Annotated in this window: 204 protein-coding genes, 3 tRNA genes, 2 pseudogenes and 1 other annotated feature (2 of these 210 cut by a window edge); of the genes and pseudogenes, 90 read left to right on the forward strand and 119 right to left on the reverse strand. The window is 65.6% G+C overall.

The genetic code is table 11. The features are described 5' to 3' along the window. Both typA and ACT53K_RS00585 read right to left on the reverse strand, forming a co-directional pair. Positions 1–1261, reverse strand: the 5' portion of a protein-coding gene (gene typA, locus ACT53K_RS00580; protein ID WP_476226580.1) for a translational GTPase TypA. The gene continues 581 nt to the left of window position 1, outside the view; 1261 of the gene's 1842 nt are visible here — the first part of the coding sequence; the start codon lies at positions 1259–1261; its stop codon lies off the left edge, out of view. A 106-nt stretch (positions 1262–1367) separates the two neighbouring features. Then, positions 1368–1916, reverse strand: coding sequence for a DUF3237 domain-containing protein (locus ACT53K_RS00585; RefSeq protein ID WP_476226581.1), 549 nt, complete (start codon positions 1914–1916; stop codon positions 1368–1370). Positions 1917–2048: 132 nt separating this feature from the next. Between ACT53K_RS00585 and ACT53K_RS00590 the strand changes: the two genes are divergently transcribed. Together ACT53K_RS00590 and ACT53K_RS00595 are read left to right on the forward strand one after the other, a co-directional pair. Further along, positions 2049–3254 carry a toxic anion resistance protein gene (locus ACT53K_RS00590; protein WP_476226582.1) on the forward strand — a complete coding sequence of 402 codons (1206 nt, stop codon included), beginning with the start codon at positions 2049–2051 and terminating at the stop codon, positions 3252–3254. A 6-nt stretch (positions 3255–3260) separates the two neighbouring features. After that, positions 3261–3980 (forward strand): hypothetical protein, encoded by a 720-nt coding sequence (locus tag ACT53K_RS00595; RefSeq protein WP_476226583.1) that lies wholly within the window; start codon positions 3261–3263, stop codon positions 3978–3980. Positions 3981–4041: 61 nt separating this feature from the next. On the opposite strand, the gene ACT53K_RS00600 is transcribed toward ACT53K_RS00595, so the two are convergent. Both ACT53K_RS00600 and ACT53K_RS00605 read right to left on the reverse strand, forming a co-directional pair. Next, positions 4042–8664, reverse strand: coding sequence for an NAD-glutamate dehydrogenase (locus tag ACT53K_RS00600; protein ID WP_476226584.1), 4623 nt, complete (start codon positions 8662–8664; stop codon positions 4042–4044). 89 nt (positions 8665–8753) lie between these two features. Further along, positions 8754–10025: a PAS domain-containing protein gene (locus ACT53K_RS00605; protein WP_476226585.1), complete on the reverse strand. Its 1272-nt coding sequence runs from the start codon at positions 10023–10025 to the stop codon at positions 8754–8756. Between the two features lie 202 nt (positions 10026–10227). Between ACT53K_RS00605 and ACT53K_RS00610 the strand changes: the two genes are divergently transcribed. Further along, a tRNA-Thr gene (locus ACT53K_RS00610) sits at positions 10228–10303 on the forward strand. Here the strand turns inward: ACT53K_RS00610 and ACT53K_RS00615 are convergent. Continuing rightward, on the reverse strand, positions 10274–10960 hold the full coding sequence (locus ACT53K_RS00615; RefSeq protein WP_476227264.1) for a carboxylesterase family protein: 687 nt from the start codon (positions 10958–10960) through the stop codon (positions 10274–10276). The two genes, ACT53K_RS00610 and ACT53K_RS00615, sit on opposite strands and share 30 nt — an antisense overlap. Before the next feature lie 200 nt (positions 10961–11160). After that, complete coding sequence (locus ACT53K_RS00620) at positions 11161–13980, reverse strand: TonB-dependent receptor (RefSeq protein ID WP_476226586.1); 2820 nt, start codon at positions 13978–13980, stop codon at positions 11161–11163. 207 nt (positions 13981–14187) lie between these two features. On the opposite strand from ACT53K_RS00620, the gene ACT53K_RS00625 reads away from it, so the two are divergent. The 4 genes from ACT53K_RS00625 to ACT53K_RS00640 all read left to right on the forward strand — a co-directional run bounded on the left by ACT53K_RS00625 (position 14188) and on the right by ACT53K_RS00640 (position 20375). Continuing rightward, positions 14188–14742 carry an RNA polymerase sigma factor gene (locus ACT53K_RS00625; protein ID WP_476226587.1) on the forward strand — a complete coding sequence of 185 codons (555 nt, stop codon included), beginning with the start codon at positions 14188–14190 and terminating at the stop codon, positions 14740–14742. After that, complete coding sequence (locus tag ACT53K_RS00630) at positions 14742–15671, forward strand: FecR family protein (protein ID WP_476226588.1); 930 nt, start codon at positions 14742–14744, stop codon at positions 15669–15671. The genes ACT53K_RS00625 and ACT53K_RS00630 overlap by 1 nt, the downstream gene beginning before the upstream one ends. Next, positions 15652–18636 carry a TonB-dependent receptor domain-containing protein gene (locus ACT53K_RS00635; RefSeq protein WP_476226589.1) on the forward strand — a complete coding sequence of 995 codons (2985 nt, stop codon included), beginning with the start codon at positions 15652–15654 and terminating at the stop codon, positions 18634–18636. Before ACT53K_RS00630 ends, ACT53K_RS00635 begins: the two co-directional genes overlap by 20 nt. Before the next feature lie 452 nt (positions 18637–19088). Then, positions 19089–20375, forward strand: coding sequence for a hypothetical protein (locus ACT53K_RS00640; RefSeq protein WP_476226590.1), 1287 nt, complete (start codon positions 19089–19091; stop codon positions 20373–20375). Positions 20376–20560: 185 nt separating this feature from the next. Here ACT53K_RS00640 and ACT53K_RS00645 read toward each other — a convergent pair whose 3' ends face one another. The 3 genes from ACT53K_RS00645 to ACT53K_RS00655 form a co-directional block, all read right to left on the reverse strand. Continuing rightward, a complete protein-coding gene (locus tag ACT53K_RS00645; protein WP_476226591.1) occupies positions 20561–21856 on the reverse strand; it encodes a hypothetical protein in 1296 nt (431 codons plus the stop codon). A gap of 106 nt (positions 21857–21962) precedes the next feature. Beyond that, on the reverse strand, positions 21963–22838 hold the full coding sequence (locus ACT53K_RS00650; RefSeq protein ID WP_476226592.1) for a hypothetical protein: 876 nt from the start codon (positions 22836–22838) through the stop codon (positions 21963–21965). After that, the gene (locus tag ACT53K_RS00655) at positions 22832–23194 is read right to left on the reverse strand and encodes a DUF6152 family protein (protein WP_476226593.1); all 363 of its coding nucleotides are present in this window, start codon (positions 23192–23194) and stop codon (positions 22832–22834) included. The genes ACT53K_RS00650 and ACT53K_RS00655 overlap by 7 nt, the downstream gene beginning before the upstream one ends. 531 nt (positions 23195–23725) lie before the next feature. Between ACT53K_RS00655 and ACT53K_RS00660 the strand changes: the two genes are divergently transcribed. From ACT53K_RS00660 to ACT53K_RS00670, 3 genes are all read left to right on the forward strand, one after another. Continuing rightward, positions 23726–26077: a TonB-dependent receptor gene (locus tag ACT53K_RS00660; protein ID WP_476226594.1), complete on the forward strand. Its 2352-nt coding sequence runs from the start codon at positions 23726–23728 to the stop codon at positions 26075–26077. Between the two features lie 69 nt (positions 26078–26146). Further along, the gene (locus ACT53K_RS00665) at positions 26147–26902 is read left to right on the forward strand and encodes a hypothetical protein (RefSeq protein WP_476226595.1); all 756 of its coding nucleotides are present in this window, start codon (positions 26147–26149) and stop codon (positions 26900–26902) included. Then, positions 26899–28272: a DUF4185 domain-containing protein gene (locus tag ACT53K_RS00670; protein WP_476226596.1), complete on the forward strand. Its 1374-nt coding sequence runs from the start codon at positions 26899–26901 to the stop codon at positions 28270–28272. Before ACT53K_RS00665 ends, ACT53K_RS00670 begins: the two co-directional genes overlap by 4 nt. Positions 28273–28366: 94 nt before the next feature. On the opposite strand, the gene ACT53K_RS00675 is transcribed toward ACT53K_RS00670, so the two are convergent. Then, the gene (locus tag ACT53K_RS00675) at positions 28367–29155 is read right to left on the reverse strand and encodes a hypothetical protein (protein WP_476226597.1); all 789 of its coding nucleotides are present in this window, start codon (positions 29153–29155) and stop codon (positions 28367–28369) included. 96 nt (positions 29156–29251) lie between these two features. Next, positions 29252–29617 carry a DUF6152 family protein gene (locus ACT53K_RS00680; RefSeq protein WP_476226598.1) on the reverse strand — a complete coding sequence of 122 codons (366 nt, stop codon included), beginning with the start codon at positions 29615–29617 and terminating at the stop codon, positions 29252–29254. A 609-nt stretch (positions 29618–30226) separates the two neighbouring features. Here ACT53K_RS00680 and ACT53K_RS00685 point away from each other — a divergent pair. Together ACT53K_RS00685 and ACT53K_RS00690 are read left to right on the forward strand one after the other, a co-directional pair. After that, positions 30227–31045: a TonB-dependent receptor plug domain-containing protein gene (locus tag ACT53K_RS00685; RefSeq protein ID WP_476226599.1), complete on the forward strand. Its 819-nt coding sequence runs from the start codon at positions 30227–30229 to the stop codon at positions 31043–31045. Further along, positions 31042–32592, forward strand: coding sequence for a TonB-dependent receptor (locus tag ACT53K_RS00690; protein WP_476226600.1), 1551 nt, complete (start codon positions 31042–31044; stop codon positions 32590–32592). The genes ACT53K_RS00685 and ACT53K_RS00690 overlap by 4 nt, the downstream gene beginning before the upstream one ends. A gap of 89 nt (positions 32593–32681) precedes the next feature. Here the strand turns inward: ACT53K_RS00690 and ACT53K_RS00695 are convergent. Together ACT53K_RS00695 and ACT53K_RS00700 are read right to left on the reverse strand one after the other, a co-directional pair. Further along, positions 32682–32804 (reverse strand): annotated as a pseudogene (locus ACT53K_RS00695) (IS3 family transposase); the annotation flags it as partial. Next, positions 32786–32883 (reverse strand) — a sequence feature (AL1L pseudoknot). (Overlaps the previous pseudogene by 19 nt.) Continuing rightward, positions 32803–33165: pseudogene (locus ACT53K_RS00700) on the reverse strand (transposase); the annotation flags it as partial. (Overlaps the previous feature by 81 nt.) The pseudogenes ACT53K_RS00700 and ACT53K_RS00695, both read right to left, overlap by 2 nt. A gap of 232 nt (positions 33166–33397) precedes the next feature. Here ACT53K_RS00700 and ACT53K_RS00705 point away from each other — a divergent pair. Then, positions 33398–34657 carry a hypothetical protein gene (locus tag ACT53K_RS00705; protein ID WP_476226601.1) on the forward strand — a complete coding sequence of 420 codons (1260 nt, stop codon included), beginning with the start codon at positions 33398–33400 and terminating at the stop codon, positions 34655–34657. 5 nt (positions 34658–34662) lie between these two features. Here ACT53K_RS00705 and ACT53K_RS00710 read toward each other — a convergent pair whose 3' ends face one another. Beyond that, positions 34663–35952, reverse strand: coding sequence for a hypothetical protein (locus ACT53K_RS00710; RefSeq protein WP_476226602.1), 1290 nt, complete (start codon positions 35950–35952; stop codon positions 34663–34665). A 252-nt stretch (positions 35953–36204) separates the two neighbouring features. On the opposite strand from ACT53K_RS00710, the gene ACT53K_RS00715 reads away from it, so the two are divergent. From ACT53K_RS00715 to ACT53K_RS00725, 3 genes are all read left to right on the forward strand, one after another. Then, positions 36205–38517, forward strand: coding sequence for a TonB-dependent receptor (locus ACT53K_RS00715; protein ID WP_476226603.1), 2313 nt, complete (start codon positions 36205–36207; stop codon positions 38515–38517). Between the two features lie 62 nt (positions 38518–38579). Then, entirely contained in the window at positions 38580–38945 is a 366-nt protein-coding gene (locus ACT53K_RS00720) for a 2Fe-2S iron-sulfur cluster-binding protein (RefSeq protein WP_476226604.1), read from the forward strand. A gap of 48 nt (positions 38946–38993) precedes the next feature. After that, on the forward strand, positions 38994–40013 hold the full coding sequence (locus ACT53K_RS00725) for a sterol desaturase family protein (RefSeq protein ID WP_476226605.1): 1020 nt from the start codon (positions 38994–38996) through the stop codon (positions 40011–40013). A 104-nt stretch (positions 40014–40117) separates the two neighbouring features. On the opposite strand, the gene ACT53K_RS00730 is transcribed toward ACT53K_RS00725, so the two are convergent. From ACT53K_RS00730 to ACT53K_RS00760, 7 genes are all read right to left on the reverse strand, one after another. Continuing rightward, positions 40118–41287 carry an AMP-binding protein gene (locus tag ACT53K_RS00730; protein WP_476226606.1) on the reverse strand — a complete coding sequence of 390 codons (1170 nt, stop codon included), beginning with the start codon at positions 41285–41287 and terminating at the stop codon, positions 40118–40120. Then, positions 41284–42189: a glycosyltransferase family 2 protein gene (locus ACT53K_RS00735; RefSeq protein ID WP_476226607.1), complete on the reverse strand. Its 906-nt coding sequence runs from the start codon at positions 42187–42189 to the stop codon at positions 41284–41286. Before ACT53K_RS00735 ends, ACT53K_RS00730 begins: the two co-directional genes overlap by 4 nt. Then, entirely contained in the window at positions 42186–43421 is a 1236-nt protein-coding gene (locus ACT53K_RS00740; RefSeq protein WP_476226608.1) for an ATP-grasp domain-containing protein, read from the reverse strand. Before ACT53K_RS00740 ends, ACT53K_RS00735 begins: the two co-directional genes overlap by 4 nt. Continuing rightward, positions 43418–44245 (reverse strand): hypothetical protein, encoded by an 828-nt coding sequence (locus tag ACT53K_RS00745; RefSeq protein WP_476226609.1) that lies wholly within the window; start codon positions 44243–44245, stop codon positions 43418–43420. The genes ACT53K_RS00740 and ACT53K_RS00745 overlap by 4 nt, the downstream gene beginning before the upstream one ends. 228 nt (positions 44246–44473) lie before the next feature. Further along, positions 44474–45778 carry an O-acetylhomoserine aminocarboxypropyltransferase/cysteine synthase family protein gene (locus ACT53K_RS00750; protein ID WP_476226610.1) on the reverse strand — a complete coding sequence of 435 codons (1305 nt, stop codon included), beginning with the start codon at positions 45776–45778 and terminating at the stop codon, positions 44474–44476. Positions 45779–46048: 270 nt separating this feature from the next. Then, a complete protein-coding gene (locus ACT53K_RS00755) occupies positions 46049–47182 on the reverse strand; it encodes a DUF2252 family protein (protein WP_476227265.1) in 1134 nt (377 codons plus the stop codon). Positions 47183–47219: 37 nt separating this feature from the next. Beyond that, positions 47220–47369, reverse strand: a complete 150-nt coding sequence (locus ACT53K_RS00760; protein WP_476226611.1) for a hypothetical protein — start codon at positions 47367–47369, stop codon at positions 47220–47222. Positions 47370–47629: 260 nt separating this feature from the next. Between ACT53K_RS00760 and ACT53K_RS00765 the strand changes: the two genes are divergently transcribed. Then, complete coding sequence (locus ACT53K_RS00765; protein ID WP_476226612.1) at positions 47630–48964, forward strand: hypothetical protein; 1335 nt, start codon at positions 47630–47632, stop codon at positions 48962–48964. A gap of 31 nt (positions 48965–48995) precedes the next feature. Here ACT53K_RS00765 and ACT53K_RS00770 read toward each other — a convergent pair whose 3' ends face one another. Genes ACT53K_RS00770 through ACT53K_RS00780 form a run of 3 tightly spaced genes read right to left on the reverse strand, consistent with a single transcriptional unit; the run spans position 48996 to position 53763 of the window. Beyond that, a complete protein-coding gene (locus tag ACT53K_RS00770) occupies positions 48996–50519 on the reverse strand; it encodes an alpha/beta hydrolase domain-containing protein (RefSeq protein ID WP_476226613.1) in 1524 nt (507 codons plus the stop codon). Next, entirely contained in the window at positions 50516–51310 is a 795-nt protein-coding gene (locus ACT53K_RS00775; RefSeq protein WP_476226614.1) for a hypothetical protein, read from the reverse strand. The genes ACT53K_RS00770 and ACT53K_RS00775 overlap by 4 nt, the downstream gene beginning before the upstream one ends. 20 nt (positions 51311–51330) lie before the next feature. After that, a complete protein-coding gene (locus tag ACT53K_RS00780) occupies positions 51331–53763 on the reverse strand; it encodes a TonB-dependent receptor (RefSeq protein WP_476226615.1) in 2433 nt (810 codons plus the stop codon). Positions 53764–53943: 180 nt separating this feature from the next. Here ACT53K_RS00780 and ACT53K_RS00785 point away from each other — a divergent pair, with 180 nt between their 5' ends. Beyond that, positions 53944–55311, forward strand: coding sequence for a hypothetical protein (locus ACT53K_RS00785; protein ID WP_476226616.1), 1368 nt, complete (start codon positions 53944–53946; stop codon positions 55309–55311). A 65-nt stretch (positions 55312–55376) separates the two neighbouring features. Here ACT53K_RS00785 and ACT53K_RS00790 read toward each other — a convergent pair whose 3' ends face one another. The 11 genes from ACT53K_RS00790 to ACT53K_RS00840 all read right to left on the reverse strand — a co-directional run bounded on the left by ACT53K_RS00790 (position 55377) and on the right by ACT53K_RS00840 (position 67308). Next, on the reverse strand, positions 55377–56144 hold the full coding sequence (locus tag ACT53K_RS00790) for a hypothetical protein (protein ID WP_476226617.1): 768 nt from the start codon (positions 56142–56144) through the stop codon (positions 55377–55379). Then, positions 56138–56506 carry a DUF6152 family protein gene (locus ACT53K_RS00795; RefSeq protein ID WP_476226618.1) on the reverse strand — a complete coding sequence of 123 codons (369 nt, stop codon included), beginning with the start codon at positions 56504–56506 and terminating at the stop codon, positions 56138–56140. The genes ACT53K_RS00790 and ACT53K_RS00795 overlap by 7 nt, the downstream gene beginning before the upstream one ends. A gap of 285 nt (positions 56507–56791) precedes the next feature. Beyond that, entirely contained in the window at positions 56792–57184 is a 393-nt protein-coding gene (locus ACT53K_RS00800) for a hypothetical protein (RefSeq protein WP_476226619.1), read from the reverse strand. A gap of 77 nt (positions 57185–57261) precedes the next feature. Then, on the reverse strand, positions 57262–57885 hold the full coding sequence (locus ACT53K_RS00805; RefSeq protein WP_476226620.1) for a hypothetical protein: 624 nt from the start codon (positions 57883–57885) through the stop codon (positions 57262–57264). A gap of 152 nt (positions 57886–58037) precedes the next feature. Next, positions 58038–58538 carry a DUF6644 family protein gene (locus ACT53K_RS00810; protein ID WP_476226621.1) on the reverse strand — a complete coding sequence of 167 codons (501 nt, stop codon included), beginning with the start codon at positions 58536–58538 and terminating at the stop codon, positions 58038–58040. A 64-nt stretch (positions 58539–58602) separates the two neighbouring features. Then, positions 58603–59088 (reverse strand): DUF6644 family protein, encoded by a 486-nt coding sequence (locus ACT53K_RS00815; protein WP_476226622.1) that lies wholly within the window; start codon positions 59086–59088, stop codon positions 58603–58605. Between the two features lie 348 nt (positions 59089–59436). After that, on the reverse strand, positions 59437–61710 hold the full coding sequence (locus ACT53K_RS00820; RefSeq protein WP_476226623.1) for a S9 family peptidase: 2274 nt from the start codon (positions 61708–61710) through the stop codon (positions 59437–59439). Between the two features lie 103 nt (positions 61711–61813). Continuing rightward, a complete protein-coding gene (locus tag ACT53K_RS00825) occupies positions 61814–62521 on the reverse strand; it encodes an alpha/beta fold hydrolase (protein ID WP_476226624.1) in 708 nt (235 codons plus the stop codon). Positions 62522–62577: 56 nt separating this feature from the next. After that, positions 62578–64683 (reverse strand): prolyl oligopeptidase family serine peptidase, encoded by a 2106-nt coding sequence (locus tag ACT53K_RS00830; RefSeq protein WP_476226625.1) that lies wholly within the window; start codon positions 64681–64683, stop codon positions 62578–62580. 130 nt (positions 64684–64813) lie between these two features. Continuing rightward, positions 64814–66481 (reverse strand): acid phosphatase, encoded by a 1668-nt coding sequence (gene acpA / locus ACT53K_RS00835; protein ID WP_476226626.1) that lies wholly within the window; start codon positions 66479–66481, stop codon positions 64814–64816. A gap of 68 nt (positions 66482–66549) precedes the next feature. Continuing rightward, positions 66550–67308, reverse strand: coding sequence for a DeoR/GlpR family DNA-binding transcription regulator (locus tag ACT53K_RS00840; RefSeq protein WP_476226627.1), 759 nt, complete (start codon positions 67306–67308; stop codon positions 66550–66552). A 161-nt stretch (positions 67309–67469) separates the two neighbouring features. On the opposite strand from ACT53K_RS00840, the gene ACT53K_RS00845 reads away from it, so the two are divergent. From ACT53K_RS00845 to ACT53K_RS00860, 4 genes are all read left to right on the forward strand, one after another. Next, positions 67470–70109 carry a TonB-dependent receptor gene (locus ACT53K_RS00845; protein ID WP_476226628.1) on the forward strand — a complete coding sequence of 880 codons (2640 nt, stop codon included), beginning with the start codon at positions 67470–67472 and terminating at the stop codon, positions 70107–70109. A 109-nt stretch (positions 70110–70218) separates the two neighbouring features. Continuing rightward, positions 70219–72306, forward strand: coding sequence for a phosphocholine-specific phospholipase C (locus ACT53K_RS00850; protein ID WP_476226629.1), 2088 nt, complete (start codon positions 70219–70221; stop codon positions 72304–72306). Positions 72307–72479: 173 nt separating this feature from the next. Beyond that, the gene (locus ACT53K_RS00855) at positions 72480–74048 is read left to right on the forward strand and encodes an aldehyde dehydrogenase (NADP(+)) (protein ID WP_476226630.1); all 1569 of its coding nucleotides are present in this window, start codon (positions 72480–72482) and stop codon (positions 74046–74048) included. A 114-nt stretch (positions 74049–74162) separates the two neighbouring features. Continuing rightward, on the forward strand, positions 74163–74645 hold the full coding sequence (locus ACT53K_RS00860; RefSeq protein ID WP_476226631.1) for a hypothetical protein: 483 nt from the start codon (positions 74163–74165) through the stop codon (positions 74643–74645). A 36-nt stretch (positions 74646–74681) separates the two neighbouring features. Here ACT53K_RS00860 and ACT53K_RS00865 read toward each other — a convergent pair whose 3' ends face one another. The 4 genes from ACT53K_RS00865 to ACT53K_RS00880 form a co-directional block, all read right to left on the reverse strand. After that, positions 74682–75083, reverse strand: a complete 402-nt coding sequence (locus ACT53K_RS00865; protein ID WP_476226632.1) for an endonuclease domain-containing protein — start codon at positions 75081–75083, stop codon at positions 74682–74684. A 66-nt stretch (positions 75084–75149) separates the two neighbouring features. Beyond that, entirely contained in the window at positions 75150–76526 is a 1377-nt protein-coding gene (locus ACT53K_RS00870) for a glutamate--cysteine ligase (RefSeq protein WP_476226633.1), read from the reverse strand. A gap of 56 nt (positions 76527–76582) precedes the next feature. Then, positions 76583–77323: a 16S rRNA (uracil(1498)-N(3))-methyltransferase gene (locus ACT53K_RS00875; protein ID WP_476226634.1), complete on the reverse strand. Its 741-nt coding sequence runs from the start codon at positions 77321–77323 to the stop codon at positions 76583–76585. 92 nt (positions 77324–77415) lie between these two features. Further along, positions 77416–78120, reverse strand: coding sequence for an EF-hand domain-containing protein (locus ACT53K_RS00880; RefSeq protein WP_476226635.1), 705 nt, complete (start codon positions 78118–78120; stop codon positions 77416–77418). Positions 78121–78227: 107 nt separating this feature from the next. Between ACT53K_RS00880 and ubiA the strand changes: the two genes are divergently transcribed. From ubiA to ACT53K_RS00895, 3 genes are read left to right on the forward strand one after another with little or no spacing between them, the layout of a single operon-like run. Then, on the forward strand, positions 78228–79160 hold the full coding sequence (gene ubiA, locus ACT53K_RS00885) for a 4-hydroxybenzoate octaprenyltransferase (RefSeq protein WP_476226636.1): 933 nt from the start codon (positions 78228–78230) through the stop codon (positions 79158–79160). 31 nt (positions 79161–79191) lie between these two features. Next, positions 79192–80538 (forward strand): TldD/PmbA family protein, encoded by a 1347-nt coding sequence (locus ACT53K_RS00890; RefSeq protein WP_476226637.1) that lies wholly within the window; start codon positions 79192–79194, stop codon positions 80536–80538. Next, positions 80531–81304, forward strand: coding sequence for a 3'(2'),5'-bisphosphate nucleotidase CysQ (locus ACT53K_RS00895; RefSeq protein ID WP_476226638.1), 774 nt, complete (start codon positions 80531–80533; stop codon positions 81302–81304). Before ACT53K_RS00890 ends, ACT53K_RS00895 begins: the two co-directional genes overlap by 8 nt. Positions 81305–81426: 122 nt before the next feature. Here ACT53K_RS00895 and ACT53K_RS00900 read toward each other — a convergent pair whose 3' ends face one another. The 4 genes from ACT53K_RS00900 to ACT53K_RS00915 are packed head-to-tail and all read right to left on the reverse strand — an operon-like array spanning position 81427 to position 87243. Continuing rightward, positions 81427–82461, reverse strand: coding sequence for an aldose epimerase family protein (locus ACT53K_RS00900; RefSeq protein WP_476226639.1), 1035 nt, complete (start codon positions 82459–82461; stop codon positions 81427–81429). Continuing rightward, positions 82458–84911: a glycoside hydrolase family 3 protein gene (locus tag ACT53K_RS00905; protein WP_476226640.1), complete on the reverse strand. Its 2454-nt coding sequence runs from the start codon at positions 84909–84911 to the stop codon at positions 82458–82460. Before ACT53K_RS00905 ends, ACT53K_RS00900 begins: the two co-directional genes overlap by 4 nt. Positions 84912–84955: 44 nt before the next feature. Next, positions 84956–86479 (reverse strand): ABC transporter permease/substrate-binding protein, encoded by a 1524-nt coding sequence (locus tag ACT53K_RS00910; RefSeq protein ID WP_476226641.1) that lies wholly within the window; start codon positions 86477–86479, stop codon positions 84956–84958. Continuing rightward, complete coding sequence (locus tag ACT53K_RS00915) at positions 86476–87243, reverse strand: ATP-binding cassette domain-containing protein (protein WP_476226643.1); 768 nt, start codon at positions 87241–87243, stop codon at positions 86476–86478. Before ACT53K_RS00915 ends, ACT53K_RS00910 begins: the two co-directional genes overlap by 4 nt. Positions 87244–87303: 60 nt before the next feature. Here ACT53K_RS00915 and ACT53K_RS00920 point away from each other — a divergent pair, with 60 nt between their 5' ends. After that, positions 87304–88092 carry an SDR family oxidoreductase gene (locus tag ACT53K_RS00920; RefSeq protein WP_476226644.1) on the forward strand — a complete coding sequence of 263 codons (789 nt, stop codon included), beginning with the start codon at positions 87304–87306 and terminating at the stop codon, positions 88090–88092. 1 nt (position 88093) lies between these two features. Here the strand turns inward: ACT53K_RS00920 and ACT53K_RS00925 are convergent, their stop codons facing one another. After that, positions 88094–88387, reverse strand: a complete 294-nt coding sequence (locus ACT53K_RS00925; protein WP_476226645.1) for a 4a-hydroxytetrahydrobiopterin dehydratase — start codon at positions 88385–88387, stop codon at positions 88094–88096. A gap of 48 nt (positions 88388–88435) precedes the next feature. Between ACT53K_RS00925 and ACT53K_RS00930 the strand changes: the two genes are divergently transcribed. The 3 genes from ACT53K_RS00930 to ACT53K_RS00940 are packed head-to-tail and all read left to right on the forward strand — an operon-like array spanning position 88436 to position 90047. Next, positions 88436–88840, forward strand: a complete 405-nt coding sequence (locus ACT53K_RS00930; protein WP_476226646.1) for a metallopeptidase family protein — start codon at positions 88436–88438, stop codon at positions 88838–88840. Beyond that, positions 88837–89406 carry a heme ABC exporter ATP-binding protein CcmA gene (gene ccmA, locus ACT53K_RS00935; RefSeq protein ID WP_476226647.1) on the forward strand — a complete coding sequence of 190 codons (570 nt, stop codon included), beginning with the start codon at positions 88837–88839 and terminating at the stop codon, positions 89404–89406. The genes ACT53K_RS00930 and ccmA overlap by 4 nt, the downstream gene beginning before the upstream one ends. After that, positions 89403–90047 (forward strand): heme exporter protein CcmB, encoded by a 645-nt coding sequence (locus ACT53K_RS00940; protein ID WP_476226648.1) that lies wholly within the window; start codon positions 89403–89405, stop codon positions 90045–90047. The genes ccmA and ACT53K_RS00940 overlap by 4 nt, the downstream gene beginning before the upstream one ends. Positions 90048–90254: 207 nt before the next feature. Here ACT53K_RS00940 and ACT53K_RS00945 read toward each other — a convergent pair whose 3' ends face one another. Together ACT53K_RS00945 and thrC are read right to left on the reverse strand one after the other, a co-directional pair. Continuing rightward, complete coding sequence (locus tag ACT53K_RS00945) at positions 90255–91124, reverse strand: class I SAM-dependent methyltransferase (protein ID WP_476226649.1); 870 nt, start codon at positions 91122–91124, stop codon at positions 90255–90257. Beyond that, on the reverse strand, positions 91121–92512 hold the full coding sequence (gene thrC, locus ACT53K_RS00950; RefSeq protein ID WP_476226650.1) for a threonine synthase: 1392 nt from the start codon (positions 92510–92512) through the stop codon (positions 91121–91123). Before thrC ends, ACT53K_RS00945 begins: the two co-directional genes overlap by 4 nt. A 319-nt stretch (positions 92513–92831) precedes the next feature. On the opposite strand from thrC, the gene ACT53K_RS00955 reads away from it, so the two are divergent. Genes ACT53K_RS00955 through ACT53K_RS00985 form a run of 7 tightly spaced genes read left to right on the forward strand, consistent with a single transcriptional unit; the run spans position 92832 to position 96702 of the window. After that, positions 92832–93119 (forward strand): hypothetical protein, encoded by a 288-nt coding sequence (locus ACT53K_RS00955; RefSeq protein ID WP_476226651.1) that lies wholly within the window; start codon positions 92832–92834, stop codon positions 93117–93119. 45 nt (positions 93120–93164) lie between these two features. Then, entirely contained in the window at positions 93165–94067 is a 903-nt protein-coding gene (locus ACT53K_RS00960) for a heme o synthase (protein ID WP_476226652.1), read from the forward strand. After that, on the forward strand, positions 94067–94243 hold the full coding sequence (locus ACT53K_RS00965) for a hypothetical protein (RefSeq protein ID WP_476226653.1): 177 nt from the start codon (positions 94067–94069) through the stop codon (positions 94241–94243). Before ACT53K_RS00960 ends, ACT53K_RS00965 begins: the two co-directional genes overlap by 1 nt. Then, positions 94240–94779, forward strand: coding sequence for a cytochrome c oxidase assembly protein (locus ACT53K_RS00970; RefSeq protein WP_476226654.1), 540 nt, complete (start codon positions 94240–94242; stop codon positions 94777–94779). Before ACT53K_RS00965 ends, ACT53K_RS00970 begins: the two co-directional genes overlap by 4 nt. A 33-nt stretch (positions 94780–94812) precedes the next feature. After that, on the forward strand, positions 94813–95697 hold the full coding sequence (locus ACT53K_RS00975; protein WP_476226655.1) for a cytochrome c oxidase subunit 3: 885 nt from the start codon (positions 94813–94815) through the stop codon (positions 95695–95697). Between the two features lies 1 nt (position 95698). Beyond that, entirely contained in the window at positions 95699–96100 is a 402-nt protein-coding gene (locus ACT53K_RS00980; protein ID WP_476226656.1) for a DUF983 domain-containing protein, read from the forward strand. Further along, complete coding sequence (locus ACT53K_RS00985; protein WP_476226657.1) at positions 96100–96702, forward strand: SURF1 family protein; 603 nt, start codon at positions 96100–96102, stop codon at positions 96700–96702. Before ACT53K_RS00980 ends, ACT53K_RS00985 begins: the two co-directional genes overlap by 1 nt. 6 nt (positions 96703–96708) lie before the next feature. Here the strand turns inward: ACT53K_RS00985 and trhO are convergent, their stop codons facing one another. From trhO to ACT53K_RS01000, 3 genes are all read right to left on the reverse strand, one after another. Then, on the reverse strand, positions 96709–97674 hold the full coding sequence (gene trhO, locus ACT53K_RS00990; RefSeq protein ID WP_476226658.1) for an oxygen-dependent tRNA uridine(34) hydroxylase TrhO: 966 nt from the start codon (positions 97672–97674) through the stop codon (positions 96709–96711). Between the two features lie 267 nt (positions 97675–97941). Next, positions 97942–98763 (reverse strand): 2,3,4,5-tetrahydropyridine-2,6-dicarboxylate N-succinyltransferase, encoded by an 822-nt coding sequence (gene dapD / locus ACT53K_RS00995; protein ID WP_476226659.1) that lies wholly within the window; start codon positions 98761–98763, stop codon positions 97942–97944. Between the two features lies 1 nt (position 98764). Beyond that, the gene (locus ACT53K_RS01000; protein WP_476226660.1) at positions 98765–99427 is read right to left on the reverse strand and encodes a pyrimidine 5'-nucleotidase; all 663 of its coding nucleotides are present in this window, start codon (positions 99425–99427) and stop codon (positions 98765–98767) included. Between the two features lie 153 nt (positions 99428–99580). Between ACT53K_RS01000 and ACT53K_RS01005 the strand changes: the two genes are divergently transcribed. Next, the gene (locus tag ACT53K_RS01005) at positions 99581–101908 is read left to right on the forward strand and encodes a S8 family peptidase (RefSeq protein WP_476226661.1); all 2328 of its coding nucleotides are present in this window, start codon (positions 99581–99583) and stop codon (positions 101906–101908) included. A gap of 82 nt (positions 101909–101990) precedes the next feature. Beyond that, positions 101991–102989, forward strand: coding sequence for an LLM class flavin-dependent oxidoreductase (locus ACT53K_RS01010; RefSeq protein ID WP_476226662.1), 999 nt, complete (start codon positions 101991–101993; stop codon positions 102987–102989). Between the two features lie 151 nt (positions 102990–103140). Here ACT53K_RS01010 and ACT53K_RS01015 read toward each other — a convergent pair whose 3' ends face one another. The 3 genes from ACT53K_RS01015 to ACT53K_RS01025 all read right to left on the reverse strand — a co-directional run bounded on the left by ACT53K_RS01015 (position 103141) and on the right by ACT53K_RS01025 (position 105681). Continuing rightward, entirely contained in the window at positions 103141–104559 is a 1419-nt protein-coding gene (locus ACT53K_RS01015; RefSeq protein WP_476227266.1) for a sensor histidine kinase, read from the reverse strand. Between the two features lie 83 nt (positions 104560–104642). Continuing rightward, on the reverse strand, positions 104643–105305 hold the full coding sequence (locus ACT53K_RS01020) for a response regulator transcription factor (RefSeq protein ID WP_476226663.1): 663 nt from the start codon (positions 105303–105305) through the stop codon (positions 104643–104645). A gap of 31 nt (positions 105306–105336) precedes the next feature. Further along, complete coding sequence (locus ACT53K_RS01025; RefSeq protein WP_476226664.1) at positions 105337–105681, reverse strand: hypothetical protein; 345 nt, start codon at positions 105679–105681, stop codon at positions 105337–105339. Between the two features lie 104 nt (positions 105682–105785). Here ACT53K_RS01025 and ACT53K_RS01030 point away from each other — a divergent pair, with 104 nt between their 5' ends. Next, entirely contained in the window at positions 105786–107573 is a 1788-nt protein-coding gene (locus ACT53K_RS01030; RefSeq protein WP_476226665.1) for an ABC-F family ATP-binding cassette domain-containing protein, read from the forward strand. Positions 107574–108243: 670 nt separating this feature from the next. On the opposite strand, the gene ACT53K_RS01035 is transcribed toward ACT53K_RS01030, so the two are convergent. Genes ACT53K_RS01035 through ACT53K_RS01055 form a run of 5 tightly spaced genes read right to left on the reverse strand, consistent with a single transcriptional unit; the run spans position 108244 to position 115951 of the window. After that, positions 108244–109053: a DUF815 domain-containing protein gene (locus ACT53K_RS01035; RefSeq protein ID WP_476226666.1), complete on the reverse strand. Its 810-nt coding sequence runs from the start codon at positions 109051–109053 to the stop codon at positions 108244–108246. A 23-nt stretch (positions 109054–109076) separates the two neighbouring features. Further along, positions 109077–111152 (reverse strand): tetratricopeptide repeat protein, encoded by a 2076-nt coding sequence (locus tag ACT53K_RS01040; RefSeq protein WP_476226667.1) that lies wholly within the window; start codon positions 111150–111152, stop codon positions 109077–109079. After that, positions 111136–112500, reverse strand: coding sequence for a PEP-CTERM-box response regulator transcription factor (gene prsR / locus ACT53K_RS01045; RefSeq protein WP_476226668.1), 1365 nt, complete (start codon positions 112498–112500; stop codon positions 111136–111138). Before prsR ends, ACT53K_RS01040 begins: the two co-directional genes overlap by 17 nt. Continuing rightward, the gene (prsK, locus tag ACT53K_RS01050; RefSeq protein ID WP_476226670.1) at positions 112497–114563 is read right to left on the reverse strand and encodes an XrtA/PEP-CTERM system histidine kinase PrsK; all 2067 of its coding nucleotides are present in this window, start codon (positions 114561–114563) and stop codon (positions 112497–112499) included. The genes prsR and prsK overlap by 4 nt, the downstream gene beginning before the upstream one ends. Then, positions 114563–115951: a TIGR03013 family XrtA/PEP-CTERM system glycosyltransferase gene (locus tag ACT53K_RS01055; protein WP_476226671.1), complete on the reverse strand. Its 1389-nt coding sequence runs from the start codon at positions 115949–115951 to the stop codon at positions 114563–114565. Before ACT53K_RS01055 ends, prsK begins: the two co-directional genes overlap by 1 nt. Positions 115952–116109: 158 nt before the next feature. On the opposite strand from ACT53K_RS01055, the gene ACT53K_RS01060 reads away from it, so the two are divergent. Both ACT53K_RS01060 and ACT53K_RS01065 read left to right on the forward strand, forming a co-directional pair. After that, positions 116110–117165: a mannose-1-phosphate guanylyltransferase/mannose-6-phosphate isomerase gene (locus ACT53K_RS01060; protein WP_476226672.1), complete on the forward strand. Its 1056-nt coding sequence runs from the start codon at positions 116110–116112 to the stop codon at positions 117163–117165. Between the two features lie 26 nt (positions 117166–117191). Further along, entirely contained in the window at positions 117192–117500 is a 309-nt protein-coding gene (locus tag ACT53K_RS01065; RefSeq protein WP_476226673.1) for an HNH endonuclease, read from the forward strand. 56 nt (positions 117501–117556) lie between these two features. Here the strand turns inward: ACT53K_RS01065 and ctaD are convergent, their stop codons facing one another. Together ctaD and coxB are read right to left on the reverse strand one after the other, a co-directional pair. Continuing rightward, entirely contained in the window at positions 117557–119209 is a 1653-nt protein-coding gene (gene ctaD / locus ACT53K_RS01070; protein WP_476226674.1) for a cytochrome c oxidase subunit I, read from the reverse strand. Between the two features lie 3 nt (positions 119210–119212). Then, complete coding sequence (coxB, locus tag ACT53K_RS01075) at positions 119213–120322, reverse strand: cytochrome c oxidase subunit II (protein WP_476226675.1); 1110 nt, start codon at positions 120320–120322, stop codon at positions 119213–119215. A gap of 172 nt (positions 120323–120494) precedes the next feature. Between coxB and pyrE the strand changes: the two genes are divergently transcribed. The 7 genes from pyrE (at position 120495) to ACT53K_RS01110 (ending at position 127087) form a co-directional block, all read left to right on the forward strand. Continuing rightward, entirely contained in the window at positions 120495–121076 is a 582-nt protein-coding gene (gene pyrE, locus ACT53K_RS01080; RefSeq protein ID WP_476226676.1) for an orotate phosphoribosyltransferase, read from the forward strand. Then, positions 121073–121801, forward strand: a complete 729-nt coding sequence (locus ACT53K_RS01085; RefSeq protein WP_476226677.1) for a pyridoxine 5'-phosphate synthase — start codon at positions 121073–121075, stop codon at positions 121799–121801. The genes pyrE and ACT53K_RS01085 overlap by 4 nt, the downstream gene beginning before the upstream one ends. 145 nt (positions 121802–121946) lie before the next feature. Continuing rightward, a complete protein-coding gene (acpS, locus tag ACT53K_RS01090; protein WP_476226678.1) occupies positions 121947–122360 on the forward strand; it encodes a holo-ACP synthase in 414 nt (137 codons plus the stop codon). Further along, positions 122357–123250: a signal peptidase I gene (lepB, locus tag ACT53K_RS01095; protein ID WP_476226679.1), complete on the forward strand. Its 894-nt coding sequence runs from the start codon at positions 122357–122359 to the stop codon at positions 123248–123250. Before acpS ends, lepB begins: the two co-directional genes overlap by 4 nt. Then, positions 123247–124338 carry an AI-2E family transporter gene (locus ACT53K_RS01100; RefSeq protein ID WP_476226680.1) on the forward strand — a complete coding sequence of 364 codons (1092 nt, stop codon included), beginning with the start codon at positions 123247–123249 and terminating at the stop codon, positions 124336–124338. Before lepB ends, ACT53K_RS01100 begins: the two co-directional genes overlap by 4 nt. A 3-nt stretch (positions 124339–124341) precedes the next feature. After that, positions 124342–124983, forward strand: a complete 642-nt coding sequence (gene maiA, locus ACT53K_RS01105; protein ID WP_476226681.1) for a maleylacetoacetate isomerase — start codon at positions 124342–124344, stop codon at positions 124981–124983. A 1-nt stretch (position 124984) separates the two neighbouring features. Then, entirely contained in the window at positions 124985–127087 is a 2103-nt protein-coding gene (locus tag ACT53K_RS01110) for a TonB-dependent receptor (protein WP_476226682.1), read from the forward strand. On the opposite strand, the gene ACT53K_RS01115 is transcribed toward ACT53K_RS01110, so the two are convergent. Then, complete coding sequence (locus ACT53K_RS01115; RefSeq protein WP_476226683.1) at positions 127042–128154, reverse strand: glycosyltransferase; 1113 nt, start codon at positions 128152–128154, stop codon at positions 127042–127044. The genes ACT53K_RS01110 and ACT53K_RS01115 overlap by 46 nt on opposite strands. Before the next feature lie 171 nt (positions 128155–128325). Here ACT53K_RS01115 and ACT53K_RS01120 point away from each other — a divergent pair, with 171 nt between their 5' ends. Both ACT53K_RS01120 and ACT53K_RS01125 read left to right on the forward strand, forming a co-directional pair. Further along, positions 128326–129249: a hypothetical protein gene (locus ACT53K_RS01120; RefSeq protein ID WP_476226684.1), complete on the forward strand. Its 924-nt coding sequence runs from the start codon at positions 128326–128328 to the stop codon at positions 129247–129249. Continuing rightward, a complete protein-coding gene (locus ACT53K_RS01125; RefSeq protein WP_476226685.1) occupies positions 129246–129770 on the forward strand; it encodes a DUF2141 domain-containing protein in 525 nt (174 codons plus the stop codon). Before ACT53K_RS01120 ends, ACT53K_RS01125 begins: the two co-directional genes overlap by 4 nt. A gap of 111 nt (positions 129771–129881) precedes the next feature. Here the strand turns inward: ACT53K_RS01125 and ACT53K_RS01130 are convergent, their stop codons facing one another. Then, entirely contained in the window at positions 129882–131429 is a 1548-nt protein-coding gene (locus tag ACT53K_RS01130) for a hypothetical protein (protein WP_476226686.1), read from the reverse strand. 170 nt (positions 131430–131599) lie between these two features. Here ACT53K_RS01130 and ACT53K_RS01135 point away from each other — a divergent pair, with 170 nt between their 5' ends. Next, positions 131600–133222, forward strand: coding sequence for an alkaline phosphatase D family protein (locus tag ACT53K_RS01135; RefSeq protein WP_476226687.1), 1623 nt, complete (start codon positions 131600–131602; stop codon positions 133220–133222). A 39-nt stretch (positions 133223–133261) separates the two neighbouring features. Here ACT53K_RS01135 and aguB read toward each other — a convergent pair whose 3' ends face one another. The 9 genes from aguB to rpiB form a co-directional block, all read right to left on the reverse strand. Further along, positions 133262–134110, reverse strand: a complete 849-nt coding sequence (aguB, locus tag ACT53K_RS01140) for an N-carbamoylputrescine amidase (protein WP_476226688.1) — start codon at positions 134108–134110, stop codon at positions 133262–133264. 8 nt (positions 134111–134118) lie between these two features. Continuing rightward, entirely contained in the window at positions 134119–134469 is a 351-nt protein-coding gene (locus ACT53K_RS01145) for a DUF3147 family protein (RefSeq protein ID WP_476226689.1), read from the reverse strand. Beyond that, on the reverse strand, positions 134466–135440 hold the full coding sequence (locus ACT53K_RS01150; protein ID WP_476226690.1) for an agmatine deiminase family protein: 975 nt from the start codon (positions 135438–135440) through the stop codon (positions 134466–134468). Before ACT53K_RS01150 ends, ACT53K_RS01145 begins: the two co-directional genes overlap by 4 nt. Positions 135441–135505: 65 nt before the next feature. Further along, a complete protein-coding gene (locus tag ACT53K_RS01155; RefSeq protein ID WP_476226691.1) occupies positions 135506–137137 on the reverse strand; it encodes a M28 family metallopeptidase in 1632 nt (543 codons plus the stop codon). A 115-nt stretch (positions 137138–137252) separates the two neighbouring features. Continuing rightward, positions 137253–137867 carry a 30S ribosomal protein S4 gene (gene rpsD, locus ACT53K_RS01160; protein ID WP_476226692.1) on the reverse strand — a complete coding sequence of 205 codons (615 nt, stop codon included), beginning with the start codon at positions 137865–137867 and terminating at the stop codon, positions 137253–137255. Positions 137868–138181: 314 nt separating this feature from the next. Further along, entirely contained in the window at positions 138182–138904 is a 723-nt protein-coding gene (locus ACT53K_RS01165) for an RNA methyltransferase (RefSeq protein WP_476226693.1), read from the reverse strand. After that, positions 138901–139362, reverse strand: a complete 462-nt coding sequence (gene nrdR, locus ACT53K_RS01170) for a transcriptional regulator NrdR (RefSeq protein WP_476226694.1) — start codon at positions 139360–139362, stop codon at positions 138901–138903. The genes ACT53K_RS01165 and nrdR overlap by 4 nt, the downstream gene beginning before the upstream one ends. Before the next feature lie 158 nt (positions 139363–139520). Continuing rightward, entirely contained in the window at positions 139521–140828 is a 1308-nt protein-coding gene (gene glyA, locus ACT53K_RS01175) for a serine hydroxymethyltransferase (RefSeq protein WP_476226695.1), read from the reverse strand. Then, the gene (gene rpiB / locus ACT53K_RS01180) at positions 140825–141277 is read right to left on the reverse strand and encodes a ribose 5-phosphate isomerase B (RefSeq protein WP_476226696.1); all 453 of its coding nucleotides are present in this window, start codon (positions 141275–141277) and stop codon (positions 140825–140827) included. The genes glyA and rpiB overlap by 4 nt, the downstream gene beginning before the upstream one ends. Positions 141278–141331: 54 nt before the next feature. On the opposite strand from rpiB, the gene ACT53K_RS01185 reads away from it, so the two are divergent. Next, entirely contained in the window at positions 141332–141595 is a 264-nt protein-coding gene (locus ACT53K_RS01185) for a hypothetical protein (RefSeq protein ID WP_476226697.1), read from the forward strand. 6 nt (positions 141596–141601) lie between these two features. Here ACT53K_RS01185 and ACT53K_RS01190 read toward each other — a convergent pair whose 3' ends face one another. After that, complete coding sequence (locus ACT53K_RS01190) at positions 141602–142390, reverse strand: LytTR family DNA-binding domain-containing protein (protein WP_476226699.1); 789 nt, start codon at positions 142388–142390, stop codon at positions 141602–141604. A gap of 12 nt (positions 142391–142402) precedes the next feature. Between ACT53K_RS01190 and ACT53K_RS01195 the strand changes: the two genes are divergently transcribed. From ACT53K_RS01195 to ACT53K_RS01210, 4 genes are all read left to right on the forward strand, one after another. Then, positions 142403–143110, forward strand: a complete 708-nt coding sequence (locus ACT53K_RS01195) for a lipocalin/fatty acid-binding family protein (RefSeq protein ID WP_476226700.1) — start codon at positions 142403–142405, stop codon at positions 143108–143110. 104 nt (positions 143111–143214) lie between these two features. Next, a complete protein-coding gene (locus ACT53K_RS01200) occupies positions 143215–144459 on the forward strand; it encodes a BtaA family protein (RefSeq protein WP_476226701.1) in 1245 nt (414 codons plus the stop codon). Beyond that, a complete protein-coding gene (locus ACT53K_RS01205; RefSeq protein ID WP_476226702.1) occupies positions 144456–145130 on the forward strand; it encodes a class I SAM-dependent methyltransferase in 675 nt (224 codons plus the stop codon). The genes ACT53K_RS01200 and ACT53K_RS01205 overlap by 4 nt, the downstream gene beginning before the upstream one ends. A 46-nt stretch (positions 145131–145176) precedes the next feature. Then, the gene (locus tag ACT53K_RS01210) at positions 145177–145740 is read left to right on the forward strand and encodes a Uma2 family endonuclease (RefSeq protein WP_476226703.1); all 564 of its coding nucleotides are present in this window, start codon (positions 145177–145179) and stop codon (positions 145738–145740) included. Here ACT53K_RS01210 and hemA read toward each other — a convergent pair whose 3' ends face one another. Continuing rightward, a complete protein-coding gene (hemA, locus tag ACT53K_RS01215) occupies positions 145741–146985 on the reverse strand; it encodes a 5-aminolevulinate synthase (protein ID WP_476226704.1) in 1245 nt (414 codons plus the stop codon). Positions 146986–147296: 311 nt separating this feature from the next. Here hemA and ACT53K_RS01220 point away from each other — a divergent pair, with 311 nt between their 5' ends. Further along, a complete protein-coding gene (locus ACT53K_RS01220; RefSeq protein WP_476226705.1) occupies positions 147297–147461 on the forward strand; it encodes a hypothetical protein in 165 nt (54 codons plus the stop codon). 1 nt (position 147462) lies between these two features. Here the strand turns inward: ACT53K_RS01220 and murI are convergent, their stop codons facing one another. Further along, on the reverse strand, positions 147463–148260 hold the full coding sequence (murI, locus tag ACT53K_RS01225) for a glutamate racemase (protein ID WP_476227267.1): 798 nt from the start codon (positions 148258–148260) through the stop codon (positions 147463–147465). Between the two features lie 121 nt (positions 148261–148381). Here murI and plsY point away from each other — a divergent pair, with 121 nt between their 5' ends. From plsY to ACT53K_RS01240, 3 genes are all read left to right on the forward strand, one after another. After that, a complete protein-coding gene (plsY, locus tag ACT53K_RS01230) occupies positions 148382–148990 on the forward strand; it encodes a glycerol-3-phosphate 1-O-acyltransferase PlsY (protein WP_476226706.1) in 609 nt (202 codons plus the stop codon). After that, a complete protein-coding gene (gene dprA, locus ACT53K_RS01235; protein WP_476226707.1) occupies positions 148983–150071 on the forward strand; it encodes a DNA-processing protein DprA in 1089 nt (362 codons plus the stop codon). The genes plsY and dprA overlap by 8 nt, the downstream gene beginning before the upstream one ends. 135 nt (positions 150072–150206) lie before the next feature. Then, positions 150207–150821, forward strand: a complete 615-nt coding sequence (locus ACT53K_RS01240) for an outer membrane protein (protein WP_476226708.1) — start codon at positions 150207–150209, stop codon at positions 150819–150821. A 60-nt stretch (positions 150822–150881) separates the two neighbouring features. Here the strand turns inward: ACT53K_RS01240 and ACT53K_RS01245 are convergent, their stop codons facing one another. After that, entirely contained in the window at positions 150882–152384 is a 1503-nt protein-coding gene (locus ACT53K_RS01245) for a hypothetical protein (protein WP_476226709.1), read from the reverse strand. Here ACT53K_RS01245 and yghU point away from each other — a divergent pair. Both yghU and topA read left to right on the forward strand, forming a co-directional pair. Next, on the forward strand, positions 152383–153282 hold the full coding sequence (gene yghU, locus ACT53K_RS01250) for a glutathione-dependent disulfide-bond oxidoreductase (RefSeq protein ID WP_476226710.1): 900 nt from the start codon (positions 152383–152385) through the stop codon (positions 153280–153282). The genes ACT53K_RS01245 and yghU overlap by 2 nt on opposite strands. Before the next feature lie 183 nt (positions 153283–153465). Beyond that, entirely contained in the window at positions 153466–156006 is a 2541-nt protein-coding gene (topA, locus tag ACT53K_RS01255) for a type I DNA topoisomerase (RefSeq protein WP_476226711.1), read from the forward strand. Between the two features lie 15 nt (positions 156007–156021). Here topA and ACT53K_RS01260 read toward each other — a convergent pair whose 3' ends face one another. Together ACT53K_RS01260 and panC are read right to left on the reverse strand one after the other, a co-directional pair. Next, positions 156022–156318, reverse strand: coding sequence for a hypothetical protein (locus ACT53K_RS01260; protein WP_476226712.1), 297 nt, complete (start codon positions 156316–156318; stop codon positions 156022–156024). A 132-nt stretch (positions 156319–156450) separates the two neighbouring features. Next, positions 156451–157284, reverse strand: coding sequence for a pantoate--beta-alanine ligase (gene panC / locus ACT53K_RS01265; protein ID WP_476226713.1), 834 nt, complete (start codon positions 157282–157284; stop codon positions 156451–156453). Positions 157285–157364: 80 nt separating this feature from the next. Here panC and ACT53K_RS01270 point away from each other — a divergent pair, with 80 nt between their 5' ends. The 4 genes from ACT53K_RS01270 (at position 157365) to ACT53K_RS01285 (ending at position 160890) form a co-directional block, all read left to right on the forward strand. After that, positions 157365–158159, forward strand: a complete 795-nt coding sequence (locus ACT53K_RS01270; RefSeq protein ID WP_476226714.1) for a division plane positioning ATPase MipZ — start codon at positions 157365–157367, stop codon at positions 158157–158159. After that, the gene (locus ACT53K_RS01275; protein WP_476226716.1) at positions 158159–158410 is read left to right on the forward strand and encodes a J domain-containing protein; all 252 of its coding nucleotides are present in this window, start codon (positions 158159–158161) and stop codon (positions 158408–158410) included. Before ACT53K_RS01270 ends, ACT53K_RS01275 begins: the two co-directional genes overlap by 1 nt. A 100-nt stretch (positions 158411–158510) precedes the next feature. Continuing rightward, entirely contained in the window at positions 158511–159899 is a 1389-nt protein-coding gene (gene pgmG, locus ACT53K_RS01280; protein ID WP_476226717.1) for a phosphoglucomutase/phosphomannomutase PgmG, read from the forward strand. A gap of 226 nt (positions 159900–160125) precedes the next feature. Further along, positions 160126–160890 (forward strand): exonuclease domain-containing protein, encoded by a 765-nt coding sequence (locus tag ACT53K_RS01285; RefSeq protein ID WP_476226718.1) that lies wholly within the window; start codon positions 160126–160128, stop codon positions 160888–160890. A gap of 9 nt (positions 160891–160899) precedes the next feature. Here the strand turns inward: ACT53K_RS01285 and ACT53K_RS01290 are convergent, their stop codons facing one another. Genes ACT53K_RS01290 through ACT53K_RS01310 form a run of 5 tightly spaced genes read right to left on the reverse strand, consistent with a single transcriptional unit; the run spans position 160900 to position 164716 of the window. Next, positions 160900–161382 carry a DUF1440 domain-containing protein gene (locus ACT53K_RS01290; RefSeq protein WP_476226719.1) on the reverse strand — a complete coding sequence of 161 codons (483 nt, stop codon included), beginning with the start codon at positions 161380–161382 and terminating at the stop codon, positions 160900–160902. Between the two features lie 29 nt (positions 161383–161411). Then, on the reverse strand, positions 161412–162323 hold the full coding sequence (locus tag ACT53K_RS01295; protein WP_476226720.1) for a TraB/GumN family protein: 912 nt from the start codon (positions 162321–162323) through the stop codon (positions 161412–161414). 46 nt (positions 162324–162369) lie between these two features. Further along, positions 162370–163206, reverse strand: coding sequence for an S-formylglutathione hydrolase (gene fghA / locus ACT53K_RS01300; RefSeq protein WP_476226721.1), 837 nt, complete (start codon positions 163204–163206; stop codon positions 162370–162372). Beyond that, positions 163206–163589: a VOC family protein gene (locus ACT53K_RS01305; protein ID WP_476226722.1), complete on the reverse strand. Its 384-nt coding sequence runs from the start codon at positions 163587–163589 to the stop codon at positions 163206–163208. The genes fghA and ACT53K_RS01305 overlap by 1 nt, the downstream gene beginning before the upstream one ends. A 14-nt stretch (positions 163590–163603) precedes the next feature. Continuing rightward, complete coding sequence (locus ACT53K_RS01310; protein ID WP_476226723.1) at positions 163604–164716, reverse strand: S-(hydroxymethyl)glutathione dehydrogenase/class III alcohol dehydrogenase; 1113 nt, start codon at positions 164714–164716, stop codon at positions 163604–163606. A gap of 149 nt (positions 164717–164865) precedes the next feature. Between ACT53K_RS01310 and ACT53K_RS01315 the strand changes: the two genes are divergently transcribed. The 5 genes from ACT53K_RS01315 (at position 164866) to ACT53K_RS01335 (ending at position 168490) form a co-directional block, all read left to right on the forward strand. Beyond that, positions 164866–165267, forward strand: a complete 402-nt coding sequence (locus ACT53K_RS01315) for a response regulator (RefSeq protein WP_476226724.1) — start codon at positions 164866–164868, stop codon at positions 165265–165267. Between the two features lie 10 nt (positions 165268–165277). After that, positions 165278–166909, forward strand: a complete 1632-nt coding sequence (locus ACT53K_RS01320) for a PAS domain-containing sensor histidine kinase (protein ID WP_476226725.1) — start codon at positions 165278–165280, stop codon at positions 166907–166909. Further along, entirely contained in the window at positions 166906–167529 is a 624-nt protein-coding gene (locus ACT53K_RS01325) for a response regulator transcription factor (protein ID WP_476226726.1), read from the forward strand. The genes ACT53K_RS01320 and ACT53K_RS01325 overlap by 4 nt, the downstream gene beginning before the upstream one ends. A 76-nt stretch (positions 167530–167605) precedes the next feature. Continuing rightward, positions 167606–168259 (forward strand): NAD(P)H-dependent oxidoreductase, encoded by a 654-nt coding sequence (locus ACT53K_RS01330; RefSeq protein WP_476226727.1) that lies wholly within the window; start codon positions 167606–167608, stop codon positions 168257–168259. A 21-nt stretch (positions 168260–168280) separates the two neighbouring features. After that, on the forward strand, positions 168281–168490 hold the full coding sequence (locus ACT53K_RS01335) for a hypothetical protein (protein WP_476226728.1): 210 nt from the start codon (positions 168281–168283) through the stop codon (positions 168488–168490). A 23-nt stretch (positions 168491–168513) separates the two neighbouring features. Here the strand turns inward: ACT53K_RS01335 and ACT53K_RS01340 are convergent. The 4 genes from ACT53K_RS01340 to ACT53K_RS01355 all read right to left on the reverse strand — a co-directional run bounded on the left by ACT53K_RS01340 (position 168514) and on the right by ACT53K_RS01355 (position 171184). Then, positions 168514–168588 (reverse strand) — tRNA-Thr (locus ACT53K_RS01340). A gap of 218 nt (positions 168589–168806) precedes the next feature. Continuing rightward, positions 168807–168941 (reverse strand): hypothetical protein, encoded by a 135-nt coding sequence (locus tag ACT53K_RS01345; RefSeq protein WP_476226729.1) that lies wholly within the window; start codon positions 168939–168941, stop codon positions 168807–168809. Further along, positions 168923–170719 (reverse strand): aminopeptidase P family protein, encoded by a 1797-nt coding sequence (locus tag ACT53K_RS01350; RefSeq protein WP_476226730.1) that lies wholly within the window; start codon positions 170717–170719, stop codon positions 168923–168925. Before ACT53K_RS01350 ends, ACT53K_RS01345 begins: the two co-directional genes overlap by 19 nt. A gap of 138 nt (positions 170720–170857) precedes the next feature. Beyond that, the gene (locus tag ACT53K_RS01355; protein WP_476226731.1) at positions 170858–171184 is read right to left on the reverse strand and encodes a hypothetical protein; all 327 of its coding nucleotides are present in this window, start codon (positions 171182–171184) and stop codon (positions 170858–170860) included. Between the two features lie 106 nt (positions 171185–171290). Between ACT53K_RS01355 and ACT53K_RS01360 the strand changes: the two genes are divergently transcribed. Beyond that, on the forward strand, positions 171291–172046 hold the full coding sequence (locus ACT53K_RS01360) for an energy transducer TonB (RefSeq protein ID WP_476227268.1): 756 nt from the start codon (positions 171291–171293) through the stop codon (positions 172044–172046). A gap of 19 nt (positions 172047–172065) precedes the next feature. Further along, entirely contained in the window at positions 172066–174126 is a 2061-nt protein-coding gene (locus ACT53K_RS01365; protein WP_476226732.1) for a S9 family peptidase, read from the forward strand. A 4-nt stretch (positions 174127–174130) separates the two neighbouring features. Here the strand turns inward: ACT53K_RS01365 and ACT53K_RS01370 are convergent, their stop codons facing one another. Then, entirely contained in the window at positions 174131–174337 is a 207-nt protein-coding gene (locus tag ACT53K_RS01370) for a hypothetical protein (protein ID WP_476226733.1), read from the reverse strand. A gap of 132 nt (positions 174338–174469) precedes the next feature. Between ACT53K_RS01370 and ACT53K_RS01375 the strand changes: the two genes are divergently transcribed. Next, positions 174470–174940 (forward strand): c-type cytochrome, encoded by a 471-nt coding sequence (locus ACT53K_RS01375; protein WP_476226734.1) that lies wholly within the window; start codon positions 174470–174472, stop codon positions 174938–174940. 20 nt (positions 174941–174960) lie between these two features. Here ACT53K_RS01375 and ACT53K_RS01380 read toward each other — a convergent pair whose 3' ends face one another. From ACT53K_RS01380 to ACT53K_RS01390, 3 genes are all read right to left on the reverse strand, one after another. Further along, the gene (locus tag ACT53K_RS01380; protein ID WP_476226735.1) at positions 174961–175371 is read right to left on the reverse strand and encodes a globin domain-containing protein; all 411 of its coding nucleotides are present in this window, start codon (positions 175369–175371) and stop codon (positions 174961–174963) included. 93 nt (positions 175372–175464) lie between these two features. Beyond that, positions 175465–176103, reverse strand: a complete 639-nt coding sequence (locus tag ACT53K_RS01385; RefSeq protein WP_476226736.1) for an outer membrane protein — start codon at positions 176101–176103, stop codon at positions 175465–175467. Positions 176104–176281: 178 nt separating this feature from the next. After that, complete coding sequence (locus tag ACT53K_RS01390) at positions 176282–176947, reverse strand: DUF4893 domain-containing protein (RefSeq protein WP_476226737.1); 666 nt, start codon at positions 176945–176947, stop codon at positions 176282–176284. A gap of 190 nt (positions 176948–177137) precedes the next feature. Between ACT53K_RS01390 and ACT53K_RS01395 the strand changes: the two genes are divergently transcribed. Continuing rightward, positions 177138–177323, forward strand: coding sequence for a hypothetical protein (locus tag ACT53K_RS01395; protein ID WP_476226738.1), 186 nt, complete (start codon positions 177138–177140; stop codon positions 177321–177323). A gap of 113 nt (positions 177324–177436) precedes the next feature. Here the strand turns inward: ACT53K_RS01395 and ACT53K_RS01400 are convergent, their stop codons facing one another. From ACT53K_RS01400 to ACT53K_RS01415, 4 genes are read right to left on the reverse strand one after another with little or no spacing between them, the layout of a single operon-like run. Beyond that, complete coding sequence (locus ACT53K_RS01400) at positions 177437–178492, reverse strand: ribonucleotide-diphosphate reductase subunit beta (RefSeq protein WP_476226739.1); 1056 nt, start codon at positions 178490–178492, stop codon at positions 177437–177439. Positions 178493–178507: 15 nt separating this feature from the next. After that, the gene (locus ACT53K_RS01405; RefSeq protein WP_476226740.1) at positions 178508–178825 is read right to left on the reverse strand and encodes a hypothetical protein; all 318 of its coding nucleotides are present in this window, start codon (positions 178823–178825) and stop codon (positions 178508–178510) included. Next, positions 178822–179043 (reverse strand): hypothetical protein, encoded by a 222-nt coding sequence (locus ACT53K_RS01410; protein ID WP_476226741.1) that lies wholly within the window; start codon positions 179041–179043, stop codon positions 178822–178824. Before ACT53K_RS01410 ends, ACT53K_RS01405 begins: the two co-directional genes overlap by 4 nt. Further along, the gene (locus tag ACT53K_RS01415; protein WP_476226742.1) at positions 179040–179363 is read right to left on the reverse strand and encodes a hypothetical protein; all 324 of its coding nucleotides are present in this window, start codon (positions 179361–179363) and stop codon (positions 179040–179042) included. The genes ACT53K_RS01410 and ACT53K_RS01415 overlap by 4 nt, the downstream gene beginning before the upstream one ends. 143 nt (positions 179364–179506) lie before the next feature. On the opposite strand from ACT53K_RS01415, the gene ACT53K_RS01420 reads away from it, so the two are divergent. Beyond that, positions 179507–179770, forward strand: a complete 264-nt coding sequence (locus ACT53K_RS01420; RefSeq protein WP_476226743.1) for a DUF2171 domain-containing protein — start codon at positions 179507–179509, stop codon at positions 179768–179770. 170 nt (positions 179771–179940) lie between these two features. Here ACT53K_RS01420 and ACT53K_RS01425 read toward each other — a convergent pair whose 3' ends face one another. The 3 genes from ACT53K_RS01425 to ACT53K_RS01435 all read right to left on the reverse strand — a co-directional run bounded on the left by ACT53K_RS01425 (position 179941) and on the right by ACT53K_RS01435 (position 183679). Further along, positions 179941–180306, reverse strand: coding sequence for an endonuclease domain-containing protein (locus ACT53K_RS01425; protein WP_476226744.1), 366 nt, complete (start codon positions 180304–180306; stop codon positions 179941–179943). 160 nt (positions 180307–180466) lie between these two features. Further along, the gene (locus ACT53K_RS01430) at positions 180467–182359 is read right to left on the reverse strand and encodes a ribonucleoside-diphosphate reductase subunit alpha (RefSeq protein ID WP_476226745.1); all 1893 of its coding nucleotides are present in this window, start codon (positions 182357–182359) and stop codon (positions 180467–180469) included. A gap of 432 nt (positions 182360–182791) precedes the next feature. Then, on the reverse strand, positions 182792–183679 hold the full coding sequence (locus tag ACT53K_RS01435; RefSeq protein ID WP_476226746.1) for an AraC family transcriptional regulator: 888 nt from the start codon (positions 183677–183679) through the stop codon (positions 182792–182794). Between the two features lie 137 nt (positions 183680–183816). Between ACT53K_RS01435 and ACT53K_RS01440 the strand changes: the two genes are divergently transcribed. Beyond that, positions 183817–185397: an amidase gene (locus tag ACT53K_RS01440; protein WP_476226747.1), complete on the forward strand. Its 1581-nt coding sequence runs from the start codon at positions 183817–183819 to the stop codon at positions 185395–185397. A gap of 17 nt (positions 185398–185414) precedes the next feature. Continuing rightward, positions 185415–185969, forward strand: coding sequence for a hypothetical protein (locus tag ACT53K_RS01445; protein WP_476226748.1), 555 nt, complete (start codon positions 185415–185417; stop codon positions 185967–185969). On the opposite strand, the gene ACT53K_RS01450 is transcribed toward ACT53K_RS01445, so the two are convergent. The 4 genes from ACT53K_RS01450 to ACT53K_RS01465 are packed head-to-tail and all read right to left on the reverse strand — an operon-like array spanning position 185945 to position 187552. Further along, positions 185945–186175, reverse strand: coding sequence for a hypothetical protein (locus ACT53K_RS01450; RefSeq protein WP_476226749.1), 231 nt, complete (start codon positions 186173–186175; stop codon positions 185945–185947). The genes ACT53K_RS01445 and ACT53K_RS01450 overlap by 25 nt on opposite strands. After that, entirely contained in the window at positions 186175–187125 is a 951-nt protein-coding gene (locus ACT53K_RS01455; protein ID WP_476226750.1) for an aldo/keto reductase, read from the reverse strand. Before ACT53K_RS01455 ends, ACT53K_RS01450 begins: the two co-directional genes overlap by 1 nt. Beyond that, complete coding sequence (locus ACT53K_RS01460) at positions 187122–187295, reverse strand: hypothetical protein (RefSeq protein WP_476226751.1); 174 nt, start codon at positions 187293–187295, stop codon at positions 187122–187124. Before ACT53K_RS01460 ends, ACT53K_RS01455 begins: the two co-directional genes overlap by 4 nt. A gap of 23 nt (positions 187296–187318) precedes the next feature. After that, positions 187319–187552, reverse strand: coding sequence for a hypothetical protein (locus tag ACT53K_RS01465; protein WP_476226752.1), 234 nt, complete (start codon positions 187550–187552; stop codon positions 187319–187321). 118 nt (positions 187553–187670) lie between these two features. Between ACT53K_RS01465 and ACT53K_RS01470 the strand changes: the two genes are divergently transcribed. The 4 genes from ACT53K_RS01470 to metH all read left to right on the forward strand — a co-directional run bounded on the left by ACT53K_RS01470 (position 187671) and on the right by metH (position 193366). Beyond that, positions 187671–188621, forward strand: coding sequence for an ArsR/SmtB family transcription factor (locus ACT53K_RS01470; protein ID WP_476226753.1), 951 nt, complete (start codon positions 187671–187673; stop codon positions 188619–188621). A 14-nt stretch (positions 188622–188635) separates the two neighbouring features. After that, positions 188636–189535: a methylenetetrahydrofolate reductase gene (gene metF, locus ACT53K_RS01475; RefSeq protein ID WP_476227269.1), complete on the forward strand. Its 900-nt coding sequence runs from the start codon at positions 188636–188638 to the stop codon at positions 189533–189535. Positions 189536–189594: 59 nt separating this feature from the next. Next, a complete protein-coding gene (locus ACT53K_RS01480; protein WP_476226754.1) occupies positions 189595–190641 on the forward strand; it encodes a homocysteine S-methyltransferase family protein in 1047 nt (348 codons plus the stop codon). Positions 190642–190765: 124 nt separating this feature from the next. Next, on the forward strand, positions 190766–193366 hold the full coding sequence (gene metH, locus ACT53K_RS01485) for a methionine synthase (RefSeq protein ID WP_476226755.1): 2601 nt from the start codon (positions 190766–190768) through the stop codon (positions 193364–193366). Positions 193367–193482: 116 nt separating this feature from the next. Here metH and ACT53K_RS01490 read toward each other — a convergent pair whose 3' ends face one another. From ACT53K_RS01490 to ACT53K_RS01505, 4 genes are all read right to left on the reverse strand, one after another. Further along, positions 193483–195483 carry a TonB-dependent receptor plug domain-containing protein gene (locus tag ACT53K_RS01490; RefSeq protein ID WP_476226756.1) on the reverse strand — a complete coding sequence of 667 codons (2001 nt, stop codon included), beginning with the start codon at positions 195481–195483 and terminating at the stop codon, positions 193483–193485. 178 nt (positions 195484–195661) lie between these two features. Next, positions 195662–196846 (reverse strand): BaiN/RdsA family NAD(P)/FAD-dependent oxidoreductase, encoded by a 1185-nt coding sequence (locus ACT53K_RS01495; protein WP_476226757.1) that lies wholly within the window; start codon positions 196844–196846, stop codon positions 195662–195664. 36 nt (positions 196847–196882) lie between these two features. Continuing rightward, complete coding sequence (locus ACT53K_RS01500) at positions 196883–197182, reverse strand: transcriptional regulator (RefSeq protein ID WP_476226758.1); 300 nt, start codon at positions 197180–197182, stop codon at positions 196883–196885. Next, positions 197179–197622, reverse strand: a complete 444-nt coding sequence (locus tag ACT53K_RS01505; protein ID WP_476226759.1) for a hypothetical protein — start codon at positions 197620–197622, stop codon at positions 197179–197181. Before ACT53K_RS01505 ends, ACT53K_RS01500 begins: the two co-directional genes overlap by 4 nt. A 389-nt stretch (positions 197623–198011) precedes the next feature. Between ACT53K_RS01505 and ACT53K_RS01510 the strand changes: the two genes are divergently transcribed. Both ACT53K_RS01510 and ACT53K_RS01515 read left to right on the forward strand, forming a co-directional pair. Continuing rightward, complete coding sequence (locus tag ACT53K_RS01510) at positions 198012–198473, forward strand: RICIN domain-containing protein (protein ID WP_476226760.1); 462 nt, start codon at positions 198012–198014, stop codon at positions 198471–198473. A gap of 222 nt (positions 198474–198695) precedes the next feature. Further along, entirely contained in the window at positions 198696–200567 is a 1872-nt protein-coding gene (locus ACT53K_RS01515) for an ABC-F family ATP-binding cassette domain-containing protein (RefSeq protein ID WP_476227270.1), read from the forward strand. A 133-nt stretch (positions 200568–200700) separates the two neighbouring features. Here ACT53K_RS01515 and ACT53K_RS01520 read toward each other — a convergent pair whose 3' ends face one another. The 7 genes from ACT53K_RS01520 to ACT53K_RS01550 all read right to left on the reverse strand — a co-directional run bounded on the left by ACT53K_RS01520 (position 200701) and on the right by ACT53K_RS01550 (position 208746). Then, positions 200701–201249, reverse strand: coding sequence for a P-loop NTPase family protein (locus tag ACT53K_RS01520; RefSeq protein ID WP_476226761.1), 549 nt, complete (start codon positions 201247–201249; stop codon positions 200701–200703). 98 nt (positions 201250–201347) lie between these two features. Next, entirely contained in the window at positions 201348–202325 is a 978-nt protein-coding gene (locus tag ACT53K_RS01525) for a YXWGXW repeat-containing protein (protein ID WP_476226762.1), read from the reverse strand. A gap of 98 nt (positions 202326–202423) precedes the next feature. Further along, positions 202424–203749, reverse strand: coding sequence for a glycoside hydrolase family 28 protein (locus ACT53K_RS01530; RefSeq protein WP_476226763.1), 1326 nt, complete (start codon positions 203747–203749; stop codon positions 202424–202426). 159 nt (positions 203750–203908) lie between these two features. Next, positions 203909–204604 (reverse strand): transposase, encoded by a 696-nt coding sequence (locus tag ACT53K_RS01535; RefSeq protein ID WP_476226764.1) that lies wholly within the window; start codon positions 204602–204604, stop codon positions 203909–203911. Between the two features lie 98 nt (positions 204605–204702). Beyond that, positions 204703–205755, reverse strand: a complete 1053-nt coding sequence (locus ACT53K_RS01540) for a M28 family peptidase (protein ID WP_476226765.1) — start codon at positions 205753–205755, stop codon at positions 204703–204705. 215 nt (positions 205756–205970) lie between these two features. Further along, entirely contained in the window at positions 205971–206666 is a 696-nt protein-coding gene (locus ACT53K_RS01545; RefSeq protein WP_476226766.1) for a transposase, read from the reverse strand. 202 nt (positions 206667–206868) lie between these two features. Beyond that, a complete protein-coding gene (locus tag ACT53K_RS01550; RefSeq protein WP_476226767.1) occupies positions 206869–208746 on the reverse strand; it encodes an amidohydrolase in 1878 nt (625 codons plus the stop codon). A gap of 684 nt (positions 208747–209430) precedes the next feature. Between ACT53K_RS01550 and ACT53K_RS01555 the strand changes: the two genes are divergently transcribed. The 3 genes from ACT53K_RS01555 to ACT53K_RS01565 all read left to right on the forward strand — a co-directional run bounded on the left by ACT53K_RS01555 (position 209431) and on the right by ACT53K_RS01565 (position 215329). Next, entirely contained in the window at positions 209431–211017 is a 1587-nt protein-coding gene (locus ACT53K_RS01555; RefSeq protein WP_476226768.1) for an MFS transporter, read from the forward strand. Between the two features lie 9 nt (positions 211018–211026). Then, a complete protein-coding gene (locus ACT53K_RS01560; RefSeq protein ID WP_476226769.1) occupies positions 211027–212052 on the forward strand; it encodes an alanine racemase in 1026 nt (341 codons plus the stop codon). 145 nt (positions 212053–212197) lie between these two features. After that, positions 212198–215329: a TonB-dependent receptor domain-containing protein gene (locus ACT53K_RS01565; protein WP_476226770.1), complete on the forward strand. Its 3132-nt coding sequence runs from the start codon at positions 212198–212200 to the stop codon at positions 215327–215329. Between the two features lie 118 nt (positions 215330–215447). On the opposite strand, the gene ACT53K_RS01570 is transcribed toward ACT53K_RS01565, so the two are convergent. Both ACT53K_RS01570 and ACT53K_RS01575 read right to left on the reverse strand, forming a co-directional pair. Further along, positions 215448–216623, reverse strand: coding sequence for an acetyl-CoA C-acetyltransferase (locus tag ACT53K_RS01570; protein ID WP_476226771.1), 1176 nt, complete (start codon positions 216621–216623; stop codon positions 215448–215450). Between the two features lie 28 nt (positions 216624–216651). Further along, positions 216652–217662 (reverse strand): alpha/beta hydrolase, encoded by a 1011-nt coding sequence (locus ACT53K_RS01575; RefSeq protein WP_476226772.1) that lies wholly within the window; start codon positions 217660–217662, stop codon positions 216652–216654. A gap of 70 nt (positions 217663–217732) precedes the next feature. On the opposite strand from ACT53K_RS01575, the gene phaR reads away from it, so the two are divergent. Further along, positions 217733–218296, forward strand: coding sequence for a polyhydroxyalkanoate synthesis repressor PhaR (gene phaR, locus ACT53K_RS01580; protein ID WP_476226773.1), 564 nt, complete (start codon positions 217733–217735; stop codon positions 218294–218296). Between the two features lie 196 nt (positions 218297–218492). Here the strand turns inward: phaR and ACT53K_RS01585 are convergent, their stop codons facing one another. After that, positions 218493–219305 (reverse strand): class I SAM-dependent methyltransferase, encoded by an 813-nt coding sequence (locus ACT53K_RS01585; protein WP_476226774.1) that lies wholly within the window; start codon positions 219303–219305, stop codon positions 218493–218495. 50 nt (positions 219306–219355) lie between these two features. On the opposite strand from ACT53K_RS01585, the gene ACT53K_RS01590 reads away from it, so the two are divergent. Then, entirely contained in the window at positions 219356–219547 is a 192-nt protein-coding gene (locus ACT53K_RS01590; RefSeq protein ID WP_476226775.1) for a hypothetical protein, read from the forward strand. Between the two features lie 328 nt (positions 219548–219875). On the opposite strand, the gene ACT53K_RS01595 is transcribed toward ACT53K_RS01590, so the two are convergent. The 3 genes from ACT53K_RS01595 to ACT53K_RS01605 all read right to left on the reverse strand — a co-directional run bounded on the left by ACT53K_RS01595 (position 219876) and on the right by ACT53K_RS01605 (position 222329). Further along, complete coding sequence (locus ACT53K_RS01595) at positions 219876–220484, reverse strand: lysozyme inhibitor LprI family protein (RefSeq protein ID WP_476226776.1); 609 nt, start codon at positions 220482–220484, stop codon at positions 219876–219878. Positions 220485–220607: 123 nt separating this feature from the next. Next, a tRNA-Ala gene (locus tag ACT53K_RS01600) sits at positions 220608–220682 on the reverse strand. A 462-nt stretch (positions 220683–221144) separates the two neighbouring features. Next, the gene (locus ACT53K_RS01605) at positions 221145–222329 is read right to left on the reverse strand and encodes an aspartyl protease family protein (protein WP_476226777.1); all 1185 of its coding nucleotides are present in this window, start codon (positions 222327–222329) and stop codon (positions 221145–221147) included. A 243-nt stretch (positions 222330–222572) separates the two neighbouring features. On the opposite strand from ACT53K_RS01605, the gene ACT53K_RS01610 reads away from it, so the two are divergent. Then, positions 222573–224774, forward strand: coding sequence for a Nal1-like putative serine protease (locus ACT53K_RS01610; protein ID WP_476226778.1), 2202 nt, complete (start codon positions 222573–222575; stop codon positions 224772–224774). A gap of 7 nt (positions 224775–224781) precedes the next feature. On the opposite strand, the gene ACT53K_RS01615 is transcribed toward ACT53K_RS01610, so the two are convergent. Beyond that, positions 224782–226263 carry a glycoside hydrolase gene (locus ACT53K_RS01615; RefSeq protein ID WP_476226779.1) on the reverse strand — a complete coding sequence of 494 codons (1482 nt, stop codon included), beginning with the start codon at positions 226261–226263 and terminating at the stop codon, positions 224782–224784. Next, a protein-coding gene (locus tag ACT53K_RS01620; RefSeq protein ID WP_476226780.1) for a glycoside hydrolase family 27 protein crosses the window boundary here: on the reverse strand, positions 226260–227318 show its 3' portion. Its footprint extends 327 nt past the window's final position; the window shows 1059 of its 1386 coding nt (coding positions 328–1386); its start codon lies beyond the right edge, outside the window; the stop codon is at positions 226260–226262. Before ACT53K_RS01620 ends, ACT53K_RS01615 begins: the two co-directional genes overlap by 4 nt.

Here is a 227318-nt window from a genome sequence, read left to right on the forward strand (position 1 = left end):
CCGTGCCGGAGAATTCCTCGTCAACGTCGATCACGACGGTCTCATACGGTTCCTCGCGGCCCTCGGGGCCTTCGCGGAACAGCACGCGCGGACGGCTGATGCCCAGCTCGAAGCCTTCGCGGCGCATCGTTTCGATCAGCACGCCGAGCTGAAGCTCGCCACGGCCGGCGACTTCGAAGCTGTCGCGGTCGTCGCTCTCGGTCACCTTGATCGCGACGTTCGATTCCGCCTCGCGGAACAGGCGGTCGCGGATCATGCGGCTGGTCACCTTGGTGCCCTCGCGGCCCGCCATCGGCGAGTCGTTGACGGCGAAGCGCATCGACAGCGTCGGCGGATCGATCGGCTGCGCCTGCAGCGGCACGCTGACCGAGGTGTCGGCAATGGTGTTCGACACCGTGGCGACGGCGAGGCCGGCGAGGCTGATGATGTCGCCTGCGCGCGCTTCTTCCACCGGCACGCGATCAAGGCCGCGGAACGACATGATCTTCGAGGCGCGACCGGTCTCGATGATGTTGCCTTCGTTATCCAGCGCGTGAATCGCCTGGTTAAGCTTCACCGTGCCGCTTTCGACGCGGCCGGTGAGGATACGGCCGAGGAAGTTGTCGCGGTCGAGCAGCGTGACGAGGAACTTGAACTCGGCGTCCGGGTCCACCTGCGGCGGTGGCACATGGTCGACGATCTTCTGGAACAGCGGCGTCAGCGTGCCTTCGCGCGCTTCGGGATCGTCCGAGGCATAGCCGTTGCGGCCCGAGGCATACAGCACAGGGAAATCAAGCTGTTCGTCGGTCGCCTCAAGGGTGACGAACAGGTCGAACACTTCGTCCAGCACTTCCTGCACGCGCGAATCGGCACGGTCGATCTTGTTGACGACAACGATCGGGCGCAGGCCAAGCTTGAGCGCCTTGCCGGTCACGAACTTGGTCTGCGGCATCGCGCCTTCGGACGAGTCGACCAGCAGGATCACGCCGTCGACCATGCTCAGGATGCGCTCCACCTCGCCGCCGAAATCGGCGTGGCCGGGCGTGTCGACGATGTTGATGCGGATGCTGTTCTCTTCCGTGCCATCCGGCGACCAGTCGACCGAGGTCGGCTTGGCGAGAATCGTGATCCCGCGCTCCTTCTCGAGGTCGTTCGAGTCCATCGCCCGCTCTTCGACGCGCTGGTTGTCGCGGAAGGTGCCGGATTGGCGGAAAAGCTGGTCGACGAGGGTGGTTTTGCCGTGGTCGACGTGCGCGATAATCGCGACGTTACGGAGGTTCATGCGATTTCCTGATTGGCGCGGAAGCGCGCGTACGGGCGGCCGCATAGCCGAAATGCTGCGCCGCGGGAAGGCCCCCGCGCTTGCTCCGTCTATCCGGACTTTCCCGCTACAGGATGCGGTACACGGTGATCCGAACAGCCGACCCCTTGCCAGCTGGCGGTGCGCCGATCGTGCCGGTGAAGACCGACCGGTTCAGCCAGGCATGCGGCCCCTCTGGCACTTCGAACCACGGCACGGTGCGAATGTACCGCCGCGCAGGATCGTGGCTGATCAGGCCTTTGTTGATTACATGGATCAGCGTGCCGTCGTCGGTCTGCATCATGTAATCGGCGTAGACATCGAGCATGCCATCGGGCCGCTCCAGCTGCCAGTCCATGCCGCCGGGCAGCACTGTGCCGCGGATGCGCGGGCCCTCGAAGGTGCCGCCGGTAATCGGGATGCGGTTGCGCGTGCCATAGGGTGTCTTGCCGACCGGGGTGGCGGGGGCCAGCGTGACGATCGCTTCGTAAGCAAATTCCAGCGCAAGGCTGGTCGCCGCATCGGGCGCGGCCTGCGCCTGACCGCTGCCGGCGCCGGCAGCCAACCCGATCATGCCCAAGCCGCCGAGCAAATCGCGCCGCCCCATGCCATCGCCGCCCATATCCCTCTCCGTCATAGCGCTTCCGCCGATAAGCCGGCGCATCCCGTTTTGCGTCAAGTTGATTTCGCCACTGTGGTATCTACATGACACACTTGCGGGATACGTGCTTCGCCTGCATGGTTATGGCCAGATGTTTGGAGAGCGACGATGGCGACTGAGACTCTGACGGCCGAACAGGATCTGGTGCTGACGCCGCCCGATCCCGTGCCCGCCGTGGCGCCCGAAAAGGCGGCCGGGCTGGTGCCGGTGGACGACGGCAAGAAGTCCGAACTCGACAAGCGGGTCGATGGCTTCATCGACGATCTGGTCGCGCAGGATGTGAACTCACCCGAATTCGGCAAGCGTGTCGATGCCATTGCGGCGATGGGCCAGAAGGAAATCCGCGATGCGGCCGGCCAGTCGAACCGCTTCCTCGATCGCCCGGTGCGCGCAATGGGCAGCGACGGCGGCGTCGGTGCCGACCTGCTGGCGCTGCGTAAGACGGTGGAAGACCTCGACCCGTCGCGCAACGGCAAGCTGGTCGGCGGCAAGGACGGCTTCCTGTCCAAGCTGTTCGGCGGCGGCGGGTTGACGACGTATTTCCGCAAATACCAGTCGTCGCAGAGCCATATCAACGCGATCCTGAAGAGCCTGGCCAACGGCAAGGACGAGCTGTTGCAGGACAATGCGGCGATCGCCACCGAGCGCGCGAACCTGTGGAGCGCGATGGGTCGGCTGGAGCAGATGATCTATCTGTCCAAGGCGATGGACGCGAAGCTGGAGGACCGCGCCAACGAGCTGGATCATACCGATCCTGCGAAGGCCAAGGCGATCCGCGAGACTGCGCTTTTCTATGTGCGCCAGCGTACCCAGGACTTGCTGACCCAAATGGCGGTGACGGTGCAGGGCTATCTCGCGCTCGATCTGGTCAAGAAGAACAATGTCGAGCTGATCAAGGGCGTCGACCGCGCCTCCACCACCACTGTTTCGGCGCTTCGGACCGCAGTGACGGTGGCACAGGCGCTGAACAACCAGAAGCTGGTGCTCGACCAGATCACCGCGCTCAACACCACGACGGCCAACCTGATCGATTCGACCGGCCAGTTGCTCAAGAGCCAGACCGCCGCGATCCACGAACAGGCGGCGAGCTCGACCATTCCGGTCGAGACGCTGCAGCGCGCGTTCCAGAACATCTATGACACAATGGACGCGATCGACACCTTCAAGCTGAAGGCGCTCGACAGCATGAAGGTGACGGTCAACACGCTGTCGAACGAGGTCGAGAAGTCGAAGGGCTATATCGCCCGGGCCGAGGGCGCCGAGCAGAACCGGCTGGGCGGCCCGTCCGACAGTTTCAAGCTGGAGGCGATGTAAGCCGGCATGTCCAGCGAAGTCGACCGTCTGCTCGCGCGCGGCGAGGAACTGATCGAACGCTCGCGCGCCCGCACCGAAGGGGCGCTCGCCCAGCGCAGCCGCAAGCGGCGCGAGGCGGAGATCATCGCGCGCGTCACCCGGATCGCGGCTGCCGATGCAGTTATCATCGTTGCGGCGATCGTGATCGGCATGCTGCTGCCGACCGGCATCGGTATGTTCGGCGCGCTGGCAGTGATGGCGCTGCTGATCCTGGCCACGCTGTTCTTTGCCGCGATGCCGGTCACCAGCGCCCCGCGCGTCGAGCAACTGGTGCAGGTGCCGCTCAAGTCCTTGCCCGCCACCACCGAACGCTGGCTGGAAACGCAGCGACTGGCGCTGCCCGCACCGGCGCGCACGTTGGTCGATTCGATCGGTGTGAAGCTGGAGACGCTGGCGCCGCAGCTTGCCCGGCTCGACGAACAATCGCCTGCGGCCAACGAAGTCCGCAAGCTGATCGGCGAGCAACTGCCCGAACTGGTCAAGGGCTATGACCGCGTGCCGCAACCCCTGCGCAGCGTGCCGCGCAACGGCCTTACGCCCGATCAGCAGCTCGCACAGGGGCTGCAGGTGATCGACGAGGAAATCGCGGAGATGACCGCGCAACTGGCGCAGGGCGATCTCGACGCGCTCGCGACGCGCCAGCGCTTCCTGCAGATCAAGTACAAGGACGAAGACCTCGGCGCCTGACGCTGCGGTCTGACGCGGGAAGCGGATGGCCCCGGCGTGCTGCCGGGGCCATCGGCCTTCGTTATTCGCGGCCCAGCAGCACGCGCGCCTGTCCGGCGATTTGCGCGAGCATCGCCGCGTTGGGCGTCGCCGCCTGCCGTGCGCGCCGCACCAGGCCGGCGAACTGGTCGACCCGCGACTGGTGGCTGGCAAGCCAGGCCTGCACCGCCGCCTGCGGATCCTCGCCATCCACCCGGGCGAGGAATTCCAGCCGCAATTGCTGAAAATCGCGCGCCAGGCTGGCGATCAGCAGGCGCTCCCATACATCGCCGGTGCTGATCCGGGCAGCCGTTGCTTGCGCCCAGTCGAGGCCCAGCGCCTGTCCGAGCGAGGTGAAGGCGCGTGTGAGCACCACTTCGTCGATCCCGCGACGCTGGCCCAGATCGGCAAGGCCGATCGCGCCGTCGAGTTCGAACACGCGCACGACCTTTTCGACCAGATCCGCCGGGGCTCCCGCAGCCGTCAGGCGACCGCAAATGCGATCGGACTGGGCCCGAACCTCGTCGAGCAGCAGATCGGCAGTCTGGCTGCCCAGCGCGGTAATGCCGGGCTGCAACCGCGCGATCACCTCGGCCGGGCTCGCGCCGGGTCGGGTGACACGCAACAGATCGGCGATCTGCCCGCGCACCGCCACAGCCAGCTCTTCCAGCAAGGCAAGGCGGGCACCTTCGCTGATGGCTGCGGTTTCCACCGCTTCCCACAGCGCCGGCAGCCCGAAAAGCCGCTCCACCACTACGAACATCGCAGCGATGTCGCGCATCGAGGCGCCTTCTTCCTCAGCCAGCTCGAACGGATGGAGTACGCCCAGCCGGTTGATCACGCGATTTGCCAGCTTGGTGGCGACGATTTCGCCGCGCAGCCGGTGCTCGTCGATCGCAGTGCCGAACCGCGCGCGCATGGCTGCCGGGAAAGCGGCATGCAGGTCCTCGGCCAGTGCCGCATCATGGCCCAGCGTGCCCTGTTCGATCGCATCCTGCAGCGCCAGCTTGGCCGAGGCGAGCAGTACCGCCAGTTCCGGCCGAGTCAGCCCGCGCCCATCCTGCGCGCGGCGCAGCAGTTCCTCGTTGGTGGCCAGCCCCTCCACCGCGCGGTCCAGCCGCCCGCTCGATTCGAGCACTTCGATCACCCGGACATAGCTGGGCAGGTTGAGCGGCCCGTCATTTTCCATGAACGACAATGCCAGCGTCTGCAGGCGATTGTCCTCCAGCACGATGTGCGCGACATCGTCGGTCATCTCGGCGAGCAGCGCATTGCGATCCTCAAACGCCAGCCGGCCTTCGATCATCTCGCGGTTGAGCGCGATCTTGATGTTGACCTCATTGTCCGAACAATCGACGCCCGCCGAATTGTCGATGAAGTCGGTGTTCAGACGGCCGCCCTTGCCCGCAAAGGCAATACGAGCAGCCTGCGTGACGCCCAGATTGGCGCCTTCGCCGATCACTTGCGCGCGCACCTGCTCCGCATTGATGCGGATGCGGTCGTTGGCGGGGTCGCCCACCTCGCCGTTGCTCTCGCTCGCGGCCTTCAGATAGGTGCCGATGCCGCCGAACCACAGCAACCCGACATGCGCCTTCAGGATCGCGATCATCAGGCTGTTGGGGTCGATGGTGTCGACGTCCAGACCCAGCAGCGCCTTGACCTGCGGGCTGAGCGGGATCGACTTTTCGGTCCGCGCAAATACGCCGCCGCCTTCGGAAATCAGCTCCGGATTGTAGTCGGCCCAGCTCGACCGCGGCAGGGCAAACATGCGCGCACGTTCTGCCCAGCTCTTCGCCGGATCGGGATCGGGATCGAGGAAGATGTGGCGATGGTCGAATGCCGCGACCAGCTTGATTGCCTTGGACAGCAGCATGCCGTTGCCGAACACGTCGCCCGACATGTCGCCCACGCCTGCCACCGTGACGGGCTCCGACTGGATATCGACGCCCATTTCCAGGAAATGGCGGCGCACCGATACCCAGGCGCCCTTGGCGGTGATGCCCATGGCCTTGTGGTCATAGCCATGGCTGCCGCCGGACGCGAACGCATCGCCCAGCCAGAAATTGCGTTCGACCGCGATCTTGTTGGCGATGTCCGAGAAGGTCGCGGTGCCCTTGTCGGCGGCGACGACGAAATAGGGATCGTCGCCATCGAGGACGGTGACGCCCTCCGGATGCACCACGTCGCCCGCCACGATATTGTCGGTGATCGACAGCAACGCGCGGATGAAGACGCGGTAACTTTCGGTTCCCTCGGCCAGCCAGGCGTCACGATCGACGGCTGGGGAAGGAAGATGCTTCGGATAGAAGCCGCCCTTGGCGCCGGTCGGCACGATCACCGCATTCTTCACGCGCTGCGCCTTCATCAGGCCCAGGATCTCGGTGCGGAAATCGTCGCGCCGGTCGGACCAGCGCAGGCCGCCGCGCGCCACCGGGCCAGCGCGCAGATGGATGCCCTCTACCCGCGGGCTGTACACCCAGATTTCGCGCCACGGCAGCGGTTGGGGCAGGCCCGGCACCTTGGCCGAATCGAGCTTGAAGGCCAGCGCCTCTTCGCCTGCCGGGGCAAAGGCGTTGGTGCGCAGCGTGGCGAGGATCACGCCCTTGAACAAGCGCAGGATGCGGTCGTCGTCGATCGCAGAAACCTGCGCCAGGCCGGCATCGATCGCCTGTTCTGCCGCTTCGATCTGCGCGGCATTGCCACCGCGCGACGGATTGTGCGCGGCTTCGAACCGTTCGACCAGTGCCGCCGCAACCAGCGGAGCGCGCCGCAGCGCATCGACAACCGTGCCGAGCCCATACAGCATGCCGGCTTGCCGCAAATAGCGGAACCATGCGCGCAGCAGGACCACCGCCGCCGGGGCAAGGCCGGCTTCGACGATCAGACGGTTGAACAGGTCGTTTTCGGCCCGACCTTCCAGCACGGCGGCGATCGCTGCCTCGACCAGCGCAGGATCACGATCCAGCATGTCGCTGCGCGTGGCCGGCGCCACCTGGAAATCGTGGATGAAGGCGCCGTTGTTCAGTTCGGTCGGCACTTCTTCCAGCACGCGGAAGCCGAAATTCTCGAACGCCGGGACCGCATCGGACAGCGCCAGCGCGCCACCCAGGCGGTATAGCTTGATGCGATATTCGCCAGGCGTGCCTTTCACTGGCAGGATGCGCACCGAACGCGCATCGTCATCTTCGAGCGCACCGATCCGCACCATGTCCTGCGCGGCTTCCTCGGGCGTGTGGGTCAGCCGGTACACGTCCGGGAAGGCATTGGCGAGCCGGAGCGAAAGGCGGGCGGCCCCGCTGCCGGCAATGTCGCTCAGGCACGCCTCGACCGCAGGCGCCCAGCCGCGCACCATCCGTGCGATCCGCGCATCCAGTTCGGCGGCGTCGGGCATGGTCGTATCGCCGCGAAGGTCGAGCGTGTAGCGCAACTGCGCCAGCACGCCGTCTTCCAGCGCGATCGACCAGTTGATCATCTTCGCGTGGGCGGCGTCGACCAGCATCTGGCCGATCGTCTCGCGATGTCCGGCGGCCACCTGCTCGCGGGGCAACCAGACGAAGGCGAACAGATGGCGGCCCAGCGGGCTGCGCACCAGCACCAGCTTCGAACGCGGGCGATCTGCCACCGACATGGCGGTGAGCACCAGATCCTCCAGCGCTTCGATGTCGAACGCCGTGGTCAGATCGTGCGGCAGGCCGGTCAGCGCGTGCGTCATCGCCTTGCCGGTGTGGCCGCCGGGATCGAAGCCGAACTTGCGCTCCAGCAGTTCCAGCCGGTTGCGCAGCATCGGCACCATTGCCGGCGGGGTGTTGAGCGCCTGGCTGGTCCACAGGCCGTAATGGATGGAGAGGCCCGTCACTTCCCCGCCCGTCAGGACCGGTGTTACGACGATGTCGAGCGGCACCCGGCGGTGCACCGTGGAAATGGCATTGGACTTGAGCAGCAGCGGTGTTTCGCCGCCGATCCGGAAATAGTCGATCGCGAGCTGGCGCGACGGCTCGGCGAGCAGCGGCACGTCGTGGGTATAGCGCGCCAGACCAAGCGGATCGATGGATTCGCCGTCGGGCGTCCAGCGCTCATGGCCCAGCAGCGTCATCGCGTCATCGGCGAACCAGCGCAGCAGCGCCTCGCCCTCGCGCGAAGGGACACGTGCGGCATCGCCGCCCATCGCCTGTTGCAGGGGCCGCCAATCGTCCACCACTTCGCGGACATGTTCGAGCACGCGCTCGATCTCGGCCGTCAGACCACGGCGGGTGCGCGCGTCGGCGCGCTCCATCTCGATATAAATCATCGACTCGGGCCGCGCGTCGCTATGCGCCTCGTCGATGGCGATGACATGGCCGTGGCCGTCACGCGCCACGGGCAGGATCGGGTGGATAATGCGGAAAATGCCCAGGTCGAACGAAGCGATCGCGCCCGCGATCGAGTCGACCAGAAACGGCATGTCGTCGTTGATCACGGCCAGCCGCATCCGGCGGCTATTGTCGTCGAGATAGGTTTCCAGCTGCAGCTTTACGGTGCGCGGCGGTCGCTCCGTTGCCGTCTCTGCGACGAAGCGGACCGCGTCAGCGCGCTCGGCATCGTCAAAACCTTCCAGCTCTCCGGGCAGGGCACCTTCGAAGATCCGCTCCTCGAAAGCCCGCATGATCGTTTTTTCCATGACTTTCATATAGAGGGCTATGCGCCCGCGCGGATGTCACCTCAAGTCTGGAAAATGTCGGAGAAAGGGCGCAAAAGCGCGCGCCCGGGGTGCGCGAGTCAGGCTGCCGCGCGGCGAACCGCGCGCTCCGTCAGCCCCGGATCGCCATCCAGCGCCGCGACGATGTCCAGTCCCGCATGGCCTGCACGCGCCAGCAGCAGCACGAATTCATCCTCGCTGCCCAGCGGCAGTTCGACATGCGCCAGCACCGGGCGATCGCGCAGCGCCTGGGCAGCGCGGGCGAACACGGCCTGACGCGCGGGATTGGCCGGCTTGCGGCGCATTTCGCGCTCGGCTTTCACCACGCCCTTAATGCCGCCAGGGGTGATTTCCAGAAACGCATCCAGCCCGCCCTGTGGCACGGCGATGCGCTTGGCATGGGTGAGTACCGCGGCGAACTCCGTCAGCCGCGTCTTGTCGTAATCGGCGCCGAAGACCAGCTTGACGATCGGCGTCATCGGCGCGCGCGCCTGGGCGGCCAATCCGGCCTCTTCGAGCAGCGCGGCATAGGCTTCCCCGTCGCCTTCGGTGGCGAGCGCGAAGGCATAGGCACGGTCCAGCGCACGATACAGCGCCGCGCGGCCACGCAGATCGGAAGCGCGTGCGGCAGCCGCCGATTCCCGCGCCAGCATCAGCTGGTCGGCCAGTGCCGAGCTGAGTTCGGTGCGCGGCAGGTCAGGCGTGGCGGGGGCGCCGAAACCGGCGCTGGGCCCATCCGCCCATACCGCGGCCGGGACCGGCGGCGGCGGCGTGTTACGGCGCGCATCTTCCATGGCGGCGTTCAGCTGCGCCTGGGTGTCAGCGTCAACCAGCTCCTTCCAGTTGATCACGCCATAGATGAAGTCGATCGTGTCCTCGTCGGACGAAAACGGCATCAGAATGCCACGATACAGCGTATTATGGCCGCGCTGGCCGACGAATTCGGCTTCAAAGCCGATCGGCGCGCGATTCGCGATGATCTGGAGATAATGGTCGGTCAGTCGCGACAGCAAGGACCGGGTGGGCACCTGGCCGACGTTGGTGATCGACGTGTCGACGCCGCACTCCTCGCGCAGCGCCCGCCCCAGATAGCGGATTTCCGGATCTTCAATGCCCTTCGAGAAGTCGAGCAGCACGCTGTTCGGGCCGAAATCGGCAATATTCTCGGGATCAAGGTCTTCGATCGAGGGATAGGCCCGGCCGCCCAGCAGCGAGACCCAGTGATTATAGGCACGCACATGCATGCGGCGTTCGTCGCCGCCGATTTCGATCGGGCGATCGATGACGGCGTCGTCCGGCTCGTTCGCATCGTGCGATTCGAGCGGATGCCTGATGCCGCGAGCCATGTTCATGCGCGTGCTCCAATGCGGGACCTCGGAGGCCCCAAAAAAACTGGTCGAAAAGGCTTTTGCACCCTGCGTGGTAAACGGCGCGTAAAAACTATCTTCGGGGATGACCGGCGTTTTGCTCGCTGAAGCAGCGATGCAGCGCTTGCCAGCCGCCGATCCTGCTGATAATGGCGCCGCTCTCTCGGGCAAATACGCCCGACGGTTGGCCGCTTTAGCTCAGCTGGTAGAGCATCGCATTCGTAATGCGGGGGTCACAGGTTCGAGTCCTGTAAGCGGCACCATCCCTTCCAGAAGCAAATTTGCCGAGCCCTTGCGGAAGGAGCTTTCCCGTGGGTCGGTCGTGGGTCCTTTGTGAGGCAGCTTTGGAAGGCAGTCGTGCCACCAGTGCGCAAGTTGGCCTCCGCCTCGTGAATCGTTCCCTCGTTAGAAGGCCGGCACGTTTTGGACCGGCTGCTTCCGACCAGATTGCGTCGTTCGCCCGTTACGGCGCGAACGTCCGAATCTGCCAGGGGCCGCCGGCCGCGCGTCAGGTCGCGCGACAGGGGCGACGCCATCAGGGTGCTGACCGACATCGATCCGGCAGAGTCACCACCGACCGTGATCTTGTTGGGATCACCGCCGAAGGCCGCGATGTTGCGCTTTATCCAACGCAGCGCAGCCGCCTGATTGAGCAGCCCACAGTTTCCTGATGCCTGGTGCGGCGACTCCGCCGTGAGGTCGGGATGCGTGAGGAAGCCGAACACGCCGACGCGGTAATTGGCCGTGACGACGACAATGCCCCGCGCGGCCAGTGCTGCCCCGTCGTATCGCTTCTCGGAACCATCCCCGGCCAGGAAGCCGCCACCATGAAGATAGAGCAGGACCCGAAGGCGCCATGCCGCCGTTGCGCACGATATGCGCTGAGTCGGGTTTCGAAAGCCTGCGGTCGAGCGCGGCAGTAGCGTCGGGCGCTCTCTTTTAACGTCTTGGCCTCATCAAGATCTGAGCTGTTTGTACGAAGCTACCTCGACCATCGCTTGATCTATTCGGCAGCCAAAAACGAGCAACAGACCTCCACCGGACCGTCCCGATTGGCGAGCAGGAAAAAAGCAAAAGGGCGACGGCACCGTGGAAGGTGCCGTCGCAGGCTCAGGGAATATCAGAAGGAATATTTGAGGCTTGCGAGCGCCGTCGTCCCCGAATTGACGATGTCGGAAATCGCCAGCGAGTTGCGGCCGATATGCGCCCAGTAGGTGTAGTTGTTGAACAGGTTGGCGACCGACATGTCGGCCTTCACCCCGTGCCCGAAATCATAGCCGACATGCAGGTCGACCCGCTGGATCGGCCGCACCCAGCGATCGTCCCAGCGCGTCGCCTGGCCCAGATAGTTGTACGATTCGAGATAGGCGCCGGTGTAGTTGTAGATCGCGTCGATCGAGAAGCCGTGCAGCGAATAGAAGACACGGCCCTGCGCAATGACGTCGGGTGCGTTCTGGATCTGGCGCTGTACCCCGCCACCGATGTCGACATTGCTCCACTGACGGGTCAGGTTCGCACCCACGCCGAACCCGCGCAGGAAGCCCGGCAGTTCGACGAACGTCTTCTGGGCCTGGAACTCCAGGCCATAGATGTTGCCGCTGCCGCCGTTCCGCGGCTGGCTGATGAACGTCTGGTTGGTGCCGTCGCTGGTCGCCGTGTTCAGCAGCGTCGTGCCGCTGTCGTACATATAGTTGCGGATGCGCTTGTAGTAGCCGCCGAACATCGCATAGCCAGACTGGGCGAAGTTCCATTCGACCGAACCATCCACATTGGTCGCACGGATCGCCTTCAGGTTCGGATTGCCCTGAACGATCGTCGTCTTGCCGTCGTCGCCGGTCCGGGCAGTCGAGCTGCCGCCGAGCTGGAAGAACGGCGGGCGGGTATAGGACTGCCAGATGTCGCCGCGTACCACGACCGCAGTCGAAGGACGCCAGTTGACGAACAGGCTGGGCAGCAGCGCATCGAAGCTGGACTTGTTGCTTGCGAAGGCGCCGGGCTGCTCGTTGCCCGAGGTGTATGGGATCACCCAATAGGTGTTGCGGATGTCGGTATGTTCGAACCGCACGCCCGGAATGATTTCGACATTGCCGGTCTTCAGCGTGGTCGTGGCGTAGCCGGCGCTCACCGTCTCGCGGCCCTTCAGTGTCCCGCAATTATAGTTGTTGGTGTACAGCGAACCGCAGGTATCGAAGCTGTTGTAGCTGGACCCGTCGGCTTCCTGAGCGAACTGGTACTTGTAGAACAGGTTGAACAGAGCCTGCTTGTTGAACCGCGGCAACGACCAGTCATACAGGCCCGGATAGGTATGTGCATAGGTGCCGTTGGTCAGCCCCAGTTGCGCCCAGGTGACGGTCTTGCCGACATAGTTGGCGACATAGTCCGTGGTCCAGTCGCGGCTGGTGACATCACGGGTGCTGGTCTGGAGCTTGCCGCCGAACGCGATCGACTGGACAATGCCGTCACGGTCAGAAAGATCGCGGCTGATGTCGAGGCGCCCGCCCCACTTGCGCTGGCCGCTGAACTGCTCGGTCAACTGGCCGGCGCGACGGCCCGGCAGGACGTTGGCCGAGTTGTCCAAGGCGTTGAAAATGGCCTGGTTGAGCAGCGCGACCGGATAGTCGTTGCTGTAGCCGACCTGCTGGCCGCCAAGTGGGATCTTCGAGCCGTTGGTGTACTTGTCCGACTGGTTGCTGCGTGCCGAAACCTCGATGTGGTTCGGCCGGTTGTTATGGCCTTCGCTGTAGAAAATCTCGGGCGCGACCTTCCAGCCGCCGATCTCGGTTTCGCCACCGAACGCGGCGGTGGCCAGGATCGAGGTTTCCGGATTGGTCTCGAAATAGTTGCGGACCGACACTGCGGGCGAGGTCAGCACATAGCGGTCGGTGCCCGGCGACTGGATCCAGGCCTTGGTGCCGCCATTATACTGGGCAAGCGTCGAATCCTGCGTCGTTATCGCCTTGGCATAGGTGCCACGCAGATAAAGCTGGGTGGTGCTGTCGGGGTGCCAGTCAAGCGAGGCGTTACCGCCGAAGCGATTGGTGGCACCGCTCGACACACCCGCATCGAAGCCGGTCAGCGCGGCGTTGCGCTCCGGATCGAGACCGGGATAGCTGGTTCCCTTCGTGTCCGACGCATTGGCATAGCCCCAGCTTCCATCGTCGTGCGCCGACTGGGCGCCGCGGATTTCGCTGTTGGTGTAGGTGCGGCGTTCGAAATAGCCGCTCGCATAGATGCCAAAGTTGTGATCGGCGCCAAAGCGCGACGACAGCGACGCGGCGGCGCCGCCGCCCAGGCCGTTATCGCCATAGGTGCGGGCGCGGGTTTCCAGGCGGCCCGAGGCAGTCACGCTGCCGTGCAGCGCGTCGGAATAGTCGAACGCGGTGGGGGTGCGGAAATCGACGGTGCCGCCGATCGCGTCGCCATCCATGTCGGCGCGCGACGCCTTGCTGAGCACGATGGTGTTGAGGCCGCTCGGAGGCAACAGGCTAAGCTGCACGCCGCGGCTATAGGGCTGGCCCTGCGCGACGTTGACGCCGTTGATCAGGTTTACGTTGTATTCGGAGTTGAGACCGCGGATCGCGACATACATGCCTTCGCCGCGCGACGCGCCATCGACGCCGCCGATGAACGACGAGCCGGTGTTGACGACGTTTACGCCCGGCAAGAGCCCCAGCGCTTCGGCGACGTTATGAACTGCAGTGTGCTGCAGATCTTCTTCGGAGAGCACCGCGATCGGCTGCGCCGAGCGGAACTGGATCGACGCCGCCTGCTTGCGCGTGCCGATCACTACCACTTCGTTCGGATCCTTGCCGTGTGCCGACGCCGCGTCGGTAGCGCTTGCGTCGGACGTCGACGCCTGGAGATCCTGCGCAATCGCCGGTGCGGCAATCATCATCGCGCTGGCGAGCAGCGCAGCCTTACCAATCGAACGTTTCATCATTGTCATTTCCCCATCGGACGAAACCCCGGCCAATCATCGCTGGCCGGGTTCAGAAGGGAGGACGCAGCCGAAACGGAGATTCCCCGGGAAAAAGATTCGGGCGAAAAGTCACGGCAATGTCACATAGCGACCCTAACGGAGCGCGTTGCAATCGGCGTCGGAGCGGCGGATAAAGTGCGCGTCGGGTCCGTGTGCGCGGAACACAAGATGGTAGATGAGAACATCCTGCGCGCGCCTGCCGATGCTCGTTCCTTTATCGATCGCGGATCGTGCGACATTATCGCCGACGCCGAAGAAATGGCGGCGCTGCGCCTATATTTGAAAAGGCGGGTGCGTGACCCTGCCGATCTCGACGACATGGTACAGGATGTCTATCTGCGCGTGCTGTCGGCACCGCAGGGTGGATTTGTGGAGAATGCGCGGGGATTTTTGCGTCGGATTGCGTCAAACCTCTTGATCGACAAACATCGTAGGAGAGCGACGCGGATGTCTGATGAGCATATGCCGCTGGATGAAGCCATCATGGATGACCGCCAGCTCGCGCCGGACCGCATCGCCAGTGCACGCCAGGAACTCACCGTGCTCGGCACTGCGTTGGATGCGATCACGCCGGTCGCGCGCGATGCGTTCCTGCTGGTGCGAGTGGAAGGCTGTAGCCACAAGGAGGCTGCCAATCGCTTGGGCATCACGCCCAAGGCAGTGTCGCACCATGTCGAACGCACCCTCGCGAAGCTCGCCGAACGCCTGATGGACCCGGCCTGATGGTGCGCGATACCGGCAACGGACGGCTACTGGTCGAAGCGGCGGCCTGGCTGGAGCGCGCACGGCACGGCGATGAAACCGACCGGCGCGCGTTCCGTGACTGGCTTGCCGAATGCCCCGAACATGTCGCGGCAATGGACCTGGTCGAGCGCGCCTGGCGTCGGGCCCCGGCTGCAGCGCGCGCCGCGGGCGTGCGCGTGCACCGTCCCGCGCGGACTCGCATGGTGCTGCCCGGCTGGGGAATTCCGGCGATGGGCGCGGCGCTGGCGGGGATCGGCGGTGTGGTGCTGTGGTTCGGCACGGTTCAGGATCAGCGGCTCGACGCCTCCGGGGGCGTTCGGGCCGCAACTCTGGCCGACGGCAGCAGGATATGGCTGACGCCGCACAGCAGCGTGACCTTCCACACTGACCTGCTCGGTCGCACCGCGACGCTGACTGGCGAGGCGAGCTTCGAAGTGCGGCACGAACGACGGCCGTTCCGTGTCGAAACCGACACGATCCGCGTCGTCGACAAGGGTACGCTGTTCTCGCTCGCCCGGCGGGGCCAGCGCACCACCGTGGTGCTGGCGCGCGGTGCGATCGACGTGGAAGATCGCCAGACCGGCGCCGCGATCGCGTCGCCCACGCCGGGCCAGCAACTGGTGATCGAAGGAGACACGGCGACGGTATCCGCAATCGATGCGGGCGACGCGCTGGCCTGGCGTGACGGGCGGGTCGTCGCGCGCGACATGCCGCTGGGCGCCGTGGCCGCGCGGTTCGGCGAACTGGGTGGCCCGCATATCCGCATCCTCGATCCGTCGCTTGCGCAGTTGCGGGTCTATGGCACCTATCGCATCGACGATGTCGTTCCGTTCCTCGACGCGACCAAGGCGCTCGCTTCCGTGTCGTGGCGCCGGACGGAGGACGGGTATGAGGTTCGCCGGCGCTAGCTTCGTGGCGGCCGGGCTGGCCTGCGCGGCGCCGCCACTCGCGGCGCAGACTGCGCCGATAGCGGGGATCCAGTTGCCTGCGCTGCCACTCGGCGACGCATTGTTGTTGCTGGCTCGCAAGACCGGCCACAATATCCTGTTCACGGCGGCCGATGTCGCCCGCGCGCGAAGTCCGGCGATGCGGGCGCGCGATTTCGACGATGCGCTTCGCCAGATCGCACAGCACAACGGCCTGGTCGTCCAGCGGCTGCCCGGCGGCGCGGTACGCCTGACCCGGCAACGCGCACCCCGCCACGCGCCGGCGCAACCACGGCGCCGTTCGCCCCCGCCGTCGCCGCCCGCGCCGCCGAACGAGGATGTCGTCGTCGAAACTACCCGTCGCCGGGCCGACACGCTTCCTGCCTTGACCCGCTCGACCGAGACGCTGGGAGCGGGCGAGATCGAGCGGCTGCCCGACCGTACGATCGCCGAGGCGCTGGGTCGGCTGCCGGGTATCCTGACGCTGAGCACCTCGCTCGAAGGCGCGATGGGCCGTGTCGATCATGCCAGCCGCGCGACCGGCGACTTCGTTGCGATGCGCGGGCTGCCGGGCAGCTATCTCGACGTTCAGGTCGATGGCGTGCCGATACCGCAAAGCCTGCCCTATAGCCGTGGCTCGCAACTGAGCCTGATGGCGGGCTCGCCCGAAACCACATTACAGCTCCACACGATCCTCGATGCCAGCCGCACGGGCGCTGCGACCGCGGGGATGCTCGACATCCGCCACGCCGATCCGTTCGACGCCGCAGCGCACAAGGCGAAGCTGCGGCTATCGACCGGCTGGGACGATACCGCCCGCCGCCTTGGACAGACCGCGACGATCCTGGGAGCAAGCGCAGCTGCAGGATTCACGACCGCCGACGATCGGGTGGCGGTGTTCGCCAGCGGGGCGCTCGCCCGCAGGCCATTTGCGAGCGTCGAGCAGACCTTCCAGTCGGGCAATCTCGCCTTTGCGGTAAGCGATGCCGCCGGTGCCAGCCCACCCGGAATCGATCCGGCAGCCAATCTCCGCCTCGCCGCGCTCAACGCGCAGGTGACGCGGGGTGTCAGCCGCGAGGCGAGCGGCCATCTCGCGATCGGCTGGCGACCCGATCCCCGGTTGACGTTGACCGCGCGGCTGACCGGGGCGACGCGCGCGGTCGACCAGGATATCTATCAGCTCAGCGTCCAGGGCGGACGCTCTCTCGACTATTTCACCCGTACCTCACTGGGTAACGGGCTGTTCCTGAACCAGAGCACGCGGGCCGACGCGCACTACTGGTTCCAGACCAACCCCGAACGCGACGTGCTGGGCATCGCCCAGGCCGAGGCCGAATGGCGTGATGCGCGGGTTACGCTGAACGCCCGGCTGTTCCGGGCGGTCGGTCGGACCGACCGGCCCGATCATATCGAAATCTCGTTCTGGGATCCGGTGGCGACGCGGCTGCAGGGCGGATTGGCACTCGATTATCGCGACGGCCTGCCCATATTCGCGCTATCCGGCGCCGATCGGGCACTGCTTGCCAACCCGCTTGCCTTCCCGATTCACAATCAGGGCGAGCGCGAGAGCGAGTTCAGCCGCGATCGTCGTCTCGGCGGCGATCTTGCGAGTCGCATCGTCCTGCGCCCCGGCCTTCAGCTAAGCCTGGGAGCAAGCCTGCTCCGATCGACCCGCACGCGCTCGACCACGCACGACAGTCTGAAGGACGTATTTGCGGCGGGCACTACGCTGGGCCAGACCGGGCTGGTACAAAGCGCAATCGGCCCGCTCCTGCCGGGTATCTACGCTTTCAGCGTACCTGTAATCGACGACGATGCGTTACTGCGTGCGACCCGGGGCGCCGCGACGCTCCCCAAATCGATCGACGATCTGAACGGCAACGCGCTGGCAACGCAAGAAGACACGATCGCCGGCTATGCCGCGCTTACCGTTTCGGCAAACCCGAACCTGGATATCGCCGTGGGGCTGCGTGCGCAGGACGTCCGCCTCGCGGGCAGTTTCTGGCTGGCCGGCAACAACGGCGTACCGGCATCGGGTATTGCCTATGGCTGGAACGACCTGCACGCGCGCTACGGCGCGTTACTGCCGAGCGTGGCCGCGACCTGGGACAGCGGCGGCGGGCTGACACTCGATGCCAGTCTGTGGACCAGTCAGACGCGCCCCTCGCCCTACCAGTTGAGCGGCGGCGGCAGCACGACACAGGACGCCCAGGGGCAGGTTCTGGTGCAACTTCCCAATACTGGTTTGCGACCGATCGATTCGATCAACGCAGACATCGCCATCCACTGGCATCCGGCATCGGGCGTGACCTTGCGGATTGCCGGCTTTGCGAAGCACCTGCGCCACTATCTGTACGATGCCGGCAATGCCCAGAATGGCGCAGCGACCACGGCACTCGACAGCAGCCTGCGCGTCGTTCAGCCCAGGAACGGCGGCGATGCCGACGTTGCCGGGCTGGAAACCGCGCTCGCGCTACCGCTTGCCACGGTCGGCCCAGGCCTGCGCCACTGGACGATTGGCTATGACGGCACCTTGCTCACCAGCGCCGTCCATCTGGACACGCCGCAGTTGCGCGCTGTCGAGCGTGCACAATATGCTCCGACGCTGCGGTCGCGGCTATGGCTGCGCTATGATGATGGGCGCTCGTCCGCCGATTTGTCGTACCGCGCCACGGGAGCCTATATTCAGGAATATGGCATCCAAGTGCCGCTGATGGGCGGCGCCAGCACGGTCACTAGCAGTGCGCTCGACACTTGGGTTCGCCCCTCGACCGCTCTCGACCTGGGAATAGCCTATCGCCTGCCGCACATGACGCTGCGCCTGACTGTGCGCAACGCCCTCGACGCCACCGTCTATCGCAGTACGATTGGCCGCAACAGCGACGCGGGGCCGCAGACGATCCTGGGCGGACGCCAGGTCGGGATTGAGTGGACGCTTCGGCAGTGAGGTGTCGCGTGGAGTTCGGCAGCTTCAATGCGGCGTCCTAGATAGCGCCTTAGATTTCGCTGGTGAACCGGTCAGCGGCACATGGCCCCCGCTGCCGGCAGATGCTGGATGGCAGCCAGCCGAGCGGTCCAAGAACGGGTAGCAGATCAATTTCCCGCGAAGGCCCGCGCAAAGTGGGCCGCGAATCTGCGAGCACCCACTCCCGGTCCCGGCGGACCCGTATCTCCCGTCTACTGCACTGAACCACGCGCGGACGACACGGGACGTTCGGAACAGCGTTTTGGGTGACTGCAACAAGGTCCTTACGGGGAAGCGGTAAGGCTTTGTCGAACGGTTGTGCGGCGCGTCCGCGGGGAGGCTCAATCAAGAGCCTTGAACCTCGGTCCCTGGCAGCTACCATCACCGCTAACAAAAGATCGGGGAGCGACCGCACGTTGGAAAGTTTCACAGCGTTGAACGAGGCCGATGTAGACCTCAAGCGGTCGGTGATAGAGCAGGCTGTGGAATTCCGCGCGGTTCTGGCGGCGGAGGGCCGAACCACCAAGCTCCTCGAGCTCTTCGACTACCTTCTCGAACGCTCAACTGATACGCGCGCGCCGAAAGAAATAGAAATCGCCATGTCCGTGTTCGGCAAGGATGCCGAGTTCGACACCGCACAGAATTCGACAGTGCGCGCACACGTATATCGGCTTCGTCAGCGGCTGGACGCTTTTTATGCCGGGAAGACCGGCCTGCGGCTGCATATTCCCAAGGGGGAGTATCGCATCGCGCGCACAAGCGATCCCGACTCCGATGAACAGGATATGGACCTGCCGCCATCGGAAACGCGATCGGTCCCGGCGCCCCGGCGGCGTGCAACGGCCTTGTTGGCGATCGGCGGTGCGGCCAGCGTCTTGCTATGGGCGGTACTCTGGGCGTCCGCATCCCATCCGCGAGAGGGGGTGGAAAAGCTGACCTCGCCCTTGGCGGCGACGTCGTTCTGGGCACCGATCGCCACACACCGGCAAGTTCCGGTAATTGCCGCGAGTGACTTCTACATGCTGGCCGAAGGCGCAGCAGAGGGCGGAGTCACGCGTCTCTTCAAATATCCCTTCATCAACTCGGAACGGGATTTGCTCGACTATTTGAAATCGCACCCCGACCAGTTCAGCAAGTTGCGCGACCGCGACATCCACCGCGTTCCGGCGAGCGTCGCGACGGGTGCAGAAGCCATATTGTCGATCGCGTCATCGGTCCGGCCGGACCACGGCATGGGAGAAATCATTCCCGTCTCGCAGCTCTCCCAGGAAACGATCGACGCAAGGAACATCATCTACATCACGCATTTCTCGCAGCTCGCCACGCTGCGCTCGCCTTTCTTCCGCCGCTCTGGCTTCGAGCCCGGGACCGATTTCGACGAGGTGAAGGATAAGGCGTCGGGGCAAACGTTTCGGGCATTGCTGAAGGATACCGATCCCAAGAACCGGAACGGCTATGACTATGGTTATCTCGCCAGCCTGCCGGGTACTTCGGGTAACCAGATACTGGTCGTCTCGGGCATTGACGATTCGGCTTTGTCCCGCATGGTGCGGCTGGTCACGGACAAGCAGCAGCTCGATGCCCTGTCCGCAAAGTTGGGCGGCGCGAGGGCGTTTGAGGCGCTGTACCGCGTTCAGGTTACCGGGGGCCTCGTTTCCGAGACGACGCTGCTGATCGCGCGCCCGCTGTCGGACGCGCCCGCACGCGGCGCATCGCGTTGAGCCCCTTCAAGGCGACCGTCCTCAGAGACCGTTTGAGAATTCGGCGGCCTAGGGCTGGCGAGAGATTTTTCGTCGCCCGCGAGGAGGCTACCGCAGCCGATGCCGGAAGCATCGGTGAGGATCGGTAACGCTGCGGCGACGGAAAAGACCCGGCAGCCCACCCGATCGAATTCCCAAACGGTCTCTCAGTCCTGGAATGCCTTGTCCCAGATATCGCCTGTCTTGATCGGGCGAACGATGAGCAAGGTACTGCCATAGCTTTGATCGAACATGGTTCGGACCTGGTAGAGGGCTTCGAATGCGTTCAAGTCTCCGCCGATTCGACGGCGAAGTTGTTCAACCATCTTCGCGTCGGTGACGACGCTTACCATCTGTCGCGCACCGACATCCCCCGTGCCGGACAGGATTAGGATCTGGCGGCCGGATGGACCCGGCAGACTTGCGATATACCCATAATCGCGTCGCGGCACGATGCCGTCGCCAAGCAGATACGGGCTGTCCGACAGGAAACGCTGGCCCGAGGTCTTGTCGATCAAGTCGTAGCAACGCGTGCCGCAGCGGAATCCCGATATCTGCTGCCATGGCCCGCGCAGCCAAGGGGACAGTGCGTCGAGCGCCCCTACGTAAATCAGGTTAGCGGACTTCATCATCTCCGCATCGAGTGCCGACGACGTCACTGGCTTCAGGGTGGCGGGCTTCAGATAGGATGCGAGGCGGCTGACGGGCGCGAGCAGGCTCGAACTCACGGCATAGAGATCCTGATTCTCCAGGGTCCTCTGCGCTGCCGGATTCTGCATCAGATATTCGTAGAACGCATCGGGTGAGGTGATCGACAAGTCCTGTACGATCGCTTCGTCGCCAGCGTTCCCGCCGCCGCGGCTGGAAAACAGGAAATAGTCGCCCATCACCACATAGGTGGGTACGGCCTCTCCGAGGAATGGAGTCCAGAGCGGCGAGGCGGTCCTCGCTGGCTGCTCGCCCTGTGCGCGATGCCAGTAAAGTAGAGCGGCCGCGGCGTTCAGAGCCAGCAGAATCGCCGCCAGCACCCAGATCGGCTGGAACTTGCCTTGGCGGTTCGTTGCTTCCTCGGCAGTCCCCTCGGTCGGCGGCACTTCTGGGGCGATTTCCGGTCGCTCGAGCACGAACCCGTATTCGCCTTGGGGAATGTTAAGCCGCGGGCCCTCCTTGCCGGCGTAGTAGAGGTCAAGCTTCTTGCGGAGCCGATAGACGCCAACGCGAACCCGGGAGCCCTGCTGACCTGGCGCCGCCCTGCCGTCGGGAAACACATTCTGTGCGATCTCCGACTCTTTCGGGCGATGGCCGGCGAGCGACTGCTCCAGCAGGAAATCGAACAGACTGAGCAACGTATCCGAGCGGTTGGAGGCGATGAAACCCCGCACCTTTTGGCCCTCTTCATCGAGCGCGCGGGCCATCTCGTCCAGAATGCACGACTCTTCTGCTTCCATCTGCTTCCTGTCCACCCCAGTATCCAAAACCCCTTAGCGGTGGTGCATAGGGCATGTCATAGAACGCAGGGGTGCCCACGCAACCCGGCAGATGGAATCGATCGGCGTCCCCGACCCTGTGCTATTTGGTCTGGAAAGTCACCGTCCCGTCCGGATTGACGGTCTCCAGGCCATGCGTGCAGACATATTCGGGGATGCGATAGTCATGGTTACGGGTGTACTTCCAGGTCCAGCGATACGGGGTCTTTAGATACTCCGGATCTTCGATCGTGAAGTCTCCCCGCAACATGTCCGGTCCGGTAAGAGTGTAGCGTTCGGTGACGACCATCCGATCGCCATGGGGGATCTCGAAGAATTCGACGTCCTTTTTCACCCCCCGCGAGGTGACCACCAGCGTATTGTGGTCCCAATGGGCCGAAGCGAAGCCGTTGAAGGTCGGTTCCAGATCGTCCGGGGCCGGGAAGGGGGCGTCCAGATAGATTCGCCGGGTTTGCGCGAACAGTTCGGCCAGAACGGTAATTCGTCCCGGTGTCTGCAGAATTTCGATCGGGTAGATCGCCTGCATCATCGTTGGAATCCCCTCGGGCAGGCAACGTGTGCTCGGATCGACGAGCGCATGGCCTGCATCAAAAGCGGCTTGGCGCTTCTGCCGTATGGCCTTCCACTGCGCGGCATAGGGTTCCAGAAGATCCGGTCCGGGCCGCGGGGGCGGGATGTCGTCAAAGCCTTCGCCGCCTTCCTCGAACGGGCTGGGATAGCGCTGCCAAACCCCGGTGATGTTAGGCGTGGGTGATGGGGCCGGCGTGGCGGCGGGGCTAGGCGCGAGCGCGGTTTGCGCCGGTGCCGCACTGTTCGCCCCTGACGCCAGGGCAGCGGCGATCGCCAGAATAGTCATTTTATCGAAGCGCATCAGGGTCTCATCCCATTTCAACGACAAGGGATTGCGGACGCAGCCCGGCGGGGTTTCTGCTTTCAGGCTGCAGCAGCGCGTCACCAAGCTTGCAGCTTCTGCCCACCCTCCAGGGTCGCAATCTTGAGCGCGCCGCCAGGTTTGCCGTCTCGGAGCGGATAGAAGGTAACGGAGATTTTGTCGCCGCCCTTCAGCGTGTTGAACTTCCAGCCGGTCTGCCGCATATTTGACGGGCTGCCGCATTCCAGCGTGTAGGTAGTGTTGCCGCTTTTCACGAGCACATAGACATGGGGATTCGCCCACTGGTACTGCGTTACCGTGACGTTCTTCAGTTCCACGATCTTGGTTTGATCGAACATCGCGAAGGAGTGGTGCGCGAGCGCCGGGCCTGACATCATCAAGGCTCCGCCTATCAAGGCTGCAATTCGCTTCATCCTCTTCATTCCGAATTCTTCCTTATCTGAGCTTCGGCGTGCCGGTGGCGCCATGCGCGCGACAGAGCGAACTGGCGCGCCCGTTCCTTGATGGGCAGGGACCGTTCCGGGTAGAGCGCAACCCTAAGCGAAGCACCGCACGCCGAAAATCCGTGAAGCGGTCATGAAACAGTTCCGGGGCGGCGCCGGCTGTCGGGGGGGCGGCGAACAAGGCCTCCGCCGCTTCAATTCAGCTTTGGCAGTGCGCAGCTTGTGAGCTGATCGTACTCGGGCGGGGGCGCTTATCCGCCTCCATTGTAACGAAAACGCGATTGTTCGGAACGTTTCCGGACGGTGTCCTGGCGGTGGCGCCTATTTACTCATCAACAACAAACTGCGCCAAATACGGCCTCTGCGTTACAAAAATGCAACGATGTCCGCGCCGGCTACAGATTGTTGCGTTGGCCCGTGTCTATCCAGCAGCGGACATCGGCGGGCAGCCGCGAGCCGCAGGCGCAGACCTATGCGCTGTCAACGCGACAAGGTTTCAGAGGGGAAGACATGAACAGCTATCAGGGAACCGGGCGGAGAAAAGACAATCGTCAATCGCGGCTGACAATGCTGATGTTGGGAACGGCGCTCGCCTCTATCGCAGTGCCCGCACAAGCGCAAGATTCTGCCGACAAGCAAACCGCTGCCGGGCCGCAGGAGCGTCGCCAGGCAGTAGTCGACACCGATGAAATCATTGTTTCGGCGCGACGCAGGGACGAGAAGCTCACCGACGTACCGGCGTCGATCACAGCCCTTTCAGCGGACTATCTGAAGACGCAGAACATCCAGAGTTTCACCGATTACGCAAGCCGCGTGCCCAACCTCAGCTTTCAATATGGCCAGGGCGGCAGCCTGTTATGGAGCGGCGATCGTCAGACCACCATTCGCGGCGTGGTCGGCGTCGGTACCACCGCTTATTACATCAACGATACGCCGGTTCCGTCTTCGGTCAGCCCGCTGGCGCTCGACCTCGATCGTATCGAAGTGCTCAAGGGGCCGCAGGGCACGCTGTTCGGCACCAGCTCGATGGGCGGCACCCTTCGTTTCATCACCCGCAAGCCGTCGCTCAGCGAGAATTCCGGCGCCGTGCAGCTCCAGGCGGGGGGCACGAAAGCGGCAGGGTTCGACGGCAATGCCAACGCCCAGGCGAATGTCGTGCTGTCGCCGGGGCGCGCCGCGCTGGATATCGCCGTCGGATTTACGCACGATTCCGGGTACATAACCCGCCAGTTCACCGATGCAGCCGGGCGGCTGGTGTCGCGCAAGGGCCAAGGCCGCAACGATGTCGCGATGGGATCGGTAACGCTGCGCCTGAAGCTTTCCGAGCGATTGGAAGCCTCGGCCAACGTCATCGGACAATATAGCTATCTGCACGGCTTCCCGGCGGCCTATGTGCCGCTGCCGGGCTATCGGCCGCTATCCTATACTGTGAATCGCGACGCCGATCAGCAGGAGTATTCGGCCGATGGCTGGGGCTTGGGTTCCCTCGCGCTGAACTACGCCGGCAACGGCTTCGCTGTCACGTCGTCCACCAGCTTCTTCGCCCGGAAGATCACCGAGCTAGAAGACGATACCGAGGGCAGCCTGCTCTATCTGATCCAGAATTTCGGGTCGGATTTCAACGTGCCCGTGCTCTATCAATATAATCGGGCGCGGGAGACGCGCTTCACCCACGAAGACCGCCTCTCGTTCGAAGAGGGAACGATCCTCCCGCATCTCAGCGGGACCGTGGGTGTGTTCTATCAGCGCCGATTCAACAACACCCGCGTTCCGGTGATACCGATCAAGGAGCTGGTGGATGCGGGTTTCTCCCCTTCCAACTTCGGGTCGTCGAATGCGCGAAACCATGCGAGCGACGTCGCGGTGTTCGGCGAACTCTATTACGAAATCGTCCCCAAGCTGACGATCACGGCCGGGCTTCGCAAATATTGGACGCGGCAGAACACGGACCCTTCGACCGACATCGGCCTCCTGTACCTGCCGACCGGCTCCAACTTCAATCCGGCGCTGCGCAGCCGCATGACCGGCCTGGTGCCCAAGGCGGTGCTGTCCTACAAGATCGGCGACGAGGGCAATATCTACGTTTCCGCCTCCAAGGGCTTCAGGCCGGGCGGCGGGCAGTCGGCCCTGCCCAATATCTGCGCGGCCGATCTGGCGGCGCTCGGGCTCGATAACAACAAGATCCGCCAATATCAGTCCGATACCCTGTGGAATTACGAAGTTGGCGCAAAGAGCCGGCTGGCGGGCGGACGGCTCAGCGCGTCGGTGGCTGCGTTCCAGATGAACTGGAGCAACATCCAGCAATCCACGCTGCTCAATTGTCTCCTGCCGTTGACGACCAATGCCGGCAAAGCCCGCATCCGCGGCGGTGAGATGGAGCTTTCCGGTCGCCCGTTCGCTGGCGTGCCGCTCTCGATCCAGATCGGGATTGGCTATACCGATGCCGTCCTCGTCGACCCCGGGGTGCTCCCGCAGCCGGCGAACAGCCCCTTGCCGCAGGTGCCCAAGTGGAGCGGCGCGATTTCCGGCAGCTACGAGACACCGCTCAACGCTTCCCTGCAGCTCTTCATTGCGGGCGACTATAGCTATACCGGCCCGCAGCGTGTGACGAACGCGGCTGGTCAATTCTACAAGCGCCAGGCGATTGACATGGTCAACGGCAATATCGGCCTGCGTTTTGGGCGCTCGCAGCTGATGCTCTACGTCAAGAACCTGCTCGACAAGCGACTGAACTATGGCGACCAGCCTGCCGCGAGCTTCGAACGTCAGGAAGAACTTCCCGACGGTTCGCTCCAGCGATTGCCCCGCGGTGTGGTGAGTCGTCCGCGTCAGATCGGCGTGCAGTATCAGCTCGAGTTCTGAGCGCGCTGGGGGGCGGTCCTTGCGGCCGCGGCCCTTGAATCTGCGAAGGTGGAGGATGCGATGGAGCAATTGTTCAGCAAGCCGGTGGTCGTGCGGGCTCTCCTTGCGATCGGCGCTCTTTTCCTGGCGCCGGTATCTCATGCCGACCCCCGGATCAGTGGCGTGTGGAACCATTATCCGCCGTTGCCCGGCACCTTTTCAGGGGAGCCCGATCCTCCGGAATGGGACCCGGGCGAACCGCCCTTGCGCGAACCCTATCTGACTCAATGGAAACAGCTTCAGGCCAAGCGCGAAGCGGCAGAGGCCAGTGGCAAGCCGCTGCCAGACGACAGCGCGCTTTGTCGCCCGACCGGCATGCCGCAGATCATGTTCGCGCATTACGCGCTCCAGATCCTGCAGAACCCGGAGCTGAAGCAGATCACCATCCTGTCCGAATTCATGGCGGAGATCCGCCGCATCTATCTGGACGAGACGATGCCGCCGATCGAGGACATCAACCCCAGCTATTTCGGCTATTCGGTGGGAAGGTGGAACGGCGACGTGCTGGAGGTGACCACCGCGGGCATCAAGGAAAGCGCCCGATTCATGGACATTCCCCACTCAGACAAGATGATCATTCGCGAGCGCCTCTTCATTGAGCAGTCGGGCCTGCTGATCGACCAAGTTTCGATCGAAGACGCGCAGTATATGACCAAGCCTTATACGTTCCGGATCATGTACCGGAAGGAACCACCTTCCTACAAGATCAACGAGTTCGTCTGCGACAATCAGCACACCGTCGTCCTGCCGGACGGCAGCATGGGCATGGACGTCGAGCACCGATGAGCAAGCGATCCGATAGCGCTGGACCGCTGGAGGGCCGGCGCAGCTTCCTGAAGCACGTGATCGCTGCCGGCAGCAGCCTGATATGCGGTCCCGGCATGGCCCGGGCCGCGCGGTCGCCGCGGCTGCCAGCTGCTACCATACGCGGTCTCGTCCCGCAGGACCACACGCTGCTGCGCATGCCGGGGCTGGGGGATGGCTTCAAGATGAGCTGGGGCGCCGATGATCGTCAGTTCGTCGTCCTGAACGACGGGACGGGGTGGGGGGATGCGCCGCCGCGCACTTTCTTCAAGCGATCGCTCTGGAGGATGGCCGGTCAGCCCGGACAGGCGACGGTAGATCCGATCCCAGGCTATCCCAACGTCGATGCGGCAATCGAATCCGATGCGATCCCGCATTATCATGGACATGGTGTGCTGGCGGTGAACGGCAGGGTGTACCAGTTTCTCGGCGCGCTCGACCGGGCCGAGGACAGGCTTCGACAGTGGAACGCGGCCAAGCTCATCTACTCCATCGATGGCGGTCGGACTTGGTGCAACCAGGATGGCAGCCAGCCCGTGCGCAGTGACGACTGGGACCGGCAATCCAGCAGCAGCATGGCTTTCTTCAACGAACCGGATGGCTGTTTCTCGTTGCTGAGCTTCCTGCAGATGGGACAGGACTATCGCGCCAATCGCGACGGCTATGCCTATGTGTACAGCCCCAACGGCAATGTCGACGGGCGGATGAACGAACTGGTCCTGTTCCGCGTGCCGGTAGACCGGATTCTCGACAGGAGCGCCTATAGCTTCTTCGCGGGCAGGTCCGCGAGCGGCGAGCCGGTCTGGAGCAAGGCAATCGCCGCACGGCAGCCGGTGCATGTCTTCCCTCGCGGCTGGGTGAACCGAACCAGCCTGTTCCCAGGCGATATCGTGGTCGAGACCTGGCTGCCGAGCGTCGTGTTCAATGCGCCGCTCGGGCTCTACATGATGGTAAGCTCCGGCACGGGCTGCGCACCGGATGGAACCGAGTTCGCCAAGCCTGGCTATCTCGGCTTCTGGGTATCGGAGACGCCATGGGGGCCGTGGCGGCAAGTGCATGAGGACACGGCCTGGACGCCCGGCGGAGACCCCGAGTCACGGCCCTATTCTCCGCAAATTGCGCCAAAATGGATCGCGGAAGATGGCAAGTCGCTCTGGCTGGCATGGACCGATCTCAAGGGCATTCGCAGCATGGGCGTGGATAGCGCGGCGGAGGCAGGCGAACCGCAGGCGCCCGGATCGCAGCCGGAAGCAGGGGGAGGCGAGGACGTCCTGGCGCAGGCGGTGATGATGCGCCGTGCGATGCCGAACTACACGTTCAATGCCCAGCGTTTCGACCTGGCGCTGGGTTGACATGAAGGGGCGGCCAGGACCTGGCCGCCCCTTCTTTTTTCTCGACCTACGCGAAGTCCCGCGCGGCGGCAGGTCGCCACGCGGGACTTCGCGCTTATTTCAGCCCGAGCGAGACCGTGCCGTCCGGATTAATCACGTCGAGACGGTGATCGCAGACATATTCCGGAATGCGATAGTTGTGGTTGCGCTTATATTCCCACCGGATCTTGTATGGCTTGTTCAGATATTCCGGATCCTCGATCGTCACATCCAGCCGCAGCTTGTCCTTGCCGATAAGACGATAGCGCTCGGTGACGAGCATCGCGTCGCTGTGAGGGATGTCGTAGAATTGCACTTCCTTCTGCACGCCGCGGGTCTTTACGGTCAGAACGCCACCTGCCCAGTGCGCGGACGAGAAGCCGTAATAGGATGGCGGCAGATCGTCCGGCGCCGGGAACGGGGTGTCGAGATAGATCCGCCGGGTCTGCATGAACAGTTCGGCGAGGACGGTGATCTGCCCACGGGTCTGCAGGATCTGGATCGGATAGATCGCTTCCATGATGCCGGGCGTGCCCTCCGGCAGGCAGCGGGTGCTGGCATCCACCAGTGGAGTGCCGGCCTTGAGCATCGCCTGCTTCTTCTCCTGCAGCGCTTTCCAGGCGCTGGCGAAAGGCTCCTTGAGATCGGGATTGCCGCCCGGCGGCGGGGTCAGCTTGGTCTCGTCATCGTCGTCGAACGGAAAGGGATCGCGTTCCCAGACGCCCCTGATGTCCGGTTGCCGATGCACGATCTTTGCCTTGCCGCTCTGGGGTGACTGCGGCGCTCCGGCCACGGCACGTTGGTCGGCGGCGGCCAGTGCCAATGCAGAGCAGAGCGCGAGGCTTGCCATCATCTTCAGGTTCATCGGGCCCTCTCTCGTTTTCGATGTTCGGGAAGTTACCGCGGGTTACGCATGTGTGCGGATCATTTGCGGCCGAGGCGGCCCGCCACGGCCTATCCGTCACCACGCATCGAGTTTGCGGCCGTCGGGAATCGTGGCGACCTTCAATGCGCCGCCGGGCTTCCCGTTACGAAGCGGATAGAAGGTGATGTCGATCTTATCGCCGGCCTTGATCGTGTTGAACTTCCACCCGGCCCGGGTCATGTTCGAGGGGCTGTTGCATTCCAGCGTGTAGCGTTCCCCGCCACTTTTCACGACGACGTATACATGTGGGTTCGACCACTGGAACTGTTCGACGGTGACGCCTTTCAGTTCGGAGATCTTGGTCTGGTCGAACATCGTGAAGGAATGATGTGCCATCGCCGGCATGCCGACGACCACCAGCCCTGCTACTGCCGCGACACCATATGCTGCCTTCCTAATCATTCGAATCGCTCCCCATTATAAGGATTTACTACCCCGCGCCGACAGCCGCTCGCTGGCTCTTCTCACTTCATCGGTGTGTTTCGACATTCACTCGCTGAATGCTGCAGCGCCGTGTTGCCGTGAAAGGCAACGTACGTCGTAGCCTATATCGGGTCGCCGGAGCCTCAAGTGTGAAGCGGTCGTGAAACTGTTGATCGACGCGCCGACGCCGGTCGTGCGCGCTGAAATTTCTAATAATCCAGCATTTCTAGAGGGTTGTCGCTGCCTCGCGAAGGGTAGGCAGGTCGCCCTACAAGAGCTCGGGCAAGGGCGCGCGGACGTAACAAGCCAGCAGCGGAACGTTTCCGCACGGTTAAATGTGCCAACACGACATTTACATCCGCGCAACAAAATGTCCCATTATTCCAGCGTCGTTGCCAATAAGAAACTATCCAAAGCTGCAGGACGCAAGGGAGAACTTGTCCGCATTTTCGCTTCGAGAGTCTCCCGGAGCACGTGGAGAGGGAGGCTCTGCCTCAAATGATCCGCAGGTGAACAAACCAAGCTTCGCGCCCGAACGCAGAAAAGGCGGGGCGAGAAGCCAAACCTGACACGGGGAAGAGGGGAATCATGAAAAGTTCGACAGCCTGGATCATGCCGCTCGGGGGCGGCATCACCGTTGAATCCGTCTCGATCACGGCACTGCTTCTCGCCGGTTCGGCGCTGGTGCTGCCTGCTGGCGCCGCTCATGCGCAGGAAGCACCCCAGAAGCAGGAAACACCCCAGAAAAGGGCGACATATCAGGAGCCTCTCCCCACGGAGGAAATCCTCGTCTCTGCCCGCCGAAAGGACGAAAAGCTGACGGAGGTGCCAGCATCCGTCACTGCCTACTCTTCCGATTATATGAAGACGCAGAATATCCAGAACTTTATCGACTATGCGACTCGCGTTCCCGGCCTTAGCTTCCAATATGGCGAGAACGGTGCGCTGCTGTGGAGCGGCAGCCGTGAGACGACCATCCGCGGCGTCGCCGGCGCCGGCACCACCGCCTATTATATCAACGATACGCCGGTGCCGGCTTCGGTCAGCCCGCTCACGCTTACCCTCGATCGCATGGAGGTGCTTAAGGGCCCGCAGGGCACGCTGTTCGGCGCGAGCTCCATGGGCGGGACCATGCGCTTCATCACCCGCCGGCCGTCCTTCTCCGAGACTTCCGGTACCGCGGAAGTGGAAGGGGGCGTCACCAAGAATGCCGGGTTCGATTATAGCGCGAACGCGGTGGCCAATGTCGTGCTCGCACCGGGCCGTGTTGGGCTCGATTTCGGATTCGGCTATACCCATGATTCCGGTTTCACGACGCGGCGTTTTCCCGACGAGTCCGGCAAGCTGATCTCCCGCGACGGCCAGGGACGCGACAATACTTTGTCGGTTCGGCCACTTTGCGCGTGAAGCTCACCGATACGCTCGAGGCGTCGATCAACGGCATCGTCCAGACGACGGACCTGCACGGATTTCCGGCCGCCTATCTCCCGCTGCCGGGCTACAAGCCAGTATCCTACATTTCGGACCGCGACCGCGACGTGCAGGAATTCTCGAAGGATCGCTGGGGCACCGGCTCTTTCGTGCTGAACTATTCGGGGCAGGGTGTCTCCGTCGTCTCCTCCACCAGCTACTTCGTGCGGAAGATCCGCGAGCGTGAGGACGATACCGAGGGCAGCAACATCTATTTTGATCAGCGGACCGGCCTCGATCTCGGCAATCCGGCGGTCTACCAGGAGAGCGTGCAGACGACGAAGCTCTTCACGCATGAAGATCGCCTGTCGTTCGACCAGGGTACGCTGCTGCCGCACCTGTCCGGTGTAGTCGGCATCTATTATCAGCATGCCCATGAGCGATCGATAACGCTCGCCGTCCCAATCCCGGCGCTGAAAGCTGCGGGGATCACGCCGGATTTTCTGGGGGATAGCAACTCCGTGAACCGGTCCGACGATGCGGCAGTGTTCGGCGAGCTATACTACGAGCTCGTTCCGAAGCTGACCGTGACGCTGGGGCTGCGCAAATACTGGCTGCGTCTGAAAACCGACGCGTCGACCGATGTCGGGTATCTTTATCCCGATGGCATCAGCGTCAATCCGGAGTTGCGGAGCAGCCGGACCGGGGTCGTTCCCAAGGCCGTCCTCTCCTACAAGATCGGCGATCAGGGGAATGTCTATGCGTCCGTCTCTAAGGGGTTCCGGGTCGGCGGCAGGGAGCAGACGCTGCCGGACATCTGCTCCGCGGACCTCGCGAACCTGGGCCTGACACGCGATCAGCTCCGGCAATATCGATCGGACAGCCTGTGGAGCTATGAGGTCGGCGCGAAGAGCCGGCTGGCGAATGGCCGCCTCACCGCGGCGGTCGCCGCCTATCAGATCGACTGGTCCGACATCCAGCAATCGATCACGCTGCCGACCTGCACGATCACGCTGACGACGAATGCGGGCAAGGCGCGGATCCGTGGCGGCGAGCTGGAACTGTCGGGGCGTCCGTTCGCCGGTGTGCCGCTGTCGATCCAGCTGGGGCTGGGCTACACGAACGGCGTGCTGCAGGATCCCGGCGTGCTTCCCCAGGAGCCCAATAGCCCGCTGCCGCAGGTGCCGCGCTGGACCGGCACCATCTCGGGCTATTATGAAACCCCGCTGAGCAAGTCCGTCCAGTTGTTCCTGGCGGCGGACTATAGCTACACCGGCTCGACAAGGGTCGCCGACGGAAGCGGCGGATTCTGGACGCGCCAGCCGATCAACATGGTCAACGGCAATATCGGCGTAAGCTTCGGGTCTTCGCAGCTTATGGTCTATGTGAAGAACCTGCTCGACAAGCGGCTGAATTTCGGTGCGCAACCGGCTGCCGGTTTCGAGCGGCAGGAGTATCTGGACGACGGATCGCTGCAACGCCTGCCGCGCGGGGTGGTGAGCCGGCCGCGCCAGATTGGCGTGCAATATCAGTTGAACTTCTGATCGACGGGGCCGGGGATGGCAACTCGCCATCCCCGGCATACCGAACCTGCTCTTTTCTATGGACGACGTGCCCTTCCGCATTTCCACCCGCGATCGTGAAGCGCGTGTTCCAGGACATCGAGGCCGAAGCGGGCATGCGCCGTCCTGCTAGCCTGCCAACCGACGATCCGCCTGGCTTAGGTATCGATGACGAAGGCGACGTAGATGCCCCCCCGAGGCATCGTGCTTATCATCGATGAACGCGATCATTGCCGGAACGAGCGGTCGAGCTCCGCCTGCGCAAAATATGCCGACGCCTTGCGGAAAATCTCATTGGCCTGATGCAGCGCGCGAACCTCGCGCTTCAGCGCCTTCATCTTGTCGGCAACCTCGGTCGGGACGCCAGCCCGCTTGCCACTGTCGAACTCGGCCTTCTTCACTCACTCATGCAGCGTTTGCAGAAACGCAGCCGATCTTCTCCGTGATCGACACCACTGCCGCCCAGCGGGAAGGACAATCGCGCTCGTGATTGACCACCATCCGCACCGCCCGCTCGTGGACCTCGGGTGCAAACTTTTTCGTTGTCTTGTTCATGCGGACTCCAATTTTCTCAGGCATTGGAGCCTTGGGCAAAGCCAACCCCGTTCAGCCCGTTCGCCATTTGATTGGGCGCACGCAACTCGTCGCAGAGCGTTGCTGGACGTACTTCGGTTACCTCCATAAGCTCAGGTGCCCTGATCGGCTCTGGTCGGGTCCTGTTCTGATAGGGGGGCGGCGGACGGATATGAGCGGCAGACGGGAGATGGCCGCAATAATCCATGAAAATATGGACCGGGAAGGCGCGCGTGTCTCGGCTTTCCTGGCCTCGCGCCGTGCCGAACGACTGTTGACGCTGTTCGAGTTCCTGCTCGAACAATCGCGACAGGGTCTGCGGCCGGGAGAAGCGGACGTTGCCGCCGCCGTCTGGGGCGAACTGGCATGCGGCAAGGGGGGCGGAGGCAGCAATGTCCGGATCTATGTCTCCCGCATGCGGAAGATGCTCGACCAATATTATGAAGCCCGACCGGGACCGCGGCTGATCGTTCCGAAGGGTGAATACAGCATCGCGCTGGTCGGCACCGCGGAAAACCAAGGGTTGGAACATGACGGGGAGGCCCCCCGGCTCGCACCCTGGCGCGGCATGCGGCCCAGCAACGCGACCAGGGTTTTGGTCGCGCTGGCCGGCGTGAATCTGGTCCTTGCCTGCATCTTCTTGCTGACCGCTCGCCCCGACGACACGGGGCCCCTTTGGAGCGCCATCGCGCCGGCACGCTTTCCCACGGTTATCGCCATCGGAGACCATTTCCTGTTCGGCCGCCGGCATGACGGCGAAGTGGCCGAGATCCTGCGCGATTTCTCCATCCACGGCCGGGAGGAGTTTCGACAGCGAAAGCCGGTTCTTGAACGGGGCGGAGATGAGCTCGTCGATCTCGATCTGAGCTATGTCAGCTCGAACACGGCCTTCGCCTTGCGCAGCCTTATGGTGGCAACGGAAAGCCAGGGCGCGGAAAGGTCGCAGATCCGCGTGATCCCGGCGTCCGGGCTGGACCCGGAAATCTTCAAGAGCAACGACATCGTCTATACGGGGCGTTTCGATGATCTGGGGCCTCTGATCGGGGCGGCCCTTGCACGGGCCTCCAAGTTCACGCTGAGCCCGGACGGCCGGCAGCTTGCCGACAAGGCATCCCGCAGAACCTATCCCGCGGCCGTTTCGGGCGATGCAGGCAAGGACATTCCGATCGGCGACTATGGCTATGTCGCCAGCCTGTCCGGCCCCTCCGGCAACCGCATCCTCATAGTATCGGGCCTGGGCGATGCCGCAGTCGCGCAGATGGCAGACCTCGTGGCGAGCGAGGCGGGCCTAGCCGAACTGGCCAAGCGGATCGGAAGGAAAACTGACAGTTTTGAGGCCCTGTATCAGGTACGAGCGATGTACAGCCAGAGCTATGGTCGGCGCCTCATCTTCGTTCGAGCAATCGACGATCAGGACATTTGGGACAATCCGGGCCAGGGCGCCGGCCCGGGGGCCTTCCGGTGGTCGCCATGAGGCGGTCAGGGCAGGCCTTTCAGCGTGCGGACGAACAGCAGCCCGTTCCTGTATCGCAGGTCGCCGAGTGACCGGATGTCATAGAGTGCTTCGAACGAAGCTGCCCCGTGCGACTGGCGCGCCAGCGTCTCCAGCTGGGCGGGATCCTGTGCGATCCGCGCCATCTGCGGCAGGGCGGAGTCCTCCAGCCCCGCAATGATCCAGAGCGCACAGCCATCCGGCTTCATGATGCGCGCATAATAGCCATAATCGTCGACGATCGCCGGGCGCTTCAGCGGGTTCCGGTTCTTCTGGTCGATGGCATCCGTCAGCTTGGCCTGGAAGGTGCGGTGGTGGTCCGGATCCGCCAGATCGTCCGACACCGGATCATAGGTGAAGCGGGAGACCTGGAAAACGAGGTCGTGCAGCAACCCCAGCTGATCGAGCCGGCCGAAGTACAGGATGTTGCGTCCGTTCAATCGGTCCGGCGTGAATTTGGACATGGTCAGCACGGCAGGAACGATCAGCTTGCCTTCGCTCCGGAAAGCGAGCCCCCCCAGCAGCGACCATAGCCCCTCGGCGCTGCTGGTCGACATATCATAGTCGTCGCGATCGCGGATCTGTTCGCCCTGATCGTTACCGGCCGATGGCGCGGCGTCGAGCTGGGCCGCCGACTGGATCGTCGGACGCATGACGAGCCTGGGGGGCTGGCCGTCCGCACCGGACTGAAAATAGAGATAGGAGTCGCCCACCACCACAAGGGGTTCCCCGCAACGCGCTTCCGCATGGCGATATGCGCCGATCGGTGGGGATGCCGGCGTTTCGGACTGGCCGCGCAGCAAAAACAGAGAGCCCCAGGCGGATGCGGTGAGCAGTAGGCCAAGGGCAGCGCCAATCTGCAGCCGTGAGAAACGCGCGCGCGGTGCCGCCTCTGCCGGATCCGGAAGCGCCGGGCCCTGGGGGGGCAAGGGAGCAAGGCTTTCGGCGGGAGCGTCCGGGACGAGAAATATGCGATACTGGCCCTTGGGAATGGTCAGGCGAGGACCCGGCCTGTCCCCATAAAGCGCATCGAGCCGGCCACGTAACCGATGCACATACACCCGCACCATCGCATCTTGCGACGTATCGTAACGGTCGTCCTTCCCGAACACCTCGAAGGCGATCTCGATTTCCTTCGGCGCCCGCATGTCCTGCGAATGGGCGAGCAGATAATCGAACAGCAGCAGTAGCTTTTCCGAGCAGCCATCGGCCTCCAGCAACACCCGCACGCGCCGTGCTTCGGCAGCGAGAGGGGCTTCCGGCCTGGGTTCCGTCATGCTGTTGTTCCGCTCAACGCCTGGCCGAGTAACGTGTCAAAACTGTTACTGCCCTTAAGCAAGGCCTTGGCATGTAGCACAGCATGCAGGCGTTGCAACGCTTGGCTGCCGTAAGCGCAATCAGCGGGATCGCGGTCCGATGTGCTCCATGGCGGCACGATCGGCTGAAATAGTGGGCCAGCGAAAACAATGACCTAGGGGGGAGCGGGTGGCCTGGCTGCCCGACCGATAAGAACAGACGGAGGAGAGCAAATGCGATATGAGGTTCCGTGCGCGCTTGTCACCTTGCTGGGCATCGTCCCGGGCATGGCCGTTCCAGCCGCGGCGCAGGAGCAGAACTCCAAGCCGGCCCCGTCGAGCGACAATGCCGCTCGCCAGGAAAACGAGAATCCCGACGCGATCGTCGTGACCGCCCGTCGCAAGGAAGAGACGCTGACGACGGTGCCGGCCTCCATCACGGCCTATGGATCGGATTTCCTCAGAAAACAGAATATCACCAGCTTTGCCGATTACGCCACCAAGGTCCCGAACCTTGCGTTTCAATTTGGCCAGGGCGCCGGCACGCCCCTGTGGAGCGGCGGGCGCCAGACCTCGATCCGCGGCGTCGCAGGCACGGACACCACTGCCTATTATATCGACGACACCCCGGTACCCTCGTCGGTCAGCCCGCAGGTTCTCAATCTCGATCGCATCGAAGTGCTGAAGGGACCGCAGGGCACGTTGTTCGGCGCGAGCTCGATGGGTGGCAACCTGCGCTACATCACGAAAACGCCGTCGCTGAGCGACAATAGCGGCATCGTCCAATTGTCTGGCGGCCACACCGCCCATGGCGGACTGGACATGGACGCCAACGGCCAAACCAACCTGGTCCTCTCGCCCGGCAAGGTCGCACTCGATGTTGCGGCGGGCTACACGCGCGAGTCCGGCTACATCACCCGCCGCTTCCCGGACGGCCGCGGCAATCTCGTCAGCCGGGACGGGCAGGGCCGTAACGAGACCATATCCGGCTCGGCAAAATTGCGCGCGGCGCTCACGGACGAACTCGAAGTGACGGTCTCGGCGATCGGCCAGACCTCGACACTGCACGGTTTTCCGGCGGCATATGCGCATCTGCGGGAATACCGGCCCATCTCCCTCACGGTCGATCGCGCACGGGACGTCCAGGAATATTCCAAGGATCGCTGGGGCATCGGCTCGCTCGTGTTCAACTACAAGGGCGACGGCGTTTCGGTCATCTCCTCAACCAGCTATTTCACACGCCGCCTCAACGAACGGGAGGACGACACCGAAGGCTCGATCGAATTCCTCAACACCCTGGGCATTGATGCAGGCGGTTCGACCTTTGTCACGGCGACCGAACAAAAGGAGCGTCGCTTTACGCAGGAATTGCGCGTGTCGGTCGATGACGGCGTGCTCCTGCCGGGCCTCTCCGGCATCCTCGGCGTCTATTATCAGCATGCCAGGCGGGACACGCGCGTGCCGGGGCAATTCAGCCAGGTGCTTGCCGATGCCGGCTTCAACCCGCCCTATCTGGGCAACCAGACGCTGCGAATCCGGTCGAACGACACGGCGCTGTTCGGCGAGCTATATTATGACATCGTGCCCAAATTGACGCTGACGCTTGGGCTCAGGCACTATTGGATTCGGCAGAAGACCGCGCCAACAGTCGATAGCGGTGTCATCATCAGCGGCGGTTTTGCGGCGCAGCCGGGCTTGTCGAACAGCCAGTCCGGCGTCGTTCCGAAGGCGGTGCTATCCTACAAGGTCGGTGGCGGAAACATCTACGCGTCGGTCGCCAAGGGCTTTCGGCCCGGCGGCGCGCAGCAGCGGCTGCCGGACATCTGCTCGAGCGACCTCGCTGCACTCGGTCTCACCGCCAATAGTGTCCGCCAATATCGGTCGGACACGCTGTGGAGCTATGAAGTCGGGGCCAAGTCGCAATTCGCTGGCCGGCGCATGTCGGCATCGGCCGCAGCGTTTCAGATAGACTGGTCCTCGATCCAGCAACTCGTGCCTCTCTCCGGCTGCCAGATTTCCTTCACGGGCAATGCAGGAAAGGCGCGCATTCGCGGCGGCGAACTCGAGCTGTCCGGAAGGCCCTTTGCGGACGTGCCGCTTACGGTACAGGCAGGCATCGGCTATCTATCTGCCATTCTCACCGATCCGGGCTATCTCCCCAGCCCGGCGGGCAGCAGGCTACCCCAGGTTCCCCGCTGGACCGCCAGCATCTCCGGCTATTACGAGCATCCGCTCGGCGGCGATGCCAAGCTCTTCGTCTCTGCCGATTACAGCTACACGTCCACGGTGAATGTATCCGTGGGGCAGGGCGCCTTTACGGTGCGTCAGCCCTTCAACATCGTCAACGGCAACGTCGGTATCAGCTTCGGCCAAAGCCAGGTGCTGCTCTACGGCAAGAACCTTCTGAACAAGGTTCTGAACTATGGCGACCAGCCTTCGGCCAGCTTCGACCGTACCGAACTGGGCGACTTCGTTTCCGATCGCCTGCCGCGCGTCATCGTAAGTCGCCCCAGGCAGTTCGGCATTCAATTTCGCCGGACCTTTTGACGGTGCCGGCATTGCGCCTGCCGGCTTACCCCAACCTCAACATATTCCAGAAGGATAGACTAATGGCTTCTTCCCCCACCACGCTGCCCGAAGACGTGGCGATCGCTGCCGAACTCCATGTGCTCGTCATGACCAGGGACGGCGAGACCCGGCGCATTCCCGCCCGGGGCGGCGCCTCGGTCATGGAGATACTTCGGGATGCAGGAATAGACGATCTGCCGGCCTATTGCGGCGGTGCCTGTTCCTGCGCCTCCTGCCATGTGCACGTGGCGCCGGAATGGACGGACAAGCTGCCGCCGATCGGCGAAGACGAGGCGATCCTGCTCGAGTCAGCGGCGAACCACGCCGACACCTCCCGCCTGTCGTGCCAGATTCCGTTCTCGGCGGCCCTTTCCGGCCTGCAGGTGCGCACTGCCTACACCGAGTGATTCAAACACCACGACGCAGTTATGCGCTAGTTCATCGGAGAGGTTGTCGTGGAACATATCATTCAGGCCTTGCAAGCGGCGTATGCCGAGTCCTGGAAAGAGATCATGGCCGGGTCGATATTGTTCGATCTGCTGTACTTCGTGCTGGGGGGGATCTTCTACTTCTTCCTCAGTGCGCGCCATGAAAAGGCGCTCTCGCTCGATCAGCTTCCCCGCTACCTCGTCGATCCGCATCTGACGGGGGGGCTTCAGCCGGTCGAACATGCCCGGCAATCTGCCAGGATCGATCGCCGGTCCTGGCTCGTGCGCCTGTTGTGGGCGCCGCCGCTCATCGCCATCACGACGGCCTTGGGCCTGGCGCTGGGCGTGTATCTCGCCGGCAGGTTCAACCTCTGGTTCGGTGCACGCCCGCCGGTGCATTGGCCGCAATGGGCCGTGCTGCTTTGCCAGGCGAGCGTGATCTTCCTGGTGGGAGACTTCGGAAACTACTGGAATCACCGCTGGATGCACCGGGTGCCGATATACTGGGCTTTCCACCGGGTGCACCATTCCGCGGAAACGCTGAACTATTTCACAGGCGACCGCGAACATCCGTTGGAGGTTTTCCCCAGCGCGATCCTTCAGGGGATCTGGAACGGTGTTGGCACGGCGATCGTGCTATGGGCAACAGGGACGAGCCTGCAGACTGCCGCCTTGCCTGTTCTCGTGGGGCTGGGCGTGGTCTGGAACATCCGTACGATCCTGCTCCATTCCCACTTTCCCCTGTCGTTCGGACCGCTGGACTATGTGATTGGTGGTCCGATCATGCATCAGTTGCACCACAGCGCCGAAGCGCATCATTTCAGCCGCAATTTCGGCGTACAGCTGATGTGTTGGGACTGGTTGTTCGGATCGATCTATGTTCCCGCGAAGGGCGAGACCTTTCGGCTCGGGCTTAGCGAAGACGAGCTTGGCCCGCGTAATCCCCATGGGACATTGAAGACCCTCTATCTCGAACCGTTTCAATATGCCTGGCGCGTCACGTTTGCACGGCGCGATCCGTCGGAAGAGCAGAAAAGGGTCGATTAGTGGCTGCACCTCTTGTCCGGTCGCGAAACACGTTCGGCGTTTCGGACGATGGGTGCGGTTGCTGATGCATCTGATCCGCCCGCGCGCTTCGGGCCTTGATCCGATCATCGCCGGAAGTCGGCGATCATCGGTCTCTTCGCCGTGACTGGATCGTGATGCAGCCCCGCCATTGGCACCCGCTGCACACCGAGCGCGACCTGCGGTGCTGCGGGACGGATCAGTTGCGAAAGTCCGGCTTTGGCGGCGTCGATCGCGCACGTGCCGGCTGGATCGACCAGTAGCAGATCGATGCGGTCCCAGCCTTGCTCCCCCCGCCGCAGCTGGATCTGGAACGCCTCAGCGCCGGCAGCCAGGGGCAGGAACAGCGTAAGATCGAAATGCTGCTCAGCCAAAAGGAATGAGCGCGCATTGCGGCCGCGCAGCTCAAGCAGGCGCGTACCGTCGCGCTCGATCAGGCGCCCGACATCGCCGACGAGATAGCGGAACACCGGAAACCGCCTGCGATAGGCATTGGTAACCGCCAGTTCTCCAAAGCCCTCGCCATCCGGTGCCAGCACTTCCACCACCACGTTCGGCAGGATACGGAACAGTCCGGCTTTGCGGGTCGCATCGGACCATGCCCAGATTCCGGTCTCGGCGCCGCCATATAGCGACCAGAAGCGCTGCGTGCCGAAGCGCGCGGCAAAGCTTTCGGCGGCGCACGCGGGAAGTGGCTCGCCGGCATAGAGCAGTTGCGGAATCGCCAAGCGCGTGCCGGTGCCACTGAGGAATTCGGCAAAGAGCTGGAGCTTCGAAGGCGTCCCGAGCAAATGCGTCGGTGCGAAGCGCCGTGCTGCCGCCTCAACATCTTCGTAGCGGGCATGTGCGCTCATCGGTAGTGCGGTCGCGGCGCAGCGTTCGAGCAGGTCGTCGAGAATTGCCGCGGTACGGTACATGTCGGCATAGCCGAACAGGTTGAGCGCCACCGTTCTCGCATCGAAGATACCGTCGGCGCGCAGTGCCGTTGCGAGCGCCTGGCGTTGCGCGTGGTTTTCGGCGATGTCGACCGGAAATACCAGCGGCGTGGTGGTGCTCCCGCCCGATCGCACCAGATAAACCCCGTGTGCTTCGGCGCCTGGCACGAAGCCATCCAGGTGTGGCTTCAGCACCATCTTGTCTGTGGGCGGCGCGCCGTCGGGGCTGTCGAACCCGGCAAGATCCTCCTTGTAAAAGCGGTGCGCGCGGGCGAGGGCGAAACAGTCGCGCAGCAGCACATCATCAGCGGTACGCGTCATGCGCCAATCGCCTCGAACAGATCGCGATGGTGTGCCAGGAATGGCGATTGCTGATCCTCGGGCAGTATCGTCACCGCATGTTCGCGCCAGCGTGTGGCTAGCATTGCAGCCATCTTTCGGTCGCACGGATCTTCGCTGTGGCGATAGCGCAGCACCGTCGGCGGCACTTCCAGGTCGTGCCACTGGCGGCAGCGGCGATGCGACAGACTATCGGGCACGATGCGGAAGCGGATCAGCGGAGCAGCGACCAGGCCCACGCGCGCGTTGGCGGTGGCTATATCCTTGAGAACCCGATACCAGAGGTCGACCCCCTCATTGAGACGGGCATTTTCATAGCGGTGCGTACCTAGCCAGCGGCGCCGGACGACGACGTTGCTGGCACGCCCCATCATGAATTCGGGATGCGCGGCGGCGCGCAAGGGATCGGTGAGTAGGAACAGGCCCTCGTCGATCGGCGCCGCGATCGATGCCAGCGCATCGGCGAGAAGCGCCGGCTCGGGAAACACTTCGCCGGAGGGCTCGCTGGCGAAACCGATCACCGCCATCGCGAGGCTATGGCGGTCCATCATGGCGCGCAGGTGCCGCAGCGCCCCCGGCTGCAGCCGGTCATCGGCGTCGAGGCAGAGGAGCAGCTCGCAGTCGACGCGGTCGATGCCGCTGTTGCGCGCCGCGCCGGGGCCGGCATTCTGCGTGTGACGCACCCAGTCGATCCGCGTCCCGGCCAGCGCTGCCGCGTGCACGGCAAGCGCCTGCTCGGCCGCCGCCGCACTGCCATCGGTGCTGGCGTCGTCGACCACAATCAAGGAATCCGGCGGAGCGTCCTGTCCGGCCAGCGAGGCGATGGTTTCCGCAACGAACGGGCGCTTGTTGAACAGCGGGATGACGACTGCAAGGCTGGTCATTGCGTTACCAGCGGCACGTAAATCTGGCCGCGATCGCCGTGCAGGTTGATCACCGAGTCACTGGACCCGCGGAAGATACCGGGACCATAGCTGGTCGCGTCGCGGCACAGCTGCAGCCCGATCAGATGTGTTACACCGGCAGCGCCCGGCGTGCCGAAATCATGCTGAGGGAGATAGTGCTGGTACATATCTAGCCGCCAATCGCGCTCAACCCGTGCGCGCCACGCCGCCTCGCCGCACTCATGGCGCACCAGCGCATCGATTCCGCGTCCGCCGCTACTGCGCTTCACAATCATGTCCAGGTCGCAGGCGAGGAGCGCAGCGCAATCCCTCTCGTCGCGGATGGCCCAGGATGGGATCAGGAACGCGCGCAGCGCCTCTGTCTCGTCTGCGGGCAAAAGACTCTGGCGGATCGCATCGTCCCACAGCACTGCCAGCACGCGCTTGTCATGAACCAGGATCAACGTGCGGACGTCGTTGAAATAGCGACCGGTCGCGATCAGGTGTTGCAGTACCGGCGCTGAAATCAACGGCAGTTCGCTCCGGTCCATTTCCAGGATGACATGGTCGATCGTCTGCCCGCCCACGCACAGTTTGCCGCCCACCAGCTCGATCGCCGCCGGGGTGACTGCCATGAAGCCGATGCCGCGCGCGCGCAGTGCCTCGGCAAGCAGGAAGATTTCGGTTCCCGCCTCGCGCTGATGCAGCATCGCCACGCTGTCGCCCGCGCGATACCCGTCGCACAGTGCATCGACAAACCCGTGCCCCGTCACCGCGCCCAGCCGCGCCGCGGCATGTGGTGCGATCGCCTTCGCGGCACGGTCGCTAACCATCCACCCGTTGAGCGGGTAGCGGGCACCGATCTCGCAGACCCGTGGCTGGCCCTCGCGATCATGGACAAGATCGGGGCGGTGCCACCCGACGCGATACGGGGCGCCATGCGCCAGCCGCAGGATCGCTTCCATCGGCGGTGGCAAGGCATATATGGCGCGGATGCGCGGATCGTCAAAATAGCGCGCGACGATGGCCCGCAGCGCCTTGTCGAGCAGTTGATTCAGCCGGGAGAGTCGAGCCAGATAGGCAGGCTGCACCAGCACTGGTTGCGCGGCAAGCAGCTCGCCGTCCACGATCGACGGCACGCCGATCCGCGCCGCCAGCGCAAGGCGTTCATGTTCGGCAAAGCCCTGCTCCGCGATGCGCAGCAGGGGCGCGCCGGCCCTGCTGGCGCTCAATGGACCGCCTCAACCCCGATCGCGCTACGCAGACAGACCTGTTCAAGCACTGCCGCCTTTTTCTCCAGATAATCGGCTACGATCGTGTCGAGCGCATAGTCGCCGATTTCGACGTCCATTGCGGTGGCAAAATGCTCCAGTGCATTCAGCGCGTGGAAGAAATGGTTCTTTTCGGTCGGCCCGGTATGGACGCTGATCCAGGCGAGAGTCTGGCGGATCGCAGCTTCTGAGAAGCCATAGTCTTCGGCCAGCCAGCGCCGGAACAGCGGCAGGATGAACTCGACCTCGCCATGCGTATAGATTTCGTGCGTCAAGGTGGTCAGTAGCGCGATTACGGGATCACGCTCTCGCAGCGAATTATGATCCTTCCAGTCCTTGAATGCCTTTGCCGCCGGGTGGAGGTAGCGCCGCGACATCCAGCGGTCGTCGCCAATGATGTCGGTAGCCATGCGGTAGAACATGTCTGCGTGGAGAACCCGGTGCGTCACCGCGAGATCCTCGTCGATAATGCGGTCCAGGCTGGTGAGCGTGCGGAGCAGTGCGTCCACATCACGGACTTGCTGTCCGCGATGGAGCATGAGCGTCAGGCGGTTTCCGACTCCCGCAACCGTCGCCGCGCTGTTGTTGGTCTGCGACCAGCTTTGGAAGAACGTGCATAGCGCTTCCACATCCTGCCGCTGGCGGGTCAGTGCGCGAAATGCGTCTTCGATCCGGTCAAACTGATGCGATTGCTTAGAAAATCCATCAATAAGATCGTTCTTGATGCGAGAATTTGTCATGGTTTCAAGCACCGGCAATACAATAGCGCGCAGAGAAGCGATCATATTACACCCCCTTCGGTGCCGCCTGTCTATTCGCGATTGTGCAGTGCCAAATAGTGCAACATGCACCGAAATGGGTGTGATCTGGCCCGGTTTGGCCGAAGGAGCTGAGGTGTTTCGTGAAGTCGGCCAATGTTAATTGACCCGCCTTGGATTCGCCGTGAGTTTGGCTCGGAGCGACAGTCGCCCCTTCAAACCCGCAGCGCGTCCGTTCAAGGGGCCGGGCGGCGATCAGCGCGGTTCGGCGGACCGATCAAGCGCCTGGCCCAGATCGGCGAGGATGTCGTCGATATGCTCGAGTCCCACCGAGAGCCGCACATAGCCCTCGGAAACACCGGTTACCGCCTGCTCCTCGGTCGAGAGCTGCGAGTGGGTCGTCGAAGCCGGATGGATCGCCAGGCTTCGCGCATCGCCGATATTGGCGACATGGTAGAAGAGCTCGAGCGCGTTGATGAAGGCGCGGCCGGCCTCGCTTCCGCCCGCCAGCTCGAATCCGACCAGCCCGCCCTGTCCGCCGGTAAGCACCTGCGCGGCGCGATCGGCCTGAATACCGGTCTGCACCGAGGGATGGATGACCCGCGTCACCTCGGGGCGCGCTTGCAGGAAGGCGGCGACCTTGGCGGCGTTCTCGCAGTGGCGGGGCATGCGCAACGGCAGGGTCTCCAGACCCTGCAAAATCTGGAAGGCGTTGGTTGGCGATAGCGCCGCACCAAGATCGCGCAGCAGCACGGTGCGGGCGCGCAGGATATAGGCGATCGGGCCCAGCGGCTTGGCCGCCTGGCTCCATATCGCGCCGTGATAGCTGGGGTCAGGCGTGTTGAGCAAAGGCTGACGCTCCGGGAAGGCTTCCCAGTCGAAATTGCCACCGTCCACGATCATGCCGCCGATCGAAGTGCCGTGACCACCGATATATTTGGTCGTCGAATAGACCACGATCGCGGCGCCGTGATCGAACGGGCGCGCGATCAGCGGCGCGGCGGTGTTGTCGACGATCAGCGGAATGCCCAGTGGCCGCCCCAGCGCGGCAATCTCGCCGATCGGGCAGACGATCAGCTTGGGGTTGGGCAGCGTTTCGACGTACCAGGCCCGGGTGCGTTCGTCGCTGGCGCGGACGAACGCTTCCGGGTCGGCGGGGTCGACGAAGCGCACCTCGATGCCCTGATCCTTCAGCGTGTTGGCGAACAGGTTCCAGGTGCCGCCATAGAGGTCGGTGCCGCTGACGATGTTGGCGCCCACGCGAGCGAGGTTCTGCACCGCATAGGCCGAGGCCGCTTGACCCGAGGCCACTGCCAGCGCCGCCGCGCCGCCTTCGAGCGCGGCGATGCGCTGTTCCAGCACGTCCGTGGTCGGGTTGCCGAGGCGGGTATAGATGTTACCCAGCTCGCGCAGCGCGAACAGATTGGCGGCGTGATCGGTGTCGCGAAACTGGTAGGAGGTTGTCTGGTAGATCGGCGGCACCACCGCGCCCGTCGTCGGATCCGCCCGCCAGCCGGCGTGCAGGGCAAGCGTTTCGGAGTGCAGCGGGCGATCGGCCATCGTCTTTTCCTCTCAAGCGGCGCAACTATCCTGTTGGCCGCATGCTAGCGCGGCCTTCCTGCTGAAGGGGAGATAGTTTTCCTTGGGATCGCTGGCGCTGGAAATGGTGGTTCGCGCTTTGGGTTGGGCCGCCGATCGATCCTCCCCATGAGCGCTCGGAGGCACTTGGGAAGGCATGTCGAAGCGGACGCGTGCGACGCGAGCGTGGATCGCGATGCGCATGGCCCGATGGACCGGGCTCGGCAGAGTGTCTGGTTCGATGCCCCGGCATCAAGCCGCGAGCACATATCGGCGACAATGTTCGAGATAGCCGACCTCGTGCCGGCCGGCGAGCGAGACCACGCTTTCCCAAAGCCATGACGGGGCCTCCAGATCCGGGCGAAGGTCTCGCTCCAGCGTGTGCAGCCACGCTTCGCGAAGCTCGGTTCCCATCTGCCGCGCGTGCGCCTTGCCCACCACGAAGGCCAGATAACGCGCCGATTTGACCGCTTCGGATCGGCTGAACTGATCGAGCTCCAGCTTCAGGTCCTGGGGCGCGAGCTCTCGCACGAACAGCGCGTGTCGGCGCATGCGAACCGCCGCCATGCGTCGCCCGAGATGCGGCGACAGAGCCCGTGCTGCGGCGACGACGCGCTCGGCATTGTCATTCGGCATGGCAGATTCATCCACGGACGGCGCAATAGGGCTGACAGCCTCCTTCAGGTCGATGAGCGCATAGCCTGGGCCGTCGCAGGAATCCGGTAGCGCGACAATCACAGCGTAGCGCAACAAGCCCAGCGAACTGCAGCCCTTCATCCAATAGGCGGCGTCGATGACGCGCGCGCCGCATTCCGGCGCGTCCCCCTCCAGCCCCAGAACCGTCTCGAGCACGCCGTGCTTCTCCAGCGCGGCCGCAATCGCATCCCGTTCCTTGTGCGATATCGCCCAGAAGCGCTTGCCCAAGGGAATCTGGGGCTCGACCGAGCCCAACCGCTCCCTGGCCAGGTGCCGCCAGCGCCGGCCGAGGGCGCGACGCTTCACGCTCCGGACCGCGTCGGGTGCGACGCCGGCATCGCCACTGGTCGGATCCTGCAGGGCGGCGGCATAGCCCTGCATCATTTCCTCCAGCATATGCGCTGTTACGACCCCGGGAAGATCGGCGCCCCGTGCCGCGGTGGCCAGCGAGAGGCCGAGACGGATGAGGTCGTGTGCGGGATTTCCGATCACGGCCTGGTCCATGTCGCGGATATGTACTGCGATGCGATTTTCGCCGTTGGAGAGCGGTCCCAGATTGCCGACGTGACAGTCGCCGCAGATCCATATGGGCGGCCCTTTCGGGACATTGGAGGCTATGCTGGAGCATTCGAGCCATTGATAGAATCTGCGGGTGTTTCCGCGCACATAGGCGTGGGCGGAGCGTGCCATCTTCAGCGTGCGGTTGGCTTCCAGGATGCTGTTGCGTTCAGCGGCGGACAAGGGACTCGGCGATGTTTTCTTCGGCATGACGCGCTGAACGCATGACGTCGCCGATCGTAACGAACTGTTGCTGATGGCTGGGCTTCCGGCCGGGATCGACGGTGGGCGCAGCGGTGGGCGAGGCGATACTGGCCATTGTTCAGTCCGCGCCATTGCAACCGGTAACCGACAGCGGGCCCGAAAAGAGGGCGAATACCGTATTGGCGTCTGCAAGCTATCAACAGTTGATCGCGCGGGGCCCCTATGGTCTTATGAATGAAACAATCGGTCGTAGGGGAGCCCGATTTGATGCGCGACCTTCTCGCTGGCGGGAAACGCCGACGATACATGGCACATTTACCGGCGTGACCCAGCCCAGCGATCTCGGCCGGCTCCGATCGCTTGCCCCTCGCGGCCATGGCTGATCCAGTCACGGACCCCAAGGTCGCGCGCGCGCTGCGGGAGGAGGCCAGCCGGGTACGCGCGGCGATCGAGGGCAAGCGATCGGACAACATGCTGCGCCTGTTCGACTTTCTCGTCGAACGGTCGGTTGAGGGGCGCCCTGCCAAGGAAGCCGAGGTCGCTGGCGCCATTTTCGCGCAGGACTATGATCCTGCCCTGGGGGCGACGGCGCGAGTCTATGTCCATCGATTGCGCAAGAAGCTCGACCATTACTATGCGCACCGGCCCGGTCCGCGATTGCATATACCGCTGGGCGACTATTGTTTGACGCTGGCGGATCCCGATGCGGCGCGGCCTGATTCCTCCGCAGCGCCCGGCCGCGTGCCGGGGCCAGCACGCTCTGGGCGCCATCAATGGGTACTCGCTGCCATTCTCGGTGTGGCCGTGTTGGTCAACGGCGCCATTGCGCTGCAAGCCGCCTTCCCCCGCAACCCAGCAGCGGAGCCTGTTGCCGCGAGCGCGCTCTGGAAACCGCTGGCGACGAGCACCCGGCCCCCTATTGTCGTGGTGGGCGATCATTATCTTTTCGCCGAACTGGACGATCACAAAACGATAGCGCGTATCGTCCGTGATCCGGCGATCAATTCGCGGGAGGATCTCGACCTCCATCGGATGACCCACCAGCGCGAGCAGGGGACATTGATGGATTTCGATTTCCACCACGTCCCCGCAGGCGTCACCATCGCCCTGCAGGATATCTGGCCCGTCATGCGCGCGCTATCGTACCCGTCGGCCCATCCGGCGGCGCTCGTCCCAGCTTCCAGGTTGAGCGCCGATATGCTGAAATCGTCCGATATCGTCTATGTTGGCACGCTCAGTGGTTTGGGCGGGATGTTGCACAATCCGCTGTTCCAGGCCTCCGGTTTTCGGATCGGTACCAGCACCGACGAACTGGTCGACAGCGGAAGCGGGCGGCATTTCACGTCCGATTCCTCGGTCGAGGCTGACGACAGGACCCCGCGCAACGATTATGGCTATATCGCAAGCCTGCCCGGTCCGGCCGGCAACCACATCCTGTTCGTTTCGGGCTTGCGGGAGCCGGCGGTGCGCCAGATGGCCGGACTCGTGCGCAATCCGGAGCAACTGCAAAGGCTGCGAGACCGGCTCGGCAACCGCGATGGTGCGTTCGAGGCGCTGTTTCAGGTGCGCACGCTCGGCACCGTCAACCTGGACAGCAAGCTGCTGATTGCGCGGCCGCTGCAGCCCGGGCCGATCTGGAACCGATCGCAGGCGAGCCAGCGGCTCCCCGACGACGTCACCAACAGTCTCGGCAGCGCCCGGAGCGAATGAGTCATCGCCCCTGGGCGCTGCCGGCCGGCGCTCAGAAATCGTCGGGCCGGGCAATCGGGGCGAGGCGATCGGCATCTTCGGGCAGCAGATAGCCCTCCCGCACCGCCTCCTGCTTCGCCGCCTCGTAACGGCGGAGATAGCCGGCATAGCTGCCGTAGAGCGTCCGCAGCTTTTGCCGGTCATAGGGAATCTTGGTATCGTACACCATGCCGCAGCCGGTTTCCTGGTCCGTCATATAGGCGGCGACGGGCACCTTGATCCAAGGCGGGCGAACGCCGCCGACCATGTTGCCGGTCCGCCGGTCGCGAGCCACTCCCTTGACGGCGCGCTCCACGCGGGCGGCCTTCGGCATCGGCCTGCCGTGCCGGACCCAGCGGTCCATTCCGTCCAACAGAGCGGATACGACCATCTCGGCCGGCTCGTCATAGAGCGTGCGACACTTCGGATCGTTCGCCTTGCCGACATCGGCAGGCAGATCCTCCCGTTCCTCCGTGCCGAGATCGGCCAGGCGCAGGTGCGGCACGCCGGTTATTTCATAGTAACGCAGCGGCGGATGGTCGGTGTCGGGCGGCAGGGGAATGCCGAGCATGGCCTCGCTCACCACTTCGGATTCGCTGTAGACGCTCACGAACGGCGCGTCCGGTGGCATGTGGCGCGGCACGCGGAAGCGCTCTCCGCCTACATCCCCAGCCGCCATCTTGCCGGTCATATAGGCATCGACCAGCGGTCGCCCGTCGGGCATGCGCCATTGCTGGTGCCGCCCCTGGTCCAGATAGTCCAGCCACACCTGCGCGGTGACGGCCCAGCTGTTCACATAGACCCGCTCCACCTTGAGGCCGCGCATGGGGCCGGTGGGCAGATTCGACTTGAGGAGCATGGCCAGTTCCGCCCCGATTCCCTGCGACTGCGGTATGAACGGGTCGTCGTGCCCGCCGCGCTGGAAGCGGACGGGATCGTAATAGCTGCCGAGCGGTGCGTAGCGCGCGTAATCGAACCGGCGCATGAAGTCGAAATTCAAATTGGCCGGTTCGGGATCGGGCTGCCAGTTGGGATCGGTGCGCGTCTTGGGGTCGCGTGCCGGCTTGTTGATGTTCAGCGTATAGCCGACATAGGCATAGCCGTGGCGGACGAGATAGTCCTTGGTCAGGATCCAGTCCGCACCGCGTTCTCCGATCCAGGTGAACGGCGCGATGACGACGGTGCCGTTGAACTTCGCCGGATCGGCGGGTTTGCGCACGAGAATCCGGGTGATGTACGGGACATCGAACAGCGGCTGGCCCTGCGCAGTGATTGCGGGGGCGATGCCGGAAAGATAATATTCTTCTTCGACATAGCCGGCCTTGGCGAGATCGACATATTCGGTGCCGGGGTCGCTCCGGCGCATCGCCGAGGACAAGGGCGGGCGGCCGCTGTCCGGCACCGGCGTCAGAAACGGCATCTGCAGTACCTGAGCCTCGGCGGCCGCAGGCAGGGCGCCGGCCAGCAGTCCCAGCGCGACGCGCGCGACCAGCCTCACGCAACGCCGCACATGGCGCCCCGGCCGATCAGGGCTCATGGATGGCCTGCCGTGGATTTCGGGTCGGCGCCCTCGACGGCCATGCCCAGCTTGCCATCGGCGGCCACCACGGTGTGCTGGTTGTCGCACACATATTCGTTGACCTTGTAGGAGGCTGGCTCCCTCCGATACATGAAGCTGAAGCGGTAGGGCTTCTCCAGATAGACCGGGTCCACCACCGTCACGTCGTCGTGCAGAATTCCCGAGGCGTCGAGATGGAAGCGTTCGGTGACCTGCATCTGCTCGGAATGCGGGATATCCTCGTAGCGCACGTCGACCTTGATGCCGGCTGTGGTCACCTCCAGCGTGTCGCCGACCCATTTCCCGACTGAATAGCCGAAATAGCTCGGCGCGATCTCTTCGACCGGGGGCATCGCTTCGTTCAGATAGATCCGCCGCGTCTGCATCATGAATTCCGCCAGCACGGTGATCTGGTTCAGCCCCGGATTTTGCAGAATTTGCAGAGCATAATGGGCGCCCATGACGCCCGGCACCCCTTCTGGCCGGCATTGCGAACTCGGCGTCGGCAGCGGCGTGCCCGCCGCATCCGCCTCGGCCCGCCGCTGCTGCATCGCCTTCCATTCCTTCAGATATTCCGGCTTGAGCGGCGGCTCTACCACTTGCAGCTCGGGCGGGTCCGGCTGGTTCGAAAAGGTATCGGCGTAGGGTGGATAGCGATTCCACACGCCGCTGAAGTCGGGCTCGGCCGCCCGAGCAGTCCCGCTGACGGGCAGGATTGCAAGGGCGGCGGCGAGCGAAGCGCTGACGCCATCCCATACGCCGCTCGCCATCCGGCTATTGCCCCGCAGCATCAGCGCCGCACCGTCGCGGTCAGGCCGATGGTACGGGGCCGGAACGAAGCGGCACGATACATCTGTGAGCCCGGCACGTCATGATAGAGGCTCAGGATGGGATGGCTGTTGGTCACGTTGTTGACGAACAGGCTGACATCGATCCCGTCACCGCTGCGCAGGCCAGCACGCAGGTTGAGCAGACTCGTCTTCGGTGCCCGCGGCAGGTCCGGATCGACCAGCGGTGAGTTGACGTCGAGCGGCGTGTTGTCATGGCTGGTGTAGGCGAAATCCGCCCGAAGATATGCCTCTCTGCGGCCGAACGGCTGCGTGAACTCACCGTTGAGCTGGATCGACCAGGGCGCGACCGGGAAGGGTTCGCCAGCCCGACGCACCACGACGTTGTTGGCCCCGATCAGCGGCGACGTATAGCGCGCGTGCGTGTAAGACACCGAGGCTCCCAGGGTAAGCTGGCGCACCGGTGTCACGGTGAGTGCCAGGTCGAACCCGTCGATCTTGGCATCGCCGAAATTGAGCGCCGTATAGATGGAGCAGGACGGCAGGTTGAACAGCGTCTGGATATTCTTCCAGTTCACCCGATAGGCCGCCGCGTCGAGCAGCACCTTGCCGCCAAACAGCCGGTTCTTGCTGCCCAGCTCGTAGCTCCAGATGGAGTCGGGGCGCACGACCGAAGGCCGCGTCGGATCGAACCCGATGGCGCTCGCGTCGGCGGAACAGATCGTCCCCACTGCTGGGGCCACGCCGCTGCCGCGCACGCCCTTGGCCGCGTTGACGTAGAACAGGTTGCTCCGGTCCGCCTGGAACGCGAAGCCGAACTTGGGCGTCAGCGTGTTGTTCCGCGAGGATTGTGTGGTGCTCGTGCCATTGGTTGAATTGAACGGACCGGCGGCAAAACCTTCATAAGTATAGTCGGCGCTGGTGTAGCGCAGGCCTGCCGTGGCCTTCAGGCGGGGCACGATCTCGTAATCGACCTGGGCGAAGGCGGCCTTCTGTTCGTCGTGATGCGCGATGTTCTGGTAGTTGCTGTAGATGCCTTGGTAGAGATCGACTGGGTAGAACTCGCTCACTGCGCCAAGCGGCGGCAGCCCCTGCGACGTCCGGCCGAAGTTGATCGCCTGAAGCGCCCCGGGATCGCTCGCCAGGAACCGGTCGCGAACCACGCTCTTCTGGTAGAACAGGCCGAGCACGAAGTTGAAGCGACTGTTGGGATTACTCTTCTGCAGCCGAACTTCCTGCGTAAACGCCTTCTGGTACGTCACCGAATCGGTGTTGGATTGATAATTGTCGAAGCCTGCCGGGAAATCCGCGCCCTGCCATCCGCCCATCAGGGCAAGGCTGAGCGCCACGTCATCGCTGCGCGTGCGCGTCTTGCGCCAAAAATAGGAACTGTTCGAGACCAGCGTCAGATCACCGAGATCGAGCGTGCCCTTCAGCGCCGGGAGATAGAAATGCTCCTTGTGATATTCCGGCAGGCGGCTCACGCTGGTGCGATAATCGGCCTTGCCGGGATTGGACGTTGCCAGTTCGAAGCGCGAACTGTCGTCGATGGAGACGTTCTGGAAATAGATCGACGGCACGATGGTGAGGTTGTGCGCCGGCCGCCAGCCCAGCGCCAAGCGGGCAGAATAGCTGTCCTGACCATCGATGTCCTTTGCCACCACCTTCTTCGTGTAGCGGTCCAGTCGGTCGACATAGCCGCCGTCATGCCGGTACCAGCCGCTGGCGCGAAAACCCAGCGTGCCTTCGACGAGCGGCGCGCCAAGAGCAAGGCCGCCCTCATAGCTTGCGGCGCCATGTTCGGTCGCGGCTACTTCGCCGCGGCCATAGAGACTAAGCTTGTCGAACGAAGGCTCTGGCGTGATGAAACGCACGGCGCCGCCCACCGAACCGCTTCCGAACAGCGTACCCTGCGGCCCGCGCAGTACCTCGACACGCTCGAGATCGAACACCTGAGGGTAGGCGTTGGTCAGCGAGGGCGAAATGCCTATGCGGGTCTGGGTAGGCGTGTCATCGATATAGACGCCCGTGGTGGGAATGCCGCTGTCCGACTGGATGCCGCGAATGGAGATGACGGACTGGCCAGTGCCATAGTTGAGCGAGGTCTGACCGAAGCTAATGCCCGGGGTCAGCCGCGCAAGGTCTCCCATCGAGCGCATGCCCTGCTTGTCCAGCGTCAGCTGATCCTTGGCCACGATACTCAGCGGAACGCGCGTTATCGATTGCGATTGCCGCGTTGCGGTGACGATGATCTCGCCTGTAGTCTGCTCCTGGCCCCCCGGAGCCCCTTCGGTCTGCCCGGTCGCCTCGTTAGAACCTGCCGGCGCGGTCTGCGCGGCTGCCGGCAAGGCTAGTCCGCCGAGCGCCAATGCCAGAAGGCTGCTCGCGCCGCGCATGCGGGGCTGCCAGCAGGTCAATGCTGTGGTCTTGCTCACGACTCTCTCCCCTTCTGAATGTCTTGATCTTCCGGTCCGGAACGCTACCTGACGGGTGCGCTGCCTGCCGGAGTTCCCCCTCCCGTTCCTTCTCTGGGAACGGTGAGCAGTCGGCATTCTGCATCGTTGCAAATTTTCAACACAACTTGCCGAAGGCTGCATATTGGTTACAGTGCGCGTATGGCCGAGCAGCATCGCGAACTGTTTGAAACCGTTACTGCTCGCACTGTTACGCCGCCGAATTCCGCCGATCGGGGTACTGACGAGATACTCCGTGCCGAGGCCGCGCGGTTTCGCCGTGCCTTGTCCGACAGCCGCTCAGCCGTCTTCTTGCGGCTGTTCGATTATCTGCTCGAGCGCTGCTCCGATGCCCGGGCACCCAAGGAAATCGAAATCGCCGTCGCCATCTTCGGCAAGGAAGCGACCTATGATACGGGGCAGGACTCGATCGTGCGTGTCCACGTCCATCGCCTGCGCCGGCGGCTTCACGATTTCTATGCCGGCCAGCTAGGGCCGAGGCTCTCAATCCCGAACGGCGAATACCGGATCGTCCTGTTGACCGATGGTCCGCGCCCGGAAGCGGACGCGGGCTCTGGCGGATCGAAGTCCGGAACGCTGCGCCGGATCGGCCAGTATCGTCGCCAGTTGCTCGGCTTGTGCATCCTACTGCTCGTGCTGCCTTGGGCTCTGGTGCTGGTTCGGCGGGACTGGTCGCCTCCTAGCACGCTTGCCGGAACCGCGCTCTGGCGACCGCTTGCCAACAGCCGATCTGCATTGCTGCTGGTGGCTGGCGACTATTTCTCGATCGCGGAAACGCGCAACGAGAAGGACGTCCATCGGCTGATCATGCACCCGGGCATTCGATCGCGGAAAGAACTGGATGGCTATTTCGTGCAGCATCCCCAGGCATTCTACCGCTTTTACGACATGGATATCTACACCAACCCCACGGCAACGGTATCCTCGCTGTGGTCGCTGCTGTCGGTCGTGGTCCGGCTGCCCGGCCACGAAAGGGACAACCCCTCGCTTACCGCATCCTCGCGGCTTTCCGAACAGCAGCTCAGGACACACGATGTGATCTATGTCGGTGACCTTGCCGCGCTTGGTCCGCTGTTCGATCCGCTATTCTACGTGTCCGGCTTTTCCGCCGCGCAATTCGGCAATGCACTGACCGACAAGGCATCGGGCAAGCAGTTCGTCGCGACTGCCCCGCCCGCGCCCGACGCGGAGGGCAATCCGCAATATGGAACCGATTATGGCTATCTGGCGAGCTTTCCCGGCCCGTTCGGACACCGCATCCTCATCATCGCGGGCTTCAGCGATGCGTCCGTGATGCGCATGGCGGATCTGGTGGCCGAGCAGCGTCAGCTCGACGAAGTTTCCCGCCGCTGCGCCTGCACCGCAGCTTTCGAGGCGCTTTACCAGGTCAAGACGGTTGGCAACCTGGCCGTGGATACGTCGCTCCTGATCGCACGGCCGCTGAAATCAGGGGACTCGCTCGGCGTAAGCGCGGGGCGGCGGGGCGGAGGCGGCCCCCGTTCCGACTGAGCGGCTGTCTGCTTGGCCGTCCGCCCGGCGGCATCGCAGCTGCCGAGCGGAAGCGGGGCGGTCGCTCAGGGCTTGGTCTCAAGCTTCATCGATACCGTGCCGTCCGCAGCAATGGCATCCTTCCGGCTCTCGCAGATATATTCCATGATCTGATAGTCGTCGTTGCGACGATAGCCGAAGGTGAAGCTGTAGGGCTTCTCCAGCATCCGGGGATCTTCGATCGTCACCTTGTCCTCTAGAAGGCCGGGGCCCGTCAGCCGGATGCGCTCGATGATCCGCATGTCTGCACTATGGGGAATCTCGAAGAACTGCACATTTTCGCGAACGCCCCGTGTCTCGACCACCAGCGTGTCGCCCTCCCAGTGGCCGGACGAGAAGCCATAGTAGGAGGGGGCAATGTCGTCGGCCTTGGGCATGGGCTTGTCGAGATAGATGCGCCGCGTCTGCGTCAGGAACTCCGCCAGCACCGTCACTTGCCGGCGGTCCTGAAGGATCTGCACCGGATAGATTGCCCCCATGATGGTCGGCATCCCTTCGGGCAGGCACAGCGTGCTGGCATCCACCAGCGGGGTGCCGGCCTTCAGGGCGGCGAGCCTCTTGGCGCGCTGAGCCTTCCACTGGCTCGCATAGGGCTCGCGGAGCTGCGGCCCACCTTCCGGCGGAGGCAGGTCCATGAATACGTTCGCTTCGTCCGCAAAAGGATCGGGGTATCGCTCCCACACCCCCGTGATGTCGGGCACGGCCTTTTCGGGAGCTGCCTGTACCGCGACGGGAGCCGTCCTGCCCAGCATCGCGGCGGCGATCAGACCGGTGATGCCGAGCCAGTTCACCATGCGCTGATTGTCTTGCCGCCGGGCAGGGTGACGGTCTTCAACATGCCGCCCGGCTGTCCGTTGCGCAGCGGGTAGTAGGTGATGCTGATGCGGTCGCCCGCCTTGATGGTGTTGAACTTCCAGCCCTGGTGACTCATCAGATTGGGGCTGCTGCATTCAAGGGTGTAGAGCGTGTTGCCGTTCTTCACGATTACGAACGAGTGTGGATTGGTCCACTCGAAGCGGGTCACTGTCACGTCGTTCATTTGCAGCAGCTTGGTCTGGTCGAACATGGCGAAGGAATGGTGTGCCAATGCCGGCGCGCATGCCAGCAGGCACGTTGCGGCAACGCCCGTGGCTGTGTGTTTCCGGAAAAACTGCATCGTCGTTCACTCCCTCTCCGGTTCTGCGATCGGCATGCCCCCGGCCGCTCGCTCCCGACACGCAATCAGGAAAGCGAAAGCACGGTAGGAGCAGCCACATCGGACGGCGGCCGCGCCGCCTGGGCTTGGAAAAACCGCCTCGATCCTTAGCGAGTGCGGATCGGGAAACCGGCACGGATTGCGGTTGTGAAACTGTTACAAGGCAGCGTAACGCGTACAATCGTTGCATTTGCCCGCCGCTACACGTCGCTAAAATTGGCATCAGCCGTTGCCGGGGCACCGACATCACACGCTCCCCATGATCCAGCAATCAGGGCCCGGCAACAGCCGCACGCTGCCACTCAGGGCGAAGTCGGTGCCATGGTCTAGATTGAACCCGCGGAGGAAATACTGGTTGGCCTTGCCGCCTCCCGAATGTTGTGTGGCGATCAGCCCCGGCACCGCCTCCAGCAATTCGGCCGGGCGGAGCAGCGGGCGGCCATCCAGGTCGCCGCTTACGACCGCGCCTTCGCTGGCGGCTACCGCGCTGCCGATCCGGTGGGCGCTGCGTCCGGTGACGATGATCTCCTTGTCGGATTTCGCCGTTCCGTTCGATTCGACCTGGGCGTTGGCGACATTCGCCCAGGCCAGCGCCACGATGGTTGCCGCGAAGCTCGTAAGGTTGGATCGTGGCGGCACCGGTCTCCCAGGTTTTGTGTGCGCCAATCCCAATTCCTCTCCTTGCCGCAGGACGGGCGCGGAACGCCGCGCGCGCCTCACTTGCCGGGCGTCGACAGGTCTGGATACCAGAAGCGCACGTGACAGCTCTCGCAGGCGCCGTCGATTTCGCTGCCGGCCTTGAACAGTGCCTTGGCGTCCTTCCCGTCGATCGCCGCAAGCGCGACTTTAGTCCGCGCTTGCACTTCTTGCGCATATTGATCGAACTCGGCCCGGTTCGCTGCGATCATCGCCTCGATCTTCTTCGGCGGCAGCTCTCCCAAGCCGGGCGGGCTGCCTGGTGGCGCGGCAGTGCGCCCTTCGAGCATCGCGAGGTTCATGCCCTCCAGGAGCTGGATCGCATGCCGTCGCACCGCTTTCCATTCCTCGTCCGTCCGCGGCGTGCGCTGTTCCACGCCCTTGTCGGTGGAGATGGTGGCAACGGATTCCCAAAGGCCGTCTGCCGCGGGGTCGACGACGGCGTCCATTACTTCCTTGAGGGATACGATGGGATGCGGGGCCGAAGTGCCCGCCTCGGTTTTGGCCGGCACTGGTTGTTGCGGGTTCGGCTTGCAGGCGCCGAGCGATGCCAGTGCCAGCAGGAGAAGGCCGCCATAGGGCGCGATGCCCCCTCTCGGGGGATAGCCAAGGCAGGTGCCGGCGGTCTGCGGGGGCGTCACCATGCGCTGATTTCCTTGCGATCGGTGAGGGTGACCGCTTCGGCATCCCGCCGGGCTGGCCGTTGCGGAGCGGATGCTAGCCTTGCGGCAGCGCAGTGGATTCGACGCATCGATGGATCCTTCGTTATGTTTCACGTTCTGACGGTGTGTCGGCGTCAGAACGGGTTGAGAGTGAAGCCGATGAGGCGACCCAGAATGATGACAAGCACCCACAGCGTCAGCGATGCGGCACCCGAGATCCGCACGGCCAGCGGGGTCGGGACCGTCGCATCCCATTCGGCCACGCGGCGGTGTGCGGTCAGGTGGAAGATCGCCATGTTGATGCCGGCGGCGGCGATCAAGATCAGCTTCCACTGGAACTGCGCGTTGTGCGCGTAGACCACGGCGTTCGAGATGAACAACAGGCTACCGGTGATCACCGCGACGACGAAGGCCGCCCAGGTGAAAGGCAGCATGTCGACGATCAGGCGCGATACGCCGGGGCGGTGCGAGCGATAGCCCAGCATGCGGAGATCGACGATCAGGATCGTGCCGAACACCAGCGTGATCGCAAGGACATGGATCGATTCCAGCCAGGGAAAGGCACTCGCATTTTCGCGAATGGCCGAGGCGATGGATGAATCGTGTAGTAGCGTAAGCGTTGAATCCGGGAGCATCGAGCCCGTCCCCCCCTTCGTGTTGATAGTTCGCGCGATGTTCGTGAAGCCGGCGCCGCCAGGTTCAGGTGTAGGCGATCCAGCGGCCGCAGAAGACCACGAGGACCCATAGGGCCAGCGAGAGCCATGCTGCCGGCTTGGCCGCACGCCACCACACGTTGTGCTCGGCCCGGAACTGTGGATTGAGCAGTGGCTTGCGGAAGAAGAGCGTCAGCGCGAACGCCAGCAGAACCAGTGCCATCTTGCTCCAAAACACGCTGTTTGTGAGGGTTCGGCCCGGTTCGGCGAGGATCATGACGATGCCGGTCGCCAACAGGATGACAAGCGCGCTCCACATCCAGGGCAGGTACCGACGCACGACTGTGGCCGGCGCTTCGTCGGTGGCGAGTACGCCTGCCAGGCGAAGGTCGGACACCAGCGCAGAGCCGACCACGACTGCAATGGCGAGGATATGAACGCATTGCACTGCGGGAATGAGCCAGGTGATCTCGCGTATGCCGGTGCTCAGTGGTGTCGCGTACAACCAATCGTCAAATGTCTGCGTGGGCATCCTGCATCCGTCCTTTCCGCTCGACCGGGATCAAGGCAGATGCTGAACCACGCGCGGACGGCACGGGACGTTTGAAACGGTTAGGAACGGCGTTTCGGGTTACTGCAACAATGGTTTTGGAAGAGTGGTAAGGCCGTGTCGAAGGCGGTGTGCGGCGGCTCGCCGAGAGACTTAACCCGCAACTCCAATAGCTACATCCTCGCCAAAAGCCGATGCGGACCGCACGCGGTCAGTGATCGCGCAGGGGTGCGGCGTTCCGGGCGCTTTGGGCGACGATAATGCGCCGCGCGATGCCGGACTCCATGTTCAACGCCCGGTGTTCCAATCGCGAGCAACCGGCGTGAAACCTCAGCGCGCCCCGGGCGGGAGGTTCGTCTCCAGGTAGCGCGTCATCAGTGTGTAGAGGTGGATGGTGGTATTCTCGCCCTCGTAGATGCCGTGGGTACGGTCGGGATAGGCCATCATCGTGAACTGCTTGTTCGCCCGGATCAGCCGGTCGACCAGCTGTTCCATATTCTGGTAATGGACATTGTCGTCGCCGGTGCCGTGGATCAGCAGCAGATTGCCCTGCAACCGGTCGGCGAAGGTAATCGGCGAGCCGTTGCGGTACCCGTCCTTATTGTCCTCGGGCAGTCCCATATACCGCTCCTGATAGATGGTATCGTAGAGCCGCATGTCGGTCGGCCCGGCCACCGCGATGCCGGTCTTGTAGAGATCGGGATAGCGGAACAGCGCATTCTGCGTCATCGCGCCGCCGCCGCTCCAGCCCCAGATGCCGATGCGCGCCGGGTCGATATAGGGGCGGGTCTCCAGCATCTTGCGCACTGCGGCGGCATAATCGGCAGAAGCCAGGATGCCGACCTGGCGATAGATGCTCTTGCGCCAGTCATGCCCGCGGGGGGTGGCGGTGCCACGCGGATCGATGCTGGCGACCAGATAGCCCGATTGCGCCAACATCCGGTGCCACAGGCCCTGCGAGCCTTGCCAGTGATCGCCTACGGTCTGGCCCCAGGGTTCGCCATAGACGTAGAACAGGATCGGATAGCGTTTGGTGGGGTCGAAATTGGCGGGTTTGATCAGCCAGCCGTCGAGCCGGGTGCCGCCGCCGATGTCGATACGGAAAAATTCGGTGGGCGGCAGGCCGGTGCTCGCGACGAGCTTCGCCAGCGGCGCGTTCGTCACCAGCGTGCGCAGCGACGTCTGCCGGGTCAGGTCGACCATGTCCGTCACGGGCGGCGCGTCGAAGCGCGACACGGTGTGCAGCGCCCAGTGCGCGCCGGGGGCAATGTCATAGCTGTGGGTGCCCGGCTGGCCGGCCGGCGTCAGCCGCTCGACCCTGGGCGCGCCCGACAGGGTGGTGCGATAGAGATAGCGCTGGGTGGGATTGTCGGGCGAGGCGATGAACCAGGCATAGCCCGCCTTCTCGTCGACGCGCAGCAGGTCGATCACGTCGAACGCGCCCGGCGTGCGCAGTGTCGCGCGGCCGGTCTCGCGGTCGATGGTGTAGAGGTGCCGCCAGCCGTCGCGCTCGGAAAGCCAGGTGAAGCTTTTGCCCCCCGCCAGCCATTCGGGCGCGGCATTGGCCTCCACCCAGGCGGCGTCGCGCTCGACCATCACGGGCTTGACCGCGCCGGTGGCGGGATCACCGAGCAGCACGGTGAAGCTGTTCTGCAGCCGGTTGGATTGCTGGATGAACACCGCGTCCGATCCGCCCGCCCAGCTTATCTGCGGTACATAATTCTGCCGGGGATCGCCCTCGAGCTTGAACCAGCGGGTGCTGCCGTCGGCGATGTCGACCGTGCCGACCGTCACAGCCGAATTGGTCGTGCCGGCCTTGGGATATTGCAGCGGAATGGGCTGCGAATATTGGCTGCCGGTATTCTTGATCATGTAAAAGGTACCGACGCCGCGCGTGTCGAACCGCCAGAAGGCGATGCGCTTCGAATCCGGGCTCCACTCGAAAGCGCGGTGGAGCGAAAATTCTTCCTCATAGACCCAGTCTGCCAGCCCGTTGACGACATAGTCGTCGCCGTCGCGGGTCAGTTGCACCGGGGCGCCCCCGGCGACCGGTTCGACATAGAGGTTGTTGCGATAGACATAGGCGATGCGCCTGCTGTCGGGCGAAAAGCTGGCATAGAGGGTGCTGGATGCCGCCGCATCGCCGCCGATCTTGCGCAGCGCCTGCGTGGCCGGTTCGTAGAGCCAGTAATCGGCGAGCGCGGGGGTACGGCGGAACCGCTGGCTATTGGTCTGGATCAGCAGCAACCGGTGGTCGGGCGACCATGCATAACCGTCGATCGCCAGCGGCTTGTCCGCGCCCTTGGGCACCAGCGCGGTGGCGGCAACGACGACGGTGCGCTGTCCGTCCTTGATGCGGTAACGGACAATATCCTGGCCGCCCTTGGGCGCATCCTCGACTGCGAGATAGCTTTCGCCGTCCTCGCCCCAGCGGCTGTCGCGCACCCATTGTTCGCGCACCGCGCCACGCCCGAAGATCGTCTCGACCGACAGCTTCGTTGCGGGCGCAGCCGCTTGTTCCGTGGCTTGTGCCGCCACCCGCGGCGGGGCGATCAGCGGGCAAAGCGAGAGGAAACAGGCGGAAACCAGAAAAGAAGCGCGCATCGGATAGTCCATTCCATGCCAGATGCGGACACAGTAGCCCTGTCGCCCTTTTTGTACATAATATACTTTTTTGAACTGCCGAATGGCAGCCGCCGACGCGATCCTAGGCTGTGGTGGTCTTCAGCCAGTCGTTCAGCGCGTCAGCCACTGCGTCGGGCGCTTCGACCGGCAGCATGTGTCCGGCGCCGGGCACGATGGTAAGCGTCGCATGCGGCGCAAGCTGGTGCATTGCCTCGTGCTGGGCGGGCGGCGACCAGCGATCCTGTTCCGCAGTCAGCAACAGGACCGGGCCTTTATAGCCGGCGAGCACCGGTCCCGCATCGGCGCGGCCGAGCAGGGCGGCGATCTGGCCGAGATAGGCTTCGCGCGGATAGGCAGTGACCATCGCGGTCAGGTCCGGCATCAGCGCGGCGACCCGCTCCGGGCTGGCCCCCATCATCGGCGGGAGCCACGCGGCGGCGAGGGCGCCCATGCCTTCCGCTTCGGCGATGTCGATCAGTCGCTGCCGCCCGGAGCGTTCGCCGTCGCCCACCGGATGCACGCCGGTGTTCGCCAGCACCAGCCCGGCGATGCGTTCCGGCGCCTGGCGCACCGCTTCCAGTGCGACGCGGCCGCCCATCGAATGGCCGATCAGGATCAGCGGACCGTCCACCGACGCCAGCACCGATGCCGCCATCGCAGCCAGCGAATCATATCCCGGAAAGGCGAAGATTTTTATCTTGTGGCTGTCCGGCAGCCGTTCGGCCACGGGCTCCCATACTCGCGCATCGCTCAGCAAGCCGCAGAGAAAGGCAAGGCTGGGCTGGGGCATGGTCTTTTCGTTCCTCTCCAGGGATATACGGGGGCGCCATCGCGCCCCCGCGGGGTTCAGTCCATCAGTTTCTGGACCATGTAGGTCATCGTCAGTGCGGTGGTGCGCGCCGCCTGTTTCAGGTCGGCGCCGGCGCCGTGGCCGCCCTCGGTATTCTCGTAATAGAAGAAGGGCAGGCCCATCTCCTCCATCCGCGCGGCGAACTTGCGGGCATGCTGGGGCCCGACGCGATCGTCCTTGGTGGTCGTGAAGATGAACGGTTCGGGATAGCGCACGCCCTTCTTCAGATTGTGATAGGGCGAGGTCTTGAGCCAGAACGCCATTACGGCGGGATCGGCATTCACGTCGCCATATTCGCCCTGCCACGAGGCGCCGGCGGCGATCTTCGAAATGCGGATCATGTCGAGCAGCGGCACTTCGATCAGTACCGCGTTCCACAGTTCGGGATGCTGGGTGAACGCCACGCCCATCAGCAGCCCGCCGTTCGACCCGCCTTCGATGCCCAGCCGGCGCGGGCTGGTGATCTTGCGGGCGAACAGATCCTTCGCCACCGAGGCGAAATCGTCATAGATGATCTGGCGTTTGGTGCCGATGCCGGCCTCGTGCCAGGCGGGGCCGAACTCGCCGCCGCCGCGAATATTGGCGAGCACGAAAGCGCCGCCGCGCTCCAGCCACAGCTTGCCGTTCGTTCCCGAATAATACGGAGTCTCGCTGACCTGGAAGCCGCCATAGGCGGTCATGATGGTCGGCGTGGTGCCATCATATTTGATGTCCTTCCGGTGCACCACGAAATAGGGAATCCGCGTGCCGTCGGTCGATGTCGCTTCGAGCTGTTCGACCACATCGTTCGACGCATCGAACTTGGCCGGCAGCGACTTGGTCTTGTCGAGCGTCTGGCTGTCGATATCGGCAAGGTAGAGCGTCGATGGGGTCAGGAAGCCGCTGGCGCTGACGAAGGTGCGGTTCGACTTCTTGTCCGCCGATCCGAAGCCGATTGCGAGATTGTCCGGCAGCGGCAACTGGCTGGCGATCCAGCCGCCATCGGGCTTGGGGGTATAAACAAGGGCACGCCCACGCACGTTGCTGAGCGTGTTGATCAGCAGCGTGTCGCGCGTGGAGGATACGCCGTCGAGCGCGTCGCGCGGGCCCGGTTCCCAGACGAGGCTGGGCTTGAGCGCGCCCGGCGCTTTCAGCACCGCATCGAGATCGAGCTGCACCAGCGAACCTGCCTTGAAGCTCGCACCGCCCGCCGACCAGGGCTCGTCGAGCTGCACGATCACGCGACCGGCGACCAGCTCGACGACCGAGGCCTTGTCCGGGATGGCAAGCCGCTCGGCACCGCGCGGGGTGAGCACATAGGTCTGGTGGCGGAACGTATCGAGCGGCCGCTCGATCACGCCGAGCTGGCGGCCCTGGCCGTCACGAATCACAGCCGGGCTGACGCCATAGCCGCCGTCCTGCTGTTCGCCGCGATAGACTTCGACGGCGGCCGAGAGCGGCTGGCCGCGGGTCAGCCGCTTGACGATGAACGGATAGCCGGAGGGGGTCAGGTCGCCCGGTGCCCAGTCGGTCGCCACCAGCAGATGGTCGCGGTCTTCCCAGGCGATGCGGTGCTTGCCGCGCGGCAGGTGGAAGCCGCCGTCGACGAACTTGCCGCTGTCGAGGTCGAACTCGCGCACTTCGACGGCATCTTCGCCGCCATCGGACAGCATGACCAGACAGCGCTGCTGTTCGGGTTCCAGGCAGGGCGTGCCCTTCAGCACCCAGCTCTTGCCCTCGGCCTTGCCCAGTGCATCCACGTCGAGCACCGTCGTCCAGTGCGGATCGGCCGTGCGATAGTCGGCGAGCGAGGTCTTGCGCCAGATGCCGCGCAGATGCTCCGGATCCTGCCAGAAATTATAGATCTCGCCGTGCAGGAAGCTGGGGAAGGGGATGCGGTCGCGCGAGCCCGCGATGGTCAGGGCCTCGTCGTAGAGCGTCTTGTAGCGGGCATCGGCCTCCAGCCTTTTGGTGGTGGCGGCGTTGTGCGCATCCACCCACTGCATCGCCTGGGGCGAGGAGAAGGGTTCGAGCCACAGATAGGGGTCGGCCGGGGCAGTCTGCGCCAGCGCGGCGGCGGGCAGGCTGGTGGCGAGCAGGGCGGCAAGAAGCGTCAGGCGCATGGGAGCATGTTTCTCCATTGGCCGGGCAGGCTGCCCGGCAAACCAGGACCGCCAGCATGTTGCGACGCCGGCGATCCTGCAAGCCCATGCGCGCGAACGCACACGCTTTTCGTATCGTAGCTTTCGTAACTTAGCCGAACTGGAGTGCCGCGGTCAGGTCGCCCGGGGGCGGGCCGCCGGCGGCGATCATCGCGCGTTCGCGCTCGATCAGGCCCGGCAGCGGCTTGAGCCCGAAGCGTCGCGTCAGGAACCGCGCGATCGATCCGGTGTCGTAGATGCTGTGGTCGACATGCCCCTTGCGGGCGAAGGGCGAGACGATCACCGCCGGCACGCGCGTGCCCGGGCCCCAGCGGTCGCCCTTGGGCGGCGCGACATGGTCCCACCAGCCGCCATTTTCATCGAAGGTGATGACGACCAGCATCTTGTCCCATTGGGGGCTGTGGCGCAGCGCATCGACAATGACGGCGATGTGGCGGTCGCCGGCATCGACGTCCGAATAGCCGGCATGCATGTTGAGATTGCCCTGCGGCTTGTAGAAAGTGACCGCCGGCAGCTTGCCGGCTGCGACATCCGCCAGGAAATGGTTGGTACGCGGCGTTTCGCCTTCGCCGGCATCGCGCAGATGCGCTTCGCGCGCCTTGGTGCCGGGGGCGAATTGTTCGAAATAGTTGAACGGCTGATGATGCGGCTGGAAATTCGGCCGGGTGGGGAAGCTGCCGTCGGTGCCGTGACCGGCCAGCGCAGCGCCCCAGCCGCCGGCATACCAGGCCCATCCGACACCGCGCGCCGTAAGCAGGTCGCCGATCGTCTCGTGGTGCTGCGGCACCATCGTCTTGGCGTCGCTCCAGTCGGCATAGCCCGGCCGTTCCGGATCGAGCTGATAGGTTGGCGCATAGGGCGGCAGCATCGTGTTGACCGACCAGAAATCGGGCGTCAGCGAGCTCGGCACGAAATCGGGCGGGCCATCCAGCGCGCTGGCAGGCGATTTGGGCTTCAGCTTCAGGCGGATGCCCTTGGGGTCATTGCCTTCCACTTCGGCGATGCGGCCCTTGGCGGGGCTCTTGTCGGCGTTCGGATAATAAGGCGGGCGCGCCGCGATCAGATATTGGTGGTTGAGATAGGAGCCGCCGAACGCGCCCATGAAGAAATTGTCGCACAGCGTGAATTCGCGCGCGATCTGCCAAAGGCGCAGCTTGGCGGAGGTGTCACCATAATGGCCCATCACGAGGCCGCCGCTGTCTCCCCAGGCGACGAAGCCGTCGTTGCGGCCGCCATTGATCTGCAGCTGGTTGTTGTAGAAGGCATGGACCAGATCGCGCGTCACGACGCCGTGCGGCAGCGGGTCGCCTTCGGGGGTGCTGAGCGCGAACGGCGCATTGGGCAGCGGCGCCAGATCATCCGGCCCGATCTTGTAGCTGCGATGTTCGACCACCTGCTCGTCAGGCACCATGCCTTCCCACACCTTGGGCAGTCTGGGGAGCACGCTGCCGTCCCGGTCGCGCTGGGCGGCGCGTTCGGGCGACACCGCCGACAACGGCTGGGCGAGGCCCGGGAAATCGGCAAACAGATTGTTGAAGCTGCGGTTCTCGGCATAGATCACCACCACGGTTTCGATCTGCGCGAGTGCCTTGTCGGTGACAGGGGCCGGCGATGCGGTCTTCGCCTCGCCTGGTGTGGCGGCGATCAGTCCGGCCAGACCCAACGCACCGAGCAGCGTGCGGCGGTCCTGATCGGGCACCCGGTCTTCGCCGGTGCCGATGGGGGCGCCCTGTTCCGCTCGCGTCGTCTCGTCCTTCATCCGGCCTGTCTCCTTTTACCGCCTTGCGGCTGTTGGCAGCAGAATGTGACGGGATTGCGAGCGCCGGTTCAGTTGCCCGTCTCGATGATGCGCGCATCGGCAAAGCGCGTGCGGAACGGCTCCGGCACTGGCCCGTCGGTAACGAATATGTCCACCATGTCGAACGCGCAGGTCTGCACCAGGCCCTGACGGCCCAGCTTGGTAGCATCGGCCACCAGCACCACCCAGCGTGCCAGCCCGGCGACTTTCCGCTTGATCGCCGCTTCGCCCAGATGGAAGTCCATCAGCCCCAGTTCGGCGTCGATCGCCCCGATCGACAGGATGGCGATTTCCGGCGTGAACCGCCCGAGAAAGGCATCGGCTTCGGCACCGAAAGCGGCGCGGTAATCCTTGTCGATTTCGCCGCCCGCCAGAAACACGCGGTTGTTGTTGATCGAACAAAGCTCGTGCGCGACGTCGATCGCGTTGGTCAGCACCGATAGCTGGCGATGCCCGCGCAGCGCCCGGGCGACATGCAGCGATGTGCTGCCGCTATCGATGAAGATCGCGCTGTTATCGGCGATCAATGGCGCGGCGGCGAGGGCGATTGCCGCCTTGGCCGCGAACTGTTCGTTCACGCGGATATCGAACGGCGTTTCAAACGCATTGTCGGGCAGGCGGACCGCGCCGTGGAGCTTGTGCACCTTGCCCTGGGCTTCGAGTTCCTTGACGTCGCGCCGGACAGTTTCTTCCGACACGCCGAGACGCAGGGCCAGTTCGCCGATCGCGCAGTTCCGCTGTGCCTCCAGCGCGCGGAGCAAATGTTCCTGTCGGTCCTGCCGTCGCATGTCTGTCTCCTCCCCGCTATCTGCGGCTCTATCATTTTGTGTGGCTGTTTCCACAAAAATTGTGGCTTTCGACTTTCAATGTCACAATCACGTAGCAGATCGTGCCTAATTCCGCTGTCGAGGACGCCAAAAGGGGGCGTCGAGCCACGAGGGGAATCGACATGAGCACCAAAGCGCAATGCGCTTCGGCGGGCGATCGCGCACGCCTGTTTCTGATGGGCGGCACGGCCATGCTGGCACTCGCCGCAAGCCCGGCCCTTGCCCAGTCCACGGCGGATAGCGAGCGAGAAGATCAGGTCGTCATCACCGGCCGCGCCGCGCAGCAATCGGCAGAGCGGGAAAAGCATGACGCCACCATCGTCGCCGAAGTGGTTTCGTCCGAACAGCTCTCCGCGGTGCCGGTCAACAGCGTCGTTGACGGGCTGAAGCGCCTGCCGGGCATCAGCGTCGTCACTTCCTATGGCAATGCCGAGCCGCGCTACATCACCGTGCGCGGGCTCGATTCGGCCTATAACGTCTACACGTTGAATGGGGTCCGCATGCCGACCGCCGAGGACAGCCGCGCCGTCGCGCTCGACCTGTTCGCGCCCGATGCGGTTTCGTCGGTGCGCATCATCAAGACGGTGACGCCCGATCTCGACGGCGACGCGCTGGGCGCCACGGTCGATATTCGCACCGCCAGCCCGTTCGATCACCCCACCGGCTGGCGCATGGCGTCGGCGCGGGTCGGCTATGACGAATCGACGCAGAAAGCACCGGTCGACCTGTCGGCGGGCTTCTCGACCTTCCTCGACAAGGACAAGCGGCTGGGCCTGCTCGTCACCGGCTTCTATTCGCACCGTCAGACGATTGCCGCGCGCAATACCAACCCCGATCAGGCGAATAGCTGGCAGCGCCCGGCCAATGCCAGCGACACCCAGGTCGTCGATCCGCGCCAGTTGACGCTGGTGAGCCACGGGCTCGACCAGTTCACCAACAACGTTACCAAGTTCGGTGGTGACGGGATGCTGGAATTCCGCCCGGACGATGCCAACCGCTTCTATCTGCGCGCGTCCTATGAGCGGTGGAAGAACCCGCAGCGGCACGATTACATCAACGTGCTCGACCGGTTCGACGACAATGGCAACGTCAACGGTTTCCGAACCCTGATCGGCGCCGAAGTCAAGGAAGAGGATAACCGGCTGGGCTCGGTCGGCTTCGGCGGATCGAACACGTTCGGCGCGGTGACCGCCAGCTACGATCTTGCCTATTCCTACGGCCGCACCCGCACGCCGCAGCAATATTATATGGAGTTCAATTCGGACTCCTCGACCGATCCTACCTTCAACAGCACCATCAATTTCCAGGCGACCAACCCGCGCTATCCGAAATGGGTGCTGAGCGACGCGCAGGCGCGGGCGATGTACAATGTCGCCAATCTGGGGCTGAGCGATGCGGAACTCTATAACCGCCGCGCGACCGACAACCAGCTGTTCGGCCGGTTCGACCTGACGTGGGAGCCCGAGGATGCCGGCCTGCTGCGCTCGGCCAAGGCGGGCCTGCGCATCCGCCGCGCCAGCCGCCGCTACAACCAGCACCAGATCGCCGACATCCTGAACGGCGACCAGTATCAGTTCCAGAGCGTGAAGCTGGGCACCCCGTTGTCGACGCTGCCCTATCTGCTGGGCGGTACGATCGACAGCTATCAGGGGGGGCAGTATAGCGGCAACACGCGCTTCGGCACGATCCTGAACATGGATCAGGCGCTGCGCCTGCTCGAAGCCGCGCCGCAGGTGACCGACGCCGATTACCCCTGGAACCTCAACAAGCGCTACGGCACCGAAACCAGCTATAGTGGCTATGCCATGGCGGTGATCGGCAGCGAGATATTGTCGGCCACGGTCGGCGCCCGGTTCGAGCGGACCGAAATCTACAACGAGTATCTGACGACCATCACCAATCCCGACGGATCGGTGACGCGCGTCTATGGCGGCCCTAACGGTACCAGCACCGCCAGCTACAACAACTTCCTGCCGAGCGTCCATGTCAACTGGCGGCCGAACGCGACCATCGCCGCGCGCGGTGCGGTGTGGACCTCGTTCGCGCGGCCCAACTTCCTCGACATTTCGGGCGCCAGCACGATCGATCGCAGTGCCGGGGTGATTACGATCAGCCAGGGCAACCCCAACCTGCACCCTGCGAAGGCGATCAATGTCGACCTCAATGTCGATTACGGCACGCGCTCGACGGTGCTCAGCCTGGGCGGCTTCTTCAAGTCGATCGATGGCTTCATGTATGGCCGCGCCCAGTCGGCGGTCACCACGCGCGGCCAGACGGTCATCACCCAGCCCGTCAACGGCAACACCGCCACCGTCTGGGGAATCGAGTTCGGCGGCCGGCAGGCGCTGATCGCGGGCTTCTGGCTCAACGGCAACGTCACCTGGCAGCATAGCGAGGCCGATCCGGGCGGCACCGGCCGCGTGCCGGGCAAGGTGTGGCTGCCCAACGCGCCGCGCTGGATCTACAATATCGGCCTTTCCTACGAGAAGGCGCGGTGGAGCGGCGACCTCAACTTCAACTATCAGGGCAAGCGTCTCACCGTCCTGCGGCCCAGCGGCCTGGACGAATGGGAACAGCCGATCGGCGCGCTCGACGCTTCGATCCGCTATCGCGTGACCGATGCGGTGACCGTGTCGCTCGGCGGCAAAAACCTGACGGGTCAGCCGAGCTATTGGGGTACGCACAGCGATCAGCAGATTGCCACGGTCGCCTATCAGACGGCGCCGCGGACCTATTATCTGAGCGTCACTTTCCGGCAGTGATGCGCAGGCCGGGCGGGACTCTTCGGCGTCCCGCCCGGACTCGTCACGATTGCGTCGTTTTGGTGGCGTAGCGACGCGGTTGAACCCAGGATTTTTAGGAACGCCCCAGATGACATTCGATCGCCGCGCGCTGCTTCGCACCGGCCTTGGCGCTGCCACGCTGGCGTCGTTGCCGGCTTCGATCGCCCGCGCGCTCGCCATCCCTGCCGATGTGCGCAAGGGCACGATCGAGGATGTCGCCCATGTCGTCATCCTGATGCAGGAAAACCGGGCGTTCGACCATTATTTCGGCACGCTGTCCGGCGTGTGCGGCTTTGGCGATCGCTTCCCGATTCCGGTCGCGCCCGGCACGGATGGTGCGCCGCGCGACGTGTGGACACAGTTGGACCGCACCACAGTGCCGCCGCGCGCCGTTCATCCTTTCCACCTTTCCACCCAGGCGCAGTTCGAACTGATGCGCATGGCCGGTACGCCGCATCACTGGCCCAACGCCCAGGCGGCGTGGGACCATGGCCGCATGGGCCATTGGCCAGAGGCGAAGACCCAGCGTGCCATGGGCTATTTCACGCGCGAGGACATTCCCTTCCAGTTCGCGCTGGCCGAGGCCTTCACGCTGTGCGACGCCTATCATTGCTCGGTGCAGACCGGCACCAACACCAACCGGCTGTTCCTGTGGAGCGCCAGCAACGATCCGCACGGCAAGGCCGGCGGGCCGGTGATCGACAATGTCGACGATTCGCTCGACCGCCCCGATTCCGCCCAGCCGCGCTATCACTGGACCACCTATGGCGAGCGGCTGCAGGCGGCCGGCATCGACTGGCGCCATTATCAGGACATGGCCGATAATTTCGGCGACAATCCGGTGCAGAACTTCCTGCAATATCGCCGCGCGCACCGTGGCGAACCGGGGAGCGACCCGGCGCTGAAGGACCGTGCGCTCAGCACCCAGGCGATCGACCGCCTCAAGGCCGACGTGCTCGCCGGCCGCCTGCCGCAGGTGTCGTGGGTGATCGGCACCGCCGAAGGTTCCGAACATCCCGGGCCGTCGAGCCCGGCGCAGGGCGCGGCCTATATCGCGCAGGTGATCGACGCGCTGACTGCCGATCCCAAGGTTTGGGCGCGCACCGCATTGTTCGTGATGTTCGACGAAAATGACGGTTTTTTCGACCATGTGCCGCCCCCCGCGCCGCCTTCGCCCGATCCCGATGCACCGGGCGGCTGGGCAGGGGCCTCGTCGGTCGATACCGATGACGAATATCACCGCCTGCCCGCGCCGGGTGCCGAGGGCGACGAGCTTGAACTGCGCGGCCGGCCTTATGGGCTGGGCCCGCGTGTGCCGATGTATGTCCTGTCGCCCTGGTCGCGCGGCGGCTGGGTCCATTCGGAAGTGGCGGACCACACCTCGGTCATCCGCTTCCTCGAACGCCGCTTCGGGGTGATGGAGCCGAACATCTCGCCCTGGCGCCGCGCGGTGTGCGGCGACCTGACCGGCGCGTTCGATTTTGCCCGGCCCAACTACCGCGATTTTGCGGCCGCACTGCCCGATACGCACAAGGCGCGTGAAGCTGCGCTGGCGATCAAGGGGCAGGTGGCGCCGCAGGCGCCCACTGCGCCGCCCCGCCCGGTGCAGGAACGCGGCGTGCGCCTTGCCCGCCCGCTCCCCTATCGGCCGGAGGTGCAGGACCGCGTCGATGCCGGCGCCGGCCGGATCGCGCTCGATTTCGCCAATACCGGCAGCAGGGCAGCGGTATTCCACGTCTACGACCGGTTGCACCTCGATCGCATTCCGCGCCGCTACACCGTCGCGCCCGGCGCGACGCTGGCGGGCGAATGGATGCTGGACGGCGAGGAGGGGCGCTACGACCTGTGGGTGCGCGGCACCAATGGTTTCCACCGCCACTTTGCCGGCGACCGGGCGAGCGCCCAGGCGCTGCCGGCCCTGCGCTGGACGCTGGCGGACGGCACGCTGACGCTGGCTGCGCCCGCCGGGGTGCAGGTGACGCCGGGTGCCTATGCCGAACATCATGCCGGCTGGACGGCACCTGCCGGCGGGGGCAGCCAGCATTGGTCGCTCGCGCCGACCCGGGGCTGGTATGATCTGGTCGTCACCAACGATGCCCATCCCCGCTATCATCGTCGCATCGCCGGGCGGCTGGAAGACGGGAAGGCAGGCATCACTGATCCCGCACGGGCGTGAGCCGCAAGGGTCTGTGCGCTTTGTTGTCTGACAACAAAATGTACCGGTGCGGCGTTGCGTGCTTGATTTTGCGCGCGCCATCGGGTGTTGGCGGTTGAACGGCGCGCGGCCAGAGCCTAAGTCGCCGGGGTATTGTTACCGCTAACTTCATTACGGGATCGGAGAGAGCTAAGATGGCGCTGACCGGAGAATTGTTCATCGCATCGAAGCGCGTCGCTCGCGACGCCGGCTTCCGCGCCGTTGCCGCCGCGACCGGCAGCGAGATCGAACCCAGCTTCAGCGTCGCGACGCTCGAGGATGTGGACGCCGCCTGCGCCGCTGCCGAGGCCGCGTTCCTGCCCTATTCGAGCCTGCCGCGCGAAGAGCGCGCCAGGTTCCTCGAAGCGATTGCCGAGGAAATCGAGGCGCTGGGCGACGAACTGATCGAGCGCGCGATGCAGGAAAGTGGCCTGCCGCAGGCCCGCCTGCAGGGCGAGCGCGGCCGCACCGCCGGCCAGCTGCGCCTGTTCGCGAAGGAGCTGCGCCTCGGCGATTATCTCCGCGTCCGCATCGACCATGCGATCCCCGGCCGCGCGCCGCTGCCCAAGCCTGACCTGCGCCTGCGCATGGTGCCGCTTGGCCCGGTCGCGGTGTTCGGCGCCTCGAACTTCCCGCTCGCCTTCTCGACCGCCGGTGGCGACACCGCCTCGGCACTCGCCGCCGGGTGCCCGGTGGTGGTGAAGGGCCACCCGGCGCATCCGGGCACGGCCGAGCTGATCGCGACCGCCATCGCCCGTGCGGTGGAGAAGACCGGCATGCCGGCAGGCGTGTTCTCGATGGTCGCCGGTACCGCGAATGAACTGGGCGAGGCGCTGGTGCGCGATCCGCGCATCAAGGCGGTCGGCTTCACCGGCTCGCGCGGCGGCGGTCTGGCGCTGGTGCGCATCGCGCAGAGCCGCCCGGTGCCGATCCCCGTCTATGCCGAGATGAGCAGCATCAATCCGGTGTTCCTGCTGCCGGCCGCGCTGGAAGCGCGTGCCGAGGCGCTGGGCAAGGGCTATGTCGCATCGGTGACGATGGGTGCGGGCCAGTTCTGCACCAATCCGGGGCTGGTGCTGGCGCTGGAGAGCCCGGCGCTGGAGCGCTTCCTTGCCGCGGCCACCGAAGCCATGACCGGCGCCCCCGCGCAGGTGATGCTCACCCCGAACATCCACAAGGCCTATGAGACCGGTGTGGCCAAGCTGGCATCGGCGCCGAGCGTGAAGCAGATCGCGCAGGGCGTCGCGCCGCAGGGGCCGACCTGCGGCCGCGGCGCGCTGTTCACCATGACCGGTGCGGACTTCCTGGCCGATCCCAGCCACGCCGAGGAAGTCTTCGGTTCGGTATCCTTGCTGGTGCGCTGCGCCGATACCGACGAGCTGAAGAAGGTGGTTGCCCTGCTCGAAGGCCAGCTCACCACCACGCTGCACATGGACGAGGGCGACGTGGCGATCGCGCAGGAACTGCTGCCGTCGCTCGAGCGGCTGGCCGGCCGCATCCTGGCGAATGGCTGGCCGACCGGCGTGGAAGTGACCGACGCGATGGTCCATGGCGGGCCGTTCCCCTCCACTTCGGACGGGCGCAGCACCTCTGTGGGCACGCTCGCGATCGACCGCTATCTGCGGCCGGTGTCGTACCAGGACCTGCCGGAGGCGCTGCTGCCGGTCGACGTGCGTGACGGTGCGGGTGTGCCCGCGCGGGTGGACGGTAAGCCGACCGTTTGAGGCTCCTCTAAGACCCCTTGCCCTTCCACGCCTTCGGCGCTCCTTCCTCTCTCGCAAGGAGAGGGAGAGGTCCTGCAGCCACAGTCGGCGGGAAGGGTGAGCGGGCCTGACAGCATGACCTTGCTGATCGCGCACTCCATATGTGAGCATGCAGGAATGGATGCGGGCGCGGATTATCTCAGGGACAGGATGCTGATGCTCACCATCGGCATAGCGGCCTGTGGGGGGCTGGTCCTCGTCCTGTGTAGTTGGTTCTTCCCTCCCAATCCTATTCCCGCGAGCTACGCCAATGGGGAATATCGCAACACCGATTGCGGCATGCTGCGCCTCCACAACGGGAACCTTACCTTCGGCCGGGCGAGCATTGGCTACGTGCTGGAGCGCCGCAAGAACGACATTGCGGTATTGTCCCCGCACATGATTGGTGTCCGCCGAGATGATTCCGGTTGCAGGGTCGTGTATGAAGCAGACAAGTTTCCGCTGTACTTGCCGCTTGTCGGCAGCGACGCTCCCAATGCCGTGCGTCTGATGGATGTAAGCACCGGTCAGGAGTACACGTTCGATCGAGCGAGGCCTGAGGCACATCAGCCCCGGTAGGTCGAATGGACGTAGCCAAGGGGATATGCGCAGGTTTCAATCCTCCCCCGGAGGGGGAGGGGGACCGGCGAAGCCGGTGGAGGGGTACTCTCCACCGGCTGTGACGACAATATGTTGAACGACGGCGGCAACGTCCCCCAAAATCTCGGGGGCCGGTATGCGGAGAAGCCGTATGCCGTTTGAGCGGAGCCAGTCATCACGTATCGCATCGCGCAGAGGGCGGTCGCCCCGCGCATGGGCCTCGCCGTCGACTTCAACCGCCAGCTTTGCCCGGGCGCAGAAGAAGTCGAGCACATAACGCCCGGCGGGATGTTGCCGCCGAAACCGCAAGCCCGCGGGCCTCTTGCGGAGTTCCTGCCACAACAGCACTTCCGGAAGGCTCATGGTGCGGCGCAGTTCGGCTGCAAGCGATTGCGTGCGTTTCGGACCGTGGAGCATGCGGCGCGCTACCCCTCCACCAGCCTGCGGCTGGTCCCCCTCCCCCTCCGGGGGAGGATGAACGTCTCAGAACTTCGCCTCGCCATAGACGCGGGTGATGTCGCCCTGCCAATCGCCATGATAGCGATCGAGCAGTATCTGCGCCGGCACTTTGCCGGTCCGCACGATTTCGCGCAGGGGATCGAGGAAGCCCGATTCATTGTCGCCCGCGCCGTTCAGCCGGCCCCGCGCCTTGAGCCCCGCGCCGGCGATGTCGAGCACTTCGCCGGCAATGTCCGCCAGCTTGCCGCCGCCGGGCAGCGGCGCGTCGAGCGCCAGCTTGGGCACCGCGCTGCGCAGCGCCTCGCGGCCTTCCATCGACCAGCCCTTTACCAGATCCCAGGCGGCATCGAGCGCGCCCTGATCGTAGAGCAGGCCCACCCATAGCGCCGGCAACGCGCAGATGCGGCCCCAGCGGCCGCCATCGGCGCCGCGCATTTCGAGGAACTGCTTCATCCGCACTTCGGGGAAGGCGGTAGAGAGATGGTCGGCCCAGTCGTCGATCGTCGGCAGTTCGCCGGGCAGAACCGACAGCTCGCCCTTCAGGAAGTCGCGGAAGCTGAGGCCGGCCGCGTCGATATATTTGCCGTCGCGATAGACGAAGTACATCGGCACATCGAGCGCATAGTCGGCATAGCGCTCATAGCCGAAGCCGTCCTCGAACACGAAGGGCAGCATGCCCGTGCGGGCCGGATCGGTGTCCGACCAGATATGGCTGCGGTAGGAGAGATAGCCGTTGGGCTTGCCCTCCGTGAAGGGCGAGTTGGCGAACAGCGCCGTCGCCAGCGGCTGCAGCGCCAGTCCGACGCGGAACTTCTTCGCCATGTCGGCTTCGCTGGCATAATCCAGATTCACCTGGATGGTGCAGGTGCGCAGCATCATGTCCAGCCCGAGCGAGCCGACGCGCGGCATGTGGCGCAGCATGATGTCGTACCGGCCCTTGGGCATGATCGGCAGCTCGGCGCGGGTCTTGTCCGGCCACATGCCCAGGCCAAGAAAGCCGATGCCCAGCCGGTCGCCCACCGCCTTCACCTGTTTCAGGTGGCGGCCGGTTTCGGCGCAGGTCTCGTGCAGGTTTTCCAGTGGCGCGCCGGAGAGTTCGAACTGGCCCGCCGGCTCCAGGCTGATCGTGCCGTCCGCGCCGGACAGCGCGATGATGTTCTCGCCCTCATAAACCGGCTTCCAGCCAAATTCGGTAAGGCCGATCAATAGTGCGTGAATACCGCCGCGCTCTTCATAGCTGGGCGCGCGATGGCTGCCGTCCATCCAGTAGACGAACTTCTCGTGCTCGGTGCCGATACGCCAGCGCTCCGCCGGCTTTTCGCCGCGGGCGAAATATTCGACGAGCTGGGCACGATCCTCGATGACCGCCGCGTTGCTGTTTGTGTCGGTCTTCGTGCTCATGGCGCGCCCTTAGCGAGGCCCGCGAAGGAGCGCCAGTGGATTTTTGTACCGGTCGGTTACCAGTCGCCGGCGGCGCCCATCCAGAGCGTTACCGCCGCCGCAGCAGCGGTCTCGGCGCGCAGAATGCGGGGGCCGAGCGCAATGCCCACCGCCTGTGGAAGCTCGCGAATCGCCGCGCGTTCCTCCGCGTCGAACCCGCCTTCCGGGCCGACCAGAATCGCCGCCGGGCCGGGGCGGGCGCGCATCGCTTCCAGCGCGGGTATGCCGCCGGTTTCGTCGGCGAAGAACAAGGCGCGCTCCGCCGGCCAGTCGCGCAGCAGCGCGGGCAGCTTCACCGGCTCGACAAGTTCGGGCAGGGCAGTGCGGCCGCATTGCTCGGCCGCCTCGATCATATGGCTGGTCAGCCGCTCCAGGTTGAGCCGGTCGATCACGGTCCGCCGCGTGAGCACCGGCACCAGCCGTGCGACGCCCAGCTCGCACGCCTTTTCCGCCACCCAGTCGATGCGCCCCTTCTTGATCGGTGCCGCGCACAGCCACAGGTCGGGCACCGCTTCGAGCGGGCGGAGCTGTTCGGTCACGTCGAGGATCAGGTCGCGCTTGCCGACCTGCGCGACGACGCCCAGCCATTCGCCATTCGCATTGTCGAACAGCTTCACCGCCTCGCCTGGCTTCATCCGCATCACTTGCGCCAGATAATGCGCCTGCGGTCCGTCAATCCGGCGCGGGCCGGGTTCGAGCGGCGCCTCGACATAGAGGCGGGGGGCGGATTGCGGCGGCCAGGCGGGTGTTGCGGGCATGGGCTGCGCTGTAGCCGGGGGCGTGCCGGTTCGTCCATGCGTGGACCGTGTACGCCCGCGCTCCGTTCGGCTGTCGGGAGCGAGCGCGGGGCTCAGCCTCCGTAGCCGCCGCCCATCGGTCCGCCCATGCCGCCGGGAGGCCCGCCCCCGCCGTGGCGCCCGCCACCGCTCGGGCCGGGGCCGCGGCCGCGTCCGCCGCGGCGCATCGCGCCGGCGTGGAGCTCGGGCAGTTCCTTCTTGGTGATCTTGCCGTCATGGTCGGCATCGAGCAGATTGAACCGGCGTTTCGCTGCAGCCATGAATTCGGCCACCGTCACGCCGCCGTTCAGGCTGGTGTCGGCCGAGCTGACCGGTTCGGGAATGTTGAGATAGCCGAACCGCGCGACCCCGCTCATGATGACGGTGGAACCGATATCGGCGGCGCGGGCCTGGCCGTCGCTGCCGATCGGCGGGCCGCCCATGTCGAAACCGCCGCCGCGCACTTCGGGCACCAGCACCGTTTCGTAATAGTCGATTTCGGTCGGGTCTATTTCGCCGTCGCCGTCGCGATCGAGCTTCTTGAACCAGCGCATCGCGTCGTCCTGAAACTCGTCGAGCGTCAGCACACCGTCATGGTTGGCGTCGGCGCCTTTGAACCAGGCATCTTGCGGGGCCACGCCGTCCTGCATGCCGCGAAAGGGCTCGCCCATCGGGCTGATGAACAGTCCGCCATGCGGCCGGGGCGGGGGCGGATTGTCCTGCGCATGCGCCGTACCCGTGGCGGCGATCATCATACCGGCAACGAAGAATGCGCGCATTTTTACCCTCCCTGGCGAATCGATTCATTCCGCTAGCGGAAAATTGTCGCAAGTGTGTGCCGAAAAATGTCGGGCGTGCCGGTGCGGATTGTGGCAGCAGGCGCAGCATGAATGCTGCACCCCCGATCGTTCCCGATAGCGAGCATCGCGGCTTGCTCGCCTATTTGCCTGCCGCGTGGCGCCCCTATGCGCTGCTCGCCCGCTTCGACCGGCCGATCGGCTGGTGGCTGCTGTTCCTGCCCTGCGCCTGGGGTGCGTTGCTGTCGGGGCTGCCGCAGGGTGACTGGTGGCTGATCGCGGCGATGCTGCTGGGCTCGATTTCCATGCGCGGTGCGGGCTGTGTCTATAACGACATCGTCGACCGCGACCTCGACGCGCAGGTCGAACGGACGCGCAGCCGGCCGCTGCCCAGCGGGGCAGTATCGGTGCGCGCGGCGTGGACCTGGCTGCTGGCGCTGCTCGCGTTCGGGCTGGTCGCGTGGCTGGCGATGCCCTGGCCGGCCAAGCTGTGGTCGATCGCCACGCTGCCGGTGGTGGCCGCTTATCCGTTCATGAAGCGGATCACCTGGTGGCCGCAGGCGTTCCTGGGCATCGTGTTCGGATCGGGCGCGCTGGTCGGCTTTGTCGCTGGCGACTGGGAGGGCGTGTTCGCCGCACGCGCCGCCGCCAAATTCTGGCTCTATGGCGGCACCATCCTGTGGGTGATCGGCTATGATACCATCTATGCGCTGCAGGATGTGGAAGACGATGCACTGGTCGGCGTGCGCTCCTCGGCGCGCGCGATGGGGCAGCATGTCCGCTTCGGCACCGGCCTCTTCTATCTGGGTGCGATAATATTATGGGCGCTCGCTTTCTGGACCGTGCGGCCCGATCCGCTGGCGCTCTTCGCGCTGTTTCCCGCTGCGCTGCATCTGGGCTGGCAGATCGTGACGCTCAAGCCGAACGACGGCGCCAACGCCCTGCGCCGCTTCCGCGCCAATCGCGACACCGGCCTGCTTATGGTCGCGGCCTGTTTCGTCGTGGGGATGAGCGGGCTTTGACGTACCGGGCGCGCGTCCCTAAGTCCCACCGATGCTGACCGAGATCCAAGCCCGCGACCTCGCCGCCGATCTGGTGGCGCGGGCCCGCCGTGGCGGTGCCGATGCCGCCGATGCCGTATTCGCCGCCGATGCCAGCCTGTCGGTATCCGTCCGCATGGGCGCGCTGGAAGACGTCGAGCGGTCGGAAAGCGAGGAAATTGGCCTGCGCGTGTTTGTCGGCCAGCGCTCGGCCAGCGTCTCCAGCTCCGACCTTAGCGGTGGCGCGATGGACATGCTGGTCGAACGCGCGGTCGCGATGGCGCGCGAGGCGCCCGAAGATCGCTGGGCGGGCCTCGCCCCGCAGGACCGGCTGCTCCATGGCACCCCGCCGCATCTCGACCTGGACGACGGCGCGCAGGTCGACCCTGCGACGCTGAAGGCGCTGAGCCTCGCTGCCGAAGAGGCCGCGCGCGGCGTGCCCGGCGTCACCAATTCCGAAGGCGCCAGCGCCGGCGCCACCCGCAGCATCTTCGCCATCGCCACCAGCCATGGCTTTGCCGCCGCGCAGGCCCAGACCAGCCACGGCCTGTCCGCCAGTGTGCTCGCCGGCAGCGGGAGCGGGATGGAGCGCGACCATGCCCATCATTCGGCGCGCCATGCGGCAATGCTCGAAGCGCCCGAGATTGTCGGTCGCCGCGCCGGCGAGCGCGCAGTGGCGCGGCTCAATCCGCGCAAGATCGCCAGCGGTCCGCTGCCGGTGGTGTTCGACCGCCGCGTCTCTTCGGGCATGCTCGGGCATCTGCTTGGCGCGATCAGCGGGTCGGCGATCGCGCGGCGCACCAGCTTTCTGCTCGACGCGCTGGGCACGCAGATTTTCGACAGCGGGGTCACCATCATCGACGATCCCCACCGCCCGCGCGGCCTGCGGTCGCGGCCGTTCGACGGCGAGGGGCTGCCGGTCGGGCCGATGAAGATCGTCGATGGCGGCATGCTGGAAACCTGGCTGCTCGACAGCGCGGCGGCGCGCCAGCTCGGGATGGAGCCGACCGGCCATGCGGTGCGCGGCGTCGGCGGCGCGCCGGGCGTTGCGCCCAGCAATCTCTATATGGAGGCGGGCAGCGTTCCGCCCGAAACGATGATCGGCGACATCGCCCATGGCTTCTACGTCACCGAGCTGATCGGCCAGGGCGTCAACGGCGTCACCGGCGATTACAGCCGCGGGGCGGCCGGCTTCCTGATCGAGGGCGGCGAGATCACCGTGCCGGTTTCCGAAGTGACGATCGCCGGCAATCTGAAAGACATGTTCCGCGCGCTCACACCGGCCAATGATCTGGAGTTCCGCTTCGGCATCAACGCGCCGACGCTGCGCATCGACGGGATGACGCTGGCCGGTGCCTGAACTGGCCGCCGAGGTCGCCGCGATCGCGGCCGAGGCGGGCCGGCTGGCGATGCGCCGCTGGCAGACCGATTTTGCGCGCTGGGAAAAGGCGCCGGGCAATCCGGTCTGCGCGGTGGATCTGGAAGTGGATGCGTTGCTGCGCGACCGGCTGGGGCAGCTGCTGCCCGATGCCGGCTGGCTATCCGAAGAGACGGTCGATCATCCCGCCCGGCTCGATGCGGCGCGGATCTGGGTGGTCGATCCGATCGACGGGACGCGCGACTATCTGCGCGGGCGGCCGGGCTGGGCGGTGTCGGTCGCGCTGGTCGAAAATGGCCAGCCGGTGATCGGCGTGCTCGATGCACCAGCGCGCGGCGAAGTGTGGCGGGCGGAGCAAGGGCGCGGTGCCCGGCGCAACGGCGCGATGCTTATGGCTGCGGCGCGCGATGTTCTGGCGGGTGCGCGGGTGCCGGCCGACACGCTGCCCCAGGTCGACCGCGATCTGGTGATGGTGCCCCGGCCCAATTCGATTGCGCTGCGCATCGCCATGGTGGCGGCGGGCGAAGCCGATCTGGTGGCGACGCTGCGCTGGGGCCATGAATGGGACATCGCCGCCGCCGTGTTGCTGGCGCGCGAGGCGGGCGCGGCGGTGACCGACGCGCTGGGGCAGCCGCTGTTCTTCAACACGCCGTCGGGGGAAGCCTATGGCGTCCTTGCCACCGCGCCGGGCATCCATGCGGCAGCGGTGGAGCGACTCGCGGCCCGCGCCGAGCCCGGCAAGCGTTAGAAGAATTCGCCACCCACACTCTCCGAAAGGTAGAGGTGTTGAAGCTCCCTCTCCCGTTGGGAGAGGGAAGGGGCCCGCCGCCGAAGGCGGTGGGAAGGGTGAGGGTGATCGCTTTGCCGCTCTTATTCGAACGCAGCGTCCACCCCGTCCGCCACGCGGAACCGCAGCGCCATCGCGTGGCGATACACCTGTCCGGGATCGAGCCTTGCCGAGGGAAAGTCGGGCTGGTTGGGGCTGTCGGGGAATTTCTGCGGCTCCAGGCACAGGGCTGCCCGCGCCGGATAGATGGTGCCGCTGGTCCCCGGTGCGCCATTTGCCAGATAATTGCCGGTATAGAGTTGCAGCCCCGGCTCGGTCGAATGCAGCGCCATCACCCTGCCTGAGCCAGGGTCAAACAGCGTAGCCACACGGCGCAGCGTGCCCGCCGGCCCGTCGATCGCGAAATTATGGTCATAGCCCTTGCCGAGCGCGAGCTGCGCGTCGTCGGCGTCGATGTCGCGGCCGATCGGTTTGGGATGGCGGAAGTCAAAGGGCGTGCCGGTCACATCCGCCAGTTCACCCGTGGGGATCAGCGCCGCGTCGGTGGGCGTCATATGGCTGGACGGCAGTTGCAGCACATGGTCAAGGATTGTCGTCCCGCTCGCCTCGCCGGCCAGGTTGTAATAGGCATGCTGCGTCAGGTTGACGATCGTTGCGCGGTCGCTCGTCGCGCTGAAGTCGACCGTCAGTCCGTCTTCCTCCAGCGCATAGCGGACGCGCACCGTCAGTGCGCCGGGAAAGCCGTTCCACCCGTCCGGACTGTCGAGACGGAACGTGACCGACGAGTCGGTCTGCGCCTCGACCGTCCAATGCTGCTGGTCGAACCCGTCCGGTCCCGAATGGAGGCTGTTGCTGCCTTCGTTGGTGGTGAGCTGGAACGTCTCGCCGTCGAGCGTGAACCGCCCGCCGGCGATGCGGTTGGCATAGCGGCCTGCCACCGCGCCGTAATAGCGCGGCGGCTGGCGGCGATAATCCTCGAGATCGGCATAGCCGAGCACGATATTCTCGGACCGCCCGTGCCGATCGGGCACCTCCAGCCGGTGCAGCGTCGCGCCGAGGGTAAGCAACTGCGCGCGGAACGGCCCGCGTGCGAGCGTGACGACCTCGATCGCGCTCATTTGCCCGGGCAGATCGAGGCGTTGGGGTCAGAGACGATCTTCGCCTCGGCGAGCGAGAGCGTGAAGGGGCCGCTGGCACGCAGCACCACCGGGGCAGTCACCTTGGTCATGTCGACACCGTTCTTCCGATAGCATTTGAGCAGCACATTCACCGTCTGCCATCCCTGCTTGCCGGTGAACAGGCTGGTCGCGTCGATCGCGCCGCCGGGCGCGCCGCCGTCCATCGAGAGCTGGACCGGCCCTGTCGGCGCCGCATCGACGCGGTACACGAGGCGCAGCGACAGGTCGCCATTGGTCTCGCGGCTGAGATCAAGCGGGCTGCCGCCGATCCGCAGCGTCGCCGTGCCTGCGGGCCAGGTCAGCTGCTGTGCGCCTTCCTGCGTCGCCGGGCCGTCGACGGGCTTGCGGGTGATGCCGCTGTCGGTGGCGAAGGAGAATGGCGCCGGCGTCACGCCCTTGGCGAAGAAGATGCTGGTATTGGCCAGCGAGGCATCGACGCCCGCGACTTCGCTGAGCGCGCCGACCTTGCCGGGCTTCGCATAGCTGAGGCCATAGCCGAAGGCGAACAGCGGGTCATAGCCCGGCTCGCCGCGATTGAGCGTGAACTGGCCCGCATTTTTGGGCCAGCTGTAGGCCAGCTTGCCGGTGAAGTCGCGGCGCGGCTTGCCGGCCTTGTCGCCGATCAGCACGTCGGCCACGCCCGCGCCTTCGCTGCCCGGCAGCCAGGCGGCGACGAATGCATCCGAGGCGTTGAGTTCCGGATTCACCCATAGCGGCCGGCCCGACAGGAACACCGAGACGACCGGCACACCCGCCGCCTTCAGCTTGCGGAGCAGCGCCAGCGCCTGCTTGTCGCCCGGCTGAAACTCCAGCGTGCGCACGTCGCCGCGCATTTCGGCATAGGGCTCCTCGCCGAACACGACGATCGCCACATCGGGTTTCGTCGTGAAGCTGCCGTCGGGCGAAAGCCTTGCCGTGCCCCCGCCCGCCTTCACCGCCGCCTGAATGCCGGCGAAGATCGTCTCGCCGTTGGGGAACATCGAATTGGGGTTGCCGTCGCCCTGCCAGCTCAGCGTCCAGCCGCCCGATTGCTGCGCCATCGAATCGGCGCCCGGACCGGCGACGAGCACGTTCGCGCTCGCCTTCACCGGCAGTACGCCGTTGTTCTTCAGGAGCACCAGTGACTTGGCCACCGCTTGCCGTGCGATCGCGCGGTGTTCGGGGGCGCCGACCATCTCGCCCTTGCTCTCATAGGGGCGGGCCGGGTTGAACAGACCCATCTGCACCTTCACGCGCAGGATGCGGCGCACCGCGTCGTCCACTCGCGCCATCGGGATTGTGCCGTCCTTCACATGGGCGATGGTCGATTCGTACAGGCCCTTCCAGCTGTCCGGCGCCATTGCCATGTCGAGCCCGGCGTTGAACGTCGCTGCGCAATCGGTGGGGGTGCAGCCCGGCACCTGGGCATGGCCGTTCCAGTCGCCGACGACGAAGCCCTGAAAGCCCATCCTGCCCTTCAGCACATCGGTGAGCAGCGACTTGTTGCCGTGCATCTTCGCGCCGTTCCAGCTGCTGAACGAGGCCATCACCGTCATCGTGCCGGCGTTGATCGCGCCCGGATAGCCGGCATTGTGGATGCGAATCAGTTCGTCTTCGGAGACGCGGGTGTCGCCCTGGTCCTGCCCGCCGAACGTGCCGCCGTCGCCGAGGAAATGCTTGGCCGAGGCGGCGACATAGCCCTTCTGGATCCGGTCCTTGGTGCCGGGCGCGCCCTGCAGCCCGCGGATCATCGCGCCCGAATAGCTGCGCACGACATCCGGGTCTTCGGAATAGCCTTCATATGCCCGGCCCCACCGTTCGTCCTGCGGCACCGCCAGCGTCGGTCCGAACGCCCAGTCGATGCCGACCGCGCTGGTTTCCTCCGCTGTGGCGCGGCCGATCTTTTCGATCAGCGCCGGGTCGCGCATCGCACCGAGGCCGACATTGTGCGGGAAGAGCGTGGCGCCGACGACATTGTTGTTGCCGTGGACCGCATCGATGCCGAACATGATCGGGATCGGCGTGTGGCCCGTCTTGCGGGCGAGCGCTGCTTTCTGGAAGGCCTGCGCCGTTGCCAGCCATGGTCCGCGTGGGGAACGGTCGGGTGCGCCGAGCGGCGGCGAGCTGCCGCCTGCCAGGATCGAGCCGAGCGGGTAGGTCGCCAGATCCTCGGGCCTGATGCTGCCAATGTCGGCCTGAATCATCTGGCCAACCTTCTCCTCCAGCGTCATCTTCGCCATCAGTTCGGTGACGAACTTCTCGGTGGCGGGGTCGATCAGCCCCTGGCTTCTCGCGGCGGGCCATTTTTCCGGATGCGCCGTTGCCGACAGCGTTGTCGGCTCATGCTGCGCAAATGCCGGTGTGGCGGCCAGCAAGGTGGTGGTCAGCAACAGCTTCAGCCTGACGCGCATCCTCTCTCTCCCAGAATTTTTGTGATGGTAGCGTTACCCTGAATTCAGCGGCGGAGTCCATGTTCCAGCCAGCGCGCCGCCGAGTCCGGGCTTGTCTTGTCCGTGTCGCGATCCACCATGTAATTGGCTTCGCGCATCTTTTCGACCGAAATCGCGCCGATCAGCGGGCGCAGCGCCGCCTGAAAGCGGGTGTCGCCGGCGCGGCGCGGGGCCAGCAGCACAATCGCGTCATAGCCGGGGATCGCGCCCTTCGGATCGTGCAGCACGGCCAGATGCTGCGCAGCAATCCGCCCGTCGGAGGAAAAGGCGGAGATCACGTCGGCTGCACCGCTCGCCAGCGCGCGATACATGAAAGTCGGCTGGTAGGGCCGGGCATCGGCAAAGCGCAGGCCATAGGCGCGCTCCACCGCGGCCCATTCGGGGCGCTCCAGAAATTCGATGTCAGTGGCGAAGCGCAGGGTGGGGGCCATCGGGGCAAGATCGGCCAGATTGGTGATGCCGCGCCGGCGCGCATCGTCGCCACGCATCGCAAAGGCATAGGCATTTTCGAAGCCGAGCGATCCCAGCAGCATCACGCCATGCTGCGCGTGTGCCCACGCACCGACTCCCTCCACAATGGCGCGGCGCGGCGGCACGTCGCGGCGGTGCATCGGCCCGGTCCAGAGCGTGCCGGAATAGTCGACATAGACGTCGATAGCGCCGCTCGCCAGCGCATCGAACGCCACTGCCGATCCCAGCCCCTCGCGATAACGGACCCGGTATCCCGCCGCTTCGAGCCGGTGCCCCACCAGCCGGGCGAGGATATATTGCTCGGAGAAGTTCTTGGCGCCCACAGTGACGGTGCCGCGCGCTGCCGGCCAGGCCGGCGCCAGTGCCGCCAGCGTACCGGCGGCGAGCAGGCCGAGGCTTAGCCACACCAGTCCGCGCCGCCGCCGGGCGATACCGAATTCTGCCAGGCCCAACAGTCCGTCGACCGCCAATGCCAGTCCCGCTGCCGCGATGCACCCGGCCAGCACCAGCGCCCAGTTCTGCGTCTGCAGCCCGGCAAAGATCAGGTCGCCCAGACTCGGCTGGCCGACGGTGGTGGACAGGGGCGCCGCCCCGACGGTCCAGACGGCGGCAGTGCGGATGCCGGCCATCACCACCGGCGCGACCAGCGGCGCTTCGACCAGCCGCAGCTTTTGCCAGCGCGTCATACCCATGCCGTCCGCTGCCTCGACCACGGCGGGATCCAGCGTCGTGAGCCCGGTCACGGCGTTGCGCAGGATCGGCAGCACCGCATACAGCGTCAGCGCGAGCAGTGACGGCAGGAAGCCCAGCGCGGGAATGCCGCCCCCGGCGAGCCGCGACAGCCAGAGCAGCAGCGGATAGAAGAGCGCGAGCAGCGCCAGGCCGGGGATCGTCTGGATCAGGCTCGCCACCCCCAGCGCGACCCGCGCCACGGCGCGGCTGCGCGCCGACAGCACGGCCAGCGGCAGGCTGATCGCCAGACCCAGTGCGAGCGCTGCCAGCGCAAGCAGCAGATGCTGTGCCAGCAATTCCGGCACGCGGGCGAAAGCGGCGGTCATTCGGCCAGTCCCGCCAGCCGCTGCGCCTGTTCGCGCGGCACCGCAACCAGAGCATCGGCCTCGGGGCCTCCCTTGCCGGCGAGCAGATCGCGTGGGCTGGCGTCGCCGACGATTCGCCCCGCCGCCATCACCAGCACGCGATCGGCGAGCAGCAGCGCTTCGGCCATGTCGTGCGTGACCAGTATCGTCGTAAGGCCCATGCGGTCGTGCAGCGCGCGGATCGCCTTGCCCAGCGCATCGCGGGTGACGGGGTCGAGCGCGCCGAACGGCTCGTCCATCAGCAACAGGCCCGGCCGTCCCGCCAGCGCGCGCGCCACGCCCACCCGCTGGCGCTGCCCGCCCGAAAGCGCATCGGGCATCCGCGTGGCCATTTCCGGCGGCAGGTCCACCAGTCGCAGCAGGTCGGCGATTTCCGCGTCCGCCAGCCGTTCGCCCGCCAGCCGCGGGCCGATCGCGACATTCTCCCCTACCGTCAGATGCGGGAACAGCCCGATATTCTGGAAGACATAGCCGATCCGGCGGCGCAGCAGGTGCGGCGCTTCGGCAGTAACCGGCGCATCGTCGATCAGCACCGTTCCCGCGCTTGGCGCGACCAGACGATTCACCATCTTGAGCAGCGTCGATTTGCCCGATCCCGACGCGCCGACCAGCGCAACGAAGCTGCCGCCTTCTATGTCCAGCGAGACGTCGTCGACTGCCCGTGTGCCGCCCGCATACAGCTTGCTGACACTTTTGAAGGTAACGCGGTGCGTTTGCGCTGGCATCGCGGACGGTTGTGCGGGATGCTGCCGGAAAGGTCAAAGAAACAGGGGAGAGCGAGAAACATGGCGGAACGCGCGATTTTCATCACGGGCGGTGCGTCGGGCATCGGCCGGGCGGTGGCCACGCTGTTCGCTGCACGCGGCTGGCGCGTCGGTCTGGCCGATGTCAACCAGGCCGGACTGGCGGCCACTGCGGCGATGCTGCCCGCGGGCATGGCGCTGACCTATCCGCTCGACGTGCGTGACCGCTCCGCCTGGGGCGAGGTGCTGGCGGCGTTCACTGCGGATACCGGCCGCATCGACGTGTTGTTCAACAATGCCGGCATTGCCGTGAGCGGCGAATTTGCGAGCAGCGATCCGGCCGATCTCGAACGCTGCAACGCCGTCAACTTCATGGGCGTGGTGCATGGCGCGCATGCCGGCTTTCCGTTTCTGGCGCGCACCCCAGGGTCGGTGATGCTGATCACCAGCTCGGCCGCCGGCATTTATGGCGCGCCGGGGGCGGCCATCTATTCGGCGACCAAGTTCGCAGTGCGCGGGCTCGCCGAATCGCTCGACGCGGAATGGGCCGCTGCCGGGGTGAAGGTGCGCACGCTGATGCCGTCGTTCATCGACACGCCGCTGCTCGACCAGCCTTCGCCCGGATCGAACAAGCTGATCCGCGAATCGGTAACGGCGGCGGGGCTGGAGATCACGCCCGTCGACGCCGTTGCCGAAGCCGCCTGGGCCGCGGTGCATGGCGAGCAGATCCACACGCGCGTCGGCAAGACCGCGCGCAGAATGTGGTTCGCCGCCCGCTGGATGCCCGGTGCGCTGCGCAAGCAGAACCGCCGCAGCCGCTTGGCGCGATAACTCAGCCCGCGACCAGCGCGTCGATCGCGTGGGCAAGCTGGATGTCGCGCATCGACAGCCCGTTGGCGTCGTGCGTGGTCAGCAGGATGTCGACGCGGTTCCACACGTTCGACCATTCGGGATGGTGGTCCGCCTTTTCCGCGAGCAACGCCACGCGCGCCATGAAGCCGAACGCCTGATTGAAATCGGCAAAGGTGAAGCGGCGCGTGATCGCATCGCGATCGGGCACGAAGGTCCAGTCCGGCAGCGCTGCCAGCGATTCGTTGCGCAGCCCATCGGTCAGACGCCCTACCATGATCAGCCTCCTTGCTCCCTCTTCCCTGCTCCGCCTATGGGTTTGGCGATGCAGGGGCAAGCTCCAACCACGCCGCCCGACGCGGCAACGATCGAAGCGCTGGCGCGCGCTGCGCTCGCCCGGATTCCGGAGCCGTTCCAGCGGCACCTGGCCGATGTCGTGCTGATCGTCGAGGAGTTCGCCGATGACGAGACGCTGGATGCGCTGGGCATCGAGGATCCCTTCCAGTTGACCGGCCTGTATCATGGCCGTCCGCTCGGCGAGAAATCCGCGTTCGAATCGGGGGCGATGCCTGACCGCATCCACCTCTATCGTCGTGCGATCCTCGACGAATGGGTCGAGACCGGCGTGACGCTTTCCGCACTGGTCAACCATGTCGTGGTGCATGAGGTCGGCCATCATTTCGGCCTGTCCGACGAGGACATGCACGCGCTTGAAGATTCGATCGATTGAGCGCCGGTCTCGCCTTTGACGACGTCGCCTGCATGCGCGGCGGCCGGTTGCTGTTCGAAGGCATCAGCTTCGCGCTGGCGCCGGGCGAGGCGGCGCAGGTGGTGGGCCCCAACGGCGCGGGCAAGTCCAGCCTGATCCGCATCGCCGCCGGGCTGCTGCCGCCCGCTGCAGGCCAGGTACGGGGCGAGGGCGCGCGGGCGCTGCTGGGCGAGGCGGCTGCGCTCGATCCTGAGCTGGGGGTTGCCGCAGCCCTGGGTTTCTGGGCGCGGATCGACGGGCAAGGCGGGGATGTTGTCGCAGCGCTTGCCGCAGTCGGGCTCAGCCATCTCGCGCAGGTGCCGGTACGCTTCCTGTCCACCGGCCAGCGCCGACGCGCTGCGCTGGCGCGGGTGCTGGCAAGCGGCGCGCCGGTCTGGTTGCTCGACGAGCCCGCCAACGGGCTCGACGTGGCATCGGTCGGGGTCCTCGAAGGGCTGATTGCGGACCATCGCGCGGCCGGCGGCATCGTGCTTGTCGCCACCCATTTGCCCATCGCGCTGCCCGGCGCGCAGGCGGTGCAGCTATGAACGCCTTTATCGCGATCGTCTGGCGCGAACTGCGCCGTGCCTGGAGCAGCGGCGGGCTGGTGATGCCGGTCGCCTTCTTCCTGCTGGTGGCGATTCTGTTTCCCTTTGCGGTCGGCCCCGACGCAAAGCTGCTGGGGCGGATCGGCGGCGGGGTGATCTGGGCGGCGGCGCTGCTGGCGGCGCTGCTGCCGGTGGAACGGTTGATTGCGCCGGATGCCGACAGCGGCGTGCTCGACCAGTTCGTGGCGCGCGGACTGTCTGACACGCTGGTTGCTGCCGCAAAGATGACCGGCCACTGGCTGGGTTTCGCGCCTGCCCTCCTCGCCGCGACATTGGTTGCGGGCGCCTTGCTGCAGGTACCGATAGAGGCGCTGGCGACGATTCTGCTGGGGCTGGCGATCGGCACGCCGGGCCTTGCCGCGCTCGGCATCGTGACGGCGGGGCTTGTCGCCGGGCTGCGCGGGGCCGGGGCGCTCGCCGGGCTGGTGATGCTGCCCTTTGCCGTGCCGCTGCTGATTTTCGGCGCGGGCGCGACCGGGGATCAGCCGGGGGCGTTCAAGCTCCTCGCCGCGATCAGCCTGTTGCTGGTCGCAGGTTGTCCCTGGGTCGCCGGCATGGCGATGCGGATCGGGCGCAGCTGAGTCGGCACAGGCATGGGACTCCCCTCCCTGCAAGGGAGGGGCTGGGGGTGGGTGCGAGGGCGGAGCCCGAGCCACCCCGCTCACAGCAAAGGCATCAGCCGGGGCATCGAGCCCCGCCCGCTGCCGGACCCACCCCTAACCCCTCCCTTGCAGGGAGGGGAATCCTGGACCAGGGATTGGGTCGTCAGCCCCCGAGCCGTAGCTGCGTTACCGGCTCCAGCGCGCGAAGATTGCCGTCGGCAGTTCCAGCCCGCGCGCTTCCTCGCGCACGGTCAGTTCCCCGGCTTCGACCGTGCCGCCCTTGTCGGCCATCGCCTGGCGCACCAGCTCGCCGATCGCCAGCGCCGACATGCGCACCGCGTACACCGTCAGGAACAGGAAGCGCGAATCCGCGTCGAGCAGCTTCGCGACATCGGTAATCAGCCCGGGCAGCCCTTCTTCCAGCTTCCACACCTCGCCATTGGGGCCGCGGCCCCATTTCGGCGGATCGAGGATGATTCCGTCATAGCGCCGCCCGCGCCGCACCTCGCGCGCGGTGAATTTCATCGCGTCGTCGATCATCCAGCGGATCGGCTTGTCGGCCATGCCGGATAGCTGGGCGTTGGCCTTGCCCTCCATCACCGATTTCTTGGAGGCATCGACATGCGTGACCTTCGCGCCCGCCGCCGCCAGCGCCAGCGAGCCGACGCCAGTATAGCCGAACAGGTTCATGCACTCAGGGCTGCCAATCCCCGCGATCCGGTCGCGCATCCAGTCCCACACCGGTGCCATGTCGGGGAAGAAGCCCAGATGGCGGAACGGCGTGGTCTGCGCGGTGAAGCGCACCTCGCGCCACGAAAGCGGCCAGCCTTCGCGCGGGGTAGGCTTCAGATACTCCCAGCGGCCGCCGCCATCCTCATCGGAGCCCGGCACGAATTCGGCATGCGCATCCCAGTCGGCTGACGCGGGCGCCCACATCGCCTGCGGCTCGGGCCGGATGAAGCGATAGGCGCCGTACCGCTCCAGCTTGCGGCCATGGCCCGAATCGATCAGGCCATAGTCGCCCCAGGGCTCGCCGGTGAGGGTGACGAGCTTCATGCCCGGGCGCGGGCGCGCTCGGCGATATAGCCGGTGATTGCGCCAAACTCGGCCGGCAACACGTCATAGCGCTCCTGCCGCTCGAACAGGTCGCCCAGCCGGCTGGGCACATGCGGGCGCGATCCGGTGGCGCGTTCCACGGCCTCGCGGAACTTGGCGGGGTGCGCGGTCGCCAGCGTCACCACCGGCACATCGGGAGCAAGCCCCGCGCGGCGCGCCGCGGCCAGGCCGATCGCCGTGTGCGGGTCGATCAGCTGTGCAGTTTCGGCATGCGCCCAGCGCAGCGCCTCGTTCATCGTTGCGGCGTCGATGCTGTCGCTGGCGAACAGTGCGGCGGCACCTTGCTGCTGGGCGTTGGTGAGCCGCATCGCCTTGGTCGCCTCAAAGCCGCGCATCTGCTCGGCAACCGGCGCGCCGGCCAGGTCGAACAGCAGCCGCTCGAAATTCGAGCTGACCTGAATGTCCATCGACGGCGCGGCGGTGGGGGTGACGGTACCTGCCGAATAGTCGCCTGCGGAAAGCGCGCGGTGGAGGATGTCGTTGACGTTGGTGGCAACGACCAGCTTCGCCACCGGCAGGCCCATCCGCGCGGCGACATAGCCGGCGAACACGTCGCCGAAATTGCCCGTCGGCACCGAAAAGGCGACCGGCCGCTCGGGCGCGCCCAGCCGGACGGCGGCGTAGAAATAATAGACCACCTGCGCCATCAGCCGCGCCCAGTTGATCGAATTGACCGCGCTCAACTGGAACCGGCCGGAGAAACCGGCGTCGTTGAACATCGCCTTCACCAGCGCCTGGGCATCGTCGAAGCTGCCTTCGATCGCGATGTTGTGGACGTTCGGCGCCAGCACCGTCGTCATCTGGCGGCGCTGCACGTCGGACACGCGGCCCTGCGGGTGAAGCATGAAGATATCGACGCCCATACGCCCGGCGACCGCGTCGATCGCCGCGCTGCCGGTATCGCCGCTGGTCGCGCCGACGATAGTGATGTGCTGGTTGGTCCCGCTCAGGAACTTCTCGAAGAGCAGGCCGAGCAGTTGCAGCGCCACGTCCTTGAAGGCGAGGGTGGGGCCGTGGAACAGCTCGAGCAGCCAGTGCTGCGCGTCCAGTTGCACCAGCGGGGTGACTGCGGCGTGCGAGAATCGGCCGTAAGCCTGGGTGCACAGTGCCCGCAGTTCGTCTTCGGAAAGATCGCCCTCGACAAAGGGCAGCATCACGCGGACGGCGGTTTCGACATAGGACAGGCCGCGCATCGCCGCGATCGCCTCTGCGGAAAAGCTCGGCCAGGCAGTCGGCACGTACAGACCGCCATCGCTGGCAAGGCCAGCCATGGTCACGTCGCGAAAGCCAAGCAGCGGCGCTGCGCCGCGGGTGCTCTGATATTGCATGGGCGGGGGTTAGCGATGCGGGCGCGGCGCGACAAGATAGCTGTGCTTGGGGGCGGGGCTGGTGCGGCTGGGGTGGAAATCACTTCGCTCGTAATTTGCGCTCCCCTCCTTGCGAAGCAGGGAGGGGCAGGGGGTGGGTCCGCCGCCGGCAGGCGGCGGGGCGCTGGGCGATGGGAGATGAGGTCTTTTGAGCGCGCAGACGCGCGCACCCACCCCTGAACCCCTCCCTTCCAGGGAGGGGCGGAAAACATTTTTCCTGCGCCGCCATATCTGCCGCCGGCGCGTTCTGCTCCGCGACATTCCCCATCGGAGACCGACGATGCGCAATCCCAATGCCGCCGACTGGATGAAGATCGGCCTCGACACCTGGATGCTGGGGGTGGAAGCCTCCACCGTGATCGGCTTGCGCATGGCGAAGCTTGCGGCCGGTGGCCCTGCCGCTACGGCCGAGGCACAGCGGATGGTGGCGGAAAAGATGCAGGCGGCGTGGGAATTGCAGCTCGCGGCGGCTACCGGCCGGCTGGGCAGCAGACCGCATGGCCAGGCGGGGAAGGCGCTTCGCCATTATCGGCGCAAGGTGCGGGCCAATGCCCGGCGGCTTGGCTGACACGCCATCTTTCGCGGACCGGCGCGGCGCCGTATAGCTCCGCCGATGACGTCTGCCGCCAACGCCAATCCCGCCCTTCCCGCCGATTGGCGCGATTTCCTTGCGCTGACCAAGCCGCGCGTGATGACGCTCGTTGTCTTCACCGGCCTGTGCGGCATGCTCGCCGCGCCGGTGCCGATCCACCCCGTGCTGGGCTTCACGGCTATCCTGTGCATCGCGCTCGGCGCCGGTGCGGCGGGCGCGCTCAACCAATGGTATGAGGCTGATCTCGACGCAAAGATGAAGCGGACACGCGGCCGGCCGCTGCCCGATGGGCGGATGGACCGCGAATCGGCGCTGCATTTCGGCGTCGGGCTGGCCGGGTTCAGCCTGGCGCTGATGTATTTCGCGATCAACCTGACCGCGACGCTGATCCTTGCAGCGTCGATCCTCTTCTATGTCTTCGTCTATACGATCTGGCTGAAGCGCCGGACGCCGCAGAATATCGTGATCGGCGGCGCGGCGGGGGCCTTTCCGCCGCTGATCGGCTGGGCGGCGGCGACGGGCAGCGTCGCACCGCTGCCGATCCTGCTGTTCCTGCTGATCTTCCTGTGGACGCCGCCGCATTTCTGGGCGCTCGCGCTGTTCGTCCAGACCGATTATGCCAATGCCGGCGTGCCGATGCTGCCGGTGGTGGCGGGCGAGCGCAGCACGCGCATCCAGATTGGCCTCTATACCCTGCCGATGATCGCGACGGCGGCGGCGCCCTGGCCGCTGGGGCTGACCGGCATGGTCTATGGCCTGACGGCGGCAGTGATGTCGGGCATCTTCCTGGCGATGGCGGTGCAGGTGGCGACGCGCCGCACCGAGCCGGATGACAAGATGGTCCCCGAAAAACGGCTGTTCAAATTCTCGATCCTCTATCTGTTCGTGCTATTCGGGGCGCTGGTGATCGACAGGTGGATATAATGACAGACAGAGAGGATGACCTGATTCGCCGCCCCGCCACGCCCAAGGCCGAGGCAGAGGCGGTTCGCGCGCGGCAAATGGCGCGCGCGCGGGTGATGGCGCTGCTGCTCGGCGGATTCGTGGTGCTGGTGTTCGCGATTTCGATCGTGAAGATGAAGATCGGACACGGCGGATGAAGATCGGCCGCAATCTGCGCGTCGGCCTGCTTGCCGCGCTGCTCGTGTGCGGCATGACCGGGCTGGGTTTTGCCGCCGTGCCGCTCTACCGCATGTTCTGTCAGGCGACGGGCCTCAATGGCACTACCCAGCGCGGGCTGCGCGCGCCGGGGGCGACCGGGCAGAAGATCACGGTGGCGTTCGACAGCAATGTCAGCCCCAAGCTGCCATGGAAATTCGTGCCCGAACGCCGCGCCGACACCATCGACATCGGCGGGCGCGACATGGCATTCTTCACGGCTACCAACCAGTCGAACCGCACCATCACCGGCACTGCGACGTTCAACGTCACGCCCGCCCAGGTCGGTAAATATTTCACCAAAATCCAGTGCTTCTGCTTCACACAGCAGACGCTGAAGCCCGGTGAGACGGTACGGATGCCGGTGATCTTCTATGTCGATCCGAAGATCCTCAACGATCCGGATACGCGCGACGTGGAAGAGATCACGCTTTCCTATACATTTTATCCTGTGGATTCGGAGAAAACACCGGGTTAGAGTTTCACCAAACACAAGGCATAGGAAGAGCGAATGGCTGGAGCGAGAAACCACCAGTACCACATTCTGCCCCCCAGCATCTGGCCGCTGTTCGGCTCGGCTGCCGCGCTGATCATGGCGTCGGGTGGGGCACTGTGGATGAACAAGGTGCCCAATGCCAATCTGGTGTTCTTCACCGGCCTCGCCATGGTGGTGCTCACCATGTTCGGCTGGTGGAGCAAGGTGATTCAGGAGGCGCATGCCGGCGATCACACGCCGATCGTGCAGCTCCACCTGCGCTACGGCATGATCCTGTTCATCGCTTCCGAAGTGATGTTCTTCGTCGGCTGGTTCTGGGCCTGGTTCGATTTCTCGCTCTTCCCTTCGCATGTCGAGGCGGTCGGCGGCACCTGGCCGCCCAAGGGCATGGAAGTGCTCAACGCCTGGCAGTTCCCGCTGCTCAACACGCTGATCCTGCTCTGCTCGGGCTGCACCGTCACCTGGGCGCACCACGGCCTGATCCACAATGAACGCGGCGGCGAGATGAAGGGCCTGTGGGGCGTGCTCGGCGTCGGCGAGAATGACAGCGTCAAGAAGGGGCTGTGGCTGACGATCGTGCTCGGCCTCTCGTTCAGCTGCTTCCAGGCCTATGAATATATGGAAGCGCCGTTCCCCTTCGCGGCGTCCGGTCCGGGCGGCTCCAGCTATGGCGGCGCCTTCTTCATGGCGACGGGCTTCCATGGCTTCCATGTCATCGTCGGCACGATCTTCCTGATCGTGAACCTGGTGCGCGCCTATCGCGGCGATTTCACGCCCCGCCAGCATTTCGGCTTCGAGGCCGCTGCCTGGTACTGGCACTTCGTCGACGTGGTGTGGCTGTTCCTGTTTGCGTCGATCTATGTCTGGGGCGGCTGGGGCGCGCCGGTACACGCCGGCTGACGTGAGCCAACCCGATCCGAACACGCCCGGGGGAGGCAGCGCCGCGCTGCCTCCCCCGATTGCTTCCGGCCTCTATGGCTCTTGCCCCCGCTGCGGCGCCAAGACGCTGTTCCGCAGCTTCACCGCCTTTGCCGATCGCTGTTCCGCGTGCGGGCTCGATTTCCGGGCCTTCAACGTCGGCGACGGGCCGGTGGTGTTCCTGACGCTGGGCATCGGCACGATCATCACCATCCTGGCGCTGTGGGTGGAATTCAGTTTCGAGCCGCCCTGGTATGTCCATATCCTGCTGTGGGTGCCGCTGACCGCGCTGCTGACCGTGCTGACGCTGCGGGTGGCCAAGGGCCTGCTGCTAGCGCTCGAATATCGCAACAAGGCGCAGGAAGGGCGGCTGCGCCAGGACTGATGCGACGGCTGCCGCTGATCCCCACGCTGGTCGTCGCGCTCGCCGTCGCTGCGATGGTGGCGCTGGGCGTCTGGCAGTTGCAGCGCCGTGCCGAGAAAGAAGCGGCGCTTGCCCGCTATGCCGCCAATCTCGACCTTCCCCCCGTTCCGCTGGCGGGGGGCGAGACGGACATGGCGCTGCTGTTCCGCCGCGCAAGCGCGACCTGCGCTGCCGTTACCGGCTGGGAGCGGCAGGGCGGGCGCAGCGCGGCGGGCGGGCAGGGCTGGCGCCAGATCGCGCTGTGCCGCACGCCCTCGGGCGCGCCGCTGCGTTTCGACATGGGCGTGGCGCGCGACCCGATGTTCCGCCCCGCCTGGGCCGGCGGTCGCGTATCGGGCACCATCACCCACGCGCCGGATCACCGGCCGCTGATCGTCGCGCTGTTCGACACCAGCCCCAAACCGTTGATGCTGGTCGCGGCGTCGCCCGCGCCCGGACTGGCAGCCACCGCACGGCCGGACCTTTCGAGTGTGCCCAACAACCACCTTGCTTATGCCGTGCAGTGGTTCCTGTTCGCCGGCGTGGCGGTGATCATCTATTTGCTGGCGCTGCGGCGGCGCTAGCCGCGATTACTCCTCGACAGGATAGACCTTGCCGACATGCGGTTCGCCGCGCGTCGCGGCGAAGCATTCCTGCCGCTGGCGCTCCCGATAACGCTCGCGGTCGGCGTCGCTGCGCTCGTGGTGGCAGGCGGCGCAGCTCACCCCTGCCTCGTAGAGCGGCGAGCGGCGATCCTCGGCGCTGACCGGCCGGCGGCATGCGAAGCAGAGCTCGTAGCTGCCAGGCACCAGCCCATGTCCGACCGTCACCCGCTGGTCGAACACGAAGCATTCGCCGTCCCACAGGCTCTGTGCCTCGGGCACCTTCTCCAGATAGTTCAGGATGCCGCCCTTCAGGTGGAACACCTGCTCGATCCCCTCGGCCTTGAGGAACGCGGTCGACTTCTCGCAGCGAATGCCGCCGGTGCAGAACATCGCCACCTTGGGCGGCGCCTCCCCCTTGCCGAGCAGTTCGTCGCGATGCGCGCGGAACCATTCGGGGAAGTCGCGAAAGCTCTTCGTCTGCGGATCGATCGCGCCGCGAAACGTGCCGGCGGCGACTTCATAGTTGTTACGCGTGTCGATCACGATTGTGTCGGGATCGGCGATCAGCGCGTTCCAGTCCTCGGGCGCGACATAGGTGCCGACGCTGCCCAGCGGGTCGATGTCGGGCTGGCCCAGGGTGACGATCTCGCGCTTCAGGCGCACCTTCATGCGGTGGAACGGCATGGCCGGTGCGCGCGAATATTTGACATCGAGCTGCGCACAGCCCGGCAGCGCGCGGATATGGGCGACCACGGCGGCAATGGAATCGTCGCTGCCGGCGATGGTGCCATTTATGCCTTCGCGCGCGAGGAGCAGCGTGCCCTTGATACCCCGGCCGCAGCATAATTTGGCCAGCGGCGCGCACAGCGCTTCAGGATTGTCGAACGGCGTGAACTGGTAGAGCGCCGCGACTGCAACGGGCAGCGCGGCAAGGTCGAGAGACTCGTGCATCGCGGGGGTTTAGCGGCAATCGCCGCGCGGTGCGATGCCGCTGTTTGCGACTTGCAAGCCACTTCTATCGACGGTCCGCCGCCGAAAGCGACCGTCCCCCTCACCCTTCCGCCGCTTCGCGGCTCCCTCCCTCTCCCACAAGGGGAGAGGGAGCAAGAGCGCACAACTCCCTCTCCCCTTGTGGGAGAGGGAAGGGGCCCATCGCGTCAGCGATGGGAAGGGTGAGGGGGACGCGGGCTCAATTGCGATAGCCGCGCAAGCCGCGCCTCAATCGCGCAGCAGTTCGTTGATCCCGGTCTTGCTGCGCGTCTGCGCGTCGACCGTCTTGACGATCACCGCGCAGTACAGCCCCGGCTTGCCGCCTTCGGAGGGCAGGGTGCCCGGCACCACCACCGCATAGGGCGGCACTTCGCCGCGATAGACCTGGCCCGTCGCGCGGTCGACGATCTTGGTCGAGGCGCCCAGATACACGCCCATCGACAGCACCGCGCCCTCGCCGACGCGCACGCCTTCGGCCACTTCCGCGCGGGCGCCGATGAACGCGCCGTCGCCGATGATGACGGGATCAGCCTGCAGCGGCTCCAGCACGCCGCCGATGCCGACGCCGCCCGACAGGTGGACGTTCTTGCCGATCTGCGCGCAGCTGCCCACCGTCGCCCAGGTGTCCACCATCGTGCCCTCGCCGACATAGGCGCCGATGTTCACGAAGCTCGGCATCAGCACGCAGCCCTTGCCGATATGCGCGCCGTGGCGCACGACGCTGCCCGGCACCGCGCGGAAGCCGGCTTCGCGGAACGCCGCCTCGCCCCAGCCGGTGAATTTCGACGGCACCTTGTCGAACCAGGCGGTGCCTTCCGGCCCTGGCATCACGACATTGTCGTTCAGGCGGAAGCTGAGCAGCACCGCCTTCTTGAGCCACTGGTTGACCTGCCAGCCGCCTTCCGCGGTCGGCTCGGCGACGCGCGCGGCACCGCGATCGAGCAGGTTCAGCGCCTCGGCGACCGCTTCGCGCACGGCGCCTTCGGTGGCGAAGTTCAGGTTGGCGCGGTCTTCCCAGGCGGCGTCGATGGTCGCGGCAAGATCGGTCATGTCAGCTCTCCAGGATGCTGTGGAGCCAGGCTCCAAGGTCGGTGATGGTATAGTCGATGAAGCTGCGGTCGGCGTCCGGCGTTTGTTCGGAGCCATTGTCGATCCACACGGTCGTCATGCCGATCGCCTTCGCCGGCTTCAGGTTGCGCGCCATGTCCTCGACGAACAGCGATTCGCACGGGTCCAGCGCATAGGCCTCGCACAGCCCGTGATAGGCGGAAGGCTCCGGCTTGGGTCGATAGGCCGTGGCGTGGATGTCGTGGATCGCCTCGAACGTCTCGCCCAAGCCCAGCCGGTCGAGCACCTTGGCGGCATAGGGCGCATCGCCGTTGGTGAAGACCAGCTTGCGCCCCGGTAGCCGCGCCAGCGCCTCGATGAGCGCCTCGTTGCGCGCCAGCACGGTCATGTCGACGTCGTGGACATAGTCGAGATAATGGTGCGGGTCGGTGCCGTGATCGGCGATCAGCCCGGACAGCGTGGTGCCGTGCGCGTGGAAATAGCCCTTCTGCACCCGGCGCGCCTCTTCCGCCGAGCAGCCGAGCAGTTGCTGCACATACTCGCCGATCCGGGCGTCGATCATCGCGAACAGGTTCGCCTCCGCCGGATACAGCGTGTTGTCGAGGTCGAAAATCCAGTTGCGGATATGGGAGAGCTGCGCGAGCATGGCGGCGCGGCTCTACGGGTTGGAGGGCCGCGCCGCAAGCCGGGGCAGGGTTTTCGCGGCAGGTCTTGGTAAACAAAAAATAAGAGAATCCAATGTAATCAAGGGCCTCCTGATTGGGGTAATGACATGCGGGTGGCGTTGTGTGCGTGTTGGATGCAGTCCGTTGCGATTGGCGGTCTGCTGGCATTGGGGGCATGTTCCGGCGGTGGAGGCGGTGGCGGAGTATCGACCACCCCCGCGCCCAGCCCGGCGCCTTCGCCGACACCGACGCCGACACCCGTGCCGACGCCCGTGCCGACGCCCACGCCTACGCCGACCCCGGCCGTCAATTACGACACCGCCGAATATCGTGCCACGGTGGGCGCCGTGTCGATGAATGCGCTGGTCGCCTATAACAACGGCGCCACCGGTGCGACGGTGAAGGTGGGCGTCATCGATTCGGGCATCGACCTGCAGAGCCAGGAATTTGGCGATTGTTCGGGCGGCATCGGCACCGGCACCTGTCGCATTCTCGCCAGTTCCAGCGACAATGCGGGCAATAGCTCGATCGCCGATGTCGGCGGCCACGGCACCGCCGTCGCCTTCACCCTGGCGGGGCGGCGCAACGGCACCGGCACGCAAGGCGTGGCGTTCGACGCGCAGCTGGTGATCGAACGCGCCGATACGCCCGGCACCTGCGACGGCAAGGACGCCAGCACCTGCAAGTTCAATGATAGCGCGATTGCCGCCGGGCTGGATGCCGCCCGCGTCGCCGGCGCGCGGGTCGTCAACATTTCGCTGGGCGGCGATCCGCCCTCGCAGACGATGATCAACGCGATCAACCGGGCGACTGCGGCCGGCGTCATCATCGTCATCGCCGCCGGCAATGATGGTGCCGCAAATCCCGATGGATTCACTTCGCCCGCGACCAACAGTGCGGTGTCGCGCGGGCTGGTGATCATCGCCGGTTCGGTGGACAGCAACGACAAAATTTCCAGCTTCTCGGACAAGGCCGGCAGCAGCGCCAATGTCTATCTGGCCGCGGTGGGCGAAAGCGTTCGCGCGCCTGATGCGCATGGCACGCCCTATCTCTGGTCCGGCACGTCCTTTTCGGCGCCGCAAATCGCCGGGGCGGTCGCGCTGCTGGCGCAGGCCTTTCCCAACCTGACCGCCAAGCAGATCGTCGACCTGCTCTATGCCACTGCGCGTGACGTGGGGGATCCGGGCGTGGATGCGGTCTACGGGCACGGCGTGCTCGATCTGACCCGCGCTTTCCAGCCGGTCGGCACCATGTCGCTGGCGGGTTCGGGCGGCAAGGTTTCGGACAGCGTCAACGGCACGCTGTCGACGCCGATGGGCGATGCGCAGCAGGGCGCGCTGGGTACGGTGGTGCTCGATTCGTTCAATCGAGCCTTCCAGACCGACCTGCACGGCACGTTCAGCCACCAGCAGGTCAGTCGGAACCTCAGCACGCTGATGGCGACGCGCGACCGCAGCTTCTCGGTCGGCATGGGGCAGATGCATATTGCGGTGTCGTTGGTGCCGGCGCAGGATTCGGTGCAAATTCGGCCGCTGAACATCACCAGCCATGATGCGGGTGTCGCGCGGATGCTCGCCACTACCGTCAGCGGGCGGCTGGGCAGCAACGTCCAGTTCGCCTTCGGTGCGTCGCAGAGCGGCAATGTGCTGACCGCGCAGCTCGCCGGGCGCGACGATCCTGCCTTCCTGATCGCGCGGGACCCCAGCAACAATGCCGGGTTCGACGTGGCGGTCGGCGGATCGGCGGCGGTGCGCCAGGCGCTGGGGCCGTGGGGCATCACCATGGCCACCGAGTATGGTGATGTGCTCAGCCAGCGCGACGGCGCGATTCCGGCGCTGCGCTATATCTATCAGCGCTTTGGCTATAGCCGGATGACGCTGGCGCTCGACCGGCATTTCGGCGGGCTGATGACCAGCCTTGGCCTCACCCGGCTCGACGAGCGCAACACCGTGCTGGGCGCGCGCTTCAGCCCGGGCGTGGGCGAGCCGCGCGCGGACAGCCTGTTCCTCGACCTAGCCGCGCGCTGGACTCTGGGCAGCGGCTGGAGCCTGGGCGGATCGATGCGGCGCGGCTGGACCCATGCGCATCTCCGCGACAATGTGCAGGGCGGCGGCCTGATCCGCACGCGCGGCTACGCTGCCGATCTGGGCAAGGACGGGCTATTCGCTGCCGATGACAGTTTCGGCTTCCGCATTGCCCAGCCGCTGCGGGTTACGGGCGGCGGGCTCGACCTCGCACTCCCGCAGGGCTGGGACTATGCCAGCGAGAGCGTGACGGGCTGGGCGATGTCGCGGATCAATCTGGCGCCGGTGGGGCGCGAGATCGATTACGAGCTGCGCTATCGCCGGCCGTTCCTGGGCGGCGATGTCAGCAGCAATCTGTTCCTGCGCCGCCAGCCGGGCAATTTCGCCGCCATGCCCGACGATCTGGGGGGCGCCTTGCGGCTGAGCTGGGGGTTCTGAGCGGCGCGGACAAAGAAATGCTGTCGCCCGCAATAGCCGGTCTGGACTGGCGGAGCGGGCGGGGGCTCCCCATCTCCGGAGCATGACTGCGTATTCGTTGCTCGATCTGGTGCCGGTCGTCCAGGGCGGCACCGCCGCACAGGCGCTGGCCAATGCGGCCGATCTGGCCGCTCATGCCGAAAGTCTCGGCTTCTCTCGCTATTGGGTGGCCGAGCATCACGGCATGGAGGGGATTGCGAGCGCCGCAACCTCGGTGGTGATCGCGCATGTCGGCCATGCCACGCGCTCCATCCGCATCGGCGCGGGCGGCATCATGCTACCCAACCACGCCCCGCTGCAGATTGCCGAACAGTTCGGCACGCTGGATGCGCTGTTTCCGGGCCGAGTGGATCTGGGGCTGGGCCGCGCGCCGGGCTCCGACCAGCGCGTCGCCGCTGCGATCCGCCGCAACCTGGAAAGCGACGCCAACCAGTTCCCGCGCGACGTGCTCGAGCTGCAGAGCTTCTTTGCCGATGATGGCCAGACCGGCATACGCGCCACGCCGGGGGCGGGGGCAAAGGTGGCGCTGTGGATTCTCGGCTCCAGCCTGTTCGGCGCGCAGCTCGCCGCGATGCTGGGCCTGCCCTATGCCTTCGCCTCGCATTTCGCACCCGGCCTGATGGACGAGGCGATTGCCGTCTATCGCCGCCAGTTCCAGCCCTCTGCGGTGCTGGAGAAGCCCCATGTGATGCTGGGCTTCAATGTTTTCGCAGCAGACAGCGACGAAGAGGCCGAACTGCTCGCCAGCTCGCAGCAACAGGCGTTCGTCGCGATCCGCACGACCGGGCGCGGCATCCAGTTGCCGCCACCGGTGCCCGGCTATCGCGCCACGCTGGGGCCGCAGGGCAATGCGATGCTCGATCAGGTGCTGTCGGCCTCGGCGATCGGTGGGCCGGCAAAGATTGCACGCGAGATTGCCGCGTTCGTGGAACGCACCGGTGCCGACGAATTGATGCTGACCAGCGCGATGTTCGATCATGCCGCTCGCAAGCGGAGCCTGGCAATTGCGGCCGAGGTGATGCAGGCACGGGTGCCGGCCTGATCCCCCGTTGGGTGGCGCCTGCCGCCCTACGGGGGACAATGTCTGGTGACAGGCTGTCGCGGCGTTCGGCGGGGGAGCCGTAGCACCGCGACACCATGATCTCTGCACCCGCTTTCGTGCGTGCGAATGTCAAATTATTTCACGGGTGAAATCATCCCGCCGCCGGCAAACGCAGCCGCACCAGCAGCCCGCCCAGATCCTCGCTTTCTTCGAGGCTGACGGTGCCGCCATAGATTTCGGCAACGTCGCGCACGATCGCCAGGCCCAGCCCGGTGCCGGGCTTGCCCGTGTCCAGCCGTACGCCGCGATCGAAGATGCGGATGCGGTCGGCTTCGGGAATGCCGGTGCCGTCGTCCTCCACCAGAATTTCGACGAAGCCGGCCTCCAGCCGCACCGTCACGAACACGCTGCCGCCGCCATATTTGGCGGCGTTCTCGACCAGATTGCCCAAAATCTCGTCCAGATCCTGCCGCTCGATATGGGCGATCGTCTCGTGCGCACCGTCGATGTCGATCCGCACATTGGGGTAAAGCCGCGCCACCGCCCGCTCCACCGCCTGCACCGAGGGCCACACATCCGCCCGGCTGTGCGCGCTGCCGCGCCGGCCGACGGCGCGGGCGCGGGCGAGGTGATGGTCGATCTGCCGCCGCATCGTCCGCGCCTCGCGGATCACCGTGTCGGGCAGGTCCGCCTGTCCCGCCGCCGCCGCGTTCATGATCACGCTGAGCGGCGTCTTCAGCGCATGGGCCAGATTGCCGGCGTGGCGCCGCGCCTCTTCGGCCTGGCGGTCGTTATGCTCGACCAGCGCGTTCAGCTCGGCCACCATCGGGCCCACTTCGGCGGGCAAGGGGCCGTCGACGCGCTTGGTCCGCCCGGCGCGCAGGCTCGCGATTTCCTTGCGCACCTTGCGCAGCGGCAACAGCCCGTACCAGGTCTGCAGCGCCGCCATCAGCACCAGCCCCAGCCCGAGCAGCGCAAAGCTGCGCACCAGCGTGCGGCGCACGGCGGCAATCTGCGCGTCGAGCGTGTCGCGGCTTTCCGCCACCTGGAACCGCCAGCGCACCGGCGATCCGGGCAGCGTCAGGTCGCGCTCGGCGATGCGCAGCCGCTGGTTGCCGGGATCGTCGCGGCGGGCGTCGGGGCGCTTGTCGACAAATTCGTCGCTGTCATAGAAATGGATGTCGCGGTCGTCATGCACCGCATCCACTTTCAGGCGGCGATCCCAGAGCGACATCGAGGGGAAGGGCTCGAACCCCTTGCCGCTGATCTGCCAATAGGCGCCTGAATTGGGCTCAAGGAACCGCTGGTCGGCAAGCTGGCGGTTGAGCGTCACCGCGCCACGCGTGTCGAGTTCGGCCGACACGATCAACGATGATACGAGATAGTCGAGCTGATCGTCGAAATTGCGGGTGATCGCGCTGGTCAGCACGCGGTCGAGCGCGAATCCGCCGCCGACTAGCAGCAGCAGAATCCACGCCGTCGCAACCGCCAGCATGCGTCGGCTGACCGAACCGGTAATACGCACCGGCTGGCTTTCTCGGTCCGGCTCGGCATGCCCGCCGCCTGCCATGCTGCGCGTCTCCGCTGCGTCCGCAGGCGCGGGATCGTGCTCCGGCAGGTCGGACGGCGACGCACTTTCCACCCGGAATGCCCTCAGGCCGGTTCGTCGAGGCTATAGCCCAGGCCGCGGATGGTGGTGATGACGTCGGCACCCAACTTCTTGCGGATGCGCGTCACGAACACTTCGATCGTGTTCGAATCGCGGTCGAAATCCTGGTCGTAGATATGCTCGATCAGCTCGGTGCGGCTCACCACCTTGCCCTTGTGGTGGAGCAGATAGCTGAGCAGCTTGTATTCCTGCGCGGTCAGCTTCACCGGCTCGCCGGCCTTGGTGACCTTGCCCGAGCGCGTGTCGAGACGGATGTCGCCTGAGGTCAGCTCGGCCGAGGCATTGCCCGAGGCGCGACGGATCAGCGCGCGCAGCCGGGCGATCAGTTCCTCGGTCTGGAACGGCTTGGCGACATAATCGTCGGCGCCGGCATCGAGGCCCGCCACCTTGTCCGACCAGCTATCGCGGGCGGTCAGCACCAGCACGGGCATCGCCCGACCTTCCTTGCGCCAGCGATCGAGCACCGTAAGCCCATCGATTTCGGGCAGGCCGAGATCTAGGATCACCGCGTCATATTGCTCGTTCGAGCCGAGATAGAGGCCTTCCTCACCATCGGTGGCGAGGTCGACGGCATAGCCGGCACCTTCCAGCGCGGTGCGGAGCTGGATGCCGAGATTGGGTTCGTCCTCGACGATCAAAAGTCGCATTCGCTGGTCCCCGTCCTTTCGTTGCCTAGTTTCAGTTGCCGACACGCCGCAGGATCTGGCCATTATGGCCATCCACCTCGACCCAGATCACCGACCCATTGCGCAGGAACTTGAGCGTGTAAACGTCGCTTTCGGGATCATAGTCGAATCCCAGATATTGCGCGCCCCGCATCAGCGGGATCACCCGCCGCTCAATCTCGCGCACCGGCAAATTCTGGCCCTGTACCCGCCGCTGTCGCGCCATGTCCTGGCCGCGATCCTGGCTGATGCCGTTGGAATGTGCAGCAGCCGGGCCGACGAGCATCAGGCTCGCGAGCAGCGCGCACATAACGGGTTTCACCAGCATCGGCATCCGCATGGCATAGGGTCCGGGCATTGAATAGCCCCTGAACACGCCGCTAATCCGCCGTTCGGCAATTGTGGCATAGATGCATCGCCCGCTGCTTGCCGTTTGCGGGCATGGACCCTAGGTGCTGCCGCATGGCTGCTCCGGTGCTTTCCTATGAAGGGCTGGGCCTCGTGCAGGGGTCCGGCTGGCTCTTCCGCAATCTCGACCTTTATATCGGCGAGCGCGATCGGCTTGCGCTGATCGGCCGCAACGGCGCGGGCAAGACGACCCTGCTCAAGCTGATCGCCGGCGCGATCGACAGCGACGAGGGCCGCCGCACCATCGTTCCCGGCACCCGCGTGATCCTGCTCGAACAGGAACCGCGCATGGCCGGCTGCAACACGCTGATGGACTATGTCCTTTCGGGCAGTGACGCCCCGGCACAGCATGCGGCGGAGGCGATCGCCGACCAGCTCGGCATCGACCTCAGCCGCGAAGCCGCCACCGCGAGCGGCGGCGAGCGTCGCCGCGCCGCCATTGCCCGCGCGCTGGCGCAGGATCCCGATGTGCTGCTGCTCGACGAGCCGACCAACCATCTCGATCTCGGCGCGATCGAATGGCTCGAAGACTGGCTCACCCGCTACAAGGGTGCCTTTGTCGTCATCAGCCACGATCGCACCTTCCTCACCCGTCTGACCCGCCAGACCCTCTGGCTCGATCGTGGTTCCATCCGCCGCGCCGAAATCGGCTTTGGCGGGTTCGAGGCGTGGACCGAACAGGTCTATGCCGAGGAGGAGCGCAACGCCCAGCGGCTCGACGCCAAGCTCAAGATCGAGGAGCACTGGCTCCAGCGCGGCGTCACCGGCAGGCGCCGCCGCAACCAGGGCCGCCTCGCCAAGCTCAAGGAAATGCGGGCCGAACGCGCCAGCATGATGGGGCCGCAGGGTACCGCCGCGCTCGTCACTGCCTCGGACGGCAACCAGACCAAGGTGGTGATCGACGCGAAGCACGTCACCAAGCGCTTCGGCGACCGCACGATCATCAAGGACTTCAGCTTCCGCGTCACCCGCGGCGACCGCATCGGCCTGGTCGGGTCGAACGGCGCGGGCAAGTCCACCCTGCTCAAGATGCTGACTGGCGAGCTTCAGCCCGATGAGGGCGAGGTGAAGCTGTCGCAGACGCTCGACGCCGTCATCATCGATCAGCAGCGCAGCCTGATGGCACCCGACAAGCGCGTGCGCGACGTGCTCGCCGATGGCGGCGACTGGATCGAGGTGCTGGGCGTGAAGAAGCACGTCCATGGCTATCTGAAGGAATTCCTGTTCGATCCCAGCATCGCCGAGGCGCGGGTCGGCACGCTCTCGGGCGGCGAACGCTCGCGCCTGCTGCTCGCGCGCGAATTCGCCCGGCCGTCGAACCTGCTGGTGCTCGACGAGCCGACCAACGATCTCGACCTCGAAACGCTCGACCTGCTGCAGGAAGTAATCGCAGACTATGCCGGTACGGTGCTGATCGTCAGCCATGACCGCGACTTTCTCGACCGCACCGTCACGGTGACTTTGGGGCTCGACGGCAGCGGCATGGTCGATGTCGTGGTCGGCGGCTATGCCGACTGGGAAGCCAAGCGCCGCCCCCGGATCGAGGCGAAAAAGCCGGGCAAGCCCGCCGCTGCCGCCGCGCCGGTGGCGGAAGCCCCCAAGGCGCGCACCAAGCTCAGCTACAAGGACCAGCGCGACTATGATCTGCTGCCGAAGCGGATCGAGGAAATCGACCAGACCATCGCCCGCGACGAAGCCGCGCTGGCCGACCCGGCGCTCTACACCCGCGACCCGGTGAAGTTCGCGAAGCTGAGCGAAGGCATCGCGAAGCTGCGCGCGGAAAAGGAGGCCGCTGAGATGCGCTGGCTGGAGCTGGCGGAGATGGTGGAAGGGCTGGGGTAGTTGGTAGGGCATGCCAAACTCCCTCTCCCCCTGTGGGAGAGGGAAGGGGCCCGCCGCCGCAGGCGGTGGGAAGGGTGAGGGGGACGCCCGCCCGAGGGAGCGGGGGTAATCCGGGGACAGGGAAATCCGGGGACAGTATATCTATTCCGCGCGCGCGTTTGCGCTAGACATTTAGGTCGGTGGGTAAGGCCGAGGGTATTCGCGCAGGGGCGCAAAGGACGCAGAGAAGAAGAGAAGGTGTGTTCACGCGAAGGCGCGAAGGCGCGGAGCGGCAATGCGGTGGTGATAGCTGCCCATATCGGGCGATGCAGAGCCCGTCCCGGTGCTTTAAATAAGTGTTCCTGCTTTCGCAGGAACACGATGCCTCGGTGTGATCAGTACGGGGCTGGCGTCCAGGACCGCTGGCGCAGCATATGCCAACCCTCCGCGTCTCCGCGCGGCCGCGTCTCCGCGTCTCCGCGTGAATCAAAAATTCCTATTTCTTCTTAGTATCTTGGCGCCTTCGCGTGAAACGCGCCAAATAAACGCCTCCAACCCTTGCGCCACCCACGAACGTTCCCCATATGTTCTGCGCTTGACGCCCCAAACGGGGCAAAAGGCCGCTCTTTGAACCCGTTGCTCCCCCAAAAAATGTGTCACGGACCACAACTTCCTAAACTTCGCCTCGCCGCTACAGCGTTTTTCCCTGCCGCCCGGCCAGCTCGACCACATATTGCCACGCCACCCGGCCCGACCGGCTGCCGCGCCGGGTCGCCCACTGGATCGCATCCTCGGGCTCGAACGCCAGTCCGTGCGCCTCGGCATAGCCCCGGACGATCGCGACATAGGTGTCCTGGTCGACGACATGGAAGCCCAGCGACAGGCCGAACCGGTCGGCCAGCGCCAGCTCGTCGTCGATCGAATCGCGCGGATTGATCGCGCTCGACTGCGCCTCGATGTCCCTCGGCAGCAGGTGCCTGCGGTTCGACGTGACCAGCAGCCGGCAATTGCCCGGCCGCGCCTCGGCCCCGCCTTCCAGCAGCGAGCGGAGCGCGCGGGCATCCGCTGCGGCATCGAAGCCGAGATCGTCGATGAAGATCGCGAACGGCCGGTCGGTCGTCGCCAGCAGCGCGAACAGCTCGGGCAGCGTTTCCAGATGCGTGGTCGCCGCCTCGACCAGCGCCAGCCGGCCGCCTGCCGCCTGCACCGCCGCGACCGCGCCCTTGACCAGCGCCGATTTGCCGGTGCCGCGCGCGCCCCACAGCAGCACGTCCTGCGCGGCATGGCCCGCCGACAGTCGCTCAAGATTGGCGAGCAGCGCCGTCCGCTGCTTCTCCACGCCTTGCAGCAGCGCCAGCGGCATCGGTGCGAAGGCCCGAGCCGGCGTCAGGTCGCGGCCGCGCCAGACATAGGCCGGGTGCGCCGCCAGATCGGCGGGCGGGGCGGGCGGCGGCGCTAGGCGTTCGAGCGCTTCGGCAATGCGGATCAGCGGATCGGTCATGCCCGCGCTATAACCGAAAATGCTCAGGAGGCGAGCAGCGCCTGTGCGTCCGCGCGGTCGGGAAAGGCGGGGTCGGCCAGCGCTGCCTGTGCCTGCACCCGCGCCGCATCGCGCTGGCCGAGATCGGCCAGGATCTGCGCCAGATGCCAGCGCAGCCCGGCATGGCGCGGTGCCAGCATCACGGCCTTTTCCAGCAATTGCCGCGCGCCGTCGCTGTCGCCGCTGCGGAACAGTGCCCAGCCATAGGCATCGGCCACCGACGGATTGGTCGGCGCCAGCGCATAGGCGGCCTCGCCAAAGTCGCGGGCAAGGGCGTTTTCGCCGACCCCGGCATAGGCGGCGGCGAGGCTGGCATTGATCGCGGCATCGCCGTCGCCGATCCGGCTGCGCAGCGTTTCGAACGTGTCGATCGCGGCATCATTGTTGCCGGCGGCGAGCTGCCACTGGCCCGACAGCCGCAGCGCCGCGATGTCGGTCGGGTTCTGTGACAGGAACAGCGCCAGCACATTCGCCGCCTCGGGCCGGCGCCCGGCGGCATCGAGCGCTTCGACCAGCCGCAGCATCGTCGGCTCGTCGAAGCGCAGATCGGCGGCGCGTCGGTAGATCTGGGCGGCATCGCCGGGCTGGTGCCGCAGCATCAGCAGGTCGCCGAGTAGCAGCTGCGCCCCGGGCACGCCGGGATTGGCCTTGGCGATTTCCTGTGCCCGGGCAAACGCGGCGCCCTGCTGGCCGTCGGCGAGCAGCGCGCGGATATAGGGGATGGCGATTGCCGGATCGGTCGGCGCGGTCGCGGCCGGTCCGCGCAGCACCGCCAGGCTGTCATCCGCGCTGAACGGGCCGGCGGTTGCCTGCACCGGGTTGGCGGCGCGGTCGAGTAACGTCGCGGCCATGGCGCGATCGCCGATCCGCTCGAAGCCGCGGGCGGCGAGCGTGAGTGCATAGCTGTCGGCATCGGGCCGCAGCAGCACCGGGCGCAGCGTGTCGATCCCGTTGCGGGCGGAATCGGTGCGGAGCAGCGCAGTGGCGAGCAGCTTGCGTGCCGTGATGTTCATCGGCTGGCGGCCGACAAGCTGTTTCAGTTTCTCGATCGCCTGTTCGTAATCGCCCTGCTCGATGTCGATGGCGCCGACCAGCAGCAGCATGCCCGGCATGTCGGCCAGCACGCCGCGGGTCTTGTCGATCAGGCTGCGGGCCAGTTCGTCGTCGCCGGCGCGGGCGGCGATCACGGCCTGCAGATAATAGGCCTGTGGGCTGCCCGGCCGTGTGGCCAGCGCGCGGCGGGTCGCGGCGAGCGCATCGACGCTGCGCCCGGCATCGCCCAGTGTCGCGGCATATTCGATCAGTGCATCGTGATAGGCGGGGTCACGTTTCAGCGCTGCCTCGAACCAGGGCAGCGCACCGGTCAGCCCGAACTGGCTGCGGACCAGCTCGCCGCGCAGCACCAGCGCCTCTATATTGTCCGGATCGTTCTGCAGCGCCCAGTTCGCCGCCTGGACGGCACCCAGCAGATCGCCGCTGCGATAGCGGAAGCGGCCGAGATCGCTCCAGATCGCCGCGTCGCGCGGGGCGAGGCGCAGTGCCTGGTCGAAGGCGGCGGCGGCATCGGCGGTGCGCCCCAGCGCTGCAAGCGCGCGGGCTCGGATGCGCAGGCCGTAGGGCGCGAGGGCAGGCGCGGTCTTGTCCGCCTCTGCCAGCGCGCGGCGCGGGTCTCCCTGGAGCAGCAGCGCATGGGCACGCAGCGGGGCGGCCAGCTTCGCATCGAGGCCTGCCGCCACTGCGCGCTGCACTTCACCTTCGGCGGGGATCCCGTCGCCGGTGGCCAGCATCGCCCGGGCCAGAGCGACATGCGCATCGGCCTTGTCTGGGCTGGCGCGTACCGCCTGCAGTGCGGCGGCGCGGGCGCCATCGGGATTGCCCGCCTTAAGCAGGGCGATACTGCGCGCCAGCGGATCGCCGCCGCCCGTGCCGATTCCGCCGGAAAAGGCAATGAAGGCGAACAGCGCCAGAGCAAAGGCCGCGAATCCGCCGGTGATGACGAGCAGGCGCCGGGCGAGCGCCGTGCTCCTGCCGCGCCGTCGGCGCCTAGGGTTGAAGGTCATAGGCCTTCATCAGGTCGTACAGTGTCGGCCGGCTGATGCCGAGCAGCTTGGCGGTGCTCGAGATATTGCCCTCGGCCCGGGCCAGCGCGTGGCGGATCGCCTTGCGGTCGGCCATTTCGCGCACCGCCTTCAGGTTGATCGGGGTATCGTCGCGCGGGGCGAGGTCGAGATCCTCGGCGGTCACGGACTTGCCCTCGGCCATGATGGCGGCGCGCTTCACTCGGTTTTCCAGCTCGCGGACATTGCCGGGCCAGCCCCAGGCATCGATGGCGGCCAGTGCATCGGCGGCCAGGGTCTTCGGGCCGGTGTGCATTGCCGCTGCGAACTTGTTGAGGAAATGTCGCGCCAGCAGCCCGGCATCGCCTGGCCGCTCCGCCAACGAGGGAATCCGTACTACGATCTCGGCGAGCCGGTAGTACAGGTCTTCGCGGAACCGCCCGTCTGCCACCATCGCATCCAGATTCTGGTGGGTGGCGCAGACGATGCGGGTGTCGACTTCGATCGGTTTGCGCCCGCCGATCCGCTCGATCACCCGTTCCTGCAGGAAGCGCAGCAGCTTGACCTGCAACGGCAGTGGAATGTCGCCGACTTCGTCGAGGAACAGCGTGCCGCGATGGGCCAGCTCGATCTTGCCCTCGGTGGTCTTCACGGCCCCGGTAAAAGCGCCCTTCTCGTGCCCGAACAGCTCCGATTCGAGCAAGGTTTCGGGAATAGCGGCGCAGTTGATCGCGATGAAATTGCCCTTGGCCCGCGGGCTCGCCTCGTGCAGCCCCCGCGCCAGCAACTCCTTGCCGGTGCCGCTGGCGCCCAGCAGCATCACCGATACATCGGCGCCGGCCACCCGCTCGATCGTGCGCGTGACCTTCAGCATTTCGGGCGCGCCGGTGATCATGCCACCCAGCACGGTCGTTGCCTCGGCGCGTGCCGCCAGCCGGCGGTTCTCCGCTTCCAGGGCGTGGACGTGAAAGGCGCGGGCAACGATCATCCCCAGCGTATCGATGTCGATCGGCTTCTGGTAGAAGTCCCAAGCGCCCATCTCGATCGCCCGCAGCATCGATTCCCGCGCGCCATGCCCCGAGGCGACGATTACCTTGGTCGCAGGCGCCAGCCGCAGGATCGCCTCCAGCGTCGCAAAGCCTTCGCTGGTGCCGTCGGGATCGGGCGGCAGGCCCAGGTCGAGCGTCACCACCGCCGGCTCCTCGGCGCGGAGCAGGGTGATTGCCTCGTCGCGATTGGCCGCGCAGTGGATGGCATAGCCCTCATAGGCCCAGCGCAACTGACGCTGCAGGCCGGGATCGTCCTCGACGATCAGCAATTTGGGCATGGCTTCCGGTTTCGTCTGGGTCATGCGGCGCGCTCTGCCGGCAGGTCTGCGGCATGGGCCGCCTTGAGGAGGACACGGAAGCGCGAACCTTCGCCCTCCCGCGATGTGACGTCGATCCGCGCTTGCATCGCTTGGGCAAGCTGCTGCGCCTCGAATGCGCCGATGCCGAAGCCACCGGGCTTGGAGGAGACGAAGGGGCGGAACAATTCGTGGCGGACAAAGGCCGGGGACATGCCGCAGCCGTGGTCGATCACGTCGATTACCACCTGCAGCCCGTCAGCGGCTATCACCAGCGTCACCGGCGCGCCTGCAGGGCTGGCCTCGACCGCGTTCTGGAGCAGATGCCCCAGCACCTGTTCGAGCGCGGCGCTGTCGGCGAGTGCTACCGCGCTGCGGGGGGCATGGACGATGATCGGGTGCGCCGCGCGCCGCGTTGCCGCCACGCGCTCGACTAGCGGTACGACATCGGTCGCCTGTGGCGGATCGGCGCGACCGCGATGATGCTGGCTCAGGCGCGCAAGCAACCCGTTCATCCTTTCGGCTGAATCCTTCAGCGTCGCGATCATATCTGCGCGGAATTCTGGGTTGTCGGCGTGGCGTTCGGCATTGCGCGCGGTCAGCGTCAGTTGCGACACCAGATTCTTGATGTCGTGCAGGATGAAGGCGAAGCGTCGGTTGAATTCGTCGAACCGCTGCGCTTCGGCCAGGGCTTCTTGCGCGCGTGCTTCGGCCAGATGGCTTGCGACCTGCCTGCCGGCTACCTTGAGCAGATCGAAATCTTCCCAATCGAGCCGCCGCGGCACGGCGGGCCGGGCGAGCAGCACCGCGCCGGCGAGCTGGCCCATATGCGGCAGCGGCACCACCACCCAGGCGTTGCTGTCGTCCAGCATCCATTGCGGCACTGCGATCCAATCGGGCGATGCGTCGCCCTGTTCGCGCACGGCGTCCAGATCGACGATCCGGCCCGTGCCCGCCAGATGCGCCTCCAGATCGGGATCGCCGGTGATCGGCAACATGGTGCGATCCCAGTTCCAGCTTGCGCCGGGTAGCAGCCCGGCGCCGTCCGGCAGCAGCAACAGGCCGGCCGGCGAAGCAGTCAGATCGGCCAGCGCCTTGACGATACGCTCCTCCAGTGCGGCCGCGCCGCCTGGTGCCCCCAGCGTTTCGGTGAAGTGCATCCATTCGGCACGATAGTCATAGCGATGGCGGAACAGATGCTTGGCGAGCTGCACCTTCACCCAGGCGCGAATCCAGTCGTTCGACAGCAACGTCAGCAGCGCGGTGGTCGATCCGAACACGAACGCCGTCTGGAACAGCCGCGCATTGCCGCCGCCCAGCGAGCCCAGCGCGCTGGTGACGAAGGCGATGAAGGCGAGATAGGCGCCTGCCGCCGCCACGGACAGCGATTGATAGGCGACCGTGCGGGATACGCGTACCCGCCACTCGCGCTTGCGTTGCAGCGCTACGGTCATCGCCAGCGCAACGCCGACCATCGTGCCACCCCGCAGCGCGGATAGGGTCGCTGACCAGCTACCCGCCAGATAGGCCAGGCTGAACACCGCGAAATCGGCAAGCCACAGCCCGCCTATCGCCAGCGCCAGCCATTGCAGCCCGCCGCTCGTAGCCGTTTCACCCGATGCGCCGTGCAGCGCCTGCACCATCACCAGCGCCGCGACCGCTGCCAGCATGCGTAAAAGCAGTGCGGCGGACTCGATCGCGTGCGCCTGTGGCAATGTGCCATGGGCAAGCGCGGCGATCCCGACGATCATTCCCGCAACTGTGACGAAAGCGATCACGGCGTAGACGCTGCTCAGCACCAGCAGTGCCCGCCCTTCTACTGCCTGGCGATGGACCCGGAAGAGAAATGCGATCCAGGCAAGGTCGCGTACACCTTCAATGACCTGCGTCACCAGCTCGCGATCGCCAATGCCGGCAACTGCGAGCGCCCAGAGCGCGGTAGCGCCGATCGCGAAGGACATCAGGCGCGGCGCAGTGCCACGCCGCCCGCGCCGCAGCGCGCGCAGGGTCAGCGCCCCGAACAGCAACGCGGCCAGGGCGTGCATCCAGAGGCTGAGCGCCGTCACCATCAGCGTGCGCCCTCGGGAAACAGGATGACGCGAGCCGTCTGCAGCAGGATCAGCAGGTCGAGGAAGGGCGAGTAGTTTTTCGCATAATAGAGGTCATATTCCAGCTTCTGGCGCGAATCCTCGATCGAGGCACCATAGGGATAGTTGATCTGCGCCCAGCCGGTGATACCCGGCTTTACCATGTGCCGTTCGGCGTAATAGGGCAGCTTCTGTTCCAGATCCTCGACGAACTGCGGGCGTTCCGGGCGCGGGCCGACAAAGCTCATTTCGCCTTTCAGCACACTCCAGCATTGCGGCAACTCGTCGATGCGCAGCTTGCGGATCACGCGGCCGACCCGAGTGATGCGCGGGTCATCCTTTTCCGCCCAAACCGCTTCCCCGGGCGCTTCGGCGTCCTGACGCATCGAGCGCAGCTTGATCACATCGAAGCCCTGGCCATAGAGGCCGACCCGGCGCTGGCGGTATAGCGCAGGGCCGCGGCTTTCCAGTTTGATCAGGACGGCCGTCACCAGGATCAGCGGTACCATCGTCGTGAGCAGCACCATGCTGGCGACGATGTCGAACACTCGCTTGAACACGCTCGACACCATCCGTCCCGACGAGAAGCCGTCGGAAAAGATCAGCCAGCTGGGATTGACGCTGTCGAGGTCAACCCGACCCGTCTCTCGTTCCAGAAAGGTGGAGATTTCGTTGACATGGACGCCGGTGGTCTTGATCCGCAGCAAGTCCTTCAGCGGCAGTGCGTTGCGCCGCTCCTCAAGCGCGAGCACGACTTCGCTGGCGTTGAGCAGCACCACATGGTCCGCCAGATTATAGATGGCGTCGCGCGCGATCGCCTCGGGGATCACGCGGTTTGCTTCGCTCATCGCGATATAGCCCACCACGGCAAAGCTGGCACCTGGCAGCTTGGACAATGTCTTGAGCCGGGCGGCGCGGGGGCCGGCGCCCAGCACGACGATCCGCCGCTTGAAGGCGTGACTGCCCAGCGTCTTGCCGAGCAGGATGCGCAGCAGCATCAGCAGCACGATGGCGAACACCGCAGCATAGAGAAGGTTCGAGCGCCAGAAGCCGATCGGCGGAATCAGGAAGTAGAGCACGCTGAGCGCGATCACACCGATACAGATCGAAACGATGAGCCGGGCAAGCGCCTGGCGCAGTGACTGGAGGGCATGGGAGCCATAGACGCCGACTGCGATCATGGTGATTTCGAGCGCAACGGCAAAACTGGTCAGCTGTGGCCAGCGCGTGTCGATCGCGCCCGGCAGCATGCCGATCTGATGGGCGCGCAACTGCCACCCGAGCTCGCCGGATGCGACAAGCGCCGCGGCATCCAGCAAGCCGAGCAGCAGTACCGCGTTGGGCACATATTGCTTGAAAAGGCGGGTCATCGTTTCTCCGCATTAACGGCGAAGTGTAAACGAATCCGACACGCGCAAAGCAAGACCCGGGGAAGGCCGGAAAAACGCAACCGTTATCCGCGCGTACTGTTTAAGTGCGCGGAGCTATTCGCTACATCTACTGCCATCCTTCCAGGGAGCCTTTCTGCATGCCGGACTCGAAACCGATCGTTCCTGTGATTCTTTCGGGAGGTTCGGGAACCCGCCTCTGGCCCATGTCGCGCCCGGAAAAACCGAAACAACTGCTGTCGCTGACGGCGGAAGAAACCATGCTGCAGCTCACCGCTCGCCGTGCATCGGGCGAGCGCTTCGCGCGTCCGATCGTCGTCGCCAACGCCTTCCACGCCGATCTGGTCGAAGAACAGCTGGGGCAGGTGGAAACCGGCGCGCAGGCGCTGATTCTTGAGCCGATCGGCCGCAATACCGCACCGGCGATCGCATTGGCGGCGATTGCCGCCGGCGGTGGGAGCGAGCCGATTCTGGTAATGCCGTCGGACCACGTCATCGGCGATGTCGATGCTTTTCATAGCGCGATCAACGCGGCGCTGCCTTTCGTCAACGAAGGCTGGCTGGTCACCTTTGGGATTGCCCCGGACGCGCCGGAAACCGGCTATGGCTGGATCAAGGTGGGGGAGGCGCTGGGTGAAGGGGTTCACCGTGTCGAGCGATTCGTCGAAAAGCCGCCACGCGATCTGGCCGAGGCGATGCTTGCCGCCGGCGATCATGCCTGGAACGGCGGCATCTTCCTGTTCCGCGCCGACATGTATCTGGGGGCGCTCAGCGTCTATGCGCCGGAGATGCTGGTCGCGGCGCAGCAGTCTATGGACAATGCGCGCCGCGACGGCTGTCGCATCTTCCCCGACGCCAAAAGCTTTGCTGCTTGCCCAGCCGATTCGGTCGACTATGCGGTAATGGAAAAGGCGCCGCGCGTGGCGGTCGTGCCGGTGTCGATGGGGTGGAGCGATGTCGGCAGTTGGGATGCGCTGCACGCCATCAGCAACCCGGACGAAGGTGGCAATGTGGTTCGCGGCGACGTGGTCGCGATCGATGCGCGTAACTGCCTGGTGCAGAGCGAGCCCGGCAAGCGCGTGGCTCTGGTCGGCGTTCAGGATTTGATCGTCGTCGCCTCGGGTGCGGACGTGCTGGTGCTGCCGCGCGGCCGCAGCCAGGAGGTGAAAAAGCTTATCGAGGCGATGCAGGAGTGACTCGGGGGCGGGTACGGCGCCGGGCCGTGCTCGCCGCATGGGTGGTGGTGGTGGAGTCCTCGCCGTCCGTCACTTGTGCTTTGTGCGGGCGACTACTCGGCCGCCGCGCCGAATGGCATCATGTCGTGCCGAAAAGCGAGGGCGGTCGCGATACGGTGCCGCTCCATCCGATCTGCCATCGCACGATCCACGCCAGCGCTAGCAATGCCGAACTGGCGCAGGTCTATCCGACGCTCGATGCCTTGCGTGCTCGGGCGGACATCGCCCGCTTCCTCGCCTGGATCGCTGACAAGCCGCCCGACTTCCATGCGCCCACGCGGCGTAAGACCGGGTAAATGAAAAGCGCCCCGAAGGTTTCCCTCCGGGGCGTCATCCTCTCCAGCCCGATCGATCAGTCGATCTTGGGCAGCGTTTCGAACTGGTGGAAGGGCGGCGGGCTCGACAACGTCCATTCGAGCGTCGTCGCGCCTTCGCCCCAGGGATTATCCTCTGCCTTGCGGCCGGCGAGCAGCGACCAGATCACATTGACGAAGAACACCACCATGCCTGCGGCCATCACCATGTAGCCGACGGTCGCGAAGTGATTCCAATAGGCATATTGGTTGGTGTAGTCGGGAATGCGCCTCGGCATGCCCTGCAGGCCTAGGAAGTGCATCGGGAAGAACAGCATGTTCACGCCGATGAAGAACACCCAGAAGTGAACCTGGCCCAGGAACTCGCTGTACATCTTCCCCGTCATCTTGGGGAACCAGTAGTAGAAGCCCGCGAACAGGCTGAACACCGCGCCCAGCGACAGCACATAGTGGAAGTGGGCAACGACGTAATAGGTGTCCTGCATATAGTCGTCGACGCCGCCATTGGCGAGGACGACGCCGGTCACGCCGCCGACAGTGAACATGAAGATGAAGCCGATCGCCCAGACCATGGGGGTTTTGAAGCTGATGGAGCCTCCCCACATCGTCGCGATCCACGAGAAGATTTTCACGCCGGTAGGAACCGCAATCACCATGGTTGCGGCGGTGAAGTACATCTTCACCTGCACCGGAAGGCCGGTGGTGAACATGTGGTGCGCCCACACCACGAAGCCGACCAGGCCGATCGCGACCATGGCATAGGCCATGCCGAGATAGCCGAACACCGGCTTGCGGCTGAAGGTCGCGATGATGTGGCTGATGATGCCGAAGCCCGGCAGAATCATGATGTACACTTCGGGGTGGCCGAAGAACCAGAACAGATGCTGGTACAGCACCGGATCGCCGCCATATTGCGGATCATAGAATGCGGTGCCGAAATGGCGGTCGGTCAGCAGCATCGTGATCGCCGCGGCCAGCACCGGCAGTGCGAGCAGCAGCAGGAAGGCGGTGACCAGCACCGACCAGGCGAACAGCGGCATCTTGTGCAGCGTCATGCCCGGCGCGCGCATGTTGAAGATGGTGGTGATGAAGTTGATCGCACCCAGGATCGACGCAGCGCCCGCAAGGTGGAGCGAGAAGATCGCGAAGTCGACCGACGGCCCGGGCTCGCCATAAGTGGATAGCGGCGCATAGACCGTCCAGCCCGTGCCCGCACCCACGCCGACGAACGGCGAGAGCATCAGCAGGATGAAGCCCGCCACGGTCAGCCAGAACGAGATGTTGTTCATCCGCGGAAAGGCCATGTCCGGCGCACCGATCATGATGGGCACGAACCAGTTGCCGAACCCGCCGATCATCGCCGGCATCACCATGAAGAACACCATGATCAGGCCGTGTGCGGTGATCAGCACGTTCCAGAAGTGCATCGCTTCGTCGAACGTGCCTTCGCCATGCAGCTTGGCGACCCACCAGGGCAGATACTGGATGCCCGGTTCCATCAGCTCGGCGCGCATGATGCCCGAAATCGCGCCGCCGATGATGCCGGCGATAATCGCGAAGATCAGGTAGAGCGTGCCGATGTCCTTGTGGTTGGTGGACATGAACCAGCGGGCGAAAAAGCCCGGCTTGTGATCGGCGTCATGGTGCGCATGGTCGTGCGCACCGGCGTAATGAAGCGCGGTATCGGTCATGGCTCAGTTGCCCGTGTTACCGGCGCCGGCGGCATTGGCCGTCGCAGGTTTGTTGGTCGCTGCCGGGGTGGCGGTGGCGTTGACGGTCGGCGCGTCGTTCGCGGCGCCATTGGCCGTTGCGTCGCTCTGGTCGTTGCCAGCGGCGGTGGCGCTGGCGGGCTCGTGCGCCGCGCCGGGCATGGTGCCGCCCTTGGCGGCGACCCACTGCGCGAACTTGGCCTGGCTCACCGCTTCCACGGCGATCGGCATATAGGCATGGCGCGCGCCGCACAGTTCGGAGCACTGGCCGAAATACACGCCTTCCTTCGGGATGATGAAGCTCGTTTCGTTGAGCTTGCCCGGAATCGCGTCGAGCTTGATCCAGAAGGCGGGCACCGCCCAGCTATGGATCACGTCGGTCGCCGTGGTGACGAGCCGGATTGGCACGCCCACCGGCAGCACCACGCGCTGATCGGTGGCGAGCAGGCGCGGCCCGTCGACATCGGTGCGATAGCGCTGGCCCTTGGCGACCTGGCCCTCTTCCTTCAGCATGTTCGCGGTCAGCTGGATGCCGCCATGGTCGGGATATTCATAGGACCAGAACCACTGGTTGCCGATCGCCTTCAGCGTCACGGCGTTCTTGGGCGCCGGCTTGAACTGGGCGGCGAGCAGCCGGATCGACGGGATCGCGATCGCCACCAGGATCAGTACCGGCACCAGCGTCCACAATATTTCGATCGTGGTGTTGTGGCTGGTGCGCGACGGCGTCGGGTTGACGGCGCGGCGATAGCGGATAATCACCCACACCAGCAGCGCGAGCACCAGCAGCGAAATGGCGGTGATCAGCGGCAGCAGAATGTCATTGTGGAACCAGTGCGCTTCCTGGCCGGTCGGCGTTACCTGCGGCTGCAGATAAAAGGCCTTGTCCACCGGCTGGCCGATTCCCGGCTGCGGCCGGGTCAGGGGCTTGCCCTGGGCATCAAGCGTCGGGTCGGCAACCTTCCCCGCCGGGGCCGGCGCTGCCGTAGCGGCAGCCGGAGCCGCCGCAGGGGCGGCGCTGGTCTGTGCGTGGCCTGGCAGGGCGACCATCAGCCCTGCTGCCAATATCCATGTCGTCAAGCGAGGAATGCGCATCTTGTTTATTCACCCTCTCCCTGGAGCGCGAAGAACCGGGCAGGACACGCGCCCATTGCCGACGGGGTATACGCTGAACAACCCCTTTCTCAACAGTTTTTCGAGCGCGGTTGCGGTCGATCAATGCGAGTCCTAAGAGGCCGGGGCCGCACGCACAGATGGAGCTAGCACATTGACCGGTGACGCAATCCTCGACGAATTTCGCAGCGCAGGCGCGTTGCTTGAGGGGCATTTTATCCTGTCTTCCGGTCTACGCTCCCCCGTATTTCTCCAGAAGATGCGCATCTTCGAGGATCCTGTTCGCACCGAACGTGTTTGCAGCGCGCTGGGCAAATTGATTCGCGAAACCTTTGGCGCGGTAGATATGGTGGTCTCGCCGGCAATCGGCGGCATCATCCCCGGCTATGAGACGGCACGGGCGCTCGGCTGCAAGGCGGTGTTCGTCGAACGCGAGGACGGCGAGTTCCAGCTGCGCCGCGGCTTCGAGATTCCGGCGGGTGCGCGCGTCGTGATGGTGGAGGACATCGTCACCACTGGGCTTTCTTCGCGCGAATGCATCGCCGCGATCCAGAAACATCCCGGCACGCTGGTCGGCGCCGCCTGCATCGTCGACCGTTCGAACGGCAAGGCGGATGTGGGCGTACCGCTGATTTCGCTCACCAGGCTGGATGTGCCCGCCTATCCGGCCGACCAGTTGCCGCCCGAACTGGCGGCGATCCCTGCGATCAAGCCGGGGAGCCGCGCAATAGCATGACGAACACGCTCCGGCTCGGCGTCAATATCGACCATGTCGCCACCGTGCGGAATGCGCGCGGCAGCGGTTATCCCGATCCGGTGCGTGCAGCGCTGCTGGCGGCAGAAGCGGGGGCGGACGGCATCACCGCGCATCTGCGCGAGGATCGCCGCCACATCACCGACGACGATATCGCCCGACTGGTGGCGGAACTGACCGTGCCGCTCAATTTCGAAATGGCGGCGACCGAGGAAATGCTGGGCATCGCGCTGCGCCACCGCCCGCACGCCGTGTGCCTGGTGCCCGAGAAGCGCGAGGAGCGGACGACCGAAGGCGGGCTCGATGCCGCCGGGTTGCACAACCATCTGGCGCCGATGGTCGACAAGCTGCTGGAGGCCGGCTGCCGCGTTTCGCTGTTCATCGAACCCCATCCGCGCCAGATCGAAGCCGCGCTGCGGCTGCGTGCGCCGGTGGTCGAACTGCACACCGGCCGCTACTGCGACCTGCCCGAGACCGAGCGCGCCGGGGAACTGAAGCGCATCGCCGACGCTGCCGCGCTCGCCGCGAAGGAAGGCGTGGAGCCGCATGCCGGGCACGGCCTTACCTTCGACAATGTCGTGCCCATCGCCGCGATCCCGCAAATACGCGAGCTGAACATCGGCCATTTCCTGATCGGCGAAGCGATTTTCGAGGGGCTTGCGCCGGTCGTTCAGCGGATGCGTGCGCTGATGGATTCGGCGCGGTGAGTGCCTGCCTGATTCCTCCCCGGGACGGGGAGGGGGACCATGCGCAGCATGGTGGAGGCGGTTCTCCACCAGCGATACCCTTGCGGCGCTCCCCCTCCACCACGCCTTCGGCGCGGTCCCCCTCCCCGTTCCGGGGAGGCGCTGCGTGATCCTCGGTCTGGGCTCGGACCTGTGCAATATCGAACGGATCCAGGCCTCGCTCGACCGGTTCGGCGCGCGGTTCGAGGCGCGCGCCTTTACCGAGGTGGAGCTGGCCAAGGCGGCGAAGCGGCCCCACAATTACGCCGCCACGCTCGCCAAGCGCTTTGCGGCCAAGGAAGCATTTTCCAAGGCCGTCGGAACCGGCTTCAAGCGCGGGGTGTTCCTGAAGGACATCGGCGTCGTCAACGCACCTTCGGGTGCGCCGACGCTGGCGCTTACCGGAGGTGCGAAGGCCAGGCTTGACGCCATCACCCCGCCGGGCCACGTCGCCAGGGTACATCTCACCCTGACCGACGATCATCCCTGGGCATTCGCCATGGTGATGATCGAGGCGCTGCCGGTGGGAGGGGGCGCATGACGGGCGAAGAATTGGCGTTGGATCGCGAGGAACAGCCGGCCGCAGCGGCACCGGCGGAAAAAGGCACCGACTGGTGGGCGGAAATCCGCGGGGTGCTGTGGCTGGTACTGGCGGTACTCGCCTTCCACAGCCTGGTCGCCAAGCCCTTTTACATTCCGTCGGAATCGATGCTGCCCAATCTGCGCATCGGCGACCGGCTGATCGTGACCAAATATCCCTATGGCTATTCGTTCGTCACGCCGACCTTCCATCTGCTGCCGCCCATCCATGGCCGGCTGTTCGGGCGGATGCCGCAGCGTGGCGATGTCGTGATCGTTACGCCGCCCGGGCAGGAAACCGACTATATCAAGCGCGTCATCGGCCTGCCCGGCGATACGCTGGAGGTGCGGGGCGGCGTGGTCTGGCTGAACGGCAAGCCGGTGCCGCGCCGCGCTATGGGCGAGCAACTGATTCCGATCGATGCCAATACCCGCTGTGATTCCAATCAGGACCGCGGCGGATCGCCCTTCTATCTCGGTCGCCGTGTGGCCGGCCCCGACGGCAAGGCCTATTGCCGGCTGACCATCTATCGCGAGACGCTGCCGAACGGCGCCAGCTATGACACGGCCGATCTGGGCCTGTCGGAAGGCGACAATTACGGCCCGATCCGCGTGCCCAAGGACCATGTGTTCCTGATGGGCGACAACCGCGACAACAGCGCCGACAGCCGCTTCAGCCTCGCGCAGCAGGGTCTGGGCGGGCCGGTGCCGTGGGAGAATATCGGTGGCCGCGCCGAGTTCATCACTTTCTCGCTCGACGGCAGCGCCGGCTGGAACCCGCTTCGCATGCCGGGATCGGTCCGTGCCGGGCGCACCGGCCTGTCGCTCCATCCGGACCATGTGACGCCATGAGCGACGATCCGCTGCAATCCGCCCGCATCCGCGTGACGCGCGAGCCGGGGCCGAACGAAATGCGCGACCCGGCGGTGCGCGCCGAGTTCAAGCGCGCAACCGTATGGTTCGCAATGGCGATCGGCGTCGCGCTGGTCGTGCTGCTGGTCCAGCCGCTGCTCATCATTTTCGGCGGCCTTGTCTTCGCCTCGATGCTCGACGGCGGGGCACGGCTGCTCGGCCGCCTCCTGCCGATCCCGCGCAGCCTGCGAATCGCCATGGTGATCCTGCTGGTGATCGCGTTCTTCGGGCTGGTCTTCTATCGCACCGGCGTGCAGATCGCCGACCAGGCCGAACAGTTGCGCACCACGCTGGAGGCACAGGCGAACCGCTTTGCCGGCTGGCTGGGCGAACTGGGCCTGATGCCGGGCCGGTCCGACATCACCGGGCTGGTGCAGCAGGCGGTGGGATCGCTGGGCAAGCTCACCACGGCGGTGGGAACGGCGATCGGCGCCGTCACGTCGATGGTGATGATCGTCATCCTCGGCCTGTTCGTCGCGCTGGAGCCGCGCATCTATGAGCGCGGGCTGCAATGGATGGTGCCGCTCGATCACCGCACGCGCTTCGCCCATATGATCGGCGACATGGCGACGACGATGCGGCGCCTGCTCGCCGGCCGGCTGCTCGGCATGCTGGTCGAAGGCTTGCTGACCTGGCTATTCCTCAGCATCGCCGGGGTGCCGATGGCGTTGCTGCTCGGCATCATCACCGGCGTGCTCGCCTTCATTCCCAATGTGGGCGCGATCATTTCGGGCGTGCTGATGGCAGCGGTGGGCTTCAGCGCCGGGCAGCAGACCGGCATCTGGGCGCTGGTCATCTATTTCGGCGTGCAGAATTTCGACGGCTATGTCGTGATCCCGATGGTCGCGCGCCGCACCGTCGACCTGCCGCCGGCGCTGACCCTGTCCTCGCAGATCCTCGCCAGCACGCTGTTCGGCGTGCTCGGGCTGGCGCTGGCCGATCCGATGGTGGCGATGATCAAGGTCGCGCTGGAAAGCAACGCGAAGCAGAACGACACGGACGACGGCGAAGACGAAGCAGGGGGCTGAGCGATGCTGGTGCTGCACGATTATTTCCGCTCGTCCGCGGGATATCGGGTGCGCATTGCGCTCAACCTGAAGGGCATTGCCTATCAGCGCCGCGAGATACGGCTGCTCGAAAACCAGCAATCGAGCCCTGAACATCTCGCGCGCAATCCGCAGGGGCTGGTGCCGGCGCTGGAGGCGGACGGGCTGATGCTCACGCAAAGCCTCGCCATCATCGACTGGCTCGATGCGCGCCACCCCGAGCCAAGGCTGATTCCCGGGGATGCGGCGACGCGGGCGGCAGCGCTGGCACGGGCGATGGTGATCGGCATGGACGTCCACCCGATCAACAATCTGCGGGTGATGCGTTATCTGGAACGCGAACTGGGCGCGGATGGCGATGCGCGCGCCGCCTGGACCGCACACTGGATGCAAGAGGGTTTCGCGGCTCTGGAAGCGCTGGCGGGCAACCATGGCGGCGACGGGCCGTTCCTGGGCGGTGCCGCGCCTGACATTTCCGATTGCTTTCTGGTGCCCCAATTGTTCAACGCGCGCCGGTTCGGTGTGGCGCTGGATGCCTATCCGCGCCTGTTGCGTGCCGAGGCGGCGGCAACTGCGCTCGACGCCTTTGTCCTCGCGCATCCGGAGACGGTCGCTGCGGCGGGCTGAGTTGCGCTGTGCTGCGCTGATCGGTGCGATCGTAGCGCTGCCCGCAGCCGCCCAGACGGCCCCGCCGCCGCCCGAGCAGGAGATTGTCGTTACCGGCCGGGGGCTCGGCGAACTGCCGGGCGATCGTGCCTATGCCATTGCGACGATCGATCGCGCGCGGCTGGCCGACAATGCCGCCGACCGGCTGGAGGATGTGCTGGCCGATGTCGCCGGCGTCGCGCAGTTTCGCCGTTCCGATGCGTCCAGCGCGTACCCGACCAGCCAGGGCATCACGCTGCGCGGGCTGGGGGGCAATGCGGCGAGCCGGGCGCTGCTGCTGCTCGACGGGGTGCCGCAGAGCGACCCGTTCGGCGGCTGGGTACCGTTTCCGGCCTATATGCCGATGCGGCTGGCGGCCGTGCGCGTGACGCGCGGCGGCGGCAGCGGTGTGGCCGGCCCCGGCGCGCTGGCGGGCACTGTGGCGCTGGAAAGCGGCGGCCCGGCGGAACTGGGGCCGCTGCAACTCGGGCTCGACGGCGGTAGCCGCAACAGCCTTGACGCCAATGCAGTCGCGGCGCTGCCGCTGGGCGAAGGCTTCGCGACGCTTGCTGCGCAATATGGCCGCAGCGACGGGTTCGTGCCGGTGGTGGCGGCGGATCGTGGGCCTGTCGACCGGGCTGCGCCCTGGGAGCAGGCAAGTCTGGCGCTGCGCGGCGTCAGCAATGTCGGTGCGGGCACCGAGTTACAGGCGAATCTGTCGGGCTTCAGCGACCGGCGCGAACGCGGCACCGCCTTTACCGACGTACGCAGTCTGGGGGCGGACGCCAGCGTTCGGCTGGTCCATCGCGGCAGCGGTGCGGATGGCGTCTGGGGCTGGTCGGCGCTCGCCTATCTCCAGGCACGGCAGTTCGAAAGCCGCTTTGCGAGCGTCAATGATGCCCGCACCAGCGTCGCGCCGACCCTGGCCCAGACGGTGCCTGCCACGGGGCTGGGCGGGCGGATCGAAGTCGATCCGCCGCTGGGGCGTGCTGCGCATCTGCGGCTGGGTGCCGATCTGCGGCGAGTGGAAGGCTATAGCCGCGAATATTATAGCTACAGCGCTGGCGTGCCGACGCGCATCCGCCGCGCCGGGGGCGACAGCATGACCTGGGGCGGCTTTGCCGATGCGAGCTGGGAAAGCGGGCCGCTGACGCTCGACGGCGGCGCGCGGCTGGATCGATGGACGATTACCAGCGGCAGCCTGAGCGAGCGGCCGATCGGTACCAGCGCACCCTATACCGATAGCCGCTTCGCCGACCGTCATGGCTGGGAACCGACCGGGCGGATCGGCGCTGCCTACGGGCTGGGGACGGTGACGCTACGTATGGCCGGCTATCGTGGCTGGCGGCTGCCGACGCTCAACGAATTGTACCGCCCGTTCCGCGCCGGCGCGGATGCCACGGCCGCGAACGCCGCGCTCGATCCGGAGCGACTCTGGGGGACGGAGGCGGGGGCTGACTGGCGCCCCGCCAGCCGGCTGGTGCTGCGCGCGACCGGCTATTGGAACCGGCTCGATGGCGCCATCGCCAATGTGACCGAAGGCAAGGGGCCGGGCAGTTTTCCCGGCGTGGGCTTTGTCTCTGCCGCGGGAGTCTATCGGGTGCGGCGCAATCTTGACGCGGTGGAATCGCGGGGGTTCGAAATCGACGGCCAGTGGCGCGCCGGCGCATTCAGCCTGTCCGCTTCCTGGGCCTATGCCGATGCGCGAGTGCAGGCATCCGGGCGGGCGGCGGCGCTGGACGGGCTGCGGCCTGCGCAGACACCGCAGCATCAGGGCTCTGCGACGCTCGCCTGGCGACGCGGCGCGTGGGGTGCGTCGGTGACCGCACGCTATGAGGGCGCGCGGTTCGAGGATGACCAGAACCAGCGCCGCCTGGGCGCGGCTGTCACCTTCGACGCAACGCTTTCGGCGCCACTGACTCCGTCGCTGGCAGCCGAAGCGCGGGCCGACAATCTGTTCGATGCCGATGTCGCGGCAGGGATCAGCGGCGCGAATGTGATCGAGCGCGCGACGCCCCGAACGCTTTGGCTGGGCCTGCGCTATCGCTGGCGCGCAGCCACCAACCGGTCGAACAGCGCCAGATAGTCGCCGATCGAATCGCCGCCCCAGTCCTGTGGGTCGGGGCGCGGGCGTCCGGGCTGCAGCCAGTAATCGAGCGCGGCGACCAGCGCGTCGCCATCCTCGCGCGGCACCACGCTGCCCAGCTCCGGCCCGCGGATGATCTCGCGCACGGCGACGCTGGCTTCGGTCGAAACGACCGGCGTTCCCTGCGACAATGCCTCGCGCAGCACGCCTGGGACGCCCTCATAGTCCGATGTCAGGGCAGCGACCGTCGCCCCCTTGATCGCCGGCAGCGGATCGAGCGTATGGCCCGGCATCGACACGCGACCGGAAAGGCCCAGCCGGGCGACTTGCGCCTCGATCATCGCGCGGGCGCTGCCTTCGCCGATCAGCAGCAGCTTGACCGTGCGGTCGGCAAGCCTGGGGAGGGCGGCGATCAACCGGTCCCAGCGCTTCTGATGTTCCAGCCGGCCGACGCCGACGATATAACGCCCCTCCGGAATAGGGGGCAGATCGGCTTCGGGCAGGGGCTGTGCCGGCGGATTGGCGATGACGCTGACGCGCTCGGGCGCAATCCGCATCGCTGTAATGGTTTCCGTCGCCATCGCCGGGGTCATTGCCACGACATGGTCGAGAAAGGCGGGATGCATCCGCAGCCAGCGGTGATAGCCCCAGCCGAGCACCCGGCCGAGTTCGGGGCGCACCAGCGCGTTCGATACCTTGCCGACGATCGGCGGCGCAGTGCCGCCCAGTTGCAGCCGGGTGGCGGCCACCAAGCCGGTATAATGGTTGCCCGGGCAGAACAGGATGTCGGGATGCGTCGCGCGGATCTTCGCGGCAAGGCGCAGCAACGCGAGGTGGTTGCTGCTGCCCAGTTCGATCAACTCCACGCCCGGCGGCAGTTCCGCAGCCAGCGGCCCGTCGGCATCGCCGATCACCAGCGTTACGCGCCGCCCATGCGCCAGCCAGCCGCGCACCAGCCGCAACATGGCACGCTCCACCCCGCCGCCGCGAAGCGTCTGCGCAAAGGTGAGAATATGCGCGGCTGTGGGAGGGGATGCGGATTGCAGCATGGGGTTGCGGTTTGCCATGCTAAAGCCCAAATCGCTGCCGGAATAAACCGCAATCTGCTGGCAATCGGCCTTCCTGCGCTTCGGGCCAGGCATGGCGCTCAGGCGAGACGCGGAACACGGTGTGGCTTTCTGTCTGTCCTGTCGGTGGCGCATTTGGGAACACAAGATCATGAAGGCCCTGAGGCTGCGGTGAATACGAGTATTGTAGAGGCTCCTGCGAGTGTTGCGCCGGGCCTTGCCGGGCTGGAGCCTGTAGAAAAGATCAAGCGCCGCTGGCCGATGCTGCTGGGTGGGGCATTGACCTTGCTCATGATTGTCGGGCTGGGCCGCGAGCTGTTCGGCGCGGGGCTCAAGGGGCTGCAAAGTCTGCCTTCTAATCCGCTGTTCTATCTATCCTTTGCGCTCTACTATCTGGGGCCGCCGACCTTCGATTATGTCATTTTTCGCCGGCTGTGGCACATACCCCTTTCGGGAATGATCGCCCTCCACAAGAAGCGCATCTCGAACGAAGTGCTGCTTGGCTATTCGGGTGAAGCCTATTTCTACGCCTGGGCGCGGCAGCGGACCCAGATGGTGGCCGCGCCGTTCGGTGCGGTGAAGGACGTGATGATCCTGTCCGCCATCGCCGGCAACGCGGTGACGCTGGCGGTGGTCGCGATGGCGCTGCCGTTCGGCGTCGGCCTCCTCAAGCCGTCCGAATTCAACACGCTGATGGGCTCGGTGGGCGTGATCTTCGCGATGTCGCTGCCGTTCCTGATCTTTTCGAAGCGCGTCTTCTCGCTGCCGCGCGGGCAGCTCTGGTGGGTGTTCGGCATCCACTGCGTGCGCATCGTCACCGGGTCGGTACTGATTGCCTTTGCCTGGCATTATGCGATGCCGCAGGTTTCGCTGGGCATATGGCTGTTGCTGGCGGCGGGGCGACTGCTGGCCTGGCGCCTGCCGCTGGTGCCGAACAAGGAACTGCTGTTTGCCAATTTCGCGATCATGATCATCGGCCAGGACGAGGCGCTGTCGAAGCTGGTGGCGGTCATCGCGGCGCTCAGCCTCGTCACCCATGTTGCGCTGATTGCCGCCTTCGCCATGTTCGATCTGTTCAAAAGGAAAGAAGCATGAAGCGCTTTGCCGTTCCGGTCGCGCTGGCGTTTGCCGCGTCGGTGCTGCCGCATGCCGCGGTCGCGCAGGTTCTGGGCGAGGATGCCGCAGCCTGCACCAGCCTCCACGGACCGGCGATCGAAGTGAATGTCGTGGGATTGAAGGACCGCACCGGCCGCCTGAAGCTGGAGCTCTACCCGGCGGATGAGGAAGATTTCCTGAAGGACGACCGCGATCTGAAAAAGGAAGGCAAGACGTTCCGCCGGATCTGGGCCAACACGCCCGCCACGGGGCCGGTGGTGATGTGCATCCGCGTACCGGCGCCCGGCCGCTATGCCGTGCTGTTCACCCATGACCGCGACGGCAAGAACAAGTTCAACTTCTGGTCCGACGGCGCAGGCTTCGTTTCCAACCAGCGGCTGGGTCGCAGCCGCCCGAAATTGCGCCAGGCGATCATCGACGTGCCCGGCAACGGCGTTACGACGGTGACGATCAAGGCGCAGTATCTGCGTGGGCTGGGCGGGTTCGGTCCGCTCGAATAAGCGCAGCGTTAGCGCCGCCTGGAGCGTTTTCACCATGGGCGAAAACGCTCCAGATATTTGGTTGCCGCATTTTCCGAGTCGTTGACCGTGTACGGTCAACTTGAAAATGCGCTAGGGCGCGTTGGGCGTTTCGCTGGCGGCCCAGGGCGCGGCATAGACCGTGATCGGCACCGTCCCCAGCCGATACTCGCCGCGCACGCGATAGCCCAGTTGCGCCATGTGCGCCATGACGCGGGCGCGCACTTCCATCCGCTCACCGCGATAGGGCGTGCGCATCACCACGATTGCCGGACGGCGAGCGAAGATGCGGTCGACTTCTGCAAGCTGATCCACGCCGACCGCGCCGTTTTCGCGCGTGCGCGACAAATGGCTGGGAAACAGCCACGCACTCGCGGCGCAGCGGCCGGTATAGCCGTAGAGCATCGAATCGCCGCTGTGCACATAGAGGCAGCCCGGGCCGTGACCGATGGCATCGGCCAGCGTCTGGAGCTGCGCATGACTACCGCGATGATAGGCAGCCGAAGCCGTCATTGCTTCGCCGACGATCAGCACCAGCGCCAGCAGCGCCGGCGCGACCCGGCGGCGGCCGAACTTGCTATGGGCAAACCATGCGGCGCTGCACAGGCACCCCGGCAGCATCACCGGCAGGGCATAATGGTTGAACCAGGAGCCGAACAGGACAAGCCCCGCAATCGCGCTGAGCAGCCAGCCGAACAACAGCGTCGCATCGGCAGGCGGGCGGCCTTCGCGCCGCAGGCTGCGCCAGCCGAACCCGCTGACGATCAGTGCGGGCGCCAGCGCCAGCGTGACTTCGCAGAACCCGCCGAGCAGTTCGAGCGGGGGATCGCTGCGGCGGTCGAGCACCGAGGCGAAATTGGCATAGAGCCAGGCGTCGAAATGCCCGAGTGCCGCATAGACCGCGCCCGCAGCCACCGTGGGCAGCGCGGCCATGCCGGCATAGCCAAGGGCGCACAGCACAATCTGCACAGCCGTCGCGCCCAGCCGATATTCGCGGTGCAGCAGCCACAGACCCAGGAAGAAGCCCTCGAACACCACTGGATATTTTACCTGCATCGCCAGGCCGATCAGCAGCATGGCCAGCAGGTTGCGGGCGATGCGGCGGCGGTTGCCGAGCAGATCGCCCGCGCGCGGCAGGATGAGCGCCACGGCTGCGGCGGTGAGCAGATTGTAGAATACCGGCGCCTGCCCGCCTTGTCCGTCGGCCAGGTTAAGCATCAGGATATAGAGCAGCGCGGCGACAGAAGCGCCCGCCGCCCAGCCCACGCGCCGTGCGATTCGGGCGATCAGCAGTGCGGTTGCCACCACGCTCGCCAGCGCCATCGCCTGATAGGCGAGGATGCCCCAGCGCACCCCCAATGCAGCGGCCGGCGCGTAAACCAGAAACAGGCCGATCGGCTTGCGATCCCAGATGTCGACATAGGGGAGCGCGCCGTGCAGCATGCGTTGCGCGGCGACGAAATAGAATTGCTCGTCAACATGGACGAGCGGGTTGCCGAAGGTCACGGCGCGCGCGGCTAGCGCCACCAGCAGCAGGATCAGCGATTGCGGCAGCGCGGAGAGCCATGCGGCGCGTTCCCGATGGGCCGCCGGGGCGGTGCTTCGTTCGAACTCGCCTGCACCGGCGATATGGCCTGTCACGCTAACTTGAACTCCCTGCGTCCGCCGGCACGGGTGCCGGACCCGAACCCCCGTTCGATGCCCCGCTGGAATAGCGGCGACGGCCATAGCGGCTGATTCGCCCGCTGTCACGAACACGCCACGAACCGGGGGCAAGCAGCACCGGAACCAGCGACAGGGACTGCATCGCAATGAGCATTCGTATCGACCGCCGCGCCTTGATTCTCTCGGCTACCTTCGGCGTAGGGGCGCTGTCGCTGCCCGGCATCGCCCTGGCTCAGGCCTCGGCCCGCGGCTTTACCCATTCGGTCGCCAGCGGCGAGCCGGGGCCCGATACGATGCTGCTCTGGACGCGCTATGTGCCCGCCGATCGCGGCGCGGTGAAGCTGCGCGCGCAGGTGTCGGCGACCGAGGACTTCGCGCATATCGTGGCGGAAGGATCGCAGATTACCGGTCCGTGGCGTGACCATACTGCCAAGGTGACCGTGGATGGGCTGACGCCGGGCACGCGCTATTTCTACCGCTTCATCGCGCCGGACGGCAGCTTCTCGCCGGTGGGCCGCACCCGCACGCTGCCGGTGGGCGACACCAGCCGCTTCGGTATCGCGATCTTCTCCTGCTCCAACCTGCCGTTCGGCTGGTTCAACGCCTATGGCCATGCCGCTGCGCGCGACGATATCGACCTGTGGATCCATCTCGGCGATTATCTCTACGAATATAAGCAGGGCGGCTATGCACCTCCGGGCGGCGCGATCGGCGGCCGTTGGCCCGAACCGGCCGGCGAACTGATCCACCTCACCGACTATCGCCTGCGCTATGCCAGCTATCGCAGCGATCCCGATCTGCAGGCGCTGCACGCGGCCAAGCCGATGCTGATCCAGTGGGACGATCACGAAAGCGCGAACGACAGCTGGGAAGGCGGCGCCGAAAACCACCAGCCCGACAGCGAAGGCGACTGGAGCGCGCGCAAGGCCGCCGCCATGCAGGTGTTCCGCGAATGGGTGCCCGTGTCGGAAACGCCCTGGGGCACCTATGACATCGGCACGCTTGCAACCTTCTTCCGCACCGAAAGCCGGCTGCTGGCGCGGACCGAACAACCGGACATCGCGCCGCTGTTCAAGGAGGCCGATCCGGCGAAGGCGCTCAAGGCGTTCCGCGACGGGGCCTGGCAGGATCCGGCGGCGACGATGCTCGGCACCGAGCAGGAAGTGTGGCTCGACCATGCCATGCGCCACTCGGTCAAGGCGGGGCAGCGCTGGCAGGTGGTCGGCTTCGGCACGATCATGGGCAACACCGTCACCCCGCCCGAGGCGATGTCCTGGCTGTCGCCCGATGCCAATCCGCGCGCCAAGGCCTATATCCAGGCGGGGATCATGGCGGGCAAGTTCGGCCTGCCGTTCAACTATGACAATTGGGGCGGCTATCCCGCTGCTCGCGCCCGTTTCCTCAAATCCTCGCAGGCGATGGGTGCCAATCTGCTGGTGGTGTGCGGCGACAGCCACAATGCCTGGGCGTTCGACCTGGCGCAGGATGGCAAGCCCGCGGGCGTCGAGTTCGCCGGCCACAGCGTCACCTCGCCCGGCTATGAATCGGCGACCCGCACCGACCCTAAGGTGGTCGCCGCTGCGCTGGTCAGGACCAACCCCGAGCTCAAATGGTGCGACACCAGCCGCCGCGGCTATATGGCGCTGACGCTCACGCCGGATCAGGCGCGCAATGACTGGCTGTTCGTGGACACCCTAACCGAACGGCGGCCGGCGGCAGGCGTTGGCTATAGCGCGACGGTCGCGCGTGGCCGCAACGTTATGGCCTGAACGGCATGCCCCCGGTTCACGCCGGGGGCGGGCCTGTCGTCAGATGTCCTGCACCAGCCGGCCGTAGAGTTCCGGCCGGCGATCGCGGAAGAAGCCGAAGGCGGCGCGGTGGCGCTTGACGCGATCGATGTCGAGCGTGGCGGTGATCACGCCTTCTTCGGTCCGGTCAAGCTCTGCCAGGATGTCGCCGCGCTCGTCGGCAATGAAGCTGGTGCCGTAAAAGGTCTGGCCGTGTTCGGTGCCGACGCGGTTGGCGGCAATCACCGGCACGACGTTCGACACGGCATGGCCCACCATGGCACGCCGCCACAGCCGCGCGGTGTCGAGGCTCTCGTCATGCGGCTCGTTGCCGATCGCCGTGGGGTAGAAGAGCAGTTCCGCCCCCATCAGCATCATCGCGCGCGCGGTTTCGGGGTACCATTGGTCCCAGCAGATGCCGACGCCGATCTTCGCGGCCGGGCCGTCCCAAACCTTGAAGCCGGTATTGCCGGGGCGGAAATAGAATTTCTCCTCATATCCCGGTCCGTCCGGAATATGGCTCTTGCGATAGACGCCCGAGACCTTGCCGTCGGGGCCGATCATCGCGAGGCTGTTATAGTGATGCGGCCCGTCCGCTTCGAAGAAGCTGGTCGGGATGTGGATGCCCAGCTCGGCGGCCAGCGCCTGCATCGCCAGCACCGCCTTGTGCTCGCCGACCGGCTTGGCGGTGGCGAACAGGCTCTCGTCCTCGACGCGGCAGAAATACTCGCCCTCGAACAATTCGGGGGGCAATACCACCTGCGCACCGCGCGCTGCCGCCTCGCGCACCATTTCGGACACGCGGGCGATGTTCGCGTCGATGTCGTTCGAAAAGGCGAGCTGGAGCGCGCCGACAGTGATCTCGGTCATCAAAGTCCTCAGAGCGTGATGCCGAAGCGGGCCAGTGCCGCCGCGGTCAGAAAATAGAGCAGGATGGTCATCCCGATACCGGCGAGCAGCGCCGGTGCGAAACTGGTGCCCGACCGCATCAGCGCCGGCACCAGCAGGAACATGGGAAGCGACGGCAGCACATACCAGAAGGTGGCCTGCAGATGATCGGCCACCCGCACCGGATCGCGCGTGTCGCGCCATAGCCAGAGCACGCCGAGCAGCGAAATCAGCGGCAGCGATGCCACCAGCGCCCCGAACGCCGGGCTGCGCCGGGCGAGCATCGCGACCGCCGCGACGATCATCCCGGACAACAGCGCACGGACGACGAAGGCAGTCATGCCCGGGTCGGTATCTGCTGCGAAATGCAGTGGAAGCTGCCGCCACCGGTCAGGATATGGTCGGCGCGCTGGCCGACGATGGTGCGGCCGGGGAAAATGCCCTTCAGCGTTTCGACAGCGGCTTCGTCATGGGCCTGGCCATATAGCGGCACGACGACTGCGGCATTGCCGATGTAGAAATTCATGTAGCTCGCGGGGATCACTTCATCATCGGCGATCACCCGGCCGGGCGAAGGCATGCGGACCAGCTCGACGCCGAAGGCGCGGGCGCGGTCGGCGGCATCCTGATAGACGCGCCAATTGGGGTCGTTCTCGGCCGGCTCCGGAATCAGCAGCCGGTTGGGGCCTACGAACCGGGCGAGATTGTCGACATGCCCGTCGGTATGGTCGTTGAGCAGCCCATTGCCGAGCCACAGCACCCGGTCATAGCCTAGATCGGCCGCGAGCCGCGCCTCGATCGCGTCGCGGGCCAGGCCGGGATTGCGATTGGGGTTCAGCAGGCATTGCTCGGTGGTGACGCACAGGCCGGTGCCGTCGCCGTCGATCGCGCCGCCTTCCAGAATCCAGTCATGCACCAGCGCGTCCATCCCGTGCCGGGCAGCCAGCCGGGCGCCGATATCGTCGTCGCCTTCCAGATCATATTTGCCGCCCCAGCCGTTGAAGCCGAAGTCGTGCGCGACGCCCACGCCGTCGATAATCGCAGCGGTGTCGCGCAGCCAGATGTCGCCGAACGGTTCGGTGACGACCTTGGCCGTGTTGCCCGCAAGCGCCGTGGCGGCGGCCGCCGCTTCCGCATCGGCAGCGACCAGGATCACCTGTTCGCCCTTGCCATCGGCATGGACGGCACGGGCGAAGGCGGCAACTTCGGCGCGGGCGGGCTCCAGATCGTCCAGCCACAGATCGCCATGGCTGGGAAAACCGATCCATACCGCATCGTGCGGCGCCCATTCGGGGGGAGGGGTAATGGTCATGGGGCCGCCCTTAGCGTCATCGGGTTACAGGGAAAAGGCTGTGGCTGCGACCATAGGAACGCAGCCTATTGCCCGCTACGCGACGCGTCGCGGACCGCGCGGAATTCTGCGTTCTTGTACCAGTTCGGCCAGGCATTGCCGTCCGCCAGCGCGCGGCCCAGGCCATAATAGACGCGCAGGTCGGACAGCGCGCCGTCCCAGTTCCATGCGGGATCATATTCGTCCTGCGGCTTGTGATAGCGGTTGGTGACATAGTCTTCGGCGGCTTTCGCACCGGCCGCCTTGCCGCCCACCACCAGATCCTCGCCGCTTTCGCCATAGAGCATGGGGACGCCCAGCTTGGCGAAGCTGAAATGATCGGAACGGTAATAGCTGCCCTTTTCCGGCGTCGGCTCCAGCCCGATCACCCGGCCTTCGGCGGCGACGAACGGCTTCACCATATCCTCGATTTCGGACTTGCCCGCGCCGACCAGCACGAAGTCCTTCGCCTTGCCGACGATGTTCAGCCCATCCATGTTCACGCCGCCAACGGTCTTCGCCAGCGGATAGACGGGGTGTTCGGCATAATATTGCGAGCCGATCAGCCCCTGTTCCTCGGCCGTGACCGACAGGAAGACGATGCTCCGCTTTGCCGGCCCGGCCTTTGCCTGTGCCTCGGCAAGGGCGACCAGACCGGCGGTGCCGGTCGCGTTGTCGACCGCGCCGTTGCAGATGTCGTCGCCCTTGACCGGCTTGCAATGGCCCAGATGATCCCAATGCGCGGAATAGAGCACGACTTGGTCCGGATGCTCGGTGCCGGGCAGGATGCCGATCACGTTCTTCGATGCCTGGCGCTTGATGCCGAGGTCGAACGAGGCCGACGCACGCATGCCCAGCGGTACCGCCTTGAAGCCCTTGTGCTTTGCCGCCTCGACCAGGGCCGCGTAATCCTTGCCCGCACTGGCGAACAAGGCGCGGGCGGCGTCTTGCTGGATCCAGCCGATCAGTTGCGACTGGTCGAGATGGTCGCCGGGCGTATCCTGTTCCAGCTTGGGGCCGCCCCAGCTGCTTTCCACCACGCCCCAGCCATAGGCGGCCGGCTCGGTATCGTGGATGATGATCGCAGCGGCCGCACCCTGGCGCGCGGCTTCCTCATATTTGTACGTCCAGCGGCCATAATAGGTCATCGCCCGGCCGCCGAACGGCCCATCGAGCGTCATCGTCTGCCAGTCGGGATCGTTGATCAGGATGACGACCGTCTTCCCCCTCACATCGACGCCGGCATAGTCGTTCCAGCCGCGCTCGGGCGCGTTGATGCCATAGCCGACGAACACCATCTCGCTGTTCTGGAGCGCGATATGGGGGGCGACGCGGTAGCTGCTGAATACTGCCTGGCTGCCATAGGCGAGCGAAATTGGCGCCTTGCCGCCGCTGAACACGAGTTCGCTGGGGTTCTTCACCGTCAGTTCGACCAGCGGCACGTCCTGCACCCACTGGCCGTGATTGCCGGGCTGCAGCCCCGCCTTCTGGAACCGCTCGATCAGATAGGCGATCGTCTTGTCTTCGCCGGCCGTTGTCGGCTTGCGCCCCTCGAACGCATCGGAAGAGAGCGTCTGGGTGACGGACTTCAGGGTGTCGAGCGAAAGGGCAGGCGCTGTGGTCTGGGCCTGAGCGGCGGTGGACGTCAGCAGAGCAAGGGCGAGCAGCGAGCGGCGCATGGAAATCCTCCTGTTGCCCTCGTTGTGCCGAGTCCGTTCGCGCGGGTCCAGCCCAACGAAAAAGGGCGGCCCCGAAGGACCGCCCCGTTTCCTGTTTCCGATCGGAAACCGAAGCTTAGCGCGAATAGAATTCGACGACGAGGTTCGGTTCCATCTTCACCGGATACGGCACTTCGTCGAGCGTCGGCACGCGGGTGAAGGTGACCTTCGAGGCGCCGTCCGGCACCACATAGTCGGGAATGTCGCGCTCGGCGAGGCTCTGCGCTTCCATCACCAGCGCCATTTCCTGCGCCTTGCTGCTCAGGCTGATTTCCTGGCCGGGCTTGATGCGGCGCGAACCGATGTTGCACTTCTCGCCATCGACGCGAACATGGCCGTGGTTGACGAGCTGACGGGCGGCGAAGATCGTCGGCGCGAACTTGGCGCGATAGACGATCATGTCGAGGCGCTGTTCGAGCAGACCGATCAGGTTCTGCGACGTGTCGCCCTTCATGCGCGACGCGTCTTCATAGGCCTTCTTGAACTGCTTTTCGGTCACGTCGCCATAATAGCCCTTCAGCTTCTGCTTGGCGCGGAGCTGCAGGCCGAAGTCGGACATCTTGCCCTTGCGGCGCTGACCGTGCTGGCCGGGGCCGTATTCACGCTTGTTCACCGGGGACTTGGGACGACCCCAGATGTTTTCGCCCATGCGGCGATCGAGCTTATGCTTGGCGCTGGAGCGCTTCGACATCGTATTTCCTTACCAATTGCGTTGACGTTGACCCGGGCGGCGAACCGTCCTGATCGCGATCCCGGTTTCGCCTGTGCCGTTTCGCGTGAGAGAAAAGGCGCAGGGCCACCGCTTCACCGGGGTGCGGGGCCAATTGCGAAGCGGCGCGCCTAGCGGGGGTGGGGGCTGGAGTCAAGCACTGGCAAATCACGCTCACCCTTCCGCGGCTTCGTCGCTGCTTCCTTCTCCCAAGGGATAGGGGCTTTGACACCTCTCCCTTGGGAGAGGGAGAGGCCCGCCGCCGAAGGCGGTGAGAGGGTGAGGGTGGTATTCTGTCACTCCGCCCGATGGCGCTTCTTGCCCTCCAGCGCTGACAGCACGCCGCGCAGCGTGCGCAGTTCCTGGCTCGACCAGCCGGGCTTGGTCAGCAGCGTGCGCAGCGTGCGTTTGGTCGACGGCACCCGATCGGGTGGGAAATAATAACCCGATTCCTCGAGCATCGCGTCGAGCTGGCCGATCATCCCGTCCAGCTCCTCTTGCGGGGCAGGGGGATCGAGGTCGACGGCGGGCGGGCTTTCCAGCCCGACATGCTTCGACCATTCATAGGCGACGAGGATTACCGCCTGGGCAAGGTTGAGCGAGCCGAATTCCGGGTTGATCGGCACCGTGACGATCGTCCGGGCGAGCGCGACATCGTCGGTCTCCAGCCCCGAACGTTCCGGCCCGAACAGGATCGCGCTGCGGCCCTGCGCCATGTGGATTTCGCGCGCAGCGACCTCAGGCGTCACGACCGGCTTGGTGACGCCCCGTTTGCGCACCGTCGTCGCATACACATCGGCGCAGTCGGCCACCGCATCGGCGACGCTGTCGAAAACCTGCGCGCGTTCCAGCACCAGATCGGCGCCACTCGCGGCAGGTCCGGCTGACGGGTTGGGCCAGCCGTCGCGGGGGCTCACCAGCCGCATCTCGGTCAGCCCGAAGTTGAGCATGGCGCGGGCGGCCTTGCCGATATTTTCGCCCAGCTGCGGGCGGACGAGCACGATGACGGGGGAATTCAACTTTTGCCGACCTCGCTGACATTGCCGGCGAAATCCTCGAAATCCTTCGCCTCGCGGAAATCCTTATACACGCTGGCAAAGCGGATATAGGCGACCGAATCCAGCCCCTTCAGCGCTTCCATCACCAGTTCACCGATCCGCTGCGAGGGGATTTCGCTGTCGCCGGTGGTTTCCAGCTGGCGCTGGATACCCGACACCAGCCGCTCGATCTGCGCGGGCAGGATCGGCCGCTTGCGGCAGGCGGTGGAGACCGAGCGCATCAGCTTGTCGCGCTCGAAGGGCTCACGCCGGTCGCCGCTTTTGACGACAGTTAGGTCGCGCAGCTGGATGCGCTCAAAGGTAGTGAAGCGCGCGCCGCACGCCTCGCACTGTCGCCGCCGACGGATCGCCGCCCCGTCGTCGGTGGGGCGGCTATCCTTTACCTGGCTGGCTTCGTTGGAGCAGAAGGGGCAGCGCATGTCAGTGCATCCGGGAGGGGCTGGCTACCCTCACCCTTCCGGCACTTCGCGCCTCCCTCCCTCTCCCAGTGGGAGAGGGATTTAGCGCCCTCTCCCATTGGGAGAGGGAGGGGGCCCGCCGCCGAAGGCCGTGGGGAGGGTGAGGGTGAGCAGTCAGTTCAGCCGCCGTAGATCGGGAAGCGTTCGCACAGCGCGCGGACGCGGGCCTTCACATCGGCTTCGACGGCGGCATCGCCTGCCTCGCCCTTTGCACGCAGGCCGTCGAGCACGTCGGCGACCATGTTGCCGATCTCGCGGAACTCGGCCGGGCCGAAGCCGCGGGTGGTGCCCGCCGGCGAGCCGACGCGGATGCCGCTGGTCTTGACCGGCGGCAGCGGATCGTTGGGGATACCGTTCTTGTTGCAGGTGATCGCGGCGCGCTCCAGCGCCTCGTCGGCGTCCTTGCCGGTCACGCCCAGCGGGGTGAGGTCGACCAGCGCGAGATGCGTGTCGGTACCGCCCGAGACGAGGTTCGCACCGCGCTCCTTGAGAGTCGCGGCCAGCACCTTGGCGTTTTCGACGACGGCCGCGGCATAGCTCTTGAACTCGGGCCGCAGCGCTTCGCCGAACGCGACGGCCTTGGCGGCGATCACGTGCATCAGCGGACCGCCCTGCAGGCCCGGGAACACCGCCGAGTTGATCTTCTTGGCGATCGCCTCGTCATTCGTCATCACCATGCCGCCGCGGGGGCCGCGCAGCGTCTTGTGCGTGGTGGTGGTGACGACATGGGCATGGCCGAACGGCGTCGGGTGCACGCCGCCGGCGACCAGGCCGGCGAAGTGGGCCATGTCGACCATGAACAGCGCACCCACCTCATCCGCGATCGCGCGGAAGCGGGCGAAATCGATATGGCGCGGATAGGCCGAGCCGCCGGCGATGATGAGCGTCGGCTTGTGCTCCTTGGCTAGCCGCTCGACCTGGTCGAAGTCGATCAGGTGATCGTCGGGGCGCACGCCGTACTGGACGGCGTTGAACCACTTGCCGCTCATCGCCGCGCGGGCGCCGTGGGTCAGGTGGCCGCCGGCATCGAGGCTGAGGCCGAGGATCGTGTCGCCCGGCTTGGTCAGCGCCAGCATCACTGCGCCGTTCGCCTGCGCGCCCGAATGCGGCTGGACATTGGCGAAGCCGCAGCCGAACAGCTGCTTGGCGCGGTCGATCGCCAGCTGCTCGACTTCGTCGGACGGGTGGCAGCCCTGATAATAGCGTTTGCCGGGATAGCCCTCAGCGTACTTGTTGGTGAAGACCGAGCCCTGCGCCTCGAGCACCGCCTTGGAGACAATGTTTTCCGACGCGATCAGCTCGATCTGGTGCTGCTCGCGGTCGAGCTCGTGGGCAACGCCGGCGGCGATCGCCGGATCGCTTTCGGCGAGCGTCTTGGTGAAGAAGCCATCCGGCTGAAGGCCTGCCGTTACGGGGTTGGTGCTCATGCGGGGCTCCTTTCGGGGTTGCTCAGCTTGTCGACGCGACGCTGGTGCCGGTCGCCGAGGAAAGCCGTTTCGAGAAACGTGGTAATGCAGGCCTTGGCCATTTCGATACCGACCAGCCGCGCGCCCAAGGCTATCACATTGGCATCGTTGTGCTGGCGCGCAAGGCTGGCCGAAAGCGGTTCGGAAACCAGCGCACAGCGCGCCGCCGGGTTGCGGTTCAACGCAATGGAAATGCCGATACCCGATCCGCACAGCGCGACGCCGAAATCGGCTTCGCCGGCGGCAATGGCCGCGCCCAGGCGATAGCCGTAATCGGGATAGTCGACGCTTTCCGGCCCGTTGGTGCCCAGATCGCGGACGTCGTGGCCGGCGTCACGCAACCAATCGACGAGTTCTGCCTTCATGCCGAAGGCGGCGTGGTCCGAGGCGATGGCGATGCGGTGTTGCATGCCGCGCTCCCTACGCGCGCAAGGCGCCGATGGCTAGACGGTTGGGAGTACAGGATGGCGAAGAGGAAGTTTCTGCTGGTTCCGGCGCTGGTTTGGGCGGTGGCGGCCTGCTCGCCCGCCACGCAGGACCGCGTCGACAACGCGCTCGATAATAGCGGCGAGTCGTTCGACAATGCCGCCGATCGCCTTGGTACGCAGATCGATGACAAGATCGATCGGGCCGGACGCGCGCTACGCAATGGCGCTGACGATGCCGGTAATGCGATCGCCAATGGCGCGGACGACGCCAGCCGGGCGATCGACAACCGGACCCGCTAGGCCGGTCTAGGGCCGCGGCCGGCTCCCTGCCCCGGCGAGCCAGCCGCGCTGCCGCACCAGCGGCAGATGCCGCGCGCTGACCGGGACTTCGCGCCCGTCGGTCAGCCGCAGCAGCCAGCGCCTGCCTTCACGATGCGCACCTGTGATGGCGGAGGCAGCCACCCAGATGCTGCGATGGACTTGCGCGCCATCTACCGCTGCCAGCTCGACGAGCGCGTCGCCGAACCGGTAGTGGACGAGGACGCTCGCATTGCCGCCATGCACCCGGCAATAATGGTCCTCAGCCTCGATTGCCGTCACCGCCTCCGGCGTGATCCGTGCCCGTGCGAGAAGACCGTCAGCGGGTATTTCCAGCGGCGGCTCCGGGGGATGGGGCGGCTCTTTCTGCTTCTGCGCCGGCCGCATTGCGCGCACGGTAATAAGGCAGACGCTCAGGGCCAGCATGCCGATGGCCGCGGCGCGGGCCCAGACCAGGCCTGGCATGGTCGCAACCGATGCGCCTACCATCGTCGCGCACCAGACGATCTCGGCCGGTAGCGATGCGTTCAGCAAAACCGTGCCGAATAGCGATACCCGCAGCCAGTCGCTGGGACGTCGTACGAGCAGCGCGAACAGAATCTGCCACTTGAGCGCGTTCCAGCCCATCAGCAGCAGCCAGAACCCGGCGCGTTGCGCCGGCGGCAGGCTGTCGGTGCGGAACCCTCCGGTCACGATCATCACCCCGGCCAGCGCGCCGCAGGCAATCCATAGCAAGGGGAAGCCGGGAGGTCGCGGCCAGCGCGTTGCACGTTTCACGAAAGCGGAAGCGTGTTTCGCGAAATCGCGCTTGCCGACAGCCGGGGCGCGGCGAAGCAAGGGAAGGGAAACGGCGCGCATGGCGACACGCTGCCACTGCCCGCGCCGGTCGACAACATCGTTGCGAAAGGGGGTATCTGCATGCGCCGCTTTATTTATGGGCTTCTGCCGTTTCTGGCTGGTTGCCTGGTGCCGGCCGTTGCGCAGGCGCAGGCCGCAGACACGGCGGCGATCGCTGCGCAGCAGGCCGCGCTCCACAAGCTCGACTGGATGCGCGGGCGTTGGCGCGGAACCGCAGAGACAATGACGCCCGCTGGCCCGCTGAAGATGATCCAGACCGAACGGATCGGCGCGATGCTCGACGGAACGCTGCTGGTTATCGAAGGCAGGTCGTGGCGGGAGGACGGCAGCGCGCCGTTCCACGCCTTTGCCGTGCTCTCCTATGACAGCCATACGCAGAAATATACGCTCACCAGCCATGCTCAGGGGCGCTCGGGCAGTTTCCCTTTCGCGCTCACCGACACCGGCTATATGTGGGAAACTCCCGCCGGTCCCAATGCCGTCGTCCGATACACCGCAACGCTGGTGAACGGCGTATACACGGAGGTTGGGGATTTTCGGATGGAGGGGCAGCCGCCGCGACGGTTTTTCACCATGACACTCCGCCGAATCGGGGACACGGACTGGCCAGCGGCTGGCGGAGTCCCGCCTAAGGATTGATTTCCCGGCCGCACTGTCACAAGGCTGCAAAGCTTTTGTCACAGGGGAGAGGTGTGGCTCGCCGGACGTTGCGTCCGGCGGCCTGTCGCCGGGAGTTGTCTGGAATGTCGAGTGTTGCCAAGGCGCCGAAAAATGGTGCTGTCCGGGGTGCGGTGCACCGCCACGAGCATCTTACCAAGGAAGGCCTTCTCGAGCGCGCCTTCACCTTCGCGTTCCGCGGCCTCGTCTATGCGCAGATCTGGGAAGACCCGCTGATCGACATGGAGGCGCTGGAGATCCAGCCCGACAGCCATATCGTCACGATCGCGTCTGGCGGCTGCAACGTCTATTCCTATCTGACCGCCAACCCGGCGAAGATCACCGCGGTGGACCTCAACCCCGCGCACATCGCGCTCAATCGGCTCAAGCAGCAGGCAGCGCTGCACCTGCCCGATTATGCGGCGTTCCACCGCTTCTTCGGCCTGGCCAACCGTCCCGAAAATATCGAGGCGTACAAGACCTATATTCGTCCGCATCTCGACGACACGTCGCGCGCCTATTGGGAAGGCCGCGCGCCGAACGGCGTCCGCCGGATCAACGGGTTCAAGACGGGCTTTTATCGGCAGGGCCTGCTCGGTCGGCTGATCGGCTTCGTGCATTGGCTCGCGCACCGCTATGGCATCGATCCCAACGAGATGCTGAAGGCGCAGTCGATCGAAGAACAGCGCGAAATTTTCGAAACGCACTTCGCGCCCTTTTTCGAAAAGAAGTTCCTGCGCTGGCTGGTCGATCAGCCGGCGGCGCTGTTCGGATTCGGCATTCCGCCGGCGCAGTACGATCTGCTCAAGGTGGACGATCAGGCGGGCATCACCGGCGCGCTCAAGAGCCGGCTGCGCAAGCTGGCCTGTGACTTCGACCTGAAGGACAATTTCTACGCGTGGCAGGCGTTCGGCCGCGGCTATGGCGAGCATGAAAGCGCGCCGCTGCCGCCCTATCTCGAGCGCAAGAATTACGAGGCGGTGCGCGAGCGTGCCGACCGGGTGGAAATCCGCCACACCAACTATGCCGACTATCTCGAATCGATGCCGGCCCAGTCGCTCGACCGCTTCATCCTGCTCGATGCGCAGGACTGGATGACCGACGAGCAGCTGACGCGCATCTGGACCGAGATCACCCGCACCGCCAAGCCGGGCGCGCGTGTGCTCTACCGCACCGCCGCCGTGCCGGACGTGGTGCGTGGGCATATCCCCGACGCGCTGCTGAACCAGTGGGAATATGCGCCGCAGGACAAGCTCGATGACTGGAATCGCCGCGACCGCTCCTCGGTCTATGGCGCGGTCCATCTCTGGACGCTGAAGCCGCACGCATGACCGCCGGTGCCGGGGCGTCCGGGGGCGCTGACCAGAAGGGGCTGATGGACGCAACCTATGCGCTCCATCGCCACTTCTACGATTTGACGCGCAAATTCTATCTGCTCGGCCGCGACCGGCTGATCCGCGATCTGGCGCCGCCGCCCGGCGGCACCGTCCTGGAAGTCGGCTGCGGCACGGCCCGCAACCTGATCGTTGCCGCAAAACGTTGGCCTAACGCCCGTTTCCACGGCTTCGACATCAGCGAGGCGATGCTGGGCACCGCGCGCAAGTCGGTGGCGAAGCACGGCCTCTCGGACAAGATTACGCTGGCGCAGGGCGATGCCGGTGCGTTCGACGTGAAGGCGCTGTTCGGGCTGGATCAGGTCGACCGCGTGTTCATGAGCTACACGCTGTCGATGATTCCGCCGTGGAAGGAAGCGATCGCACTGGGGGCAAAGGCGCTGGCGCCAGGCGGCAGCCTGCACATTGTTGATTTCGGCCAGTACGAACGCCTGCCGGGCTTCGCCAAGCGTTTCCACTTCAAGTCGCTCAACGACTTCCATGTCTATCCCCGCGCCGATCTGTGCGAGGTGGTCGAGGCGATTGCGGCAGAGCAGGGGCTTATCGCCGAGTTCCGCGCGTCGCTGCGCGGCTATGTGTGGAGCGCTGGCCTGCGGCGCCCTGCCTGACGCCCCTATCGCCTGCCATGCAGATGCCGTGTTATACCCCTGCGGTATGAACCAGCAGGTCCGTGTCACATCCTCCAGGGAATGGGCGTCGCCGTTCACGGCGAAAGACTTCCTGCACATGCTCGAACTGGGGGCGTTCGAGGATATGCGGGCAGAGCTGGTCGGGGGAGAAATCGAAAAGATGATGCCGGCCGACTGGGCGCATGGCGAACTCGTAATTCGCCTGAGCGCACTGCTATTTCCGCACCTGCAAGCCGCAGGGACGATGGCAGGGGCCGATGTTGTCCTGCGCATTGATGACCACACGGTTCGGGCTTTTGATATCGCTGTGGTGCGGCCCGGCATCCGTCCGCAAAAAGCGCTCGATCCGCAGGACGTGCTGTTCGGAATCGAAATCGCCGAAACCACGCAGCGGCGCGATCTGGGTGAGAAGCGTGAGGAATATGGCGCGGCCGGTATTCCGGCCTATTGGGTTGTCGACAGTGTGGCGCGCGTCACTCACTGTTTCATGCTGAATGCGAGCGGCAGGGCCTATGACGACGCTGTCGTCGTACCCTTCGGCCAACCAATGGACGTGCCCGGCCTGGGCGGTGCGATCACTATCGACTGATCAAGCCGCCCGGCGCAGTTCCAGCCGGCCCCATATCTCCACCAGCGCATCTACCAGCTCGCGCATCATTGCTTCGTCATGCGCAGGGCCGGGGGTAAAGCGCAGCCGCTCGGTGCCGCGCGGTACGGTCGGGTAATTGATCGGCTGTACATACACGCCATATTCGGCGAGCAATATGTCGCTGATCTTCTTTGCCTTTACCGGATCGCCCACCATCAGCGGCACGATATGCGTCGTCGACGGCAGCACCGGTAGCCCGGCATCCGTCATCAGCCGCTTGAGCGTTGCGGCGGCGGCTTGCTGCCCCTCGCGCTCGGCGCTCGACTGCTTCAGGTGCCGCACGCTGGCCAGTGCGCCTGCCACCAGCACCGGCGACAGCGAGGTGGTGAAAATGAAGCCCGGCGCATAGCTGCGGATCACGTCGATGATCACCTGGTCGGCGGCGATGTAGCCGCCCATCACGCCGAACGCCTTCCCCAGCGTGCCTTCGATGATCGTCAGCCGGTGCGCGACTTCGTCGCGCTCCGAAATGCCGCCGCCGCGGGCGCCATACATGCCGACCGCATGGACCTCGTCTAGATAGGTCAGCGCGTTATACTTGTCGGCCAGGTCGCAGATTTCGGCGATCGGCGCGATGTCGGCGTCCATCGAATAGACGCTCTCGAACGCGATCAGCTTCGGCAGCGAGGGATCGTCGGCTGCCAGCAGTTCCTCCAGGTGGGCGAGGTCGTTGTGGCGCCACACGCGCTTCTCGCAGCCCGAATTGCGGATGCCGGCAATCATCGAGGCATGGTTGAGTTCGTCCGAATAGACGATGCAGCCCGGCATCACCTTGGCCAGCGTCGACAGCGTTGCTTCGTTGGAGACATAGCCCGACGTGAACAGCAGCGCGTTCTCCTTGCCGTGCAGGTCGGCCAGCTCGCGCTCGAGGTCGATATGGTAATGGGTGTTGCCGCCGATATTGCGGGTGCCGCCGGACCCGGCGCCGACATCGTGCAGCGCCTCTTCCATCGCGGCGATCACCTTGGGGTGCTGCCCCATCGCCAAATAGTCGTTCGAGCACCAAACCGTGATCGGCTTCGGCCCGTTATGGCCGGCGAAGCAGCGCGCATTGGGGAACATGCCCTTGTTGCGCAGAATGTCGATGAAGACCCGGTAGCGCCCCTCGGCATGGAGGCGGTCGATGGCCTGGGTGAAGACCCGGGTATAGTCGACCACGGGCACGGGGGCGTCTTCGCGCTGCATGGGAAACTCCTCTACGCCCAAAAACATGGCAATTCCAGCACGTGAACCCCCGTATTTTGACGGCATCTCCGCTGCCGGGGCAATAGGCGGGCCGCTGCATCGAACATAGCCGTAGATTCCCCAATGGCATCGCCTCGATGCGTGCGTGAATTGGAAAATTCCGAAGACTGTGATCGTGACGGTGTACAAAGAACCCCGATTTATGGGCCGCTTATGGTATAGACCGTTGCATCGCGAGCGACTCGGTAAACTCAAGCGAGTTCGCGACGGAGATACGTTGCGTGCTCCCGCTTGCAGACGGAGGGCGGCCTATGAAGACGAGCGATATCGAATATTATCGGCGGCGCGAGCGGCAGGAACGCGAGACTGCAGCGCGTTGCGGCGATTCGTCGGCGCGACTGGTCCATCTGGAAATGGCGGACCGTTATTCAGCGCTTGCCCGTCAGATGCCGGTGCAATGCGTGGCCGCGTTCTGATCTAGAGCTGCTCTATAAGGCCAAGACCGAAACGGGCCAGCGCGGGCGCGAGGGCGTCGGTTTTGGCCGAACGGGCGGTAAAGACTGCCCGGCCCGGCTTGGGGTTATCGGGCCAGTCCTGCCCCTCGGTGAGGTGGACGACGCGCCGCGCTATCCCCGGGCCGCCGTCCACGAATTGGATGCCTGAGGGCGCCACTGCGCGAAGCTCTTCTTCCAGCAGCGGAAAGTGCGTGCAGGCATTGACGATCACGTCGACCGCATCGCCGCCCGGCTGTGCTAGCAGACCTTGCAGTTCCTGGGCGACTGCCTCGGGCGCTACGGCGTGACCGGCAAGCTTTTCTTCCGCCAATTCGACCAGTGCAGCCGATCCATAGCGCAGCACGGTGCAATCCGCGGCGAAGCGAGCAGCAAGATCGTCGACATAAGGTTGGCGAACCGTAGCAGCAGTGCCCAGCACGCCGATGACTCTGGTACGGCTCGCCGCGGCGGCCGGCTTGATCGCGGGGACGGTGCCGACGATCGGCACGTCAAGTGCGGCGCGGACATGCTGGAGCGCGATGGTGGAGGCGGTGTTGCACGCGATAACGATCAGGCGCGGATCATAGCGTTCGGCCAGTCGCCCGAGCAGCGCCGGCACCCGTGCCGCGATTTCCCCTTCGCTCTTGATGCCGTAGGGAAAGCCTGCGGAATCGGCGACATAAATCAGTGGCGCACGCGGTAGCAGCGCAGCCGTTGGGGCGAGGACGGACAGGCCGCCGACGCCGGAATCGAAAAACAGGATCGGGCGGTTATCGGCCATCGCCGATGGCAATGGCGGCGTGGTCATGCGGGGTCAACCATTACCCGCCTGCAACGGCTGATCCAGATCATTGCAAGAACAGGGGGGCTGGGGCTATGCAGCTTTGTGCAAGGGGGGTGTTTTGCCTAGCGACGTTCCATGGCTTGCGCCCCTCGGGGCCCTGCTGCTCGGTTATTTTCTGGGGTCGGTTCCGTTCGGGGTGCTGCTGACGCGCATCGCCGGCGCTGGTGATCTGCGCCAGATCGGTTCGGGCAATATCGGCGCAACGAACGTGCTGCGTACCGGTCGCAAGGGGCTGGCGGCGGCGACGCTGTTGCTCGATCTGGGCAAGGGCGCAGCGGCGGTGTTGCTGGGTGCGGCGTTGCTCCCCGATGGCGGCGTTCTGGCGGGGACAGCAGCGTTTCTGGGGCATTGCTATCCGCTGTGGTTGAAGTTCCGCGGCGGCAAGGGCGTGGCGACGCTGATGGGCGTGGTCGTGGCGCTCCACTGGCCATGTGGCCTGGTCTATGCTGCGGTTTGGCTGGGTCTGCTGGCGATCCTTCGCATTTCCTCGCTGGCCGGCATGTCGGCTGCGATCAGCGCGCCGGTAAGCGCCGCCTTTTTCGGCCGGATCGATCTGGTGCTCGTGCTGCTCGCGTTGGCGCTCATCGTGCTCTGGAAGCACCGCGACAATATCGATCGATTGTTGAGCGGCAGCGAGCCGCGGATCGGCAGCAAGAAAAGTGCCTGACCTGCGCGAAGCGCGGCTGCGACTGCTGCGTTCCGCCAATGTCGGCCCTGTCACCTATGCCCAGCTCATCGCGCGCTTCGGCTCGGCCGAGTCTGCGCTGGAGGCGCTGCCGATGCTGGCTGCGCGGGGCGGCGGACGCGCGCCGGTCATCGCCGATGCCGGGCTGGTGCGGCGCGAGATCGCCGCCGTCGAGCGGTTGGGCGCGCGCTATCTGTTTATTGACGATGCGGAGTATCCCCCGCTGCTGGCTGAGCTGGAAAACGCCCCTCCGGCGCTCATCATGCGGGGCAATGAGGCACTGCTGCGCCGCCCCTGCGTAGCGATGGTGGGCGCGCGCAACGCATCCGCCGCAGCGTGCCGTTTCGCGCGCCAGCTCGCGCAGCAATTGTCCGACCGGGAGAGTACGGTGGTGTCCGGTCTGGCCCGCGGCATCGACACCGCTGCCCATATGGGTTCGCTGGCCGGTGGGACGGTGGGCGTGATCGCCAGCGGCATCGACATCGCCTTTCCGCCTGAAAACGCCGCGTTGCAGGAACAGGTGGCGGAGCGCGGCCTGTTGCTGGCTGAACAGCCGCCAGGCACAGAGCCGCTTGCGCGCTTTTTCCCTGCCCGCAACCGCATCATCGCCGGGCTCGCGCTGGGGACGGTTGTGGTCGAGGCTGCGCCGCGATCGGGCAGCCTGATCACTGCGCGGATCGCAGCCGAGGCGGGGCGCGAAGTCATGGCGGTCCCCGGATCGCCGCTTGATCCGCGTGCGCAGGGGTGCAACCTGCTGATCCGCGAAGGGGCGACCCTGGTGCAATCGGCGGACGATATATGGGAGGCGATTTCTCCGCTCGATCCGCGCGCGGTGCGTGCGCCGTCCCGACCCTTCCACGGCCCGCCCCCAGAAGACGCCACCGATCCGGAGCGCGAGCGGGTTCGTGCGCTGCTGGGGCCGGTGCCGGTCGCCGTCGACGAACTGATCCGCCAGGCCCAGCTTTCTCCTGCAGTGGTGCAGACCGTGTTGCTCGAACTGGAACTTGCCGGTCTGCTCGAGCGTCATGCGGGCGCGCGGGTTTCCCTCCGATACGCCGGCTGAACGGCGCCCTATTTGCAGGCATCTGCATGCTGTTGCATAAATGCTGCACTGCGACACTTTGTCGCGGTGGGCGAAACCTTCGCGTGCTGGCGGGGTTGGGGACGGGCCACGACGCTCCAACCAAGGGATTTGAGTATGCGTAAAGTGTTTTTCGTTGCGATCGCCGCGCTCGGCATGTCGGCCCAGGCCGCTTATGCGCAGGACGATGCCTCCGCCACTTCGTCGAACGGCACCAGCTTCCGCGGTATCAGGCTCGAAGCCAATGCAGGCGGGGACCGGTTCCAGTCGCAGGGCGTCCACAACGACAAGTTCGGCTATGGCGGCACCGTCGGTTTCGACGGGCAGATCGGCAGCCGCGTGGTCGTGGGCGCGGAAGGCAGCTTCTGGCGTGCCAATGACTGGACCGAGAATTGCTCGGCCGCGAGCGGCGGCAGCGTTTGCCACAAGTCGTTCGAGGAATGGGGCGCAGCCGTGCGCGCCGGCGTGCTGGTAAGCCCGCAACTGCTCGTCTTCGCCAAGGGTGGCTATGTCACCAACGAGCAGCGCAAGCGTCTCAGCGTGCCGGCCGGCGGCTACTATGACCATTTCAACACCGACGGGTATCAGGTCGGCGGCGGCGTCGAATATTCGCTGACCGGGGAACAGACCCGGATGCCGATCTACACGAACATCCAGTATGTCTATTCGCAGTACAATGATCACACCTCGCGCCAGCGCGTGATGGCGGGCGTGGGCATTCGCTTCAAATAAGCTGTTGAGGGACAAAGGGGTGGGCGCGGCGATGCTGCGCCCGCCCCTTTTGCCATGGGGTCAGCGAAGCCTGAGCATGTCGCTGAAGTAGGTGAGGATTCCGTCCTGAATCAGCAACTGTCCCGGACCCAGCTTTGAAAACACGTATAGGGTGCCCACAGCAAGCGACCCGATGATTGAAACCGCCGCGAAGCCCCATGTTGTGCGGGGCCCGGGTGAAGGGGTGCCCTGCCCGATTGCGATCAGGCCCGAAAAGGCGAGAAATTCGATCAACGGGTAGAAGTCTAACCGGTAACGAAAACACATGCTGATCGCCGTCAGCATGAGCAGCGCAGGGATCGACAAGCCTGCAGCAAGTACGATCGACTGCGCACGATCTCGCCCGGCGTTTCGCCACCATGCGCGCAGCGCGATTGCCCCCAGCAGCAACAGCAGCGGGTCGGTCAGCAGGAAGCTGCTCGGCGGCAGTTCGGCCGAATCGATCAGCCGCTCGCGTGTGGAAGCGAGCAGCAGCGTGCCGTCGGCACCGTGCAGCACCCAGATCGGAAACACATAATAGACGAGGCCGAACGGGATCCGTTGAAGGTTGAACAGCCCGTACTGCGCGGTCCGTGCCAGACGGTCGGGATAGTCGATATTGTAGTTGTAAAGCTGATAATCGGCGAATGTCAGCGGGTTGCCCCAGCGGGCATAATTTACGCCTGCGGTCGCAAGTCCGAGCAGGGCAAGCAGCAGCAGCGGTGCCGTCGTCAGCGCCGCGAATGCGCGCAGGTTGCGGCGCTGGCGGAACAGTTCGACGGCGAGCAATGCAACCAGCGCCGCGGTCAGCCCGATGCCGGTGGACACGCGGGTCAGCAACGCTGCTCCGGCCGCGGCCGCCATCACCAGCAGCTCGATCCGTCCCAGTCCGCGCAGAGCAGCGGAAACGGCCGCCGCCACGAACAGGGCACCGCACAAGGCCGCCCACAGGCATACCTCCTGATACAGGCTGAATCGCAGGAAGCACACTTGTGCACCGGACAATAGCAGCACGATCCTGCAGGCGCGTCCCAGCCATGCTGGGATCGCCGGAAAGGCGTCGAGTATTCGCTGCAGCGTCCAAAGCTTGGTTCGGACCATCATCAGGATCGCAAGGATCGAATAGGGCAGCGTGAAATCCAGCCTCTGCCAGCCGGGAAGTACCAGCATCGGCAAGCGAAGCAGTGCCGGCAGCACGCCCCAATAGGCATAGGTCCTGCCGCCGATCGTAAAGCCTTCGCGCCCGACGACCGCCGGGTCGATGTCGAACCGGCCAGCCAGCAGGTGTGCCAGCATGTTGTTGAAGGTGAAATTGAGCGGTTGTGCCGCCGGTGTCACCAGCAATGCCATTACTGCACAAAACAATAGCACGCCGGCGCCCAACAGCAGCGGGCGGCCATAGCGCAACGACGAGGCGGCCGGGCTGTGGTCTGCGAGCATCATCGGTATCGGTTTGCCGTCTGCGCCTTGGAACGGCAAGGCACTGGCAAGCGCCGCCTGACACCCTACATCGCTGCCGCACCCAACGGTAAGGATCCCGATCATGGCTGACGCACCCGATCCCGCGAACAACTTGCCCGCCGGCTATGTGCCCCCCAAGGTCTGGGAATGGGCACCCGGCAATGGCGGCCAGTTCGCCAATATCAACCGGCCGGTTTCGGGCGCGACGCACGAGAAGGAGCTGCCGGTCGGCCGTCACCCGATCCAGCTTTATTCGCTGGGTACGCCCAATGGGCAGAAGGTAACGATCCTGCTGGAGGAACTGCTCGCCGCCGGCCATACGGGCGCCGAATATGATGCCTGGCTGATCAATATCGGCCAGGGTGACCAGTTCGGCAGCGGCTTCGTCGCGATCAATCCCAATTCGAAAATCCCGGCGATGGTTGACCATTCGGTCGCACCCGCGCTGCCGATCTTCGAAAGCGGCGCGATGATGCTCTACCTTGCCGAGAAGTTCGGCGCCTTCCTGCCGACTGAGACCGCGAAGCGCGCGCAGACGCTGAGCTGGCTGATGTGGCAGATGGGCTCGGCACCGTTCCTGGGCGGCGGCTTCGGCCATTTCTTCGCCTACGCGCCGATCAAGATCCAGTATGCGATCGACCGCTACGCGATGGAGGCGAAGCGCCAGCTTCATGTGCTGGATACGCATCTGGCGGCCAACCGCTATATGGTAGGCGAGGATTATACGATTGCCGACATGGCGATCTTCCCCTGGTACGGCGCAGTCGTGCGGGGCGAGACCTATGCCGGCGCAGATGTGTTCCTGAACGCGACAGAATATCCGAACGTCCAGCGCTGGGCCGCTGAGATCGCTGATCGCGAACCGGTGCGGCGGGGCCGGCTGGTCAATCGCGGCACGGGACCGGAGGACCAGCGCGTTCCCGAGCGCCACAGCGCGGCGGATATCGATGTGGTGCTGGAGCGGATGCGCGCCACCGCCTGATACTAGCGTTTCCCCTCCTGCTTGCGGGAGGGGCAAGGGGAGGGGCTGGAACGATCCGGCGCTTCTTCCACGTCAGCCCCTCCCCCGACCCCTCCCGCAAGCGGGAGGGGAGAGCGGGCTTGACGCACCGCAGCGTCCCCCTCCACCTTACACGCGTACGCGTAGGGATCGATCGAACACTTCATGCAGCTTGTCATCGTAGAGTCGCCCGCCAAGGCGAAAACCATCGAGAAATATCTCGGCAAGGATTACCGGGTGCTGGCCAGCTATGGCCATGTCCGCGATCTGCCCGCGCGCGACGGATCGGTGAACCCCGATGAAGGGTTCTCGATGGAGTGGGAGACCTATGCCGACAAGTCGAAGCAGCTGAAGGCGATCGCCGACGAGGCCAAGAAGGCGGACCGTCTGATCCTCGCCACCGACCCGGATCGCGAAGGCGAGGCGATCAGCTGGCACGTGCAGGAAGTGCTGCGGCTGAAGAAGGCGCTCCCCAAGGAGGTCGAGCGCGTCACCTTCAATGCCATCACCAAGCCGGCGATCCTGCACGCGATGGAGCATCCGCGCGAACTGGATACCGACCTGATCGACGCCTATCGTGCGCGCCGGGCGCTCGACTATCTGGTGGGCTTCACCCTTTCACCGGTCTTGTGGCGCAAGCTGCCCGGCGCCAAATCGGCGGGCCGCGTCCAGTCGGTCGCGCTGCGGCTGATCGTCGATCGCGAGCGCGAGATCGAAGGTTTCAACGCGCAGGAATATTGGTCGGTGATCGCCGACATGGAGGCCGACGGCACGCCGTTCCAGGCCCGGCTGGTCAAGTGGAAGGGCGAGAAGCTCGACCGTCTCTCGATCGGCGACCAGGGCAGCGCCGAGGCTGCGAAGAAAGCCGTCGAGGAAGGCCGCTTCACGGTGGTCTCGGTCGAGACCAAGCCGGCGATGCGCAACCCGCCGCCGCCCTTTACCACGTCGACCCTGCAGCAGGAGGCCGCGCGCAAGCTCGGCTTCTCGGCCAGCCACACGATGCGGATTGCGCAGGCGCTCTACGAGGACGGCGCGATCACCTATATGCGTACCGACGGCGTCCAGATGGACCCCTCGGCCATCCAGGCCGCGCGCAAGGCGGTGGCGGAGCGCTATGACGGCAGCTACGTGCCGGACAAGCCGCGCCAGTACCAGACCAAGGCGAAGAACGCCCAGGAAGCGCACGAGGCGATCCGCCCGACCGATTTCAGCAAGGATCGCGCCGGCTCGGGCGACCATGCCCGGCTCTATGACCTGATCTGGAAGCGCGCGCTCGCCAGCCAGATGGCCTCGGCGCGGATGGAGCGCACCACCGTCGACCTCGCCGACGGCACCGGCCAGCACGGGCTGCGCGCCACCGGCCAGGTGGTGCTGTTTCCCGGCTATCTCGCGCTCTACGAAGAGGGCAAGGACGACGAGGGCGACGAGGACAGCCGTCGTCTGCCGCGCATGTCCGAAGGCGCATCGCCCGCCAAGAAGGCGGTCCACGCCGAACAGCATTTCACCCAGCCGCCGCCCCGCTTCTCCGAAGCGTCGCTGGTCAAGCGGCTGGAGGAGCTGGGCATCGGTCGCCCCTCCACCTATGCCTCGATCATTCAGGTGCTCAAGGACCGCGCCTATGTGCGTGTCGAGAAGAACCGCTTCTTCGCAGAGGAGAGCGGTCGCCTGCTGACCGCGTTCCTCGAACGCTTTTTCGAGCGCTATGTCTCGTTCGACTATACGGCGGGCCTCGAAGAGGAGCTGGACGACGTATCCGGCGGCCGTGCCGCATGGCAGGCGGTGCTGGAGGCATTCTGGCGCGACTTCAAGCCGCGCACGGCCGAGGTGATGGAGCAGAAGCCGTCGGACATCACTGCGGCGCTGGACCAGTTCCTGGAATCCTACCTGTTCCCCGCCAAGGCGGACGGCAGCGATCCGCGGCTGTGCCCCAATTGCGGCGTAGGCAAGCTCGCCTTGCGCGGGGGCCGGTTCGGCGCCTTTGTCGCGTGCTCCAACTATCCCGAGTGCAAATATACCCGTCGCTTCGCCCAGCCCGGCGGCGAGGCCGGGGAGGATAGCGGGCCGGAGGTGCTTGGCACCGATCCTGACACCGGCCTGCAGGTGGAGCGCAAGGTCGGCCGGTTCGGGCCGTACATCCAGCTGGGTGACGGCAAGGAAGCGCCGCGCGCATCGATTCCCAAGGACATCGATCTCGATCTCGACTGGGCGTTGAAGCTGCTGAAGCTGCCGCGTACGATTGGTGACCATCCGGAAACCGGCAAGCCGATTACCGCGTCGATTGGCCGCTATGGCCCTTATCTGGCGCATGACGGCAAATATGCCCGGCTTCAGTCGACCGCCGAGGTGTTTGAAACCGGCATGAACGCGGCGGTGGTGAAGCTCGCCGAGGCAGCGTCAGGCGGCGGCCGGGCGCAGCGCGGGGCGAGCCGCGAGCCGCTGAAGGTGCTGGGCAAGCATCCGCGCACCGAGGCCGAGATCAAGCTGATGGATGGGCGCTATGGTGCCTATGTCACCGACGGCGAGACCAACGCTACGCTGCCCAAGACGATCGACAAGGACCAGTTGACGCTGGAGGAAGCCGCCCAGCTGATCGATGCCAAGGCCGCCGCCGGCTCGGCCAAGGGCAAGGCCAAGAAGAAGGCGCCGGCAAAGAAAGCGGCTGCGCCCAAAAAGGCGCCGGCGAAGAAAAAGGCTGCCGCGAAATAGCGGCAATACCCGGCGTCAGGCGGCGCGGCTATCCAGGCCGCGCAGCCAGGCGCGGGCGGCCTTTTGCGCGTCAATGATTTCGCGGGCGGTCATGTCTTCGGCGATTTCGGCGCGGCATGCCTGGGCCTGCTCGCTGCCGGTCATCGCCGCGATGTTGAACCACTTGTGCGCTTCGACGAGATTGATGGGCACGCCTTCGGCGCCGCTGGAATAGACGACGCCCAGGTCGAAACAGGCATCTGCATTGCCACGGGCCGCATCGCGCAGCCGACTCTCAATCAGGAATCGCGCACTCTTCAGGCTGTTGGCCACGTCGCTTACCCCTAGTTAATCTCCCATGACGGAGAAAATGCAGGGAAGCTGCAAATAAATGGTTAACGCCGTTAACCGTAATTGTTCAGGGTACCTGGTGCGGGCGGCGCGGCCTTTCTTGCCGCGTGGATTTCATCCCAGCGGAATATTGTCGATCAGCCGGGTGGCACCGATTCGAGCAGCGGCGAGCAGCCGGGCGGGGCGGTCCGGCTGTGGCGCGCCCAACGTCTCCGCATCGGCGAGCACGACATAATCGACGTCGAAGCCGGCAGCCGTCAGCGTCTCGCGCGCATGGGCGAGGGCAGCCTCGACATCGCCGCCATCGCCGATGGTCTTGGCTGCGGCACCTAATGCGCGCGGAAGCGCCACGGCGCGGGCGCGATCTTCCGGCATCAGATAGGCATTGCGCGACGACAGGGCGAGGCCGTCATCCTCGCGCTGGGTAAGCACGCTGGCGATTTCGATCCCCATGTCGAGATCGGCCGTCATGCGGCGAATGACCTGCAGCTGTTGCCAGTCCTTTTCGCCGAACAGCGCAATGTCGGGGCGGACCTGGTTGAACAGCTTCGAGACGACCGTCGCCACCCCGTCGAAATGGCCCGGCCGGTGGGCGCCATCGAGCACTTCGCTTACGCCCGACACCGAAACGGTGGTGGCAAACCCATCCGGGTACATCACCTCGACCGGCGGCATCCACAGCAGGTCAACGCCCGCGGCGGCCAGCAGGCGCGAATCGGCCTGTTCGCGCCGCGGATATTTGGCGAGATCCTCATTCGGCCCGAACTGCATGGGGTTCACGAAGATCGACACGACGACGCGGTTCGCCGCACGCTTTGCCGCCTCCACCAGCGCCATATGCCCGTCATGGAGCGCCCCCATGGTGGGCACCAGCGCCACGCGCGCGCCTTCGCTGCGGAACGCAGTCAGCGCTTCGCGAAGGGCATCGAGTTGGCGGACGGTTTGCACGCTTGGGCACTTTCGATATGAACGGAAGTGCGGCCTTCTATGGGGGGGAGGCGGCGTGATCAAGTAAAGGAATTAGTGCGTTGAATCAGCCCGCGAAACGCCTGCACGTGTTGGTGTTCGCCAACGAAAAGGGCGGCACCGGCAAGTCGACGACGGCCGTGCACGCGGCAATCGCGCTGGCCGCCAAGGGGGCACGAGTCGCCTGTTTCGACCTCGACCACCGCCAGCGGACCATGGGCCGGTATCTCGACAACCGGCTCGCGACGATTCGCCGCACCGGTCGCGATCTGCCGATGCCGGTCTATGAAACGCATGACGGCGAGAGCATGGACTTCTTCACCGAGACGCTCGATCGGCTCGGCGAGGGGACGGATTTCCTCGTCATCGATACGCCGGGCCGTGACGACAAGTTCGCGCGCATCTCGGTGACCAATGCCGATACGCTGGTCACGCCGATGAACGACAGCTTCGTCGATTTCGACCTGATCGGCCAGGTAGACCCCGACACCTTCCGGGTCACGCGGCCCAGCTTCTATTCGGAGTTGATCTGGGAATCGCGCAAGCGCCGCGCCAAAGCGGATGGCGAGACGATCGACTGGGTGGTGCTGCGCAACCGCATGCAGCATATCGAGGCGCGCAACATGAAGCGTGTGTCGGAGGCGATCGACCAGCTTTCCAAGCGTGTCGGCTTCCGCGTCATTTCCGGCCTGTCCGAGCGCGTGATCTATCGTGAGCTGTTCCCGCAGGGGCTGACGATGCTCGATTCGCGCGAATTCGGCGAAATGGGCCTCAGCCATGTCGCGGCGCGGCAGGAACTGCGCGAGATGATGGCGGGGCTCGCCCTGCCCGACGTGCCCGCGCCGCTCTTCGCCTGATGGGCAAGCTGCTTGTCGCGGCGCTGCTGGCGTGGCTGGTCTGGCAATATTGGCTGAAACCCCGGCCTCGCCCGCTTCGCCCGCTGGCTGAGGATGAAGCCCGCGCGTTGCTGGGTGTGGGTGCGGATGCGGGGCCGGAAGAGATTCGCGCTGCCCATCGGCGGCTGGTCGCGGCGGTGCACCCGGACAAGGGCGGTTCGGCGGAACTGACTCGCCGCATCAACCAGGCGCGAGACACGCTGCTCGGCTAGCGCGATTTATTTTCGTTTCGCCGTTGTTCTAACCGCATGGCTTCTTGCAACTTCTGGCGCCCTCGCGGATTAGGCGCGCATTCCATTCCGGGAGGGCATGATGACGCATCGTTTCGACCCCACTTCGCTGCGCGAGTATGATATTCGCGGAATTGTGGGGCAGACGCTGGGGCCAGATGATGCCCGCGCAATCGGTCGCGGCTTCGCGACGCTGCTCCGCCGCGCAGGCGGCCGTCGGGTGGCGGTGGGCCGCGACGGCCGGGTTTCGTCGCCGATGCTCGAAGCCGCGCTGGTCGAAGGGCTGACCGCCTCGGGCTGCGACGTGGTGCGCGTCGGCATGGGGCCGACGCCGATGCTATATTATGCCGAGGCAACGCTGGAGGTGGATGGCGGCATCCAGATTACCGGCAGCCATAACCCCGGCAATTACAACGGCTTCAAGATGGTGTTCCAGCACCGCCCGTTCTTTGGCCAGGACATCCAGACGCTGGGCAAGATGGCGGCGGAAGGCGATTGGGACGAAGGGGACGGCAGCGAAACCGTCACCGACGCCGACATTCTGGACCTGTATGTCGGCCGCCTCGTCGCCGGCTATGCGGGCGGCACCTATCGGATTGGCTGGGATGCGGGCAACGGCGCCGCCGGCCCTGTCATCGAAAAGCTGGTGAAGCTGCTGCCGGGTGAGCACCATACGCTGTTCACCGACGTGGACGGTAATTTCCCCAACCATCATCCCGATCCTACCGAGGAAAAGAACCTCGCCGATCTGAAGCGCCTCGTCGCCGAAAAGAATCTCGATTTCGGACTGGCGTTCGACGGTGACGGCGACCGGCTGGGCGCGATCGACGGACAAGGCCGGGTGGTCTGGGGCGACCAGCTTCTCTCCATTCTGGCTGAACCTGTGCTGCGGGTGGAGCCCGGCGCCACGATCATCGCCGATGTGAAGGCCAGCCAGGCGCTCTACGATCGCATTGCCGAGCTGGGCGGCAACCCGGTGATGTGGAAAACCGGCCACAGCCTCATCAAGACCAAGATGAAGGAAACGCACGCGCCGCTCGCCGGCGAGATGAGCGGCCACATCTTCTTCGCCCAGGATTATTATGGCTTCGACGACGCGCAATATGCCGCCGTCCGGCTGATCCAGGCGCTGCACGTGATCGGCAAGTCGCTGACCCAGCTGAAGGACGAAATGCCGGCGATGGTCAACACGCCGGAAATGCGTTTCCAGGTCGATGAGAGCCGCAAGTTCGCAGTGATCGACGAAGTGCTCGATCGGCTGGAGGCCGAGGGTGCCGAGGTCAACCGCACCGACGGCGCGCGCGTGAATACGGCCGATGGCTGGTGGCTGCTCCGTGCGTCCAACACCCAGGACGTGCTCGTCGCCCGCGCCGAGGCGAAGAGCGCCGAGGGACTGGACCGGCTGATGGCGCAGATCGACGCCCAGCTCGCCGCCAGCGGCATCGTTCGCGGGCCGCAGGCAGGCCATTGACCTAGTTCCCCTCCCGCTTGCGGGAGGGGTTAGGGGAGGGGCTGAACGACGCAGAGTGGCGTGCCTATCTGCATTGCCGGGATACAGTCCCCTTTCCAATTGCCCGGCGGGGCTTCACCCCTAGACCCCTCCCCCGACCCCTCCCGTAAACGGGAGGGGAGCGCGAGCGCTAAGGGCAGCCACCTTTCGACTGGCAATTCGCGGCGAAAACGCCCACATCGCCGGCATGGCTTCGCCACCCCCTTCGATCATTCGCGTCATCGACCTGGAGACTACTGGCGACAAGCCGCCTGCGCATGCCGTCTGCGAGATTGGCTGGCAGGATGTCGTGCTGGGTGCCGATGGCCGCTGGCAACTCCATGGCGAGGGTGGCAGTCGCCTCGTTAATCCCGGGCGACCCATCCCGCCGCTGACGATGGCCGTGCACCATATCCGCGACGAGGATGTCGCCGATGCGCCCTGGTGGCATGACGTCGCTCGCCAGATCCTCGATCCGTGGCCGCGCCGGCTGGCGCTCGCTGCTCACCGGGCGAGCTTTGAGGAGCAGTTCTGCACGCCCGCGATGACGCGCGGCATCGACTGGATCTGCACATGGAAATGCGCGCTGCGGCTATGGCCGGATAGTCCGGGCTTCTCCAACCAGATGCTGCGCTACTGGCGTCGCCCCGATGGGCTGGAGCACGAACGCGGTCTTCCGGCGCATCGCGCCTTTCCTGACGCCTATGTGACCGCTCACCACCTGCGCGATATGCTCAACGAAGCGAGTGTTGCGCAACTGGTCGAGTGGTCTAAGCAGCCTGGGCTGTTGCCGCGAGTCCGCTACGGCCCCGATCGCGGCAAGGAATGGAGCGAAATCGATGACGACTCGCTCGAAGGGTTCCTGACCGACCGCGACGAGGACATCCGCTTCACTGCCGAAACCGAACTCGCGCGCCGCCGCGGCGGCGGCCCCGTGGGCCGCGATTCGGGGACGCAACGGCTGTTGTTCTGAACGTGGCGCTCAGCGCTTGCCCGCGAGCAGGCGCCGCGTCCCCTCCAGAACCCATCCGAACACCAGATGCGAAGCGGCGCCATATACATGGGTGGCGATCGGCGTTTCGGTGGGGGCGGGGGCAAGCCCCAGGGCTGGGGATGCCGCTTCATCGAGCAGCGCGGACGTGACGACGCCATAGGCGCTGCCAAAGCCCGAGCTTGCTTCGGGGCGATATTCGGTCAGCACGCCATATATGCCGCCCAGCACGCCGCCGACGATGTAATGGACGGCGCTGCCCGCCTCCGCACGATGGTCTTCCGGCACCGGGGCACCAGTCACGATTTCGCTTACCGCATCAGCGGCCTTTACCGTCGCGGGGTCGGCGTCACCCTCGGGCTGCGGCAGCAGCATACCGGCGCGCGCCTGAAACGCGGCCATCGCCGCTGACGCCACCAGTCCGGCGGCGACACCGGCGATCAGGCCGACAAAGGGACGCGGATTGGCTGCCATCAACTGCTCCATCTTCGGCGTGACGCGCATCAATAGGCGATGCGCGTCACCTTGACCTTGTCCTTCGCCAGAAATGCTTGGACGCTCTCCGCGCCGGCGAGATGACCGGCGCCCACTGCCACAAACACCGTTCCCGGCTTTTGGAGCCGCGCCTCGATCCATTTTGCCCAGCGGCCATTGCGATCGCTGAGCAAAATCTTGGCGATTTCGGGCGTGTCCTTCATGCCTTCATTGATCGTGGCGGCCAGCGCCTCGGGGTCGCCGGCGGCCCATTGGTCTATCATCTTGGCCAGTTCGGTGCCCAGCGTGGGATAGTCGTCGATCGCGGAAACGAGGTAGCGCAGCTGCAGCTCGTTCGACATGCCGGCGAAATAGCCGACTTGCTGTTCGGCGGTTTCGAGGCCGATGATCGGCTTGTTCGCCGCTTTCGCGGCCTGGGTGAGCGTACGTTCGACGCCGCTGTTCGGATCATAGCCCAGCTTGGGAAGGCCGCCGACGCTGAGCGTGATTCCCGCCAGCCAGGGTTTGAAGCTGTCAAAGGCTGCCGGCTGCACGCCGATATCGGCCATCGCCTTCACATAGGCATCCCGCTTGGCCTCTGGCAGTTGCTCGACGATCGGCTTTGCGCCCGGCGCCAGCGAGGTTTGGGCAACGAGTTGCTGCATCGTCGCCGGCTCCGGCTCGACCAGCTCCAGCACCAGTTCGTCGCTCTTGTCGAACGCGGTCTTCACGGCATGGTCGAACCAGCCGATGCCGGGCTTCAGCACATGCACGGTGCCGAACAGATAGATGGTCGTGTCCGCATCCTTCACCACCCATAGCGCCGGATGCGCAGCGCGGGTCTGGACGGCAGGTGCAGCCGGGGCGGCGGTCTGGGCACCGGCGGCGGGAGCAAACAGCAGCGCCAGCGGCGCCGCGGCATTCAGCAAAAACTTCAGCATCGTCCATTCCCCCGTCGATTGGCCCGGCAACGCGCAGGGCGGGTGCTCAGCCCTTCAGGCGGGCGGCATGCCAGGCGACATGTTCGGCCAGAAAGGTTGAGACGAAGTAATAGCTATGGTCATAGCCCGGCTGAAGCCGCTGGGTCAGCGAAACACCCGCATCGGCACAGGCTTTTTCGAGCAGTTCGGGGCGGAGCTGCTCGGTCAGGAACGGATCGGCCGTGCCGGTATCGACCAGCAGTTCGGGAAGCCGCGCGCCATCCTCGATCAGCGCGACGGCGTCATGGGCGCGCCACGTGGCGCGGTTCTCGCCCAGATAGCCGGCCAGGGCCTTCTGCCCCCACGGCACCTGCGACGGTGCCACGATCGGCGCGAAGGCCGATACGCTGCGAAACCGGCCGGGGTTGCGCAGGCCGATGGTCAGCGCGCCGTGGCCGCCCATCGAATGACCGGTAATGCCTTCCCGGCCGAGGTCCGCCATCGGGAACTGCTCGGCGATCAGCGCCGGCAGTTCTTGCTCGATATAGCGCCGCATGCGGAAATGCTGCGCCCAGGGCGCCTCGGTCGCGTCGACATAGAAACCGGCGCCCTGCCCGAAGTCATAGGCGCTGTCGTCGGGCACGTCTTCGCCGCGCGGCGAAGTGTCGGGCGCGATGAAGATCACTCCCGCTTCGGCGCAGGCGCGGCGATATTCGCCCTTCTCCGTCACATTTGCATGGGTGCAGGTAAGCCCCGACAGATACCAGAGCACCGGCAGCTTTGCGTCCTCGTCGTGCGGGGGCACATAGACCGAAAAGGTCATTGGCGTGCCGGTGGCGGCGGAGGCATGGCGATACACGCTCTGCACACCGCCGAACGCCCGGTTGGTCGACAGCGTCTCCATCAGGTCCGCTCGCGGAACAGCGCGCAGATTTTGTTGCCGGTCGGATCGCGCAGATAGGCGAGGTAGAGCGGCCCGAACGCGTTTTCGCGCCAGCCCGGCGGGTCCTCGGACGCGGTACCGCCATGGGCGAGACCGGCGGCGTGCCAGGCATCGGCCGCCTCGGTGCTCGCCGCGCGGAAACCGAGCGTGCCGCCATTGGCGTAGCAGGCGGGTTCGCCGTTGATCGGCTTCGTCAGCATGAACAGCCCGTCCGGCTGCATGTAGATCAGGCGGCCCTTGGGATCGAGCCGGCCGGGTGCGATCCCCAGCGCGCCGAGCGCCGCATCGTAAAAAACCTTGGATGCCTCCAGATCGTTGGCGCCCAGCATCACATGACTGAACATGGTCTTTCCTCCCCTCAGTACACGACGACGCTGCGGATGCTTTCGCCCGCATGCATCAGGTCGAAGCCCTTGTTGATCTCTTCCAGCGTCAGGACGTGCGTGATCATCGGGTCGATCGCGATCTTGCCGTTCATGTACCAGTCGACGATCTTCGGCACGTCGGTCCGGCCCTTGGCGCCGCCGAATGCGGTGCCCTTCCAGACGCGGCCGGTGACCAGCTGGAAGGGACGGGTGCTGATTTCCTTGCCCGCCTCTGCCACGCCGATGATGATCGATTCGCCCCAGCCGCGATGGCAGCATTCGAGCGCGGTGCGCATCACCTCGGTATTGCCGGTCGCGTCGAAGCTGTAGTCGGCGCCGCCGTCGGTCAGCTCGACCACCTTGGCGACGATCTGCTCGCGCGACATGCCCTTGGTGTTGAGGAAGTGGGTCATGCCGAACTTGCGGCCCCATTCCTCGCGGTCCGGATTGACGTCGATGCCGATGATCTGCGCCGCACCCGCCAGCCGGGCGCCCTGGATCACGTTGAGGCCGATGCCGCCCAGGCCGAACACCACGACCGTCTCGCCCACCTGCACCTTGGCGGTGTTGACCACCGCGCCGACGCCGGTGGTGACGCCGCAGCCGATATAGCAGCTCGTCTGGAACGGCGCGTCCTCGCGGATCTTCGCAACCGCAATCTCGGGCAGCACGGTGAAGTTGGAGAAGGTCGAGCAGCCCATGTAATGGAAGATCGGCTGGCCCTTGTAGCTGAAGCGGGTGGTGCCGTCCGGCATCAGCCCCTTGCCCTGGGTGGCGCGGATCGCAGTGCACAGGTTGGTCTTGCCCGACAGGCACGACTTACACTGGCGGCATTCCGGCGTGTAGAGCGGGATCACATGGTCGCCCGGCTTCACGCTGGTCACACCGGCGCCCACCTCGCGGACGATGCCCGCGCCTTCATGGCCGAGCACCGAGGGAAAGATGCCTTCCGAATCGAAGCCGTCGAGCGTGTAGGCATCGGTGTGGCAGATGCCGGTGGCCATGATCTCGACCAGCACCTCGCCGGGTTTCGGCCCCTCCAGATCGAGTTCGACGATCTCCAGCGGCTTTTTCGCTTCAAAGGCTACGGCGGCGCGGGTCTTCATGGCCTCTTCTCCAGAACGATGGTTGCGCGCCTGATCCCGCAAAGCCGGAATGGTTGCAAGCGGGTTCCAGATACCGGTCCAGATACCGGCTAAGTCCGTACGTAGCTATCCGCATCGTCCCGCTGTGGCGGATGCATAAAATGCGCGGCATGAAGCGTGAGCCTTCCATGATGCCGACACCCGGCTTTAGCGCCCCTCAGGCGCGGGAGCTTGTGCTGCTCGTCGATTCGGAAGACGAATCGCGGCGGGCGGTACAACTGCTGCTGCATGGCTGCGGCTTCGAGGTGCGCGCCTTTTCCGCGGCGGCGGCTGCCTTCTCTGATCCCGCCCTGCGCGCGATCCGCACGCTGTTCGTCGCACGGCATCTGCGCGACGGCGATGCCGCCGATCTGCTCCGCCGGTTTCGTCAGCTCGGCTGGGAAGGACGGGCTGTCCTGATCGCCTCGCACAGCCGCGACGAACTGGACGATGCTGCGCGCGAAGCGGGCTTCGCGGCGGTGGTGAAGAAGCCGGTCGGCCGGCTGGAACTGCTGGGGGCGCTGGCGCGATGAGGCGCGGGGCGTGATACAAATCAGCGTTGTGCTGGGCGTGCTGATTGCCGTTGCGATCACGATCACGATCGGCAGCTATATCCATGCCCTGCGCCAGCGGCTGCTCGCCAATCAGGCCGACGCTCAGCGCCGCGCGCAGGAAGCCGATGCTTTGGCGGCGGAACTGAACCTGCTGATCGACGGTGCGGTCGGCTATGCGATCTACACGGTCGATCCGCAGGGCCGCATTTCGTTCTGGAACGATGGTGCGCGGCGGCTGCTCGGCTGGCGCGAGGCCGAACTGGTGGGGCAGGACATGGCCTGTTTCTACCCCGCCACGGCGATCGCGGAAGGCAAGCCGCGTGCCGATCTCGATCGCTCGCTGGCCGACGGCAAAGTGGAGCTGGAGGATTGGCGCGTCCGCCGAGACGGGTCGGAGTTTCTTGCGCAGATCCTCATTACGCCGTTGCTGGACCCGGAGGGTGCGCTGCGCGGCTTCGGCACGGTCATCCGCGATATTACCGAACAACGCGCCAGCGAGCGTCAGGCCACCGCCAGCGCCAACCATTTGCGCTCGATCCTCGCTACCGTCATCGACGCCATGGTGATCGTCGACGAACGCGGCAACATGCTGTCGTTCAGCGCAGCGGCCGAGCGGCTGTTCGGCTATTGCGAGGCCGAGGTTGTCGGTCGCAACATCAGCATGCTGATGCCCAAGGCCGAGGGCACGCGCCATGACGGCTATATCCGTCGTTATCTGGAGACCGGCGAACAGCGGATCATCGGGCGCGGGCGCACGGTGTTCGGTCTCAGGCACGACGGCAGCACCTTTCCGATGGAATTGTCAGTCGGCGAGGCGATCACCGACGGCGAGCGCGTCTTCACCGGCTTCATTCGCGACCTGACCGAAAAGCAGCGCGCCGAGCAGCGGATCGAGGAACTGCGCTCCGGGCTTATCCATGCCGCGCGGGTGAGTGCGATGGGCACCATGGCCTCCACTCTGGCCCACGAATTGAACCAGCCGATCACGGCGGTGGTCAACTATATCCGCGGCGTCACCAACCTGCTCGAAGCGGGCAACCCTGATGACCTGCCGATGGTGCAGGAGGCGCTGGCCGACGCCGCCGGCGAGGCACTGCGGGCCGGTACGATCGTGCGTCGCCTGCGCGAGTTCGTTGCCCGCGGCGAGCTGGAAAAAAGTGTCGAGCATCTGCCCGACCTTGTCGACGAAGCCTGCAAGCTCGCGCTGATCGGCGCGCGCGAAAAGGGCGTTACCGTCGAGTTCGCGCTCGACCCGCAGGCAAGTCCGGTGCTGGTCGACCGGATCCAGATCCAGCAGGTGCTGATCAACCTGATCCGCAATGCGATCGAGGCAATGCAGCGCTCGGACGAACGCCGCCTGGCCTTGTCCAGCCGGCTCGACGCGCCGGGGCTGGTGCGCATGACGGTGGCGGATACCGGAACGGGTGTGGCGCCGCAGATCGCGGAGGATCTGTTCCGCGCCTTCAACAGCACCAAGTGCGACGGCATGGGGCTGGGCCTGTCGATCTGCCGCACCATCGTCGAGGCGAATGGCGGCCGAATCTGGATGGAGCCGCGCCCCGGCGGCGGCACGCTGTTTCATTTCACATTGGTTCAGGTTCAGGAAGGGGAAGCGCCGTGAGCGACAAGCGACTGGTGCATGTGGTCGATGACGAGGATAGCGTGCGCCGATCGGCCAGCTTCCTGCTCAAGACATCGGGCTTTACGGTGCAAACCTGGGCCTCGGGCGCGGCGTTTCTGAAGGAAGTGCGCCATCTGGAGCCGGGGTGCATTTTGCTCGATGTGCGCATGCCCGAAATGGACGGGCTGGAGGTTCAGGCGGCGCTGGCGGAGCGCGGCGTGAATATGCCGGTCATCGTGCTGACCGGACATGGCGACGTGTCGATTGCCGTGAAGGCGATGAAGCAGGGGGCGCTCGACTTTCTTGAAAAGCCGCTCGAAAGCGCGACGCTGCTCGATGCGCTTGCTCGCGGCTTTGCCCGGCTAGAGTCCAGCGAGGACGTGCAGGCGCGTGCTGCCGATGCGACGACGCTTATTGCCGCGCTGACGGTGCGGGAGCGCGAGGTGCTGGAAGGCCTGGCGCAGGGGTATCCCAACAAGACGATTGCCTATGATCTTGGCATCTCGGCGCGGACGGTGGAGGTGCACCGCGCCAATGTGATGACCAAGCTGGGCGCGCGCAGCCTGTCCGAGGCGCTGCGCATCGCCTTTGCCGCGGGCATGGGGCGCCGCTCCGTATAGAACCGGATTTCGGCGGCAGCGCAGTCCTTTAGTCTCGGCGGGTGTTGCGTACCCCCGTATCGGGAGGAAGTCCGCCATGCCGCCGGAAACGCCGCTTCGCCATTTGGTCGTCCTGGCCCATCCGGGGCCGGACAGCTTCAACCATGCCGTCGCCGCTGCCTGGTGCGACGGCGTGCGCGCGTCGGGGCAAGTGGCCGAGTTGCGCGACCTCTATGCGCTCGGTTTCGATCCCGTGCTGCGCCCGGGTGCCGCACCCGATGCTGCGCTGGCGGAGGAAAAGGCGCTGCTCCAGGCGAGCGACGCGGTGGTGCTCGTCTATCCGCTCTGGTTCGGCATGCCGCCGGCGATGATCAAGGGATATATCGACCGAGTGCTCGGCGCCGGCTTCACGGCGGACGCGATTGCCGACGGGATGGTGCCGGCCATGCTGGCGGGCAAGCATCTCGCACTTGTCAGCAGTTCAGGCGCCACCCGGCCCTGGCTCGACGCGCAGGGGCAGTGGGTGGCGCTGCGTCATGCGTTCGATACCTATCTTCGCACGATATTCGGCATGGAAGATGCCGGCCACCTCCACCTTGATGCTGTGGTAGAAGGAATGCAGCCGCGATTCGCCGAGGAGCATCTGGCGCGCGTGCGCGAACATGCGCGGGCCTTGTGTGCGGAACTGCTGCGGGCGCGGCACGCCGGCCGGATGCGACGCATCCTCGCCGCGGCGGATCAGCAAGGCTGAGCGAGCAAAGGAGAGAGCGGCATGGAACGGCAAGGTTCGAACCATCTCCACCCCGAAACCGCGGGCAATCCGTTATGGGACTGGCCGGCGACCTGCATGGGCCTGTGGTGCGAAATAATGACAGCGCCCTGGTTGCTGGTGCCGCCACCGCATCACGTCAGCAAATGCGAAGGCGAACAACTCGCCGTGCCGCAGGAGCTGGAAGAGGACGAGCGCTCTCTGTTCGCCTGAACCGCGGGCCCCGAAGGGGAAAATGGTGCTGCCGGCGAGGATTGAACTCGCGACCTCAGCCTTACCAAGGATGCGCTCTACCACTGAGCTACGGCAGCACTCGAACCGACGACCGGCGTCGGGCGGGAGGCGCCTATGTGCAGGCGGCTACCCGATTGTCAACCCGCCATTTGTCGGTTTATCGCACCCCTATGAGCGAAGCGGACAAAAAGGCGCGATTGGCCGAGGCGTTGCGGGCCAATCTCCGCCGCAGAAAGGCCCAGGCACGCGGCCAGAGGGTCGCCGACAGCAATCCGACGCCCGAATCGGACACCGATCAGTGCGGCCGAATCCAGTCGGCGGCGGACTGACCGAAATCATAGGCCTTATCCATGATCGCATGGGGGCCCATCAGATAGATCGCCATCGTGGCCGCGCCGGCGAAAAACCACATCAGGCGATTGGCGCGCATTTCTCCACTAGCCATTGCCGCTCATCCCCGTCCAGTTGCGGGCCGACAATGTCGAGAACCCGCGTATGGTACAGGTTGAGCCAGTCGCGTTCCGAAGGCGTTAACAGCTCCGGTAAAATCAGCGTTCGCTCAATCGGTGCGAAGGTCAGCGTTTCGAAGGCGAGCATCGGCTGATCGCCGCCGGGAATGGTGCGTTCGATGATCAGCACCAGATTCTCGATGCGGATGCCATATTCGCCGGCCTTGTAATAGCCGGGCTCGTTCGACAGGAACATGCCCGCGCGCAGCGGCTCCAGCGCCTGTCCGCCGGGATAGGAGGGCGGCGCAATGCGCTGCGGCCCTTCGTGTACCGAAAGATAGGCGCCCACGCCGTGGCCGGTGCCATGGGCGAAATCGAGACCCGCTTCCCACAGCGGACGCCGGGCATAGGCGTCGAGCTGTGCGCCGGTGGTGCCATCCGGGAAGATGGCGGTGGCGATGGCGATATGGCCCTTCAGGACGCGAGTGAAGCGGTCCTTCATCTCGTGGCTCGCTTCGCCCACGGGCATCACCCGCGTCACGTCGGTGGTGCCGTCGCCATATTGGCCGCCGGAATCTACCAGATAGAGCTGGCCGCGTTCGATCGGGAGGCTCGATTCCTCGGTCACCTTATAGTGCGGGATCGCGCCGTTCGGGCCGGTGGCCGAAATCGTGTCGAACGACAGATCCTTCAGCCGCCCGGTGGCCTCGCGAAATGCACGCAGCTTGTCGGCGGCGGAAAGCTCGGTCAGCCCGCCCTGCGGCGCGGCTTCCTCGAACCATTTCAGAAAGCGGCTGAGCGCCGCGCCGTCGCGCGCCTGCGCCGCCTGGTGCCCGGCAATCTCCGCCGGGTTCTTGATCGCCTTGGCAAGGATCACCGGATCGCGCAGCGCGATCACACGCGCGCCGCCCGCCTCGAGCCCGTCGAAGATGGCCGCTACGGCGCTGCCCGGATCGGCCACTACACGCTTGCCGGCAAACTGGCCGAGCGCGGGCGCGAAGGCGGCGCGGTCGTGTACACGCACGGCGTTGCCAAGATGCTGGCGCACCGCCTCGGTCAGCTTTTCGGGGGCGACATACAGGTCCGCCGTGCCATCGGCATGTACCACGGCATAGGACAGGGCGACCGGCGTGTGGGTGACATCGGTGCCGCGAATATTGAACGCCCAGGCGATCGAATCGAGCGCGGCGACGACCACCGCATCGGCCTTGCGGGCGTGCAGCCAGTCGGCGATGTCCGCACGCTTTGCGGCCGAGGATTTGCCGGCCAGCGCCTCGTCGAGCACTTCGAGGGGGGCGTCGGAAGGGGCGGGGCGGTCAGGCCACACGGCGTCGACCGGGTTGGTGTCGACCGCAACGAGTTCGGCGCCCTTTTCGGCAAGCGCCTTGCGCGCTTCTTCCACCCAGGTTCGGGTGTGCAGCCACGGATCATAGCCGATCCGCCCGCCATTCGGGGCGTGTTCGCCCAGCCATGCCGCAACGCTGGTTGCGGGCACGCCGACATATTCCCAATGGTCCGCCGAAACCTGCTGGCGCACCTGCAGCGTATAGCGCCCGTCGGTGAAGATCGCCGCTTCCTGGGGCAGCACCACTGCGGTACCGGCCGAGCCCTGGAAGCCGGTCAGCCACGCCAGTCGCTGCGCATAGGCGCCGACATATTCCGACATATGTTCGTCGGTGAGCGGCACGACAAAGCCGTCGAGCCGGTCGCGCGCGAGCTGGTCGCGCAGTGCCTGCAGGCGGTCGGCATAGCTGGACATGGGTACTTCCTCAAAACGCAGTGATGCTGCCGATCTGGCCCATGCCGTGCGTTTTTGGAAGGGGTGTGCAGGCGGAGGGAGGTGAGGGTTCCCCTCCCGCGAGCGAGAGGGGAGTCTGGAAGGAAGGGCCGCCTGCCTTTAGCGGCGAACCCGCACATAATAACAGCGGTTCTTCGCAGTCATGCTGCGGTCGATCGCGCGGCCGCCCAGCGCGCCGGCGCCGCCGCCGACAACGGCACCCAACAGGCCGTGGCCGATGATCGCCGGACCCGCCACGGCACCCGCCACACCACCGGCGATCAGGCCGGCCGTGCCGCTGGAGTGGCGGCATTTCTTCACATAGCGCACCCGCTTGTGCGAGCTGGAGCTGCCTTCATAGCGCGATTGCGCGCTGGCAGGCGCAATCGGTGCGATCACCGGCATCATCAGGGCGAAAGCACTCAGGGTAGCGATTGTCTTGCGCATGCTGCGTTCCCATCTTTTGGTTTCCGTTACCTGCGTAACAATAGTCGATGGCACATTTCGGTTGCATGAACCCGAAACAACCGCCCGCAGAAGGCGTATTGTGACCATGATGTCGCGCTTTTCTCGCAGTCGGCTGGGCGGTGCGGCCGCAGCGCTGGCAGTCGAAGGGCTGCTGGCGGTGGCGCTGTTCGCGGCATTTACGGTGCGAATGCCTACCGCGATCGCGCGCGATCCGCTCCTGATTACCTTCACGCCGCCACCGCCGGTGCCCGATCCTGCGCCGGCCCCCGCGCCGCGCCATGCCGCGCCCAGGGCCGAAGGGGCTGCCGCACCGCCCAACAAAGTTTCGCAGGCCACTGAGGTCGTCGCGCCAACGGTCACGCCGCTGCTCCCGCCACCGCCGCTGATCGCTGCGCCCAAGGCCGGCACCGGCAGCGAGGCAAGTCAGGGCGCGGCGCCGCTTCCCGGGCCGGGCACGGGCGCGGGCGGGCAGGGCGACGGCATGGGCAGCGGCGATGCCGGCAAGGGGCCTGGCGGTGGCGGCGGCACGCCGCTGCGCTGGCTTTCGGGCAGCCTGCGCGATTCCGATTATCCCCGCGCGGCGCTGAAGGCCGGCGCGAGCGGCACCGTCGGCCTGCGCTTTGTCGTGGGCGTGAACGGCCGCGTCACCAGCTGCACCGTCACGCGCACGAGCGGCAATCGCGATCTGGACGAGACGACGTGCCGCCTGATCCAGAAGCGCTTCCGCTATCGCCCCAGCCTTGATGCGCAGGGGCGCCCCTATGCCGATACCGTAACCGGCGAACATGTCTGGCGCCTCTATGACCTGCCCGATGACGCGGAGGGTTCGACAGAGCGTTAGGCTGGGCTATGAAGCGGGGATGACCGATCTGCCCAAGGCGCCCGTAGCGGCGACGCGCCCGCACAGCTTCACCCGCCATGGCATCACCATCGAAGACCCCTGGGCGTGGCTGCGCGACCCCGGCTATCCCGAGGTGACCGACAAGGACGTGCTCGCCTATCTGGAGGAAGAGAACGCCTATTTTGAAGCGGTGATGGCGCCGTTGAAGCCGCTTGCCGAAACGCTGTTCCAGGAAATGCGCGGGCGCATCAAGGAAGACGAATCGAGCGTTCCGCAAAAGGATGGCGACTGGCTTTACTGGACCGATCATGAAACCGGCGGCGAATATCCGCGCTGGTGGCGCAAGCCTGTGGCCGGCGGCCCGGACGAACTGATCCTCGACGAACCGGCGCTGGCGGCGGGCAAGGAATATTTCCGCCTCGGCGCGATTTCGGCGAGCCCTGACGGGCGCTGGCTCGCTTATGCCTATGACGATAATGGCTCGGAACGGTTCGTGGTGCGGGTGAAAGACCTGACTACCGGCGAATTGTTGCCCGACACGATAACCGACATGCTGTCCGAAATCGTCTGGACGGCGGATTCGAAGGGGTTCCTCTACGGCGTCGCCAACGAGAACTGGCGCACCGACAATGCCCGCTGGCACAAGCTCGGCGAGCCGGTCGAGCAGGATGTCGAGCTGTTCCGCGAAGCCGATGAAGGCTATCGCGTCGCGGTGGGGGAGACTCAGTCGCGCAAATGGCTGACCATTGCGACAGGCGATCACACCACCAGCGAAGTCTGGTTGCTCCCCGCCGACAATCCCGCCGCCAAGCCGGTCTGTATCGCACCGCGCAAGCCGGGCTGCGAATATGATGTTGATGAGCATGACGGCACGCTGTTCATCCACACCAACGATACCGACACCAACTGGCGGCTGGTGAGCGCCCCCGTCACCGCGCCGGGTGAATGGACCGAACGCATCGCGCCTTCGCGTCATTTCTACATGACCGGCGTGACCTGTTTTGCCGATTTCTTCGTAGTCGAGGGGCGCGAAGACGGCCTCGATCAGATCGAGCTGCACCGCTACGAAGGCGGCGCGCCGACGCGGCTGCGCTTTCCCGAGGCGAGCTATGTTGCCGATCTGGGCGACAACCCCGAATATGCCGTCACCAAGCTGCGGCTCGGCTATGAATCGATGGTCACGCCGGGCACTGTCTATGACTATGACGTGGCGACCGGCACGCTGGAGACGCTGAAGGTTCAGGAAATCCCCAGCGGCTATGACGGCAGCAAATACCGCACCGAGCGACTGACCATCGCCGCGCGCGACGGCACGCAGGTGCCGGTGTCGATCGTCTATCCGAAGGACTTCCCGCGCGACGGCAGCGGCAAGCTCTATCTCTATGCCTACGGCGCCTATGGTCATGCCATCCCGCCGGGCTTCTCGACCAGCCGCATGTCGTTCCTCGACCGCGGCATGGCCTTCGCCATCGCCCATATCCGCGGCGGCGACGATCTGGGCCAGCACTGGTACCACGAGGGCAAGCTGGAGAAGCGCACCAACACCTTCAACGACTTTGTCGACGTGGCGAAGGGCCTGATCGAGCTCGGCTATACCGCCCCCGGCCAGATCGCGATTGCCGGCCGTTCGGCGGGCGGCGAGCTGATGGGCGCGGTGGTAAATTCCGATCCCGAGCTTTGGGGCGCGGTGATCGCCGACGTGCCGTTCGTCGACGTGCTCAACACGATGCTCGACGAAAGCCTGCCGCTCACACCCGGCGAATGGCCCGAATGGGGCAACCCGATCGAGGACAAGGCCGCGTTCGAGCTGATCCGCAGCTATAGCCCCTATGACAATGTGCGGGCGCAGCCTTATCCGCCACTTTTCATCTCGGGCGGCCTGAACGATCCGCGCGTGACCTATTGGGAGCCCGCCAAATGGGCGGCGCGGCTGCGCGCCACCAAGACCGACCAGAATGTGCTGCTGCTCAAGACCAATATGGGCGCCGGCCATGGCGGCAAGTCGGGTCGCTGGGAAAGCCTGCGCGAATATGCTGACGAAATGGCCTTCGTGCTGTGGCAGTTGGGGGTAGAGGGCTGAACGCTCAGTGCTTGTCGTCGTGCGCAGAGACCGGCACCGGCACCAGCCGCGTCTCGCGGTGGCAGTGATGGCAAAAGGCGAAATCGAATATCTCGCTTAACTGCCAGTCCTGCGCATCGATGTCCCATTCGGCCCAGGCATCGCGGGTCGCGCCGCCGGCACCGCAGTGCTGGCACACATAATCCAGTCGGGGCGAGGCGTTTGTCGTCACGCCTCGCCTCATACGGCATCCAATCTCCATTTCGGCGCCGAACTGCTCCGAAACGGAGAAGCTTTCCCTTACGTTGCCCGACGCCCTGGGGCGGAGTAGACAGGCACGGTTCCTCGAAAGCGGAGAAGAGCGATGCGGATCGTGCGTTGGGGTCTGGCGGGGGCTGCCCTGCTGTTGGCGGCGGCAGTGGCGCATGCGGGCAGTGGCGCGGCGCCGGCCGATGGCGGTGGGGATGTTGTCGCCGGGCGCCAGGCGGCGTTTCGTCTTTCGGGTGCCGTGATGGGCGGGATGAAGGGTGCCATTGCGCGCGGCGACGATGTGAAGACGCTGGCCGGTGGCGCCCGCGCGCTCGCCGCCTGGGCAAAGGCGCTGCCGGGCATGTTCCCCGCCGGCAGCACTGCTCCCAACTCCGAAGCGCTGCCGACGATCTGGAGCGACCGTGCTGGTTTCGAGGCCAAGGCGGCCGATTTCGCCGCCGCTACGGCCAAGCTCGCGGAACTTGCCAAAGCTGGCGATCAGCCAGGTTTCGCCGCCCAGTTCGCCGAAGTCGGTAAGACCTGCGGCGCCTGCCACCAGCTTTATCGCAAGCCCGAAACGCACTGAGCAGGCGCGGCGCGGCGCCCCTAGGCCGCTGCGCCCGTCATCGCCGATTGCGCCGCCATGCCGCGGCACATCCGGTCGAGTGCGTCGGAAAACCAGCGGGCGAGTTCGGGGTCTAGCCCCGGGTCTGCGGCGATCGCCCGGTCCATGGCGTGCGCCCATTGCGCGGCCGTCTGGCTGGTGACGCCCAGTGCGCGGTGCAGCGACATGATGCAAGTGCCGGGGCGTGCCGAAAACCAGTCGCGCGGGCCGCCGGTCCAGGCGGTCAGGAACAGCGTAAGCGATTCGCGTACCGGCCCAAAATCCGCGCCATGCATTGCCCGCAGTTCGGTATAGGTCGGGTCGGTTTCGACCAGATCGTAGAAGCGATCGACGATCGCATGGACCGCATCGGCCCCGCCGATACGCTGAAAGGGCGAAAGTAGGTCGGACATGGCCCGTGCCTCTAGGCCGGTGCGCCCTTGCCGGCGTTGATGCGGATCAACATGGAGCAGGCGGGCGCACCCATCGGTACGCCCGCCCAAACCTTAGAAATGCGCGATGATACCTGCCATCGGGCGGAAGCTCTTGGCATCATTGAAGGTGTTCATTTCCAGCCGCAGCCGCACACCGCTGCGCCCGGTGATGCCGCCTAGGCCGATATCCTTCGGCCCCACTTCGACGCCCAGGCCATAGGTCATGGCGTGATAGTCGCGATTGGCATTGGGGATCTTGTCGAAATTGACCCACTGATAGCCGACCTTGCCATAGATCAGGCCGCTGTCACCTGCGCGCAGACCGAAGCGGCCGGCGGCGCCATATTCCCAGTCTATGTCGCCGCTCACGCCCTTGGTCGCGTTGCCTTCGACGCCGACGAACACCGGGCCCAGCGGAACGTTGACGCCCGCGACGCCCTGCACCAGCGCGCCGTCATAGCGATAGCGGCCCGGCTGGATCGGAATGCCCGCATTGGGCTGCCGATCGAACTGCTCCCAGCCGCCCATCACGCCGATATAGGGTTCGACGCCGAAGGCGCGCGAGCCATCGGGGGCCTTTGGCGTGCCCGCATCGGCGGCCGGCGTCGTATCGGCTGCGGGCGGCGGCGTGGTCGTGCTGTCCTGCGCGTGCGCAGCAGAGACGGCGAAGGGAAGCGCGGCAAACGCCGCGGCAGCGAGAAAAATACGCATGTGGAGAAAACCTCGTACGCTGACAAAACCAGTCTCCGCAGGCCGGCGACGCTCGCGGCGGCGGGGACGGGGGATCAATGTTCCGCAGTGCGGGAAAGTTGCGCAGTTGCGGAACTTCGCATCGTCCTGTTGCAGCGCGGCAACGGTTTCTGTCGGGCAGATGAACGCGGTGCGCGGTTCAACCGCGCGGCTGGCTCTCCGCCGGCACCGGCGTCAGTTCATAGACCAGCACGTCGCCCGCTTCGGCGCCCGGGGTGACCAGCCGCCAGCGGAACGGACCATAGCGCTCGAGCATCCCGACCACATTGCGCTCGGTGTCGCGCCCATAGGCGAGGTCGTTTTCGCCCGCGCGGCGCTGACGCGCGCCGAGAAAGACATAGCGCTTGCCATCGGGATAGACATAGCCGGCAATGACATCGCCGCCGGTCTGCTTGGCAAAGCCCAGCGGCGCGGCATCCTCGGTCTCGCCGGTGGGCGAGACGAAGCAGAAGCCGGGGGTGCTGGCCTGTACCGTCGCTAGACCGCGCCCGCCGGGGTGCAGTCGCAATGTGCGGCAGCGATAGGAACCGGGTGGCAGCGCCGGGTGCGCCTGTGCCGCGGTCGGATCGATCACCGCACCCTGCGCCCGCCGCACGGCGCTGCGCAGCGCGGCGTGCAGCCGGCTCCAGCTGGCGGTGAGCGCATCGAGCCGCGGCACGTCGGCATCGGCAATGCGCGTCCGCCACAAGGGCGGCGGCGGCGGTGTTTCGGCGATAACGACGGGTCGGGGTCCCGTGCCCCCGCTGCCGGGTTGGCAGGCGGCGAGCATGGTCACGACAAGCAACGCGCAGGCGAGCCGGTGCATCCGTACAATCCTTGTCGAAACCCCGAACCGCCTGACTGGCGACCGGCGCGGTAAGAAATCGGAAAGTGAAGTTAATAAATGGTAAACGGCACGACGACTGGTGGACGAATGCGGCGAACCGTTGTGTCGACAATTGCTGGAAGGCACGGTTGTTCCGCCGCCGCCGTGCCGGACATGCTATGGTACGGCCATGTTCTATGACGAGCACCGAGTCTGGCCACGGCCGGAACCGCAGCCGCCCGCGCCGGTCCCGCGCAGCCGGCGCGAGCGGGTGCTGACGCGCATGCTGCTGTTCTATGCGCTGGTGCTGCTGGTGGCGCCGGTCAGCCTTTCCGGCGCGGTCGACCTGATCCGCTATCTGATCGCACATCTATAGAATGCGGCCGAGGCGCAGAGCCCGCAGCGTGGGATAAAGCCCGTCGCTCTGCGTTCTCTGCGCCTTTGCGCGCAAACCAGTTCCGCGCGCCGGCTGGGCGCGGGGCTGTTCTGTTACTCCGCCGCGATGCCGGCCTTGGCGAACATGTCGCCTTCGCCGTTCGGGTCTTCGTTGGCGGCCGTACCGACCTTCGCCTTTTGGCGCTTGTCGAAGCTGTCCCACACTTCGTTCCACTGGCCGCGCGTCGCCGCCTTCGAATATTCGGTCGCGCGGGTTTCGAAGAAGTTGGCGTGCTCGACGCCGTTGAGCAGCGGGGCGAGCCAGGGCAGGGGGTGCTCGTCGATCATGTAGATCGGCTTCATGCCCAGCTGGCCCAGCCGCCAGTCGGCGATGAAGCGGACATATTTCTTGATGTCCTTGGGCGTCATGCCGTTCACCGGGCCCATTTCGAACACCAGGTCGATGAACGCATCCTCGATGCGGACGGTCTTCTGGCACATGTCGAGAATGTCGTCGCGCACGCTGGGGGTCAGGCAGTTCCGTTCCTTGCAGAAGGTGTGGAACAGCTTGATGATGCCTTCGCAGTGCAGGCTCTCGTCGCGCACCGACCAGCTGACGATCTGGCCCATGCCCTTCATCTTGTTGAAGCGCGGGAAGTTCATCAGCATCGCGAACGAGGCGAAGAGCTGCAGCCCCTCGGTAAAGCCGCCGAACATCGCCAGCGTCTTGGCGATATCCTCATCGGTATCGACGCCGAAGGTGGCGAGATAGTCGTGCTTGTCCTTCATCTCCTTGTACTGGAGGAAGGCGCTGTACTCGGTCTCGGGCATGCCGATCGTGTCGAGCAGGTGGCTGTATGCCGCGATGTGCACCGTCTCCATGTTGGAGAAGGCGGTGAGCATCATCTTGATCTCGGTCGGCTTGAACACGCGGCCGTACTTTTCGTGGTAGCAATCCTGCACTTCCACGTCGGCCTGGGTGAAGAAGCGGAAGATCTGGGTCAGCAGGTTGCGCTCGTGATCGGTCAGCTTCTGCGCCCAGTCGCGGCAATCCTCGCCCAACGGCACTTCTTCCGGCAGCCAGTGCACCTGCTGCTGGCGCTTCCAATATTCATAGGCCCAGGGATATTCGAAGGGCTTGTAGGTCTTGCGGGCTTCGAGAAGCGACATTGCGGGTACTCCGGATCAGAACAATTTTTGAATGGCGAAGAATAGGAACGCGGCCCAGGCGATCAGCAGGAGCGCTCCTTGAACGCGAACGGTACGAATAGGCTGGCCATCCTCGGCGGCCTCGCGGCTGCGTTGTGGCTTGAAAAGAAGCCAAGCGGCTTCGAAAATGCCGTGCAATGCGACTAGAACATACCCGCAGTACAGGACGGTATCTCTTACGGGCATGGCGCTGAGTAGCCCGAGAACCGCCAAGGCTATGATCAGCTTCAGCGCAAACCAATGTTTGCCGGTGGGTCGATAGCGGCCTCGTTCCATCGGGAGTGTATCGCTCACGCCACCCCTCCCGCGCTCGCAAAGGCCAGCGCGAAGCCGGTGAGGAACAGGCCGAGCGCGACCAGCATCATGCCGCCGATGCGCAGCGCATAGGTCGCCGCTTCGCCCGGGGCGACGCGCAGCAGCCCGCGCGCCATTTCCGGGCGGATCAGCACGATCAGTCCGGTGATGCCCGAGGCAATGCCGATCCCGGCCTGAAGGGCGAGGCTGCGCGTCACTGGTCGATCACCCGCCCGCCATCGCGCATCACGATACGCTCGCGATAGACGACCTTGCGACCACCATTGGCGCCCACACCCAGAAATACCACGCCGATGAAGAAGCCGAAATCATACCAGCCGCCATTGTTCGGCACCGCATAGACCGCGATGTCGGGAAACAGCAGCGACAACGCCCAGGCTACGGGGAAGATGAACCCGTGCCACAGGCCGAGCAGGAAGCCCGGCGCATGCGGCTGCACGGCGCTCGGCACCTGATGGGCGCAGGCGGCGAGCAGGGCGAGGGCGGCGAGGGCAAGGGCAGTGCGGACGGGTTTCATTGCAACTTCCTATCCGGGCGTATGGTAGCTTGTCGCGCGGCCCCCACCCTACGTAGTGCGCGCATCCGGCGATTGCCCGATGTCGTGGACCGTTCCGCCCCCGTATGCGTTACCCGAACCGAAGCCATCGAAGGAGAACGAGCATGGGCCACCACAGCGATGTCCGCGAGCATATGGAAGTCATCGGCGCCGACGGCGTGCACATCGGCACCGTCGACAAGGTCGAGCATCACCGTATCAAGCTGACCAAGAAGGATTCGGCGGCGCAGGTCGAGGGGGCCGAGGGCAGCCATGAAGGGCACCACCACTACATCCCGCTCGGACTGGTCGCCGAAGTCGAAGGCGACAAGGTGCGGCTGTCCGCCAACGCCGATGTGGCGGTGGAGATTTTCGAAGAAGAGGCGTGAGGGAATGGGGTGGGGGGTGGCGTGGCCACCCTCATCCCTCCCACGCGCTGACGCGCGCGGGTCCCTCCCCTCTCCCAAAGGGAGAGGGGTTTTAGCATCGCCCCACTGTCCCTCTCCCTTTGGGAGAGGGAAGGAGCCGCGAAGCGGCGGGAGGGTGAGGGCGGCCATGGTCACGAGACTTTGCTCTTGAGATGCCGTGCGACCTCAGCAAGCACGCCGTCGGTGTTGCTGAGCACCTCGTGATTCCAGAAGCGCAGCACGGCAAACCCCTCGCGCTCGATGAAGCGCGTGCGGATGGCGTCATATTCCGCAGCCTCCGCATGCTGGCCGCCATCGACTTCGATCACGAGACGTTCCGAGAAACAGAGAAAATCGACCCGATAGGGGCCGATAGGCGCCTGGAAGCGCCACTTTTGGCCGGGCAGCCCTTCCCGCAGAGCGCGGCGGAGGCGCTTTTCGGCATCGGTGGGCATGCGCCGGAGCGCGCGGAGCTGGTCTACCGTACCGGCGGGTTGGTCTTGGTAGAGGCGCATCATCCTCACCCCTCCCACGCGCTGGCGCGCGCGGGCCCCTCCCCTCTCCCAAAGGGAGAGGGGGTTTTGCGCCGCTCCACGGTCCCTCTCCCCTTGGGAGAGGGAAGGAGCCGCGAAGCGGCGGGAGGGTGAGGGTGTATCACCGCCGCCACCATCGCCTAGATCACTGGCACGCCAGGCATTCGTCGTAGTCGGTCGTCTCGCCCAGATCGAACTTCGGCTTTTCGATCGTGTTGTCGGCCTCGACGCCGCCTGCGAAGCCGGCGCGCTGCACCGACTTGGAGCGGAGATAGTAGAGCGACTTGATGCCCAGCTCCCACGCCCGATAGTGGAGCATCAGCAGGTCCCACTTTTCCACGTCCGCCGGGATGAACAGGTTGAGCGACTGCGCCTGGTCGATGAACGGCGCGCGGTCGCCCGCCAGTTCGAGGATCCAGCGCTGGTCGATCTCGAAGCTGGTCTTGTACACATCCTTTTCTTCCTGCGTCAGGAAGTCGAGATGCTGGACCGAGCCGCCCTGCTCGAGGATCGAATTCCATACCGCGTCGGAATTCTTCGACTTATCCTTGAGCAGCTTCTCCAGATACGGGTTCTTGACCGAGAAGGAGCCGCTCAGCGTCTTGTGGGTGTAGATGTTCGCCGGGATCGGCTCGATGCAGGCGCTGGTGCCGCCGCAGATGATCGAGATCGACGCGGTCGGCGCGATCGCCATCTTGCAGCTGAAACGCTCCATCACGCCCATGTCCGCCGCATCGGGGCAGGGGCCGCGTTCGACCGCCAGCGCCATCGACGCTTCGTTCACCTGTGCGCTGATGTGCTTGAAGATACGCAGGTTCCAGCTCTTCGCCATCGCGCCTTCGAACGGTAGCCCGTGCGCCTGCAGGAAGCTGTGGAAGCCCATCACGCCCAAGCCGACCGAACGCTCGCGCTCCGCCGAATAGCGGGCGCGGGCCATTTCGTCGGGCGCGCGCGCGATATAGTCGGTCAGGACGTTGTCGAGGAAGCGCATCACGTCTTCCACGAAGCGCTTGTCCTTGCTCCACTCGTCCCAGGTTTCCAGGTTGAGCGAGGACAGGCAGCACACGGCGGTGCGGTCGTTGCCCAGATGGTCGCGGCCGGTCGGCAGCGTGATTTCCGAGCAGAGGTTCGAGGTCGAGACCTTCAGGCCCAGATCGCGATGATGCTTGGGCATCGTCGAGTTCACGTGATCCGAGAACACGATGTACGGCTCGCCCGTCGCCAGCCGGGTTTCGACCAGCTTCTGGAACAGCGCGCGCGCATCGACCTTGCCGCGGACCGACCCGTCCTTCGGGCTCTTCAGCTCCCATTCGGCGCCGTCGCGCACGGCTTCCATGAAGGCGTCCGGGATCAGCACGCCGTGGTGCAGGTTCAGCGCCTTGCGGTTGAAGTCGCCCGAGGGTTTGCGGATTTCGAGGAACTCCTCGATTTCGGGATGCGAGATGTCGAGATAGCAGGCGGCCGAACCGCGGCGCAGCGAGCCCTGCGAAATCGCGAGCGTCAGCGAATCCATCACGCGGACGAACGGAATGATGCCGCTGGTCTTGCCATTCAGGCCCACCGGCTCGCCGATCCCGCGTACGCTGCCCCAATAGGTGCCGATGCCGCCGCCGCGTGAGGCGAGCCAGACATTCTCGTTCCAGGTCTGGACGATGCCGTCCAGGCTGTCGGGCACTGAATTGAGGTAGCAGCTGATCGGCAGGCCGCGGCCCGTGCCGCCGTTCGACAGCACCGGGGTGGCCGGCATGAACCACAGCTTCGAGATATAGTCATAGAGCCGCTGGGCGTGCGCGGCATCGTCGGCATAGGCAGAGGCGACGCGGACGAACAGATCCTGATAGCTTTCGCCGGGCAGGAGATAGCGGTCGCGCAGCGTTTCCTTGCCGAAATCGGTGAGCAGTGCGTCGCGGGCATGATCGACCTCGACCGGATAGGGTCGGGGCGCAACGGCCTTGCTGTCCAGTTCCTTGCGCACGGCAGGCGCGGCTTCAATGGTGGCGGTGTCGTTCACGCTCGTTTCGGTGTCCCTGAATTCCATGCCTGCAAGCCCCTGTGATGCCCTACGCTGTACGACTCGGGGGGTGTACCCGATGGTAGCACTGTCCGGTTTGCGTAAGAACAAAAAGTGTACGCATTCCCGGCCGCCGGCACGAACAGTCCCGCCTCGCATATGGCTATGCGAACCAAGGTCTACCAGTGCTTGAGCGTGCTCCCCAGTGCAACCACTACAGATTGTGCCAATCCGAGTCCGGGCACAAGACAGTAAATGACTTCTGAATGCAACGGTTCGTCGCTGAAATGACTCGGTTCGTGGCACAGCCGAAACCGGTTACCAGGCGCGACGCACGGACTTTCCTTACCTTCACAAAAGGCAAGGGAACGAACGTGGAACTGCAAATAAATTTACGGGGATGAATCGCGCGGGGCACAACCGCTTGTGGTCGGCCCCGCGCAAGCTGCACCATGGGCGCTATTGGAGCGGCAGATACAGCTCCGTCACCGCTTCATGCTCGGCAACGTCGGGAAAGAAGGTCACGCGACGGGCATAGAGCGGAAAGTCGCCCGGTTCCTCGCCGCTTTCCGGCAGCCAGTTGCGGTATAGGAACAGCGCCGCCGGCTCGAGATTGTCGGCCTGACCCACCACGCGCAGCATCGCGCAGCGCCCGGCCGGAATCAGGCCCGGCTCGATGCCCTGCGCCGGGTCCGCCACCGGATGCGCGGCGCCGGCGCACAGGTCGAGGCGATAGTCCTCGGGTGGCGTCGTGCGCGGGTCGGTGTGGAAGATGGTGTAGGTGGCGCTTGCCGGCGGGCGATGGCCGGTCGACTTGCGCCACGCGATGAATCGGCGGATCGTCTCCCCCAGATGCGCGGGGTCGCCGCGATGGGTCATGAACGCAACCGGCGTGGCTGGAACGTCGAGGATCGTCACGTCGTCCAAGGTGAATCGGGTCTGCATGGTCTGGCTCCTGGCTTGGGTGAGCGGCGCGAGGGCCGCATGCCATGGCTGCCAGTCCGGCGCGGCGCGGAACTGCGACGGCGCCTGCCCGAAGCGCTGGCGAAAGGCCCGGGCAAAGGCCTCGGGCGCTTCGTAGCCGGCGTCAAACGCGATTCCGGTGATCGCCTCGTCCTGCCGATAGGCAAGGCGATACGACGCTCGCTTCATCCGCACGAGCTGGACGTAGCGATGCACCGACAGGCCGAACAAGGCGCTGAACTGGCGGTGGAAATGATGCTTCGAAAACGCCGCGACGCGCGCCAGTGTCTCCAGGTCCAGATCAGCATCCGGGTGCGCGTCGATATGGTCGAGCACCCGCTGCATCCGGTCATGGTAGCGTTCGAGCGGTGTTGGCTGCATCATTTCCTCCGTGGCGCCGCCCTGCTACCGCCCCGCCGCCGCGCCTGCCCGACTGATCTTGCGGAATGTCCGCGCAGGCAGGATTGCACCGCGATTGGGCAATGTTAGGCTGGCCGCCACGACAGCAAAAGGGGGCGGCGATGCGGCTTTGGGGTTTGGCGATAACGGTGGCGGCGGCAGCGTCGGGTCCGGCCTGGGCGCAGCGCGCGGCGCAGGTGGAGGAAGCCCCCGCGACGCGGCTTTGGGTCGATCTCGCGGCCGGCAAGACGAGCAGCGCGGCGATTACCGCCGCCTATCTCGCCCGCATCGAAGCGATCGACCGCAAGGGGCCGACGCTCCGCTCGGTGATCGCCGTCAGCCCCGATGCGCTGGCCCAGGCCCGCGCCAGCGACGCGCGGCGCAAGGCCGGCAAGACGCTGGGGCCGCTCGACGGCATCCCCGTGCTGATCAAGGACAATATCGAGACCAAGGAGCTGCCCACCACCGCCGGCAGCCTGGCGCTGAAGGATAACCGCACCGGCCGCGATGCGCCGCTGGTGGCGCAATTGCGCGCGGGCGGGGCGGTTATCCTGGGCAAGACCAACCTGAGCGAATGGGCGAACATCCGCTCCGACCGGTCGATGAGCGGGTGGAGTGCCGTCGGCGGGCTGGTGCGTAACCCCTATGCGCTCGATCGTTCATCCTGCGGTTCGTCCAGCGGGTCGGGTGCGGCGGTGGCGGCGAGCCTCGCCGCGCTGGCGGTGGGGACGGAAACCGACGGCTCGGTCGTCTGCCCGTCGGCAATGAACGGACTGGTAGGCCTCAAGCCCACGCTCGGGCTGGTCAGCCGTACCCATGTCGTGCCGATCAGCCACAGCCAGGACACGCCCGGCCCGATGGGGCGCAGCGTTGCCGATGTGGCGTTGCTCTTCTCGGCGATGGTCGGCGAAGACCCCGCCGATCCCGCGACCAAGGGCGCGAACGCCTATCGCCAGAACTACGCCACCGGCCTTCGCGCCGATGCGCTGAAGGGCATGCGGGTCGGCTATTGGCGGCCCGACATGGAAGACGCACTCGCCGCCCGGTTCGACAAGGCGCTGGACGAACTCCGCGCGGCCGGTGCCGTGCTGGTGGAAGTAAAGATGCCGAAGCTCGCCGGGTTGGGCGAGGCGGAGAGCCTGGTGCTCCACACCGAACTCAAGGCCGACCTCGCCGCCTATCTCGCCACCACGCCGCCCGCCGTGAAGGTGCGCACGCTGGCCGACGTGATCGCGTTCGACACGGCGCACAAGGATGCCGAAATGCCGTTCTTCGGGCAGGAAACCTTCCTGAAGGCGGAAGCGACCAAGGGCCTCGACGATCCCGAATACAGGGCCGCCCGGGCGAAATCGCAGCATCTGGCCGGGCCCGAGGGGATCGACGCGATGCTGAAGGCCGCGGAGGCCCAGATTCTCGTCACCCCCACCTATGGCACGCCCTGGCTCAGCGACCCGGCACATGGCGACCAGTTCACCGGCCCGTCGGCCAGCGAGCTTCCCGCCGTGTCCGGCTATCCGCACCTCACCGTGCCGATGGGGCTGGTACAGGGGCTGCCCGCCGGCCTGTCCTTCATCGGCACGGCCTATTCGGACGGCCTGTTGCTGCGCGCCGGCTATGCCTATGAGCAGGCGAGCAAGGCCCGCGTCGCGCCGGCCTATCGCGCGACCATCCCCGCCGATCTGGGGCCGAGGGCGCTGCGGTGAGGGGGGAAGGGAAGTAAATGGAGGCGTTTCGAGATGTGTTGTTGCCGGGGGAGAGAGTCCTTTGGGAAGGGCGCCCCTATACTGGCCTGATTTTCCGTCCGATCGACCTGTTTCTGATTCCCTTTTCGCTGCTCTGGGGCGGGTTTGCCATTTTCTGGAACGTTCAGGTCTGGATCTCTGGTGCGCCGGATTCGTTCCAACTTTTCGGCCTCCCTTTCCTGATCGCGGGTATTTATCTCATCATCGGCCGCTTTCTGGTCGATATGGTCCTGCGCCGTCGCCTCCATTATGCAGTCACCGACCATCGTATCCTGATCCTGCGCGCTGGTGGCTCGGTAAAGGCACTCGACATGACGCGCCTGCCGATGCTGGAGCTGCAGGAGCGCGCCGACGGCTCAGGCACGCTGCGCTTTGGTTCCGTAGGCAACTGGTTCCGCGGCGACAATTTCGGAATCTGGCAGCCGACGTTCGATACGACGCCGCAGTTCCTTCGCATTCCCGACGTGCGTGCCGTCTATGCGCTGATCCAGCAGCAAAGCCGGCAGGTTTACCCCGCCGACACCACCGGATAGCGCGTCCGTATCTCGTCGAGCAGTGCTTCCACCGCCGCCACATCGGCCGTCGCGCCGCTGGGGGCGAGTGCCCAGTTGCAGTGCGGGTGGGTTGCGGGGGCGTATAGGCGCACCTCGCCCAGCACGCCTTTCCAGCGCCGCCGCGTGCCGCCCCAGCGGCGGACGAGCTGGGTGGTCAGCAGGTCGGTAAGCTCGCTTGCCGTCATCAGGCGCCGGCTGCCGTCAGCCGGTCGCGCTGGTCGCGGGTCAGCGCCACGTCCCACGCGCCGACAAGTTCGTCGAGCTGCTCGGTGCTGGTCGCGCTGGCGATCGGCGCGGTGACGCCGTCCTGCGCCGCCAGCCAGGCGAGCGCGATCTGGGCCAGCGTAGCGCCGGTCTCCGCTGCCACGGCATCCATCGCCGCCAGCACCGCCGCGCCCTTGCCGGCGAGCAATTCGCCCATCCGGCCGCCGCGCACGCTCTTCGACAGGTCTGCCTCGCTCCGGTACTTGCCGGTCAGGAAGCCCGAGGCGAGCCCGTAATAGGGCACCACGCCGATATTGTGGGTGATGCACAGATCCTGCAGCTCGCCTTCGAACTTGTGGCGGCTGACCAGATTATATTCGGGCTGGAGCACGCGGAAATGCGGCAGCCCCTCTTTGGCCGCAAGGTCGAGCGCCGCCTTCAGCCGGACGGCATGGAAGTTGGAGGCACCCAGCGCGCGCACCTTGCCCGCATCGATCAGCGCCCCGAACGCCGCCAGATACTCGGCCTGCGGCACGCTCTCGTCGTCCTGATGCGCGAAATACAGGTCGATCGTCTCCACCCCCAGCCGGGCGAGCGATGCCTCGGCCGCGGCAGCGATGCGCGCCGGCGCCAGCTTCACGCCGCCCTCGCCGGGCAGCATGCCGACCTTGGTGGCGACCAGCACCTTGTCGCGCTTGCCGGAGCTGCGCAGCCATTCGCCGATCACGCTTTCCGATTCGCCGCCTGTATGGCCGGGCGCCCAGGCCGAATAGACATCGGCGGTGTCGATCATCACCCCGCCGCGTTCGGCGAAGCGGTCGAGAATGCGGAAGCTGGTCGCCTTGTCGGCCGTCCAGCCAAAGACATTGCCGCCCAGCACCAGCGGCGGGGTGGCGAGCCCGGAGGCGCCCAGCGGGCGAAGATCGGTCATGGCGTGGGCTCCGTGGCGTTGGCGCTTGCGGCGGTGGCGTTGATGTCGATCGCGGCGGCCGCGGCGTCGAGCCGGGCATTTTCGTCGCGGGTAAGGCCGGCGGGCGCGGAGTCATGGCCGCCGCCACAGGCCGAAAGGGCCAGCAGAAGCAACAGGGGCAGCGCGCGCACCGACATTACCCGCCCGCCAACGCTCAGTCGGTGATCTCGTTGCCCGGCGCCGCACCAGCATAGGAATTTTCGGCGGCGTCAAAGGCGGCATTGGTGGCCATGGCGGCGTTCACATCGGCAACCGCTTCGCCCATGGTGTTACCGTCGCCGGCCATAGCCTCATTGGCTTCGGCGGCTTCGTTCTTCGCCTTGTTGCCGCAGGCCGAGAGCCCGGCCAAAGCGAGTGCTGCGACGGGGAGGATCAGTGCCTTGCGCATGGTTTTTCCTTCTGGAACGGGGTTCGGTGGACGGGCTAGCCCAGCCCCGGGGCAAGGCGCAACCGGTTGGATGGTGCGTTGACCTGATATAAAGATATCTTTATATCTCTATCTGCCCATGACAGAGCCTCTCGCCATCTTCCGCGCGCTTGCGGATTCCACCCGGCTACGCATCGTTGCGTTGCTGCGCACGATGGAGCTTAGCGTCGGCGAACTGGCGCAGGTGCTGGGGCAGAGCCAGCCCCGCGTTTCGCGCCATGTGAAGATCCTGTGCGACGCGGGCGTGGCCGAGCGGCGCAAGGAAGGCAGCTGGGTGTTTGTTGCACTCGGTCGCCGCGCCGTAATCGCGCCGGTGCTGGCGGCGCTCGACGCCTGGGAAATGGCGGGCGACCCCTGGGTGATTGCCGATCAGGCGCGGCTGGCGGCGGTGCGCGCCGATCGCGCGGCATCGGCCGAGGCGTGGTTCCAGAACAATGCCGGGCAGTGGGACGCGATCCGTTCGCTCCACATCGCCGAAAGCGAAGTCGAGGCGGCGATGGGCGCGGCGCTGGGCGAGGGATCGCTGGGCAGCCTGGTCGATATCGGCACCGGCACCGGGCGGATGCTCGAGCTGTTCGGCCCGCGTTCGGCGCATGCGCTGGGGATCGACCGCTCGTCGGAGATGCTGCGACTGGCGCGTGCCAAGCTGGCCGACCTGGCCCATGCCGAGCTGCGTCAGGCCGATCTCTATGCCCTGCCGCTCGCGGATGGCGCTGCGGATACTGCTATATTGCATCACGTGCTCCATTTCGCGCAGCAACCGGGCGCGGCGATCGGCGAGGCGGCGCGGGTGCTCGGCCCCGGCGGGCGGCTGCTGATCGTCGATTTCGCGCCGCACGAGCGCGAGGAGCTGCGCACTCGCGACGCGCATGCACGGCTGGGCTTTTCGGACGAGCAGATGCTCGGCTGGTTCGATCGCGCCGGGCTGGCCCCGGTGCAGGTGCAGACGCTGGAAGGCGGCGCGTTGACGGTGAAATTGTGGCTCGGTCGCAAGACCGGGGAGAGCGTGGAAAAGGTGAAGGCGGCATGAGTATCGTAGACCCCATGGCACCGCCCCTGTTCGCCGACGTGGCGGGCGATGTGGCGGTAAGCTTTGAATTCTTCCCGCCCAAGACCGAGAAGATGGAAGAGACGCTGTGGCAGTCGATCGAGACGCTGTCGCCGCTCGGTCCTCGCTTTGTCAGTGTCACTTATGGCGCCGGCGGCACCACCCGCGAGCGCACCCATGCGACCGTAGCGCGGATCGCCCGCGAAACGCCGCTGGCCGCCGCTGCGCACCTCACCTGCGTCGAGGCGACGCGCGAGGAGATTGACCAGATCGCCGAGGAATATTGGGCGGCGGGCGTGCGGCACATCGTGGCGCTGCGCGGCGATCCGCCCCGCGCCGGCGAGAAGTACCGCACCCATCCCGGCGGCTATGAGAATGCGGCCGATCTGGTCGCTGGCCTGCGCCGGCTGCACCCGTTCGAGATTTCGGTGAGCGCCTATCCGGAATGCCACCCGGATTCGCCGAGCCCCGAGGCGGATCTCGACAATCTCAAGCGCAAGATCGACGCCGGTGCCAACCGCGCGATCACCCAGTTCTTCTTCGAGGCCGAGACCTTCCTGCGCTTCCGCGACCGCGCGGCGGCAGCGGGTATCGATGCCGAGATCGTGCCGGGCATCATGCCAGTGATGAACTATGCCAGCGTGGTGAAGATGTCGGCGATGTGCGGCACCGACGTGCCGGCCTGGATGGAAAAGCTGTTCGAGGGGCTGGACGACCATCCCGCCGCGCGGCAGCTGGTGGCGGCGACGCTGGCGGCCGAACTGTGCCGCAAGCTCTATGCGGGCGGCGTGCGGCAGTTCCACTTTTATACGCTCAACCGCGCCGAGCTGAGCTACGCGATCTGCCACCTGCTTGGGCTGCGGCCCCGGGTGCCGGCGGCGGTGGCTGCGGCTTAACCCGACTTAATTCCCCTCCCGCTTGCGGGAGGGGCCGGGGGAGACGGAAGGACAAAACCATGACACCACGCGAGAAACTGCTGGCCGAAGCGCAGAAGCGCATCCTGATCACCGACGGCGCGTTCGGCACCGAGATCCAACGCTGGAAGCTCGACGAGGCTGCCTATGCCGGCAATCTTGGCCTTTCGCACGACCAGAAGGGCAATAACGACATCCTCGCGCTGACCAAGCCCGAGGTGCCCGGCTCGATCCACCGCGCCTATTTCGAGGCCGGGGCCGATATCGCCGAGACCAACACCTTTTCCGCCAACCGGATCAGCCAGGCCGATTACGGCGCCGAGCATCTAGTGCGCGAGATCAACCTGGAGAGCGCGAAGCTCGCCCGCAGCATTGCCGACGAGTTCGAGGCGAAGGACGGCCGCCCGCGCTTCGTTGCCGGCGCCCTCGGCCCGACCAACAAGACCCTGTCGCTCTCGCCGGACGTCAACGATCCCGGCTATCGCGAGATCGACTTCGATTATCTGAAGGACGTGTATCGCGAGCAGATCGACGCGCTGGTCGAAGGCGGCATCGATTTCGTGCTGATCGAGACGGTGTTCGACACGCTCAACGCCAAGGCCGGGATCATGGCCGCGATCGAGGCGGGTGCGGCGCTGGGCCGTGACCTGCCGATCATGTTGTCGATGACGCTCACCGATCTGTCCGGCCGCAACCTCTCCGGCCACACGGTCGAGGCGTTCTGGCACGCGGTGCGCCATGCGAAGCCGGTGACGATCGGGCTCAACTGCTCGTTCGGCGCCGAACAGCTCCGCCCGCATGTGAAGACGCTGTCGGGCCTGTGCGACACGCTGATCATGGTCTATCCGAACGCCGGCCTGCCGAACGAACTCGGCGCCTATGACGAGCTGCCGGAGACGACCGCCGGCCTCGTGAAGGAATGGGCCGATGCGGGGCAGGTGAACATCCTCGGCGGCTGCTGCGGCTCGACGCCCGCGCATATCGGCGCAATCGCGAAGGCGGTGCAGGGGCTGGCCCCGCGCAGCATTCCGACGCCCGAAGTGCGGACCCGCCTTGCCGGGCTGGAGCCGTTCACGATGGCGGCGTGAGCCGTAAAAGCCCTCTCCCCTTCAGGGGAGAGGGTTGGGAGAGGGGCAGGACGACGCCCTCTCCTTCAGGCCCCTCTCCCCGACCCTCTCCCCTGAAGGGGAGAGGGAGATAGAAGAAGAAACCATGACCACGCCTTCCTCCACCAACTTCGTCAATGTCGGCGAGCGCACCAACGTCACCGGATCGGCCCGCTTCAAGAAGCTGGTGATGGCCGGCGACTATACCGCCGCGGTCGAAGTCGCGCGCCAGCAGGTCGAGAACGGCGCACAGGTGATCGACGTCAACATGGACGAGGGCCTGCTCGACGCGCTCGAGGCGATGACCACCTTCCTCAAGCTGATCGCCGCCGAGCCGGACATCGCCCGCGTGCCGGTGATGATCGACAGCTCGAAATGGGACGTGATCGAGGCGGGGCTGAAATGCGTCTCGGGCAAGCCGATCGTCAACTCGATCAGCATGAAGGAAGGCGAGGAAGCGTTCCTCGCGCACGCCCGCAAATGCATGGCGTACGGCGCCGCCGTGGTCGTTATGGCGTTCGACGAGGTCGGCCAGGCCGACACCCAGGCGCGCAAGGTCGAGATTTGCGAGCGTGCCTACAAGCTGCTCACCGGCATCGGTTTCCCGCCGGAAGACATCATCTTCGATCCCAATGTGTTCGCGGTGGCGACCGGCATCGAGGAGCACAACAACTACGGCGTCGACTTCATCGAGGCGTGCCGCGAGATCAAGAAGCGCTGCCCGCACGTCCATATCTCGGGCGGCCTGTCGAACCTGTCGTTCAGTTTTCGCGGCAACGAACCGGTGCGCCGGGCGATGCACTCGGTCTTCCTCTATTATGCGATCCCCGCCGGCATGGACATGGCGATCGTCAATGCCGGCCAGCTCGACGTCTATGACGCGATCGACCCCGAACTGCGCCAGGCGTGTGAGGATGTGATCCTCAACCGCGATCCGGAAGCGGGCGAGCGGCTGGTGGCGCTGGCCGAGAAATATCGCGGCACCGATGCGGTGGCCGAGAAGCAGGCGGCCGAATGGCGCAGCTGGCCGGTGACGAAGCGGCTGGAACATGCGCTGGTCAAGGGCATCGACGCGCATGTCGTCGAGGATACCGAGGAATGCCGCTTGGCGTTCGCCCGCCCGATCGAAGTGATCGAAGGCCCGCTGATGGACGGCATGAACGTCGTCGGCGACCTGTTCGGGTCGGGCAAGATGTTCCTGCCGCAGGTGGTGAAGTCGGCTCGCGTGATGAAGAAGGCGGTCGCGCACCTGCTCCCCTATATCGAGGCGGAGAAGGAAGAAGGGGCCAAGGGCAAGGGCCGCATCGTGCTCGCGACCGTGAAGGGCGACGTGCACGATATCGGCAAGAATATCGTCGGCGTCGTGCTCCAGTGCAACGGCTTCGAGGTGGTGGATCTGGGCGTGATGGTGCCCTGGCCCGACATTCTGAAGGCCGCGAACGAGAATGATGCCGACATGATCGGCCTGTCGGGCCTGATTACCCCCAGCCTCGACGAGATGGTGACCGTTGCCGAGGAAATGCAGCGCGCGAACATGACGATGCCGCTGCTGATCGGCGGCGCGACCACCAGCCGCGTGCACACCGCGCTGCGCATCGACCCGGCCTATACCGGGCCGGTGGTGCATGTGCTCGACGCCAGTCGCGCGGTGGGCGTGGCGACGGCGCTTGTCTCCGATACCCAGCGCGACCCCTATGTCACCAAGATCGCGGACGAGTACGAACATGTCCGCCAGGCCCGCGCCGGCAAGGGGCAGAGCGAGCTGCTGCCGATCGAGGATGCCCGCGCCAACGCTTTCGAGGCGGACATGAGCCTGAAGCCGGGCAAGCCGCGCATGCCGGGCGTGCACAGCTTCGACGATTGGGATCTGAAGGATCTGCGCAACTATATCGACTGGACGCCCTTCTTCCGCGCCTGGGAACTGGCCGGCAACTATCCGGCTATCCTGGAGGATGAAGTCGTCGGCGAGAGCGCGACCTCGCTGTTCGCCGATGCCCAGAAGATGCTCGACAAGATCATCGCCGAGCGCTGGCTGACCGCGCGCGGCGTGGCCGGGCTGTGGCCGTGCCGACGCGAGGGCGACGATGTGATCGTCCATGTCGGCGAAGAGGAACATGTCCGCCTGCCGTTCCTGCGCCAGCAAATCGCCAAGCGCGAGGGGCGGGCGAATATGTGCCTGGCCGACTTCATCGACCATGACGGCGACTGGATCGGCGGCTTCGCGGTCTCGATCCATGGCATCGAGCCGCACCTTGCCCGCTTCAAGGCGGCGATTGACGATTATTCGGACATCCTGCTGAAGGCGCTGGCCGACCGTCTGGCCGAAGCCTTTGCGGAGCGGCTGCACCAGTTCGTCCGCACCTCGCTCTGGGGCTATGCCGATGGCGAGCAGCTCGACAATGAAGCGCTGGTCCGCGAGCAATATCGCGGCATCCGCCCGGCGCCGGGCTATCCCGCCTGCCCGGAACACAGCCTGAAGCCGATCCTGTTCGATATGCTGGGCGCCCACAAGCGCACCGGCATCAGCCTGACCGAAAGCTTCGCGATGTTGCCGACCGCGGCGGTGTCGGGCTTTTATTTCGGCCACCCGCAGGCCGAATATTTCGGCGTCGCGCGCATCGGGCAGGACCAGCTCAAGGAATATGCGCTGCGGCGCGGGATCAGCGAAGAGCTGGCGACGCGGTACCTCCGGCCGAACCTGGACTGAGCGGGCGGGTCACCCTCACCCTTCCGGCGCTTTGCGCCTCCCTCCCTCTCCCGATGGGAGAGGGAAGGGGCCCGCCGCCTTAGGTGGTGGGAAGGGTGAGGGTGACCCCCATCCCCTCAAAACGCGCGGCGCACCTGCAGGTACAGATATTGCCCGTGCCGAAGCGTCCGCACTTCCCGATACAATAAGGGGCTGCTGTTCCGCGCGACCGTATAGAGATCGCGGTAATTGCTGGTCGCGGCGTTGGTGGCGTTGCCCACGTCCATGCGCACGGTCAGCTTCTTGCTCGGCTTCCAGATGCCGAAGACCGTCAGTTGCGGCTGCATGTCGACGGTGCGCAACTCGTTGATGCGATACAGCTTGTACCGGTCGGCATTGCAGCTGTGGTCGATGCCGAAGGTGAAGCGTCCGCCCTTCAGATCCTGCGTATAGGTGAGGTTGCAGGTGAACGGCACTTCCTTGGCATAGCGCCGCCGTTCGCCGGTCAGCGGGTCGGTCACGCGCGAGCGGGTGAGCGCGCCCGTGGCGCGCAGTCGTCCGCCTTTCAGCCCCAGCTTGTCGAACGGCAGGTTGAGCGTGCCGGACAGCGTATCGCGCGTGCCGTCGCCGATATTGCCGACGGCGTCATAGCCCCCCGCCAGCGGGATATAGTCGATCACGTCGCTGGTCGCTTCGTGCACGAAGCCGAGTTCGAGCGCGCCGTCGCCCCAGAAACGATGGTCGTACACCGCCTCCATCGTCCAGGTGCGCTGCGGCACCAGCCGGGCGTTGCCGGCGAGCACCGTGCCCAGGTTGATCTCGGTCGCGGCGATGAAATCGTTGAAGTCGAGCTGGCTGACGGTGCGCTCCAGCCGCAGCCGCAACTGGTCGCGCTTGCCGAGCTGGCGGGTGATCTGCAGCCGCGGCTTGGGATAGAAGAAGGATCGGCTGCGGTCGGTGTCGCCGTCGCTGGCGATCCGCGAAACCTCGGCACGCAGCCCGCCCTCGATCGTCCAGTTGGCCGAGGGCGTCCAGGTCGCCTGGCCGAACACTTCGCCGCGCAATTCGCTGACGAACACCTTCTGGTCGGGCAGCGGGATGGGCACGCCGGCTGCGGTATAGACCGTGCTGTTGTCGACGAAGTTATAGGCAATCTCGCCGCCGCCCTCGAACGACCAGTCCTTGTCCAGCTTGTAGCGCAGGATCGGCCGGAACACGCTTTCGCCGTCGCGCGAGGCGGAATCGAACGTGCTGGCAAGGCTGCTGATCGAACTGGCACTGGTATAGCTGCTATGGCCCAGCCGTTGCAGCGCGATCAGCTCCAGCTCGGCCTTCTCGCCCAGCGAGCGCGTCCAGTTGGCACCCAGCTCGGCCTTCCAGTTGTGCGTCCGGTCGCTCGCCCAGTCATTGGTGCCGGCGCCTTGTTCCACCGTCACCTGCTGGTTGCTGTTCAGTGGCGTATAGTCGAAGCGGCCGTTGAGGTGCAGCAGCCCGCCGCCGACATCGCGCTCGATGCTGCCGCGCACATTGGCGTTGCGATACCGGTCGGACAGATGGAGATCGGCGCGCTGGATCAGGTTGCCGGCGGCATCGGTGCGCGTGCGCGTGCCCCAGGCAGTGCCGGTGCTGGTGCGGTCGCGCGCCACCTCGACGATCAGTTCCTCGCGCGCATCGCCATCGCGATGGTTATATTGCAGCGTAAGGTCCGGGCCGACAAAGCCGTTGGTATAGATGAAACTCTGCAGGTCGATCAGCTTTTCGGTCGACTCGTTGCGCTTGAGCACGATGTTGGCAATCACCGGCCGCCCTTGCATGTCGATGCCCGGCGCGCCGCCGCGGATCAGCTCGATGCGGGCGACGCTGCCCAGGCTGATGCGGCGCAAGGTTTCCGCCATGCCCTGGCTCTTCAGCACGATCGGTTTGCCGTCGATCAGAATGTTGCCGCTGTTGCCGGCCAGGCCGCGCGCATCGGTGCTGCCGAAATCGGGCGTAAAGCCGGGCAGGCGCTGTATCATCTCCAGCGCGGTCGATAGCGCCGTCTTGGCGAAATAGTCCGGGCCGAACACCAGCGTGCCGGTCTCGCCCGCCGCGCCCGGCGCCTGCTGCGCCAGTGTAGCGGCCGGCCACGCCAACGCCATTGCGGCCAGAACCGATCCGAATTTCCTGTATTCGCGAAACGTAAAGATACGCACCCCCACCCGACGGACAAGATTGTGGCGCAAAGCCGGGCGGCTTGCCACCGGGAGCGGAAAGTGAATTGTATATTTCCCAACTTATGTTGCCGTACGTGGCCTTTCTGCCACGCTCTTCACACGCCTACAGCGCCTGCGCCGCCGCCCAGCCGCTGGCCCAGGCCCATTGGAAATTATATCCGCCCAGCCAGCCGGTGACGTCGACCGCTTCGCCGATCGCATACAGGCCGGGCACACGCCGCGCGCCCATTGTCTGCGATGACAGGTCGGCGGTGCTGATGCCGCCGACGGTCACTTCCGCCTTGGCAAAGCCTTCGGTGCCGCTGGGGCGGAAGGTCCAACCCGCCAGCCGACGTTCCGCCTCGGCAAGGATTGCGTCCCGGCAATTCCCGAGTTCGGCCGGCAGCGCGATCCGCTCCGCCAGCGTTGTGGCCAGCCGGTCGGGCAGGGCGCGGGCGAGCAGGGCGCGCAGGCCCAGCCGGGGTTCGGCGCGCTTGGCCTCGGCAAGCCAGCCGGGTGCGTGCTCGGGCAGGAAGTCGATCGTAATCGTCTCGCCATGCCGCCAATAGGAAGAAACCTGCAGGATCGCCGGCCCCGACAGGCCGCGATGGGTGAATAAAGCCGCCTCGCGGAACGCCGCCTTACCCGCGCGCGCCTCGACCGGCGCCGATACGCCGGCGAGATCGCGGAACAGCGCCTCATCTGGGCCGAGCGTCAGCGGCACCAGCGCGGGGCGCGGCTCCACCACTTTCAGCCCGAAACGCCGCGCCAGATCATAGGCAAAGCCGGTCGCTCCCAGCTTGGGAATGGCGGGGCCGCCCGTGGCGATGACCAGCGCAGGGGCCTCTGCGGCACCGGCGGCGGTCGTCACACGGAAGTGTCCATCGGCATGCTCGACGCTGGTGATCGCCGCACCCAGCCGAAGTTCGACGCCGCCCCGCGCGCACTCGTCGAGCAACAGGTCGACAATCTGCCGCGCCGATCCGTCGCAAAACAACTGGCCGAGCGTCTTTTCGTGCCAGGCAATGCCGTGCCGTTCGACCAGTGCCAGAAAGTCCTGCGCTGTGTAGCGGCCGAGCGCCGACTTGGCGAAATGCGGATTGGCGGAAAGATAGCGGTCGGCCGCCGCACCGATATTGGTGAAGTTGCAGCGGCCGCCGCCCGAAATCAGGATCTTCTTGCCCGGCGCATCGGCATGGTCGAGCAGCAGCACGCGGCGCCCGCGCTGCCCGGCCATGGCCGCACAGAACATCCCCGCCGCACCGGCGCCGAGGATGATCGCGTCATAGGATGGGATGGGCGCAGCCATCCATCGCCGCTAGCGGTTCCCGGCGCCGTGCGCCAGCTAGGAGGCAGTCGTCAGCCCGGCAAGCTGCTGGAGCGCGGCGACATGGCCGTCGAACGCCTTGCGGCCCGCCCGCGTCATGGCCGCCCAGGTCCGCTGCCGCCCGTTCGCCGCCGCCTTGCGTAGCTGGACATAGTCCGCTTCCGCCAGCGCGGCGAGGTGCTTGGACAGGACGGAATCGCTCACCTGCACCAGTTCGCGCAGCGTCGCGAATTCTGCGTCCTGCACATTGGCGAGCAGCGCCATCAGCTGCAGCCGCGCGGGCGGGTGGATCACCGGATCGAACGCCGGCGTCTTCACGCCGCCAGCCCCAGCTCGCGCCTGAACACCCGCTGCCAAATGACGCTGCCATAATAGGCAAACGGCACCGTCAGCGCCGCCAGGGCGACCGACGGCCACACCATCTCGCGGACGATGGCGCCGTAGACGCTCAGCCCATAAAGCGCGAGCAGCATCGGCAGGAATGCGGCAATCACGCGCCGCGTACGTCCCCGGCGATAGCCGTTGATGAACATGCCCAGCCGCCGGCGATCCCATCGCACGACCAGCGCCACGCCGATCAGCACCGGCACCAGCGCGACCAGCTGATAGGGTGCGAACACGGGCGACAGCACGACGCCGGCCATCAACACTGCAAAGGCCAGATGCCGCGTCGGCGGGCAATGCGCCACCCGGGCAAGTTCTTGCCGACTTGCCTGCATCGCCTCCAGCGCCGCGCGCGCTTCGGTTGCATTCGTCATCGCTGCACCTCTCTTTCCAATATGGAAAGCGATAGCTGTGACTTTCCGAGTCGGCAAGTTAAAACTTTCCATAATGGAAAGTGAGCGCGGCCATGGCGGCGTTCGAGGGCCGCATCGGGCGGCGGGCGCATTCATTCCCGACCAGTGTCGTAAAAGGAGAGGTTCCCAATAATTTCACGTTCTATGAATGGAATCGTATTAAAACATTCAATGTTAGATATGTTGCTTGGACAAAATATTATTAGAACCATCCATAATCGACCTATGGAAACGCAACATCCTCCGCAATGAAGCAATGTATTATGGAATAATACTGAGTTTGGTGAAATGTTGTGCGTGCGGTTGAGGTTGTATGCTCGCCGGTAACGCATATTCTATTAGGAGGAAATATGTCTGTATTCATTGAGTACGCGGCTGCTCCGGGGTGGGTGCTGGCGGCAAGCGATCTCTCGACTGGGGCGAAGGTCGTTCTGAAGCGGCTTACGCCCGACATCGATACCAATCTTATCCTCTGGGACGTCAACGCTGCCAGCAAGACGATCCGTCTCAGCAATAGCCCGGCCACGGCCCGGCTGTTTTTGACGGCCCCCTCCTCCAAGAGCGAAACCCAGTTGATCGTGGATCAATTGTCGTCGACGGCCCTGCAGAAGTGGTCGATGACCGGTAACCCCGGGGTTATCAGCTCGATCAGCGTGCCGGGCATGGTGGCTGACGACAAGAACCGGGTTCTGCAGGAAAACAATCCGATCTGGCTGTACCCCAACAACAGCTCGCCGGCGCAGCTCTGGCTGCGCAACTCGGTGGACGCTGCCACGCTGGCGGCCGATCTCGAGCTTCTCGAAGAGGCTTGAGCGGAGACGGGTCCGCATGCCGGTGCCGGGCGACCGCGGCTCGGCCTGATTGGACCTGAGGATCCGTTTCAATAGAACCGGGCGCAGGGGCTGGGCGGCTTGTACATGTCGCATCAGGCCCTGCGCCTGGTCTGCCCGGCGGCGCTCGGGTCACGCCCGCTGGCGATTGCCGCACCGGGCCGCTGGCCCTTCGCCCTCGCATCGGCTAGGCGCTGGCCGATCATGCTCAATCTGACCGACATCACGGTGCGCCTGGGCGGGCGCACGATCCTCGACGGCGCCACCGCCAAGTTGCCCCCGCGTGGCCGCATCGGCCTCATTGGCCGCAACGGTGCCGGCAAGTCGACGCTGGTGAAGGTGATCGCCAGCCAGCTCGAACCCGACGGCGGCACGGCGGACATGCCGCGCGGCGCGCGCATCGGCTATATCGCGCAGGAGGCCCCCGGCGGCACCGCGACGCCGTTCGAAACCGTGCTCGCCGCCGATACCGAGCGCGCCGCCCTGCTCCACGAAAGCGAGACCAGCCACGATCCCGACCGGCTGGGCGAAATCCATGAGCGGCTGATCGCGATCGACGCCCATGCCGCCCCCTCGCGCGCCGCGCGCATCCTGGTCGGCCTCGGCTTTGACGAGGAGATGCAGCACCGCGCGCTGGAAAGCTTTTCGGGCGGCTGGCGGATGCGCGTCGCACTCGCCAGCCTGCTCTTCTCCCAGCCCGACCTGCTGCTGCTCGACGAACCGTCGAACCACCTCGATCTCGAAGCGGTGCTGTGGCTGGAGGATTTCCTCAAGGCCTATCCGGCGACGATCCTGCTGGTCAGCCACGAGCGCGACTTCCTCAACAATGTCGTCGACCACATCCTCCATCTGGAGCGTGGCAAGCTGACGCTCTACCCGGGCGGTTACGACGCATTCGAACGCCAGCGCGCCGAGCGTCAGGCCCAGATCGCCGCCGCGCGCGCGAAGCAGGCGGCTGAGCGCGAGAAGCTGCAGGACTATATCGCCCGCAACTCCGCCCGCGCCTCGACCGCCAAGCAGGCGCAGAGCCGCGCCAAGGCGCTCGCCCGGATGCAGCCGATCGCCGAGCTGGTCGACGATCCCTCGCTCAGCTTCGATTTCCCCAACCCGGACGAGCTGCGCCCGCCGCTGATCACGCTCGACATGGCCAGCGTCGGCTATGGCGAGAAGCCGATCCTCCAGCGCCTGAACCTGCGCATCGACCCCGACGACCGCATCGCGCTGCTCGGCCGCAACGGCAACGGCAAGACCACGCTCGCCCGGCTGCTCGCTGCGCAGCTGACGCCGATGGACGGGGCGATCAACGCCAGCGGCAAGATGAAGGTCGGCTATTTCACCCAGTATCAGGTGGAAGAACTCGACCGCGACGACACGCCGCTCGAGCATATGACGCGCAACATGGCCGGCGCGAGCCCGGCGGCGGTGCGCGCGCAGCTCGGCCGGTTCGGCTTTTCGGGCGACAAGGCGACCACCAAGGTCGGCAAGCTGTCGGGCGGCGAGCGCGCCCGCCTCGCGCTGGCGCTGATCACGCGCGACGCGCCGCACCTGCTGATCCTCGACGAGCCGACCAACCACCTCGACGTCGATGCGCGCGAGGCGCTGATCCAGGCGCTCAACGGCTATACCGGCACCGTCGTCGTGGTCAGCCACGACCGCCACATGCTCGAGATGACCGCCGACCGGCTGGTGCTGGTTGATCAGGGCACCGCCCGCGAGTTCGACGGCAGCCTCGATGACTATATCGCCTTCGTGCTGGCCAAGGATCCGGCCGGATCGAAGGGCGGCGCGGCGAAGGAAAACCGCAAGGACGCCCGCCGCGCCGCCGCCGAGGCGCGCGAAAAGGGCAATGCCCTGCGCAAGGCGGCCAAGGCGGCTGAGGCGGATGTCGCGAAGCTGCAGGGCCAGCTCTCGGCGCTCGACCGCGCGATGTTCGATCCGTCGAACGCCGAGCCGGCGCTGGCGAAGCTCACCATGACCGACCTGATGAAGCGCCGCGCCGATGTGGCGGCGAAGATCGAGGCGGCGGAACTGGCCTGGATGGAAGCCAGCGAGGCGCTGGAGGGTATCGGGGGGTGACTCATGTTCCCCTCCCGCTTGCGGGAGGGGCTAGGGGAGGGGCCGACGGGGCGGCTCGAGCCGAGGTTGTGCCACGCGCGATTCTGCCATCCCCTCCCCCGACCCCTCCCGCAAGCGGGAGGGGAGCACGCCATCACCGCACCAATCCCTCCGTCGCGTAAAACCGCGCCAGCGCGGCGCGCGTGGGCAGCGCCACCTTCGGCAGCGCCCAGCCGTCGAACTCCGCCCGGTAGCGCCGCCGGTTCCGCCGCGAGGTGACGGCGATATGGTGCAGCATCACCCATTTCACACTGTCCCGCCCGCCAGCCAGCGCGCCGAGCCGGTCCGGCTCGAACCAGCAACGGCGGACATAGCGATACAGGCTGGTGGCCGCATCGAGGTCGAGCAGGATCACCCCCGTCGCCCGGGCCAGCCGCTGCGGGAACAGGCGCGAATAATTGCCTTCGATCACCCAGCGTTCGCCGGCGATCGCTGCATCGTGGAGCGCGGCAAATTCGTCTGCCGGGCGCGGCACCCAGTCGGTGCCGGGCAGATGGTGGAGCTGGTCGAGATGCACCACCGGCACGTCCCGCGCGCGCCCGATCGCCACTGCCAGCGTCGATTTGCCGCTGTTCGACGGACCCATGATGCAGATGCGCGGCCCCAGCATGTCGAGCCGCGTCGTCCCGCTTTGCTGCCGCATCCCCGCCTCCCGCATCGCGTGGCGGGGCGATGCGCTATTCCGCGCCGCCTGTCGAGGGGATGCCCCGGCGCGCGGGGTACACGCGCCGGGGCAGGGGCTCAGCCATGATGCTCATGGTGCGGCTCGGGATGCGGGTGCGGATGCTGCCCGCCCGAGGGTTGATGGTAGGCGACCCGCGGCGGTGCGGCGTAGCGCGGCGGCTGGGGCGGGCCCCAATGCTGCTGCGGCGCCGGCTGCCGCCCGGCCGACATCGACTGGGCATATGGGGCCTGACCATATTGCCCGTTGGCGCGGAAGGGCCGGTCGAACCGGCTCGTCTGTGCCTGCCCCGGATTGGGCCGCGACCAGGGTTGGCCGCCGGAGGGGCCGCGTGCCGGCACCCGCGACGCATCGAGCGGCCGGGCCGTCGCCGCCATCGCCGGGCGACCGTGATTGGCCGAGGCGAAGGCATTGGGGTTGTGCCACGCCGCCATCAGGTGCGACTGCTGGTTGCTGGTCGGCGCGATATGCGCTTCGTGCGCCGCGGCCAGTTCCTGCGCCCTTGCCTGCGCCTGCACGCCGCCCGGCCCGCCATTATAGCTGACATGGGTGACATTATTCACCACCACGTTGCGCTGGTAGACATTGGTGACGTTGGTGACGTTGGTGACGTTGGTCACCGTCTTGTTGTAAAAGACGTGACCGCCATTCCAGTATCCGCCCTGATAGCCGAAGCCGGTATAGCCAAAGCCATAGGATACGCCGCCGTAGAAGCCGACATGCGGCCCCCAATAGCCCGAATGGAAGACATAGACGCCGCCCGACCAGCCCCACCAGGGCGGAGTCCACAACAGGCCGGGGCGCGGCGCGCGGACCCAGGTGCCCGGCACCCAGAAATAGGATTCGCTGTAATCGTCCCAGGCCCAATAGCCTGGCGTCCAGATATAGTCCGGTCCCGGCAGCGGCGGCTGCGCATAGACGGGCAGCGGCGGCGGTGCGAGATGCACGCTGATGCCGATCGAAACCTGCGCCGAGGCAGTGCCCGCGCAGGGGAAAGCCGAGGCCAGAATGGTCGCGGCGGCCCATAGCTTCTTCATGGTGATCGCTCCTGCGTGTCCCCCGCAGTGATCCGGGAAATAAAGCAGGCTGGATGAACGCTGAATTGCTGATCCGGCACTTGCGCAGATTTTCAGGGTTAACGCGCGGGGAAGGGCTCCCAGCGCGCCGGATCGCAGCGCAATGTATCTGCCGGGGCCGGCGCGGACAGGCCTGGCGGCAGTGGCGAGGCGCCGCCCGGCCCGACGGCAAGATCGGCGAAGGCGACCAGCCACCGCGCCGCCGGATCGAACGCCACGCCGTCCAGCGTTGCGCCGATGGGATGGCCGGCATCGTGCCCGCGCATCACCAGCGTGCCGCCATCGCCGCGCACTGCGCGCAGCACGATGTCGCGATAGACCGGAATCGAAAGGCCGATCGCATGGGCGTCATAGCGCGTGTCGAAATCGATCGGCCGTGCCACGCCGCGCAGGCAGACATCGTCATAGACGATGCGCTGCACCAGCCCGCCCCGGCTCGCGTCGCTCTTGATGCGCAGGCCGGCGGTGGTGCCGTCGAAGGTTGCGCCCCGCACCAGAATGTCGCTGACCCCGGCATTGGTCTCGCTGCCGATCGACAGGCCGTGACCGGCATAGAAATGGCTGTCGAGGATCGAGACGTGCCGCGTCGCGCCCTTGCCGGCCTTGATCGCGATATTGTCGTCGCCGGTGCGGATATAGGCATGGGCGATGGTGATGTCCTGCGATGCGCCCGGATCGATACCGTCGGTGTTGCGGGCTTCGGCCGGCGTGTCGATCCGTACCCCCCAGAAAGTCGCGCCTTGCACATTGTTCATCGCGACATGGAAATTGGCGGCGTTGCGCAACGTGATGCGATAGAAGACGATATCGCGGGCGTCGTCGATTTCGATCAGCCGGGGATTGTTCTGCTTGCCGCCGTCGCGCTGTGCCTGGCGGGCGAGCTGCCACCACGTCGCGCCGCCGCGTCCCGTCATCGCCGCGCCGCCGCGCCCGTCGATCACGCCATCGCCGACGATGCCGCCGCCGCGCGTACCGGCAAAGCGCAGGAACGGCGCGCACCCCTTGCCCTTGTCGTCGATCGTGCCGCAGCGCCCGGCCAGGTCATAGGCGCGCGGATCGGGGCTGGCGGCGAGCACCGCGCCGGCATCGATCCACAGCGTGACGCCGGACTTCATGGCGAGCGGCCCGCTCTCGAACCGCCCGCTCGCCGTCCCCGGCACCAGCCGCACCGCCGCGCCGGCACGGCAATGGTCGATCGCCGCCTGCAGCCGCCGCGTGTCGGTGCCGGGGGCGGGGTCGGGCTGGGCGGCGAGGGTGGTGCAGACGGCGGCGGGCAGGGCCGGCTCGGTCACGGTTCGCCGGTCCTGCGCATGGGCGGGGAGGGCAGGCAGGCAGGCGGCGAGGAACAGGATCGGGCGCAGGGGGAGCATCGGGATACGCGGCATGGGGGCACTCGCTGGGGTGGCGGGCGTTTCTATACCGGGCATCACGCGAGCCCAAGGGCCTAAGTCATGCGGGGGAATGCGGGGACAGGGTAATGCGGGGACAGCAGGGTAATGCGGGGACAGTATATCTATTCTCCTGGTAATGCTGGGACAGTATACCTATTTCATCCCCTTCCGCCGCCCCGGCTTGCCGGGCGCCAGCTTTCGCCCGAGCGCTGCTTCCCAATCCCCCACCAGCTCCGGTGCCGCCAGCGGCCGGCCGGTGCGCAGGCGCGCCTCGATCGCGTCGGCCTGGGCTTCCCCCTCAGCGTCGAGGTCGGCTGCTTCCAGCCCGTGCTGCAGCAGCGCGCGCCAGTTGCGGACATGGCTGCCGAGCGCGGCGATGTCGGTCAGCGGATCGTCGGCGCTGCGTCGTCCATTGATGTGGCTGCGCGCGCTCGACCAGCGCCAGTCGGCGGCCTCTGCCACCAGACCCGCCGCCACCGGGTTGCGCTCGACATAGCGCACCGCTGCCATCAGATGCGCGTCATCCATCGGATAGCTGGCGAAGCGGCCCTGGAACAGGTGCCCGGTCCAGCCCTCTCGAAGATTGACATGGCGGGTATAGCGCCGATGCGCCTCCCCCAGCATCGCCCGCAGCCCGTCGGCCGTTTCGGGGACAAGGATGAGGTGGACGTGATTGTCCATCAGGCACCACGCCAGGCACCGCGTACCGCTCGCCGCCGCCGCCTCGCGCAGCAGGGAGAGGTAGAGCGTGCGGTCCTCCTCGCAGAAGAATACCGGCAATCGGCGGTTCCCCCGCTGCGTCACATGATGCGCCACGCCCGGCACAACGATCCGCGAAAGCCTTGCCATGGGTGGAGGCTAGGCGGGCGGGGTAGGGGAGTCAAATAGGTATACTGTCCCCGAATTCCCCTGTCCCCGAATTCCCCCGAATTCCCACGTCGAGAAAGTTACTGCCAGCCTCTCAGCATCCGCTCCAAACCTTCCGTGACTCGAGCAAGGCGCTCAAAGTCAACTTTATCCGGCGTATCTTCCGGAGTGTGATAGTAAGGATAACGGAACGGAGCGGTGTCGGTGATCATCAACGACGGTACGTCGATCTTGCCGAAGGACCAGTGGTCGGACCATTCGATGCCCTGAACGAAGCCGGGCGCGGTTCCGCCAACGCTTGGGAATTGCGCAACTGCGCGAAACGCTGCGACCGCGCGCCGCACGAGCGGACGCGAGGAGACGGTACCCACGAACGCAACGAAGTTGCCGGTGCCGGGGTACAGCGCGCCGAGCGGAAAGGGATAATGCTGGCTATCCGCCTGATCGCTGTAGAAGCCTAAGGTTTCCAGCGAGAACATGGCACTCGGTTTCAGCCCCCTGTCCGCCAGCGCCCGGGCATAAACGAGACTGCCCATCCGGTCGGTTTGAAAATATGGCGGCTCTTCATTCGCAAAGAAGACCAGTCGCATGCGGACCTTCGCCTCGCCTCGCTGGTCGGCCAGCATACGCGCCAATTCCATCAGGGCTGCGGCGCCACTGGCATTGTCGTTGGCACCGGGCATGTCGCCGACGCTGTCATAATGTGCTCCGACCACCAGTGTCGGTGCGCCGGGAACGGCAGGCTCAATCATCGCTTCGAGATTGGCCGCCCGCCCCCCGTCAAAGGTCTGACGCGCGACTTTATAGCCAAGCATTGTCAGCGTGCGCTCGATGTAGGCAGCGGCTTTGGCATAGCCGGGTGCATGGCCTATGTTATGCGGCCTAGTACCGATCGCGACGACATGGGAGCGGAGACGCCGAGCAAGATCGCTTTCGGCCGAACTTAGCGCAGGCAAGGGCCCGGCCCACGACTTGCCTGGAACTGAGGTCATCCAGCACAGCGCCATTAGAGGTGTCAGGAAGAGCGCGGTCAGAATCGCTATCACGATCAAACGCGTGCTATTTTCCCCTATCCACGCCCGCATGGCTCCTCCCTCTTCGCAACGGTATCCACCTTTCGTGCTGTCGTCCATCTTGCGGATGCAAAGAGCAGGGAAATGTGGGGACAGGAGCAGCGAAATGTAGGGACAGGGGGAAATATAGGCAGGAAATATAGGGACAGGAAATCAAGGGACAGTATCCAATTTACCTCCCGCCAACCCCTTTCCTACACCCCTTGTTCTGAGTATGTTCCGATCTTTCGTTTGCCGGCCCGGGAGCGACCGGGAATAATGCGGGGACAGTATACCTATTCGCCCGCTTTCCGCCGCCCCGGCTTGCCGGGCGCCAGCTGTCGCCCGAGCGCTGCTTCCCAATCCCCCACCAGCTCCGGTGCCGCCAGCGGCCGGCCGGTGCGCAGGCGCGCCTCGATCGCGTCGGCCTGGGCTTCCCCCTCGGCGTCGAGGTCGGCTGCTTCCAGCCCGTGCCGCAGCAGCGCGCGCCAGTTGCGGACATGGCTGCCGAGTGCGGCGATGTCGGTTAGCGGATCGTCGGCGCTGCGTCGTCCATTGATGTGGCTGCGCGCGCTCGACCAGCGCCAGTCGGCGGCCTCTGCCACCAGACCCGCCGCCACCGGGTTGCGCTCGACATAGCGCACCGCTGCCATCAGATGCGCGTCATCCATCGCATAGCTGGCGAAGCGGCCCTGGAACAGGTGTCCGGTCCAGCCCTCGCGAAGATTGACATGGCGGGTATAGCGCCGATGCGCCTCCCCCAGCATAGCGCGCAGCCCGTCGGCCGTTTCGGGGACGAGGATGAGGTGGACGTGATTGTCCATCAGGCACCACGCCAGGCACCGTGTGCCGCTCGCCGCCGCCGCCTCGCGCATCAGGGAGAGGTAGAGCGTGCGGTCCTCCTCGCAGAAGAATACCGGCAACCGGCGGTTCCCCCGCTGCGTCACATGATGCGCCACGCCCGGCACAACGATCCGCGAAAGCCTTGCCATGGGTGGAGGCTAGGCGGGCGGGGTAGGGAAGTCAAATAGGTATACTGTCCCCGAATTGCCTGAAGCTGTTCGAATATGCAATCTCGTTTAGCGTAAGACAGGCCGAGCGGGGGTAGCTGGTGAACGTTGGGGGTAGGCGGCAGCAATGCGGGGACAGGAGCAATGCGGGGACAGTATACCTGTTTGGCGTTCCCGTGCGGCGCTAGTTTGTGCTCCGGGTGTACAGTCGGCGGCCGTCGACCCAGGTTTCGACGACCGCAATTTCCGCGATCGCGGTCGGCTCTACGCAACACGGATCCTCGCCCAGAATCACCAGATCGGCGCGTTTGCCTTCTTCCAGCGTGCCGACGAGATGGTCGGCATGGCATTGCCAGGCGGAGAAAATCGTCTGGGCCTTCAGTGCCAGCTCGACCGGGATGCACTCGTCCGGGTTGAGCACTTTGCCGTTGCCTTCCATGATCCGCGTGACCGCCGCCTGAACGCGGGCCAGCGGCGCCATTGGCGATACGCCGTAGTCGCTGTGCATCGAAAATTTGATGCCAGCCGCATGGGTGGAGGCGCAGCGGTCCAGCAAATCGGCGCGTTCCTGGTCAAGAAGGTTGCACAAGGCCGCACCCCATTTGGTCACATGCAGCATCAGGAAGGAGGGGACCACCTCCAGCAATCTGAGCTTCTCGAGCTGGTCGTCGTGCATGATCGAGCAATGTTCGATACGGTTGCGCAAGGCGGGATCGAAGCCATGGCCCTGCGCCTGCGCATAGCCGGCGAGCGCATTGTCGATCGCGGCGTCGCCATTGGCATGGATCATCACTTGTAAATGCTGCCTGTTGGCCGTGCCAATCAACTTGCCGAGCAATTGCGCGGGCGCATCGCAGTTGCCGTTGATGTCCGTCCCCATATAGTCGCGCTGGCAGCGTTCCAGCGTCCACGCGGTGTAAGGATCGCGCTGCAGGCCGGTGGCGCCCTGGTTTGATCCGTCGGCAAACAGCTTTACCGCCTGCTGCAGGAACATCGGATCGTCGAGCACTGGCCGCCAATCCTTCATCGCCTCGGCCGCCTTATCGACCTCCCATTCGTCGACGAAGCGCGCGCTGCCTAGCCTTGGCGGATGCTGAAGCAGCATCGCGGCCTTTATCAGCAGTATCTCGGCGGCATGGCCTACCGCGATGCCCATCGCGGCATCGCTGATCATCGTGTTGCCGTTGGCCAGTGCTTCGCGAAAGAGCGCGGTGATATTGCCGAGTACGGTCTCCAAACCCGAAAGGATGAGCTGCAGCCGGTGGTCGCCCAGCATTTCCTGCAGCTTCATCTGCGCCGGCAAATCGACCATCACCCCCGATGCTTCGCCCTGAGCAGGGCCGCTATAGAAGGTCGCGATCTTGCCGCCTTCCACCTCGGGCGGGGTGCCATGGGCCAACCCGGCGAGTTGCAGCACGCGGCGGTTGACATAGGTGAAATGGCCGGAGCCGGAATTGACGAAAATCGGGTTCTGTTCCGCTGCACGGTCGTGGCCGAACACTTCGTCGAGCGTTTCGACCGTCATGTTCGTCCAGCCGTCGGTGAGCTGCGAGGAATCGAACCCGGCGCCGAAAATCCACGTGTCCCGGTCCGCTGCCTTTGCAACCGCGTTGCGGAGCTGCGCGACCACCCAAGTCCAGGTATAGGTCTGGCCCGGTTGCGGGCCGAGATCGAGCCAGGACATGGTGCCGGCGCTGGCGACGATATGGACGTGCGGATCGATGAAGCCGGGCATCAGCGTCTGTCCGCCGAGGTCCACCTCGTGCGTGCCATGTGGTGCCTTTTGGCGCAGATCGGCGAGCGTGCCGACGGCGGTGATATGGTGGCCTTCGATCAGCAGCGCCTCGACCTTGCGGACATCATCGCGCATGGTGCGGATCGTTCCACCGTAGAACAGATAGGCTGGTTTGTGGAAAAGCTCGGCAATCTCCGCGCCGGCAGCCTTCAGCGCTGATACCGCGTGACCGATATCATGTTCCAGCTCTTCCAGGCTTTTCGACGCAATATGCTGGAATTGCGCGCGGGCGGATGGAAATCGTGAGCAGGCGCAGCCTGATTCCATGATCTATTCCCTACCGGATGGACCGATACGAGAATGTCACCCCGGCCTCGCAAATGCTATCTGATCTCGTGCCATTTCGGATAAATCTACTATTGTTCAAATAGGTGTGCATGATGGTCGGTGGCATTTATGGTCGGAGTGCGTTGCGTCTGCATTTTTCAAGTGGATGACTTCAGCCGTATTTTGCTTGCCAAAATCCCAAAAGGAAGACGGGGCAGGGAAATGCGGGGACAGGGGAAATGCGGGGACAGTATACTGAATTATCTTTCGCAAGCCCTCTTTCCTACACTCATTGTTCTTCTTATGTTCCGATCTTTCGTCCGCCGGCCCGGGAGCGACCGATCATGGATATTTGCAACGATGCTTTTGCGCTCCCGGGTGCTCTCTCCGCCGCACGCCCGCTTCGCCCCGGCATCTGCAACCGAAATCGCCGCGTGAGCCTAAACTTCCTAAACTTAGCCACCTGCCGCCGCCGCGCCCCGGCGCCTTCGCGGCCGCTCGACGGCGCGCGCACGCGCTGCGGACCGCGGCCTGTCGCGCTTCCGCTCGGCCCTGAAAAACATGTCGCGAGCCTAAACTTCCTAAACTTAGCTACCCGCAACCGCCGCGCCCCGGCGCCCGCGCGCCCGCTCGACGGCCCGCGCAAAAGCTGTAGAACGCGGCTCAACGGGGAGTGAGGCACGCATGACGGAATCGGTTCAGGAGCCCTGCGCGGCAGAGATGCGGCTGGTGATCGGCGCATCGTCGCTGGGGACGATCTTCGAATGGTATGATTTCTTCATCTGGGGCACGCTGACCGCCACGGGCATTCTGGGCCGCACCTTCTTCCCCTCGGGCAACGAGACGCTGGCGACGTTGCTCTCCTGGGCTACCTTTGCGGTCGGTTTCGGATTCCGCCCGCTGGGCGCGATCCTGTTCGGCTATCTGGGCGACAAGATGGGGCGGAAATATACCTTTCTCGTCACCATCACCCTGATGGGCTTTGCAACCGCGGGCATCGGCCTCATCCCCGGCTATGCACAGATCGGAATCACGGCGCCGATCCTGATTTTGTCGCTGCGGGTGCTGCAAGGCATGGCGCTGGGTGGCGAATATGGCGGCGCGGCAATCTATGTCGCCGAACATTCGCCCAGCGGCCGCGCCGGTTTCCACACCAGCTTCATCCAGGCGAGCGTGGTCGGCGGCTTCGTGCTCAGCCTGGCGGTGGTGCTGCTGTTCAAGCTGGGCTTCGCATCGGTATGGGATGCCTGGGGCTGGCGGCTGCCTTTCCTGTTTTCGCTGCTGTTGCTCGCCGTGTCGCTGTGGATGCGTCTGAAGCTGTCCGAAAGCCCGGTGTTTCGCGCGATCAAGGAAGCGGGCGAGACGGCCGGCAACCCGTTCATCGAAAGCTTCACCTATCCAGGCAACAAGCGCCGGCTGTTCGTGGCGCTGTTCGGCATCGCCGCTGGGCTGACCGTCGTGTGGTATACGGCGATGTTCTCGGTGCTGTCGTTCCTGTCCGGGCCGATGCAGATGGACCAGACGGCGGCGCAGCTCATCACGGCCGCCGGCGCAGTGATCGGCATGGGATTCTTCGTCCTGTTCGGCGCGATTTCGGACCGGTTCGGGCGCAAGCCGCCGATCGTGATCGGCTATGCGCTCACGCTGCTGTTCCTCTTCCCCTGTTTCTGGGTGATCGGCAGCGCTGCCAATCCGGGGCTGGCCCGAATGTCGCTGCGCGAGCCGGTGGTCGTGGCCGGGCCGCATTGCGCCTATGACCCGTTCAGCACGAAGCAGCTCGACGAGTGCGGCCGTCTGCTCGATCATCTCTCGAAGCGCGGCATCCGCTACAAGACCGAAAAGTCGCCCACCGTCTATGTCACGGTCGGCGGGCAGGTGGTGCCGCAGTCCGACCCGGCCTCGCTCGATGCCGCGCTCAAGGATGTCGGCTACCGCTTCGACAAGGTCGTGCCGGGCCCGGTGAACATCGTGATGATCCTGCTCGGCATGGTGGTGCTGATGGCGCTGTCAGGCGCCACCTATGGCCCGGTGGCGGCGCTGCTCAGCGAGATGTTCCCCTCACGCATCCGCTATTCGTCGATGTCGATCCCCTATCATGTCGGCACGGGCTATTTCGGCGGATTCCTGCCCTTTATCAGCCAGTATATGGTCGCGCGCACCGGCAACCCCACCGCCGGCCTGTGGTACACCTTCATCGTCGTGGCGATCGCGCTGCTGGTTACGCTGTTCGGATTGCGCGAGACGGTGGCGCCAGGCAGCCGGGGGCGCTAACCGGCGGGGATGACGGACTCTCCCCTTCGCCTGCGCCTCGACGGTGCTGCCCTGGTCGCCAACTGGAAGCTGCTTGCCCGGTTGAGCGGCACGGCGGCGTGCGGCGCGGCGGTGAAGGCCAATGGTTACGGCCTTGGCGCGCGCGGCGTGGTGACGCGGCTGGCCGAGGCGGGGTGCCGCGACTTCTTCGTCGCCTGCTGGGCGGAGGCGCGGGCGCTTGCCGATCTGGGCGTGACCGTCTCTGTGCTCCACGGCGTGCGGGCCGAGGACATGGCCGACCGGCCGGCATATGCCCGTCCGGTGCTGGCGAGTGCCGAACAGGTGCGGCGCTGGCGCGAGGCCGGCGGCGGCGCGTGCGACGTGATGGTCGATACCGGCATGAACCGGCTCGGCGTTTCGCCGCAGCAGGTGGCCGAAGGGCTGCTCGACGGGCTGGCGGTCGAGACGCTGCTCAGTCACCTCGTCGCCTCGGAAGAGGATGTGCCGCTAAACGCCCGCCAGCGCGATGCGTTCGCGGCGCTTGCGGGGCGGACGGGCGCGCGGCGGATGAGCCTGGCCAATTCGGGCGGCATCGCGCTGGGGGACGGCTATCAGTTCGACCTCACCCGGCCGGGCATCGCCCTTTACGGCGGGCGGCCCTGTGCCGCGCTGGCGGGCATCCGCCAGGTGGTGACGCCCGAGGCGCAAATCCTACAGCGTCGCCGCGTCGCCGCGGGGGACACGATCGGCTACAACGCCACCTATACCGCGCCGCGCGATATGGAAGTGGCGATCCTCAACCTCGGTTATGCCGATGGCTATCTGCGCTGCTTCTCAAGCCGGGGATGGGCGCTGGCGGGTGCTGCGGTTCTGCCGGTGGTGGGGCGCGTCTCGATGGACCTGACGGCCATTTGCGTCGACACGGCACCGGACCTGGCCGAAGGCGATTGGGTGGCCATCGCCTATGACTTGCCGGAAATGGCGGCGCTGAGCGGCCTGTCGCAATACGAACTGCTGACCGGCCTGGGCGCGCGCTTCGACCGGGCTTGGGGATGAGCGCGTTGTTGCAAAATATTTCATATACGAAATTTGTTGTAATTTTACAACATTTTCCCGAAAATGTCTTCAGCTTTGCGTCTGATCCTTTTCTCGATCTCAGGTCTTCCACATAAGTTCCTCTTCACTAAAAAAGGGGAACCCAATGAAAATGTCAGTCCTGGGCTGCGCTTCTGCGCTTGCGATCGTTGTCGGGGTGGCGCCCACGGCCGCATGGGCGCAAAGCGCTGAAACCAAGCAAACGGCGGATCGGCAGCAAGCTCCGGCGGAAGAGGCGCCGGTCAATCAGGACGGTGAAGTGGTCGTCACCGGCACGCGCCTCACACTTCCGAACCTCCGGTCGCTGCAGCCGACCATTTCGACCAATGCGCAGTACCTTCAGGATCGCGGCCTGAACAACATTGCCGACGCCTTGAACGAACTGCCCACGATCCGCGGCAGCGTCACGCCGGCAGGGTCGCAGGGATCGTTTGGCCAGGGGGTCAACTTCGTCAACCTGTTCAACAATGGTTCAAACCGGACCCTCACGCTTGTCAACGGGCGTCGTTTCGTAACGTCGAATGTCAACACGCAGTTCAACCAAGGATCGGCTGGCACGCAGGTCGACCTTAACGTCATCAACTCGCTTCTGGTCGATCGGATTGATCAGATCGGTATTGGCGGCGCGCCGACCTATGGTTCGGATGCAATCTCGGGCACCGTCAACGTGATTCTGCGCGACCGGTTCAATGGTCTGCGCGCGAACCTGACCGCAGGTGTCACGCAGGAAGGCGATGGCGGCAATCACAGCTACAGCTTTTTGGGTGGCAAGGACTTTCTGGAAGGCCGCCTCAACATCACTCTCGCTTATCAGCACGACAAGCAGGATGGCGTATTGTACAATGCGCGTGACTTCCTACGGAAGAACCTCGGTGGCGCCACCAACCCGACTGACGCTCAGGCGCTGGCACTTGGACGCACCGCCGCATCTGGCATCACCAGCCTGAACGATGGGCGCGTTAACACCAACTTCGGTTATAACAATTCTACGACGGATGGATTCCCCGGCACGATCCAAATTCTCAACGAAACGATTTATTATTTGAATCGTGGCGGTGTGATTACGGCTGCGACGGGAAATAGCGCTGCGGTACGGAACTGGCAGTTCAACGGGCAGGGAAATCTGGTTCCTTTCAACAAGGGTATCATCTTTCCGAGTATCTATGCCAGCGGCGGCGACGGTTTCCGCTTCAACGACTATTCGCAGATCACCAGCGATCTGAGCCGCGATATCTATAACGCATTCGCGCATTTCGACGTGTCGGATTCGCTCAAGCTCTTTGCGGAAGGGGAATATTTCCGCTCGCGCGCCGACGAACTGGTGCAGCAGCCCACCTTTAACAGCAACCTGTTTGGTGGGTCGAGCGGAGCACTGACGTTCCGTTCCGACAGCCCGTTTCTGACTGCGCAAGCGCGTGGACAACTTCAGGCGCTGGGTATCACCAGCTTCCAGGTGTCGCGCGCATCGGACGATCTTGCGGACCTGACGGGCTACAACATCACCAATCTCTGGCGCGGCGTTGTTGGTGCTCGCGGTGATTTCGATATCGGTAAGCGCAAGTTCCGTTACGAAGTTTCGTTCAACTATGGTCGGAACGTCATTCACGATTATAGTCAGGATCTAAACGCGCAGAACTTCATTAATGCCGTGAACGTTACTACGGACGGCAATGGCAGGATCGTTTGCACTGCCACTCCCGCCTATCAGGCAGCACCGGGCGGCACGCCCGTTGCTGATCCGAATTGCGTCCCGCTCAATCTGCTGGGTAGCGGCGTTTCGACGCCTGCTGCGCGCGCCTATGTTATTGCCAACAACCTGACGCGCAGCGTGCTCGAGCAGCAGGTTTTCAATGCCAACGTGGGTGGTTCGCCCTTTTCACTGTTCGGCAACGACACCGCATTCAACCTTGGCTTTGAACATCGCCGTGAATCCGGTGCGTTCACGCCCAGCAGTTTCCAACAGCAGGGGCTCGGCCGTTCGGTGGCGATTTCACCGGTTTCCGGTCATTACACGCTCAATGAAGGTTTCGGCGAAATCGCTCTGCCATTCATTTCCGCAGACAATCACGTTCCCTTTATAAATAAGCTGACGCTGACGGGAAGCGGTCGCTATGTCGACAACTCGGTGAATGGTAGTTTCTTCTCCTGGTCTGCGGGGGGATTCTATTCACCGATTCGCGACATTACGTTCCGCGGTAATTATACGAAGTCGTTCCGTGCGCCGGCAATTACTGAGCTGTTCCTGCCGATTTCGAGCGCATTTTCTTCCGTAACGGATATCTGTTCGCCGGGGAACATCAACGGCGGCCCGGTGCCTGACATCCGCAAGCGCAACTGCACGGCGTTCCTGGCCAAGTACCCGAATGCGACGCCGCTAGATGCCGCCGCGGCGACAGTTCCGTCGCGGAGCGGCGGTAACCCGGGGCTGCAAAACGAAGTCGCGCGAAGCTTCACCTACGGCGTTCAGTTTCAGCCGCGTTTCGTGCCGGGGCTGTCGATGACGGCTGACTATATCGACATCCGCATTGCCAACCCGATCCAGAGTCTGACCGTCTCGCAGATTGTTCAGGGCTGCTTCGACAATGCTCAATTCAATACGGCCGATCCGGCGCGCGGCAACAGCTTCTGCTCGTTGATCCGCCGTTATGAAACCGGGCAGGGCGGGACAGCGGCGAATGGCGGCGATCGTGGTGGTCAGGTTGTCAACGATCCTGCAAATCCCGGCGTCAACTATGGATATGTCAACGGGAAGAGAATCTTCTTCTCGGGTATTCAGGCGACTTTGAACTACCAGACCTCGCTTCGCGGACTGGGAATCGGGGGCACGTTCGAGGCTGATGTCGTGAGCCTTTACGTGCGCCGTCGCCTGATCGACGTGACCGGCGTCGCACCGGTCCGTACCGACGGCACGTTCGGTGATCCCAAGTGGCAGGGCCAGGTCAACCTGCGCTATTCAAATGCCGTTTGGGGAATTAGCACCTCCATCAATATTGTCGGTCGACAGATTGCGGCGCGGACCGGTCTGTCAACCGATCTGCGTGAATTCAACGTGATCGATCCATACGCGACTGTGAATGGCTCTGCGTTCATCAAGGTTGGCGATTCCTATCGTCTCACCTTTTCTGTCACGAACCTGTTCAACCGTATCGGTCAGGAATATTACGGCTATTATCCTACCACGCTGATCAACGACTATCTGGGTCGGCGCTTCACCGTGGGTGCGCGGGTCAACTTCTGATCTGAACCGCTAAATTAAAAAGGGGTCGCAGGTATCGCCTGCGGCCCCTTCTCTTCGCCTTGGTGCAGAATGCCTGTGGGTTTCTCAGGCGTTCTGCTCCTTTGCGGCCCCGTCAGCGTCAGCCGCGCTCAACGCACATGGCAATGCCCATGCCGCCGCCTATGCATAGGGTGGCGAGACCCTTCTTAACGTCGCGCTTCTGCATTTCGTGGAGCAGCGTGGTCAGGATGCGCGCGCCCGATGCGCCGATCGGGTGGCCGATGGCGATGGCGCCGCCGTTCACATTCACCTTGTCGGCGTCCCAGCCCAGTTCCTTGCCGACCGAGAGCGCCTGTGCGGCAAACGCCTCATTGGCTTCGATCAGGTCGAGATCGGCGACGGTCCAGCCGGCCTTCTCCAGCGCCTTGCGGCTCGCGGGTACCGGACCGATGCCCATGATCGACGGGTCGACGCCCGTGCTCGCCCAGCTCCGGATCGTCGCCAGGATCGGCGCGCCGCGCTTTTCGGCTTCCTCCCGGCTCATCAGCACCAGCGCCGCCGCGCCGTCGTTCAGGCCCGAGGCATTGGCGGCGGTTACGGTGCCGTCCTTCTTGAACGCCGGCTTGAGCCCCGACACGCCCTCCACCGTCGCACCCGCGCGGATATATTCGTCATCGGCGACCACCGTCTCGCCCTTGCGGGTCTTGATCGTCACCGGCGCGATCTCGTCCTTGAAGCGCCCTTCGGCACGCGCCTTCTCCGCCAGATTCTGCGAGCGCACCGCGAACGCATCCTGGTCGGCGCGCGTCACCTGATACTGCTCGGCCAGGTTCTCGGCCGTAATGCCCATGTGATAGCCGTTGAACACGTCGGTCAGGCCGTCCTTGATCATCGTGTCAACGAGGCTCAGGTCGCCCATCTTGGTGCCGGGGCGCAGCGATTGGGCGTGCGGGCTCATCGACATCGATTCCTGCCCGCCGGCGACGATGATCGACGCATCGCCGTTACGGATCGACTGGAAGCCGAGCGCCACCGCGCGCAGGCCCGAGCCGCAGACCTGCTGCACGCTCCATGCCGGCACTTCCTTCGGCACCCCCGCGTTCATCGACGCCTGGCGGGCGGGGTTCTGCCCCTGTGCCGCGGTGAGCACCTGGCCGAGAATGACTTCGGAGACTTCCTCGCCCTTCACGCCCGCTTCGGCCAGCGCCGCCTCGATCGCGATGCGCCCCAGCTCGTGCGCGGGGGTGGCGGCAAAGGCGCCGAGAAAGCTGCCCACCGGGGTGCGCTTGGCGGCGGTGATCACGACTTCGGTCATGGAATTCTCCTGCGAGTGTGTTTGGCGGCTATCTAGTGCGGGGAAGCGCGGTTAACCAGCCCGCCAGTGGTTCCCACACCGCATGGCGCGCCCGCCCGCCCACGATCATGCCGACATGGCCCAGCGCCAGCTCGCGCACTTCGCCCAGCCGCGCGGCGCTGGCGGCGGGGACGATGCGGTCGCTGGTCGAAACGAGCGACAGCGCCGGCATCTGCAGCCGTTCCGGCACAATCGGCGCACCCGCCACCTGCCAGCGTCCGCGACCGGGCAGATCGGCCGAGAGGAAATCGTCGAACAGCTGCCGCCCCGCGCCATAGGTGAGCGGCGCGCCGCCATTGGCCCAGTCCTCCAGCACCACAAAGGCGCGCGCTTCCGGATCGCGCCGGCGCAACCGGCCGAATCGTTCATATTTCAGGATCGTGCGGCGCGGATCGAGCTGCCAGAAGCCGGCCTGCAGCACTTCCATCGGCACCAGCCCCAGCGCCTCGCAAGTGGGGTGCGCCTGGTCCCACAGCGCCGACATGCCCTCCAGCGCCGCGCCATAGCCGGAAAAATGCCAGGGCGCCGCGATCGTCACCAGCCCGGCGACCGGCATCGCCTGCGCCGCCGCGATCGCCATGGTGCCGCCCAGGCAATAGCCGGCCAGCACCGGCGGCCGCCGCAACTGGCGGAGCAGGGGCAGCAGCAGCCCCTCGACATGGCCGGTAATGTCGAGCGCGCGTTCGCCCGGCGCGGGGCTGCCCCAATCGACCAGCATCGGCCGAACCCCCTGCCGCGCCAGCCAGCGCAGCAGCGAATTGCCGCGTGCCAGATCGAGCACCAGCGGCGGGTTGATCAGCGATGGCACGAACACGACCGGCTGCCCATGGCCGCCATAGTCGCGCAGCACCGCCCGCCCGGCACGGGCGATTACCGGCCGTTCGGGGCGCGGGGCAGGGCGCGGCGCCTGCTGATAAGCGGCAAGGCCGGCAAGTGCCGCAGCGCGTCGTTCGGGCGATGCTGCAGTTTCGCTGCGCAAAAGCTGCAGAAATAGCGGCAAGGGGCGCGGCCCTTGTTGCGACGCGGCAGAAACTGTTGTTAGGTAAGGATCTGTCACGCGCGAGGTTCCCATGAAGAAAGCTGCATCAGGAAGCGGGCCGGTCATCATCAAGAAATATGCGAACCGCCGCCTCTACAACACGGAAACTTCCTCTTACATCACGCTCGACCATCTCGCCGCGATGACGCGCGAAGGCCGCGACTTCAAGGTGGTCGATGCCAAGACCGAGGAGGACATCACCCACAATGTCCTCACCCAGATCATCATGGAAGAGGAAGCGCGCGGCCAGACGATGCTGCCGGTCAATTTCCTCCGCCAGCTGATCGCGCTCTATGGCGATTCGATGCAGGCGATGGTGCCGGGCTATCTCGAAGCGTCGATGGAAAGCTTCCGCCGCAACCAGGAACAGTTCAAGTCGGCGGTCGAAGGCGCCTTCGCCAATTCGCCTTTTGCTGAAATCGCCAAGCGCAACATGGAGATGTTCGAGGCAGCGGCCAGCGCGTTCAAGCCCACCGGCGGTGCCCCCGCAGCAGCACCCGCGCCTGCACAGAGCGAATCGGGCGCGGATGATGTGTCGGCGCTGAAGGCGGAACTCGCCCGGCTGCAGGAAAAGATCGAGAAGCTGGCGCAGTAAGTCGGGGTTATTGCCGCTTCCGGAGGCTGGCTCACCCTCACCCTTCCGGCGCTTCGCGCCTCCCTCCCTCTCCCAAAGGGAGAGGGACTTCTGGCTCCCTCTCCCCTGGGGAGAGGGAAGGGGCCCGCCGCCGCAGGCGGTGGGAAGGGTGAGGGTGACTGGACGGCTAAATCCCATCCCCCCGCACCCCGCCCGGTCAGGGCTTGCGGAATTTCAGTGTCATCCGGTCGCTTTCGCCGATCGCGGCATATTTGGCGCGGTCCTGGTCTTTCAGCGCATAGGTGGGCGGCAGCGTCCATACGCCGCCGGGCCAGTCGGCGGTGTCGGCCGGGTTGGCGTTGACTTCCGAAGCGCCGACGAACTTGAAGCCCGCCGCCTCGGCCAGCCGCCGCACCGTCGACACCTTGATGTAGCCGCTCTTCGTCTCGCGTTCGTCGTTCGCCTTTTCGGGCAGGCGGTGATCCTCGATGCCCAGCACACCGCCCTTCTTCAGCATCGCGAACATCTGGCGGAACGCCTCGGCCGAATAATCCTGGCCGTTCTGCGGATAGCCCATCCGCCAGTTATGGACGTTGCGGAAGGTGAGCACGATATCCGCCGTGCCATCGGGCACCTTGGGCTGGCCGGCAGCGGCGGGGAAGCTGGCGATGCGGATCGGGCCATAGAGCGCCGGGTTCTTCGCCTTCAGAGCCTCGATCCCCTTGGCGCCATTGGCGGGAACGGCGGCGTAGAGCGTGCCCTTGCCCAGCGTGAGCGGTGCGAGGATTTCAGTGTACCAGCCGCCGGAGGGCCAGATTTCGACCACCGTGTCGCCGGGCTTCACGCCGAAAAAGGCGAGGGTTTCCACCGGATGGCGATATTTGTCGCGGGCGACATTTGCCGGGGTGCGGGTGGGCGCTGCCACTGCGGCCTCGATCGACTGACGCGGCGCGGCCGGCTGGCGCGCGGCAACGCTGGCAACGGCAACGGCGGTGCTGGCCACCGCAAGAATCACAAGGGTCTGGCGCATTGGCTTTGGCTCCCGATATGCGCGCCAGTGATTGGAGAAGTCAGGTCAGGATGCAACTACAATATTGGGGCGCCGCGGCGACCGCGCTGCTGGTTGCGGCGATCAGCAGCGCAGGCGAATATCGCCGCCGTCGCAGGCGCGACATGGACCGGGTGGGCGTGGTGCCGTGGATGACGATCCAGATGGCGGCCCTGTTCGCGGCGATCGTGCTGGCGAGCCTTGCGATACATGCGGGGGATTGAGGGGGGGGCTTAATGTGGATCGCGTCGGCCGAGGTTGGGACTTAACGGCCGTTCGCACGCAAAATGTCGAACCGCGGCTTCTGTCACGAGATGCCGTTCAACGTTAGTTTGCCGGCATTCCAGAAGGACAGGGCTCGGGCCGGCAGCAGACTGGCAGCCTTAAGTTTTGCGGGCGCGAGAATGCAGACCTTAGTAGCTAGCTCTTAATTAGCGGGCCGTTAATACGAGCCCAACTGGGTCCACCACCTTTCCCGCGTAGGCACAGGCACTTACCCATTCCCCAGCGGGGCCAGACCCTGTGGTTACCAGCGCAATCTCAACCATATTTCTAACGCGCTGCGCGCTCCTGCACCAGGGAGCGCACCTCGGCAGTCCGACGCTCCGTCTCGGTCAACCCGGCCATCATCCCGGCCAACGGCGCGTGAGTGCCGCCCTCGAACTCCAGCCCCGCGCACACCTCCAGCGCCGTTCGATACTCGGTCCACCGCTCCTGCGCCACTTCCAGGGCTTCGGTCTCCTCGTCGCTGAGCAGCAGCCGTAGGTCCACCAACGCCTTCGCCAGGTTGGCATCGGCGACCCCGTAGTCCGCGCCGGTTCGCCCCTTCATGCCTACATTCGAGAGGAAGGCCGCGTACGTGTCCGACTCCTCCTTGATGGTATTGACCACCTCGGTCGCCGCCGTGCTGGTGGCCAAGCTCGGCTTGCGCATGATCTTTTCGAACTGCCGAACCTCATCCAGCGTCGTGCCGTTGGCCTTCAGCTTCGCAGCAAGGTCTGCCACGCTGTTGAGGTAAGCGGCATCCTCCCGCCTCGGGGCGCCCGTCCACCAACGGTGGAGTAGGAACGTGAGCCCGCGACCAAACCATCCGACCAGGCCCGCGACAAGGGTTACTGCGGCGACGATGAGCGTAGCTTGGGGTGCTGTGATCTGGAGCATTACGAATGTTACCGTGCCGGCTCGCGCTTGGCGACGGCGCTACTGCGCAAAACATGCCACAGATAAGGTGAGGGCGGACCAGCGCCTCCCGACAACTGATCCGCCCCTGGTGCTTTCGCACCGCATCCCGCGATAGGACTCGAACCTACGACCTCCCCCTTGCGAAAGGGGCGCTCTATCCAGCTGAGCTACATGGGCACGCCGTTTTGTCATGTGGCGCGGCGTGTCGCTTCTTCAAGGGCTCTGCGCCAACAAATGTGCCGAACAGCTGCCGCGGGCCATGGCAGAGAAGCTTCCCTAGATAGCCTCCTTGCACGAGGCGCACATACGAACCCGCGCCACTTCGGTGGAGAAGAACGGGCGGCAGCACTGGAGACACGAGCGCCGACCCACGCGCCTTACAATCGCCTCAGGCCTTGGTGGAAAGCGGTCGGCGCTTCGGCGACGACTTCGTCAAGGTGGCCCAACACGACTGCGATCATCGACACTGGGCGCTGACGCACGGACACCAGCCTCGATGGTCTTGGCGACTTGCGAGCATCGGCGCAGCCGCGATCCGTCTGCTTCCGGCGTGAGCTGCCGGTCCCAGAGACTCGTCGGAGCGGCGTATGTTGGTCGCAAGCGGACCTAGACAAGCACCACGCAGCGTGTCCCACCCCCCTAATAAAACCGCCGCAGCACCAGCGTGCGCTGGGTTCCGTCGCACAGGGTGAGCGTCACGCGCATCCCCGGCGGTCCGGCGACCCAGCCGGCGGTCTCACCGGGCGCTTCGCGGGCCACGGCCACGCCATTCTCCGCGCAGATCGTGTCGCCCGCTTGCCAGCCAGCCTCGGCCGCCGGCGAGCCGCGCATCACGTGCAGCACCTCCAGCCGGCCGGTCGCATAGCCGAGCAGCAGGCCGCTGGTGGAGCGCAGCACAGGCGCGGCGCTGTCCGGTCCCGGCCGCAGCACCATGCGGCCCGCGGCAGGATCGATCAGCACGCGGTAGCGGGTCATCCAGCCGCTGCCGATGCGGCCTGCCCAGCCGGTGCGTTCGCCGAAGCTGCCCGCAGGCTCGATGCGGACCTCGGTTTCGGGCGGCGCGGCGCTGCCCAGTGCGAAGCCGGGCACGATGGCCGTCTCGGTCACGACTGCACCGCCCATGCCCCAGCCGAGCGTGGTGGTGATCGTCGCGCCGGCATAGCCTGCCGCCTGCCAGGACGGCTGGCTGAGCGTCAGCGCGGCGCCGTCGCCGGTGTCGACCAGCAGGGGGCCGATGGTCCGCCCGTTGAGGCGGGCGCGGACGGCGGGCAGGCCTGCGGCGCCCTGCGACAGCGGTACGGCGATGCCGGCAAAGGGCAGGCGGCCGCTGGGTAGCAGGCGGAAACGCCCGGCCGGATAATCGATGTCGAGTGCGCAGCAGGCGAGCAGATCGCTGCCGACGAACAGGTCCGCGCCGAAGCGATCGGGGTCTGCGGCGGCGGAGACTGCCAGCCGGACGTGGCCGGCGGCGAGCGCGCCGATCCGCAGCCTGTCCGCGCTCGCCCAGCGGAGCGACAGGGCGCCGCCCACCGCCTGCGCCTGGCCGGTGCCGCGCGCGCTGCGGAGCCCGACTCGGCGCACCAGTGCGGCGGTGATCAGGCTGTGGCTGATGCCGGTATCGAGCATCGCGGCGACGCTGCGCCCGTTCAGTTCGGCGGTGAAAAGGATCTGGTTGCCGGCGCCGCGCGTGAAGGGCACCCAGCGCGTCTCGGCATCGGCGGCGAGTGCGATTTCCGGGGCTGCTGCGGGCAGGGCGAGTGGCACCATGCCCGTGTAGCGGGTGGAGGGGGGCGGTGGAATCCCCCCGCCGGCTGCCCCCGACACGGGCTTTCGCGACCCATCCGGCAGGCGCCGGGTCGCGTCACCCGCGCCGCAAGTTGTTATGGCGGCTTCCAGGAACGCGCCATTGTCGAGCGAGGCCGCAGCGCACCTGATCGCGCGTGGATATGCTGGATGTGTTATCGCCAGATGCTGCCAGATCGGCCGGAATTCCACGGCTGGTCTGCGATTTTACTGCATATTTTGTCACAATTCGGCGGTAGCACTTTTGTTCGGGGGAGAATGCGCATGTCCATTGCCTCGACGCAGACCAGCTATGCCAGCCTGTCGCTGAAAGACTTGCTTGCCGCGCGCGACGCCTATCACTGGCATTTGATGAACAAGGCCAATGTCGTCGGCACTGCCGTTGGCCTGTATCTGATCCGCAAAGATGGCGTGGCGGACAGCGAGCCCCGCACCTTCGCCAATTCCGAAGTGCGGCCCGAATCCTGGCCGTGCATCCTCGTGCTGGTGAACGACTGGATGTCCGCCACCCGCTTCGGCGGCGATGACGGGATCGACCCCACCCATATGGTGCCGCGGACGCTCTATCTGGCGGACGGTCGTGCGGCGCCGGTCTGCGTGGTGCTTGTCCGCCCTGGCGTGGTGCAGCAGGCGGCGCCGGCGCTGGTGCGCTGGCCGGAAAGCTATATCGGCGCGGGCTGCCCGCTGTTCGCCACCGTGCAGGGGGAAGAGCGGCGCGGGACCGTGGGGTGCCTGGTCAGCGACGGGCACCGCACCTATGCGCTCACCAACCGCCATGTCGCGGGGGAGGCGGGGTCGGTGCTGTCGGCCAGCCTGCGCGGCAACAAGGTGCCGGTGGGGACCAGCGCCGATCGTGCGCTGACCAAGGCGCCGTTCGATCAGGTGTTCCCCGCGTTCGGGACGCAGCGGACCTTCCTGACGCTGGATGTCGGGCTGGTCGATGTCGACAATGTGAGCGACTGGACCAGCCGCGTGTTCGGGCTGGAAGGGCAAATGGGCGCGGTGCTCGACCTCAACGAAGCGAATATCGGCACCCAGTTGATCGATTGTCCGGTCGAGGCGTTCGGCGCGGTTTCGGGGCGTTGCGAGGGGCGGATCAAGGCGCTCTTCTATCGGCACAAGGCGCTGGCCGGCTATGAATATGTCTCGCAATTCCTGATCGCGCCGGAAGATGGCGCGGCGCAGACCTGCCCCGGCGATTCGGGGATGGTGTGGCATGTCGTCGAAGAGAGTAAGGGAAATGCGCCGCGCACGCTGCGCCCGATCGCGATCGAATGGGGCGGGCAGGGGATTGTCGGGCCGCAGGGCGGTACGCTCAATTTCAGCCTTGCCACCGGGCTGGCGACGGCGTGCCAGCTGCTCGATGTCGATCTGGTGCGCACCAACGATGTCGGCGCTACCCCCTTCTGGGGGCAGACCGGCCATTACAGCATCGCGGCCGTCGCCATCGAACTGGTGCAGAATCCGGGGCTCAAGGCCTTTCTGAAGGCGAACGAAAAGCGCATCAGCTTCGGCCCTGACGAGCTCAACGCCGATGCGATCCGCGCCGCACTCAGTGCCGGCGACTTTGTCGAACTGGCTGACGTGCCCGATCTGGTGTGGAAGAAGGTGAAGGGCGACGTGCCCGGCGGCCGCGATTATGCCCGCAATGCCGGGCCCGAACACCCCAATCACTATGCCGATATCGACCAGCCCGGCGCCGACGGGAAGTCGTTGCGCGATCTGGTGATGGCGGACCGGGCCAATCTGACGGTGCAGGCCTGGCAGGCCTGGTACGCTGCCAATGGCCAGAGCGATGCCGCGCATCAGGGGCTGCTGCCCTTCCGCGTCTGGCAATTGTTCAAGGTGATGACCGGGGCATTGCACGCCGGCCAGATCGATCGCTTCCTGTGCGCGGCGGGGATCGTCTCGCACTATATCGGCGATGCCTGCCAGCCGCTCCACGGCTCCTATCTCGCCGACGGATATAAGGACCGGCCGGTCGCCAGCACCGGCAAGACGCCCAAATGGCAGGGCAAGGGCGTCCACGCCGCCTATGAAGACAAGATGGTCGACATGTTCTCGGCGCAGTTGCTGGGAGCGATCGAACCTGCGGCGAACGCGCTGGCGCATCCCGTGCCGCCGATCGCCTCCGGCGCCGACGCGGCCTATGCGACGGTCGACCTGATGGCATGGTGCGCAGGGCTGATCCCGCCGTCCGAATTATGCGATGCCTATATCGCGCTGGGCGGCGGCACCTCGAAGCATGTCATTCAGGGGCTTTGGGACCAATTCGGTACCCGGACGCAGCAGGTGATGGGCGCTGGCGCCCGCTATCTCGCCGCGATCTGGGACGCCGCCCATGCCGCCGGAGGCGCGCCGGCGCTGGCGCCGACGGCAATCGACGCGCCGGCGCTGGCGGCCATCTATCAGGACCCGACCTTCGCGCCCTCGCTGACGCTCAACCACATCGCGCCGGCGCTGTAACCGCGCCTCAGCGCAGCGCCAGCACCGCCGTGGTGATCGATTGCGGTTTGGCGGGCACGGTCGTCCCGGTCGCCAGCGGCACGGGTGCGGCATCGTGGCTGGCGTCCGTCACGAACAGCGCAGTCAGCCGCGCACCGCGCAGCCCCACCGCCAGCTGCCGCGGCACCGGCCCGGCATTGACATGGACGAGCACCAGCTGCCGCCCATCCGGCGACAGCGCCGCCACCGTATCGCTATCGTCGACCGGCACCAGCCGATAGCCGGGGCGGATGTGCCGGCTGAAATTCGCCATCGCCCAATATTTGCGGGTGACATGGATCGCGTGCGGCGCATCGGGAGCAGCGGTAAGATCCATCTTCACCAGCCCCCAGTTGCTGCCCTTGCCGCCCTTGGCAGTGCTCAGCGTCTCAACGGCCTGCCAGAACACCCAGGCGGAGGGTTGCAGCCGCTTCAGATCGTGTACGACATGCTCGGCAAAGGCGAGCGGCGACGCCATGCCCTCGAAATTCTCGGGATCGCCGCTGAGCGGGGTGTCGTTCTCGCTCATCCACAGCCGGATGCCGTTGGCGCGCGCGACGTCGCGCACCGCAGTCTGGTGGATGGTGCCATAGCTGTGGACGTTGATCTGCCCGATGCGGGCGCGCGTGCCGGCCGGATAGCCGGCCCAGTCGGCGAGGAAGGTGTGTGAGTTGGTCTCGTCCGGGGCGGCGATCACGGTCTCCAACTTTCGCGCCTTCAGCGCCTGGTCGGCCGCGTCGATCATCGCGGCCTGTCGCGCCGGGCTCCAGTGCGAGCCTTCCTGCGTGTTGGCGGCGAACCAATAGTCGGTGTTCGGCTCGTTGACCGGCGACAGGGTGCGGAAGCGGATGCCGTGGATGCGCTGCAATTCGGCAACCACGCGCGCCAGATAGTCGGCGAACAAGGCTTCTTTGCCGGGGCGGAGATTATCGTCGGTGCCTTTTTCGGCGCCGGAAACCTTGCCGCTGACGGTCATGAACCAGGGCGCGGAGTTGGAGAATGCCTCGAAGATCGGCGTCTTCACCCGACGACGGATCGCGTCGAGCCACCAGCGCTGGTTGGCGTCTGCCGACCAGTCCCACATGGCGGGATCCTCGGGATGCCACCACTCGGTGCCGGTCGCGCCGGCGGGGCGGCGCCAGAAGCCTGGCACATCGGCGCCGGTGCGCAGATAATGCGGCGTTTCGGGCGCGTCACCGCCGCCGATATTGTAGCGGCCGATGTTCCAGCCAAGCCCGTCGGCGCCGTAGAACAGGTCCGCCAGCTTCTCCCGCACCGGGTCCGGATAGCCGCCGGTGACATGCGCAAACCAGGCGAGGGCAGTGCCCCATCCTTCAAACACGGGGCCCGCCTGCGCAAGGTCGGGGTGCACCGCGAGCGTGACAGGACGCTCGACGGGCGCCGATGGGGCGGGCTGTGCATGGGCTGACGCTGCTGCCAGCAGCATGGGAAGAGCGAGTGCGCGGATCATGCAGCCTCCAGACGATAGAGCCCGGCACCGTGCGCGGGCAGGGCAGAAGTGATGCGGTTGCGGACCGAGCCGAGGTCGACGCCCGACCAGAGATCGCGCACCTGCACCGCGCCGGTCAGGCCTAGCAGGTTCAGATCGAAGGCGGTTTCGCCCGGCTTGTCCGCCAGATTGAACAGCGCGACATAATGGCTGCTGCCGGCGCCGCGCGCGGTCCAGACCCTGCGATCGTCGGCGACGAACCAGGGCCGGTTCTCGCTGCTCGCCTGATTGACCGCCAGCACCGCGCGGTTGGTGAGCAGGGCGCGGGTCGCACCGTCGAGGTGGCGGAGGTCGCCGCCCATGATCAGCGGTGAGCGGGCGATCGACCACAGGGTCATCAATGTCCGCTGCTCGTCCGGGGTGAATTTGGTGTCGCGGGCGCCGAGCGCCAGCCGGCCGAGCGGCAGCATGTCGGCGTCGGGCCAGCCACCGGGGCGGGCGTGGCCGCTCCAGTTCTCCAGCCGGGTGAACTGCGCCTTGAGCATCGCCCAGTCGTCCCAGAAATCGTCCGAGATGCGCCACATCTGGGCATGGGCCGCAACGTGCGCTGCGCGCGGCACAGGGGTTTCCCCTGGCGAAAGGCTGAGCAGGATCGGCCGCCCGCACGCGCGGATCGCCCGCGCTGCGGCTTCGATTTCCGGCGCGTGCGCGTCATAGGGGCGGCTCATATCGTCCATCTTGACGAAATCGACGCCCCATTCGGCCAGCAGCTTGAAAACGCTGTCATAATAGGCCTGGGCGCCAGGCTTGTGCATGTCGACGCCATACATGTCCGGGTTCCAGGGGCAGATACTGCCGGTATCTGCAATGTCGGCTGCGCGAATACCGTTCGCCCCGAGCACCGGCAGGTTGCGCTCCACCGCCAGCCTTGGAATGCCGCGCATCAGATGGACCCCGAAACGGAGCCCGAGCGCATGGACCTTTGCCGCGATCGGCGCAAAGCCGGCGCCGCCTGCTGCTGAGGGAAACCGGTTCGGGGCGGGCAACAACCGGCCATGGGCGTCCAGCGTCGGCAT

Source organism: Sphingomonas sp. DMC8 (assembly GCF_056314185.1).

What these genes read in the sequence shown, in the direction of transcription:
- ACT53K_RS01440 (WP_476226747.1), top strand. Translation starts at nt 183,817, where the DNA reads ATGCGGCTTTGGGGTTTGGCGATAACGGTGGCGGCGGCAGCGTCGGGT.
- murI (WP_476227267.1), bottom strand. Translation starts at nt 148,260, where the DNA reads ATGGCCGATAACCGCCCGATCCTGTTTTTCGATTCCGGCGTCGGCGGC.
- ACT53K_RS00970 (WP_476226654.1), top strand. Translation starts at nt 94,240, where the DNA reads ATGAAGATCGGCCGCAATCTGCGCGTCGGCCTGCTTGCCGCGCTGCTC.
- ACT53K_RS01585 (WP_476226774.1), bottom strand. Translation starts at nt 219,305, where the DNA reads ATGCGCCAGACCCTTGTGATTCTTGCGGTGGCCAGCACCGCCGTTGCC.
- ACT53K_RS00955 (WP_476226651.1), top strand. Translation starts at nt 92,832, where the DNA reads ATGCGCAATCCCAATGCCGCCGACTGGATGAAGATCGGCCTCGACACC.
- ACT53K_RS00750 (WP_476226610.1), bottom strand. Translation starts at nt 45,778, where the DNA reads ATGGCCGATCGCCCGCTGCACTCCGAAACGCTTGCCCTGCACGCCGGC.
- ACT53K_RS01205 (WP_476226702.1), top strand. Translation starts at nt 144,456, where the DNA reads ATGACCGCCGGTGCCGGGGCGTCCGGGGGCGCTGACCAGAAGGGGCTG.
- ACT53K_RS01135 (WP_476226687.1), top strand. Translation starts at nt 131,600, where the DNA reads ATGAGCATTCGTATCGACCGCCGCGCCTTGATTCTCTCGGCTACCTTC.
- ACT53K_RS00825 (WP_476226624.1), bottom strand. Translation starts at nt 62,521, where the DNA reads ATGCCCCAGCCCAGCCTTGCCTTTCTCTGCGGCTTGCTGAGCGATGCG.
- ACT53K_RS00945 (WP_476226649.1), bottom strand. Translation starts at nt 91,124, where the DNA reads ATGAAGCTCGTCACCCTCACCGGCGAGCCCTGGGGCGACTATGGCCTG.
- ACT53K_RS01565 (WP_476226770.1), top strand. Translation starts at nt 212,198, where the DNA reads ATGAAAATGTCAGTCCTGGGCTGCGCTTCTGCGCTTGCGATCGTTGTC.
- ACT53K_RS01125 (WP_476226685.1), top strand. Translation starts at nt 129,246, where the DNA reads ATGAAGCGCTTTGCCGTTCCGGTCGCGCTGGCGTTTGCCGCGTCGGTG.
- ACT53K_RS01425 (WP_476226744.1), bottom strand. Translation starts at nt 180,306, where the DNA reads ATGATGCGCCTCTACCAAGACCAACCCGCCGGTACGGTAGACCAGCTC.
- ACT53K_RS00735 (WP_476226607.1), bottom strand. Translation starts at nt 42,189, where the DNA reads ATGACCAGCCTTGCAGTCGTCATCCCGCTGTTCAACAAGCGCCCGTTC.
- ACT53K_RS00820 (WP_476226623.1), bottom strand. Translation starts at nt 61,710, where the DNA reads ATGCGCGCTTCTTTTCTGGTTTCCGCCTGTTTCCTCTCGCTTTGCCCG.
- prsR (WP_476226668.1), bottom strand. Translation starts at nt 112,500, where the DNA reads ATGACCCAGACGAAACCGGAAGCCATGCCCAAATTGCTGATCGTCGAG.
- ACT53K_RS01335 (WP_476226728.1), top strand. Translation starts at nt 168,281, where the DNA reads ATGGAACGGCAAGGTTCGAACCATCTCCACCCCGAAACCGCGGGCAAT.
- dapD (WP_476226659.1), bottom strand. Translation starts at nt 98,763, where the DNA reads ATGACCGATCTTGCCGCGACCATCGACGCCGCCTGGGAAGACCGCGCC.
- ACT53K_RS00795 (WP_476226618.1), bottom strand. Translation starts at nt 56,506, where the DNA reads ATGCAGTTTTTCCGGAAACACACAGCCACGGGCGTTGCCGCAACGTGC.
- ACT53K_RS01315 (WP_476226724.1), top strand. Translation starts at nt 164,866, where the DNA reads ATGAAGCGTGAGCCTTCCATGATGCCGACACCCGGCTTTAGCGCCCCT.
- ACT53K_RS01345 (WP_476226729.1), bottom strand. Translation starts at nt 168,941, where the DNA reads ATGCGCGCCAATCGCCTGATGTGGTTTTTCGCCGGCGCGGCCACGATG.
- acpA (WP_476226626.1), bottom strand. Translation starts at nt 66,481, where the DNA reads ATGAAGGACGAGACGACGCGAGCGGAACAGGGCGCCCCCATCGGCACC.
- ACT53K_RS00940 (WP_476226648.1), top strand. Translation starts at nt 89,403, where the DNA reads ATGAACGCCTTTATCGCGATCGTCTGGCGCGAACTGCGCCGTGCCTGG.
- ACT53K_RS00730 (WP_476226606.1), bottom strand. Translation starts at nt 41,287, where the DNA reads ATGACGCGTACCGCTGATGATGTGCTGCTGCGCGACTGTTTCGCCCTC.
- ACT53K_RS01220 (WP_476226705.1), top strand. Translation starts at nt 147,297, where the DNA reads ATGAAGACGAGCGATATCGAATATTATCGGCGGCGCGAGCGGCAGGAA.
- trhO (WP_476226658.1), bottom strand. Translation starts at nt 97,674, where the DNA reads ATGCACGAGTCTCTCGACCTTGCCGCGCTGCCCGTTGCAGTCGCGGCG.
- ACT53K_RS01615 (WP_476226779.1), bottom strand. Translation starts at nt 226,263, where the DNA reads ATGATCCGCGCACTCGCTCTTCCCATGCTGCTGGCAGCAGCGTCAGCC.
- ACT53K_RS00600 (WP_476226584.1), bottom strand. Translation starts at nt 8,664, where the DNA reads ATGAAAGTCATGGAAAAAACGATCATGCGGGCTTTCGAGGAGCGGATC.
- ACT53K_RS01355 (WP_476226731.1), bottom strand. Translation starts at nt 171,184, where the DNA reads ATGCGCAAGACAATCGCTACCCTGAGTGCTTTCGCCCTGATGATGCCG.
- metF (WP_476227269.1), top strand. Translation starts at nt 188,636, where the DNA reads ATGGCACCGCCCCTGTTCGCCGACGTGGCGGGCGATGTGGCGGTAAGC.
- glyA (WP_476226695.1), bottom strand. Translation starts at nt 140,828, where the DNA reads ATGAGCACCAACCCCGTAACGGCAGGCCTTCAGCCGGATGGCTTCTTC.
- ACT53K_RS01480 (WP_476226754.1), top strand. Translation starts at nt 189,595, where the DNA reads ATGACACCACGCGAGAAACTGCTGGCCGAAGCGCAGAAGCGCATCCTG.
- ACT53K_RS00785 (WP_476226616.1), top strand. Translation starts at nt 53,944, where the DNA reads ATGGCCGAGCAGCATCGCGAACTGTTTGAAACCGTTACTGCTCGCACT.
- ACT53K_RS01470 (WP_476226753.1), top strand. Translation starts at nt 187,671, where the DNA reads ATGACAGAGCCTCTCGCCATCTTCCGCGCGCTTGCGGATTCCACCCGG.
- ACT53K_RS01570 (WP_476226771.1), bottom strand. Translation starts at nt 216,623, where the DNA reads ATGACCGAAGTCGTGATCACCGCCGCCAAGCGCACCCCGGTGGGCAGC.
- ACT53K_RS01015 (WP_476227266.1), bottom strand. Translation starts at nt 104,559, where the DNA reads ATGGCAGGCGGCGGGCATGCCGAGCCGGACCGAGAAAGCCAGCCGGTG.
- ACT53K_RS00845 (WP_476226628.1), top strand. Translation starts at nt 67,470, where the DNA reads ATGAGCACCAAAGCGCAATGCGCTTCGGCGGGCGATCGCGCACGCCTG.
- ACT53K_RS01590 (WP_476226775.1), top strand. Translation starts at nt 219,356, where the DNA reads ATGCAACTACAATATTGGGGCGCCGCGGCGACCGCGCTGCTGGTTGCG.
- hemA (WP_476226704.1), bottom strand. Translation starts at nt 146,985, where the DNA reads ATGCAGCGCGAAGACGCCCCCGTGCCCGTGGTCGACTATACCCGGGTC.
- ACT53K_RS01100 (WP_476226680.1), top strand. Translation starts at nt 123,247, where the DNA reads ATGAGCGACGATCCGCTGCAATCCGCCCGCATCCGCGTGACGCGCGAG.
- ACT53K_RS01000 (WP_476226660.1), bottom strand. Translation starts at nt 99,427, where the DNA reads ATGCTCGCGCAGCTCTCCCATATCCGCAACTGGATTTTCGACCTCGAC.
- ACT53K_RS01530 (WP_476226763.1), bottom strand. Translation starts at nt 203,749, where the DNA reads ATGCCGCGTATCCCGATGCTCCCCCTGCGCCCGATCCTGTTCCTCGCC.
- ACT53K_RS01610 (WP_476226778.1), top strand. Translation starts at nt 222,573, where the DNA reads ATGTCCATTGCCTCGACGCAGACCAGCTATGCCAGCCTGTCGCTGAAA.
- ACT53K_RS01245 (WP_476226709.1), bottom strand. Translation starts at nt 152,384, where the DNA reads ATGATCGGGATCCTTACCGTTGGGTGCGGCAGCGATGTAGGGTGTCAG.
- ACT53K_RS01030 (WP_476226665.1), top strand. Translation starts at nt 105,786, where the DNA reads ATGGCTGCTCCGGTGCTTTCCTATGAAGGGCTGGGCCTCGTGCAGGGG.
- ACT53K_RS00685 (WP_476226599.1), top strand. Translation starts at nt 30,227, where the DNA reads ATGAAAAGTTCGACAGCCTGGATCATGCCGCTCGGGGGCGGCATCACC.
- ACT53K_RS01330 (WP_476226727.1), top strand. Translation starts at nt 167,606, where the DNA reads ATGCCGCCGGAAACGCCGCTTCGCCATTTGGTCGTCCTGGCCCATCCG.
- ACT53K_RS00805 (WP_476226620.1), bottom strand. Translation starts at nt 57,885, where the DNA reads ATGGTGACGCCCCCGCAGACCGCCGGCACCTGCCTTGGCTATCCCCCG.
- ACT53K_RS00705 (WP_476226601.1), top strand. Translation starts at nt 33,398, where the DNA reads ATGGACCGGGAAGGCGCGCGTGTCTCGGCTTTCCTGGCCTCGCGCCGT.
- ACT53K_RS01305 (WP_476226722.1), bottom strand. Translation starts at nt 163,589, where the DNA reads ATGTTCAGTCATGTGATGCTGGGCGCCAACGATCTGGAGGCATCCAAG.
- thrC (WP_476226650.1), bottom strand. Translation starts at nt 92,512, where the DNA reads ATGCAATATCAGAGCACCCGCGGCGCAGCGCCGCTGCTTGGCTTTCGC.
- ACT53K_RS01185 (WP_476226697.1), top strand. Translation starts at nt 141,332, where the DNA reads ATGGCGAAGAGGAAGTTTCTGCTGGTTCCGGCGCTGGTTTGGGCGGTG.
- ACT53K_RS00760 (WP_476226611.1), bottom strand. Translation starts at nt 47,369, where the DNA reads ATGGCCAGTATCGCCTCGCCCACCGCTGCGCCCACCGTCGATCCCGGC.
- ACT53K_RS01415 (WP_476226742.1), bottom strand. Translation starts at nt 179,363, where the DNA reads ATGAAACCCGTCCGCACTGCCCTTGCCCTCGCCGCCCTCGCCCTGCTC.
- fghA (WP_476226721.1), bottom strand. Translation starts at nt 163,206, where the DNA reads ATGGAGACGCTGTCGACCAACCGGGCGTTCGGCGGTGTGCAGAGCGTG.
- ACT53K_RS01490 (WP_476226756.1), bottom strand. Translation starts at nt 195,483, where the DNA reads ATGGCGTTGGCGTGGCCGGCCGCTACACTGGCGCAGCAGGCGCCGGGC.
- ACT53K_RS01200 (WP_476226701.1), top strand. Translation starts at nt 143,215, where the DNA reads ATGTCGAGTGTTGCCAAGGCGCCGAAAAATGGTGCTGTCCGGGGTGCG.
- ACT53K_RS01445 (WP_476226748.1), top strand. Translation starts at nt 185,415, where the DNA reads ATGGAGGCGTTTCGAGATGTGTTGTTGCCGGGGGAGAGAGTCCTTTGG.
- ACT53K_RS00985 (WP_476226657.1), top strand. Translation starts at nt 96,100, where the DNA reads ATGCGACGGCTGCCGCTGATCCCCACGCTGGTCGTCGCGCTCGCCGTC.
- ACT53K_RS01115 (WP_476226683.1), bottom strand. Translation starts at nt 128,154, where the DNA reads ATGGCAAACCGCAACCCCATGCTGCAATCCGCATCCCCTCCCACAGCC.
- ACT53K_RS01595 (WP_476226776.1), bottom strand. Translation starts at nt 220,484, where the DNA reads ATGCTCCAGATCACAGCACCCCAAGCTACGCTCATCGTCGCCGCAGTA.
- ACT53K_RS01145 (WP_476226689.1), bottom strand. Translation starts at nt 134,469, where the DNA reads ATGACTGCCTTCGTCGTCCGTGCGCTGTTGTCCGGGATGATCGTCGCG.
- ACT53K_RS00775 (WP_476226614.1), bottom strand. Translation starts at nt 51,310, where the DNA reads ATGGCGAGCGGCGTATGGGATGGCGTCAGCGCTTCGCTCGCCGCCGCC.
- pgmG (WP_476226717.1), top strand. Translation starts at nt 158,511, where the DNA reads ATGACGCATCGTTTCGACCCCACTTCGCTGCGCGAGTATGATATTCGC.
- ACT53K_RS01495 (WP_476226757.1), bottom strand. Translation starts at nt 196,846, where the DNA reads ATGGCTGCGCCCATCCCATCCTATGACGCGATCATCCTCGGCGCCGGT.
- ACT53K_RS00755 (WP_476227265.1), bottom strand. Translation starts at nt 47,182, where the DNA reads ATGGCACGCTCCGCCCACGCCTATGTGCGCGGAAACACCCGCAGATTC.
- ACT53K_RS01310 (WP_476226723.1), bottom strand. Translation starts at nt 164,716, where the DNA reads ATGAAGACCCGCGCCGCCGTAGCCTTTGAAGCGAAAAAGCCGCTGGAG.
- ACT53K_RS01150 (WP_476226690.1), bottom strand. Translation starts at nt 135,440, where the DNA reads ATGACCATTACCCCTCCCCCCGAATGGGCGCCGCACGATGCGGTATGG.
- ACT53K_RS00675 (WP_476226597.1), bottom strand. Translation starts at nt 29,155, where the DNA reads ATGAACCTGAAGATGATGGCAAGCCTCGCGCTCTGCTCTGCATTGGCA.
- ACT53K_RS00930 (WP_476226646.1), top strand. Translation starts at nt 88,436, where the DNA reads ATGCAGGGGCAAGCTCCAACCACGCCGCCCGACGCGGCAACGATCGAA.
- ACT53K_RS01005 (WP_476226661.1), top strand. Translation starts at nt 99,581, where the DNA reads ATGCAGTCCGTTGCGATTGGCGGTCTGCTGGCATTGGGGGCATGTTCC.
- ACT53K_RS00680 (WP_476226598.1), bottom strand. Translation starts at nt 29,617, where the DNA reads ATGATTAGGAAGGCAGCATATGGTGTCGCGGCAGTAGCAGGGCTGGTG.
- ACT53K_RS00905 (WP_476226640.1), bottom strand. Translation starts at nt 84,911, where the DNA reads ATGCGCGTCAGGCTGAAGCTGTTGCTGACCACCACCTTGCTGGCCGCC.
- ubiA (WP_476226636.1), top strand. Translation starts at nt 78,228, where the DNA reads ATGAATGCTGCACCCCCGATCGTTCCCGATAGCGAGCATCGCGGCTTG.
- aguB (WP_476226688.1), bottom strand. Translation starts at nt 134,110, where the DNA reads ATGACCGAGATCACTGTCGGCGCGCTCCAGCTCGCCTTTTCGAACGAC.
- ACT53K_RS01560 (WP_476226769.1), top strand. Translation starts at nt 211,027, where the DNA reads ATGACGGACTCTCCCCTTCGCCTGCGCCTCGACGGTGCTGCCCTGGTC.
- nrdR (WP_476226694.1), bottom strand. Translation starts at nt 139,362, where the DNA reads ATGCGCTGCCCCTTCTGCTCCAACGAAGCCAGCCAGGTAAAGGATAGC.
- ACT53K_RS01520 (WP_476226761.1), bottom strand. Translation starts at nt 201,249, where the DNA reads ATGCGGCAGCAAAGCGGGACGACGCGGCTCGACATGCTGGGGCCGCGC.
- ACT53K_RS00630 (WP_476226588.1), top strand. Translation starts at nt 14,742, where the DNA reads ATGGTGCGCGATACCGGCAACGGACGGCTACTGGTCGAAGCGGCGGCC.
- ACT53K_RS00815 (WP_476226622.1), bottom strand. Translation starts at nt 59,088, where the DNA reads ATGCCCACGCAGACATTTGACGATTGGTTGTACGCGACACCACTGAGC.
- ACT53K_RS01295 (WP_476226720.1), bottom strand. Translation starts at nt 162,323, where the DNA reads ATGCTGAAGTTTTTGCTGAATGCCGCGGCGCCGCTGGCGCTGCTGTTT.
- ACT53K_RS00710 (WP_476226602.1), bottom strand. Translation starts at nt 35,952, where the DNA reads ATGACGGAACCCAGGCCGGAAGCCCCTCTCGCTGCCGAAGCACGGCGC.
- ACT53K_RS00620 (WP_476226586.1), bottom strand. Translation starts at nt 13,980, where the DNA reads ATGATGAAACGTTCGATTGGTAAGGCTGCGCTGCTCGCCAGCGCGATG.
- ACT53K_RS01350 (WP_476226730.1), bottom strand. Translation starts at nt 170,719, where the DNA reads ATGTCCAGCTATGCCGACCGCCTGCAGGCACTGCGCGACCAGCTCGCG.
- ACT53K_RS00870 (WP_476226633.1), bottom strand. Translation starts at nt 76,526, where the DNA reads ATGAGCACGAAGACCGACACAAACAGCAACGCGGCGGTCATCGAGGAT.
- ACT53K_RS01455 (WP_476226750.1), bottom strand. Translation starts at nt 187,125, where the DNA reads ATGACCGATCTTCGCCCGCTGGGCGCCTCCGGGCTCGCCACCCCGCCG.
- ACT53K_RS01025 (WP_476226664.1), bottom strand. Translation starts at nt 105,681, where the DNA reads ATGCCCGGACCCTATGCCATGCGGATGCCGATGCTGGTGAAACCCGTT.
- ACT53K_RS00635 (WP_476226589.1), top strand. Translation starts at nt 15,652, where the DNA reads ATGAGGTTCGCCGGCGCTAGCTTCGTGGCGGCCGGGCTGGCCTGCGCG.
- ACT53K_RS00590 (WP_476226582.1), top strand. Translation starts at nt 2,049, where the DNA reads ATGGCGACTGAGACTCTGACGGCCGAACAGGATCTGGTGCTGACGCCG.
- ACT53K_RS00810 (WP_476226621.1), bottom strand. Translation starts at nt 58,538, where the DNA reads ATGCTCCCGGATTCAACGCTTACGCTACTACACGATTCATCCATCGCC.
- ACT53K_RS00625 (WP_476226587.1), top strand. Translation starts at nt 14,188, where the DNA reads ATGGTAGATGAGAACATCCTGCGCGCGCCTGCCGATGCTCGTTCCTTT.
- ACT53K_RS01420 (WP_476226743.1), top strand. Translation starts at nt 179,507, where the DNA reads ATGGGCCACCACAGCGATGTCCGCGAGCATATGGAAGTCATCGGCGCC.
- ACT53K_RS00960 (WP_476226652.1), top strand. Translation starts at nt 93,165, where the DNA reads ATGACGTCTGCCGCCAACGCCAATCCCGCCCTTCCCGCCGATTGGCGC.
- yghU (WP_476226710.1), top strand. Translation starts at nt 152,383, where the DNA reads ATGGCTGACGCACCCGATCCCGCGAACAACTTGCCCGCCGGCTATGTG.
- ACT53K_RS00880 (WP_476226635.1), bottom strand. Translation starts at nt 78,120, where the DNA reads ATGCGCGCATTCTTCGTTGCCGGTATGATGATCGCCGCCACGGGTACG.
- ACT53K_RS00770 (WP_476226613.1), bottom strand. Translation starts at nt 50,519, where the DNA reads ATGAGCCCTGATCGGCCGGGGCGCCATGTGCGGCGTTGCGTGAGGCTG.
- ACT53K_RS01400 (WP_476226739.1), bottom strand. Translation starts at nt 178,492, where the DNA reads ATGTCGCTTCTCGAAGCCCGCAAGACCTACAAGCCCTTCGAATATCCC.
- ACT53K_RS00920 (WP_476226644.1), top strand. Translation starts at nt 87,304, where the DNA reads ATGGCGGAACGCGCGATTTTCATCACGGGCGGTGCGTCGGGCATCGGC.
- ACT53K_RS00655 (WP_476226593.1), bottom strand. Translation starts at nt 23,194, where the DNA reads ATGAAGAGGATGAAGCGAATTGCAGCCTTGATAGGCGGAGCCTTGATG.
- prsK (WP_476226670.1), bottom strand. Translation starts at nt 114,563, where the DNA reads ATGGTGACGGCGCTCAGCCTCTGGATGCACGCCCTGGCCGCGTTGCTG.
- ACT53K_RS00605 (WP_476226585.1), bottom strand. Translation starts at nt 10,025, where the DNA reads ATGAACATGGCTCGCGGCATCAGGCATCCGCTCGAATCGCACGATGCG.
- ctaD (WP_476226674.1), bottom strand. Translation starts at nt 119,209, where the DNA reads ATGACCGATACCGCGCTTCATTACGCCGGTGCGCACGACCATGCGCAC.
- ACT53K_RS01275 (WP_476226716.1), top strand. Translation starts at nt 158,159, where the DNA reads ATGGGCAAGCTGCTTGTCGCGGCGCTGCTGGCGTGGCTGGTCTGGCAA.
- ACT53K_RS01380 (WP_476226735.1), bottom strand. Translation starts at nt 175,371, where the DNA reads ATGTCCGACCTACTTTCGCCCTTTCAGCGTATCGGCGGGGCCGATGCG.
- ACT53K_RS01545 (WP_476226766.1), bottom strand. Translation starts at nt 206,666, where the DNA reads ATGGCAAGGCTTTCGCGGATCGTTGTGCCGGGCGTGGCGCATCATGTG.
- ACT53K_RS01375 (WP_476226734.1), top strand. Translation starts at nt 174,470, where the DNA reads ATGCGGATCGTGCGTTGGGGTCTGGCGGGGGCTGCCCTGCTGTTGGCG.
- ACT53K_RS01385 (WP_476226736.1), bottom strand. Translation starts at nt 176,103, where the DNA reads ATGCGTATTTTTCTCGCTGCCGCGGCGTTTGCCGCGCTTCCCTTCGCC.
- ACT53K_RS00910 (WP_476226641.1), bottom strand. Translation starts at nt 86,479, where the DNA reads ATGACCGCCGCTTTCGCCCGCGTGCCGGAATTGCTGGCACAGCATCTG.
- ACT53K_RS01550 (WP_476226767.1), bottom strand. Translation starts at nt 208,746, where the DNA reads ATGGAATCAGGCTGCGCCTGCTCACGATTTCCATCCGCCCGCGCGCAA.
- phaR (WP_476226773.1), top strand. Translation starts at nt 217,733, where the DNA reads ATGAAGAAAGCTGCATCAGGAAGCGGGCCGGTCATCATCAAGAAATAT.
- ACT53K_RS01085 (WP_476226677.1), top strand. Translation starts at nt 121,073, where the DNA reads ATGACGAACACGCTCCGGCTCGGCGTCAATATCGACCATGTCGCCACC.
- ACT53K_RS00875 (WP_476226634.1), bottom strand. Translation starts at nt 77,323, where the DNA reads ATGCCCGCAACACCCGCCTGGCCGCCGCAATCCGCCCCCCGCCTCTAT.
- rpsD (WP_476226692.1), bottom strand. Translation starts at nt 137,867, where the DNA reads ATGTCGAAGCGCTCCAGCGCCAAGCATAAGCTCGATCGCCGCATGGGC.
- maiA (WP_476226681.1), top strand. Translation starts at nt 124,342, where the DNA reads ATGCTGGTGCTGCACGATTATTTCCGCTCGTCCGCGGGATATCGGGTG.
- ACT53K_RS01020 (WP_476226663.1), bottom strand. Translation starts at nt 105,305, where the DNA reads ATGCGACTTTTGATCGTCGAGGACGAACCCAATCTCGGCATCCAGCTC.
- lepB (WP_476226679.1), top strand. Translation starts at nt 122,357, where the DNA reads ATGACGGGCGAAGAATTGGCGTTGGATCGCGAGGAACAGCCGGCCGCA.
- ACT53K_RS01010 (WP_476226662.1), top strand. Translation starts at nt 101,991, where the DNA reads ATGACTGCGTATTCGTTGCTCGATCTGGTGCCGGTCGTCCAGGGCGGC.
- ACT53K_RS01395 (WP_476226738.1), top strand. Translation starts at nt 177,138, where the DNA reads ATGTTCTATGACGAGCACCGAGTCTGGCCACGGCCGGAACCGCAGCCG.
- ACT53K_RS01290 (WP_476226719.1), bottom strand. Translation starts at nt 161,382, where the DNA reads ATGGCAGCCAATCCGCGTCCCTTTGTCGGCCTGATCGCCGGTGTCGCC.
- ACT53K_RS00585 (WP_476226581.1), bottom strand. Translation starts at nt 1,916, where the DNA reads ATGACGGAGAGGGATATGGGCGGCGATGGCATGGGGCGGCGCGATTTG.
- ACT53K_RS01040 (WP_476226667.1), bottom strand. Translation starts at nt 111,152, where the DNA reads ATGACCTTCAACCCTAGGCGCCGACGGCGCGGCAGGAGCACGGCGCTC.
- ACT53K_RS01535 (WP_476226764.1), bottom strand. Translation starts at nt 204,604, where the DNA reads ATGGCAAGGCTTTCGCGGATCGTTGTGCCGGGCGTGGCGCATCATGTG.
- ACT53K_RS00745 (WP_476226609.1), bottom strand. Translation starts at nt 44,245, where the DNA reads ATGATCGCTTCTCTGCGCGCTATTGTATTGCCGGTGCTTGAAACCATG.
- rpiB (WP_476226696.1), bottom strand. Translation starts at nt 141,277, where the DNA reads ATGCAACACCGCATCGCCATCGCCTCGGACCACGCCGCCTTCGGCATG.
- ACT53K_RS00860 (WP_476226631.1), top strand. Translation starts at nt 74,163, where the DNA reads ATGACCTTGCTGATCGCGCACTCCATATGTGAGCATGCAGGAATGGAT.
- ACT53K_RS01435 (WP_476226746.1), bottom strand. Translation starts at nt 183,679, where the DNA reads ATGATGCAGCCAACACCGCTCGAACGCTACCATGACCGGATGCAGCGG.
- metH (WP_476226755.1), top strand. Translation starts at nt 190,766, where the DNA reads ATGACCACGCCTTCCTCCACCAACTTCGTCAATGTCGGCGAGCGCACC.
- ACT53K_RS01430 (WP_476226745.1), bottom strand. Translation starts at nt 182,359, where the DNA reads ATGGAATTCAGGGACACCGAAACGAGCGTGAACGACACCGCCACCATT.
- ACT53K_RS01465 (WP_476226752.1), bottom strand. Translation starts at nt 187,552, where the DNA reads ATGCGCAAGGCACTGATCCTCCCCGTCGCAGCACTCGCTTTGGCCGGG.
- ACT53K_RS01555 (WP_476226768.1), top strand. Translation starts at nt 209,431, where the DNA reads ATGACGGAATCGGTTCAGGAGCCCTGCGCGGCAGAGATGCGGCTGGTG.
- ACT53K_RS00765 (WP_476226612.1), top strand. Translation starts at nt 47,630, where the DNA reads ATGGCTGATCCAGTCACGGACCCCAAGGTCGCGCGCGCGCTGCGGGAG.
- ACT53K_RS01055 (WP_476226671.1), bottom strand. Translation starts at nt 115,951, where the DNA reads ATGACCCGCCTTTTCAAGCAATATGTGCCCAACGCGGTACTGCTGCTC.
- ACT53K_RS01035 (WP_476226666.1), bottom strand. Translation starts at nt 109,053, where the DNA reads ATGACCGATCCGCTGATCCGCATTGCCGAAGCGCTCGAACGCCTAGCG.
- ACT53K_RS01285 (WP_476226718.1), top strand. Translation starts at nt 160,126, where the DNA reads ATGGCTTCGCCACCCCCTTCGATCATTCGCGTCATCGACCTGGAGACT.
- ACT53K_RS00925 (WP_476226645.1), bottom strand. Translation starts at nt 88,387, where the DNA reads ATGGTAGGGCGTCTGACCGATGGGCTGCGCAACGAATCGCTGGCAGCG.
- coxB (WP_476226675.1), bottom strand. Translation starts at nt 120,322, where the DNA reads ATGCGCATTCCTCGCTTGACGACATGGATATTGGCAGCAGGGCTGATG.
- ACT53K_RS00720 (WP_476226604.1), top strand. Translation starts at nt 38,580, where the DNA reads ATGGCTTCTTCCCCCACCACGCTGCCCGAAGACGTGGCGATCGCTGCC.
- ACT53K_RS01515 (WP_476227270.1), top strand. Translation starts at nt 198,696, where the DNA reads ATGCTCAATCTGACCGACATCACGGTGCGCCTGGGCGGGCGCACGATC.
- ACT53K_RS00850 (WP_476226629.1), top strand. Translation starts at nt 70,219, where the DNA reads ATGACATTCGATCGCCGCGCGCTGCTTCGCACCGGCCTTGGCGCTGCC.
- ACT53K_RS00830 (WP_476226625.1), bottom strand. Translation starts at nt 64,683, where the DNA reads ATGCGCCTGACGCTTCTTGCCGCCCTGCTCGCCACCAGCCTGCCCGCC.
- ACT53K_RS00975 (WP_476226655.1), top strand. Translation starts at nt 94,813, where the DNA reads ATGGCTGGAGCGAGAAACCACCAGTACCACATTCTGCCCCCCAGCATC.
- ACT53K_RS01525 (WP_476226762.1), bottom strand. Translation starts at nt 202,325, where the DNA reads ATGAAGAAGCTATGGGCCGCCGCGACCATTCTGGCCTCGGCTTTCCCC.
- ACT53K_RS01390 (WP_476226737.1), bottom strand. Translation starts at nt 176,947, where the DNA reads ATGCACCGGCTCGCCTGCGCGTTGCTTGTCGTGACCATGCTCGCCGCC.
- ACT53K_RS01060 (WP_476226672.1), top strand. Translation starts at nt 116,110, where the DNA reads ATGCCGGACTCGAAACCGATCGTTCCTGTGATTCTTTCGGGAGGTTCG.
- ACT53K_RS00840 (WP_476226627.1), bottom strand. Translation starts at nt 67,308, where the DNA reads ATGCGACGGCAGGACCGACAGGAACATTTGCTCCGCGCGCTGGAGGCA.
- ACT53K_RS01240 (WP_476226708.1), top strand. Translation starts at nt 150,207, where the DNA reads ATGCGTAAAGTGTTTTTCGTTGCGATCGCCGCGCTCGGCATGTCGGCC.
- ACT53K_RS01505 (WP_476226759.1), bottom strand. Translation starts at nt 197,622, where the DNA reads ATGACGAATGCAACCGAAGCGCGCGCGGCGCTGGAGGCGATGCAGGCA.
- ACT53K_RS00915 (WP_476226643.1), bottom strand. Translation starts at nt 87,243, where the DNA reads ATGCCAGCGCAAACGCACCGCGTTACCTTCAAAAGTGTCAGCAAGCTG.
- ACT53K_RS00900 (WP_476226639.1), bottom strand. Translation starts at nt 82,461, where the DNA reads ATGAGCGCGATCGAGGTCGTCACGCTCGCACGCGGGCCGTTCCGCGCG.
- ACT53K_RS01540 (WP_476226765.1), bottom strand. Translation starts at nt 205,755, where the DNA reads ATGGACGACAGCACGAAAGGTGGATACCGTTGCGAAGAGGGAGGAGCC.
- ACT53K_RS00790 (WP_476226617.1), bottom strand. Translation starts at nt 56,144, where the DNA reads ATGGTGAACTGGCTCGGCATCACCGGTCTGATCGCCGCCGCGATGCTG.
- ACT53K_RS00865 (WP_476226632.1), bottom strand. Translation starts at nt 75,083, where the DNA reads ATGCTCCACGGTCCGAAACGCACGCAATCGCTTGCAGCCGAACTGCGC.
- topA (WP_476226711.1), top strand. Translation starts at nt 153,466, where the DNA reads ATGCAGCTTGTCATCGTAGAGTCGCCCGCCAAGGCGAAAACCATCGAG.
- ACT53K_RS01450 (WP_476226749.1), bottom strand. Translation starts at nt 186,175, where the DNA reads ATGACGGCAAGCGAGCTTACCGACCTGCTGACCACCCAGCTCGTCCGC.
- ACT53K_RS01360 (WP_476227268.1), top strand. Translation starts at nt 171,291, where the DNA reads ATGATGTCGCGCTTTTCTCGCAGTCGGCTGGGCGGTGCGGCCGCAGCG.
- ACT53K_RS00660 (WP_476226594.1), top strand. Translation starts at nt 23,726, where the DNA reads ATGAACAGCTATCAGGGAACCGGGCGGAGAAAAGACAATCGTCAATCG.
- ACT53K_RS01510 (WP_476226760.1), top strand. Translation starts at nt 198,012, where the DNA reads ATGTCTGTATTCATTGAGTACGCGGCTGCTCCGGGGTGGGTGCTGGCG.
- ACT53K_RS00715 (WP_476226603.1), top strand. Translation starts at nt 36,205, where the DNA reads ATGCGATATGAGGTTCCGTGCGCGCTTGTCACCTTGCTGGGCATCGTC.
- ACT53K_RS01210 (WP_476226703.1), top strand. Translation starts at nt 145,177, where the DNA reads ATGAACCAGCAGGTCCGTGTCACATCCTCCAGGGAATGGGCGTCGCCG.
- ACT53K_RS00965 (WP_476226653.1), top strand. Translation starts at nt 94,067, where the DNA reads ATGACAGACAGAGAGGATGACCTGATTCGCCGCCCCGCCACGCCCAAG.
- ACT53K_RS01155 (WP_476226691.1), bottom strand. Translation starts at nt 137,137, where the DNA reads ATGCGCCGCTCGCTGCTCGCCCTTGCTCTGCTGACGTCCACCGCCGCT.
- ACT53K_RS00890 (WP_476226637.1), top strand. Translation starts at nt 79,192, where the DNA reads ATGCTGACCGAGATCCAAGCCCGCGACCTCGCCGCCGATCTGGTGGCG.
- ACT53K_RS00595 (WP_476226583.1), top strand. Translation starts at nt 3,261, where the DNA reads ATGTCCAGCGAAGTCGACCGTCTGCTCGCGCGCGGCGAGGAACTGATC.
- ACT53K_RS01365 (WP_476226732.1), top strand. Translation starts at nt 172,066, where the DNA reads ATGACCGATCTGCCCAAGGCGCCCGTAGCGGCGACGCGCCCGCACAGC.
- ACT53K_RS00855 (WP_476226630.1), top strand. Translation starts at nt 72,480, where the DNA reads ATGGCGCTGACCGGAGAATTGTTCATCGCATCGAAGCGCGTCGCTCGC.
- ACT53K_RS00670 (WP_476226596.1), top strand. Translation starts at nt 26,899, where the DNA reads ATGAGCAAGCGATCCGATAGCGCTGGACCGCTGGAGGGCCGGCGCAGC.